The 176,382-nt window shown below is 61.7% G+C and carries 174 protein-coding genes, 5 tRNA genes and 1 pseudogene; 72 read left to right on the top strand and 108 right to left on the bottom strand.

The features are described 5' to 3' along the window. The 3 genes and pseudogenes from QCE79_RS06825 to QCE79_RS06815 all read left to right on the top strand — a co-directional run. Positions 1-442: pseudogene (locus QCE79_RS06825) on the top strand (terminase); the annotation flags it as partial. Continuing rightward, positions 442-1,494, top strand: coding sequence for a phage portal protein (locus tag QCE79_RS06820; RefSeq protein WP_309842916.1), 1,053 nt, complete (start codon positions 442-444; stop codon positions 1,492-1,494). The pseudogene QCE79_RS06825 and the gene QCE79_RS06820, both read left to right, overlap by 1 nt. Positions 1,495-1,504: 10 nt before the next feature. After that, entirely contained in the window at positions 1,505-1,846 is a 342-nt protein-coding gene (locus QCE79_RS06815) for a hypothetical protein (RefSeq protein ID WP_309842913.1), read from the top strand. Positions 1,847-2,277: 431 nt separating this feature from the next. Here the strand turns inward: QCE79_RS06815 and QCE79_RS06810 are convergent, their stop codons facing one another. Next, positions 2,278-3,456 carry a hypothetical protein gene (locus QCE79_RS06810; RefSeq protein ID WP_309842910.1) on the bottom strand — a complete coding sequence of 393 codons (1,179 nt, stop codon included), beginning with the start codon at positions 3,454-3,456 and terminating at the stop codon, positions 2,278-2,280. 778 nt (positions 3,457-4,234) lie between these two features. On the opposite strand from QCE79_RS06810, the gene QCE79_RS06805 reads away from it, so the two are divergent. Genes QCE79_RS06805 through QCE79_RS06795 form a run of 3 tightly spaced genes read left to right on the top strand, consistent with a single transcriptional unit; the run spans position 4,235 to position 5,068 of the window. Continuing rightward, on the top strand, positions 4,235-4,489 hold the full coding sequence (locus QCE79_RS06805) for a type II toxin-antitoxin system HicA family toxin (RefSeq protein WP_309842907.1): 255 nt from the start codon (positions 4,235-4,237) through the stop codon (positions 4,487-4,489). Next, positions 4,486-4,842 (top strand): type II toxin-antitoxin system HicB family antitoxin, encoded by a 357-nt coding sequence (locus QCE79_RS06800; RefSeq protein WP_309842904.1) that lies wholly within the window; start codon positions 4,486-4,488, stop codon positions 4,840-4,842. The genes QCE79_RS06805 and QCE79_RS06800 overlap by 4 nt, the downstream gene beginning before the upstream one ends. Further along, a complete protein-coding gene (locus QCE79_RS06795; protein ID WP_309842901.1) occupies positions 4,826-5,068 on the top strand; it encodes a hypothetical protein in 243 nt (80 codons plus the stop codon). The genes QCE79_RS06800 and QCE79_RS06795 overlap by 17 nt, the downstream gene beginning before the upstream one ends. 195 nt (positions 5,069-5,263) lie before the next feature. Here QCE79_RS06795 and QCE79_RS06790 read toward each other — a convergent pair whose 3' ends face one another. The 9 genes from QCE79_RS06790 to QCE79_RS06755 form a co-directional block, all read right to left on the bottom strand. Then, positions 5,264-6,199, bottom strand: coding sequence for a ParB/RepB/Spo0J family partition protein (locus QCE79_RS06790; protein ID WP_309842899.1), 936 nt, complete (start codon positions 6,197-6,199; stop codon positions 5,264-5,266). 28 nt (positions 6,200-6,227) lie between these two features. Then, positions 6,228-6,422 carry a hypothetical protein gene (locus tag QCE79_RS06785; RefSeq protein ID WP_404989142.1) on the bottom strand — a complete coding sequence of 65 codons (195 nt, stop codon included), beginning with the start codon at positions 6,420-6,422 and terminating at the stop codon, positions 6,228-6,230. Positions 6,423-6,472: 50 nt separating this feature from the next. Continuing rightward, positions 6,473-6,727: an ogr/Delta-like zinc finger family protein gene (locus tag QCE79_RS39315; RefSeq protein WP_404989360.1), complete on the bottom strand. Its 255-nt coding sequence runs from the start codon at positions 6,725-6,727 to the stop codon at positions 6,473-6,475. Positions 6,728-6,759: 32 nt separating this feature from the next. After that, positions 6,760-8,892 (bottom strand): replication endonuclease, encoded by a 2,133-nt coding sequence (locus tag QCE79_RS06780; protein ID WP_309842895.1) that lies wholly within the window; start codon positions 8,890-8,892, stop codon positions 6,760-6,762. Positions 8,893-9,024: 132 nt separating this feature from the next. After that, on the bottom strand, positions 9,025-9,318 hold the full coding sequence (locus QCE79_RS06775; RefSeq protein WP_309842892.1) for a hypothetical protein: 294 nt from the start codon (positions 9,316-9,318) through the stop codon (positions 9,025-9,027). A gap of 304 nt (positions 9,319-9,622) precedes the next feature. Beyond that, positions 9,623-9,841: a hypothetical protein gene (locus tag QCE79_RS06770; RefSeq protein WP_309842889.1), complete on the bottom strand. Its 219-nt coding sequence runs from the start codon at positions 9,839-9,841 to the stop codon at positions 9,623-9,625. A gap of 1 nt (position 9,842) precedes the next feature. Continuing rightward, the gene (locus QCE79_RS06765) at positions 9,843-10,748 is read right to left on the bottom strand and encodes a DNA adenine methylase (protein WP_309842886.1); all 906 of its coding nucleotides are present in this window, start codon (positions 10,746-10,748) and stop codon (positions 9,843-9,845) included. Then, a complete protein-coding gene (locus QCE79_RS06760; RefSeq protein ID WP_309842883.1) occupies positions 10,745-10,975 on the bottom strand; it encodes a hypothetical protein in 231 nt (76 codons plus the stop codon). The genes QCE79_RS06765 and QCE79_RS06760 overlap by 4 nt, the downstream gene beginning before the upstream one ends. Further along, positions 10,972-11,265, bottom strand: coding sequence for a hypothetical protein (locus tag QCE79_RS06755; protein WP_309842881.1), 294 nt, complete (start codon positions 11,263-11,265; stop codon positions 10,972-10,974). Before QCE79_RS06755 ends, QCE79_RS06760 begins: the two co-directional genes overlap by 4 nt. Between QCE79_RS06755 and QCE79_RS06750 the strand changes: the two genes are divergently transcribed. Continuing rightward, entirely contained in the window at positions 11,264-11,554 is a 291-nt protein-coding gene (locus tag QCE79_RS06750) for a hypothetical protein (RefSeq protein WP_309842879.1), read from the top strand. The genes QCE79_RS06755 and QCE79_RS06750 overlap by 2 nt on opposite strands. Positions 11,555-11,576: 22 nt before the next feature. Here the strand turns inward: QCE79_RS06750 and QCE79_RS06745 are convergent, their stop codons facing one another. From QCE79_RS06745 to QCE79_RS06730, 4 genes are all read right to left on the bottom strand, one after another. Further along, positions 11,577-11,864 (bottom strand): hypothetical protein, encoded by a 288-nt coding sequence (locus tag QCE79_RS06745; protein WP_309842877.1) that lies wholly within the window; start codon positions 11,862-11,864, stop codon positions 11,577-11,579. Further along, entirely contained in the window at positions 11,861-12,055 is a 195-nt protein-coding gene (locus QCE79_RS06740; protein ID WP_309842875.1) for a hypothetical protein, read from the bottom strand. The genes QCE79_RS06745 and QCE79_RS06740 overlap by 4 nt, the downstream gene beginning before the upstream one ends. Positions 12,056-12,130: 75 nt before the next feature. Beyond that, complete coding sequence (locus QCE79_RS06735) at positions 12,131-12,862, bottom strand: dATP/dGTP pyrophosphohydrolase domain-containing protein (RefSeq protein WP_309842872.1); 732 nt, start codon at positions 12,860-12,862, stop codon at positions 12,131-12,133. A 458-nt stretch (positions 12,863-13,320) separates the two neighbouring features. Beyond that, positions 13,321-13,998 carry a hypothetical protein gene (locus tag QCE79_RS06730; protein WP_309842868.1) on the bottom strand — a complete coding sequence of 226 codons (678 nt, stop codon included), beginning with the start codon at positions 13,996-13,998 and terminating at the stop codon, positions 13,321-13,323. Positions 13,999-14,070: 72 nt separating this feature from the next. Here QCE79_RS06730 and QCE79_RS06725 point away from each other — a divergent pair, with 72 nt between their 5' ends. The 3 genes from QCE79_RS06725 (at position 14,071) to QCE79_RS06715 (ending at position 15,794) form a co-directional block, all read left to right on the top strand. After that, a complete protein-coding gene (locus tag QCE79_RS06725; RefSeq protein ID WP_309842865.1) occupies positions 14,071-14,427 on the top strand; it encodes a hypothetical protein in 357 nt (118 codons plus the stop codon). Positions 14,428-14,648: 221 nt separating this feature from the next. Continuing rightward, positions 14,649-14,966, top strand: a complete 318-nt coding sequence (locus tag QCE79_RS06720; RefSeq protein ID WP_309842861.1) for a hypothetical protein — start codon at positions 14,649-14,651, stop codon at positions 14,964-14,966. Between the two features lie 498 nt (positions 14,967-15,464). Beyond that, positions 15,465-15,794 carry a helix-turn-helix transcriptional regulator gene (locus tag QCE79_RS06715; RefSeq protein WP_309842859.1) on the top strand — a complete coding sequence of 110 codons (330 nt, stop codon included), beginning with the start codon at positions 15,465-15,467 and terminating at the stop codon, positions 15,792-15,794. A gap of 74 nt (positions 15,795-15,868) precedes the next feature. Here QCE79_RS06715 and QCE79_RS06710 read toward each other — a convergent pair whose 3' ends face one another. The 3 genes from QCE79_RS06710 to QCE79_RS06700 all read right to left on the bottom strand — a co-directional run bounded on the left by QCE79_RS06710 (position 15,869) and on the right by QCE79_RS06700 (position 18,036). Beyond that, complete coding sequence (locus tag QCE79_RS06710) at positions 15,869-17,095, bottom strand: RNA polymerase sigma factor (protein WP_250464903.1); 1,227 nt, start codon at positions 17,093-17,095, stop codon at positions 15,869-15,871. 71 nt (positions 17,096-17,166) lie between these two features. After that, the gene (locus QCE79_RS06705; RefSeq protein WP_250464886.1) at positions 17,167-17,565 is read right to left on the bottom strand and encodes a VOC family protein; all 399 of its coding nucleotides are present in this window, start codon (positions 17,563-17,565) and stop codon (positions 17,167-17,169) included. Positions 17,566-17,679: 114 nt separating this feature from the next. Further along, positions 17,680-18,036: a YciI family protein gene (locus QCE79_RS06700; RefSeq protein ID WP_309845223.1), complete on the bottom strand. Its 357-nt coding sequence runs from the start codon at positions 18,034-18,036 to the stop codon at positions 17,680-17,682. A gap of 473 nt (positions 18,037-18,509) precedes the next feature. On the opposite strand from QCE79_RS06700, the gene QCE79_RS06695 reads away from it, so the two are divergent. Together QCE79_RS06695 and QCE79_RS06690 are read left to right on the top strand one after the other, a co-directional pair. Beyond that, positions 18,510-20,462, top strand: a complete 1,953-nt coding sequence (locus tag QCE79_RS06695; protein ID WP_250492394.1) for a hypothetical protein — start codon at positions 18,510-18,512, stop codon at positions 20,460-20,462. 327 nt (positions 20,463-20,789) lie between these two features. Beyond that, positions 20,790-21,170 carry a DUF2917 domain-containing protein gene (locus tag QCE79_RS06690; protein WP_309842855.1) on the top strand — a complete coding sequence of 127 codons (381 nt, stop codon included), beginning with the start codon at positions 20,790-20,792 and terminating at the stop codon, positions 21,168-21,170. Between the two features lie 34 nt (positions 21,171-21,204). Here QCE79_RS06690 and QCE79_RS06685 read toward each other — a convergent pair whose 3' ends face one another. Continuing rightward, positions 21,205-22,833 (bottom strand): tannase/feruloyl esterase family alpha/beta hydrolase, encoded by a 1,629-nt coding sequence (locus QCE79_RS06685; protein ID WP_244827872.1) that lies wholly within the window; start codon positions 22,831-22,833, stop codon positions 21,205-21,207. A gap of 185 nt (positions 22,834-23,018) precedes the next feature. Then, positions 23,019-23,879, bottom strand: a complete 861-nt coding sequence (locus tag QCE79_RS06680) for a LysR family transcriptional regulator (protein ID WP_244827873.1) — start codon at positions 23,877-23,879, stop codon at positions 23,019-23,021. A gap of 161 nt (positions 23,880-24,040) precedes the next feature. Here QCE79_RS06680 and QCE79_RS06675 point away from each other — a divergent pair, with 161 nt between their 5' ends. Next, complete coding sequence (locus QCE79_RS06675; RefSeq protein WP_309842849.1) at positions 24,041-25,426, top strand: DHA2 family efflux MFS transporter permease subunit; 1,386 nt, start codon at positions 24,041-24,043, stop codon at positions 25,424-25,426. Between the two features lie 86 nt (positions 25,427-25,512). Beyond that, positions 25,513-26,508 carry an aldo/keto reductase gene (locus tag QCE79_RS06670; RefSeq protein ID WP_309842846.1) on the top strand — a complete coding sequence of 332 codons (996 nt, stop codon included), beginning with the start codon at positions 25,513-25,515 and terminating at the stop codon, positions 26,506-26,508. Here the strand turns inward: QCE79_RS06670 and rarD are convergent, their stop codons facing one another. Then, a complete protein-coding gene (gene rarD, locus QCE79_RS06665) occupies positions 26,509-27,384 on the bottom strand; it encodes an EamA family transporter RarD (protein ID WP_309845222.1) in 876 nt (291 codons plus the stop codon). It lies immediately after the preceding gene. Between the two features lie 258 nt (positions 27,385-27,642). On the opposite strand from rarD, the gene QCE79_RS06660 reads away from it, so the two are divergent. Beyond that, complete coding sequence (locus QCE79_RS06660) at positions 27,643-28,701, top strand: AI-2E family transporter (RefSeq protein ID WP_244827876.1); 1,059 nt, start codon at positions 27,643-27,645, stop codon at positions 28,699-28,701. A gap of 62 nt (positions 28,702-28,763) precedes the next feature. Here the strand turns inward: QCE79_RS06660 and QCE79_RS06655 are convergent, their stop codons facing one another. The 4 genes from QCE79_RS06655 to QCE79_RS06640 form a co-directional block, all read right to left on the bottom strand. Beyond that, positions 28,764-30,287 carry a SpoVR family protein gene (locus QCE79_RS06655; RefSeq protein ID WP_250492406.1) on the bottom strand — a complete coding sequence of 508 codons (1,524 nt, stop codon included), beginning with the start codon at positions 30,285-30,287 and terminating at the stop codon, positions 28,764-28,766. A gap of 155 nt (positions 30,288-30,442) precedes the next feature. Next, positions 30,443-31,708, bottom strand: a complete 1,266-nt coding sequence (locus tag QCE79_RS06650; protein WP_244827878.1) for a YeaH/YhbH family protein — start codon at positions 31,706-31,708, stop codon at positions 30,443-30,445. A gap of 184 nt (positions 31,709-31,892) precedes the next feature. Then, positions 31,893-33,815: a PrkA family serine protein kinase gene (locus tag QCE79_RS06645; protein WP_244827879.1), complete on the bottom strand. Its 1,923-nt coding sequence runs from the start codon at positions 33,813-33,815 to the stop codon at positions 31,893-31,895. Positions 33,816-34,234: 419 nt separating this feature from the next. Continuing rightward, positions 34,235-34,777: a hydratase gene (locus QCE79_RS06640; protein ID WP_404989131.1), complete on the bottom strand. Its 543-nt coding sequence runs from the start codon at positions 34,775-34,777 to the stop codon at positions 34,235-34,237. Here QCE79_RS06640 and QCE79_RS39310 point away from each other — a divergent pair. Next, positions 34,772-35,098, top strand: a complete 327-nt coding sequence (locus QCE79_RS39310; RefSeq protein WP_404989129.1) for a hypothetical protein — start codon at positions 34,772-34,774, stop codon at positions 35,096-35,098. The genes QCE79_RS06640 and QCE79_RS39310 overlap by 6 nt on opposite strands. 50 nt (positions 35,099-35,148) lie before the next feature. On the opposite strand, the gene QCE79_RS06635 is transcribed toward QCE79_RS39310, so the two are convergent. The 7 genes from QCE79_RS06635 to QCE79_RS06605 all read right to left on the bottom strand — a co-directional run bounded on the left by QCE79_RS06635 (position 35,149) and on the right by QCE79_RS06605 (position 43,717). Further along, positions 35,149-36,873: a methyl-accepting chemotaxis protein gene (locus QCE79_RS06635; RefSeq protein ID WP_309842838.1), complete on the bottom strand. Its 1,725-nt coding sequence runs from the start codon at positions 36,871-36,873 to the stop codon at positions 35,149-35,151. 207 nt (positions 36,874-37,080) lie between these two features. Continuing rightward, positions 37,081-38,028, bottom strand: a complete 948-nt coding sequence (rbsK, locus tag QCE79_RS06630; RefSeq protein WP_309842835.1) for a ribokinase — start codon at positions 38,026-38,028, stop codon at positions 37,081-37,083. Between the two features lie 26 nt (positions 38,029-38,054). Continuing rightward, the gene (locus QCE79_RS06625) at positions 38,055-39,074 is read right to left on the bottom strand and encodes a LacI family DNA-binding transcriptional regulator (RefSeq protein WP_244827883.1); all 1,020 of its coding nucleotides are present in this window, start codon (positions 39,072-39,074) and stop codon (positions 38,055-38,057) included. 235 nt (positions 39,075-39,309) lie between these two features. Continuing rightward, the gene (locus QCE79_RS06620) at positions 39,310-40,308 is read right to left on the bottom strand and encodes an ABC transporter permease (RefSeq protein WP_244827884.1); all 999 of its coding nucleotides are present in this window, start codon (positions 40,306-40,308) and stop codon (positions 39,310-39,312) included. Continuing rightward, positions 40,309-41,898, bottom strand: coding sequence for a sugar ABC transporter ATP-binding protein (locus QCE79_RS06615; protein ID WP_244827885.1), 1,590 nt, complete (start codon positions 41,896-41,898; stop codon positions 40,309-40,311). Between the two features lie 289 nt (positions 41,899-42,187). Beyond that, the gene (locus QCE79_RS06610) at positions 42,188-43,150 is read right to left on the bottom strand and encodes a sugar ABC transporter substrate-binding protein (protein ID WP_309842830.1); all 963 of its coding nucleotides are present in this window, start codon (positions 43,148-43,150) and stop codon (positions 42,188-42,190) included. Positions 43,151-43,435: 285 nt separating this feature from the next. Then, entirely contained in the window at positions 43,436-43,717 is a 282-nt protein-coding gene (locus tag QCE79_RS06605) for a hypothetical protein (protein ID WP_244827887.1), read from the bottom strand. A 309-nt stretch (positions 43,718-44,026) separates the two neighbouring features. Here QCE79_RS06605 and QCE79_RS06600 point away from each other — a divergent pair, with 309 nt between their 5' ends. The 3 genes from QCE79_RS06600 (at position 44,027) to QCE79_RS06590 (ending at position 46,039) form a co-directional block, all read left to right on the top strand. Further along, on the top strand, positions 44,027-44,329 hold the full coding sequence (locus QCE79_RS06600) for a PsiF family protein (protein WP_244827888.1): 303 nt from the start codon (positions 44,027-44,029) through the stop codon (positions 44,327-44,329). Between the two features lie 235 nt (positions 44,330-44,564). Beyond that, entirely contained in the window at positions 44,565-45,047 is a 483-nt protein-coding gene (locus tag QCE79_RS06595; protein ID WP_250464863.1) for a hypothetical protein, read from the top strand. A 401-nt stretch (positions 45,048-45,448) separates the two neighbouring features. Further along, a complete protein-coding gene (locus QCE79_RS06590) occupies positions 45,449-46,039 on the top strand; it encodes a YSC84-related protein (RefSeq protein ID WP_244827890.1) in 591 nt (196 codons plus the stop codon). Between the two features lie 125 nt (positions 46,040-46,164). Here QCE79_RS06590 and QCE79_RS06585 read toward each other — a convergent pair whose 3' ends face one another. The 10 genes from QCE79_RS06585 to mltG all read right to left on the bottom strand — a co-directional run bounded on the left by QCE79_RS06585 (position 46,165) and on the right by mltG (position 55,759). Continuing rightward, entirely contained in the window at positions 46,165-47,232 is a 1,068-nt protein-coding gene (locus QCE79_RS06585) for a glycosyltransferase family 4 protein (RefSeq protein ID WP_244827891.1), read from the bottom strand. A gap of 343 nt (positions 47,233-47,575) precedes the next feature. Further along, entirely contained in the window at positions 47,576-48,958 is a 1,383-nt protein-coding gene (otsA, locus tag QCE79_RS06580) for an alpha,alpha-trehalose-phosphate synthase (UDP-forming) (RefSeq protein ID WP_309842822.1), read from the bottom strand. A 70-nt stretch (positions 48,959-49,028) separates the two neighbouring features. After that, entirely contained in the window at positions 49,029-50,261 is a 1,233-nt protein-coding gene (locus QCE79_RS06575) for a mechanosensitive ion channel domain-containing protein (protein WP_309842820.1), read from the bottom strand. A gap of 212 nt (positions 50,262-50,473) precedes the next feature. Beyond that, positions 50,474-50,830 (bottom strand): Rap1a/Tai family immunity protein, encoded by a 357-nt coding sequence (locus QCE79_RS06570; protein WP_244827894.1) that lies wholly within the window; start codon positions 50,828-50,830, stop codon positions 50,474-50,476. A 76-nt stretch (positions 50,831-50,906) separates the two neighbouring features. Beyond that, entirely contained in the window at positions 50,907-51,659 is a 753-nt protein-coding gene (locus tag QCE79_RS06565) for an ankyrin repeat domain-containing protein (RefSeq protein WP_370652110.1), read from the bottom strand. A 51-nt stretch (positions 51,660-51,710) separates the two neighbouring features. After that, the gene (locus QCE79_RS06560; protein ID WP_309842814.1) at positions 51,711-52,505 is read right to left on the bottom strand and encodes a TatD family hydrolase; all 795 of its coding nucleotides are present in this window, start codon (positions 52,503-52,505) and stop codon (positions 51,711-51,713) included. Between the two features lie 3 nt (positions 52,506-52,508). Then, positions 52,509-53,021: a GNAT family N-acetyltransferase gene (locus tag QCE79_RS06555; protein WP_244827896.1), complete on the bottom strand. Its 513-nt coding sequence runs from the start codon at positions 53,019-53,021 to the stop codon at positions 52,509-52,511. Positions 53,022-53,040: 19 nt separating this feature from the next. Then, positions 53,041-54,090 (bottom strand): DNA polymerase III subunit delta', encoded by a 1,050-nt coding sequence (locus tag QCE79_RS06550; RefSeq protein ID WP_309842808.1) that lies wholly within the window; start codon positions 54,088-54,090, stop codon positions 53,041-53,043. Between the two features lie 37 nt (positions 54,091-54,127). Next, the gene (tmk, locus tag QCE79_RS06545) at positions 54,128-54,748 is read right to left on the bottom strand and encodes a dTMP kinase (RefSeq protein ID WP_244827898.1); all 621 of its coding nucleotides are present in this window, start codon (positions 54,746-54,748) and stop codon (positions 54,128-54,130) included. Continuing rightward, on the bottom strand, positions 54,749-55,759 hold the full coding sequence (mltG, locus tag QCE79_RS06540) for an endolytic transglycosylase MltG (protein WP_244827899.1): 1,011 nt from the start codon (positions 55,757-55,759) through the stop codon (positions 54,749-54,751). Between the two features lie 103 nt (positions 55,760-55,862). Here mltG and QCE79_RS06535 point away from each other — a divergent pair, with 103 nt between their 5' ends. Then, positions 55,863-56,873 (top strand): folate-binding protein, encoded by a 1,011-nt coding sequence (locus tag QCE79_RS06535; protein ID WP_309842802.1) that lies wholly within the window; start codon positions 55,863-55,865, stop codon positions 56,871-56,873. 5 nt (positions 56,874-56,878) lie between these two features. Beyond that, positions 56,879-57,697, top strand: coding sequence for an NRDE family protein (locus QCE79_RS06530; RefSeq protein WP_309842800.1), 819 nt, complete (start codon positions 56,879-56,881; stop codon positions 57,695-57,697). Positions 57,698-57,798: 101 nt separating this feature from the next. Here QCE79_RS06530 and QCE79_RS06525 read toward each other — a convergent pair whose 3' ends face one another. The 8 genes from QCE79_RS06525 to QCE79_RS06490 all read right to left on the bottom strand — a co-directional run bounded on the left by QCE79_RS06525 (position 57,799) and on the right by QCE79_RS06490 (position 66,075). Beyond that, complete coding sequence (locus QCE79_RS06525) at positions 57,799-58,752, bottom strand: alpha/beta hydrolase (protein WP_309842797.1); 954 nt, start codon at positions 58,750-58,752, stop codon at positions 57,799-57,801. 19 nt (positions 58,753-58,771) lie between these two features. After that, positions 58,772-59,626 (bottom strand): SDR family oxidoreductase, encoded by an 855-nt coding sequence (locus QCE79_RS06520; RefSeq protein WP_309842795.1) that lies wholly within the window; start codon positions 59,624-59,626, stop codon positions 58,772-58,774. 37 nt (positions 59,627-59,663) lie between these two features. Beyond that, positions 59,664-60,668, bottom strand: coding sequence for an NADP-dependent oxidoreductase (locus QCE79_RS06515; protein ID WP_250509023.1), 1,005 nt, complete (start codon positions 60,666-60,668; stop codon positions 59,664-59,666). A gap of 25 nt (positions 60,669-60,693) precedes the next feature. After that, complete coding sequence (locus QCE79_RS06510; RefSeq protein ID WP_244827907.1) at positions 60,694-61,164, bottom strand: PaaI family thioesterase; 471 nt, start codon at positions 61,162-61,164, stop codon at positions 60,694-60,696. A 5-nt stretch (positions 61,165-61,169) separates the two neighbouring features. Further along, positions 61,170-61,472 carry a Dabb family protein gene (locus tag QCE79_RS06505; RefSeq protein ID WP_244827908.1) on the bottom strand — a complete coding sequence of 101 codons (303 nt, stop codon included), beginning with the start codon at positions 61,470-61,472 and terminating at the stop codon, positions 61,170-61,172. Positions 61,473-61,540: 68 nt separating this feature from the next. After that, positions 61,541-62,167 carry a bifunctional nicotinamidase/pyrazinamidase gene (gene pncA, locus QCE79_RS06500; RefSeq protein WP_309845219.1) on the bottom strand — a complete coding sequence of 209 codons (627 nt, stop codon included), beginning with the start codon at positions 62,165-62,167 and terminating at the stop codon, positions 61,541-61,543. Between the two features lie 11 nt (positions 62,168-62,178). Further along, positions 62,179-64,263 (bottom strand): 3-hydroxyacyl-CoA dehydrogenase NAD-binding domain-containing protein, encoded by a 2,085-nt coding sequence (locus QCE79_RS06495; RefSeq protein ID WP_309842791.1) that lies wholly within the window; start codon positions 64,261-64,263, stop codon positions 62,179-62,181. 153 nt (positions 64,264-64,416) lie between these two features. Further along, the gene (locus QCE79_RS06490) at positions 64,417-66,075 is read right to left on the bottom strand and encodes a 3-(methylthio)propionyl-CoA ligase (protein ID WP_250464839.1); all 1,659 of its coding nucleotides are present in this window, start codon (positions 66,073-66,075) and stop codon (positions 64,417-64,419) included. A gap of 150 nt (positions 66,076-66,225) precedes the next feature. Between QCE79_RS06490 and QCE79_RS06485 the strand changes: the two genes are divergently transcribed. From QCE79_RS06485 to QCE79_RS06465, 5 genes are all read left to right on the top strand, one after another. Then, entirely contained in the window at positions 66,226-67,836 is a 1,611-nt protein-coding gene (locus QCE79_RS06485) for a protein adenylyltransferase SelO (RefSeq protein WP_404989119.1), read from the top strand. A gap of 62 nt (positions 67,837-67,898) precedes the next feature. Next, the gene (gene msrB, locus QCE79_RS06480; RefSeq protein WP_244827911.1) at positions 67,899-68,330 is read left to right on the top strand and encodes a peptide-methionine (R)-S-oxide reductase MsrB; all 432 of its coding nucleotides are present in this window, start codon (positions 67,899-67,901) and stop codon (positions 68,328-68,330) included. A gap of 134 nt (positions 68,331-68,464) precedes the next feature. After that, complete coding sequence (locus QCE79_RS06475; protein WP_244827912.1) at positions 68,465-69,001, top strand: septation protein A; 537 nt, start codon at positions 68,465-68,467, stop codon at positions 68,999-69,001. Beyond that, positions 68,998-69,312, top strand: a complete 315-nt coding sequence (locus tag QCE79_RS06470) for a BolA family transcriptional regulator (RefSeq protein WP_244827913.1) — start codon at positions 68,998-69,000, stop codon at positions 69,310-69,312. Before QCE79_RS06475 ends, QCE79_RS06470 begins: the two co-directional genes overlap by 4 nt. Positions 69,313-69,450: 138 nt before the next feature. Continuing rightward, positions 69,451-70,233, top strand: a complete 783-nt coding sequence (locus QCE79_RS06465) for a peptidylprolyl isomerase (RefSeq protein ID WP_309842780.1) — start codon at positions 69,451-69,453, stop codon at positions 70,231-70,233. A gap of 141 nt (positions 70,234-70,374) precedes the next feature. On the opposite strand, the gene purL is transcribed toward QCE79_RS06465, so the two are convergent. Both purL and QCE79_RS06455 read right to left on the bottom strand, forming a co-directional pair. Continuing rightward, entirely contained in the window at positions 70,375-74,412 is a 4,038-nt protein-coding gene (gene purL / locus QCE79_RS06460; RefSeq protein WP_309842778.1) for a phosphoribosylformylglycinamidine synthase, read from the bottom strand. 287 nt (positions 74,413-74,699) lie between these two features. Then, entirely contained in the window at positions 74,700-74,840 is a 141-nt protein-coding gene (locus QCE79_RS06455) for a hypothetical protein (RefSeq protein WP_244827916.1), read from the bottom strand. On the opposite strand from QCE79_RS06455, the gene QCE79_RS06450 reads away from it, so the two are divergent. The 3 genes from QCE79_RS06450 (at position 74,839) to pgi (ending at position 79,707) form a co-directional block, all read left to right on the top strand. Next, on the top strand, positions 74,839-76,128 hold the full coding sequence (locus QCE79_RS06450; RefSeq protein ID WP_309842775.1) for an FAD-dependent oxidoreductase: 1,290 nt from the start codon (positions 74,839-74,841) through the stop codon (positions 76,126-76,128). The genes QCE79_RS06455 and QCE79_RS06450 overlap by 2 nt on opposite strands. Positions 76,129-76,321: 193 nt before the next feature. Next, on the top strand, positions 76,322-77,890 hold the full coding sequence (locus QCE79_RS06445; RefSeq protein ID WP_309842772.1) for an NAD(P)H-hydrate dehydratase: 1,569 nt from the start codon (positions 76,322-76,324) through the stop codon (positions 77,888-77,890). 194 nt (positions 77,891-78,084) lie between these two features. Next, the gene (gene pgi, locus QCE79_RS06440) at positions 78,085-79,707 is read left to right on the top strand and encodes a glucose-6-phosphate isomerase (RefSeq protein WP_244827919.1); all 1,623 of its coding nucleotides are present in this window, start codon (positions 78,085-78,087) and stop codon (positions 79,705-79,707) included. 56 nt (positions 79,708-79,763) lie between these two features. On the opposite strand, the gene QCE79_RS06435 is transcribed toward pgi, so the two are convergent. Further along, positions 79,764-80,465, bottom strand: coding sequence for an ABC transporter ATP-binding protein (locus QCE79_RS06435; RefSeq protein WP_244827920.1), 702 nt, complete (start codon positions 80,463-80,465; stop codon positions 79,764-79,766). On the opposite strand from QCE79_RS06435, the gene QCE79_RS06430 reads away from it, so the two are divergent. Next, complete coding sequence (locus tag QCE79_RS06430; RefSeq protein WP_370652113.1) at positions 80,464-81,123, top strand: arylesterase; 660 nt, start codon at positions 80,464-80,466, stop codon at positions 81,121-81,123. The genes QCE79_RS06435 and QCE79_RS06430 overlap by 2 nt on opposite strands. A 126-nt stretch (positions 81,124-81,249) precedes the next feature. Continuing rightward, complete coding sequence (locus QCE79_RS06425) at positions 81,250-81,591, top strand: hypothetical protein (RefSeq protein WP_244827921.1); 342 nt, start codon at positions 81,250-81,252, stop codon at positions 81,589-81,591. Between the two features lie 94 nt (positions 81,592-81,685). Here the strand turns inward: QCE79_RS06425 and QCE79_RS06420 are convergent, their stop codons facing one another. From QCE79_RS06420 to tig, 8 genes are all read right to left on the bottom strand, one after another. Further along, positions 81,686-83,611, bottom strand: a complete 1,926-nt coding sequence (locus QCE79_RS06420; RefSeq protein WP_309842768.1) for a SurA N-terminal domain-containing protein — start codon at positions 83,609-83,611, stop codon at positions 81,686-81,688. Between the two features lie 314 nt (positions 83,612-83,925). Next, positions 83,926-84,002 (bottom strand) — tRNA-Asp (locus QCE79_RS06415). A gap of 39 nt (positions 84,003-84,041) precedes the next feature. After that, positions 84,042-84,117, bottom strand: a tRNA-Val gene (locus QCE79_RS06410). 84 nt (positions 84,118-84,201) lie between these two features. After that, complete coding sequence (locus QCE79_RS06405) at positions 84,202-84,480, bottom strand: HU family DNA-binding protein (RefSeq protein WP_309845217.1); 279 nt, start codon at positions 84,478-84,480, stop codon at positions 84,202-84,204. 254 nt (positions 84,481-84,734) lie between these two features. After that, on the bottom strand, positions 84,735-87,155 hold the full coding sequence (gene lon / locus QCE79_RS06400) for an endopeptidase La (protein ID WP_309842765.1): 2,421 nt from the start codon (positions 87,153-87,155) through the stop codon (positions 84,735-84,737). A 186-nt stretch (positions 87,156-87,341) separates the two neighbouring features. Beyond that, positions 87,342-88,613 carry an ATP-dependent Clp protease ATP-binding subunit ClpX gene (gene clpX, locus QCE79_RS06395; RefSeq protein ID WP_244827925.1) on the bottom strand — a complete coding sequence of 424 codons (1,272 nt, stop codon included), beginning with the start codon at positions 88,611-88,613 and terminating at the stop codon, positions 87,342-87,344. A gap of 180 nt (positions 88,614-88,793) precedes the next feature. Beyond that, positions 88,794-89,447 (bottom strand): ATP-dependent Clp endopeptidase proteolytic subunit ClpP, encoded by a 654-nt coding sequence (clpP, locus tag QCE79_RS06390; RefSeq protein ID WP_244827926.1) that lies wholly within the window; start codon positions 89,445-89,447, stop codon positions 88,794-88,796. Between the two features lie 139 nt (positions 89,448-89,586). After that, positions 89,587-90,933: a trigger factor gene (gene tig, locus QCE79_RS06385; RefSeq protein ID WP_250509030.1), complete on the bottom strand. Its 1,347-nt coding sequence runs from the start codon at positions 90,931-90,933 to the stop codon at positions 89,587-89,589. 557 nt (positions 90,934-91,490) lie between these two features. On the opposite strand from tig, the gene QCE79_RS06380 reads away from it, so the two are divergent. Further along, a complete protein-coding gene (locus QCE79_RS06380; RefSeq protein WP_309842763.1) occupies positions 91,491-92,645 on the top strand; it encodes a glycerate kinase in 1,155 nt (384 codons plus the stop codon). 66 nt (positions 92,646-92,711) lie between these two features. Here QCE79_RS06380 and QCE79_RS06375 read toward each other — a convergent pair. Both QCE79_RS06375 and QCE79_RS06370 read right to left on the bottom strand, forming a co-directional pair. Continuing rightward, a tRNA-Leu gene (locus QCE79_RS06375) sits at positions 92,712-92,798 on the bottom strand. A gap of 379 nt (positions 92,799-93,177) precedes the next feature. After that, positions 93,178-93,564: a hypothetical protein gene (locus QCE79_RS06370; protein ID WP_309842761.1), complete on the bottom strand. Its 387-nt coding sequence runs from the start codon at positions 93,562-93,564 to the stop codon at positions 93,178-93,180. Positions 93,565-93,802: 238 nt separating this feature from the next. On the opposite strand from QCE79_RS06370, the gene QCE79_RS06365 reads away from it, so the two are divergent. Continuing rightward, positions 93,803-94,633, top strand: a complete 831-nt coding sequence (locus QCE79_RS06365) for a squalene/phytoene synthase family protein (RefSeq protein WP_244827930.1) — start codon at positions 93,803-93,805, stop codon at positions 94,631-94,633. A gap of 269 nt (positions 94,634-94,902) precedes the next feature. Here the strand turns inward: QCE79_RS06365 and QCE79_RS06360 are convergent, their stop codons facing one another. Beyond that, on the bottom strand, positions 94,903-95,892 hold the full coding sequence (locus QCE79_RS06360) for a DUF1501 domain-containing protein (RefSeq protein ID WP_309842757.1): 990 nt from the start codon (positions 95,890-95,892) through the stop codon (positions 94,903-94,905). Between the two features lie 12 nt (positions 95,893-95,904). Then, a complete protein-coding gene (locus QCE79_RS06355) occupies positions 95,905-96,264 on the bottom strand; it encodes a hypothetical protein (RefSeq protein WP_309842755.1) in 360 nt (119 codons plus the stop codon). 270 nt (positions 96,265-96,534) lie between these two features. Between QCE79_RS06355 and ompR the strand changes: the two genes are divergently transcribed. The 4 genes from ompR (at position 96,535) to QCE79_RS06335 (ending at position 100,066) form a co-directional block, all read left to right on the top strand. Next, positions 96,535-97,260, top strand: a complete 726-nt coding sequence (gene ompR / locus QCE79_RS06350; protein ID WP_008349770.1) for a two-component system response regulator OmpR — start codon at positions 96,535-96,537, stop codon at positions 97,258-97,260. Positions 97,261-97,326: 66 nt separating this feature from the next. Then, positions 97,327-98,691 carry an ATP-binding protein gene (locus QCE79_RS06345; RefSeq protein WP_244827933.1) on the top strand — a complete coding sequence of 455 codons (1,365 nt, stop codon included), beginning with the start codon at positions 97,327-97,329 and terminating at the stop codon, positions 98,689-98,691. A 194-nt stretch (positions 98,692-98,885) separates the two neighbouring features. Next, positions 98,886-99,434: a peroxiredoxin gene (locus QCE79_RS06340; RefSeq protein WP_244827934.1), complete on the top strand. Its 549-nt coding sequence runs from the start codon at positions 98,886-98,888 to the stop codon at positions 99,432-99,434. Between the two features lie 107 nt (positions 99,435-99,541). Then, positions 99,542-100,066, top strand: a complete 525-nt coding sequence (locus tag QCE79_RS06335; RefSeq protein ID WP_244827935.1) for a carboxymuconolactone decarboxylase family protein — start codon at positions 99,542-99,544, stop codon at positions 100,064-100,066. A gap of 33 nt (positions 100,067-100,099) precedes the next feature. Here the strand turns inward: QCE79_RS06335 and ispF are convergent, their stop codons facing one another. Further along, positions 100,100-100,591: a 2-C-methyl-D-erythritol 2,4-cyclodiphosphate synthase gene (gene ispF, locus QCE79_RS06330; RefSeq protein ID WP_244827936.1), complete on the bottom strand. Its 492-nt coding sequence runs from the start codon at positions 100,589-100,591 to the stop codon at positions 100,100-100,102. A gap of 38 nt (positions 100,592-100,629) precedes the next feature. Further along, positions 100,630-101,289 (bottom strand): 2-C-methyl-D-erythritol 4-phosphate cytidylyltransferase, encoded by a 660-nt coding sequence (gene ispD, locus QCE79_RS06325; RefSeq protein ID WP_284507717.1) that lies wholly within the window; start codon positions 101,287-101,289, stop codon positions 100,630-100,632. A gap of 238 nt (positions 101,290-101,527) precedes the next feature. Here ispD and mfd point away from each other — a divergent pair, with 238 nt between their 5' ends. From mfd to QCE79_RS06310, 3 genes are all read left to right on the top strand, one after another. Continuing rightward, positions 101,528-105,004 carry a transcription-repair coupling factor gene (gene mfd / locus QCE79_RS06320; protein ID WP_244827937.1) on the top strand — a complete coding sequence of 1,159 codons (3,477 nt, stop codon included), beginning with the start codon at positions 101,528-101,530 and terminating at the stop codon, positions 105,002-105,004. A gap of 202 nt (positions 105,005-105,206) precedes the next feature. Beyond that, on the top strand, positions 105,207-106,427 hold the full coding sequence (argE, locus tag QCE79_RS06315; protein ID WP_244827938.1) for an acetylornithine deacetylase: 1,221 nt from the start codon (positions 105,207-105,209) through the stop codon (positions 106,425-106,427). Between the two features lie 29 nt (positions 106,428-106,456). Further along, positions 106,457-107,458 carry a threonine/serine dehydratase gene (locus tag QCE79_RS06310; RefSeq protein ID WP_309842749.1) on the top strand — a complete coding sequence of 334 codons (1,002 nt, stop codon included), beginning with the start codon at positions 106,457-106,459 and terminating at the stop codon, positions 107,456-107,458. 184 nt (positions 107,459-107,642) lie between these two features. Here the strand turns inward: QCE79_RS06310 and QCE79_RS06305 are convergent, their stop codons facing one another. From QCE79_RS06305 to QCE79_RS06290, 4 genes are all read right to left on the bottom strand, one after another. Then, positions 107,643-108,461 carry an ABC transporter permease subunit gene (locus QCE79_RS06305; RefSeq protein ID WP_244828036.1) on the bottom strand — a complete coding sequence of 273 codons (819 nt, stop codon included), beginning with the start codon at positions 108,459-108,461 and terminating at the stop codon, positions 107,643-107,645. Further along, positions 108,461-109,369 carry an ABC transporter permease subunit gene (locus tag QCE79_RS06300; protein ID WP_309842748.1) on the bottom strand — a complete coding sequence of 303 codons (909 nt, stop codon included), beginning with the start codon at positions 109,367-109,369 and terminating at the stop codon, positions 108,461-108,463. The genes QCE79_RS06305 and QCE79_RS06300 overlap by 1 nt, the downstream gene beginning before the upstream one ends. Further along, positions 109,366-110,541: a polyamine ABC transporter ATP-binding protein gene (locus QCE79_RS06295; RefSeq protein ID WP_309842745.1), complete on the bottom strand. Its 1,176-nt coding sequence runs from the start codon at positions 110,539-110,541 to the stop codon at positions 109,366-109,368. Before QCE79_RS06295 ends, QCE79_RS06300 begins: the two co-directional genes overlap by 4 nt. A 131-nt stretch (positions 110,542-110,672) precedes the next feature. Then, a complete protein-coding gene (locus QCE79_RS06290; protein WP_250464805.1) occupies positions 110,673-111,806 on the bottom strand; it encodes a polyamine ABC transporter substrate-binding protein in 1,134 nt (377 codons plus the stop codon). A gap of 561 nt (positions 111,807-112,367) precedes the next feature. Here QCE79_RS06290 and QCE79_RS06285 point away from each other — a divergent pair. From QCE79_RS06285 to QCE79_RS06275, 3 genes are all read left to right on the top strand, one after another. Then, positions 112,368-113,699 (top strand): Nramp family divalent metal transporter, encoded by a 1,332-nt coding sequence (locus QCE79_RS06285; protein ID WP_250525836.1) that lies wholly within the window; start codon positions 112,368-112,370, stop codon positions 113,697-113,699. Between the two features lie 166 nt (positions 113,700-113,865). Further along, positions 113,866-115,164 carry a phospholipase A gene (locus tag QCE79_RS06280; RefSeq protein ID WP_370652115.1) on the top strand — a complete coding sequence of 433 codons (1,299 nt, stop codon included), beginning with the start codon at positions 113,866-113,868 and terminating at the stop codon, positions 115,162-115,164. 57 nt (positions 115,165-115,221) lie between these two features. After that, positions 115,222-115,422 (top strand): DUF1289 domain-containing protein, encoded by a 201-nt coding sequence (locus QCE79_RS06275; RefSeq protein WP_244825197.1) that lies wholly within the window; start codon positions 115,222-115,224, stop codon positions 115,420-115,422. Positions 115,423-115,612: 190 nt separating this feature from the next. Here the strand turns inward: QCE79_RS06275 and QCE79_RS06270 are convergent, their stop codons facing one another. The 4 genes from QCE79_RS06270 to QCE79_RS06255 all read right to left on the bottom strand — a co-directional run bounded on the left by QCE79_RS06270 (position 115,613) and on the right by QCE79_RS06255 (position 121,435). Next, positions 115,613-117,205 carry an ABC-F family ATPase gene (locus QCE79_RS06270; protein WP_250464797.1) on the bottom strand — a complete coding sequence of 531 codons (1,593 nt, stop codon included), beginning with the start codon at positions 117,203-117,205 and terminating at the stop codon, positions 115,613-115,615. Positions 117,206-117,394: 189 nt separating this feature from the next. After that, the gene (thrC, locus tag QCE79_RS06265) at positions 117,395-118,840 is read right to left on the bottom strand and encodes a threonine synthase (RefSeq protein WP_309842739.1); all 1,446 of its coding nucleotides are present in this window, start codon (positions 118,838-118,840) and stop codon (positions 117,395-117,397) included. Positions 118,841-118,855: 15 nt separating this feature from the next. Then, positions 118,856-120,172 carry a homoserine dehydrogenase gene (locus QCE79_RS06260; RefSeq protein ID WP_244825200.1) on the bottom strand — a complete coding sequence of 439 codons (1,317 nt, stop codon included), beginning with the start codon at positions 120,170-120,172 and terminating at the stop codon, positions 118,856-118,858. 24 nt (positions 120,173-120,196) lie between these two features. Continuing rightward, positions 120,197-121,435, bottom strand: a complete 1,239-nt coding sequence (locus tag QCE79_RS06255; RefSeq protein WP_244825201.1) for a pyridoxal phosphate-dependent aminotransferase — start codon at positions 121,433-121,435, stop codon at positions 120,197-120,199. Positions 121,436-121,947: 512 nt separating this feature from the next. On the opposite strand from QCE79_RS06255, the gene QCE79_RS06250 reads away from it, so the two are divergent. The 12 genes from QCE79_RS06250 (at position 121,948) to QCE79_RS06195 (ending at position 135,596) form a co-directional block, all read left to right on the top strand. After that, positions 121,948-122,322 (top strand): Mth938-like domain-containing protein, encoded by a 375-nt coding sequence (locus tag QCE79_RS06250; RefSeq protein ID WP_309842733.1) that lies wholly within the window; start codon positions 121,948-121,950, stop codon positions 122,320-122,322. Positions 122,323-122,624: 302 nt separating this feature from the next. Then, a complete protein-coding gene (locus QCE79_RS06245) occupies positions 122,625-124,298 on the top strand; it encodes a glycosyltransferase family 39 protein (RefSeq protein ID WP_250492356.1) in 1,674 nt (557 codons plus the stop codon). Between the two features lie 178 nt (positions 124,299-124,476). After that, a complete protein-coding gene (locus QCE79_RS06240; RefSeq protein ID WP_244825204.1) occupies positions 124,477-124,848 on the top strand; it encodes an SMR family transporter in 372 nt (123 codons plus the stop codon). 75 nt (positions 124,849-124,923) lie between these two features. Beyond that, positions 124,924-126,084, top strand: coding sequence for a DegT/DnrJ/EryC1/StrS aminotransferase family protein (locus QCE79_RS06235; protein ID WP_309842727.1), 1,161 nt, complete (start codon positions 124,924-124,926; stop codon positions 126,082-126,084). A gap of 19 nt (positions 126,085-126,103) precedes the next feature. Then, positions 126,104-127,138 carry a glycosyltransferase gene (locus QCE79_RS06230; RefSeq protein ID WP_244825206.1) on the top strand — a complete coding sequence of 345 codons (1,035 nt, stop codon included), beginning with the start codon at positions 126,104-126,106 and terminating at the stop codon, positions 127,136-127,138. Beyond that, positions 127,135-128,121, top strand: coding sequence for a formyltransferase (locus QCE79_RS06225; protein WP_250509039.1), 987 nt, complete (start codon positions 127,135-127,137; stop codon positions 128,119-128,121). Before QCE79_RS06230 ends, QCE79_RS06225 begins: the two co-directional genes overlap by 4 nt. Next, the gene (locus QCE79_RS06220; protein ID WP_244825208.1) at positions 128,118-129,164 is read left to right on the top strand and encodes a bifunctional UDP-4-keto-pentose/UDP-xylose synthase; all 1,047 of its coding nucleotides are present in this window, start codon (positions 128,118-128,120) and stop codon (positions 129,162-129,164) included. The genes QCE79_RS06225 and QCE79_RS06220 overlap by 4 nt, the downstream gene beginning before the upstream one ends. 10 nt (positions 129,165-129,174) lie before the next feature. Beyond that, positions 129,175-130,071 (top strand): polysaccharide deacetylase family protein, encoded by an 897-nt coding sequence (locus tag QCE79_RS06215; RefSeq protein ID WP_309842723.1) that lies wholly within the window; start codon positions 129,175-129,177, stop codon positions 130,069-130,071. 95 nt (positions 130,072-130,166) lie between these two features. Then, positions 130,167-130,628: a peroxiredoxin gene (locus QCE79_RS06210; RefSeq protein WP_244825211.1), complete on the top strand. Its 462-nt coding sequence runs from the start codon at positions 130,167-130,169 to the stop codon at positions 130,626-130,628. Positions 130,629-131,041: 413 nt separating this feature from the next. Beyond that, the gene (locus QCE79_RS06205; protein ID WP_250509041.1) at positions 131,042-132,925 is read left to right on the top strand and encodes a PhoH family protein; all 1,884 of its coding nucleotides are present in this window, start codon (positions 131,042-131,044) and stop codon (positions 132,923-132,925) included. A gap of 193 nt (positions 132,926-133,118) precedes the next feature. Further along, a complete protein-coding gene (locus QCE79_RS06200) occupies positions 133,119-134,483 on the top strand; it encodes an NlpC/P60 family protein (RefSeq protein ID WP_309842717.1) in 1,365 nt (454 codons plus the stop codon). 306 nt (positions 134,484-134,789) lie between these two features. Further along, entirely contained in the window at positions 134,790-135,596 is an 807-nt protein-coding gene (locus tag QCE79_RS06195) for an SDR family oxidoreductase (protein ID WP_244825216.1), read from the top strand. A gap of 82 nt (positions 135,597-135,678) precedes the next feature. On the opposite strand, the gene QCE79_RS06190 is transcribed toward QCE79_RS06195, so the two are convergent. The 8 genes from QCE79_RS06190 to QCE79_RS06155 form a co-directional block, all read right to left on the bottom strand. Further along, positions 135,679-136,689 carry an inorganic phosphate transporter gene (locus QCE79_RS06190; RefSeq protein WP_244825217.1) on the bottom strand — a complete coding sequence of 337 codons (1,011 nt, stop codon included), beginning with the start codon at positions 136,687-136,689 and terminating at the stop codon, positions 135,679-135,681. 101 nt (positions 136,690-136,790) lie between these two features. Then, positions 136,791-137,417, bottom strand: coding sequence for a DUF47 domain-containing protein (locus tag QCE79_RS06185; RefSeq protein WP_244825219.1), 627 nt, complete (start codon positions 137,415-137,417; stop codon positions 136,791-136,793). Positions 137,418-137,570: 153 nt separating this feature from the next. Further along, positions 137,571-138,956: a replicative DNA helicase gene (locus tag QCE79_RS06180; RefSeq protein WP_244825221.1), complete on the bottom strand. Its 1,386-nt coding sequence runs from the start codon at positions 138,954-138,956 to the stop codon at positions 137,571-137,573. 132 nt (positions 138,957-139,088) lie between these two features. Further along, on the bottom strand, positions 139,089-139,544 hold the full coding sequence (gene rplI, locus QCE79_RS06175) for a 50S ribosomal protein L9 (RefSeq protein WP_244825222.1): 456 nt from the start codon (positions 139,542-139,544) through the stop codon (positions 139,089-139,091). Between the two features lie 28 nt (positions 139,545-139,572). After that, positions 139,573-139,848, bottom strand: a complete 276-nt coding sequence (gene rpsR, locus QCE79_RS06170) for a 30S ribosomal protein S18 (RefSeq protein ID WP_060857153.1) — start codon at positions 139,846-139,848, stop codon at positions 139,573-139,575. Positions 139,849-139,850: 2 nt separating this feature from the next. Next, entirely contained in the window at positions 139,851-140,150 is a 300-nt protein-coding gene (gene priB, locus QCE79_RS06165; protein WP_244825224.1) for a primosomal replication protein N, read from the bottom strand. 32 nt (positions 140,151-140,182) lie between these two features. Further along, positions 140,183-140,554, bottom strand: a complete 372-nt coding sequence (gene rpsF, locus QCE79_RS06160) for a 30S ribosomal protein S6 (protein ID WP_061117413.1) — start codon at positions 140,552-140,554, stop codon at positions 140,183-140,185. 205 nt (positions 140,555-140,759) lie between these two features. Continuing rightward, positions 140,760-141,713: a LysR family transcriptional regulator gene (locus QCE79_RS06155; RefSeq protein ID WP_250525828.1), complete on the bottom strand. Its 954-nt coding sequence runs from the start codon at positions 141,711-141,713 to the stop codon at positions 140,760-140,762. Between the two features lie 162 nt (positions 141,714-141,875). Between QCE79_RS06155 and gcl the strand changes: the two genes are divergently transcribed. From gcl to lysM, 4 genes are all read left to right on the top strand, one after another. Further along, positions 141,876-143,657: a glyoxylate carboligase gene (gene gcl / locus QCE79_RS06150; RefSeq protein WP_244825227.1), complete on the top strand. Its 1,782-nt coding sequence runs from the start codon at positions 141,876-141,878 to the stop codon at positions 143,655-143,657. Between the two features lie 36 nt (positions 143,658-143,693). Continuing rightward, positions 143,694-144,494 (top strand): hydroxypyruvate isomerase, encoded by an 801-nt coding sequence (gene hyi / locus QCE79_RS06145; protein WP_250464776.1) that lies wholly within the window; start codon positions 143,694-143,696, stop codon positions 144,492-144,494. 29 nt (positions 144,495-144,523) lie between these two features. After that, positions 144,524-145,432 (top strand): 2-hydroxy-3-oxopropionate reductase, encoded by a 909-nt coding sequence (locus tag QCE79_RS06140; RefSeq protein WP_244825230.1) that lies wholly within the window; start codon positions 144,524-144,526, stop codon positions 145,430-145,432. Between the two features lie 275 nt (positions 145,433-145,707). Continuing rightward, entirely contained in the window at positions 145,708-146,196 is a 489-nt protein-coding gene (gene lysM / locus QCE79_RS06135; RefSeq protein WP_244825232.1) for a peptidoglycan-binding protein LysM, read from the top strand. Between the two features lie 45 nt (positions 146,197-146,241). On the opposite strand, the gene QCE79_RS06130 is transcribed toward lysM, so the two are convergent. From QCE79_RS06130 to QCE79_RS06105, 6 genes are all read right to left on the bottom strand, one after another. After that, positions 146,242-147,249 (bottom strand): asparaginase, encoded by a 1,008-nt coding sequence (locus QCE79_RS06130; RefSeq protein ID WP_309842699.1) that lies wholly within the window; start codon positions 147,247-147,249, stop codon positions 146,242-146,244. Positions 147,250-147,289: 40 nt separating this feature from the next. Beyond that, on the bottom strand, positions 147,290-148,216 hold the full coding sequence (locus QCE79_RS06125) for a CysB family HTH-type transcriptional regulator (protein ID WP_244825235.1): 927 nt from the start codon (positions 148,214-148,216) through the stop codon (positions 147,290-147,292). Positions 148,217-148,228: 12 nt separating this feature from the next. Continuing rightward, positions 148,229-149,323, bottom strand: coding sequence for a sulfate/molybdate ABC transporter ATP-binding protein (locus tag QCE79_RS06120; protein WP_244825237.1), 1,095 nt, complete (start codon positions 149,321-149,323; stop codon positions 148,229-148,231). Between the two features lie 20 nt (positions 149,324-149,343). Next, entirely contained in the window at positions 149,344-150,246 is a 903-nt protein-coding gene (gene cysW / locus QCE79_RS06115; RefSeq protein WP_244825238.1) for a sulfate ABC transporter permease subunit CysW, read from the bottom strand. Next, positions 150,243-151,148 carry a sulfate ABC transporter permease subunit CysT gene (gene cysT, locus QCE79_RS06110; RefSeq protein WP_244825239.1) on the bottom strand — a complete coding sequence of 302 codons (906 nt, stop codon included), beginning with the start codon at positions 151,146-151,148 and terminating at the stop codon, positions 150,243-150,245. Before cysT ends, cysW begins: the two co-directional genes overlap by 4 nt. Before the next feature lie 139 nt (positions 151,149-151,287). Next, positions 151,288-152,322, bottom strand: a complete 1,035-nt coding sequence (locus QCE79_RS06105; RefSeq protein WP_309842694.1) for a sulfate ABC transporter substrate-binding protein — start codon at positions 152,320-152,322, stop codon at positions 151,288-151,290. Between the two features lie 269 nt (positions 152,323-152,591). Between QCE79_RS06105 and lexA the strand changes: the two genes are divergently transcribed. The 3 genes from lexA to QCE79_RS06090 all read left to right on the top strand — a co-directional run bounded on the left by lexA (position 152,592) and on the right by QCE79_RS06090 (position 154,539). After that, complete coding sequence (gene lexA, locus QCE79_RS06100) at positions 152,592-153,269, top strand: transcriptional repressor LexA (RefSeq protein WP_250464764.1); 678 nt, start codon at positions 152,592-152,594, stop codon at positions 153,267-153,269. 167 nt (positions 153,270-153,436) lie between these two features. Then, on the top strand, positions 153,437-153,763 hold the full coding sequence (locus QCE79_RS06095; RefSeq protein ID WP_309842691.1) for a hypothetical protein: 327 nt from the start codon (positions 153,437-153,439) through the stop codon (positions 153,761-153,763). Between the two features lie 158 nt (positions 153,764-153,921). Beyond that, positions 153,922-154,539 carry a DUF2939 domain-containing protein gene (locus QCE79_RS06090; RefSeq protein ID WP_309842688.1) on the top strand — a complete coding sequence of 206 codons (618 nt, stop codon included), beginning with the start codon at positions 153,922-153,924 and terminating at the stop codon, positions 154,537-154,539. A gap of 160 nt (positions 154,540-154,699) precedes the next feature. Here QCE79_RS06090 and QCE79_RS06085 read toward each other — a convergent pair whose 3' ends face one another. Further along, positions 154,700-155,209, bottom strand: coding sequence for a universal stress protein (locus QCE79_RS06085; RefSeq protein WP_250464890.1), 510 nt, complete (start codon positions 155,207-155,209; stop codon positions 154,700-154,702). Between the two features lie 304 nt (positions 155,210-155,513). On the opposite strand from QCE79_RS06085, the gene nodI reads away from it, so the two are divergent. Continuing rightward, a complete protein-coding gene (gene nodI / locus QCE79_RS06080; RefSeq protein ID WP_309842683.1) occupies positions 155,514-156,464 on the top strand; it encodes a nodulation factor ABC transporter ATP-binding protein NodI in 951 nt (316 codons plus the stop codon). Positions 156,465-156,549: 85 nt separating this feature from the next. After that, positions 156,550-157,326, top strand: a complete 777-nt coding sequence (locus QCE79_RS06075; protein WP_250464888.1) for an ABC transporter permease — start codon at positions 156,550-156,552, stop codon at positions 157,324-157,326. Positions 157,327-157,371: 45 nt separating this feature from the next. On the opposite strand, the gene gnd is transcribed toward QCE79_RS06075, so the two are convergent. From gnd to QCE79_RS06060, 3 genes are all read right to left on the bottom strand, one after another. Beyond that, positions 157,372-158,436 (bottom strand): phosphogluconate dehydrogenase (NAD(+)-dependent, decarboxylating), encoded by a 1,065-nt coding sequence (gene gnd, locus QCE79_RS06070; RefSeq protein WP_309845211.1) that lies wholly within the window; start codon positions 158,434-158,436, stop codon positions 157,372-157,374. Then, positions 158,358-160,454: a transketolase gene (gene tkt / locus QCE79_RS06065; protein ID WP_244825247.1), complete on the bottom strand. Its 2,097-nt coding sequence runs from the start codon at positions 160,452-160,454 to the stop codon at positions 158,358-158,360. Before tkt ends, gnd begins: the two co-directional genes overlap by 79 nt. A gap of 375 nt (positions 160,455-160,829) precedes the next feature. After that, complete coding sequence (locus tag QCE79_RS06060; RefSeq protein ID WP_309842680.1) at positions 160,830-161,882, bottom strand: NADP(H)-dependent aldo-keto reductase; 1,053 nt, start codon at positions 161,880-161,882, stop codon at positions 160,830-160,832. Positions 161,883-162,085: 203 nt separating this feature from the next. Between QCE79_RS06060 and QCE79_RS06055 the strand changes: the two genes are divergently transcribed. The 5 genes from QCE79_RS06055 to QCE79_RS06035 all read left to right on the top strand — a co-directional run bounded on the left by QCE79_RS06055 (position 162,086) and on the right by QCE79_RS06035 (position 165,316). Beyond that, entirely contained in the window at positions 162,086-163,522 is a 1,437-nt protein-coding gene (locus QCE79_RS06055; protein ID WP_309842675.1) for an MFS transporter, read from the top strand. A 125-nt stretch (positions 163,523-163,647) separates the two neighbouring features. Then, entirely contained in the window at positions 163,648-163,845 is a 198-nt protein-coding gene (locus QCE79_RS06050) for a hypothetical protein (protein ID WP_244825252.1), read from the top strand. 200 nt (positions 163,846-164,045) lie between these two features. Further along, the gene (locus QCE79_RS06045; protein ID WP_309842672.1) at positions 164,046-164,432 is read left to right on the top strand and encodes a hypothetical protein; all 387 of its coding nucleotides are present in this window, start codon (positions 164,046-164,048) and stop codon (positions 164,430-164,432) included. A 4-nt stretch (positions 164,433-164,436) separates the two neighbouring features. Next, the gene (locus QCE79_RS06040; protein ID WP_250509053.1) at positions 164,437-164,772 is read left to right on the top strand and encodes a hypothetical protein; all 336 of its coding nucleotides are present in this window, start codon (positions 164,437-164,439) and stop codon (positions 164,770-164,772) included. A gap of 70 nt (positions 164,773-164,842) precedes the next feature. Further along, positions 164,843-165,316, top strand: coding sequence for a lytic transglycosylase domain-containing protein (locus QCE79_RS06035; RefSeq protein WP_309842667.1), 474 nt, complete (start codon positions 164,843-164,845; stop codon positions 165,314-165,316). A gap of 26 nt (positions 165,317-165,342) precedes the next feature. On the opposite strand, the gene QCE79_RS06030 is transcribed toward QCE79_RS06035, so the two are convergent. From QCE79_RS06030 to dusA, 7 genes are all read right to left on the bottom strand, one after another. Next, entirely contained in the window at positions 165,343-165,702 is a 360-nt protein-coding gene (locus QCE79_RS06030) for a hypothetical protein (RefSeq protein WP_244825260.1), read from the bottom strand. Between the two features lie 132 nt (positions 165,703-165,834). Beyond that, positions 165,835-166,572 carry an SDR family oxidoreductase gene (locus QCE79_RS06025; RefSeq protein WP_244825261.1) on the bottom strand — a complete coding sequence of 246 codons (738 nt, stop codon included), beginning with the start codon at positions 166,570-166,572 and terminating at the stop codon, positions 165,835-165,837. A gap of 150 nt (positions 166,573-166,722) precedes the next feature. Continuing rightward, positions 166,723-166,926: a hypothetical protein gene (locus tag QCE79_RS06020; protein ID WP_244825263.1), complete on the bottom strand. Its 204-nt coding sequence runs from the start codon at positions 166,924-166,926 to the stop codon at positions 166,723-166,725. A gap of 53 nt (positions 166,927-166,979) precedes the next feature. After that, entirely contained in the window at positions 166,980-167,372 is a 393-nt protein-coding gene (locus QCE79_RS06015) for a DUF5594 family protein (protein WP_250464744.1), read from the bottom strand. A gap of 39 nt (positions 167,373-167,411) precedes the next feature. Further along, positions 167,412-167,714, bottom strand: coding sequence for a hypothetical protein (locus QCE79_RS06010; RefSeq protein ID WP_244825265.1), 303 nt, complete (start codon positions 167,712-167,714; stop codon positions 167,412-167,414). Between the two features lie 731 nt (positions 167,715-168,445). After that, positions 168,446-168,521: transfer RNA gene (locus QCE79_RS06005), tRNA-His, on the bottom strand. 117 nt (positions 168,522-168,638) lie between these two features. Further along, positions 168,639-169,643, bottom strand: coding sequence for a tRNA dihydrouridine(20/20a) synthase DusA (gene dusA, locus QCE79_RS06000; RefSeq protein ID WP_309842659.1), 1,005 nt, complete (start codon positions 169,641-169,643; stop codon positions 168,639-168,641). A 421-nt stretch (positions 169,644-170,064) separates the two neighbouring features. Here dusA and QCE79_RS05995 point away from each other — a divergent pair, with 421 nt between their 5' ends. Beyond that, a complete protein-coding gene (locus QCE79_RS05995) occupies positions 170,065-170,304 on the top strand; it encodes a hypothetical protein (RefSeq protein WP_309842657.1) in 240 nt (79 codons plus the stop codon). Between the two features lie 114 nt (positions 170,305-170,418). Continuing rightward, the gene (locus tag QCE79_RS05990) at positions 170,419-170,844 is read left to right on the top strand and encodes a hypothetical protein (RefSeq protein ID WP_244825268.1); all 426 of its coding nucleotides are present in this window, start codon (positions 170,419-170,421) and stop codon (positions 170,842-170,844) included. Positions 170,845-170,867: 23 nt separating this feature from the next. Here the strand turns inward: QCE79_RS05990 and QCE79_RS05985 are convergent, their stop codons facing one another. The 6 genes from QCE79_RS05985 to QCE79_RS05960 all read right to left on the bottom strand — a co-directional run bounded on the left by QCE79_RS05985 (position 170,868) and on the right by QCE79_RS05960 (position 174,256). Next, positions 170,868-171,980, bottom strand: coding sequence for an enoyl-CoA hydratase/isomerase family protein (locus QCE79_RS05985; protein ID WP_309842653.1), 1,113 nt, complete (start codon positions 171,978-171,980; stop codon positions 170,868-170,870). A 91-nt stretch (positions 171,981-172,071) separates the two neighbouring features. After that, the gene (locus tag QCE79_RS05980) at positions 172,072-172,716 is read right to left on the bottom strand and encodes a TetR/AcrR family transcriptional regulator (RefSeq protein ID WP_309842650.1); all 645 of its coding nucleotides are present in this window, start codon (positions 172,714-172,716) and stop codon (positions 172,072-172,074) included. Between the two features lie 79 nt (positions 172,717-172,795). Further along, positions 172,796-172,978: a hypothetical protein gene (locus QCE79_RS05975; RefSeq protein WP_309842648.1), complete on the bottom strand. Its 183-nt coding sequence runs from the start codon at positions 172,976-172,978 to the stop codon at positions 172,796-172,798. A 174-nt stretch (positions 172,979-173,152) separates the two neighbouring features. Next, positions 173,153-173,437: a DUF1488 domain-containing protein gene (locus QCE79_RS05970; protein ID WP_244825272.1), complete on the bottom strand. Its 285-nt coding sequence runs from the start codon at positions 173,435-173,437 to the stop codon at positions 173,153-173,155. A 175-nt stretch (positions 173,438-173,612) separates the two neighbouring features. Beyond that, positions 173,613-173,966: a hypothetical protein gene (locus QCE79_RS05965; protein ID WP_244825273.1), complete on the bottom strand. Its 354-nt coding sequence runs from the start codon at positions 173,964-173,966 to the stop codon at positions 173,613-173,615. Continuing rightward, positions 173,966-174,256, bottom strand: a complete 291-nt coding sequence (locus QCE79_RS05960) for a hypothetical protein (RefSeq protein ID WP_244825274.1) — start codon at positions 174,254-174,256, stop codon at positions 173,966-173,968. Before QCE79_RS05960 ends, QCE79_RS05965 begins: the two co-directional genes overlap by 1 nt. 273 nt (positions 174,257-174,529) lie before the next feature. Between QCE79_RS05960 and QCE79_RS05955 the strand changes: the two genes are divergently transcribed. Beyond that, entirely contained in the window at positions 174,530-174,880 is a 351-nt protein-coding gene (locus tag QCE79_RS05955; RefSeq protein ID WP_244825275.1) for a hypothetical protein, read from the top strand. Positions 174,881-174,895: 15 nt separating this feature from the next. Here the strand turns inward: QCE79_RS05955 and QCE79_RS05950 are convergent, their stop codons facing one another. The 3 genes from QCE79_RS05950 to QCE79_RS05940 form a co-directional block, all read right to left on the bottom strand. Continuing rightward, the gene (locus QCE79_RS05950) at positions 174,896-175,234 is read right to left on the bottom strand and encodes an SMR family transporter (RefSeq protein WP_309842643.1); all 339 of its coding nucleotides are present in this window, start codon (positions 175,232-175,234) and stop codon (positions 174,896-174,898) included. 45 nt (positions 175,235-175,279) lie between these two features. Next, positions 175,280-175,777 carry a heme-degrading domain-containing protein gene (locus tag QCE79_RS05945; protein WP_250464730.1) on the bottom strand — a complete coding sequence of 166 codons (498 nt, stop codon included), beginning with the start codon at positions 175,775-175,777 and terminating at the stop codon, positions 175,280-175,282. A 215-nt stretch (positions 175,778-175,992) separates the two neighbouring features. Then, positions 175,993-176,069, bottom strand: a tRNA-Met gene (locus QCE79_RS05940). Positions 176,070-176,382 lie beyond the last annotated feature (313 nt).

Here is a 176,382-nt window from a genome sequence, read left to right as displayed (position 1 = left end):
GCTCGAACGTCACCGCTGGCGCGGCGAGGACTTCGAGACACAGGCGCAATACGTGCGCGAGATCACCCGGCGCTATAACGTCACCAAGATCACGGTCGACGCAACCGGCGTCGGTTACGGGCTATATCGTCTGGTTCAGCAGTTCTTCCCGCGCACCTACGCATTGCAATATTCGCCCGAACTCAAGACGCGACTGATTTTGAAGGCGCAGTCGGTCATCACAAACGCACGACTCGAATTCGACGCCAGCTACACGGACCTGGTGCAGTCATTCATGTCGATTCGCCGATCGATGACCCCAAGCGGCAGCAAACTCACCTACACCGCCGCACGCAGCCAGGAGATCGGCCATGCAGATTTGGCCTGGGCCTGCATGCATGCGCTCGACAACGAACCGCTTGAAGGCGCGACCCGCGCTCGCAGCACTGTGGAGTTCTATTAATGCTCGTCACCTCGATCAGCAGCGCCAGCGAAATTGCAGCGCGCGACACACTCAGCTCAATTACCACATTCGAGTTTGGCGACGCCGCCACCGCGCTTGAAGCGCCCGACATCTTCGACTATCGCGAACTGTGGACGATCAACGGCTTTTTCGAGCCGCCCATTTGTCGAACTGGACTGGCGAAATCGCTTCGCGCGGGCACCCATCACGCCTCCGCCCTGTACTTCAAGCGCAACGTACTCGCCTCGACGTTCATCCCGCATAAGAGGTTTTCGCGCGAATCGTTCAGCCGCTTGGCGCTGGATTATCTGACCTTTGGCGATGCCTACCTCGAACGCGAAACCAATTTGTTAGGCAAGGCACTCAACTACCGGCCGACCGTCGCGAAATACACGCGCCGGATGACGGATCTGGAGCACGTTGCGCTGATCGACGGATACCAGGTCGCCCATACCTTCGAGCGTGGTTCAGTGTTTCAGCTCGCCGAGCCCGATGTGAACCAGGAGGTGTACGGGCTGCCTGAGTACATCGCGTCACTTCAAGCGGCGTGGCTCAACGAGTCCGCGACGCTGTTCCGCCGTCGCTACTACGCCAATGGTTCACATGCCGGTTTCATCCTGTACCTGAATGATCCATCGGTCGATCCAGAGGATGTGGACGCAATTCGTCAGCAGTTGCGCGAGACGAAGAACCTTGGCAACTTCCGAAATTTGTTCGTGCATTCGGCCAGTCGCGACGGCAACGGGAACAAGGGCTCACTCGAGTTAATTCCGATATCGGAAGTGGCCGCCAAGGATGAATTCTTTAACATCAAAAATATCACGCGCGACGACAGTCTCGCCGCCCACCGCGTACCACCGCAACTGATCGGTATCGTGCCGAGCAACACCGGCGGATTCGGTGCGGCCGACACTGCTGCACGCGTGTTTGGCTACAACGAAATCCGACCGTTACAGCAAAAATTCTTGGCGATCAACGAATGGGCCGACGAGGAGATTGTGCGGTTCGAGGACTACGCTGTGCCACCCGCTGCATCACCTAATCACGTCTAGGAGCAAAGACATGAGCAGTTTGAAAACGCAATTCGAATACGCCGAACCGGTCGCCATCGGCATGAACACGGCGGGACTGAACGAGTCCGCGACGCTGTTCCGCCGTCGCTACCACGCCAATGGTTCACATGCCGGTTTCATCCTGTACCTGGATGATCCATCGGTCGATCCAGAGGATGTGGACGCAATCTGTCAGCCGTTGCGCGAGAGCAAGAAGCTTGGCAACTTCCGTCATTTGTCCGTGCATTCGGCCAGTCGCGACAGCAACGGGAACAAGGGCTCGTTGGAGCTGATTCCGATATCGGAAGTGGCTCCGCGGATGACTTTCAGAGGCGGTTTAAAAAAGAAGTGAAGGACTCTGCTAACTTTACAGACATCCTGCCTCCATGACGACGAGACCAAGGGATAGACAAGCCAATCATTGACGACAGATTATGCGCCAACTCGAACCGTTACTGCTCCAGCCGAAAGCTCATCGCGAGAAGTACTCTGGTCGCAAGCCGGTACCCGGTCATGCAACGTGAACGACATTGTGTTTGTGTTGCGCACAGGGCTGAGTTGGCGCGATCCCCCGGAATGAGCCGCGGCTCTGCCGTGACTTGTTGGCGCCGCCGACGCGACTGGCAGGAAGCGGTGTTTAGGATCGACTGCGCGAAGTGCTGCTCGCCACGTTACGCGCAGCAGGCCAAATCGACTTGTCACGCAATTATCGATTCGTCTTTCGTGCGAGCTTGCGGGCCCCAAGACGGCTTGCGCTGCCGGATGCGTTTGACCTGCTCGCGCCTACTCACGCGGGAATGGCACAATTTGATCATACGAAAAATCAAGTTTCAACGTACCGTCGTTACCGTACTTGTCATATAAATATACCTTCCGAATACCTAAGTAGTTTTCCCATCCAAATTGTGTAAGACGCGATATTGGAATTGTTAATCTGCACACGTAGACGTCGAAACCATTCTTTTCGAGGGGGTAGGGGTCAACAACGCTTCGTTGGTCATTTTGATCAATTTCAACTTTATACAGTGACCCGATCAGAAAGATGGTAGATGCCAATAGAATCTCGCCCGACCGAAAACCACAGGATTGGCGGGGGCTGATGAACCAACTAACGACATCAAGTCGGTCTCCCCAATTATGCGCCGCGTACGCATTTACTCCTGCGCCCGTGGACATACCAGCAGATGCGTCGGTAGCTGCCACTCGCTGTTTTGAATCAGGGACCTCGTTAACGAAAATCTCAATATTCGGCGAAAGCAATAGCTCAATGCGTATTCGATTGAACGCAGTCTTACAGTGGAATTTTTTCGTCCAGCTATGTGCAGTCTGCATTTCATAACACGGTACATCATCCGCCATGGGCCTAAATTCATTGAAGGAATACATTTTCCAAATATAGGGATTAGAGTAGTCAATGATTTTTGCAGTGACCAACGCGCATTTAAAACCGTCGGCGAGTGACTCATCACGAGTCGATAGACGACTTCCGTCAGCAAGACTAACTTGCGCCGCAACCTGGACGCATCCCTCGATCAACGTTGTCAAATATAATCTCAAGTTCGCATTTGAACTCAAATCATGAACGTCGACAGCTGAAATTTCGTTATCTACTTTTTGAAGCAAAGGATACTCAGAGCAGGAACAGGAGCAAACCCATCCAGTGCTGCGATGTTGTCCCAATCTTTCCCCAGTTTCAGCATCGATAAGTTCTATCCAGCGAAAAAGCTCGTCAGGACTTATGTCAAGATATCGACCTTCAGCGTCGTACGATTCGAACACAATATCAATGGCGGCCTGGTGTTTTCCATTTGCAAAAACAAACGGACTCCCGCGGCCTGGCGTTCGAACTTGAAACTTCGCTACTTTTTTGACGCACTTCCACGTTCCTGGTTTCATAGAAATCCCTTCGTTGATTTCGAGCGCAGACCGATGCACTGAAGTGCGCTGATGTTCCGCGCGCATTCAAAACACACCTTTATGGTGCAGGCGCCCCCCCTGTATTTGCCCTTGCGAATGCTGACGGACGCGAAGGGGCAAAAAGCACGATTCAGGAGTGCGCGCCTGCATATGCGATCCGATTCCGAGTCTAGCGACATCTCGCTGAAATTTTCTTGACAAGGGAAGAACTCTTTCTCCATGGCGCTTTAATTTGTCCTTAAGGTTGAAACGTGCCTTACTAAGGACAAGTGTTAGCGGCACCGAGCAAGCGCCACAAGAAGGCGGCGCAAGGTTGGGTACTCTTGACATCAAAAATTGCGTGCGACGATAGCCTCGCCGCCGATTTCAGCGAAATGACGAGCGACGAGTCACCCGCCACTTGTCGCACTGACACCGGTCGAGCTTGGTTTTCCGAGCCTGCGTCTGGACCCGCACACCGCGCGTCAAAGTGCGTCTGGAAATATCCTCCAATAGTCGCCGAAACCCGCGTCGCGCCGGCTTGCGCCTGTCCAACCTTTTGCGTCTGGAAACGCCATTTTGTTTTGGAGGGCAGGCGCGGAGGGGACTGCGATTTTCGAGGTCGCAGCGCGCACGACGCGCCTAAAGGCGGCACCGTAAAAAGGTGCCTCACGACGCGCGTCTGACCTGCAACGGGCTTCGCGCGGCCTGCGACATCCTCGCGAGCATCGTGACGCCGAGCCCTCTACAGGGCTGCAATCAACCCACGCCGACGATCGATGCACACAGCTTTTGATAGCACTTTTTGATTGCATGCGCTTTCACTTCCTGCTATCATGAACACATGAAAGCCAAACATGCCCGTACCCTCGCCGCGATCTTCACCAAACCAACCCTCAGCGGGATCGTGTTTTCGGATATCGAGGCGCTTGTAAAATCGTTGGACGGCGACGTGATCGAGCGCGAAGGTTCGCGCGTGAAGATTCTGTTAAACGGGCAGGAATGGCGATGCCACCGACCGCACCCCGGCAAGGAAGCACGTCGGTATCAGATTGAGGAAGCGCGGGAGTTCTTTGAACGAGCAGGAGTCAAGCCATGAACACCATGCATTACAGCGGATATATCGCTCGCGTCGAGTTTGACGAGCGGGATAATATTTTTGTCGGGCGCGTGCTCGGCGTGAATTCGATCATCAGTTTTCACGGCGAGTCCGTGATCGAATTGCGCACGGCCTTTATTGAGGCGATTGATGATTATCTGGCGGATTGCAGAGAGCGCAATGTCTCGCCGGAGAAACCGGCATCGGGCCGGTTAATGCTGCGCATCAATCCGAATGTGCATGCGGCGGTCAGCATTGCGGCGTCGGCCGCTGGCGAGAGCATCAACCAATGGTCGGAAGAGGTTTTGGGGCGTGCAGCACGCGAAGCACTCGACCATGCCGCGCACGCCTGATGACCGGAAGAGTCGCCATTTAACTACGCTCGGTCTGTCGTCGGTGCACGATCCGCGCGACGACATTTATTTCGGTCGCGCCGACCTTCAAGGCGACACCGTGATTAGCTTTTATGGCAAGACTGCTTCCGAGCTCCTTACCGCCTTTGTTAAGGAGATCGATGATTATCTGGCACGACACAACGAGCGTAGAAACGACACAGCACACTTCAATTCGCGCGGCTGATTCCGCTTATTGAATAGGGCAGCACGGGCCCACGCACCTTAACGCTTTCGCACCCGCTATAGACTCACGCTGACTCGTATTACGAGGCGAGCACGTAGAGACGCCCGCGCCTTCGCATATGCCTTGACCGACTCGAAAGTTTTCTCGTTTTACGCGCTCGTTCTACACGATCGCGTCGAACGAGCGCGAAGTCTCTTACGATGCATCCCTCGACGCGTCACGCGCGGCATCTAGCGCGGCGCGAAGGTCCGCTCCCTTCCCGATACAAACATCATCGTGCACACGGATAATCTCAATGTGTTTCGGGAGTTGAGTGCCTCTTCCGGCGAATCGGATACTCACATCCCCGCATTGCGTGCCAAGCCAGTCCAATCGGGCGGCATCGGCTATCGATTCCACCGCCGACTCGATGGGATTTGACCGCTCGACCATACGAGGCATCACCTTTGACTTTCCAGCCTCGCTCGCCCTCTTCACGCCCTTCTCAAGCGCGGCCACAGCTCCAGTGCCATGCTGGCGCATTGTCTTGATGGCCGTCGTCGCCGACACCTTGCCGCTCGTCACCATGTCGCGTATCGGTTTAGGCGCTCCAACGAGCGATAGCACGTTCAATACTTTCGCCAGAGGGAAACCTGTACGGCGCGAGATTTCCTTCTCAGAAAGGCCGCGACCGATCAGCGTCTTGCAGACCAATCCCTCCCCGTACGGCGTCAATCGCTTGCCGCTGTTATTCGTGATCAGGCCGACAATCCGATCTTCGTCCGTCGTGCCCCTGGCTTCGTTCACAACCGGCACAGCCTCGATGTTCGCGCCCTCTTCGTTGGCCAACTGCAACGCCGCGAATCGAGAATGACCGTCCGACAAATACAGAAATCCATCCGCTGCGGCCAGGACGGTCAACGGCTTGTGTCGATAGAAGCCGTTCGCCTTGATTGAGTCCGCCAGTTCGCGGACGTGCTGCGCGTACTCTGGATCCGACGAGCGGGCATCGTTGAAGCCTGGCCGCAGTCGGATCGCATCGAGCGACACCATGTAGATGTCAACGGAGCCTTGTCGATACGGTGCCACTACCTGTTTGACGTTGCCAGCGACGAGCTCAAGCACGCCCTGCTCTGTAGACTGGATACTCACGGCTATTCTCCTTTTACATGTTGGCGCGTTACGCGCCTCCTGACAAAACCGTCTCTTCGCCCAGCTCGACATCGGCGAATAGGGGCAGCGACTGCCGTCGCCCGAGCTTGGGAATTGGGACGACGGGCGGAATCAAATCAATACGTGTGCGGCACGCGTGACCACACCGCACGTTGTCGCACTGAAAATCGATCAACCACGCTGTGTCAGAAAGCTTCTCCATAGCGCGTGCAATCGAGCGCGAACCACAGTGCGGGCACGCAATCGAAAATCTCACAGCACCCCCCGTACGCGTTTGGTTGTGCGCGAATTGACTGGCCCACGCAGCCCAGGAGCAACCCCGGCGTGAATCTCCAGCACGACATGTGGATTCGGAGCCTGCGCGGGCGACAGCGAGAACAGGATTTCGAAACTGGCCGGAGCACGGTATCCGCACGCCTCACAACAGAAGTACAGGCGACGCAATAGGACACCGAGTTGCTCGCTGTGCCGCACTTCCAATTCTTCGCTACACGATGGGCACTCCATGACCATCGTGCGCGGCTGATCGACGCATTCGCTCATGACGCCTCCCATCGCTTCTCGCGCGTGCAAATCGAGGGACGGCCTCTCGCTTCCGCAAGCGCGTAGTCCGCAAGCAAATCCCCTATGTCATCGGAACTCACGTGAATTTCCTCGACCGCACGTGCAACCGGCCGTGCGTGCAGATCAGAACGCGCATGCCGATCCGGGACATCGGCCGTGCGCCACGAATTCGTCGTCGCCGCACCCCTTCCCGCAGGCTCGCCGTTATCGGCGCGATCGTAGTCAGCGATCCAGTCGTCAAAGTCGCTCGAATCAGACGTTTGGCTCTGCGTACAGTTATTGACACGAGTCCAAGGGCACGCTTCGCGCGCCAACCCCAATCCCAACTCCCAACTCATGCGGCTCGAATTACGAGTGAGGTCGATCTCGGCATCGCTCGGCACACGCGGCACGATCGTCCATGTATGTCGGTTTGTGCGCACCACCATGCTCACGAACTTCTCACGCAAAACGATCCCGTCTTGCTCATACCGAATGCCGCGAGCCTCCAGGCCCTTAACGCAATCGCCCACTGGCTCCCCGTATTGGCCGAGGCGCTCATCGTATTCACGATAGATCTGCACCGGGCGATCGTTGCGAGGACAGAACATGCCGCCGTTGGACTTCACGTACTTCGCCCAGGATGCGGACTCGACCTCACCATCGCTGTACTGGAATTTATTCACGGCCGCGTACATTTCATCGAGCACGCAAGGCGCGCCATCAGGCACCTTGTCGAGTCGGCGCGCCTCGCGCCATACGGTTACAGGCGGACCACCGATCGGCTGGAACTGACGGATGCCCCACGTCGATGCCCACGCATCAACCCGCATCGCCGTCTCAAGACCAGCGTTGCCAAACATGTCGTCTTGCACGCCGTAACCGTCGATATTCTTCGCGACGTATTTCGCGATGTAGCCCGCCGCTGTTCCTCGCTTCCAATCGATCGGCCTGAAATCGACGCGGTGATGTTTCGCGCCTCGCTCATCAGGCGAATCCTCCAGCGCGTAACGTCGTATCCATGCGCACAAGCGCGGCAACAGCGCCGCACGCTCGTCTCGTACGAACACGTCTTTTACGCGCCCGCGCTGACCGGGTGCGCGCACGCCTTTGCGGCGACGGAACAAGGCGGGATCGAAGAAGACAAGAAAATGCCAATGCGGGGTGCCGTCATGATTAGGCTCGGCGATACGAAAGCCGTACCACTTCACGCCGTGATTGCCGAGGAACGCGCGCAGACGCGCGAACATGCTTGAAAGATAGGACTGCGCTTCGTTCGGTAGCGTGCCGTCATAGCGCGGGTTCTCGCGAACGTTCCTCACGTACCACCGCCCGTTCGATCGAACGGATCGTTTGCCCTTGGTGAACTTGTGCATGCGTGATGGACACGTCACCGTAAGGAACAAGCCGATGTGCCCGAGCTCGCGTGCGATTGCCTCGCACCCGTTGATGCGAGTCATCAGTTCGCCGCGCTTGATCGCAGGGTTCGAGACGGAGCGTTCTTTTAAATCAGCCAACGAAAAACACGCGCCTTCTTCATTCGTTGCCAGTGTCCGTTCAAGCAATCTTTGGGTCCGCTTGCGCTGCTGCACGCGCCTTTTGAGGGATTCATCGCTCACGTACGAACCCATCTTTGCGTTGATAAACCCAAGTTGCATCGCCGCGGCTTCGAAGAATTTACGATGCATGACGCGAATCGCCTTTCGCCACCACTTTGCGCAAGTCATACGCAAAATGGCGGGCTGATCCATCACGCCAGCGATGGCGCCATTGCGGGTGATGCGCATCGGCATCGGCGGTTCGCAATTGAACTGCCGCACGACGCGTTCGAGCGCCGCACGCCGTGCCTTCTTACCGGTGTAAGCGGGGGCAAGTCCAAGACATTCCGCCGCCTTCCGCGCAGCCGCTTCGCGGATCGTTGCGTCGTCAGCGTTTAGCGGGAGCTTTAATGCGTTCAGCCGGGACGTGATATCGAACAGGAACAGATTCGCGGTGCGGCGTGCGTCGATATTGCGCGCGGCGTGACGCTCGCGCCATTGTTGGTCGATCTGGTCGCGCCAGCGAGCCGGAAAGCCTTGAAGTCGCTGCGACGCCCATTGCTCATCCGTCGGTATACGTCTATAGCTCATGCGATTGCGGAAGAATTAATGAATATTAAATCGATCTCTCCTGTCTTTTCATCCATTCATAGCCTGGTTAAAGAAATATGGAATTTCAAGCTTCGAAAGGATTTATCCGACCGAGTGATTGCGCTCAATGAGCTAATCTTTTCCGCGCAATCGAACCTGTTCGTTCAGCAGGAGACGATAACGATGTTTCGCGCTAAAGCCGACGACGTTGTAGAAGAAATTGGTCGCCTTGCAAAATAAGAAGAGGAGAAGAAGAATTACGATATGTACGAGCCGATACCCGGCTCCTCTGTGTGGCACTACCGCGCGGATGATGGTGCGGATCAGACGATGGCCCAGCGGCCCAAGCCCTCGGACGATCTTTGTCCCCGCTGCTTCGACAAGAACGAGCGATTGGTACTTCAGGGTTTTGAATATCAGGGTCATCGCCTTTCTCCAAGAAATGCTTCTCGTATGGGTTAGTCGCGAATGTCGACAAACCGCCCAAATCAACAATCGACTTCTTCTAACATAGCGCGGCACGGCCGATGAAATGCGCCTCGCCATCGTTGCCTTGACTTGAGCGCCGCTATGTCCGCTGCGGCGCTTGAACTGACCATGACGGCTGCACGCCATCTTCATCTTCCGGATGCATGCCGCACCATGCGAGCACGCCGACTATTACGATCAGCCAGATCGCCCACAGTGGCATCGGCTTCTTTTCCGGTTTTAGATTCATAGATTTGAGTTTCTAATTTGCAACATAACGGCCGCGCTTTGACAGGTCGCGCAGCAATGGACGCAGTTCTCGCATTGCTGCGGCTTCGGCTTGATCGGATTCCACCGTACGCGGCGGGCTCGATAGCTTCGGAACCGTAGCAAGCACGCCTGCACCAATGCCGAGAACCGCTAGGTCCTCGATCAGCAGTTCGCGCGTCGAACACACCTCATCATCGCGGCGCTGATCCATGTCAGCCCCGCGACGTGCCAACCGCGAACAGGGGCATGTCGGCTGCATCGTCACCGACACACACTGACGTGCTCGGCTCGATGCCGGTTGCCGCGCAAGCCGCAGGTGAAACCCAAACCACTTCTTCGCGCGCTACGGTGCCGACCTGCCCGCTTGCACGTGCGCTACGGGTGAAGCGCGCCCACCTACCCAAGGCGCGGTCGTACATTCCCGACGCATAGCCGCTGACGACGGCCATACCCCGCAGATTTGCGAGCAACGCCAGCAGATCGGCATGTTCGAGCGCCGACATTTCGCAGCGATAGTCGCGGCCAAGCCCGCGTGATACGCTGCCGCGCACTTCGGGTAGGTACGGCGGATCGACGTAAAACAGAACACTCGGTGCGTCATATTTCGCGATCAGTTCGACAGCGGGCATATGCTCGACCAGGGTGCCGCGCAAACGAGTGCCAATGGCCGCGAGGCGCGCGGGGTACCGCAGCCATTGCCCTGCCCCATCCGACCAGACGTCCCCAGCAAAGCCAGTCGGAGCGTGCAGCGGTCGAGTCGATCCACTGCTACCGAAACCCATCTGCGCCCGCACGCACAACCGCCGCGCACGCTCAACCGGTTCATTCGTCGCAAGCCATGCATCGTCGAATTCGGCGCGCGCGTAAGGAGTCGCCTCCAAGGCCGCGATCAGACGTGCGCGCATGGCATCGTCGCGAACCACGCGGAACAGATTCACAATCTCGCCGTCGAGATCGTTGTAAATCTCGACCCGGCTTCGCGGCTTCTGCAGAAGAACGGCGGCCGAGCCACCGAACGGCTCGACGTAAGTTTCATGCGGCGGCAAGTGCGAGAGCACCCATGGCGCGACGCGAAACTTGCTACCGAAATAGCTGATCAGTGGCGCTGTAACGCTCACGCGGCCTCCGCGTTGTTCATTCGAAGTGCCTCCCGCGCAGCGCGCAACGCGTCATCGCGCGACATGCAGCAAGCAGGGGCGGCCCCACTTTCCTCGTACCAGTGGAATTCTGACCGGCGTACCGTGAAGTAGCCGCCGCGCGTGCGACGTTCGTAGAACGGGCCGGTTTCGGTAATGTCGCGCTCGATCTGGCGAGGCGCAGCGGCTTGAACGTCAGCATCTGTCATACGGACCCCGCGATGGACGATGCACGCTTCGCCGAAGACGTACCCTGGCTATCGCTCGCGCGCTTGTAGGTGTCGATCGACGGATGCTCGCGACAGAGCCGCAGCACGCCCGATTCGATATCCGTCTCGATTTTGGGGCGTTCAACGTCAGCACACGCCAAAAGTACTCCCTCCTGACCGTGGTATAAATCCACCTCCCTGACCGGCCCCGTTTCGGTTTCTTGCAGTTGCGCGCGCACACACGTAACCGTGATGACCTTCGCATCAACCAACGTGGTGTAGATAGACATGAAAACCTCTGAATTCATCGAACTCAATGCAGTCAAACCGCATCAGTTGCTTGACGAGAACCTCGACGCTCGGCCAGCTCCCGATGTGATCGAATCGTTTGTCGCGATCGTTGAGCACATCGATTACACGTATCCAGTCGGCCAAGATGTGAAACAGAACCTCGAAACCGCGCTGTCTGACTTCTACGGTGCCTATGCTCAACGTCTTTCGCCCGACACAATCACGACCCTGCGCAAGAAAATTCGTACCGGCGTTGCGCACATCGCGACGCTTTCGACGCGCTTGTAACTGCGGGGCGACTGACCCGACCTCACACATCGCACATGACGTCGAAAGGCCTCATGTCGTCGCACACCTCGTCGCGGTGCGCATACAAAACCGCTGCCTGTTGCACGTTTGTTACCGGCCCGAGATACGGATCGAAATAGCCAAGCAGCCGCCCTGCCATCGAGAAAAACAGGTGCACCACGCGCGGCGCATCGCCGACTCGAACGTCGCCAACCATGGCGCGCACGTGAATGAGAGGCATCACCTCCGGCACCGTCAGTTCCGTAACGCGCGGCGCAGTAGCACCAATACCCGTTGATCCGCTATTCATCTGGATCCCCTCACACGGAAACTCGTGACAGCGCGTATCTGCTGCGCGCGTGGTCCCTCCAGTGCTGCCAGCCGCTGCACTTCATCGCGCGCGCGATGGCGGGCCATGCTTTGCGCATTGCTCGCGCGGATCACGCGCTGAATTGCGATCCTCTCTTCGTTCTGCCAGTTAGTACTGCTATTGATGTTCATTGCTTGAATTTCCAAAGATACCAACGCCTTAAGGCGCCAGCGATGTCAGAATGGCGTCAAAACTAGGATTGGGGGTTATGCGTCGCGCCCTTGCTTCGGGATGTGCTTGATCGCGCGATCCAAATAAGCCGAACACCAGTCCAGCCGTGTACGGGCGGCGTTTGCTTCCCACTTCGCCGCGAGAGCAGCCGTGATCTGCTCGGGAGTCGCGCCTGCGCGCTCCGCACAGTCGAACCCGCGCGAAATCATGTCGATCCATTCACTCACGTCGTCAGGTGCCGGTCCGACCTCCCTCAATTCCGCGCGGCTGTGATCGCAGATGCCAGCGGCACGACTACCGAGGCGGGACGTGTTAGCGCCGTTCACGACCGTATCCGGCAAAGAGGGCATTGCGGCGTAATCGTTCACGACTCGCGGACGCCTTTCCATGTCGAACGCGCGACGCAACACATCACTGCGCGCACGGAAGCGCACCGGATCCTCAGTCGAGGTTTCGGCGACGCCATCCTGATGATTTGTGATGTTCCAAAACGAAGTCTGATGCCATGACAACAATCGCGAAACGTTCGCGATCATGACGTGCGCCCGATGAAGTTCCCGGCATAGCGTTGAAGCGTCAGCGTCCTTAATCACTGCCCCGCGCGCTTGGGCGCGCACAACCCCGCCTCCTTCCTCGATCACAGCGGCGTGATAGTTCGCCGCTCCCCACATACGCTTCTGGTCGAAAGTCACAACACCGAGCGCATTGCGGATGATGATGTCCGCGGCGCGCAACTCGTCGCGCAGTTCATTGACGATCGGATTCACGCCTCACCTCTCGACTCATCTAGCTTTCGCCCCGGCGGGCGTTTCCGAGCATACTTTCGCGCATACATCCGCGCCCTTCGCGGAGGACGCAGGAAGATGCTCCATACTCTCCGCTCGCGAATCAACAGGAGCGACGCATAGAAAGCTGTCTTATATCGAACGTTGAACTGGCCTCGTTCGATTCTAAGATTGTCGACGGCCTCAACCTCAAAACGGTCACCAAGTTCACCCGCGGCTACCCCATGCAAATCGGAATCCACAATCGCGCCGGGACGCTGTACCGGAGTATGTGTCTGGAAGGCAGGATTGAATGGCTCGGAATCTTGCAATGATGTTTCGATAATGGATATAGTTCTCACCTGCCGATCGGTTGAGTGGTTATCGTCCTGCGTCATAATGTCGCTCCGTTTCATAGGGTAAGCGGTTGGAGGGAACGCAAAGCCAAGCGCCGACAGCCGCTAGTACACGTCCGATTCCCTAATTGCGCGGATCGTGTGACTATGGGTGTCAAAGAAGTTTCGGTAGCGTCCGACTACCGCATACGCCTGAAGCTCAAAAGCGCTCAAAAAGATTTTTATTCCGCTTACAGAGCTCTTCATTCCAAAGGCGCTTACTTCTTTCGGAACCGGTTGACTGCGGCAAACGGCAGCGAGCCGAGCCCTTGTATTTTGATGGCTTAGTAATTGGCTTCGTATGGCCTGTGACTTAGGACAGGCGATGTTTTGACGTTGATCAAAAGGAGGAAAAGCACCATGGAAAGTCGCTTGATAGCCGACTCGCTTGTGGCAGCATTTGATCCCTCGGTCGTCGCTGGCCTCGACCTTTACACAGTCCATCAGTGGAGCATCCAGCCAAAAATGCAGATTGCTCTTCGAAATGAGTCGAGAAGCATCTATCGAACAATCGGCGTTGACGGCATGGTCAGGTGGATGAACGCGCTTGATTGGTTCATCGAGAGGGGGTTCGTCGATGAGATCGGGCCCTATGGCGAGAGGTGGGGCAATTACGATGCTATCTTCACTCGAAGACGTTGATTTCTCAATAAATTCTCCGAGTTGCCCCTCTTCGCACGCATAGGCATGCGAGCAGGTTGACGAATTTTGGTAATCAACTGCACAATCTCGACTTTTACGCATCTACCGCTCTCCATGTGAGCTTGGCCTTCATCGCCAAAACCGAATTGGGTTGGCAAAGCTGCTTTGCGGCTAATGCCTGCCATCGCTCTGGCTCTAGCCGGTTCCGTTGAAATGCCAATCTATTCTCTAATCAAACAAGCGTCGAAGAACGCTAAATATGTTCTCGATAAATATCCTTATGGCGGGCCGAACCCAGATGCATTGAACGAACTTATAAACGCTGTAGAACCGTTGCGACAGATGTCGAACGGCGCATGGGATGCCGCCGAGTCGCTACTCTGCGAAGCGGAGTATTTCTACTCTGGTTACTGCGCCGAAGTCCGTCATCAGACTTACCGTAGCTGGGCGAGTAGACGATCCCGTGACGACATGTATCGAGATGTCATCCGGATGCGCCTTGAAGCCATCAAGTACTTGAGCATTCTTTGATCTGTGCATCGTCAAAACCTCCGCGTTGATAGCGATACTATCGAAGTGTTGACGCCCGTATGTTCGGACGTGGACCGCCCCGACCTCGCGCAGATTGGCGACATAAACTCGACTCTCACATACAGTTAGCTGTATTACCGATATTCCTTGTTCAATCTCAGAGTAGTATCGGCTTCTCAAAGCTACCGCGAATCGATAAAAAATGTTTATCGGAGACGAAGATGCCTACCTACACACTAATAAAACAGGCTTCGAAGAACGCCCAACATGTCCTTGAAAAATATCCAGACCCGGGGCCAAACTGCGCCGCATTGAAAGAACTTGAGACGGCGATCGAGCCGCTTCGGAAAATTCCGAGCTGTGCCTGGGACACTGCTGCGATGCTTTTAGCGGAAGCGCGCTTTTACTATTCGACCCACACCTCCGAAATTCGTAACAGGTCGTGGCGTGTCAGGATCTGTCATGAGTCTCACGACGAAATGTACCTTGCCGTTCTGCGAATTCGGCTGGAGGCCATCAAGCATCTGAGCGGATATTGAACTCACAGAGCGTCCGTGCTTATGACCTTCCAAGTGTGGTGTCGCACCACAGAAATGGAACCAAGCCATGCGGTTTTCAAAACGGTTTGCCGACGAGCGATCTCTCACAGCTGTCGCTGATGCTAAGCGCGACATTTTTTGTGAAGTGGCGCGCTCGGATTTCGATCGTCGGAAATCTGAAAGCGGTGCGCGAATGTCGACAAAAATTTCATGGGCAAGGCCGGACCCTTCTAATGCATGGTCGTGTAGAACTGCTGAGCACGTCATTTGATCCCCCTGCTAACCCCTATGTACCTTCGTCGCGAAGTCGCCCGGCGCGCTGGGTAATGATCCCAGGAACCGGCGGGGTTGAGGTCCGGTGCCGGGCGACATGCGAAGAATAGTTCGACCCAGTCGAACATGTCAAGCCCTATCGAACGTTCGACCATTGCGAACGTTGCCGGCGGTCGAGCGTTCGGATAGTCTTGACGCTGGGTTGAATTTCTTAGGGGTCTACTGATGAAAACTACGATTGAATGGCTCGACGATGTGAAAAGCGAGTTAAAACTACCGTCTGATTACGCAGCAGCCAAAGCACTCGGCGTAACTCGTTCAACTGTCAGCGCTTATCGAAACGGAAAATCGACTTTTGACGAAGATACCTGCTTCCGGGTCGCCGAGATCCTGGGCGTAAGAGCATTTGAAGTCGTTGCGTCAACCCATGTAGAGCGCGCGCGTGATGATCGCCATCGCGACTTCTGGATGGATGCCTTGGAAAAATTTTCCAGGGGTTTTCGGTGGCTGGCGGTACCCGCTAACGCTTGTCGGGCTTGGCCCCTACAGGTGTAACGCCAGCTTCAGTTAGCAAAACTCTTTATCTTATGTAAACTCAAAGATTAGACACAGCAACCACGACCCCAACATCACCCCATTTCCTCCGCCCGCCCCAAAAGAAACGCCTGCTCCCGAGCATTCCTGGTCAACGCAGCCGCACGCGCGAACTCCTCGCGCGCTTCGTCTTTGCGTCCCAACTTTGCCAGCAAATCCGCACGCACACTCGGCAACCAGGGATAAGTCCTGAGCGCTGGCTCGTTACGCAAATCATCAACGATATCGAGCGCAGCCTGCGGCCCATAAGCCATGCTCACCGCGACCGCGCGATTCAGCTCGACCACCGGCGTGGACGCCGTTTGCATGAGCGCGTCGTATAACGCGACGATCATCAGCCAGTCAGTCGCGTCGGCGCTCGGTGCGCGCGCGTGACACGCGGCAAGCGCCGCCTGTAGCGCATACACGCCGCGCGCGCCGCCCAAGGTCTCCGAGCGCTGCAAGGCCGTCAGCCCCCGACGAATCAAAAGCGGGTCCCAGCGGCTGCGGTCCTGATCGGGCAGCAAAATCGGCCGTCCTTGGGCATCGACACGCGCCTTCGTGCGCGACGCCTGAATCTCCATCAACGCGACGAGGCCGTGAACTTCGCTCTCCGTGGGCATCAGCTCGGCGAGAATGCGTCCGAGACGCAGTGCGTCTTCACAGAGCGCGGGGCGCATCCAGTCGTCGCCGGCGGTCGCTGAATAACCTTCATTGAAAATTAAATAGATGACTTCGAGCACCGACGCAAGCCGCGCCGCCCGCGCGTCCGCCTGCGGCACCTCGAACGGCACGCGCGCCGCCGTCAGCGTGCGCTTCGCGCGCACGATCCGCTGCGCGATGGTCGGCTCCGGCACCAGGAACGCGCGCGCGATTTCATCCGTCGTCAAGCCGCCGAGCAGGCGCAAGGTCAGCGCGGCGCGGGCATCGACGGAAAGAACGGGATGACACGCCGTGAAGATCAGCCGAAGAAGGTCGTCGCCGATGTCGTCTTCGCGGGCCGCGTCGAGGGCATCGACGAAATCGGGCGTGATGTGCATCTCCTGGGCGTCGAGATCGCGGCCCAGTTCCTCGTGCTTGCGCGCGTGCAGCGTGTGCTGCCGCAGCCGGTCGAGCGCCTTGTTCTTCGCTGTCGTCATGAGCCACGCTCCCGGCTTGTCCGGCACGCCCGCATCGGTCCAATGCTCGAGCGCCGCGACGAACGCGTCCTGCGCGAGTTCCTCGGCAAGCGCGACGTCGCGCACCACGCGGGCCACGCTCGCAATCACTTTCGCCGATTCCATTCGCCAGACCGCGTCGATAGTCTTGCGCGTCGCGATCGACTGCGCCGCCCGCCCGGCGTCCGAACGCTCGCTCACGCCGCTTCCGGATTCATATGCACGAGTTCCCAGATGTGACCGTCCAGATCCTCGAAGCCGTGGCCATACATGAAGCCGTGATCCTGCGGTTCGCGCGGCGCCCGCCCGCCCGCTTTCAACGCCTTCGCGACGAGCTCGTCCACTTCCGCCCTGCTCTCGCACGAAAGACACACGAGCGTTTCGGTGGCCTCGTGCGCATCGACGATCGCCTTTGCGGTGAAGGTCTGGAAGAACTTCTCGACGAGCAGCATCGCGAAGATGTTTTCGCCGATAACGAGGCACGCGGCGTCGTCATTGGTAAAAGCCGGGTTGAACGAGAGGCCGAGTTCCTTGAAGAAGGTCATCGAGCGCTTCAGATCGCGCACGGGCAAGTTGACGAAAATCTGTTGATGCATGGCGTAAGGCTCCGACGCGAATGGAAAGACGAGCGAAATTGCCGGCTTCATTGGGACGACGTTCGACGCGCCCGCCGATCGACAGGAAATCACCCGGGAGCAGCGAAACTCGCCTCAGAGATAGCACGGCCCGACTTTGCGGACCTCGATCGTGCACCACGCGGCCGCCGGGCACGTTGCGGCAATTTCAACTGCTTCGGCGTGCGTTTCGCAATCGAGCAGGAAAAATCCGCCGATCATTTCTTTTGCCTCGGCGAACGGTCCGTCGATGATTCTCGCGTCATCCGCCGATGCCCGCGAAACCCGCGACGCATCCTTGAGCGAAGTCAGCGACTCGCATGCGCGCAAAACGCCGCGCGCTTTCAGGCCGTCGGCGAACTCTCCCATCTGCCGATACGCCTCGCGCCCTTCTTCCGGCGTGCGTTGGCCGCGTTGCTCCACCGGCTCGATCACAAGTAGCAGATAAGCCACATCCACCTCCACGAAAAGTTTTTTAGCGTCGCTCAAGTTAAACCGTCGTGGCGCTATCGGCAAGGCTGGCGTGGGTTTGCCATGCGAATTCAAGCAAAAATCTATCCTCATACGTAACATTTTGTTACTCAGTATTACTCAACGTCATTCAATCCATCGAGTAGTATTTGCTTCAGACGAGTCGGAAATGTCTTAGAAACGATCAATAGTTACCTTGCATCGATTTCTTCTCATCATTAGTTCCAGCAGACCACCCGCTTTTCGTCACCCTTCTATCTCGCGATATCGAGCGATATAGCAAACGTTTGCGCGTTCAACCGTTCGTGTAGCAAAAGCGGGATGCGTGCATGTCGACGCCGGTCGGATGGCGGATCAGAACCCAGCCCGCCTGTCGAAAACCAGATGCTTTTTGCATCGCTGGGCGTAATCGAAATGAACGCCTGGTTTTATCTGCGCTTATGCGTTTTGAATCGATGACCAAAAGTCCTTTCCTGCTTTCGACGCTCGTTCTCGCTCTTGCCGGTTGCGGCGGCAGCGACGGCGGTTCTCCCGCCTCCACGAGCGCGGCTAGCGCCGGCCCCGCCGGCGTGGCAAACGCCTCCGCCGCCTCCGGCTCCGAAGCCGATGCCACCGAACAAGCGGTTGCCAAGGCTGCCTCGAATCTGCGTCTGACGTGTGCTTCGCCGGCGGTGTCGTCGGCATCGGCCGGCAACGGCAAGATCACCGTCGATACCCCCGGAGGCGACGGTTCGCGCATGTTCGCGATCAACGCCAAGTTCAAGGTCGCCGTCACCACGCGCGCCGGCAGCGCCGATACGCTCAAGTGGACTATCGCCGATGCGCTCGGCAAGACGGTCGCGAGCGGCAGTTTCGCGGTGCCTTCGGTTGCAACGACCACCACCCTCACCTGCTCGTCCACGCTCGCCGGCTACTTTGCCGTGTCCGCGACGCTCGCCAATGGCGGCGGTCAGGTGCAGACCTCGGGCACGCGTCCGAATGGCTTCGCGAGCTTCGGCGTGACGCCGGATCTGAGCGGCACGATTCCGGCCGTGACCTACACGAAGCAGGAACAACATCGCTTCGGCATGCAAGGCTTCAACGACAACGGCGTCATGCTGTCGGCGCTCGGCATTTCCTCGACTATCGACGATCGTCAGATGTCGGTGATGGAACCGAACGGCCGCAACACCTTCAACCCGAGCGCGAACAACCTCGATCCGTTCTACACGTCGGGCAAGGTCATGCGTCTCGTGCGGCTCGACGGCATTCCCGGCTGGGCAAGCGGCCACGGCCTGAGCCCGGACTACGGCTATGCGCCGGCCGATCTCGGCTACTTCTCGAACTACCTGTCGCGCGTCGGTCAGGAAACGGAGGCGATTCGCCAGAAGTACTATCCGACGATGTCGTCGAACTACTATCAGGTGACGTGGGAGCCGTACATCCTGTGGAAAGACACGGATGCCAACTTCGTCGCGCTCTACAAGGCCGCGTATCAGGGCCTGCATGCGAAAGATCCGCACGCGGTCGTGATGGGCCCGGCCGAGCCGTTCCCGTCGCTGACGACGGATCGCCTCAAGCGCCTCGCGCCCTTGGGTTACGCGCAATATATCGACGGCATCGCGACGCACGGTTATTACGATGCGGGCACGTCGCCCTCGCATCCGCCGGAGCGTCATCACACGGACCCGGACCCCGCCGATGCCGCGAATTCGCTGCTCAACGAGATGCGCAACCTGCGCGCGGAGATGGCGAAGGAATACAAGCCGAACATGAAGCTGTTCGTGACGGAAACGGGTATCAGCTATGACATCGGTTCGAGCTATGGCCCGAACTATCCGTCGCCGAACATTCTGTACGCACAGGGCGCGGTGGTGGCGCGTACGCATATCATCATGCTCGGCGAAGGCGCGGATCAAACCTATGTCTTCTTCGGCCCGGACTTCCCGGGCGAACCTGGCTACGGCACGTTCTTCGACCTCGACAATCCGCAAGCGGCATTCGGCACGACGAACATCAGCCCGAAGCCGGCCGCGATGCAAGTCGCCACGATGACCCGCGTGCTCGACGGCACGGTGACGCTCGGTCCGGTCAAGAACCTGCCGGCCGGCGTGTACGCCTATCAATTCCAGCAGCTTGGCAGCGGCAAGATCATCACCGCGTTGTGGACGCATAACAATGCAGTGTGGCCCGCGGCCGACGGCACCTTTAGTTCGAGCTACAACACCTCGTACAAGCTGCAGGTAGGTGTGCCTGGCACGGCGGGCACGGTGGCGTTGATCGATCCGATGGGCAACGTGTCGAGCGCACCGTACAACAACGGCGGCATCACGCTCACGCTGACTGAGTCGCCGCGTTATATCGTGTCGACGCTGGCGGACATCGCGAAGAACAACACGACGAAGCCGCTGGGTTATAGCGGCAACTAAGCGCGATCGAGATACTCGAACGAAGAGAACCCGGACCGTGGCAACGCGGTCCGGGTTTTTTATGACTTTGAAAATCCTGTCTCGATATTGACAGCGCGCCTGGTTCCAACTGATACTCCATTCCATGCACGCAGACCTCGTCCTCGCCATCGCCGCGATTAAAAACCCAATGAACGCCATTAAGCATGGCGGGTCATCGGGAGAACGTGTGCGCTAGCAGCCAAGGCTCAAGCAGACAAGTTGGTTCCGAAGGCCCCGCCGAAAGACGGGGCCTTTTGTTTGATGCGTGCTGGCCTTCCGTCTTCGGCTCACGACATGGAGAGCGAGATGGAAGAAGGTTCGAAAGTGCTACAACGCGGCGTGTTGCACGGCGTGGCAGCGGGCAAGCTGGATGCGAGCGGCGCACGCGTGGTGGTGTACGTCGAAGTCGCGCCGCATCAGACGGTGTCGTGGCGTCTTGCACGCGATGCCGACTTGCGTATCACCGATGCATCCGTGTGGCTCACGCGTCATCAGGATCCCTACGATTACTGGATGAAGCCCGGCGATATCGTGCGCCTGAAGCGCGGCGAATGCGTGTGGTTGTCGTCGGAGAGCGAGCACGCGGTCGAGGTATCGCTGACGTCGTATCGCAAGAATAAGGCGCGCACGTGGGCGCGGATTCTCGCGCGCTTCATGCCGCGCGCCGCGAACGCGACCAGCTTCTGAGCGTGCGCTCAAGACGGGCGCTCAAGGCAGGCATTCAAGGCAAGACACAGCGAAAGTTCGCCGCGACATTGATGCTGCCCTTACCCAGGTAACGGGGATAGCCGGGGTAACGGCAGATCGGCCGCGTGCGTCCGTTGGTGGCCGGCGCAATGTCGCTGCCGATGAGCGTCTCGGGCGCCGTGCCATTCGTGACCCACTCGTCGAGCGCGCCCAGTTCGTCCCATGCGGGAATGAATACGCCGTTGCCATGCTGAAAACCCGGCACCATGTAAAGCCGCATGAAGGAATCGACGCTGTCTTGGCCGTACTTGTCGATGAGCCCGTTGAAGAACGCGATGGTCTGGTTCGGGCTGATGACTTCGTCGGAGAGTCCGTGCATTGCAATCAGCTTGCCGCCGTGCGCGATGAATGCCGCGAAGTCCGGGTTCATCGCGCCGACCGTGTAGGCGAGCGTGATGAGCCGTTGCTTGTAGCGCGCGGGATCGTTCAGGTCGAAATTGAGCGAGTTGAACGAGAGATCGCGCGTGACGAAGTGGCGGATATACGCGTCGCCTTGCGCGAAGAGATAGCCATTGGCGCCGAAGGTTGGCGGCGAAAGCAGCGTGGGTGAATCGCCGAGACCGAGCGTGCCGGAGAAATCGACGCCCTGAAACACGTTGTAGCCCGGATAAGTATCGACGTTATACGCGAGCGGATACGGCAGCTTCAGGCCATCGCGCAGGAGTTCGAGCGTCTCGATCTGCGCGTCGGAAAGACAACTGTCGCGCAGTGAAGGCCGCTGCCCGTTCGCGCAGCGCAACGACGCGATGATCTGCGGCTCGAGCTTCCGGCAAGCTTCCACATTGCCGACGATGCCATCGGCCGCGCCGTCGAGCTTGTCGCACTCATGCACGACCGTTTCGAACAACCGCCGCTGCTGCGCGAGGCCGACGAATCCGCCCGGCTTGGCATAGGACGCCTGCCCGACTTTCACGCCCATCAGCCGCACGCCCGAGAAGTTGATAGCCGGCGCATTGGCGATCACGCCGTCGTAATCGTTCGGAAAGCGTTCGATGACCGTGAAGCCTTCGCGTCCGCCGGTCGAGCCGCCCGCGAAGTACGTCTTCTCCGGCGAACGTCCGTAGCCCATCTGGATGAGCGCGAGCGCGACATCGCGGGTCTTCTTGAGATGCGCGAAGCCGAAGTTGACGATGGCTTCGTCGTTCACGGCGAAGTCCGCGCGCCCCGCGTTGCCCGAGTGCCCCGAGTCGGAACCGAAGGTCGCATAGCCGCGCGCGAGCGGCGTCGAGTCGGGCGCGAAAGGCATGGGTTCGGTGCCGGAGACGAGCGTGCCGTTATAGCCGCCGCCGCCCATCTGCAACGCGCGGCCGTTCCATCGGCTTGGCAGATTCACTTCGAAGCGGATGTCGGGCGTGTTGTCCTGGATTGCCCGGATGATGCCCGTGACGCGGCAATACTCGCCGTTGCGATTGCCCGGCGCGGCGGCCTTCGTCACCGACGCGCTCTCGATCAGCGCGCCGCGCGTCGGCAGACCGATGATCGATGCGGGCACCGTCTTGCCACCGAGGTCTTCGCAATGCTTCGTGAGATACGTGGCGGCATGCGCGCCCGCAAACGACAAGGCGAGCGCCAAGAAGACGAGCAACTGCCGCCATGTCCTCATGGACAGGCCCGCGAGACAGCTAGATGAAAGACAGCAAAGACGTGACACGAGATGGGTTGGCCGCTTCGAACGCCGCTCAATATATAAGAAGCGATCGGCGAAGGCCAATCGCACCGGCTGCACGTTGTTGCGGCACAACCGCCGCACATCTCGCGCCTGCCCTCTTTCGCTTCTCGTCGAAGCGTTCATTCGCCGTCCCATTCGCCGCGCAGGTCGCTGCTTTCGAGCAACTGAAGCAGGGTCTCGGCGGGCCGGCTCAGATGTTTCGCGCCGAACGCGATGAACTCCACCTCCGGCAATCCCGGCAACGCTTCGCGATTCACAGGCGGCGCGAGTCCGCGTCCCGCCAGAAAATGCGAACGCACCGTGAGCCCGAGTCCGCCGCGCGCCGCCGCGATGCAGCCCGCATGGCTGCTGCTCGTGCAGACGGTTTGCCAGCTCGCGCCGGCCATGGCGAGCGCATCGAGTACCACAGCGCGCGTCACGCTCGGCTCGGCGACCAAGATGAGCGGCAAGGGCTGAGTCGTATCGACGATGGTGCCTGGCTTTGCAAGCCACTCCAGTCGGCCGCTGAACAGCCGCGTGCCGCGCGCATCGCCGATACGGCGCTTGCCGACGGCAAGATCGAGTTCGCCAGCATCGACGAGTTGATACAGCCGTCCCGTCATGCCGATGGTGATCTCCAGTTCGACATCCGGATGCGTGTCGCGAAAGGCGGCAAGCACGCTCGGCAGCGGCCCGAGCGCCAGATCGTCCGATGAACCGAGCCGCACGCGTCCGCGCAGCCGCGGCGAACTGAACTGCGATTGCGCATGCGCCATCGCTTCGAGAATCACGCGGGCGTGAACGAGCATGGCTTCTCCGTCGGCCGTGAGCGCGAGAGAATGGGTATCGCGCACGAGGAGCCTTCGTCCGACGCTTTCTTCGAGGCGTCGAATGTGCTCGGAGACGCTCGACTGGCGCAGACCGAGCTGACGGCCGGCGTCGGTAAAGCTGTGCGACGTGGCCACGGTCGCGAAGGTGGTCAGCCACACGGGATTCAGCATGCGGCATTGTGATCGGAAATCACGATCACAGTCAATGCGGTTAGCGGTCTTCCCGATAGCGCGCGGAGTCATTAACATTTCACAATCCGCGCTGACGGGCTTTTCACTGGCCTTTCATCAGGCTTTCGCGGCGCGCCGCATCCTGCCACTTCGCCCCTCAAATGAACAAACTGTCATCGCACACGGCTCTACTCTGGATCGTCGCCGTGGGCTTCTTCATGCAGGCGCTGGACACGACCATCGTCAATACGGCGCTGCCGTCCATCGCCCGCGATCTGCACGCGGCGCCGCTCGCGATGCAGTCCATCGTCGTTGCCGACACGCTCACGATGGCGCTTTTCACGCCTGCTTCGGGCTGGCTCGCCGACCGCTTCGGCACGCGGCGCGTGTACTTCGTCGCGATCACGTTGTTCGTGATCGGCTCGCTTGCCTGCGCGAGCGCCCACACGCTCGATCAACTCGTCATGGCGCGCGTGCTGCAAGGCATCGGCGGGTCGATGTTGCTGCCAATCGGCCGCCTTGCCATTCTTCGCACGATGACGGGCGAAGCCTACGTGTCCGCGCTCGCGATGATTTCGGTTGCCGGACAGGTCGGCCCTATTCTCGGTCCGACGCTCGGCGGCTGGTTCGTTCAGTCGTTCACGTGGCACTGGATCTTTCTGATCAACGTGCCGATCGGCGCGGTCGGCCTTTATGCCGTGCGGCGCTTTCTTCCCGACGACGCCGTCAGGAACGCGCCGCCTTTCGATTTCGTCGGTTGCGGGCTCTTGTCCCTGTGCATGGTGGCGTTTTCGTTGGCGCTGGATAGTCCGGTGCAAACGCATCGCGGGCTGGTGTCGGCGGCGCTGTTCGTCGTGGCCGCCGTCTCGGCCTTCGCGTATATCCCGTATGCGCGCAGAAAGCGCAATCCGCTCTTTCATCTCGCGCTCTTTCGCGAGCCGAACTTCAGCGTCGGGCTGATCGGCAATCTGGTGTGCCGGATCGGGTCGAGCGCGGTGCCGTTCTTGTTGCCGCTTCTCATGCAGCTCGAACTCGGTTACAGCCCGCTGCATTCCGGCTTGATGATGCTGCCTATCGCGTTCGCGGGCACCTTGTCGAAGCGCTGGATCGCGGGCCTCGTCAAGCGCTACGGCTACGACAATTTTCTGCTGGTGAATACGGCGCTGGTGGGCGCGTCGATCATCGGCTTTGCGTTGTTTTCGCCGTCGCTGCCGCTCGTCGTGGAGATCGCCATTCTCGCGCTCTTCGGCGCCTGCAATTCGATGCAGTTCGCGGCGATGAACAGCGTCACGCTCAAGGGCCTTTCCATCAAGGATGCGGGCAGCGGCAACAGCCTCTTCTCGATGGTGCAGATGCTTGCGATCGGGCTTGGCGTGTCGATCGGCGGGTCGCTCGTGCAGGTGTTCGAGCATCAGTTCGGCTCGGGCGCGATCGGTTTCAGACTGAGCTTCCTGTGCATGGGCGTGGTGACGTTGCTATCGGGTCTCGTGTTCAGACGGCTCGACAACGCGCCGCGCGCCGCCGCGCCCGCGCCTGCCGCGCGCTGATAGCGGCGTGCGCCCGGGTAGCCCCGAGCGCGCCGCACGCATAAAGACTATCCTGTCGATCGCTATTCAACCTCGGGAGCGCAATCGTGCAATATCGCAAATTCGGCAGCACCGGTCTCACCGTCTCGCGTCTCACCCTCGGCACGATGACCTTCGGTTTGCAGACGGAGGAAGACGCGTCGTTCGCCATCATGGATCGCGCGGCCGAGGCGGGCGTCAATTTCATCGACACCGCCAACGTTTATCCGCTTGGCGCGACGAACGACCTCGCGGGCCGCACCGAGGAAATCGTCGGACGCTGGTTGAAGGGCCGGCGGCATCAATACATTCTCGCCACCAAGGCCGTGCACGCGATGGGGCCGCTTACATGGGATCAGGGCGCATCGCGCAAGCATCTGCTCGATGCAATCGATGCGTCGTTGAAGCGTCTTGGCACCGACTACGTCGATCTCTATCAACTGCATAACGACGATCGCGACACGCCGCTCGACGAGATGCTCGAAGCGCTCGATACCATCGTGAAAAGCGGCAAGGCACGCTATGTCGGGGTATCGAATTTTCTGGCGTACAGGCTCGCACGTGCGCTAGGTCGCGCCGATGTACTGCGCACCGCCCGCTTCGTTTCCGTTCAGCCGCGTTATAACCTGCTGTTTCGCCAGATCGAGCGTGAACTGCTGCCGCTGACGGTGGAAGAAGGGCTCGCCGTGATTCCGTATAACCCGCTCGCGGGTGGCTTGCTGACGGGCAAGCACAAGCACGACGCCGCGCCTTCGGACGGACGCTTTACCGCGACGGTCGGCAAGGCAGGAGAAATGTATCAGCAGCGCTACTGGCATGAGCGCGAGTTCCAGACCATCGAAAAGCTGAAAGATGTGGCGAAGGAAAACGGCCGGTCGCTTGCGAGCACATCGCTTGCATGGGTGCTGGCGAATCCGGCGGTGACCTCGGCGATCATCGGTGCAAGCCGCGTCGAACAGCTCGACGAGACGCTCGCGACAGTGGAGCAGCCGATCGATACCGAACTCAAGGCGAAGCTCGACGATCTGACGGTGGAGTACCGATGGGGTGACGCGTTGCGTTGATCACCCTCGCCCCGGCCGCGCCCGATACAAGCCTTCGAGCGAATAAATCGCCAACGCCGCCCAGATCGCGCTATAGCCGATCAGACGGTCATGCCCGAACGCCTCCTGATAAATCACCACGCCGATGAGCAACTGCAGCGTCGGCGTGATGTACTGAATCAGGCCGAGCATCGACAAGGGAATGCGCCGCGCGCCGGCCGCGAACAGCAGCAACGGCACGGCGGTGATCGGCCCGGCCGCCGCGAGAAGCACCTCGATGCCCACGGACGCATCCAGGAAACCGCTATGTCCGTTCGCGCCGAGCACGAATAAATAAAGCAGCGCGACAGGACACAGCAACATGGTTTCGAGCGTGAGCCCTTCGAGCGCGCCGAGCTTCGCCGTCTTGCGCAACAACCCGTAGCCGCCGAAAGTCAACGCGAGCGCGAGACTGATCCAGGGCGGCGCGCCGTTCACCCAGGTGAGCCACAGCACGCCGAGCGCGGCGATGACAACGGAGAACCACTGCATCGGCCGCAACCGCTCGTGCAGGAAGGCCATTCCGAACAGCACGTTGACGAGCGGATTGATGAAGTAGCCAAGACTTGCCTCGACGATTCGCGCGTCGTTTACCGCCCAGATGTAAATGCCCCAGTTCGTCGATAGCAACACGGCGCTCGCCGCGAAGCGCACAAGCAGACGTTTGTCGCGCAGCACCGGGCCGAGCCAGCGCCACTGACGCCGCACCGTCAGGACGATGAAGAGGAAGATCAGCGACCAGGCCATGCGGTGCGCAACCATCTCTAGCGCGCTAATCGAATGCAACGCCTTGAAGTAGATCGGAAACAGGCCCCAAAGCGCGAAGGCCGCGAATGCGTAGACGACACCAGGATTCATTGTTGGATACATAAAGCGCACCGTGGCACGCACGTGGAACGCGCATTGCTTTTGCATCCGGCTCGATTGAGACCGGAAGCGGTCCGCAAGGAATGAAAGCCGGATTTTAGTCGAGTGCGGTGTCAATGGTGGAACGCTGACCGAACCGCCGGTCGAAACAGCGCTCCAACGCAGTGCATAAATGACGTCGGCAGCCGCGTGCTAGCATGCGCGAACTCGAGCGGCGCTGCCCGCTCCCCTTCCGCTTAACCGGTCCCAATGAATAATCAGTCCGTCCATCAAAGCTTCTTTCATATCCTGTTGTTCGTCGTCACGCTCGCGCTTGCTTGGGTGCTGCTGCCCTTCTTCGGCGCGATCTTCTGGGGCGCGATTCTCGCTATCCTCTTCCAGCCAATGCAGCGGTGGCTCACCGTGCGCTTCGGCAAGCGGCGCAACCTCGCGGCGCTGACGACGTTGGCCGCGGCGATTCTCATCGTCATCATCCCGTTGGCCGTGGTGGCCGTGACGCTCGTGCAGGAAATCGCGCTTGTCTACGCGCGCATCAAGAGCGGCGACCTGAATTTCGGAGTGTACTTTCAGCACGTGCTGCATGCGCTGCCGACTTCGGTGCAGCAGATGCTCGGGCGCTACGGTCTCGACGATATCCCTGGCATCCAGCGTCGACTCATGGAAGGCGCGGCGCAGATCAGCCAGTTCGCGGCGGCGCAGGCGTTGTCCATTGGCCAGAACACATTCCAGTTCGTCGTGAGCTTCGGCGTCATGCTGTATCTGGTGTTTTTCCTGCTGCGCGATGGCGGCGAGATAGGCCGGCGCATCCGTCGCGCCTTGCCGCTCGATCCGGCGCCGAAGCAGCATCTGATCGCGAAGTTCACGACCGTCGTGCGTGCGACGGTCAAGGGCAATATCGCGGTCGCCGCCGCGCAGGGTTTGCTGGGCGGGCTCATCTTCTGGATTCTCGGCATCAACGGCTCGCTCTTGTGGGGCGTGCTGATGGCGTTTCTCTCGCTCCTGCCCGCGGTCGGCGCGGCGCTGGTCTGGGCGCCCGCGGCGATCTACTTCTTCGCGACCGGCCAGATCTGGCAAGGGCTCGTGCTGGTTGGATTTTGCGTGGTCGTGATCGGTCTCGTGGATAACGTCCTGCGCCCGATTCTCGTCGGCAAGGACACGAAGATGCCTGACTGGGTCGTGCTCATTTCGACGCTCGGCGGCATGGCGCTTTTCGGCATCAACGGCTTCGTGATCGGGCCGCTGGTTGCGGCGCTCTTCATGGCAAGCTGGGACATCTTCACGCAAGACGAGGAAGGCAAGGAAATCTGAAGCCTGCTTCGGACAAGAAAAAAACGGCTCCGCGAGGAGCCGTTTTTCTTTAAAGCTACCGATCAGCGCGCGTGATTCGGCGGCGTGTACCGACAGTCGAAGCGCTTTCTCACCGTGCCATTTTCATCGACGCTCTCCAGATAAACGTCGAACTGCCACAAGCGCGCCATGTGCTTGAGCACTTCGTCGCTGTCGTTCGACAGATGCCGGTTGTCCGTCATGAAGTGGCGCAGCGTGAGACTGCGGTCGCCGCGCGTGTTCACCGAATAGACCTGAATGTTCGGCTCGCGATGATGTATGTCGTATTGGCGCGACAACGCCTGCCGCACATAGCGATAACCGCTGCCGTCGTGAATGGCCGAGACTTCGAGCGAATCGCGCATGTCGTCGTCGAGAATCGAGAACAGGCGCATTTCCCGGATCAGATGCGGCGACAAATACTGCGCGATAAAGCTCTCGTCCTTGAAGTTGCGCATGGCGTAGTGCAGCGATTCGAGCCAGTCGCTGCCCGCGAGTTCGGGGAACCACTCGCGATCCTCATCCGTCGGGTTTTCGCAAATGCGGCGAATGTCGCTCATCATCGAAAAGCCGAGCGCGTACGGATTGATCCCGCTGTAATACGGCTTCGTCACGGGCGGCTGATACACCACGTTGCTGTGCGAATGCAGGAACTCCATCATGAAGCCGTCTTCGAGCCGGCCTTCGTTATAGAGCGTGTTGAGCAGCGTGTAGTGCCAGAACGTGGCCCAGCCTTCGTTCATCACCTGCGTCTGCCGCTGCGGATAAAAATACTGCCCGACCTTGCGCACGATACGAATGACTTCGCGCTCCCACGGTTCGAGCAGCGGCGCGTTCTTTTCCGCGAAGTACAGCAAGTTCTCCTGCGGCTCCGGCGGATAACGGCTTTCGATTTCCTCGGCGGACTGTGCCTTGCGATTCGGCAAGGTGCGCCAGAGTTCGTTGACTTGCGACTGCAGATATTGCTCGCGTTCACGCCGCATCGCGGCTTCCTTCGCAAGCGAAAGTTTCTGCGGGCGCTTGTAGCGATCCACGCCGTAATTCATCAACGCATGGCAGGAATCGAGCAGTTCCTCGACGCGATCCAGCCCGAAGCGCTCCTCGCATTCGGCGATGTAATTCTTCGCATACACGAGATAGTCGATGATTGCGTGCGCGTCGGTCCACAGCCGAAAGAGGTAATTGCCCTTGAAGAAGGAGTTGTGCCCGTAGGCCGCGTGCGCGATGACGAGCGCCTGCATCGTCATCGTGTTCTCTTCCATGAGGTACGCAATGCATGGGTTCGAATTGATGACGATCTCATACGCGAGACCCATCTGCCCGCGCCGATAGCTCTTCTCGGTCGACAAGAAGTGCTTGCCGAACGACCAGTGCCGATAATTCACCGGCATGCCGACGGAGGCATAAGCATCCATCATCTGTTCGGCGCTGATGATTTCGAGCTGAATGGGATAGACGTCGAGCCCGTATCGGTTGGCGACGCGCGATATCTCGGCGTCGTATTCCTCGATCATCTCGACGGTCCAGTCGGACGGGCACGGCAGCGGCCGCTTTTCTGCAACATTCATCCTGCCTTCCTTGTGCGTCTCCTCGGACGCCTTGTCTTCGACTACTTCCTTGTCTGCTTCCTTCCCTTCTTCCAGTTCCAACGTCGATGCAACCGCACGATCGTCCGTGCCATCCGGTCGAGCCTTCTGCGCTTCCTTCTGCACATTCCGTTTCGTCATGCAGCCGCCTGTTGCTTTTCGAAGAGTTCGCGGAACACGGGGTAGATGTCCGCGGCGGAGTCCACCTTCTTCATGGCCAGTTCAGGCGCGCCGAGCGCAAGTTGCGCATATTCCACCCACAGATTTTGCTCTTCTGGCGCAACTTGAATATAGGCGAAATAACGTACCTTCGGCAGGATGTCGTCCGAAAGGAGCTTGCGGCACTTGGGGGAATCGTCGGTCCAGTTGTCGCCGTCCGATGCTTGCGCGCCGTAAATGTTCCATTCTGTCGGCGAATAACGCTCGTCCATGATTTTCTTCATGAGTTCGAGCGCGCTCGACACCACGGTGCCGCCGCTTTCGGTCGAATGAAAGAAAGTGTCTTCGTCCACTTCCTCGGCTCGCGTGTGATGGCGGATGAACACCACTTCGATTTTCTCGTAGTTCCGCTGCAGGAACAGGTAAAGGAGAATGAAGAAGCGCTTGGACAAGTCCTTGCGCTGCTCGTCCATGGAGCCGGAAACGTCCATCAGACAGAACATGACCGCCTTGCTCGACGGCGTGGGCTGCTTGACGCGATTCACATATCGCAGATCGAATGGGTCGATGAATGGGATACGCGTGATCCGGCCCTGCAGGATCACGATGTCCGCTTCCAATCGCGCGATGTCTTCGGGATCGGCGTTATCGCTCTTGAGTGCTTCGAGCTGACGTTCCATCTCGCGCAGTTGCGCGGTGAGCGGCATGCCGAGCGCGATACGCCGCCCGAGCGCGCTCCTCAGCGAACGCACCACGTCGATGTTATTCGGCGTACCTTCCGCCGCCCAGCCCGCACGCACGTTCTTCCACGTGGGCACCGCGAGCAGTTGCGTCTTCACGAGACGCGGCAGTTCGAGATCGTCGAAGAAGTACTGCATGAATTCTTCGCGCGACAGTTCGAACACGAAGTCGTCCTGGCCCTCGCCTTCGTTGCTCGCGCTTTTGCCGCCGCCGCCCGAACCGCCTTGCGGACGCGGAATCTTGTCGCCGCGAATATAGTCGGCGTTGCCCGGATGAACATACTCGCGCTTGCCGCCCGGTCCATGACGGAACGAGGGCTCGGCGATATCCTTCTTGGGGATGGTGATGCTCTGAGTGCTCTGAATATCCTTGATGCTGCGATCGCGCACCGCGTCCGAAACCGCGCGGCGAATGTAGTTCTTGACGCGTCGCAGAAAGCGCTCGCGATTGGCGATGCTCTTGTTCTTACCAGCTAACCTGCGGTCGATGATCTGGTGCAGCACATTCAGTCTCCCGCGTTGATGGCGAGGATGCGAGGCGCTGCGCGAGCCTTGGGCCTGCCGCGAAGGGCATGCCAGCGTCTCTCTCTCGCAAAGTGCCCGCTTTGCCGCTCAGGAAGTCACACCTTGCGGTGCAAACTTCGGTCCCGAGCGGCGCGGACCTACATTACAGCATGCCGCGTCCTGCTTACGACGACTTGCGCACGCGCAGATACCAGTCGCAGAGCAGCCGGACCTGCTTCGGCGTATAGCCTTTCGCGACCATGCGATTGACGAAGTCTTCATGCTTGCGTTGCTCTTCGGCCGAACCTTTCGCATTGAACGAAATGACCGGCAGAAGTTCTTCGGTGTTCGAGAACATTTTCTTCTCGATCACCACCCGCAGCTTCTCATAACTGATCCACGCCGGGTTCTTGCCGCCATTGGCCGCCCGCGCACGCAACACGAAGTTCACGATCTCGTTGCGGAAATCCTTCGGGTTGCTGATGCCTGCCGGCTTTTCGATCTTTTCCAGTTCCGCATTGAGCGAGGCACGGTCGAAACTTTCACCGGTATCGTGATCGCGGAACTCCTGGTCCTGAATCCAGAAGTCGGCATACGTCACGTAACGGTCGAAGATGTTCTGTCCATACTCCGAATACGATTCCAGATAAGCAGTCTGAATTTCCTTGCCGATGAATTCAGCGTAGCGCGAAGCCAGCACGTCCTTGATGAACGACAGATACTTCTGCTCCGTCTCCGGCGGAAACTGTTCGCGCTCGATCTGCTGTTCAAGCACGTACATGAGATGCACCGGATTCGCCGCGACTTCCGACGAGTCGAAGTTGAAGACGCGCGACAAGATCTTGAACGCGAAGCGCGTGGACACGCCTGTCATGCCTTCGTCCACACCGGCAAAGTCGCGGTACTCCTGATACGACTTCGCCTTCGGGTCCGTGTCCTTGAGGTTCTCGCCGTCGTACACCTGCATCTTCGAAAAGAGGCTGGAGTTTTCAGGTTCAGCCAAGCGCGTGAGCACGGCCATCTGCGCCATCATCTTGAGCGTGCCGGGCGCGCATACCGCCTCGGCCAGCGACGAGTTACGCAGAAGCTTTTCGTAGATCTTGACCTCTTCGCCGTAGCGCAGGCAATACGGCACCTTCACGACGAAAATACGATCGAGCAGTGCCTCGTTGTTCTTGTTGTTGCGGAACGCCTTCCATTCCGACTCGTTCGAGTGAGCGAGAATCACGCCGTCGAAAGGGATCGCGCCGAAGCCTTCCGTGCCCTTGAAGTTGCCTTCCTGCGTAGCCGTCAACAACGGGTGCAACACCTTGATCGGCGCCTTGAACATTTCGACGAATTCGAGCATGCCCTGATTGGCGAGGCACAGGCCACCCGAATAGCTGTATGCGTCCGCGTCGTCTTGCGAATAGGTTTCGAGTTTGCGGATATCCACCTTGCCGACGAGCGAGGAGATGTCCTGATTGTTCTCGTCGCCAGGCTCGGTCTTGGCAATGCCGATCTGACGAAGAATGGAAGGATAGCGACGCACCACGCGGAACTTGCGGATGTCGCCGTTGTACTCGTGCAGGCGCTTCACGGCCCACGGAGACAAAATGCTCTTGAGATAGCGGCGCGGAATGCCGTATTGCTCCTCGAGCACGGGACCATCTTCGTCGTAATCGAAGAGGCCAAGCGGTGATTCGTTGACGGGCGAGCCCTTGATCGAATAGAACGGGACGCGCTCGGCAAGCTGCTTCAAACGTTCGGCGATCGACGACTTGCCGCCGCCCACCGGACCCAGCAGATACAGGATCTGCTTCTTCTCTTCCAGACCCTGCGCCGCGTGCCGGAAATACGACACGACGTTCTCGATCACTTCCTCCATTCCGTAGAACTCACGGAATGCCGGATACACCTTGATGACCTTGTTCGCAAACACACGCGAAAGCCGCGGGTCGAGTCTCGTGTCGACGAACTCGGGTTCCCCGATGGCCGTCAACATACGTTCGCCCGCTGTTGCATATGTGGCAGGATCTTCCTTGCAGAGCGCGAGATACTCTTCGAGCGAGAATTCCTCCTCGCGGGTTTTTTCGAAGCGGGTCGCGAAACTGCTGTAGATATCCATGCTACCTCCTCGCCGAAGTCAGAAAGCTATGCCGTGCGCAACGCGCGTAATCGAAACGACATCGCTTGAATTCATCCTAAACCCTTTCGAATTTTTTTTCACGCACTTGCGAAGCTATCCATCTGAGAAGAAGTGCTAGCTACACGAATTATTTTCGGTGCCCTACAATCCTCATCCCAATCTCCTCTTTTGCACATGGTCTTGCGCGGCGTTCTCGCCGCCTGTACGCATGACCGCGCTTTTGTCACTCTCACCCTGCCTTCATCCGCCAGCATCGTTGGGCGCCGTACGCTGTTGTTTCCTTCTCATGACTCATACGTGCGCGCATGCATGTCAGATGCAATAACGCGGCTGTTGTGGCAATAACCGCGCGTGGCGTGTGGACTCTATGAACGCGTGGTGCGACGTGACATGAAGCGTCAGGTAAGAACGAGTTCGAGCTCGCCGATGCGGTCGATCGCGCCATGCACCATCGCGGGACCTTCCACGCGATAAGCGCCCGTATAAGAACCCGTGGTGATGGTCCAGAACGGTTCGACCGTCAGTCCCATGCGCGAACAATGATTGACGAGCCACGGCAGCAAGACGCGCGGATCGCCCGCTGGATTGCCTTGCGCGGCCGGAGCAATCGGCAGGCCATCGAGTGTCAATTCGATACGCGGCGACAAGAAGTCGAAGCCCGCCGATACGACCTCATAAGGCTCCATGCCGCTCACGATAAGCGCGCCGTTGTTCTGCGAATCGGCAAGTTGCGCGAGTGGGTCGACGTTGGGCCATTGCGCTAGGCGGCTATCGACGATTTCGAGTGCGACCGCCATGCCGCCCAGTGCGTCGAGGACTTCGGCGTGGCTGTAAGGGTCGCTACGCGGCGGCAGCGCGTAGGCGAAGCGAAACGCTATTTCGAGTTCCACCAGTACGTGAAAAAACGAGTCGAACGCGAGTCGCGCAGGCGATACATGCACGAGGTCTGCATCGATGGGTGCGCCTGCGGCGAGCGCATCGGGCGCGCGGGCGCCGATCTTCCATGCGCCGATGCGCGCGTTTGCCGCACGCAGCGTCTCGTGCTGGATGGCATAGGCCGTGGGCGCGTCGGCGGGAATGTCGCGCGGCGCAAGCGTCTCGATGCTCCGATGCTGCCGGCGCGCGTCCACAAGCTGTGCGGCGAGTGTCGATCCGGTCATGTCGATAGTCCTCGTATGCAAGATGATGCGGTGGCATCAGTGTACGGGGACGCGCTCGATGATGGCGACAGGTGCGTCTTGCGTTCGCACCTCCGGCTTTAGACTTGGCGCCGCCATGCGCGCGACGGCGAAGTTCCGTTACCGCAGCGGGCTCAAAACGTCTCCCAATCCCCGCTTGCAGCCGCCGCTGCAACCGCCGGCGTGGCAGCCGGCTTTGCTGCCTGCGAAGGCTTGGCGGGGACGGGGCGCTTGCTTGCCGCCACAGCCGCTGGCTTGCGCGTAACGCGCCTGGCGGCGCTCACCGAAGCCGAAGCCAAAGGCGCATCCGCGCTGAAACCCTCATTTACCTGAAACACCGCAACCGCCTGACGCAAACGTCCCGCCTGATCTTCCAGCGATTGCGCCGCTGCTGCCGCTTCCTCGACGAGCGCGGCATTCTGCTGCGTCACTTCGTCCATCTGCGTGACCGCAAGCGACACCTGGTCGATACCACTCGACTGCTCCTCCGACGCCGCCGCGATCTCGCCCATGATGTCGGTCACGCGCTGCACCGCGCCGATGATCTCGTTCATCGTGCGGCCCGCTTCATCGACGAGCGTGGTGCCCGACTGCACACGCGCCACCGAGGTATCGATCAACTCCTTGATTTCCTTCGCCGCCGCCGACGAACGCTGTGCAAGCGAGCGCACTTCTCCCGCGACCACCGCGAAGCCGCGCCCTTCCTCGCCCGCGCGGGCCGCTTCCACGGCTGCGTTGAGCGCGAGAATGTTGGTCTGGAACGCAATGCCCTCGATGATCGTGATGATGTCCGCGATCTTCGACGAACTGCGGTTGATCTCGCCCATGGTATCGACGACCTGCCTGACGACCGTGTTGCCCTTGCCCGCGATCTCCGACGCGTTGGCCGCGAGCGCGCTTGCCTGACGCGCATTGTCGGCGTTCTGACGGACCGTGCCGGTCAGCTCTTCCATGCTCGACGCGGTTTCCTGCAACGCGGATGCTTGTTCCTCGGTACGCGACGACAAATCGGTATTGCCGGCGGCGATCTGCTGCGTGGCCGATGCGATCGATTCGCTGCCCGAGCGCACGGTGCGAACCGTCGTCAGAAGGCTTGCGCGCATCTTGGCGAGTCCTTCGAGCAATTGCCCCATTTCGTCGCGCGAAGTGACCACGACTTCACGGCGCAGGTCGCCCGCGGCAATCGCCTCGAAATGGCCGAGCGCGGCTTCGAGCGGGCGCGCGATGGCGCGTCGGAGCGAAACCCACGCGAACGCCGCCGCGGCCAGCCCGAGCGCGATGGCAGACATCGCGACCGCGCGGAACCACAGAAACTGGCTCTGCGCGTCTTCGTAGCTCTTGTGCGAGGACTCGGACAGGAACTTGCGCAGCGTTTCGTTGGCGTTGGCGTAATCGTTGTAGATCGCCTGCATCGACTTGGCGGAAGCGATGATCGCGTCGTGGTCGTTGGCGGCAACGGCCTGGAGGCCCTTGTCGAGCTCACGCTGCAGTTCGAGACGTTTGGCCTGCGCCGCTTCCGCGAGGCGCGCTTCGCCGGACTCTTGCGGCAGCGCCGTGTATTGCTTCCAGAAGCCATCGGCGCGCTCGCGCATCAGGCGTGAACGCTCGATGGTCGCCGCGACTTCCGCCGTGCCCGCGAGCAGCGCGCCGCGATCGAACACGAGCCGTTCGCGCATGGCGTACATCTCGGTGTTGCCGACGGCGATGGCGCTCGGCATCTGATTCGAGTAGGTATCGAGAAACGCGGTGTTCGAGTGATTCATGCCGCTGAGGCCGAGCGCCCCGATGGCGATCAGCAGCGCGCCGAGAAACGCCATCGAGATGCCGATGCGCGCCTTGATGGTCAAAGCCTTGTTCATGTGTCGTCCCATGCCGCTCGTCAATGCGGTCGTAGCCAGGTGAGGGCCGGCGCGCGCGGAGAGTCGCCGCAACCGATTCGCGTAGCGGCGCTTCTGCGCTCGCTTACTATGTAAACGGCGCGAAAGGGACTGGCTTGAGGATATTTATTTCATCAGACGAAAAGAACGGCGCAAGCTACGCGCCGGTTTTCAGTGAAAACTGAACACTTATGCGGAAATTTCGCTGCGATGCGGAATCGAAGGCTGCGCGCCCTCACGCGTGACCGCAAGCGCGGCGGCGCGCTGGCCGAAACCAATGGCGTCGAGCACCGCCGAGCCGCGCGCGAGTTCTGCGGCAAATCCGCCGATGAAGGTATCGCCCGCCGCGGTGGTATCGACAGCCTGCACTTTCGGCGAAGGCAAGTGCTGGCCGCCGTCGTCACCGTTACCGTCTGATTCGAGCAGCGCGAAGACGCCCTGCCCACCGAGCGTCACGATCACGTTGCGCGCGCCTTTTTGCCGGAGCGCGTGCGCGGCGCGGCGCGCATCGTCGGGTGTGGAAATGGCAATGCCCGACAGCGTCGCGGCTTCGAGTTCGTTCGGAATCAGATAATCGACGAGGCCGAACCAGTCGGCCGGCAACTCGTTCGCGACGGGCGCGGGGTTGAGGATGGTCGTGCGCTGCAGGCGCCGGCCGGCGGCAAGCGCCGCGCGCACCGTGTCCGGCGGCGTTTCCAGCTGGCAAACGATTACGTCGGCGCGCGCAAGAAGCGCCTCTTGAGACGCGATGCTCTCGGGCGTCACCTGAGCGTTGCTGCCCGCCACGATCACGATGGCGTTCTGGCTCGCATCGTCGACGATGATGAGCGCGACACCCGTCGGCGCGTCGGTGCTGAGAGCCACCGTGGCGCAGTCGATGCCTTCCGCCTCAAGACTCGTCTTGAGCGTCGCACCGTTGCTGTCGTCGCCGACGCAGCCGATCATCGCGACCTCCGCGCCCAGACGCGCGGCCGCCACCGCCTGATTACCGCCCTTGCCGCCCGGCACTTGCGCGAACGCGTGGCCTGCGAGCGTCTCGCCGGGTTTCGGCAAACGCGGCGCGCGTGCGACCAGATCCATGTTCAGACTGCCGACCACGGTGACGCGGCCTTGCTTGGCTATTGACTTGTCGCTCATTACGCTCCTTGTGTTGCTTCCCACGTCTATCCGGCGCGTCGCGCCTCGTGCACGACCGCCGTCGATTCGCGCCGCACGAGACGCGGCGCCACGACGCGCCGCCGCGTATTGCCCGCGAGCTTGCCGGTGATCCGCTCGATCAGCGTTTGCGCGGCCATTTCGCCGAGCGCGCGCACCGACTGTCCGACGGTAGAGAGCGCGGGATACGTGTACCGCGAGAGTTCGACATCATCGAAACCGATGATCGAGCAATCCGTCGGCACGTTGATATGGCGTTCCGCGGCCGCCCGCAATGCACCGATGCCCATCATGTCGTTGCACGCGAAAATGGCCGTCGGCTTCATCGAGTCGAACAGTTGCGATGCTGCCGCGTAACCGCCTGTCGCCGAGAAATCGCTCTGCACGATCGCGTTCGGCTCGATCTCGATACCGCGTTCGGCCATCGCGCGAATGAAGCCATGCAGACGCATAGCGCTCACCGCCGTCGCGACCGGCCCGGTAATGCAGCCGATCTCCGAATGCCCGAGTTGCAGCAGATGCCGCGTGGCGAGATACGCGCCCTTCTCGTGATCGATCTGCACGAGATCGGCCGTGACGCCTTCGATATTCCGGTCGACGATCACGAGCGGTTCGCGCGATCCGGAAAGGCTGTGCGCGAGCACCGAATCCTCACCCGCCGATGCAATGACCAGCCCGTCGATGCGCTTTTCCTGCAGCACGCGCAGGTAGTGGCGCTGCTTCGCGGGATCGTCGTCCGAATTGCAGAAGAATACGCAATAGCCGTTCTTCGCGCAGCCGTCCTCGACGCCGCGCGCGAGTTCCGCGAAATAAGGGTTCGTCGCGTTCGGCACCAAGAGGCCGATGGTCGCGGTGGATTTCGCCTTCAGCGAACGCGCGACGGCCGAGGGCACGTAATCGAGTTCACGAATTGCCCGTTCTACTTTCGCCCTGACATCGGCCGATACCGGCCTCGAATTGTTGACCACATGGGACACCGTCGTAAACGACACCCCGGCAATGGCTGCCACGTCTTTTATCGTCGCCATACATCGTCCTTCGCTATCTTTGTGCTGCTGCTCTCTTATTTGAAATAGGCGTTCGGTGCGCACTGGCCTCGCGTGCGCTTTTTGGTTTCGCTGTTCCCGTCAGCTACGGCGTAATGCTGCCGCTTCCCCGATCGCCCTGGTCTTTGCTGCATGCTACCTGTCATCCCGGCGCGCCCCGTGCGCGCCGTACTGCCTTACCCTTTGCTCCTTGGTCGAATTCGCCTGGCGCTCCCCGTCAAGCCCGCTTACGCCTGCTGCGATACGTGTCGAGCACGACCGCCACCACGATCACCGCCCCGGTGATGATGCGCTTGGTCGGTTCGTTCGCGCCGATCTGCGCGAGCCCCGCCGCCAGCACGGAAATGATCAAGACCCCGAAGAACGTGCTGATGACCGAGCCGCGCCCGCCCATCAGACTCGTTCCGCCGATCACCACCGCCGCGATCACCTGCAACTCCAGCCCCGCGCCGCCGTTAGGGTCGGCGGCTTCGAGGCGCGAAATCTGAAATAGCGCGGCGAGCCCGGAGAGCGCGCCCATCAACGCGAAAACGATTACCTTGTAAGGACGCGGATTCACGCCCGCAAGCCGCACGGCTTCCTCGTTCGTGCCTATTCCTACGAGATATCGGCCAAAAACCGTCCGAGTCAAGACCAGGTGCGCAATTATCATCACGGCAACCGCGATCACGAACGACGGCGAGATGCCGAAAGCGATCGGATTCGACAGAAAATCGAAGGCGTCGCCGATATACGCGGTCCGCGAATTGGTCATCTGGTAGGCGACGCCGCGCGCCGCTTCCAGCACGCCGAGCGACACGATGAACGACGGAATGCGCCACGCCACCGTCACGAGCCCGGTCAGCGTGCCCGTCAGCGCGGCGGCGGCCATGCCCATCAGCGCGGACGGCAACGCGGGCCAATGCCACTTCAACGCGGCGACGCTCACGACCGATGCGCCGAGCGCCAGGACCGACCCCACCGACAAGTCGATTCCCGCGATGATCAACACGAAGGTCATGCCCACCGACATCACGACCAGATCCGGAATCTGGTTGGCGATGGTGCTGAACGTCTCGTAGGTGAGGAAGTGCGAACTCAGCACCGAAAACAGCGCGATCATCGCGGCGAGCGCGCCGACGAGACCGAGGTAATTCGAAAAGCCGAGCCGCGTGCCGATGCCCTTCGGACTCTTCGGCGCATCGGCTGGCAGATTGGCTTGAGTCTGACCGGTCATTCAGTGCTCCACTTTTTGGTCTTGTTCGGGCGGCTTCGCGTCCGGCGCGAGCGGCTCGTGCAGCATGGCTTCGCGTTTCGCATAGCCCGCGAAGGCTGCGGCAAGCAGCGCATCCTGCGTCCAGTTGGCGCGCTCGAACACGCCCGTCATCCGTCCCGCCGACATCACGCCGATACGGTCGCAAATCAGCATGAGTTCGCGCAGATCGCTCGACACGACCACGAGCGCGCGTCCTTCGCGCGCCAGTGCGCCCATGAGCCCGTAGATATCGAACTTCGCACCCACGTCGATGCCGCGCGTCGGTTCGTCGAACAGGAGCACGGTGCAGTCGCGGGCGAGCCAGCGGCCGATCACCACTTTCTGCTGATTGCCGCCCGACAGTTCCGAGACGGCCTGCGCCGGCCCGGATGTGCGGATACGCATGGCGTCGATCTGCGTCTGCGCGAGCGCGGCTTCGCGCTTCGTGTCGATCACGCCGTGACGCGACACCGCGTCGAGATTACCCAGTGAAACGTTCGCGGCGATAGGCAAGCCAAGCAGCAGGCCCTCGCCCTTGCGGTCCTCCGTGATGAGCGCGATGCCGTGCTTCACCGCATCCGATGGCGAATTCACGGCAACGGGCCGCAACGCCTGCCCGCCGTGCGCAATCGAGACCGTGCCGGAATCCGCGCGATCCGCGCCGTAAATCAGGCGCATGAGCTCGGTGCGGCCTGCGCCAATCAGCCCGCTCACCCCGAAAATCTCGCCCGCCTTCACTTCGAAGGAGACGTCGCGCACCACGCTGCCGCGCGTCATGCCGGCGACCTTCAGCGCCACGCCGCCGATTCTTCTCTCGCCCAGGTCGATACGCTCGCCGAGTTCGCGTCCGACCATCAGCGTGACGAGCCGATCGCTCGACAGTTCGGCCATTGGTCCGAGATGCACGAGACGCCCGTCGCGCAGCACGGCCGCGCGCTCGGCAACGCGGCGCAATTCCTCGAGCCGGTGCGAGATGTACACGAGCGCGACGCCGCGCGCTTTCAGGCGGTCGATCTGCTCGAACAGCAAATCGACTTCGCGCGCGGTGAGCATGGCGGTCGGTTCATCGAGGATCAGCACGCGGCAATCGCCGATCAGGTTGCGCGCGATCTCCACCATTTGCTGATGCCCGATGCCGAGCGCACCCACGAGCGTGTCCGGGTCGATGGCGTCGAGCCCGACTTGCGCCATTGCGTGGCGCGCATCTTCAGCGAGCTTCTTGCGGTCGATCCAGCCAAAGCCGCCTTTTTTCGGCAGGCGGTTGAGGAACAGGTTTTCCGCAATCGACAAAGTCGAAAGCAGATTCAGCTCCTGCATGACCATGCGCACGCCGAGCGCTTCGGCCTCGGTGCGGCTTTGCGGCGTGTACGGCTTGCCGGCGAGCGTCATCGTGCCGGCCGTGGGGTTCACCAGGCCGCCGATGATCTTCGACAAGGTGCTCTTGCCCGCGCCGTTCTCGCCCGTCAGCGCGAGCGCTTCGCCCGGCACGAGGTCGAGCGTGACGTCCGCGAGCACCGGCTCGACATAGGTCTTGCCGACGCCGCTGACTGTCAGCACGCTGGCATCGTTCACGTCGTTCGCTCCTCGAAAGGGGCGCCATGGAATTGGCTACGCATCCTCGCTGTGTGTTCCGCTTGGGGCCCGACGGCTTGGCGCAAAGCGTCGCGCAGGCAAGGGCCTACGTCGACGTTCAAACGCGCTCGTTCGTGCTTTATCGGCATGAAAGCCGCGAAACTTGAATGGACCGAAGCTCGCGCATTCATGCCGAAGTGAAGGTTTGCGCCCGCTCCGTGTTCCGGCGGGCGGAGCTGACTGCTGCATCGCCGCGTGCGACGACAGGCAGCAGCTCGTCATGTCATGCCTACTTCGTGATCAGTTCGACCGGCGTTTCCACGACCGTCGACAGCTCCGACTGCTTTCTCTTGCCGGAAATCGCCTTCAGCGCCACGTCGATCCCGAACACCGCCTGTTTTGCGGCGTATTGATCGGCGGTGGCGAGCACACGGCCGTCCTTCAACATCGGCTTGATGGCCGTGATGTTGTCGAAGCCGACCACCTGCACCTTGCCCGCCTTGCCCGCCGCGCGCACGGCCGACACCGCGCCGATCGCCATGTTGTCGTTATCGCACAGGAGCGCCTTCACGTTCGGGTTCGCGTTCAGGATCTGCGAGGCGACCGCGTTGCCCTTGTCGATTTCCCAGTCGCCCGACTGCAGCGCGACGACCTTCATGCCGCCGCCTTCCATCGCGTCCTTGAAGCCGGCGCTGCGCGCCTGCGAATTGGTCGTCGTGGTCACGCCTTCGACGATCGCCACTTCATCGCCCTTCTTCAGATGCTTGGCCAGATAGTCGCCGACCTTCTTCGCGCCCTTGCGGTTGTCCGGACCGACGAACGGCACGTTCAGATTCTTCGACTTCAACACGTCCGGGTCCAGCCGGTTGTCGATATTGACGACGATGATGCCCGCGTCCGCCGCCTTCTTGATCACCGGCACGAGCGCCTTCGAATCCGCTGGCGCGATGATGAGCGCGTCGACCTTGGAGACGATCATCTGCTCGACGATGCGAATCTGCGCGGCGGTATCGGTTTCGTCCTTGATGCCGTTGGTGATGAGATCGAACTGGCCGGAGTTGTGTTGCTGATAATCCTTCGCGCCGTTTTCCATGGTCAGGAAGAACTCGTTGGCGAGCGACTTCATGACGAGCGCGACCTTCGGCTTGGCCGGCGTCTGCGCAAAGACGGACGACGATGCGAACGGCAGCGCGGAGCACGCGATCAGCGCGACGGCGGCCGACAGCACGCGGCGGCGGATGTTTCGATTCATGGATCTCCTCCAGTACTTTCGTTTTGAGTTGTCTGGGCGAAACTGATTCTGGTCAATCTCATAGCCTGACGAGCGTTGGCAAACGCGAATGTCCAGTCGCTGCTTTCAACGCTGTTCAACGTTTGCCCGCCGTCGATTCTCGTTGCGAAGCGGCGTCGGGTCAATCGGGCTAACGTGTAGTGGGCGCTTTGAACATGCGCCGAAATGATGGCTCGACCGCATTCGCAAGAAGAAAGCCGCCAGCCGCGGCCGTTGGCGGATGCAATGTGCTTGCGGTCAAGGGTTTCAAAGGTCTTCCACCGACTCGCCTTCGATCTCGTTGTCGATGATCTTGCGCGCGTAGTCGATGCCCGCGCGCACCGCGTCGATCGGGCTTTCGAAAGGTTCCTGATCGGGCACGCCGAACATCGCGGTGCGGCCGCTGTCGCCGTGCGCGCTGCGGGATATCGTCGTGACGATATCGAAATGGCGCGGACCGTCGTCGGGTTCGTCACGCTCCTTCGCGCGTCGCAAAGCCTGCACCTTGATTTCGAAACCCTTGTAGTGATCGGATAGCGGAGTGGACATGCGCGTGCTCCTTGTCGTTGGTGGCGGCCGTGGGTAGGACAGCCGTCTTTTCTGAATGCTGCACTAAAAACTCTCGAGGCGTCCATGAACATGCCGGTCTTACAGCGAGCTGCATACGCGCGCTCTTTTGCCTTATCGCGAAAGCCGTTTGCAAGGCGTATTCCCTCTCGCCTCCCGATTTCACCCGATGCCACACATCAGTGATATTCGGTTTGCCATAATGCACGGGCGGATGGCGCGTGCTTGTCAGGAGCGCATCCGGCATTCGTCGTCCAAAGAACAAACTTCATTCAAATCAGGGAGCGTCACATGATCATTCGAGCCACCGCCCTTGCAGCAGTCATCGCTGTTTCCAGCCTCACGATCAGCGCGAGCCCGGCGTTCGCCGCCAACAGCCAGCAATCGAAGATGACCGACTGCAACAAGCAGGCAGCCGACAAGAAAGGCGATGAGCGCAAGGCGTTCATGAAGAGTTGTCTGTCGTCGTCGGCGCCCGCCGCCGCGCCCATGACCCAGCAAGAGAAGATGACCGCGTGCAATGGTCAGGCATCCGGCAAGAAGGGCGACGACCGCAAGGCGTTCATGAAGAGCTGCCTCAGCAACAAAGGCTGATTGCCGGCATTGCGTAATGCGCCGCGCGGCATCGCGCGGCGCCCATCCTTCGCCACTTGCTGCTTGGGGATATTGCACTGCTGCTTGGGGATATTGCACTGCACCCAAGCAAATGATTCGCACCGTCGTCTTTTTCTCCTAAGATGGCGCGAAGGCGGCCCCCCAATATTCGAAGAAACACGCCATCGGCCGCCGCTCGTCTAGCGGGGCGTCATGCCTCGCACGGAGGCAATGGATGGCATGGAGACACAAGAACCGCTGGTTCAGGCGGTGGCTCGTCACGATCACCTTCTGGCTCGTGCCGGTGATGATCGTCGCGGTCAACGAAGTACGCGACGAAATGGCCTACAACACGGTCGATCTGCAAAAGTCGCTATCCACGTGGGAACTGACCGATGCCCAACGCGCATCGGGCGCCGCGGCCCGCTGTCATGGCGCGCCCGACGAAGCGCGGGCCGCCGGCTGTCCCGCCGACATCCTCAGCGCCAATGCGGGCAAGCATCAGGAAGCGCTCGACGAATACGATCATCGCAAATCCACGCTCGCGGGTTATCTCTGGCACGCGTTCGTCGGCTACTGGGTCGTTCCTGCTGCATTTTTGTTCGTGCTCGGCATGGTAATCGGCATCATTCGACGACTGCTACGGCGTACGCCAGGCGAGCAAAACGCTTCGGCAGCCGCGCCCGCGTCCAAAGTAAAAACGACAAGTCACCCTTGAAGCCGGGTCGGGAACGGTCGTTGCTACTGGTGACAGCGGCCGCGGCGTAACATCGACGGCCGTGCGGTGAAATAAATGCAAGCCATACGGAAACGGTTCGGGCGAAAACGCGCTGTCAGGTCTTTCCAATCGAGCGGTTTCCGGGTGAGCGTTGCGCTGTATCGCATGACGAAGGTTTTAGTCGTGTAGCTACGCAACAACGATATCAGTGACAGATTGGGAGTAAGCTTGCCAAGTCAAAGTTACCGAAGGGAGCGGCGGCACTGCGCGCGGGTTGGTTCGAAGCAATTTTTCGGGTCATCCGGCGGGGTCTGGTGGTTGCACGGTGCTGTGCTATAACTTGGCGAACCTCACCCTCCCGATCTAATGGGGTTTCCCAAATTCCACGATGGAGAACAACGATGCAAAGACGAAACTTCATGCTCAAGTCGACGGCTGTGCTGGCACTTGGCGGCCTCACGCTGGCGGGATGTACGACCAATTCCAACACGGGTCAGGAAAAGGCTGCAGGCACTGCTGATGACCGCCGCTCCATCGACGCGGACGTCGACAGCGCAATCCAGCGCCTCTATTCGACCGTCGCCGGTTCGCGCGAACTGGTCGCCAAGTCGCGCGGCATTCTGGTGTTTCCGTCCGTCATTCAGGCTGGCTTCATCGTCGGCGCGCAATATGGCAAGGGTTCACTGCGCGTGGGCGGCGGCACGGTCGGCTACTACAGCACGACCTCCGGCTCGTTCGGCCTGCAGGCAGGCGCGCAGTCGAAGTCGCTGATCTTCCTGTTCATGACGCAAGACGCGCTCGACAAATTCCGCAATTCGGACGGCTGGTCTGCCGGCGCGGATGCATCCGTGGCACTCGTGAAGATGGGCGCAAACGGCGCGGTGGATACGAACACGGCCACCAGCCCGGTCGAGGCGTTCGTGCTGACCAACGCCGGCTTGATGGCCGACGTATCGCTGGCAGGCACGAAGGTGACGCGCCTGAAGATGTAAAAGCCGGCTCGCGCGGCCTGGCCGCGCGTTTTGCTGCTTTTGGCGTCGACAAAGCATGACCGCCGTGTGTCGCGACCTGATGGTCGCGGCACACGGCGGTTTTTTTGTGCTTTCGCGTTGCGGACTTAAGTCGTCGCGCGATCGATAAGCTTGAAGCGCGAGCGCTTCTGCGCGCGCACGACGGACTGATACGCATCGATATACTGCCGCGCCATCCGGTGCGCGGTGAAGCGCTCCTCGAAACGCTTGCGCACGCCTTCGCGCGACAGCGTATGCAGCCGATTCACGGCGGCGACCGCACCGATCTCGTCTTCGACGATGAACCCCGAGACGCCCTCGTCCACCACTTCCGGCACGGCGCCGCGATTGAACGCGATGACGGGCGTGCCGCACGCCATCGACTCGATCATCGCCAGACCGAATGGCTCCGGCCAGTCGATCGGAAAAAGCAAGGCATGTGCGCCCGATAAGAACTCGGCCTTCTGACTGTCGTTGATCTCGCCGATATATTCCACGTACGGCAACTTGAAAAGCGGCGCGATCTCACGTTCGAAGTATTCGTGGTCCGCCGCGTCCACCTTGGCGGCGATCTTGATCTTCAAGCCACAACGCCCGGCAATGCGAATGGCCGTATCCACGCGTTTTTCCGGCGAAATGCGCCCGAGAAATGCGAGATATTCTTGCTTGACCGGTTGCGGTTCGTAGAGCTTTTCCGGCAGCGCGTGATAGACCGTCGTCACCCACTTCGCCTGCGGCAGCGGATGACGCTGCGCATCGGAGATGGACACCACCGGCGCGGTGTTGAAAGTATCGAAAACCGGCTGCTGCTCGGGCAGATCGAGCCGGCCATGCATGGTCGTGAGAAACGGCGTGTCCTGGCGCTTGAACAGCGAGAACGAGTAGTAGTCCATGTGGAAGTGCAGGACATCGAAGTCTTCCGCGCGGCGGCGCACCATTTCCAGCAGCAGCATGTGCGGCGCGATGCGGTCGCGAATGGCCGGGTCCAGACGCAACGCGCGCGGCCAGACGGCTTCGAGATTCGCCTTGGTTTGCGAGTCGCCGGTGGCGAAAAGCGTGACTTCGTGACCGAGCTCGACGAGCGCCTCGGTCAGATACGAGACGACGCGCTCCGTTCCGCCGTACAACTTGGGCGGCACCGATTCCGTCAACGGGGCAATCTGGGCAATTCTCATCGTTCTCGTCTCCCTGTCGGCCGTGAACTTCGTGCCGGCCGGCGTCAGCGCTGCAATGCTCGTTCTCGCGTCATGCGAAAAGGTCGCGCCAAGTTCCCTAAACGTTCGGGCAAGTCGCCTGAACGTGTGTCGAGTATGACAGTAGGCCGTAAGGTCTGGATAACGAGGTTTGCCCTAGGCGACGGCGCGCTCGTTTTGCGCGCTGGTTTGGCACGTGATGTCATTATCGATGGCTCATGCGTTAGCACCGCCGCCTATTTCACTTTCATCGCTCTGTTACAGGTCCGAAACAATCGTTTTCGATGGCGGTTACGGATTCTTTTTCATGGCTGGCGCGGGCTTCTTACGCAAGTTTGCCACGAAGATCGGCAAGGAAATTGTCCCGCCACACGCCCAGATCGTATTTGCGCAGCGAAGTCATGTTGGTTTCGTAGCGCTGGCGGCGTTCCGAGAGCGGCATGGCGAGCGCGCGCGAGATGGCGTCGCTGGTGCCGACGATGTCATGCGGATTCACCATCACCGCGCCCGTCATTTCCGCAGCCGCGCCGGCGAATTGCGACAGCACGAGCACGCCCGGATCGTCGGGATTCTGCGCGGCGATATATTCCTTGGCGACGAGATTCATGCCGTCGCGCAAGGGCGTGACGAGCCCGACTTGAGATTCGCGGAACAGCGACATCAGCTTCCACCGGTCGTAACGCTGATTCAGATACCGGATAGGTGTGTAATCGAGACCGGAATAGCGCCCGTTGATGCGCCCTGCTTCGTATTCCAGGTTCTGGCGGATCTGTTGATACGTCTCCACGTCCGAACGCGTAGGCGGCGCAATCTGCACGAGCGTGACATTGCCGCGCCATTCCGGCGACTTCTCCAGAAAATGCTCAAACGCGCGAAAGCGCTCGACGAGCCCTTTCGAATAATCGAGCCGATCGACGCTCATGATGAGCTTGCGCCCTTCCAGACTCTGCTTGAGGTCCATGACATCCTGACGCGCTTCGCCGCGCTCGGCCTGTTCGGCGATCTCGTCCGGGAACACGCCGATGCGGTAGACGCCCGTCGTGAGCTTGCGACCGAACGCTTCGACATGTCCGTCGGGCGTCGCCGTGCCGTGCGCGTGCCGCACGATGTAATCGTGGAACGCGGTCTGATCGCCCTCGGTCTGAAAGCCCACGACGTCATAGCAGCACAGCGACTTGACGAGCTCCTCGTGAGGCGGAATGTTCAAGAGAATTTGCGGCGACGGAAACGGGATATGCAAAAAGAAGCCGATGCGATTCGTCACACCCGCGCTGCGCAACGCCTCGGCGAACGGAATCAGGTGATAGTCGTGCACCCAGATCACGTCTTCCGGTTCGAGCAGCTTGATGAGTTTGTGCGCGAGCCATGAATTCACGCGCCGATACCCTGCGTATTCGTCACGATCGTAGACGGCGAGATCGTTGCGATAGTGGAAAACCGGCCACAGCATGGCGTTGGAAAAGCCGCGGTAGTACTGGTCGTAGTCCTTCTTCGGCAGGCCGACGGTGGCGAACGTCACCGCGCCGTCCTGCTGTAGCGTCGGCCCCTGGTTCGCGACGGTCTCGCTCACCACGTCACCGCTCCAGCCGAACCACACGCCGCCGCTGTCTTTCAGCGCGCCGAACACGCCGACGGCGAGGCCGCCCGCAGAGCCCTTGGTTTCGGTCGGGGTAGCGACCCGGTTGGATACGACGACGAGACGGCTCATGAGTATTCCTTTTTCGTTTGCTGACTACGATGATTCGGTTGCGGTGCTTCGCTTGAGATTTCTGTCGCTTCTATCGCTTCAGCGCACCCACCGGCGCGGTCGATGCCGCCGAGTTCGCGCGCGGATCGGGACCCGTGCGCTCGCCCCGGCTCGCGACCGGGTCCGCCGCGGTATTCGCGGTGGTGGGCGATGCCGTGTTGGCGCGTTCCAGCGGCGGCGCGAAGTCTACGTGCTTGCTGTCGGTGGAGAGATCGGCCCGTGCGCGTGGCAGATACTGCGGATACGCCGCCTGCACGAAATTCAGCAAGCCTTCGCGCACCCGGCAGCGCAAATCCCAATTGAGCGCGGAGTCGAAGGAACTGACGAGCGCGCGCAATTGCATGGCGTGCTCGGTGGCATCGGTGACTTGCAGCACTTGCACGCGGCCGTCCCACTCCGGCGCGCTCGCCAGAATGCGTTCGAGTTCCGCGCGCAGCGGCGCGATCGGCATGCGGTAATCGACGAAAAGAAACACCGTGCCAATGATCTGCGAGCTATTGCGCGTCCAGTTGGTGAACGGATTCTCGATGAACCATTGCAACGGCACGATCAGCCGCCGCTGGTCCCAGATGCGGATCGACACATAGGTACCCGTGATCTCTTCGACGCGGCCCCACTCGCCCTGAATCACGACGACGTCATCGAGACGAATGGGTTGGGACAGCGCGATCTGCAAGCCGGCGATCAGATTGCCGAGCACGGGCCGTGCGGCGATACCCGCGACTAAACCCGCCACGCCGGCGGAAGCCAGCAAGCTCGCGCCGATCTGCCGCACGCTCGGAAACGCCATGAGCGCCCCGCCAAAACCGATGATCACGATCACCACCATGACCGAGCGCGCCAGCACGCGCGCCTGCGTGTGGATGCGGCGCGCGTTGAGATTGTCGTCGGTATCGAGCGGATGCGCCTGCACGATCGCCTCGCCCACCGCGCTCGCCGAACGCGCGGCGAGGAACGTGAGCGCGCCGATCAACGCGACGGTTTCGATATCGCGCAATACGCCGATGAGCGGCAGCGTGTCCGGCGCCTCGAAAATCACGAAGCCGAACGCGAGCATGATGACGAGGACGAGCGCGGGCGCGTCGATGTAGCGCAACACCGTGCTCATCAGCGGATACGGCCGCGCGACGCGCGTCAAGACGCGCGCACCGATCCGATGCACCCCGATGGCGACGATCAGGGCGATGGCGGCGGCGCACAGCGCGCCGGGCCAGGTGCCGAGCGGGCGCTCGGCTAGATCGAGAAAGCGGTCGAAAGAAAGCATGAGCGTCGCGGGATCAGCCTCGCAGGAAGGTGGATACGGCGGCCGCGTGCACGAGCCTCGCCACTATGCGCCATGTCGGACGCATCGTGCGCGGTTCGTGCTGCCGGGGTGCGTCTTTAGTCGGCGTCCAGGTCGGCTTCTACGTCTTCAAGTGCAGAGGCGGGCGGCGTCGAGCATCAAGCAAATTCGCTGCCCGCCTCGCAGCCTTGCGATCAACGTTCCGCCTTGCAGGGAAACGCCTTGCCAAGTCCGAGCGACACCATGGTCGTCGCATTGAAGCCGGACTTGTCGGGATTGTCCGCGATGTACTTGCGCACTGCATCGGTCAGTTGTTGCGGCTTGACTTCGGCGGGCAGGCAAAAGTATTGGCCGACTTGCGGGCCGGAGGTTCCGCCAATTGCCTCGATGGTGTTATACACGCCGTCCGCGGCGCCTTCGATATAGGCCGCGCAGGCAGTACGGGAGTTCGGGTCGGTCTTGGTGCAAAGTTGATTCAAATCGCTGCCAGTGAATGCGAACGCGCTGACGGGCGTGGCGAGAACACAGGCGAAGACGAATTTCCGCAGCATGGTCTTCCTTTTATGTGGAGCGGCGGCTCAAAGGGGCGCGGCGGCCGCGCCTGGCCGCCCGCTCCCCGTGGTTACGTTATTTTGCACTGTTTGTGCTGCTTGCGGCGCCCGTCGAGGCCGCCGGCATGGCGTCGAGGCGTGCCTGCAGGCCTTCCGCGACGTCCTTCTCGTTGTACTTCTTCGCGAAATCCACAGCCGTCATGCCGAGCTGGTTCTTCACGCGCAAGTCCGCGCCTTCGTCGAGCAAAAGCTTGCAGGTGGACAGATGCCCGCCGCGCGCGGCCATCATGAGCGGCGTCGTGCCGTTCGGCGCGCCGGCATCGATATAGGCCGAATGGTCGAGCAGAATCTTCACGATATCGTCATGACCGTTGGTTGCCGCGTAGTGCAGCGGCGACCAGCCCTTCTTGTTCACTTCGGCATCCTTGGCGATCAGGAGATTCACGAAAGTCGCGTCGCCGTTGAGCGCGGCGAGCATCATCGCGTTTTCACCGGCCGGGTCCTGCTTCTCCAGATCGGTCTTGGGATTGTCGGCAAGCGCCTGGCCTACCTTGTCCGACTTCTCGCGCGCGGCGATCACGATGAGCGGTGCGCCCGTGTTGTCGACGGTATTCGGGTCCGCGCCCTGCGAAAGCGCCTTCTTGACCGAGGAGATGTCGTCGAACTTGACGTCCTTGATGAGCGCGTCCACGGACTCGGCCAACGCGGGTTGCGCGAACGCGCACGCGGCGAGCAGCACGCCGACCAACATTTGCCGCGTGCTCGAACGTGTGCTCGTGCGCTTGCTTTGTCCCGCTTCACGCGAGGAAAACATCGGGGATTTATTCATAGTGAACCTTTGGATTACCCTTGAAACAGTGGTTCTCGCCGAGCGTGCCGGTCAGACGGCCTGCGCGCCCGGCGGGATCTTGAACAGCCGGAAGAAGTTGTCGGTGGTGGCTTTCGCGACTGCTTCGTCCGTCTCTTCGCGCAACTGCGCGATGTGACGTCCGACATAGCTCACGTAAGCTGGTTCATTCGGCTTGCCGCGATACGGCACCGGCGCGAGATATGGCGAGTCGGTTTCGATCAGCAGACGTTCGAGCGGCACGCGCCGCGCCACGTCGTGCACGTCCTCGGCCTTCTTGAACGTTACGATGCCCGAAAGCGAAATATGAAAGTTCTGCGCGAGCGCGGCTTGCGCCACTTCCCACGTCTCGGTGAAGCAATGCATCACGCCGCCCGGCACGCTCGCGCGTTCTTCTTCCATGATACGCAGCGTGTCTTCCGCCGACGAACGCGTATGGATGATGAGCGGCTTGCCGGTCTCGTGCGCCGCGCGAATGTGGTTACGAAAGCGCTCGCGCTGCCATTCCATGTCGGCGATGCTGCGGCCTTCCAGCCGGTAATAGTCGAGCCCGGTCTCGCCGATTGCGCAGACTTTGGGATGCCGCGCTAGTTCCACTAGTTGCGCGACGCTCGGTTCCGTTGCGTCTTCGTGGTCCGGATGCACGCCAACCGATGCGAAGATGTGCTCGTGCCGCTCGGCGATATCGAGCACCGATGGCAGCGTCTCCAGATCCACCGACACGCAAAGCGCGTGCGTGACCTTCTGCTCGCGCATCTTGTCGAGCACTTCGGGCAGCCGGTCGGCGAGGCCTTCGAAATTGATGTGACAGTGGGAATCGACGAACATTCGCTACTCCTTTGCTCTCGCGCCAAGCCGCAAGCCGAGAATGACGAGATCGCGCTCGACGCCGTCCAGAACCGCGACGCGCGGCAGCGTGCCCCACGACTCGAAACCGAAGCTGCCGAAGAGCTTCATGCTCGGCTCGTTATGTCCGAAGACGAAGCCGAGCACGGTGTCCACATCAAGCGTCGGCGCGCGCTCCAGCGCTTCGTGCAACAACTGCTTGCCGAGCCCCTTGCCGCGCGCGCGTTCGTCGAGATAAATGCTCACTTCGACCGTGCGCGCGTAGGCCGGACGGCCGTAGAAATCGGAGAAACTCAGCCACGCGATGACTTCGCCGCCCTCTTCCACGACCCACAGCGGACGCTTGTCCGGTCCGTGCGCGTGAAACCAGGCAAGGCGGCTTTCGACTGGGACCGGATCGAGGTCGGCCGTGACGAGGCGCGAGGCGACCGTCGAATTGTAGATGGCGACGATGGCGGGCAGATCGTCCAGCGTGGCGTCTCGATATTGAAGACTCATGGCGTGATTGCGTTCAGGTTCAGGCGAAGATGCCGCGATAGCCCATGAAGAGTTCCTCGAACACGAGACGCGCGTTCAACGGATGATTCTCCACGGCGCGTTGCCGCGTGACGGTTTTCATGTAGCGCGAAAGCGCAGCCGGGTCGGCGCTGGCGGCGCATCGCGCGAGCGCCTTGGCCGCGCCCGGAAAATAGCGCGGGCGGCCTGCCGTGCGCTCGGCGAGCACGTCGTAAAGCCAGCGTTGCAGCCAGCCGAGCACCAGCGGCACCGGCAGTTTCTGCAGGTTTTCGCCGCACGCGAAGGCGTCGCAGTTCGGGCCGGCCGCAAGTTGCGCCAACGTGAAATCGCGCAGCGCGCGGTTCTCGTCGCTCGCGAGCGCAAGCGCGTTGAGCGGCGCGCCGCCCGCTTGCGCGAGAAGCCCGGCGGCATCGTCGATACCTCGTGACGCAAGCCACGCGCGCGCTTCGTCGAAGGGCGGCACGCTCATCGGCCACTGTCGGCAGCGGCTGATGATGGTTGGCAACAAGCGGTCGATACGCGCCGACACCAGCAGGAACACGACGCCCGAAGGCGGTTCTTCCAGCGTTTTCAAGAGCGCGTTGGCCGCCGCGACATTGAGCGCTTCGGCGGGATAAAGCAGCACAACACGCAAGCCGCCGCGATGCGATCCGAGACTGCAGAAGTCGAGCAGCGCGCGTACCTGTTCGATCTTGATTTCCTTGCTCGGCGCGCGGCTCTTCTTGCCTTCGTCGCCATCGGCTTTCTCGGCTTTCTCGGCGGATGCATCGGCGGAAGAATCCGCGCCTGCCGCCGCAAGCCCTGCAAGCGCCTCGGGCAACACCGCGCGGTAGTCGGGATGATTGCCCTGCGAGAACCACAGGCAAGCGGAACACGTGCCGCACGGCTCGCCGCTCGGCAGATGCGTTTCGCACAGCAGCCCCTTCGCCAGATGCTGAGCGAATTGCAGCTTGCCGATGCCCGCTTCGCCATGCAGCAAAAGCGCATGCGGCCAGTTCGCGCGTAGCTGCTGGAGACGCTGCCAGTCGTTGGCTTGCCAGGGATAAATCATCGGCGGTTCAGTGGGTTAGGCGTTGCTTGAGCGTGGATCAAAGGCTCGCGATGACATCTTCGAGCTGCGTGCGGATATCGTCGATGGGCCGGCTCGAATCGACGATAAAAAACCGCTGCGGCGATTCGGCCGCGCGCCGCAGGTATTCGGCGCGCGTGCGCTTAAAAAATGCCTCCGATTCGCTCTCGAACTTGTCCGGCGCGCGCGCGGCCGAACGGCGCTCGCTCGCGGTCTCCGTCGGAATGTCGAACAGAACGGTAAGGTCCGGCTGAAAACCGCCCTGCACCCAGCGTTCCAGCGCTTCCAGCTTGTCGCGCGGCAGACCGCGTCCACCGCCCTGATAAGCAAAGGTGGCATCCGAAAAACGGTCCGACAGCACCCAGTCGCCATGCGCGAGCGCCGGTTCGATGACCTGCGCGAGATGCTCGCGGCGCGCGGCGAACATGAGGAGCGCCTCGGTTTCGAGGTCCATTGGCTGATTCAGCAGAATGCCGCGCAACGTTTCGCCGAGCGGTGTGCCGCCCGGCTCGCGCGTCATCACGACCGAGCGCGCGTGCGCGGCGAGTTTTTCGGCGAGCCGCTCGCGAAACCACTCCAGATGCGTGGTCTTGCCCGCTCCGTCGATACCCTCGAATGTAATGAACTTGCCCCGCGCCATTCACTGACCCCGGATGTATTTGTCGACGGCCTTGTTGTGGTCGCCCAGGTTGTCGGAAAAGATGCTGCTGCCGTCGCCGCGCGACACGAAATAGAGCGCATTGCTCGCGGCGGGATTGAGCGTCGCGGTGAGCGCGGCCACACCGGGCAGCGCGATCGGCGTGGGCGGCAGACCCATGCGCGTGTAGGTATTGTACGGAGTGTCGGTCTGCAGATCCTTTTTCTTCAGATGCCCGCCGTAAGCCGGACCGAGGCCGTAGATGACGGTCGGGTCGGTCTGTAGCGGCATGCCGATCCGCAGCCGGTTGGCGAACACCGCCGCCACGAGCGGCCGGTCGGTTGCGCGCCCCGTCTCCTTCTCGACGATCGACGCCATGACGAGCGCCTCGTAAGGCGTCTTGTAAGGCAAATTCGGCGAGCGTGTGTTCCAGGCTTCGGTGAGCCGCTGCTGCATGATCCGGTACGCGCGCTTGTAGACCGTGAGGTCGCTCGTGCCTTTGTCGAAAAGATAGGTATCCGGGAAAAACAGTCCTTCCGCCGATGCCTTGTCCACCTCGGGCGCGCCGATTGCACGCAAGAGGTCCGTGTCGGACATGCCGGCGGTGTCGTGCGCGAGCGCGGAGTTGGCGTCGAGTTCGGCGCGCATTTTTTGCAACGTCCAGCCCTCGATGACGGTGGCCACGTACTCGTTGACGTCGCCGCGCGCGATCTTTTGCAGCACTTCATAGGGTGTCACGCCGCTTTTGAACGCGTAATTGCCGGATTTGAGCTGCGACGAAAGCCCGAGCACGCGCGTCATCAACACGAAAAGCTCCGATTCGACCGGCACGCCGCCGCGAATCAATTGGGCGCTGACGCTGCGCAGGCTGCTATGAGGCTTGATGGTGACGTCGAGTTCAGCGGGCGTGAGATTCATCGGCCGATTGGCCCAATAATAAACGCCACCTGCGAGCGCCGCCGCGAGCACCGCGACGATCACCACCGCCACGACGCATTTCTTGAAAAGGGACATGCCAGACACACTAGGAATAAGACCAATATAATAACTTGTCCGCCTGCGCCCCGGTCAGTTTGACCGGCCGGACCGACTGACAGGATTGACCGCACTTGACGCCATGAATTCCCAAACCCAGCTTTCCCCCGGTTCTGCTCCAAGCGCCATTCCCGCCGACGACTTCGAAGCCGTGAAGACAGCGGGCGTTTTCGTGCCGCTCACGCAGTTCGGCGTGATCGACATCAAGGGCGAGGATGCCGCTTCGTTTCTGCACAACCAGGTCACCAACGACGTCCAGCATCTCGACGCATCCACGGCGCGCCTCGCGGGCTATTGCTCGCCGAAGGGACGCCTGCTGGGTTCGTTTCTCATGTGGCGTTCAGCCGATACCGTGCGTCTCTTGATCTCGCACGATGTCCAGGCGCCCGTGCAAAAGCGTCTGTCCATGTTCGTGCTGCGCGCAAAAGCGAGGTTGAGTGACGCGACGCCGGAACTCGCGGCAGTCGGCTTTGCGGGCGATGTGCGCGCGGCGCTCTCCGGCATCTTCGATGCGTTGCCCGACGGCGTGCATGTCAAGGTGGAAGGTCCGCATGGCGCGCTGATTCGTGTGCCGGATGCGGCGCATCGGGCGCGTTTCCTGTGGGTCGGCCCGAGGGCCGATATCGAAGCACGACTGCCCGAGCTCGGCGAGAAGTTGCGGCGCGCGGGACCGGCGCTGTGGGACTGGCTCGACATCCATGCGGGCGAGCCGCGCATCACGCAGACGACGACCGAGCGGTTCGTCCCGCAGATGGTCAACTTCGACGTGCTGGGCGCGGTGAACTTCAAGAAGGGTTGCTATCCGGGACAGGAGATCGTCGCGCGCAGCCAATATCGCGGCACGATCAAGCGACGCACGGCGCTCGCGCACGGCGAATCGGCGACGCCGGGCGCCGAGCTCTTCCATTCGGCCGATCCCGGTCAGCCTTGCGGCATGGTGGTCAACGTGGCGCCGGCCGAGGGCGGCGGCGTGGATTGTCTTGTGGAGATCAAGCTGGCGTCGCTGGATAACGGCTCGGTGCACGTCGGCGCCGCCGATGGCCCCGCGCTCGAATTCGTGCCGCTGCCCTACGCCTTTCCTGCCGACGCCTGAACGCCATGTGCCTGATCGTCTTCGATTGGCAACCCCAGGCCGCGCCCGCCAACGGCCGCGCGCTGCTGACGCTGGCGGCGAATCGCGACGAGTTCTTCCGCCGCGAGACCGACCCGATGCATTGGTGGACCGACGCGCCCGGTGTGCTCGCGGGCCGGGATCTGACGGGCGGCGGCACGTGGCTTGGCGTAACGCGCGACGGGCGCTTTGCCGCGCTGACGAACTATCGCGCGCCGAGCGAGATTCGGCCGGATGCGCCCACGCGTGGCACGTTGGTCAGCAAATATTTGACGGGCGAGCGCGTCGAGCCTTTGAAGTATCTCAAGCGCGTTGCCCTGGAAGGTCATCGGTACAACGGCTTCAATTTGCTGTGCGGGGATTTCACACGACGTGAGCTCGGGTGGTATGGCAATCGCGCCGATGCCGAGCCTGTTTTGCTCGAAGCGGGCGTGCATGGGTTGTCGAATAGCTTGCTGAACACGCCGTGGCCGAAGCTCGTCGCCCAGCGCGATGCTTTACGCGATTTGATTCACGCCGATGAGCGGCCATCGCTCGATGAGCTGATCGAAACCTTGCGTGACCCGCGTATCGCCGACGATCACGTCTTGCCATCCACTGGCCTTTCCATCGAGCGTGAACGCGTGTTGTCGGCGGCGTTTATCGAGACCGATGAATACGGCACGCGCGGGACGACGGCGTTGCAAGTGTTGCCGCTGACGCATGGTATTGAGCTGCATGTCAAGGAACGCAGTGACGATGACGGTTCGCACAAGGTCGTGCGGCCGGGGGATTTTGTGCGGGCGTTCAGGTTTGAGGTGGCGTGACGCATGATCGCCGCGACCCACGTTTCAACAGTAAGAGCACTATCGCGGTAATCGCAATGGCGATAAATTCGCCAGGTACTTTTCAGAATCTAATCAAGCCCTCATCCCAACGCCTTCCTCAACGCAGCCACCGCATCCGCATGCGCCCGCGCCACGTCGCGAACAAACCCGCCCATCTTGAAGAACTCGTGAATCATCCCTTCATACCGCATGAGTTCCACCGATACGCCCTGCGCTGAAAGCTTCTCCGCGTAAGCGATATCTTCATCGTAAAGCGGATCATGATCCGCGGCCGCGATCCACACCGGCGCCACGCCACGAAAATCCGGCTGCCCGCCCGCCGCATCCAGCGGCGCAAAACGCCAGTCGTCCCGGTCGCGTTCATCGCGCACGTACTGCTCGAAGAACCATTGAATCGTCTCTGCGCTCAGCAAGTACCCTTCGGCAAGCCGCGCATGCGATTCGCTTCGCTGCCACGCGCTCGTCCCCGGATAAATCAGCATCTGCAATTGCAAGGCGATGCCTGCATCGCGCGCCAGCACCGAACACACCGTCGCGAGCGTGCCGCCCGCGCTGTCTCCACCAATCGCGATGCGAGCCGGATCGATCCCCAACGTGGACGCCTCGCGCGCGAGCCATTGCAAGGCGTCGAAGGCATCGTTCACGGCGACCGGAAACTTGTGTTCGGGCGCAAGCCGGTAATCGACCGATACCACCGCGCAGCACACGTCATGCGCGAACTTGCGGCACAGCGCGTCGTGCGTCTCGATGCTTCCCACCGTAAAGCCGCCGCCATGCAGATACATGAGCGCGCCAAGCGGCTCCGCCCAATTCGGCTCGATCGGATAATACGCACGCATACGAATGGACCCGCCATCGCGCATAGGAACGGGAAGATCTTCGACACGCGCCATGGGCAACGGCGCGACATCGAGAATGGGCGCGCTCATCGCATAGGCGGCGCGCGCTTCTTGCGGCGTGAGCGTGTGATAAGGCGCGCGCCTCGCGCGTGCGATCATCTGCAAGACTTGCGCGACCTGGGGATTGAGCTGCATTGTCATGCCGATGCCGAGGTCAACGCGACTTGAGCGACATGGGATCGCTCGGGTCGCGCAGCTGCGCGATGTCGTCCAGCCGCAGCTGCACCGAAGGCATGATGTTCGGATGCGTGACCACATAAAAACGATTCGCGCGGATGGCGTCGAAGGTCAGTTCGGCGACATCCCGCGCCGATAGCTTGCCGTGCTCCACCGCCTTTGCCAGTTGCCGCGCCGCGAGCTTCTGCGACGCCGTCATCTCTTCGTCGTTGACGAGCGCGCCGGGCCGCGCGCGTTCGGCATCGGCGATACCGGTCGGCACGAACGCCGGACACAACAAGGACACGCCGACCGACGCGCGCGCGAGCCGCAGATCGTGATAAAGCGTCTCGGTCATGGCCACGACCGCATGCTTCGACGCGTTATAGACGCCCATTGCGGGCGCGGCGAGCAGCCCCGCGACCGAAGCCGTGTTGACGATATGCGCCGGTTCGTTCTGGGCCAGCATGATCGGCGTGAACGCGCGAATGCCGTTGGCAACACCCATCACGTTGACGCCGAAGACCCATTGCCAGTCGTTCGCGCTGCTCTCCCAGATGAAGCCGCCAGCGCCCACGCCCGCGTTGTTGAAGAGCAGATGCGCGCCGCCGAAGGCATCGAGCGTGGCGCGGGCGAGTGCATCGACGTCCGCGGGATTCGAGACGTCCGTTCGCACGCCGCGCGCCTCGGCGCCTCGTTCGCGCAGCGATGTCACGGTGGCATCGAGCGCGGTGGCGTCGATATCGGCGAGTACGAGCTTCATGCCGAACGCCGCGCCCTTTAGCGCAAACTCGCGGCCGAAGCCGCTCGCCGCGCCAGTGATCACGGCGACTTTTCCTTCGAAGCGGTCCAAGCGGGCTCCTTTCTCGCGTGGTGTGGTACTCGGCGCGTCAGATGAGTTTGACGAGCTGCTTGCCGAAGTTCTTTCCGCGCAAAAGACCGAGGAACGCTTCGGGCGCATTTTCCAGTCCCTGCGCAATGGTCTCGCGGTAGATCAGCTTCTTGGTCGCGACGCGTTCGCCGAGTTCCTTCAACGCTTGCGGCCACAATTCCATGTGCTCGCTCACGATGAAACCCTGCAGCTTCAGACGCTGCGTGAGCAAAATGCGCGGCGCCTGCAGCGGCAATGGCTTGCCGTCGTAGCCCGAGATCATGCCGCACAACGCAATACGCCCGTGCGCGTTCATGCGCGGCAACACGGCATCGAGCACTTCGCCGCCGACGTTTTCGAAATAGCCGTCGATGTCATCCGGCGCCGCGGCTTTCAGCTCGTCGTACAAATGGCCCGCCTTGTAGTCGATGCACGCGTCGAAGCCCAGCGTCTCGACGACATAGCGGCACTTCTCGGCGCCGCCCGCAATGCCGATCACGCGGCAGCCCGCCGCCTTCGCCAGTTGCCCGACCACGCTGCCGACCGCGCCGCTTGCCGCGCTCACGGCGACCGTATCGCCAGCCTTCGGTTCGATGATGCGATTCAGGCCATACCAGGCCGTCACGCCCGGCATGCCGACCGGGCCGAGATACGCGGACAGCGGAACGTGCGTGGTATCGACGGCATAAAGACCCGTGCCGTCCGATGTCCCGTATTCCTGCCAGCCGTACATGCCGACCACGTTGTCGCCGACCTTGAACTTCGGATTGCGCGACTCGACCACTTCACCGACCGTGCCGCCGATCATCACTTCGTTCAAAGCCTGCGGCGCGGCGTATGACTTGGCATCGCTCATGCGCCCGCGCATGTACGGATCGAGCGACAGATAGTGATTGCGCACGCGCAGCTCGCCTTCCCGCAGCGGCGCAAGCGGTGTTTCGACGAGCCTGAAATTGTCGGTCGATGCCTCGCCTTCCGGTCGCGATACCAGCAATACCTGGCGATTCTTCTGAGCGTCTGCCATTGCGAATCCTCCTGTTCGGAATGAATCAAGCGTCGCTCGGTCCCGGCGTGGCCTTGGGATCGGAACGCATTTTCTGTTTCACGATATCGCGGCCCACTGCGAGCCTGCGCATGTATTTGAACGTGCCTAGCGCCTTGGCGACGAAATGCCCTTCGCTGTCGCGCACTTCGCCTTCGCAATACGCCATGGTGGTGGAGCGATGCAGCACGCGCCCGATGCCGCGCAATTCACCGCGTCCCGGCTGCATGAAGTTCACCTTCATCTCGACGGTAACGACGCCGATGCCATTGCCCGCGAGACTGCGCGCGGCGAGTGCCAGCGCGGAATCGAGCAAGGTCATGGTGACGCCGCCGTGCGCGATGCCCCACGTGTTCAAATGCGCATCTTCGAGCGCAAGCCGCACTTCCGCTTCGCCGTCGGCGGCCTTGACCAATTCCACGCCGAGCGAGTCGATGAACGGGCTTTCGATGGCGACGTCATGTGGCTTGTCGGTCATGGTCGTCACACTTCGTAGTCGACGCATTGACGGTCTTCGCGCACCGCGGCAATGAAGTCTTTCAGCGCCACGTGCTTCGGATGCACCTGATAAGCAACGAGCGCCGCTTTGTCGTCGAAGTCGGAGACGAGCACGACATCGTAAGTGCAGTCGAAACCCGGTTGCGCCGTACCGACCTCGAAATGCCCCTGCCCCTTAACGATGCTGCGGCAGGTTTCGAGCTTCTCCTTGAGCTTCTGCGCATTCTCCGCGCGGCTCGCGCCTTCCGCCGACTCCTTCAGCTTCCACATGACGATGTGACGTAACACGGCAACTCCTGGTCAAGAAAACGATGAAGGCAGAAGCGTAGCAAAGATTCGCCGGTAGCTTCGGAGGCTCACGCGAGCAAATAATCCGAGCGTATGCGTTCGATGCCCGCGTCGCGCATTTCGCGCCACGCTCGATCAAGCGAGCCGTCGAGATCGATCGCGCGGCACGCGTCTTCTATCACGCTCACTTCGAAGCCCGCGCGACGCGCATCCAACGCGGACCACGCAACGCAATAATCCGTCGCCAGTCCCGCGACCCATACGCGCTTCGCACCGACGTCGCGCAGATAACCTGCAAGACCCGTGGGTGTCACGCGATCCGCTTCGAGAAACGCGGAGTAGCTGTCGACATGTTCGTGATGCCCCTTGCGGATCACGAGCCGCGCGTGCGGTAGTTGCAGGCCGCGATGCAGCGCAGCGCCCTCGGTGCCCTGCACGCAATGCACCGGCCACAGCACCTGTTCGCCGTAAGGCATTGTCATCATGTCGAAGGGCGCGCGTCCTTCGTGATTCGCTGCGAACGAGACATGCGAGCGCGGATGCCAGTCCTGCGTCAGAACGACATGCGAGAACGCGCGCGCCAGGCGGTTGATGACGGGCACCACCTCATCGCCTTCCTTCACGGCGAGCGCGCCGCCGGGCATGAAATCGTACTGCACGTCCACGACGAGTAAAACGTCTTCTACGGGTTTCATCATGCTCATCTTCAAGGGTTGAACCGGCCGTTGACCGCCGCGAGTTGCGTCACGCGGGCGGCGGGCTGCCATGCGTCGCCGTTGGGCTGTTGCGCGTAGCGGCGCATGGCGCGTTCCACGGCGGCGAGGCCGATGGTGTCGGCATAGAACATCGGGCCGCCGCGCCAGAGCGGGAAACCGTAACCCGTCAAATAGACCATGTCGATATCCGAGGCCTTCGAAGCGATGCCGTCTTCGAGAATACGCGCACCTTCGTTGACGAGCGCGAGCATGAGCCGCTCGACGATTTCATCGTCCGCGATATGCCGTCTTTCGATGCCTGCTTCCTTCGAATACGCGACGATCATGTCGTCGACCGCTTGTGATGGCAGCGCATCGCGCTTGCCTGGCTCGTAGTCGTACCATCCCGCACCGGTCTTTTGTCCGAAGCGGCCCGCTTCGCACAGCCGATCCGCGATTTTCGAATAGCGCAACTCCGGCTGCTCGACATAACGGCGCTTGCGAATGGCCCAGCCGATGTCGTTGCCCGCAAGATCGCTCATGCGAAACGGCCCCATGGCGAAGCCGAAATGTTCGATTGCGCGATCGATCTGCGCGGGCAGCGCGCCTTCCTCCAGCATGAAAAGCGCCTGCCGCAAGTACAGTTCGACCATGCGGTTGCCGATGAAGCCATCGCATACGCCCGAGACCACGGCCGTCTTCCTGATCTTCCGCGCGAGTTGCATGACGGAGGCGAGCACGTCCTTGTCCGTTTTCGCGCCGCGCACCACTTCGAGCAGCTTCATCACGTTGGCGGGACTGAAGAAGTGCGTGCCGATGACATCGCCCGGACGTTTCGTGAACGCGGCGATTTTGTCGAGATCGAGCGTCGATGTGTTCGATGCGAGAATCGCGCCGGGCTTCGCGACTTCATCGAGGCGGCGGAAGACTTGTTCCTTCACGCCCAGGTCTTCGAATACCGCTTCGATGATCAAGTCCGCGTGCGCGAGGTCCGCATAATCGAGCGTCGGTTGAATGAGGGCCATGCGTTCATCGACCTCGTCTTGCGTGAGCTTGCCCTTCTTCACTTGCGCTTCGTAATTGCGGCGCACGTTCGCCAAACCCCGGTCGAGTGCGTCCTGTTTCGTTTCGAGCAGCACGACGGGAAATCCCGCGTTGATGAAGTTCATCGCGATGCCGCCGCCCATCGTGCCCGCGCCGATCACGCCGATGCGCTCGATCTTTCTGACGGGCGTATTCGACGGCACATCCGCGATCTTGGACGCCGCGCGTTCGGCGAAGAACGCGTGCCGCAGCGCGCGGCTTTCCGGTGTCTGCACGAGCGCGAGAAAGCATTCGCGCTCGAAGGCGAGCCCGCGTTCGAAGCCTTCTTTCAGGCCTTTTTCGATGGCATCGATGCACTTGTGCGGTGCCGGAAAATGCTTCGCCGTCGCGATGGCGTTCGCGCGCGCGGCCTGGACGATTCGATCGGCATCCGTGTGTTCGATGGGGCGTTCGCGCACTTGCGGGTGCTTGCTGTCACGCTTGGCGACGTGCTGAGCGAAACGCACGGCGCCATCGAGCAAGTCGCCTTCGATCATTTGGTCGAAGAGCGCGGTATTCGCGAGTCGTTCGGATGATACCGGCGTCCCTGACACGATCATGCCAAGTGCCCTTTCGAGGCCAACCACGCGCGGCAGCCGTTGCGTGCCGCCCGCGCCGGGCAGGAGGCCGAGCTTCACTTCGGGCAGCGCGATCTGCGCGCCGGGCGACGCCACGCGGTAATGCGCGCCGAGCGCGAGTTCGAGGCCGCCGCCCATCGCCACGGCGTGAATCGCCGCGATCACCGGCTTCGCGCTGCCCTCGATTGCTTCGATGACCGTCTTGAGCGTCGGTTCTTGCGTCGCCTTCGGCGTATTGAATTCGGTGATGTCCGCGCCGCCCGAAAACGCCTTGCCGGCGCCGATCACGACGATGGCGCGCACGTTGTCTTCGTCACGCGCGCGCTCGATGCCTTCCACGATGCCAAGCCGTGTCGCGTGCCCGAGGCCGTTCACCGGCGGATTGTCGAGTGTGATGACGGCGACGCCGTTGTGGATCGTGAAGTGCACAGCCATGAAGATGTCTCCCGTTCGCGCGTCTTTGGCGAGCTTATTGTGAGTGATCGACGCAGAATACACAAAGGAGAACGATCGTTCAAATGCGCGTCGTCCGGCGAATGAAAACGCCCCGGATCGACCGGGGCGCTAGGTCAGCGGGAAGCGCTGGTATCAAGATGTCTTCTCACCCTTCTCCGGCAGCACATGCTCCCGATACAACGCGCGCAGCCGCACCTTCTGCAGCTTGCCCGTCGCCGTATGCGGCAACTCGTCGGCGAACACGACATCGTCCGGAATCCACCACTTCGCGACCTTGCCTTCGAAATGCGCGAGCAAATCCTCACGCGTGATGGTCGCGCCCGGACGCAGCACGGCGACGATCATCGGCCGCTCCGTCCACTTCGGATGCGAGCACGCAATGCACGCCGCTTCCGCCACCTGCGGATGCGACACCGCGATGTTCTCCAGATCGATCGAACTGATCCACTCGCCGCCCGACTTGATCACGTCCTTGCTGCGATCGGTGATGTTCATGAAGCCATCGGCGTCGATGGTCGCGACATCGCCCGTTGGAAACCAGCCGTCGATGAGCGGCGACTCGTCGCGCCGGAAATAGCGGTCGATGACCCACGGTCCGCGCACGTGCAGATCGCCGAACGACTGGCCGTCCCAAGGCAGTTCGTGGCCGTCGTCGCCGACGACTTTCATATCGACGCCAAAGAGCGCGCGCCCCTGCTTTTCGAGCGAGATGCGCTGTTCCTCGGCCGAACGCTGCTTCTGCCGGAAACTCAGCCGCGCGAGCGTGCCGAGCGGCGACATCTCCGTCATGCCCCACGCATGAATCACCTGCACGCCGTAGTCTTCCTCGAAGGTCTTCAGCATGGCGGGCGGACACGCCGAGCCGCCGATCACCGTGCGCTTCAACGTCGAAAAGCGCAAATCGTTCTGCTTCATGTAGGCGAGGAGCGCCAGCCATACGGTCGGCACGCCCGCCGAATAGGTGACGCCTTCCGCTTCCATCAACTCGTAGAGCGACTTGCCGTCGAGGTCCTTGCCGGGAAACACCAGTTTCGCGCCGACGAGCGGCCCTGCATGCGGAATGCCCCACGCGTTGACGTGGAACATCGGCACGACGGGCAGGATGGAATCGCTCGATGACGCGCCCATCGCATCGGGCAAGGCCGCGCCATAAGCATGCAGCACCGTCGAGCGATGCGAATACAGCGCGCCCTTCGGATTGCCTGTCGTTCCCGACGTGTAGCAAAGAAACGATGCCTGACGTTCATCGAGCATCGGCCATTCGTAGACGCCATCCTGTTCGCCGACGAGACTTTCGTAGCTCATCACCGGCACGCTCAGGTTCGAAAGATGCTGCTCGATGCAGGCGGCATCGCCGAGTGCGATCCAGCCTTTCACGTTCGGACACTGCGGCGCGATCATCTCGACGAGCGGCGCGAAGGTCATGTCGAACAAGACGTACGAATCGTCCGCATGATCGATGATGAACGCGACCTGATCCGGAAAGAGACGCGGATTGATGGTGTGGCACACGGCGCCCATGCCCGCCACGCCGTAATAGCACTCCAGATGCCGGTAGCCGTTCCAGGCCAGCGTGCCGATGCGCTCGCCCTGCTCCACGCCGAGCGCGATCAAGGCCTGCGCGAGTTGCTTCGCGCGCTTCTCGCAATCGCGGTAGGTGTAGCGATGGATATCGCCTTCGATACGCCGCGACACGATTTCCGTATCGCCGAAGTGGCGCGAGGCATGGGACAACAGGGACGACGCGAGCAACGGTATTTCCATCATCTGGCCGTAAAGCGGCGACGTCATGGGTGATTTCCTCGGTGAGTCGGTTGGCGAGTCTGGGCTTGAATCATTGGATCGGTCATTGGCTTTGCGCCGCCCGATGCCCGGCCGGGTGCGGCCCTGCAGGCCCGCGGGCGCGGATTTACAATATCGTTTAACCAAAAGGCGCTCAATATGTCGTTTTCCCCAAGCAATGCCGTGCGTGCAGCGTCCTGCGAGAAGGCTTCCGGCGCTGATTCCATGGACGCCATCGTCGCCGCGATCAAGGTTGGCCAGCCCGGCTCGTTCGCGGCGCTCGGGGCCGCGTTCCTCACGCGCCTTCCCGCCACGCCGGTGCCCGATCCTTATCTCGTCGCGATCTCGCGCGAAACGGCGGACATGCTCGGCATCGATCCGGATGTCGCGGAAGGCAGCGAGCAAAAGCGCTTTGCCGAATACTTCGCCGGCAATCCCACGCACGAATGGCCCGCCGGCGACCTGCCTTACGCAGCGGTCTATTCGGGGCATCAGTTCGGCGTGTGGGCAGGTCAATTGGGCGATGGCCGCGCACTTACACTCGGCGAGATCGAGCCAGACACCGATCGGGACCATGACGGCACACGCTTCGAACTTCAGCTGAAGGGCGCGGGCCGCACACCGTATTCCCGCATGGGCGATGGCCGCGCCGTGTTGCGTTCGTCGATCCGCGAATTCCTGTGCTCCGAAGCCATGCACCATCTGGGCATTCCCACGACGCGCGCGCTCGCCATCGTCGGCTCCGATATGCCGGTGCGGCGCGAGAGCATGGAAACAGCGGCGATCGTCACGCGCGTCGCGCCGAGCTTCGTGCGCTTCGGGCATTTCGAACACTTCTATTCGAACGACCGCGTCGACGATCTCAAAGCGCTTGCCGATCACGTGATCGAGCGCTTCTATCGGCATTGTCGCGATGCCGACGATCCCTACCTCGCGCTCCTCGACGAAGCCGTGCGCAGCACCGCCGATCTGATGGCGGAGTGGCAAGCCGTCGGCTTCTGTCACGGCGTGATGAACACCGACAACATGTCCATTCTCGGTCTCACGATCGACTACGGCCCGTTCGGTTTCATGGATGGCTTCAACGCGCATCACATTTGCAACCACACGGACACGCAAGGGCGCTATTCGTACAGCCGTCAGCCGCAGGTCGGCTATTGGAACCTGTTTTGTCTGGCGCAGGCGCTGGTTCCGCTCGTCGGCGCGAACCTGCCGGAAGAAGGCCGTGCGCAACGCGTGGTCGAGGAAGCGCAGAAGGTTCTCGAACGCTACAAGGCGCGCTTCGGCCCTGTGTTCGAAGCGAAGATGCGCGCCAAGCTCGGCCTCGAAATCGCGCGCGAAGGCGATGACAAACTCGCCAACGGTCTGCTCGAAATCATGCACGCGAACCGCGCGGACTTCACGCTCACGTTCCGGAACTTGTCGAAGCTCGCGAAATCCGATACCTCGAACGATTCGCCCGTGCGCGACCTCTTTCTCGACCGCGCCGCTTTCGACGCGTGGGCGGTGCAGTATCGCGAACGTCTCGCGCACGAAACGCGCGACGATACGGATCGCGCGGCCGCGATGAATCGCGTGAATCCGAAGTACGTGCTGCGTAATCACCTGGCCGAACAGGCGATTCGCCAGGCGAGCGAAAAGGATTACACCGAAGTGGCGCGGCTTCTCGACGTGCTGCGCCGTCCCTACGACGAACAACCCGAATACGAAGCCTACGCCGGCCTGCCGCCCGACTGGGCGAGCGATCTGGAAGTGAGTTGTTCTTCTTAGGATCGCCCCAAAATAGCTGGCCTGATCCGTTTTTCCGACTTTCGGCCGATAAAAGGAATGATATGAGCAGAGACGACACCACCGACAACACTGGCGCCACGGCGTATCCGCTGCAAAAGGACGATGCGGCGTATCGCAGCGAACTCAACGACATGCAGTATCAGGTCACGCGCCACGCGGCGACCGAGCGCCCGTTCTCCGGCGAATACTGGGACCACTTCGAGCGCGGCGTGTATGACTGCGTGTGTTGCGGCACGCCGCTTTTCGAATCCGCGACCAAGTTCGACGCGGGCTGCGGCTGGCCCAGCTACTTCAAGCCGATCAACGGCGAAGTGATCGAAGAGAAGACCGACCGCTCGCACGGCATGCTGCGCATCGAAGTGCAGTGCAAGAACTGCGGCGCGCACCTCGGCCACGTCTTCGAAGACGGCCCGGCGCCCACCGGTTTGCGGTATTGCATCAACTCGGCTGCGCTACAATTCGAATCCAAGTAAGCGCGGGCGGGTTGTGGCGGGCTAATCAATAAGCCCGTGCATAATTTTCTGCCGCATGGAACGCCCGCTTCTCGAGAGCGGGCGTTCGTTTCGCGCGCCGCAGCCTGCTCGCTGCCCACCTCATCGCCACGCCAATGAAATTTCTGTTCGATCTGTTTCCGATCATCCTGTTTTTTGTCGCATTCAAGATCTGGGGCATCTATACGGCAACTGCCGTGGCCATCGCGGCGACGCTCGTGCAGATCGCGTGGGTGGCGTTCCGCCATCGCAAGGTCGATCCAATGCTGTGGGTGAGTCTCGGCGTGGTCGTGGTGTTCGGCGGCGCGACGCTCGTGCTGCACAACGATACCTTCATCAAATGGAAGCCCACCGCGCTTTACTGGCTCTTCGCCGTGGCGCTGATCGTCGCGCAACTCGGCTTCAAAAAGAACCTCATCGAAGCGATGATGGGCAAGCAGATCGTCCTGCCGCATCGCGTGTGGGGACAATTGAACGTGGCGTGGGCGGTGTTTTTCGCGCTGCTCGGTATCGTCAATCTCGTGGTGGCGTTTCACTTCACCACGGACCAATGGGTCAACTTCAAACTCTTCGGCGCGACGGGGTGTCTCGTGGCGTTTATCGTCGCGCAAAGCTTCTGGCTCGCCAAATACATGAAGGAGGATGGTCAATGAACGCTTCCTTCGATTTTCCGAACGCGAGCGCGGCCGACAAGATCGCGCATCTCGAAGCGCGCCTCGAAGCGGCGCTCGAACCGCAAACCGTGCATATCGAAGACGACAGCGCGGCGCATGCCGGGCATGCCGGCGCGGCTTCGGGCAGTCATTACACGGTCACGGTCATCGCCGAATGCTTCGCGGGCCGCGCGCGAGTGGCGCGGCATCGACTGGTGTATGATGCGCTGGCCGCGGAAATGCAGCATGGCGTGCACGCGCTGGCCATCCGGGCTTATACGCCGCAAGAGTTCGCAGAACAATTCGAATAGACTCCGCGCGGGCTTTGGCGCCTGATTGCCGCGCTTTTGCCTCGCCTCTCCCGCGTGTCGATTCACTCAGCTTCTTCCAGATCAACCTCTCAATCAAGCGCCTTTCGAGGTCGCTCGTTGCTCAGTTAGGAACCTCCGATGACTTTGAAAAAAACCCGCGTCTGGGTCTTGCTGGCTGCGTTCGCCGCGGCTCCCGCGTTTGCGCAGAACATCGCCGTCGTCAATGGCACGCCGATTCCCACGTCGCGCGCCGATGCGCTCGTGAAGCAACTCGTCCAGCAGGGTCAGCAGGATTCGCCGCAGTTGCAACAGGCGGTGCGCGAGGAACTCATCAACCGCGAAATCCTGATGCAGGAAGCATCGCGCGAAGGCCTGCCCATGCGTCCCGACGTGAAGGCGCAGATCGCGGTCGCGCAACAGACGGTCGTGCTGCGCGCGATGATCGAAGACTTCGTCAAGAAGAACACGCCGACCGACGCCGAGATCCAGGCGCGCTACGAGCAACTCGTGAAGCAGACGGGCGGCGGCAAGGAACTGCATCTGCATCACATCCTGGTAGAAAGCGAAGCGCAGGCGAAGGACTTGATCGCGAAGATCAAGGGCGGCGCGAGCTTCGAGGATTTGGCGAAGCAATACTCGAAGGACCCGGGATCGGGCAAGAACGGCGGCGATCTAGACTGGTCCGCGCCGCAAGCCTACGTGCCGGAATTCGGCGCCGCCGCCGAGAAGCTCAAGAAGGGTGAAGTAACGCCGGAGCCGGTGAAGACGCAATTCGGCTGGCACATCATCCGTCTGGACGATACCCGCGACGTCGCCCCGCCGCCGCTGGAACAAGTGAAAGCGCAGATCGCGCAGCAGATTCAGCAAGAGAAGCTGCAGGCGTTCGAGGAAGGGTTGCGGAAGAAGGCAGTGGTGAAATAAGCGCGCTGATCGCCTTTCGTCGCTATCGGACAAAGCCGCCTTCGGGCGGCTTTGTCGTTTTCGGTGCGTGTCTGCAATCGGCAAAAAAACACCCCGAAAAACCACTTCGGGGTGCTCTCATCCCACCGATACAACCGAACCTCACCCCATGAACCGCCGCGCGTTCTGAAACACGCGCAGCCACGGACTGCCGTCAGTGGTCCAGTCATCCGGTGTCCAGCTCATTTGCACATTGCGATGCACGCGCTCCATATGCGGCATCAAAACGGTGAAGCGGCCGTCGGGCGTCGTGACCGACGTGATGCCTTGCGGCGAGCCGTTCGGGTTGAACGGATACTGCTCCGTCGCGCGGCCGTGATGATCGACGAAACGCATGGCGACGAGTGCCTTCGCGGCATCGCCCTGTTGCGAGAAATCGGCGAAACCTTCACCATGCGCGACCGCCACCGGAATGCGCGAGCCTTCCATGCCGCTAAAGAAGATCGACGGCGAACTCTCCACTTCCACGAGCGAGAAGCGCGCTTCGAACTGCTCGGACTTGTTGCGCGTGAACTTGGGCCACGCCTCGGCGCCGGGGATGATTGACGCCAGGTTCGACATCATCTGGCAGCCGTTGCAGATGCCGAGCGCGAAGGTATCGGCGCGGCTAAAGAAGGCGGCGAACATATCGGAAAGACGCGGGTTGAAGCGAATGGTCTTGGCCCAGCCTTCGCCCGCACCCAGCACGTCGCCATACGAGAAGCCGCCGCACGCCACCGCGCCCGCGAAGTCGGCGAGTGTCGCGCGGCCTTCGAGCAGATCGCTCATATGTACGTCATGCGCATCGAAGCCCGCGCGGTCGAATGCATACGCGGTTTCGAGATGCGAGTTCACGCCCTGCTCGCGCAGGATCGCCACGCGCGGACGCGTGTTCGTCGCGATGAACGGCGCGGCGACGTCTTCCGCCGGATCGAAGGTCAACACGGGCGACAAGCCGGGATCGGCGGCATCGAGCAATGCGTCGTATTCGGCGTCGGCACAAGCGGGGTTGTCGCGCAGACGCGCGATGCGCCAGCTCACCTCGCTCCATGCGCGCTGCAACTCGGTACGCGGCGCATCGAAAATCTTCTTCGCGTCGCGATAGATCTCGACCGTGTCGCGCTCGTTCGGCTTGCCGATGACATGCGCGCACGCCGACAAACCATGCCCGCGCAACGCGCCGAGCACGGCATCGCGATCCGCCGCGCGCACTTGCACCACCGCGCCGAGTTCTTCCGTGAACAGCGCGCGGATCGTGCGGTCGTCGCGCCGGCCGCTCGTCTGCTTGGTCCAGTCTTTCGCGTCGCCGTAATCGGATTCGTGGTCGGCATCGAGTGTCAGCATGTCGACGTTGAGCGACACGCCCACGTGCCCCGCGAACGCCATCTCGCAGACCGTCGCCCACAGGCCGCCGTCCGAGCGGTCGTGATAGGCAAGCAGCTTGCCGTCGGCGTTGAGCGCCTGAATGGACGCGAAGAAGCGCTTGAGGTCTTCGGGATCGTCGACGTCGGGCACGGCATCGCCCACTTGCTGCGTCACTTGCGCGAGGATGCTGCCGCCCATGCGATTGCGCCCGCGCCCCAGATCGATGGCGATCAGCACCGTATCGGCATCCGCGACGAGTTGCGGCGTGAGTTGACGGCGCACGTCCTCGACCGGCGCGAACGCCGAGATGATGAGCGACACCGGCGACACCACTTCCCGTGAGCCGCCGCGTGCGTCCTGCCACTTGGTGCGCATCGACAGCGAATCCTTGCCGACCGGAATGCTGATGCCGAGCGCCGGGCACAGTTCCATGCCGATGGCCTTCACCGTGTCGTAGAGCGCCGCGTCTTCGCCCGCGCTGCCGCACGCGGCCATCCAGTTGGCGGAGAGCTTGAGCTTGCTCAACGATTCGATCGGCGCGGCAGCGATATTCGTCACTGCTTCGCCCACTGCCATGCGGCCGGATGCGGGTGCGTCGATGATGGCGAGCGGCGTGCGCTCGGCCATCGTCATGGCTTCGCCGCGATAGCCCGCGTAGTCCATGGTCGTGATGGCGCAATCGGCCACCGGCACTTGCCACGGGCCCACGAACTGGTCGCGCGCCGTCGTGCCGCCCACCGAACGGTCGCCGATGGTGATGAGAAACGACTTGCTCGCGACGGTCGGGTGCTTGAGCACATCGACGGCGACTTCCGAAAGCTGCAGGCCGGTGACATCGACCGGCGTGAAGCTCGGATGTTCGCGCGCAACGTCGCGATGCATTTTCGGCGGCTTGCCGAGCAGCACATCCATCGGCATGTCGACGGGTTCCTGACCTTCGTTTTCATCGTCGATGAGTTCGAGGTCGCGCTCGTCCGTCGCCACGCCAACCACTGCCACCGGGCAGCGTTCACGCTCGCAGATTGCCTCGAAGGCCGGCAGATCGGCGGGCGCGATGGCCAGCACATAGCGCTCTTGCGCTTCGTTCGACCAAATTTCGCGCGGCGACAGTCCGCTTTCCTCGAGTTGTACCTTGCGCAGTTCGAAGCGCGCACCCTTGCCCGCGCCATCGACGAGTTCGGGGAACGCATTCGAAATGCCGCCCGCGCCGACGTCGTGAATCGACAGAATGGGGTTGTGCTCGCCCAGTTGCCAGCACGAGTTGATGACTTCCTGCGCGCGGCGTTGAATTTCAGGATTGCCGCGCTGCACGGAATCGAAGTCCAGCTCGGCGGTGTTCGCGCCCGTGGCCATCGAACTCGCCGCGCCGCCGCCCATGCCGATGCGCATGCCCGGTCCGCCGATCTGGATCAGCAGCGTGCCCGCCGGCAGATCGTTCTTGTGCGTGTGCTGGTCCGAGATATTGCCGATGCCGCCCGCGATCATGATCGGCTTGTGATAGCCGCGCACGCGGCCCGCGACGTTCTGCTCGAAGGTGCGGAAATAGCCGCCCAGGTTCGGACGGCCGAATTCGTTGTTGAATGCCGCCGCGCCGATGGGGCCGTCGATCATGATCTGCAACGGCGACGCAATGCGATCCGGCCGGCCATACGCCTCATGCGTTTCCGACGGATTGCGCGAGACGAGCGGCGTGGCGGCATCGCGGGCGTTTTCCCACTTTTGACGCGCATCGGGCAAATCGAGGTTCGATACCGTGAAGCCCGCGAGACCGGCTTTCGGACGCGCGCCGCGACCGGTCGCGCCTTCGTCGCGGATTTCGCCGCCCGAGCCCGTTGCCGCGCCCGCGAACGGCGAGATCGCGGTCGGGTGATTATGCGTTTCGACCTTCATCAGCGTGTGCGTCAACTCGACCTTGCGCTGATACTGCTCGCTCTCGCCGCGCGGAAACCAGCGCTCCGCGACGCCGCCCGCCATGATCGCCGAGTTGTCCGAGTACGCGACGATCGTGCCTTCGTGATTCAGCTTCTCGGTGTTGCGGATCATGGCGAAGAGCGACAGATCCTGCTTCTCGCCGTCGATAGTCCATTCGCCGTTGAAAATCTTGTGGCGGCAATGTTCGCTGTTGGCCTGCGCGAACATCATCAGTTCGACGTCGGTCGGATTGCGGTTGAGGTTTTTGAAGGCATCGACGAGATAGACGATCTCGTCTTCCGCGAGCGCGAGGCCCAGTTCCGCGTTGGCCGCTTCGAGCGCCGAACGCCCGGCGCCGATGATATCGACCGTCTGCAAAGGCTTGGCGGGCAGTTCGTCGAAGAGATGCAGCGCCTGATCGCGCGAGGCCGCGACGCTTTCGGTCATGCGGTCGTGCAACGCGTCGGCAACGGCGGCGCGCGCTTCGTCCGACAGGGTTTTCCTGCCGCCGAGCAGACCGCTCTTCAGGACGACCGTGTATTCGACGCCGCGCTCGATACGCCGCACTTGCGTGAGGCCGCAATGATGTGCGATGTCGGTTGCCTTGCTCGCCCAAGGCGACACCGTGCCGAAACGCGGCACGACCAGAAACGTTTCGGCGTGGCCGCGTTCCTTGCCTTCTTCGAGCGGCGCACCGTAGTGCATCAGCGCGTGGATGCGGTTGCTGTCCTCATCGGAAAGCGGTTCGGCCGAATTCACGAAGTGCAGAAACTGGCCGCGCACGCCGACGATGTTCGCGTCGATGCGCGCGAGCGTCTCGAGGAGGCGGGTCTGACGGAAATCGGAGAGGGCCGAAGCGCCGGGGAAACACGAGAAGTGGGCCATTGTGACGGTGCGTCGATGACGTCTGTGTGCCGCTAGGTGCCGCGCTCGAAACGCCGGAAACGGCCACGAGCGTGGATGAGCGACGTGAGGCGAAAGGAAGACCGCGATTATACCCCGGATGCGTCTCAAATTCGGCCGGCCCGACCGGCGCCATTGCCCGTCGCGCGTGCGCATCCCGCCGCGGACGTGACGCATGGCTTATCCTGAAATCGATCCTGCAGTGTACGCAGTGCAGAAACGTTCGCGACGGACATGCTGCGATCTGGCACCTGTGGTCCCGGCGCGGCTCATTTGGCGCTATCATGGCGCGCTTTCTTCGGGTGTGGCGAGTCTGCCGCGCCCGCCGTCTCATCGTCGACATGCGCGGCGCGCCCGAGCTTGCGGCGCGGTGTGCGGCGCAAGTTCGCGCCTTCGGGCAAAAAAGTCATGGATGTCATCGTTATCGGCGGAGGAATCGCCGGCATCGCCACCGCTTACCAGTTGCATGCGGCCGGGCATCGCGTCTGCGTGGTCGAGCGCTACGCGACCGTCGCCCAAGGCGCCACTTATGGCCAGGGCGGCGCGCTTCTGCCCTCTCCGCTCGATGTCTGGTTCGGACCGACCTTCATGTCGTCGAACCGCGCGAAGCAAAACGGCATGGTCGTGAAGACCGGCTTTCATAGCGCCGTGCGCGATTTTCTGAAACAACTCGCCATGCTGCGCGGGCCGGACGCGTTCGCGGCGCAATATGCGTTGCTGGAACCGCTCGTCGCGTTGTCGCGCCGTACCGTCGCGGAAATCGAGAGCGCACTGCAACTCGAATTCGAACAGCGGCGCGGCATGCTGCACGTGTTTCGTCACGCGCGCGAGCTGGAGGAAGCGCAACCGGCCATCGATCTGTTGCGGCAGTTCAAGGTGCCGCATCGCGTGCTGACGCCTGAGGAATGCGTCGCGGCGGAGCATTCGGTGCCCGAATATCCCGAATTCGCAGGCGGCGTTTTGCTGCCCGAGGAGCGCACGGCCAATTGCCCGCTCTTCACCAAGCAACTGAAGCAGGTGCTCGAAGACGGCGGCGTGCAGTTCCGCATGAATCGCACGGTAACGGCGCTGCGTCTGGACGATAAGCGCGCGGCCGTCGAACTCGCCGATCCGGACGCGAGCCGCAACAAGCGCAACGAAAATGTCGAGTTGATCACGGCGGACGCCGTCGTGGTCGCGGCGGGAGCCGAGACGCCCGCGCTCGTCAGGAAGTCCACGCCGTGGCTGTATCCGCTGCGCATGCATACGCTCACCGCGCCGATTGCCTACGAAGAGCGCGCGCCGCATCTGACGGTCGTCGATTCGATGAAGCGCATCACGATGACACGTGTGAACCAGCGTCTGCGCGTGGCGGGCGCGGGCGTATTCCAGAGCGCATCCAAGGCCGACAAGCCGCTCGATGCGAGCCTCGCCCGTCGTGCCCTCGACGTGCTCGGTCAGGGCACGCACGACTGGATTCCGGGCGCGGGACGCGTCTCGGCCGCGCGTCCGTGGGAAGGCCTGCGCCTCTTCTCCGCCGATGGCCTGCCGGCAGTCGGCGCGACACGGCATCCGCGTGTGTTCGTGAACGCGGCGCATGGTCCGGCGGGCTGGGGGCTCGCGTGCGGGTCGGCGAAGGTGGTGGCGGACCTCCTGTCCGATGTGACGTCCGAGGTTCCGGAACAGACGCTTGCGGCGTTGAGTATCGAGCGGTTTTGAAGAGCGCGTGTCCGTGCTCTCGCGTGCTGCGGTGCTCGTGGCCGCGTCGGCCTGGCATTCGGTTTGTGCGAGCCGCGCGCGTCTTTGAGCGACTCACGAAACTTGCGATCCTGGTCGAGCCGAATCGCCACCCGCTTCAGGCACGAACGGTGCGAATCGGCGCAATGTTCGCTGCACGCCTATCATCGTCGACATGACCGATCCCCGACCGCCCTACTTCACGCCCCGCGACGATGCCCTTGCGCTCCTGACGCTCACGGAGCTGCGTTCGCTCGAAGCGCGCGCCGCTGCCGCGCTGCCGCCTCACACGCTGATGGCCCGCGCAGGCGCCGCCGCCGCACAGCTTCTGCTCGATACGAGCGACTTTCATACGAAGAAGCCCGTCTGGATCGTCGCCGGCCCCGGCAACAACGGCGGCGATGCGCTCGTGATGGCTGAGCGGCTTCACCGCGCGGGAGTGACGGTGCGCGTTTGCATGCCGGTCGAGGTCAAGCCCGACGACGCCCGCTGGGCGCTCGAAGCAGCGCGTGCCGCAGGCGTGACGATCGACACCGAAGTCCCCGCATCGTTCGATGAATTCGGCTGGCTGGTCGACGGCATGTTCGGCATCGGCCTGACACGGGTGCTGGACGGCGTGTTCGCCGGCATCGCGACACGTCTGTCGCAAAGCGCGCGCGATGCCGACAGCCGCGACCACGGCCGCGTGCTCGCGCTCGACGTCCCGAGCGGTCTCGACAGCGACACCGGCGCACCCGTCGCGGGCGGCGCAAGCGTGCGCGCGAACGAGACGATCACGTTCATCGGCGCGAAGCCAGGCCATTTCACGGCGGAAGGCCGCGATCTGTGCGGCACGCTGCACGTCGCCACGCTCGACATCGAGCCGCCCGCCGCGCCTTCCATCGTGCTCAACGTGCCGGCCCTTTTCGCGGCCCACATGCCGCCGCGCGACAACGCGACCAACAAGGGCACGTTCGGCACGCTTGCCGTGATCGGCGGCGATACCGGCATGTGCGGCGCGCCCATCCTCGCCGCGCGCATGGCGCTCTACGGCGGCGCGGGCAAGGTCAACGTGGCGTTTCTAGGCGAAGGTGCGCCGTCCTACGATCCGCCGCATCCCGAACTGATGCTGCATCACGTCGACGACTTCGCGCTCGAAAAGATGGAAGCGCTTTCGATCGGCTGCGGCATGGGCAAGAGCGACCGCGCGAGAAAAGTGCTCGCCGATGTCCTGAAGCTCGACGCCGCAAAGCTGCTCGACGCCGATGCGCTCAATCTCGTCTCGAAGGACGACGCCCTCGCCGCAGAAGTCGCGGGACGCGGCACCAAGGGCAATCCGTGCGTGCTCACGCCGCATCCGCTAGAAGCCGCGCGGCTCTTGCAAACCGATGCAAAGGCGGTTCAGGCGGACCGCATCGCGGCCGCGCGTCAGTTGGCAGCGCGTTATTCGGCGGTCATCGTGCTGAAAGGCTCGGGCACGGTCATCGCGTCGCCGGATGGCCGCGTCGCCATCAATCCGACCGGAAACGCAGGACTCGCCACCGGCGGCACCGGCGACGTGCTCGGCGGATTGATCGGAGCATTGCTCGCCCAAAAGTTGCCTGCGTATGAGGCGGCGCTGGCAGGCGTGTACTTTCACGGGCAGGCCGCCGAGCATCTGGCGAGCGAAGGCACCGGGCCTGCGGGACTGACGGCGGGCGAACTTGCGCCTGCCGTGCGCAGTCTCATCAATCGGCGCTTCTATAAACGACAGCAGCGCGCCTGATTCGCGCGAGGCTTGCACGGCGCCGCGATGACGCCTTGCAAGCATTCGTTCATGCATCGTCGCTATACTGCCTCTTGCTTCTTACATTCGAGCATCCGCGGCACCGCTGGTCGCGTTCACGAACTGACTGACGCCACCCGCCAAGCCGCCTTTGCACGAACGTTTCCTTTGTCACTCAGGACTATCGAACCGTTATGACGCTCAAATCGCTACCCGCCTGGTCGGCGCTCCAATCGCACTACGATGCCATCTCCGGCGAGCGCCTGCGCGACTGGTTCGCGCCGCAAAACGACACCGCGCCCACGCGCGCCGAGCGCTTCACGTTCGACGGCGGCGGTATCAGCATCGACTTCTCCAAGAACCGCATCACCGACGCCACGCTCAAGCTGCTCATTCAACTCGCCGAAGAGGCGAAGGTGACCGAGCGCCGCGACGCCATGTTCGCGGGCGATATCGTCAATATCACGGAACATCGCGCGGTGCTGCATACGGCGCTGCGCGCGCAAACCGACGACGCGCCCTTCGCCGAACAGGTCCGCGCCGAGCGCGCGAAAATGGCCGCGTTCGCCGACAAGGTCCGCGACGGCTCGTGGACCGGCTATACCGGCAAGCGTATCCGCCATGTGGTGAACATCGGTATCGGCGGCTCGGACCTCGGGCCGAAGATGGTCGTGCACGCGCTGCATCATCTGGCATCGAAAGAACTCGACACGCATTTCGTCTCCAATGTCGATGGCGCCGATCTCTGGAACGTGCTCCAGCAAGTCGATGCCGAAGAGACGCTCGCGATCATCGTCTCCAAGACCTTCACGACGCTCGAAACCATGACCAACGCGCACTCCATGCGCGATTGGTTCTTGAAGCAGGGCTGCCCGGAAAGCGAGCTTTCGAAGCACTTCGTCGGCGTCTCGGCGAACCCGGCAGAAGTGGTCAAGTTCGGCATCGCGAAAGAAAACGTCTTCGAGATGTGGGACTGGGTCGGCGGGCGCTATTCGCTGTGGTCGGCGGTGGGCCTGTCCATCGTGATTTCGGTCGGACCGAAGAATTTCGACGCGCTGCTGGAAGGCGCGTACGCGATGGATCAACACTTCCGCGAAGCGCCGCTCGACAAGAATCTGCCCGTGCTGATGGGCATGATCGGCATCTGGTATCGCAACTTTTTCGGCTCGCAGAGCGATCTGATCGCGCCTTATTCGCAGGCGCTGCACTATCTGCCTTCGTATCTTCAGCAACTGGAGATGGAAAGCAACGGCAAGTCGGCGACGCTAGCAGGCGGCATGGTCGATTACCCGACCGCTGCCGTGATCTGGGGCGAGCCCGGCACGAACGGCCAGCACGCGTTTTTCCAGATGCTGCATCAAGGGCCGACCATCATCCCGATCGATTTCATCGCCGTGCTCACGCCTGAGCATCCGCTCGTCGATCACCATGCGAAGCTGCTCGCCAACTGCTTCGCGCAAAGCGAAGCGCTGATGCTTGGCCGCACGCTCGAAGAGGCGAAGAAGGTCGCGGGTCCGGGCAAGGAAGAACTTGCCACGCATTTGAGCTTCCCGGGGAATCGGCCGACCACGACCATCATTCTCGATGCGCTCACGCCCGAGGCGCTCGGCGCGCTTATCGCGCTGTACGAACACAAGGTGCTCGTGCAGGGCGCGGTGTGGGACGTGAACTCGTTCGATCAGTGGGGCGTGGAACTCGGCAAGATTCTCGGCAAGGTGGTCGAGGCGGATATCACCGCCGCGAGCGCCGATCCGAAGAAACACGATGCCTCGACGTCCGCGTTGATCGAGCGCGCGCGCAAGGCCTTGAAGTATTGACGGCTGGTTGCGTCGTTAAAGCCCGCATCGGCCCGCATCGGTCGATGCGGGCTTTTTTACACGCTCAGGCCATTGACGAGCCGCCCTGCTTCGATCGTCACGGTGGCATCGCAACGTTCGGCGAGTTCGACGTCGTGCGTGACGAGCACGAGCGTCGCGCCGTTGCGTTCGTTCATCGCGAACATGAGATCGATGATGGCATAGCCCGTGGCGGCGTCGAGGCTGCCGGTGGGTTCATCGGCGAACAGCACCGCGGGATGCGTGACAAAGGCGCGCGCCAACGCCACGCGTTGCTGTTCGCCGCCGGACAACAGCTTGGGATAATGCGCCGTGCGTTGCGCGAGACCGACCTGATCGAGCAGCGAGCGCGCGCGCGCGGCAATCTGATCGTGCGGCAACTCCGCGCGCAGTTCGAGCGGCAGCATGACGTTCTCGAGCGCGGTGAGATGCGGCATCAACTGGAACGACTGGAACACGAAACCGACCGCGCCGCTTCTGAGCGCGGCGCGCTGGTCTTCATCGAGCGTGGAAAGCTCCTTGCCCAATAAACGAACCGAGCCCGCACTCGCGCTGTCCAAACCCGCGAGCAGGCCGAGCAGTGTCGACTTGCCCGAGCCCGATGCCCCGACGATCGCCACGCTGCTGCCCTTCGCGATGGACAGATCGATCTGATCGAGTATCGTGAGCTCGCCCGTTGCGTCCTTCACCCGCTTGCTTAAACCCCGAACTTCGATGACCGGCTCGATATTGTTTTGCATGGACACCCTGAAAAAGAACTGGAGCGCGCGTGCTTGCGTCGCCTTGACAATGCTTGCGGCAAGTTCCGCGCTGCATGCACAAGACGCAGCGACGAACAAGCCTGCAATCGTCGTGCTTGGCGACAGCCTTTCCGCCGAATACGGCTTGCCTCGCGATACCGGCTGGGTCAATCTGCTGCGCCAAAGGCTTGCGAAAGAGCGTCTCGATTATAGCGTCGCCAATTCGAGCATCAGCGGCGACACCACGAGCGGCGGACGCGCGCGATTGACCGCCGTGCTCACGCGTATCAAGCCGGCGGTGGTAGTCGTGGAACTCGGCGCGAACGATGCCTTGCGCGGCGTGCCGCTTGCCACCACCGAGACGAATCTGCGTGGAATAGTCGAGGCATCGCAGGCGGCGCATGCGAAGGTTTTACTCATCGGCATGTACGTTCCGCCCAATTACGGCCCCGACTATTCGCAAAAGTTCCACGCCATCTATGAACGCATCGCCAAGGACAAGAATGTGGCGCTCGTCCCTTTCCTGCTTGCCGGGATCGAAAACAAGCCGACGATGTTCCAGTCGGACCAGATTCATCCGACGGTGCAGGCCCAGCCATTGCTATTAGAGAACGTCTGGCCAAGCTTGAAACCCTTGCTGGGCGCAAGTGCGTCGTAACAACGAAGACGCCAGCCGCGACAGCTTTTCCAACAAACGCGGAACACGGCCAAGATTCAGTTATCTGAGACTTTCGCGTAACTCTTATAACCCCGCTCGCAAGAGAGCGCTCTACAAGGAGGTCACGTGAAATACTTCCCTCTGGTTGCATTGACCATCGCGATTTCGGCATGTGCCGCTCAACCGCCCGCAGGCGTGCAGCAAGTCGGCATGAGCGACAAGCCGGTCAAGGCGGTCGCCGAATGCGTCTCGCATGCATGGGCTGACAAGACGCAACAGCAAGTCGTGTCGCAAGATACGCTGGCCAACGATCAGGCCGTCGATGTCTATGTGCCGGGTCAGCAGCCGCCGAATGGCGCGGCCGCCGTGGTGCGTCCGAAGTGGTCCGGTCCGGGCTCGTGGGTGGGTTTCCGCGCATCGGGTGCCGCTGGCAGCCAGGCGACGGGCGACATTCAGGCTTGCCTGTAAGGACACTGTTGCTGGTTACATCGGGCAGCATTGAAAAAGCCCCGCGTCCTTTCGGACGCGGGGCTTTTTTGTGCGACTGACGTTTTACTGCTTCTTATTGATTGGCCGCAGGCACCGGCGCCTGACTTAGCTTGACCTTCGAGCGCGCCTTCAACGAGTCGATATACGCTTCCATCTCGGCTTGAGCATAGACCTGCGCGATCTGCTGCTGCGCGCCGGCGAGACGATCCGCGGCCACCGCGTTGGCTTTCTCGATACCGTTGACGCGATAGATCGCATAGCCGTCCGTGCCGAGGTCGACGCCGACGTACGCGGGCAACTTCGAGGCATCCGCCTTGAAGATCGCGCTCAACGCGGCAGGCGGCAAGCCCTGCGCGTCGTTGCGCGAGACGATGATCGGTGACGTGAAGCCATCGGTCGACTTCGATTTCTGCAGATCGGCAAGCTTCGTCTGGCCTTCCTTGAGCGCCATCGCAGCTGCGTCTTGCGCGACGACCTTCGTGCGTACCGCGTCCTTCACGGCGTCGAACGCGGGAACGGTCGAAGCCTTGTAGTCGGTCACGCGCGCGGCGATCAGCGTGTTGTTGCCTGCATCGACGGCTTGGGTGTTGTTGTGATCTTTCACCGAGTCCGGTGAGAACACGGCCGCCAGAAACTTCGCATTGTTGAGCGGATTGTCCTGCGGCAATTGCGTGTTGGGCTTCGGACCGACCGTAGCGGTCTGAACCGTGAGCTTGTATTTGTCGGCCGCGGGCTGCAGCGACTTCGCCTGTTCGTAGACGGTGTCGGTGAAGCCTTGCGCTGCTTCTGCAAAGCCCTTGCTGCCCTGTTGCGCGGCGTAGTCCTTCGCGAGCGCTTCCTTCACTTCGTCGAACGACTGCGTAACCGACGGCTTGACGTCCGTTGCCTGAATGATGTGGTAACCGAAGTCCGACTCGACGATATCGCTCACTTCGCCCTTTTTCAGGTTGAACGCGGCGTCGTCGAAAGCCTTGCCGCCCGCGATCTGACCGCGCGCGAAGTAACCGAGGTCACCGCCCTTCGCCGCCGAGCCCGGATCTTCCGAATTCTTCTCCGCTACTTGCGCGAACTGATCGGGATGCGCCTTTACTTGCGCGAGCAGTTGTTCGGCCTTCTGCTTCGCCTTCGCCTTGTCGGCCGCGCTGGCGTCTTTCGGCGCGTTCACGAGGATGTGACTCGCGCGCACCTGACCTTCCGTGCGGTAGCGCTGGATGTTGTCGTCGTAGAACTTCTTGAGATCGGCGTCGCTCGGCTTCGATGCCGCCGCGAGCGTGAACGGCGACAGCACGAGGTACTGAATGGTCGCGGTCTCGGGCGTCGCGAAGTCATTGCGATGCGCGTCGTAGTACGAATGCAGTTGCGCGTCGGTGGGTTGAACCTTCGCGGCGTAATCCGCCGCGCGCAGCGACATGCCCTGCACCGCGCGACGCTGCTCGGACAACTCGGTCAGGCTCTGCGCGAGCGACTTCGAGGTGAACGAAGACTCCTGAATGCTTGCCGGGATCTGCTGATTTGCGATTGTGTAGCGCATGCGCTCGTCGTACTGCGCGGGCGTCATGCCCTGCATGGCGAGCATTTCCTTGTAACGCTCGATGTCGACGGAGCCATCGGGCTTGCGCAGCGACGCGACGATCGGATCGGACAGCAGCGCGCGACGCACGGCGTCGTCGGATGCGGTCAGATGCAGGCGTTGCGTCTCGTCCGACAGCGCGCGCTGTTGCACGAGACTGTCGACCATGGCGGCGCGCGCTTCGGGCGTGTCGAACATGCGGGCGTCGAACTGAGCGCCCAGCATGGAGCGCGCGCGATCCACCTGCTGGCGGAAGGCGTTATCGAATTCGGGGCGCGTGATCTTGTGACCGTTCACGCTGGCGACGTAAGCGCTTTCGTCGAAAAAGTTGCTGAAGCCCTGAATCCCGACAATGCCGAGACCCGGCACGATGATCAGGATCAGCAGGGCCATCATCAGGCGCTGGTGATTGCGGAAGAAGTCGAGCATGCGTAGCGCTGCGTGGTTAGAACAAAACGCTCGATATTACAACAGCGCGAGGGGAAAAGGCGACAAGTCGGGGTGTAAGGCTTCCGGTGGGAGCCGCGTTTGGTGGTCCATCTATGTTCCAGGAAGCGGAAAATCCTTCGTACTCAAAGGCTTAACCGTTCATGCGGAAGATTCGGCGGCATTATCGCAATGCCTGCAAATTTGGCGATGCACGAGACGCGTCGACGCTGTAAATTGCTTCGGAATCTTAATCAAGAAGCGGAAAAGAGAAAGTCCCGCAAGCTTGTGACTTGCGGGACTCTTTCAGTCGATCCTGGCGGAGCGGACGGGACTCGAACCCGCGACCCCCGGCGTGACAGGCCGGTATTCTAACCAACTGAACTACCGCTCCTTGGTTGATGCTCAACCCAAACTGCTGTGAACCGGAAACTGGTGGGTGCTGAGAGGCTCGAACTCCCGACCTACGCCTTGTAAGGGCGCCGCTCTACCAACTGAGCTAAGCACCCGTTCCGCGATTCAAGCGTTGCTGCTTTTTGCTACTCCGCGCTGACCAGAAGCTCATGTAAGAGTTGCCGTATCCAGCGAGTCCGCTAGTTTAGCGCATCCTTCAGCGCTTTGCCAGGCCGAAATTTCGGCACCTTGGCCGCCTTGATCTTGATGGCCGCGCCCGTGCGCGGATTGCGTCCCGTACGCGCCACGCGCTTGCCCACGGCAAAGGTTCCGAACCCCACGAGCGTCACCGTTCCGCCCTTCTTCAAGGTCGCGCTCACGCCGCCGATCACGGCTTCGAGTGCACGCCCCGCTGCCGCCTTTGAAAGATCGGCTTGCTCCGCGATATGGTCGATCAGGTCAGTCTTGTTCATTGTGATCCCCGAATCTGTAATGGCACGATGTGGTCGATGTCGTTTCGCATCGAAACGAGCAGCATCGATTTTTCGATTCGATGCGCGGCCATTAAACGCAGCCGAAACGGGAGTGTCAACGAGGGTTGCGCCTGATTTCATCTGCTTTGGAAGGACTACTCGAATTCGTCGACGCAAACAAAAAGACCCCGCAAGCGTGAACCTGCGGGGTCTTTTTTTACGACTTGGGCCGTAAGTGCGGCAGCGTCAATGAAGCGTGCTCAGTGCTTCACGAACTCGCCGACAGCCGGACCATCTTTCTTCGCTTCAGCGGTCACTGGCGGCTTGGCTTCTTCTTCCGGCAACGGTGCCGGCGCGCGTTCGAGCGCCAGTTCCAACACGCGATCGATCCAGCGAACCGGAATGATCTCGATGGCGTTCTTCACGTTGTCCGGAATGTCGGCCAGATCCTTGGTGTTTTCTTCAGGGATCAGCACGAGCTTGATGCCGCCGCGATGCGCCGCCAGCAGCTTCTCCTTCAACCCGCCGATAGGCAGCACTTCGCCGCGCAGCGTGATTTCGCCCGTCATCGCTACATCCGCACGAACCGGGATACCGGTCAGCACAGAAACCAGCGCCGTCGTCATGGCGATACCGGCGGACGGACCGTCCTTCGGCGTCGCACCTTCGGGCACGTGAATGTGGATGTCCTTCTTCTCGAAGGCCTCGTCCGACACACCGAGACGACGCGAACGCGAACGCACGACCGAGCGCGCCGCTTCGACGGATTCCTTCATCACGTCGCCGAGCGAACCGGTGCGGATCACGCCACCCTTGCCGGGCATGACCGCCGCTTCGATCGTCAGCAAATCGCCGCCGACTTCCGTCCACGCAAGACCCGTCACCTGACCGATCTGGTTTTCCTTCGCGGCCAGACCGAAGTCGTACTTGCGCACGCCGAGGAAGGTGTCGATGTTCGTGCCATCGACCTTCACCGCGCCTTCGGCCTTCTTCAGCAACAGCATCTTCACGACCTTGCGGCAGATCTTCGACACTTCACGTTCGAGCGAACGCACGCCCGCTTCACGCGTGTAGTAGCGAATGATGTCGCGGATGGCTTGTTCCGCCACTTCGATCTCGCCGTCCTTCAGACCGTTGTTGCGCTTTTGCTTCGGCAACAGATAACGCTGCGCAATGCTGACCTTCTCGTCTTCCGTGTAACCCGAAAGGCGGATGACTTCCATCCGGTCGAGCAGCGGCGGCGGAATGTTCAGCGAGTTCGACGTCGCGACGAACATCACGTCCGACAGGTCGAAGTCCACTTCGATGTAATGGTCCGCGAACGTATGGTTCTGTTCCGGGTCCAGCACTTCGAGCAACGCCGATGCAGGATCGCCGCGGAAATCCATCCCCATCTTGTCGACTTCGTCGAGCAGGAAGAGCGGATTGCGCACGCCGACCTTGGTCAGGCTTTGCAGAATCTTGCCGGGCATGGAACCGATATACGTGCGACGGTGCCCGCGAATCTCGGACTCGTCATGCACGCCGCCAAGCGCCATGCGCACGAATTTGCGATTGGTCGCGCGAGCGATGGACTGCCCAAGCGACGTCTTGCCGACGCCCGGAGGCCCGACGAGGCACAGAATCGGCGCCTTCACTTTCTCCACGCGCTGTTGAACCGCGAGATATTCGAGAATGCGTTCCTTGACCTTTTCCAGACCGAAGTGGTCTTCGTCGAGCACGCGCTCGGCATTGGTCAGGTCGTTGTTGACCTTGCTCTTCTTGCGCCACGGCAAACCAATAAGCGTGTCGATGTAATTGCGCACGACAGTGGCTTCCGCCGACATCGGCGACATGAGCTTGAGCTTCTTGAGCTCGGCGTCCGCCTTCTTCTTGGCTTCCTTCGGCATGCGCGCGGCCGTGATGCGCTTCTCGAGTTCTTCGAGATCCGCACCCTCTTCGCCTTCGCCCAATTCCTTCTGGATAGCCTTGACCTGTTCGTTCAGGTAATACTCGCGCTGGCTCTTCTCCATCTGGCGCTTCACGCGGCCACGGATACGCTTCTCGACCTGGAGGATGTCGATTTCAGCTTCGAGTTGCGCGAGCAAATGCTCGAGGCGTTCGATCACAGGGAACATCTCGAGGATGTGCTGCTTTTGATCGAGCTTGAGCGGCAAATGCGCGGCGATGGTGTCCGCGAGACGACCCGCTTCGTCGATGCCCGACAGCGACGTCAGGATCTCGGGCGGAATCTTCTTGTTGAGCTTCACGTACTGATCGAACTGCGACACGATCGCGCGACGCAGCGCTTCAGTCTCGGCGCTGTCGGCGTGGTCGGGTTCGAGCGGCATCACATCGCAGGAAAATTGCGTTTCCTGTTCTTCGATGGACAGCGTCTTTGCGCGCTGCAAGCCTTCGACGAGCACCTTCACGGTACCGTCTGGCAGCTTGAGCATTTGCAGGATGTTGGCGACACACCCTACTTCGTACATGTCCTTTTCGGTCGGCTCGTCCTTCGCCGCCGTTTTCTGGGCGACGAGCATGATGTGCTTGCCACCTTCCATCGCGGCTTCGAGCGCCTTGATCGACTTGGGCCGCCCGACGAAGAGCGGAATCACCATATGCGGGAAAACGACTACGTCGCGCAGCGGGAGCAGCGGCAACGTGATGCGTTCCTGCGGGAGGAGTTGGGTTCCTGACATTTCATTTCCCCATTAATGGAATCGGTTCGTTCGTAAGTAAGGCCGTTAAGAGCTATTGCAAGCCTTTATCGGAAGGGAAAAGTCGTTAGTCGACGACCTGGTCAGTAACGTCCACAATAAACCGAAAAAATAAACAAAGGCCGTTCACGTTGCCATGAACGGCCTTTCGCCGGGACACAGCCTGCTTCAGTTCGACCCTGCTACTTTCGGTGCGTCTTCGTAGATGAGCAACGGCTTGCCGTCGCCGTCGATCGTGTTGTCGTCGACGATCACCTTCGAAACGCCCTTCATGGTCGGCAGCTCGTACATGACATCGAGCAACGCTTGTTCCAAGATCGAACGCAACCCGCGCGCACCCGTCTTGCGACGAATGGCTTTTTGCGCGATGGCCTGCAGTGCCGCCGGACGAATCTCCAGTTCCACACGTTCCATGGCAAAGAGCTTGTGATATTGCTTCACCAGCGCATTTTTCGGCTCGATCAGAATCTTCACGAGCGCGGCTTCGTCAAGCTTGCCGAGCGTGGCCACAACCGGCAGACGGCCGATCAGTTCGGGAATAAGACCGAACTTGATCAGATCTTCCGGTTCCACATCCCGCAGTACTTCGCCGGCATCGCGATCCTGCTTGCTTTTCACGCTCGCGCCAAAGCCAATACCGGTTTTTTCCGTACGATCGGTAATGACTTTCTCGAGCCCGTCGAACGCGCCGCCGCAAACGAACAGGATGTTGGTCGTGTCGACCTGAATGAAGTCCTGGTTCGGATGCTTGCGCCCGCCTTGCGGCGGCACCGAAGCCATCGTGCCTTCGACAAGTTTCAGCAGCGCCTGCTGGACGCCCTCGCCCGACACGTCGCGCGTGATGGACGGGTTATCCGACTTGCGGCTGATCTTGTCGATTTCGTCGATATAAACAATTCCGCGCTGCGCCTTGTCGACTTCGTAATTGCAGTTCTGCAGCAGCTTCTGGATGATGTTTTCGACGTCTTCACCGACATAACCGGCTTCGGTCAGCGTGGTGGCGTCGGCAATGACGAACGGCACGTTCAGCATGCGTGCAAGCGTCTGCGCGAGCAGCGTCTTGCCGGAGCCGGTCGGCCCGATCAGCAAGATGTTGCTCTTCGACAGCTCGATCTCGTCTTTCTTGTCGAGGTGCTTGAGACGCTTGTAGTGGTTGTACACGGCCACGGCGAGAATTTTCTTCGCGCGTTCCTGGCCGATGACGTACTGATTGAGGATGTCGCTGATTTCCTGCGGGCTCGGCAGGTCGGACTTGGTCAGCCCGGCCTCTTCTGCCGCGCCGGCCGCTTCGTCGCGAATGATCTCGTTGCACAAGTCGATGCATTCATCGCAGATGAACACGGACGGCCCAGCGATGAGCTTCTTCACCTCATGCTGGCTCTTGCCGCAAAACGAGCAATACAGCAGCTTTTCGCTGCTGGAACCTTTTTTGTCCGCCATAAATGTGTGAGCCTCCGGACACTCTTGTTACATGATACGCCCTTCGATCCGGCCACGCAGTTTCGCCTGTGTGGCCCGTCCGAAGCGCGTTTTGGCGCGTTTCGCGTGACGCCGCATGCGCCACTCGCAACAGCCGGCTTCGTGTTTCGTGGAAGCCGGCGCGGCGTCGTTCCGGACGCCTTAAGGACGCTTATGCAAAACCTGGTCAACGATGCCGTACGCTTGCGCGTCATCGCCCGACATGAAGTTGTCGCGGTCGGTGTCGCGTGCAATGCGCTCGACCGGCTGACCCGTGTGATGCGACAGCAATTGGTTCAGACGCTCCTTCAAGTACAGGATTTCCCGCGCTTGAATTTCGATGTCCGACGCCTGACCACGCGCGCCACCCAGCGGCTGGTGAATCATCACGCGCGCATTCGGCAACGCGACGCGTTTGCCCTTTGCGCCCGACGCCAGCAGGAACGCGCCCATGCTTGCGGCGAGCCCCATGCAAAGCGTGGTGACGTCGGGTTTGACGAATTGCATCGTATCGTAGATTGCCATGCCGGCCGAAACCGAACCGCCCGGGCTATTGATGTAGAGGCTGATGTCCTTGTCCGGATTTTCGCTCTCGAGAAACAGCAACTGCGCGACGACAAGATTCGCCGACTGATCATTGACTTCGCCCACGAGAAACACCACGCGCTCTTTCAGGAGGCGCGAATAGATGTCATAGGCACGCTCACCGCGGCCGCTGGTTTCCACGACCATCGGAACGAGGCCGAGCGCCTGGGCTTCGAAGTCCCGCGATGCGTGGGACGCCAGTGTGTCGAGCAATTCAGCGCGAAAGGTCATGCAATTTCCTTGTTCGGAATAGGGATACTGATCGACGAAGGAGCATCCGGTAGAACGGCATGCGTACGCACAAACTTTAATGCAAAAAAGGCGTGAGGGCCGTCAGTCCGACGACCCGCACGCCCCCGGGCTCTACGCGTCAGGCTTGCGCCGTTGCGCTGGCCAGTTCCTCGAAGCTGACTTCCTTGTCGGTCACCTTGGCCTTGCCGAGAACGAAATCGACGACGTTGCTTTCAACGACGTACGCTTCCATTTCGGAGAGGCGCTGCTGATTCGAATAATACCAGCGGACGACTTCCTTCGGGTCTTCGTAGCTCTTGGCGAATTCGTCCACTTCCGCGCGGATCTGCTCGGGCTTGGCCTGCAGTTCGTTGGCCTTCACCAGTTCTGCGAGCACGAGGCCCAGCTTCACGCGACGCTCGGCTTGTTCAGCGAACATTTCGGCGGGGATCGGTGCGTCGGCAGCGTTCGGCACGCCACGTTGTTGCAGATCCTGGCGCGCCATTTCGACGAGACGTTCCTGGTCCTGTTCGATCAGCGCCTTCGGCACGTCGAGTTCGGAAATCTTGAGCAACGCGTCCATGACCTGATTCTTCACGATCTGCTGCGTGCGGCGCTTTGCTTCGCGCTCGAGGTTGTCCTTGATCTCGCCGCGCATTTTCGTGAGATCGCCGTCTTCGATACCGAGCGACTTCGCGAATTCCGCGTCGATTTCCGGCAGATGCGGCCACTCGATCTTTTTCACGGTGACGGCGAACTGCGCGGTCTTGCCGGCGACGTCCTTGCCGTGATAGTCCTCGGGGAACGTAAGGTCGAACTCGCGCGTTTCGCCGACCTTCAGGCCGGTCGCTGCTTGTTCGAATTCCGGCAACATGCGGCCTTCGCCCAAGACGAACGCGAAGTCTTCCGCGCTGCCACCTTCGAACGGCACGCCGTCGAGCTTGCCGATGAAGTCCAGCGTGACGCGGTCGCCTTCCTTGGCCGCCGTGTCCGCGCCGCCGTCGCCATGCTCGCCGCCTTCGCCGCGCGCGTGGAAGTGCACGCGCTGCTTGCGAAGGATGTCGAGCGTACGGTCGACTTCGGCTTCGGAAATGGTCGTGACGGTGCGTTCGATTTCAGCGGTGGCAACGTCGCCGAGCTTCACTTCGGGGTACACCTCGAAAGTGGCGTCGAATGCGTAGTCTTCCGCAGCGGCTTCGACCTTCGGCGCAAAGCTCGGCTGGCCCGCGACGCGCAGGTTTTCGGTGCGCGTGACATCGAAGAATTCCTTGCCGACCTTGTCGCTCAGCACTTCGGCTTCGACCTGACCGCCGTATTGCTGCGTGACCATCTTGAGCGGCACCTTGCCCGGGCGGAAGCCCGGCATGCGCACGGTCTTGGCCAACTGGCGGATGCGCGAGTCCACTTCCTTCTGCACGGTGTCTTTCGGCAGCGAGATGGTGACGCGGCGTTCGAGCTTGCCGAGGTTTTCAACTACGTTAGCCATGGCTTCAATCGTCCTAGAGTATTCGGGTGTTCGGTGTTCGGTTCTTCCGCGGTTCTGGTTGCGCGGGTCCGGATGAGTTCTGCATGAGCCGCGCCGGGTGCGATGTCGGGCTTCGAAAACGCGCCGCCATGTCGAGACAAGGGAGCGCATCTCGCGACCGCCAGATGTTCGCCAACGCCGAGTCAGCCGGCAGAGCCAAGTATTCTAGCAAACAAATCGCGCGGCCTCTGACCACGAAACCCGCTTGGCCCGTTTCGAGCGATTTGCACGGTTTTTCAGCGCAATTCCACCTGAAATACACATTTTGAGTCTATCGGCGCGACACTGCGATGGCGGTTATCGCACCTTCGCTATTTTGCTGCGGGCGGAGCGCTGATAAGCTTGCCGGCGCGTGATTCACGAGAAGCGAAAGGAGCGCGCGTTGCGTTGCGCGCTCGATTACCTCAACGCATGAAGCGCATGCGCCATACGCATGGCGACGCGCGATGCAATGCGCATACATCGGGCTTCGCTTCGGCTTTTCAACGTCCACTCACACAGAAAATGTTCGAGACACCATGCCTAATGTCACGTCTGCCACGTCTGCCCCTGTCGTCGTCATCGCGCCCGATTCGTTCAAGGGTTCGCTTTCCGCCGAGGGCGTTGCCAACGCCATTGCAGAGGGCATTTTGCGCGCGCGTCCGGATGCCGAAATACGCATTCATCCAATGGCCGATGGCGGCGAAGGCACGCTCGACGCCATGCTCTCCGCAGGCGGCGAACGACGTCTGCTCAACGTGCGCGGCGCGGCTTCGGCCCGGCGCGACGCGGCGACCGGATTGCTGGCGGATGGCGGCGCGATCATCGAGACGGCCGAAGTAGTCGGCATCACGGACCCGGACGGCATGGCGACGCCCGTCACGGAGCGCAGCACGCTCGGCATGGGCGAGGCGATTCGCGCCCTGCTCGATTCGGGCGCGCGCACGTTCTACGTTGCGCTGGGCGGCAGCAGCACGAACGACGGCGGCGCGGGTCTGCTCGTCGGGCTCGGCTTGAAGCTTTTCGATGCGAACGGGCGCGAACTCGAGCCGGTGCCGTCGGCGTTGGCGAAGATCGCGCGTATCGATGCGTCGGGGCTCGATCCGCGCGTGAAGGAAGCGGAGTTCATCGGCATGTCGGACGTCGATAATCCGCTCACCGGCGAGCACGGCGCGACCGCGATCTTCGGTCCGCAGAAGGGGGTGACGCCGGAGCAAGTGGCGACCATCGATGCCGCCCTCGCGCATTTCGCGGATCAACTCGAACCGGCGATGGGAATCGTCAAGCGCGACGAGCCGGGCGCGGGCGCGGCGGGTGGTCTGGGTTTCGCGCTGCATATGCTGGGCGCGCGCTTCGAAACCGGCGCCGAAGTGGTTGCGCGCGAGATCGGACTGGATGCGGCACTCGAGGGCGCTGACTGGCTCATCACCGGCGAAGGCCGGTCGGACGTGCAGACGCTGCACGGCAAGGCGCCGTTCATCGCCTGCAAGCACGCGCGGGACGCAGGCGTGCCGGCGACGCTTTTGTCGGGCGCGGTGGATTCGGCGGCGCTGACGCGTCTGTCGGAGTTTTTCAGCGGATGCTTTTCGCCCGCGCCCGGCCCGATCACGCTCGATGTCGCGATTCGCGATGCCGCGCGCTTGCTGGCGAACGAAGCGGAGCAGTTGACGCGGTTGAGGTTTGGAGCAAAGTGAAGGGTCGGTGCTTGCGAAATGGCAAGCGCCAACAAAAAACCCCTTTCAGAAACAAAGGGGTTTGTTTGGTGCGAGGAGCGGGACTCGAACCCGCACACCATTGCTGGCGTCAGGACCTAAACCTGGTGCGTCTACCAATTTCGCCATCCTCGCAGCACGACTTCGAGCGGGGTTTCGTTTTGCCGCGCAACCTTGGTTGCGTGGCGCCGCAAAGCGCCCGGCGCTGTTTCGCCGTGTTCGACACCGGTCCAGTGTGTCGAGCCCGAGATTCTAACGCATTCGTCTGGTGATGTCTGGGAAAATCCGTGACAGCTTTCTAGGGGCGTGATTTTGGCTCAGGGAAAGCATTGAATCTTCAGGAATCCTCGACGTCGATTGTTGCCGGGTTCGAAGATAGTCGCGTCTGTTGTGAGCCACCCGACAGCGAACGATTCACGGCTCACGCATCTGTTCACGGTTCAAAGCGTCTCCTCCGGCGCGGCTCGTCAAATTGCGGCGCGCGATTGAGTGCAAGAAGCCGCAGCGTGCATCGTCAGACGGACACGCCGCCCAACTCCACCATGACCACTTCGCCTTTGGCCTGCGAGCGTCCGGCGAAATCGATACCCGATTGCCCCATCAGCTTCCTGATCTCGTCAGGCATCCTTTCGCTTGCTTGCGCTGCCGCAATCGGCCTGTCGATATGCGACAGAAACTGCCGCACGCTAGATGGCGGCAGGAACACGAAAACGTTCAGCGGATAAGACAGCTTTGCATCGCTGGCTCGGTTGGCCGTGATGTGCAGTCCCATGGTCGGCGAGACGTGCATCTGACGCGGACACACTCGAAAATCGAAGCCGAAATCGCTTGCCACGCTTCTCAGGAGAAACGGCAGGCATCTGTCTCCAAACTGCTTGTTCTCGGCCTTGCTGAGGGCCATGGCAGCCTCCGGTGCGCGCGCGGTTCGTTCACGAGCGCCCAGTGTTGCGCGGCGCGAAAACGGCGTCGGTGGGTCGGCGCACATCCGCGTCGATCACCGTGCATCGGGAAGACGTTCGCCGCGCCTGGCAGCGGAGCCTTTCGCGGGCGGATAAAATAGGCGTCGCGTCACGTTCATGCGTCAGAACAATCAAAGCCGGACGCCCCGCCCTACTTGGCCTACCCCACAAGCTCAGTTCGTGAATTTCGACGATTATTGCCAGCAAAAAGCCGCGCCCGAAGGCTCGGGCACTTACTACGCGCTCCGTCGCGCGCCCACGGCGCGTCAGCCGCTTTTGAGCGCGCTCTATGCGTTGCGGCGCGAACTCGAAGAGACCGTGAAGGAAACGAGCGACCCGACCATCGGGCGGACCAAGCACGCGTGGTGGCAAAACGAACTAGGCAAGCTCGATGCCGGTGAACCCACGCATCCCGTGACGAAAGCCTTGCTGGCGCACGCGCCGTCCGCGGCGCAACCCGTGCTCGAAGATGCGGGCCGCGCGCTGATCGATGGCTTCGGCATGGATCTCGATCAGGCGCGCTATCTGGACTGGCCAGGACTGCGTCGCTATCTGGAGCAGACTGGCGGCGCGTTCGGAACGGCGGTCGCGCGTGCGACCGCGCGCGATCCGGCGCAAGCCGCGTCGTGGGCGGCGCCGCTCGGTTCGGCGCTGTTGCTGGCCGAGCGCGTGCAGGAGATCGGCGACGACGCGCGACATGGACGCATCTACGTTCCTATCGACGAACTGCAGCGCTTCGGCGTGACGGCGGCGGACATCATCAATCGCAAATACAGCGATAGCTTCACGGAACTGATGCGCTTCCAGACCGAACGCGCCCGACGTGCGCTCGAAGATGCGCTTGCCGCAATACCGCCGGCCGAGCGTTCATCGCAACGCGTTTTGCGCTCGCAGGCGGCGCTGTCGCTTGCGCTGCTCGACGAGATCGAGCGCGAGGGTTTTCAGGTGCTGCATCAGCGGATAGCGCTAACGCCAATTCGAAAGCTCTGGATCACCTGGCGAACGCGATAGGTGCGTGGACAGCGCTTTTCATTGCTGTTGATTCTTCGGCGCGTCGATTGGACGCGGGTCGCAACGGGCTGACGTCGTCACCGCGATTCGAAGGCGCTCGTGAATACCGCCTCCGCCATTCGTGTCTGCAAACGGCCAATGCACGCGAATAAACCGCAGCGCTTGCGCAGCAGGCCCAATGCGGCTAGCGATCGGGTCGAACGCGTGAGCGGCGGCTCTTCAATGGCGCGAGCCGGAAACGGAAGACCGCTAGAACATAGCAATAACGTCTACGCACGAATCAATGGCAGCGCGTCCGAAGACGGCCCCAGGCTCGCCACCGATTCGAGCTCCGCGCACGCGCTCAGAACCGTCGCATAAACCCGCCTGAAGTCGATGCCGACGCTCACGCCGCCATCGACGTCCAAGTCATCCAAACGTGGCGCTGCCCCATACAGCCCGCCGCTCACGCTTCCACCCAACACAAATTGTGGTGCGGCCGCGCCGTGATCGGTGCCTCGCGCATCGTTTTCACGAGCGGAGCGCCCGAACTCCGAATGACTCATCACAAGCGTGCTGCGCCAGTCGCCCGACGCGATCAACGCGCGTCGCAACGAAGCGAGCCCGTCCGCAAGCTGCGCCAACACACGCGCGTGCTTGGCCGCCTGATGCTCATGCGTATCGAACCCCGGTAGCGTAAGACGCACGAGCGCGACCTTGTCACGTTCAGCGCGCCCGACGATGAAACGCGACGCCGCATCGCATGAAGCGGCAAACGACGCGCGTGCCTGCCCGATCCATTCGACCGCGCGGCTGGCATTTGCGAAAGGCCCCGCCTCCGCCGTGCCAACGACGCTCGCACGCGTTGCGTCCGAACGCGCAAGCCAGCCATCACGGCGATATTCGGCGGCGCTCGAAGCCGTATCCCAGATTTCGCGCGAGCGAAAATGCGAGCGGCTGGAGCTCGCATAACCCACGCCCTGGACGATGGCGAATTCGCGCGTTTCCCAAGCCGGCATCAACGCGAGCAAGGAAGGATGCAGCCCGGTTTGCTCATTAAGATGCAAGGCATGCTCGCGCGGGATCGCAAGCGTCGGCCTGAGCGCGCGATAGCGATCATCGTTGAGCGGGATAACCGTGTTGAGGCCGTCATTGCCGCCGCTGAGTTCGACGAGCACCAACGTCTTGATCGAACGTCGCGCACGCGCCGTGGCGAATCCGTCCGCGCTCGCGCCACCTGCAAGCGCGCCGGCGATCTGCATGAAGCGGCGTCGGTTCATCGCGGCTCGCGCTCAACGCTTGTAGAGATCGCGGACGGCCTCTTCGATATGTTGACGCAAGAGGCGCCGCTCATCGGCGGTCATGACGGTATGGCGCGGAGGACGCGCGGGCGGTGCCTGATCGACCTGCTGAACAGGCTGCATCGTGGCGGCTTTGGTGTCGCGGTCGGGAAGATTGCCGGTCTTGGACGAGCGCTGCTGCGCGCGAATCATACGGCCGTCGAAGCGATTCGGCCGGGTGTCGGACGTGGTGTCGAAAGCGGTCGAGGGACGCGCGAAGCCCGGCGTCTGGGCGAAAACATGGTGCGTGCTCAAGATGGCGCAGAGCGCGCTGGCGAGAAGCGTTAGCTTGAAGATGCGCTCGACGCGCACGGGTCCGCGTTGCCGCGCTCCCAACATGTTTTTCCCTTCGTTGCTCGACAACCGGACAGCCTCATTCTTTTAGCGCACGTCTCAAAAGGCTTGGTCCGGCCAAATGACGCGCTGGTCTAATGGAGTATCTACCGAATGGCGGGCTTAGGTAAGGGAGTGTACGCATAGAACCTTTTGGGCGTGCCACAGTCGCCGTAAATTTTGTAACGGACTGTTACACTCGCTTTTGTTACAAACTCGACGATTGAACAAACGCGCTAAGATGCCGCCATGGAAACCAAGAACCCATCCAAAATTCTCGTCGTCGACGACGACCCGCGCCTGCGCGATTTGCTGCGCCGTTATCTGGGCGAGCAAGGCTTCAACGTGTATGTCGCGGAAAACGCGCCGTCGATGAACAAACTCTGGGTGCGCGAGCGCTTCGATCTGCTCGTGCTCGACCTCATGCTGCCCGGCGAAGACGGTCTTTCCATCTGCCGCCGGCTGCGCGGAAGCAACGACCGCACGCCGATAATCATGTTGACGGCGAAGGGCGAGGACGTGGACCGCATCGTCGGTCTGGAAATGGGCGCGGACGACTACTTGCCGAAGCCGTTCAACCCGCGCGAACTCGTCGCGCGCATTCACGCGGTGCTGCGCCGCCAAACGCCGTCGGAGTTGCCGGGTGCGCCGTCCGAAACCACCGAGGTATTCGAGTTCGGTGAATTCGCGCTGAATCTCGCCACGCGCACGCTTACCAAGAACGGCCAGGAAATTCCGCTGACCACGGGCGAATTCTCGGTGCTGAAGGTGTTTGCACGGCATCCGCGTCAGCCGCTCTCGCGCGAAAAGCTGATGGAACTCGCGCGCGGCCGTGAATACGAAGTGTTCGACCGCAGTCTCGACGTACAGATTTCCCGCCTGCGCAAGCTGATCGAGCCGGACCCGAGCAGCCCGCGTTTCATCCAAACGGTGTGGGGCCTGGGCTACGTGTTCATTCCCGACGGCGCGGCCTGATGCCTCATGCTTTGACGCGAGTCCGCCACGCTTTTTTTCCTCCATCGAGCCGAACCCGATAGACCCATGCGCATCGACAGGCGGCTACTGGCGCTTGCGTTCGGCGGCCTGTTCTGGCGAACCTTCGCGCTGATCGCGCTGCTCATCGCGGTCAGTCTCACGGCATGGTTCCAGAGCTTTCGAGTGATCGAGCGGGAGCCGCGCGCGCAGCGCGTGGCGCTTCAGCTCGTCGCCGTGGTCAAGCTCACGCGCACGGCCCTGCTCTATTCCGATCCCGATCTTCGTCGCGCGCTCCTGCAGGACCTGGAGAGCAACGAAGGCGTGCGCGTGTATCCGCGCGAGACCACCGACAAATATCGCCTGCAGCCGGATGAATCGCTCAACCGTCTGATCGAGCGCGATGTGCGCGGACGCCTTGGCAACGACACGATCATCGCGCAATCCGTGAACGAGATTCCCGGCGTGTGGATCAGCTTCAAGATCGACGACGACGACTATTGGGTTGCGCTCGACCGCGATCAACTGGATACCGTCACCGGTCTGCAATGGGCCGGCTGGGGCGTTTTCGCGCTCGCGCTGTCGCTCTTCGGCGCGGCGTTTATCACGAGTCTCGTGAACCGGCCGTTCGCGCGACTGGCGCTCGCCGCGCGCAAGGTCGGTTCGGGACAATCGCCCGAGCCCTTGCCGGAGCGCGGCATGGGCGTCGCCGCGGAAACCAATCGAAGCTTCAACCAGATGGTGCAAGACCTCGAACAGCTCGAAGCGGACCGCGCGCTGATGCTCGCGGGCATTTCGCACGATCTGCGCACGCCGCTCGCGCGTTTGCGGCTCGAAACCGAAATGAGCCCTTCGGACGAAGCCACCAAGCTCGCGATGATCGACGACATCGAACAGATGGACATGATCATCGGGCGCTTCCTCGACTACGCGCGGCCGATGCAGCGCATGCCCGAGGCCGTCGATCTCTCGATGATCGCGAGCGAACTCGTCGCGCGCTTCCAGGCCGACGAAGGCGTCGTGATGCGCACCGACCTCGCGCCCGGCGCGGTGATCGAAGGCGACCCGACGGATGCGCGCCGCGTGGTCGGCAATCTGCTCGAAAACGCGCGCAAGTACGGGCGCAGCGAACAGGACGACATCGCGCGGATCACCGTGCTTACGCGCGTCACGCACGGCAAGGTCGAACTCTCGGTGATGGACGAAGGCCGCGGCATCCCCGACGATCAGGTCGCGCTCATCACACGGCCCTTCTATCGTGTCGATGCCGCGCGCACGCAAGCGAACGGCACGGGTCTCGGCATGGCGATCGTGCAGCGGCTCGTCTCGCGTCAGCGCGGCACGTTGCGCCTGCGCAATCGCACGCCGCTTGCGGGCTTCGAAGTCACCATCGATTTCCCGGTGATGAAAGGCGCACGTTTCGACGGCGTCTGACACCTCCCGCGTTTCCTGGAAATTCGTCAAAAACTATTTGAAGTTATAGTCAAATACTATTGCTTCGATTTAGTGATACGCTTAATATGGATTTGTGCAGCGCGATGGCATGACGATTGTTTTCATGTCCGCGTTACGAAGATTCAGTAGCCTCATTTTGCGTTTGTCCTTTCAACGAACACAGGAGTCATTGCATGAAGACCGTTGGCGATAAAGTCGAAGCATTCACCGTCACCGCTGCCAAGCCGGGTTTCAATCACCACGAAGAAAACGGCCAGTCGGCATTCGAAGAAATCACCGAGCAGTCGTTTCCGGGCAAGTGGAAAATCATCTACTTCTACCCGAAGGACTTCACGTTCGTCTGCCCGACTGAAATCGTCGAGTTCGGCAAGCTGGCAAAGGACTTCGAAGACCGCGACGCCATTTTGCTCGGCGGCAGCGTCGACAACGAGTTTGTCAAGCTCGCATGGCGTCGTGAGCACAAGGACCTGAACAAGCTAAACCACTACTCGTTCGGCGACGTGAAGGGCGAACTCATCGACCAGCTCGGCGTGCGCGACAAGGAAGCCGGCGTGGCGCTGCGCGCGACATTCATCGTCGATCCCGACAACGTCATTCAGCACGTCTCGGTCAATAACCTGAACGTCGGCCGCAATCCAGAAGAAGTGCTGCGTATTCTCGACGGCCTGCAAACGGACGAACTCTGCCCGTGCAATCGCGCGGTCGGCGGCTCGACGCTCTGATCGCACGAGCCTTTAAGCGCCTGAGGCAACGCCCGTAGCCCGCCCTCTTTCGAGCGCCCGCTTGGAAGCCGGCGGGCTTTATTGACGCCATCGAATAAGGAGAACGCATGGAATTCCTGTCATCGATCAAGGAGCTGGTGCCGGACTACGCGAAAGACATTCGCCTGAATGTCGACGGGACGATCGCCCGTTCGTCGCTGGAAGGCAACGACGCGGTCGGCGTCGCGCTCGCCGCCGCGTATGCCGCGAAGGCGACGAAGATCGTGAATATCATCCGCGAGTCGGGTGTCATGGCGCCGGAAGAAGTCAATGCCGCGCTCACGGCGTCCGCGCTGATGGGCATGAACAATGTCTGGTATCCGTACCTGGAGATGGCCGACAACGCCGATCTCAAGACGCAGCCGGCTGGACTGCGCATGAACGCGTATGCATCGCACGGCGGCGTCGACAAGCGGCGCTTCGAGATGTACGCGCTCGCGGCGTCGATCATCGGCAAGTGTCACTTCTGCGTGAAGTCGCACTACCAGAATCTCGTCACCGAAGGCATGTCGACGACCCAGTTGCGCGATGTCGGGCGCATCGCGGCCGTGATCAACGCGGTGGCGCTCGCCATCGAGGCCGAGGCGAAGTAAGCCCTTGACGCCACGCGCGCGTGGCGTTCGACTTCAACTATCGATCGACGTGCGCCGCAACAGCACCGCGGCCTGCGCCTCGATACCTTCCTTGCGGCCGAGATAGCCGAGCTTTTCGTTGGTCTTCGCTTTCACGTTGACGCGATCGACGGCCAAGTCCAGGTCTTCCGCGATATTCGCGCGCATCGCCTCGATGTGCGGCGCGAGCTTCGGCGCCTGCGCGATGATCGTGCTGTCGATATTGGCGATGGCGAAACCCGCTTCCGACACGCGCTTGAACGCTTCGCGCAGCAGCACGCGGCTGTCGGCGCCGGCGAATTCCGTCGCGGTATCCGGAAAGTGCCGGCCGATATCGCCGAGCGATGCCGCGCCGAAGAGCGCGTCGGTGATGGCGTGCAGCAGCACGTCCGCGTCCGAATGGCCGAGCAGGCCGCGTTCGTAGGGAATCGTCACGCCGCCGATGATGAGCGGGCGGCCCTCGACGAGCTGATGTACGTCGTATCCCTGTCCGATTCTGAAATCCATCGATGCAACCTTGCTGTAGAAAGTGTGTGTCGGAGCCGTCAGGCCTTCGTGGCGAGCATCGCGCCCGCGAGCGCGAAGTCTTCCGGATAGGTCACCTTGAAGTTGCGCAGGCTGCCCTGAACTAATCGCGGCGAATGGCCGAGCCATTCGATTGCGCTCGCTTCGTCCGTGAGATCGTGACCGTCGTGACGCGCACGTTCGATCGCTTCGCGCAACATGCCGAGGCGGAACATCTGCGGCGTTTGCGCCTGCCAGAGCCCGTCGCGCGATTCCGTGCGGGCGACACGCGGGTGGTCATCCGCTGCATCGGGCATGCTCGGTGCGACCCGTTTCAGCGTATCCGCGACCGGCAATGCGAGAATGCCGCCCACGGCGTCGTGACGCAGGGCGCCGACGAGCTTGCGAATCAGTTCCGGCGTGATGCCGGGACGCGCGGCGTCGTGGACGAGCACCCAGTCGTCGTCGCGTGCGCCGAAATCGGCCAGCGCGACGAGACCGTTATACACCGATGCCTGTCGTGAAGCCCCGCCACAGCGCTGCACCGCGAAGCGCAGGCCGGCAAAGCGGCGCGCATCGAAGTGATGATCGTCGGGAGCAAGTACGACGAGGGTCTGCGAGAATTCGGAACACGCGTCGAAGGCGGATAACGTGTAACCAAGCATCGGGCGGCCCGCGACGGTCTGATATTGCTTCGGCATGGGTGCGCCGGAGCGGCTGCCGTTGCCGGCGCACGGAATCAGCGCGAACAGGCGCGAGGTAGTGGCGGGTGAAATCGTTGGCGCAGTAGACGGCGCATTTGACGAATTTGCAGTCGTAGTCACGGGCAGATCACTGAGCCAGGTCAAAGTGGAGCCCGGATTTTATAATAGGTCTTTAGCGACCACGTCCGGCGCGTCCTCGAAGAGGGCGAAAGAGCCGACGGTTAATTGCATATATATGTCCTCGAAAGCCGTCAACGCGCAGTCCAGTTCTCCCATCCCGCTCGTGAAAGCGGGTCAGCGCTTTGTCTTCGACGGCGCGCCCGGTTCATCCGATGCCCTCGCCATCGCGCGTTATTACACGGCTAATCGCGAGTCCGTGCGGCTCTTGACGGTGCTCTGCGCAAGCGCGGTCGATGCGCAACGCCTCGCAACCGAAATCCCCTATTTCGCGCCGGATGCCCGCGTGCGTCTCTTGCCGGACTGGGAAACGCTGCCGTACGACACGTTCTCGCCGCATCAGGACCTCGTATCCGAGCGTCTCGCGACGCTGCACGATCTGGGCGAAGGACGTTGCGACATCCTGCTCGTGCCGGCGACCACGGCGCTTTATCGCATGCCGCCCGCGTCGTTTCTCGCGGCTTACACGTTTTCGTTTACGCAGGGCGAGCGCCTCGACGAAAGCAAGCTCAAGGCGCAGTTGACGCTGGCGGGTTACGAGCACGTGAGTCAGGTCGTGCGTCCCGGCGAATATTGCGTGCGCGGCTCGCTGATCGACCTTTATCCAATGGGCTCGCCGCTGCCGTATCGCCTCGACTTGTTCGACGATCAGGTCGATTCCATCCGCGCCTTCGATCCCGACACGCAACGCAGCCTGTATCCCGTGCGCGACGTGCGCCTCTTGCCGGGCCGCGAATTTCCGTTCGACGAAGCCGCGCGCACCGCGTTTCGCAGCCGCTGGCGCGAAGTGTTCGAGGGCGATCCGAGCCGCTCGCAGATTTACAAGGACATCGGCAGCGGCGTGCCGTCGGCGGGCATCGAATATTACTTGCCGCTCTTCTTCGACGACACCGCAACCCTCTTTCACTATCTGCCGGAGAACTCGCAACTCGCGTTCGTCGGCGACATGGACGCCGCGATCAAACGCTTCACGGCCGACACGAAGCAGCGCTACAACTTTCTTTCGCATGATCGCGAGCGGCCTTTGCTCGAACCGCGCCGCCTCTTTCTCAGCGACGACGACTTTTTCACGTTCGCCAAGCCATTCGCGCAACTGAAGTTCCCGGCGTCGCCCGAAGGCGGCTGGGCCGTGCCGCTGCCAGGGCTTGCTATCGACCGCCACGCGGACGAACCGTTGCTCGCGCTGCGCCATTATCTGGAGCAGACCGAAAACCGCGTGATGCTGGTCGCGGAATCGGCGGGACGGCGCGAAGCCATCCAGCAATTGCTCGTCGATAACGGCTTGCGCGGCGAACTGCGCGACACGTTCCAGGAATGGCTCGGCGCGGATGCCAAATTCACGCTCGGCATAGCGCCGCTCGCGAACGGTTTTTCGTTGCCGGAAGCGAAGCTGTCTATCGTCACCGAGACCGAGCTCTACGGGCCGCTCGCGCGCCGCGCCGGACGCCGCCGCCAGGAACAGGCGAGCAATGTCGATTCGATGGTGCGCGATCTCGCCGAATTGAAAATCGGCGATCCGGTGGTGCATGCGCAGCATGGCATCGGCCGATACATGGGTCTCGTGTCCATGGACCTCGGCGAAGGCGAAACCGAATTTCTGCACCTCGAATACCAGAACGACGCCAAGCTCTACGTGCCCGTCGCGTTGTTGCATGTGATCTCGCGCTATAGCGGCGCCGATCCCGAAAGCGCCCCGCTCCACACGCTCGGTTCGGGCCAATGGGAAAAAGCCAAACGCAAGGCCGCGCAGCAGATTCGCGATACCGCAGCCGAACTGCTCAACCTCTACGCCCGCCGCGCCGCGCGCGAAGGCTACGCGTTCAAGCTCGATCCACGCGACTACGTGAAGTTCGCCGAGAGCTTCGGCTTCGAGGAAACGCCCGACCAGGGCGCCGCGATTGCCGCGGTCATCGGCGACATGACGAGCGGCAAGCCGATGGATCGGCTCGTGTGCGGCGATGTCGGCTTCGGCAAGACGGAAGTGGCATTGCGCGCGGCGTTCATCGCGGTGATGGCGGGCAAGCAAGTGGCGATACTTTCCCCCACCACGCTGCTCGCCGAACAGCATACGCAGACCTTCACCGACCGCTTTTCCGACTGGCCCGTGCGGATTGCCGAACTGTCGCGCTTCAAGAGTTCGAAGGAAGTCACGCAGTCGATCGCGCAGATCAACGAAGGCAGTGTGGATATCGTCATCGGCACACACAAGCTGTTGTCGTCGGATGTGAAGTTCAAGCGGCTTGGGCTCGTCATCATCGACGAGGAACATCGCTTCGGCGTGCGGCAGAAGGAAGCGCTCAAGGCGTTGCGTGCGGAAGTGGATGTACTCACGCTCACCGCGACGCCCATTCCACGCACGCTCGGCATGGCGCTCGAAGGCCTGCGCGACTTCTCCGTGATCGCGACCGCGCCGCAGAAGCGCCTTGCCATCAAGACCTTCGTGCGGCGCGAGGAAGACGGCGTCATTCGCGAAGCCATGCTGCGCGAGCTGAAACGCGGCGGGCAAGTCTACTTCCTGCATAACGAAGTGGAAACCATCGAGAATCGCCGTTCCATGCTCGAAGCACTCGTGCCCGAAGCGCGCATTGCCGTGGCGCACGGCCAGATGCACGAGCGCGAACTCGAACGCGTGATGCGCGATTTCGTCGGCCAGCGCGCGAACGTGCTGCTGTGCACGACCATCATCGAAACGGGTATCGACGTGCCGAGCGCGAACACCATCATCATGCATCGCTCGGACAAGTTTGGACTCGCGCAGCTGCACCAACTGCGCGGGCGTGTCGGGCGTTCGCACCATCAGGCTTATGCGTATCTGCTCGTGCACGACCCGCAGTCGCTGACCAAGCAGGCGCAGCGCCGGCTCGAAGCCATTCAGCAGATGGAGGAACTCGGCTCGGGCTTCTATCTGGCCATGCACGACCTCGAGATTCGCGGCACGGGCGAAGTGCTCGGCGACAAGCAATCGGGCGAGATTCACGAGATCGGTTTTCAGCTTTACACCGATATGCTCAACGACGCCGTGCGCGCACTGAAGGAAGGCCGCGAGCCGGATCTCAACGCGCCGCTCGCCGCCACGACCGAGATCAATCTGCACGCACCGGCCATCTTGCCCGCCGACTATTGCGCGGACGTACAAGAGCGTCTTTCGCTCTACAAGCGGCTTGCGAACTGCGAATCGAGCGATGCCATCGACGGCATTCTCGAAGAGCTCGTCGACCGCTTCGGCAAGTTGCCGCCGCAAGCGCATGCGCTCGTGGAGACGCATCGGTTGCGGCTTGCGGCGAAGCCGCTCGGTATCTCGAAGATCGACGCCAACGAGAGTTCCATCGGCTTGCAGTTCGTGCCGAATCCGCCTGTCGATGCCATGAAGATCATCGAGATGGTGCAGAAGAACAAGCACATCAAGCTCGCGGGACAGGACAAGTTGCGCATCGAAACGCGCAGCCCCGATCTCGCGGTGCGCATTGCCACGGTGAAGGAAACGTTGCGCGCGCTCGGCGCGCCGGTGCGGCAGTCGGCGGCCGTGGCGCGTTAGGTTCATCCGGCGCGTTGGTATCGACGGGAGACACGGCGCGCGCATCGACCGGAAGAAGGGTCAAGCGCCCCGCCCGACGCACCCCGTCATTGCCGCTCATTGAAAGGCAGTGACGGGAGCCATGCCGCAGCGCATATATTGACCAGAAGGTCAGCAAGCGTGGTTTCGGCTATGATCGGCTTCTACCCCGCAGGAGCGAAAAATGTCCCAAATCGCCGCTGAGGCGCAACAAGCCACGACCTCCGCCACGCCTCAATCCTTACCCTGGATCGAACGTCTCGTTTCCTTCGATACAGTCAGCCGCAATCCCAACCTCGGCCTCATTGAAACCGTGCGCGACGAACTGCGCAAGGCGGGTGTCGAAGCCAGCATCACGACCGATTCACGCGGCCAGTGGGCCAATCTCTTCGCCACGGTGCCCGCGCACGACGGTCAGACGAACGGCGGCATCGTGCTGTCGGGACACACCGACGTGGTGCCGGTCGACGGTCAAAACTGGAAAAGCGATCCTTTCAAGCCCGAAATCCGCGATGGTCTGCTCTATGGTCGCGGCACCTGCGACATGAAGGGGTTCATCGGCGCGGCGCTCACAATGCTGCCGAAGATGCAGGCGACAAAGCTCGCCAAGCCGATCCACTTCGCGCTTTCGTTCGATGAAGAAGTAGGCTGCGCGGGCGCGCCGCTCATGATCGCCGACTTGCAAAAGCGCGGCGTCAATCCGGATGGCTGTATCGTCGGCGAACCGACTTCCATGCGCCCGGTCATCGCGCACAAGGGCATCAACGCGTTCCGCTGCTGCGTGCGTGGCTTTGCGGCGCATTCGTCGCTTACGCCGAAGGGGCTGAATTCGATCGAGTACGCCGCGCGCCTCATCTGCTTCATTCGCGACGTCGCCGATGAATTCCGCGCCAAGGGCCCGTTCGACGAGTTCTACGACGTACCCTTCACCACCGCGCAGACGAGCACGATCAAGGGCGGCAACGCGCTCAACACCGTGCCCGCGGAATGCACTTTCGACTTCGAATTCCGCAACTTGCCGACCATCGACCCGGACCCTATCTTCAAGCGCATCGAAGCGTTCGCGCGCGACACGCTCTTGCCGAAAATGCAGAAGGAGCACGAGAACGCGGCCATCGAATTTTCGAAGATCGCCGCCGCGCCCGGACTCGACGCCACCGAGCAGGCCGCCATCACGCAACTCGTGCGCGCGCTCACCGAGAATCAGGAGAAGCGCAAGGTCGCTTACGGCACCGAAGCGGGACTTTTCGCGATTGCGGGCGTGCCGAGCATCGTGTGCGGACCGGGCAACATCGAACAGGCGCACAAGGCAAACGAATACGTGTCGCTCGACCAACTCGTCGCTTGCGAAGCGTTTCTCGGCAAATTCATCCATAGCATGTCGGTCGAAGCCCAGGCGCGCTAGTCATCGACCGTCGTACGATCCATCGAGCCATGTCCACAGCAACGCATTCCGACCATACGATCGACGGCACGCCCATTCCGACCCTCGACGAGATCGCCGAGCAGCATATGGCGCTCACGCCCTGGGTAGCGCGCACGCCGATCTTCGAGCGGCACGATTTTCCGACGCTCGAAGGCACGCCCGTCACGTTCAAGTTCGAGCTGCTGCAGGCAAGCGGCACGTTCAAGGCGCGTGGCGCGTTCTCGAACATCCTCGCGCTCACCGACAGCGAACGCGCGGCAGGCGTGACGTGCGTGTCGGCGGGCAATCATGCGGTCGCGGTGGCTTACGCGGCGCAGCGCATGGAAGCGGGCGCGAAGGTGGTCATCACGAAGAACGCCAGTCCGACGCGCATCGCGCTTTGCCGGCGCTTCGGCGCGGAAGTCGTGCTGGCGGAAAATGTGATCGAGGCCTTCGAGATCGTGCGGCGCATCGAGGCCGAGGAAGGACGCTTCTTCGTGCATCCGTTCAATGGTTATCGAACGGTGCTGGGCACGGCGACGCTCGGTTACGAGTGGACGTCGCAGGCGCCGGATCTCGATGCGGTCATCCTGCCAATCGGCGGTGGCGGGCTGTCCGCCGGCGTTTCGACCGCCATGCGTCTCGCCAACCCTTCGCTGCATGTCTATGGCGTGGAACCGGAAGGCGCGGATGCGATGAGCCGCAGCTTCGCCGCCAATCACACGATCAAGCTGAGTTCCCTGCACAGCATCGCCGATTCATTGATGGCGCCGCATACCGAACAATACAGCTATGAACTGTGCAGGCGACATATCGACGAGATCGTCACCGTATCGGACGACGCGTTGCGGCACGGCATGCGGCAGTTGTTCAACGAACTGAAGCTGGCTGTGGAACCGGCGTGCGCGGCGGCGACCGCTGCGCTGCTCGGACCGTTGCGCGAGCGTCTGCAAGGCAAGCGCGTGGGCGTGTTGCTGTGCGGAACCAACACGGACCCGGCGACGTTCGCGACGCATTTGGCGAGTACGTGAAGTGCCATTGCAGGCGCTGCGTGGAACCGAAGCATCTGGCAATTGCTGGCAATTGCTCGATGCTCACAGTGACATCGTAGGTAAAAAGCGGCATTAAGCGGCGCTTGCCGTGTTCAAGCGAACACGCGGAAAAGCGCCACTCTCGCGGTTCCTCGTCAACGAGAGCAGACTAACGCGCCTGCGTTCACAGCACCTCGGCCAGCCTTCTGCGCTCATTGCGCTGCATGAAGTAATTCGCGGCGATCACCCCGACCGTCACCAGCGCGATGAACAACGTCGCGAGCGCATTCATTTCCGGATTCAGCCCCAGCCGCACGCGCGAAAACACGACGAGTGGCAGCGTGGTCGATCCCGGTCCCGACAGAAACGCGGAGAGCACGAGATCGTCAATCGACAAGGTGAACGACAGCAGCCAACCCGCCACGAGCGCCTGCGATATCAGCGGCAGCGTGATCGCGAAGAACACGCGCAGCGGTGTCGCGCCGAGATCGAGCGCGGCCTCTTCCAGCGACGGATTCAGCTCCCGCACGCGTGACTCCACGATGATCGCCACATACGAGATGCATAGCATCACGTGGCCGATCCAGATGGTGAAGAGCCCGCGCCCCGCCGGCCATCCGATCAGCTTGGCCATCTCCACGAAAAGCAGCAGCAACGAGATGCCCTGAATGACCTCGGGAATCACGAGCGGCGCGTTGATCATGCCCGTGTAGAGCGTGAAGCCGCGAAAGCGTCCCATGCGCGCGAGCACGAACCCCGCCCACGTGCCGATCACGACCGACGCGCACGCCGTCAGAAACGCGATGCGCAACGACAGCCATGCCGCCGCGATAAGCTCGTCGTCGTACCAGAGCGCCTTGTACCAGCGCAGCGAAAACTCCGTCCACACGGTGACGAGCTGCGACTCGTTGAACGAATAGACGATCAGGCTGAGGATGGGGATATACAGAAACGCGAACCCGATTCCGAGCGCGGTGATCTGCAGCGGACGGCTCGGCTTGATCATCGTTTCTCCTCCAGTTGCTTCGCCTGGAAGTGCTGGAAAAGCGCCATCGGCACGAGCAGGAGGAGCACCATCGCGCAGGTGACTGAGGATGCCATCGGCCAGTCGGCGTTATCGAAGAACTCGTTCCACATGACGCGGCCGATCATCAAGGTATCCGCGCCGCCGAGCAACTCGGGAATGACGTATTCGCCCACCGCCGGAATGAACACGAGCAGACATCCGGCGATAATCCCGTTCTTCGACAGCGGCAAGGTAATCTGCAGGAACGCCTTCCAGGGCTTGGCGCCGAGATCGTAAGCGGCTTCGAGCAAGGTGAGATCCATCTTCACGAGATGCGCGTAAAGCGGCATGACGAGAAACGGCAAGTACGAATACACCATGCCGATATAAACCGCGACATTCGTGTGATAAAGCTCGATTGGCGAATGGATGAGGCCGATCGACATCAGGAAGTTGTTGAGCAAGCCGTTGTTCTTGAGAATGCCGATCCACGCGTAGACGCGTATCAGGAACGACGTCCAGAACGGCAGCATGACGGCCATCATCAGCAGATTGCGCGAGGCCGGATTCGCCCGCGCGATGTAATACGCCATCGGATAGCCGATCACGAGGCACAGCAAGGTCGAAACCGCCGCGACCAGCAGCGAATTCATGTAGGTCGCGAAGTACAGGCTGTCGGTGACGAGAAACGCGTAGTGCGAGAAATCGAGCGCGATATTCAGCACGCCCTCTTTTAACGCCACGATATCCGTGTACGGGGGAATGCCGAGCTGGCTGTCCGCGAAGCTGATCTTCACGACGAGCAGGAACGGCACGAAAAATAGCAGCAACAGCCACAGGAACGGCCCGGCGATGACCGCGGTGCGGCCGCTCACGCCCATGCGGTCGAGCAGTCTCATCATCATGCCGTCAGCACCACGCCCGCCGACGCGCTCCAGCGCACGTAGACTTCATCGTCGAAAGTGGGGGAATCGATTTCGCCGAGCGCGAGGCTCGATACGTTCGCGACTACCGTCTTGCCGCTTTCGAGCGTCACGTGATAGAGCGTGTAGCCGCCCATGTAAGCGATATTCGTCACATGCCCGCGGCCCCAGTTGAACGCGCCCTCGGGCGGCTTTCTCATGAGCGCGATACGTTCCGGGCGCACCGAGATGGTCACCGGCATGCCGAGCGGCCCGGTAATGCCGTGGTTCACATAGAGCCTGACCGGCAGTTCCGGCGACTCCACGAAGATATGGTCTGGCTCGTCCTCGACCACGTTGCCGTCGAAGAGATTGGTCGAACCGATGAACTGCGCCGAGAAGCGGCTGTTCGGATACTCGTAGACCTCGTGCGGCGTGCCGATCTGCACGATACGCCCTTCGCTCATCACGGCGAGGCGCCCGGCCATGGTCATCGCCTCTTCCTGATCGTGCGTGACCATGATGCAGGTGACGCCCACCTGATCGAGGATGTTGACGAGTTCCATCTGCGTGCGCTGGCGAATCTGCTTGTCGAGCGCGGACATGGGTTCGTCGAGCAAGAGCAGCTTGGGACGCTTGACGAGGCTGCGCGCGAGCGCCACGCGCTGCTGCTGGCCGCCCGACAACTGATGCGGCTTGCGCTTCGCATACTGGCCCATCTGCACGAGTTCGAGCGCGGCTTGCACGCGCTCCTTGAGTTCGCCACCGCGCACGCCTTCCTGCTTCAAACCGAATGCGACGTTCGATTCCACGCTCATGTGCGGAAAGAGCGCGTAGGACTGAAACATCATGTTCACCGGCCGGTGATACGGCGGCATCTGCGCGAGGTCTTCGCCTTCGATCAGAATCTGCCCTTCGGTGACGGTCTCGAGCCCGGCGAGCATGCGCAACAGCGTGGACTTGCCGCAGCCGGAACTGCCGAGCAGCGCAAACAGTTCGCCCTTCGCAACCGACAGGTCGACGCCCCTCACGGCCACCGTCTCGCCGAACTTCTTCACGACGCCGACGACCTGCACGAAGTTGTCGTCCGACACGAGTCCGGTGGACGGAAAATTGTCCGGCGCTTGTCTGCCGGAATTAGGCGCTGCCTTCAACGCGCTCGACTGCTCACTCATGATTGCCTGTTCGACTCCTGCAACTTGTCCTTCATCGATGACTTCGTCTGCCCGGCTACGCGACGATCACGAACAAAGCCCCCGGAGGTCCAGGGGCTTCGTCGGTTCAGAGCATAACCCGCTTTTGCGAACTAGCGGCCGGATTTGAGTTCGGTCCACAAGCGCGTCTGCAGACGCTGGATTTCGGGCGGCAACGGCTTGAGCAGGAACAGCGTCTTGATGACATCCTGCGGCGGATAGACAGCCGGATCGTTCGCCACGTCCTTGTCGACATACTTGCGCGCTTCGAGGTTCGCGCTCGGGTAATACACCGCATTCGTGATCGCGGCATGCACCTGCGGCGTCTCGATGTAGTTGATCCACTCGTGCGCGGCGTCCTTGTTCTTCGCGTCCTTCGGAATGGCCATCACGTCGAACCACACCGGCGCGCCGCCCTTCGGAATGTAGTACTCGATCTTGTAAGCCTTCTTCGCGTCCACGGCGCGATGCTTGGCAATGACGACATCGCCCGACCAGCCGTAGGTGAAGCACACGTCGCCGCCGACCAGGTCGTTGATATAGCCCGACGAGTTGAATTGCGTGATGTACGGGCGAATCTTCTTGAGCATCGCGAGCGCCTCTCGATAATCGGCGGGATTCGTGCTCATCGGGTCCTTTCCGATGTAATGCAGCGCGGCGGCGAACATCTGGTCGGGCGCATCCAGCACGGACACGCCGCACGCCTTCAGCTTCGAAATGTTCTCGGGCTTGAAGAGAATGTCCCAGTTATTGAGTTCGACGTTCGCGCCGAGTATTTTCTTTACCTTGTCGACGTTATAGCCGAGGCCGGTCGTGCCGTACGCCCAGGGCACCGTGTACTTGTTGCCGGGGTCCGCGCCTTCCACGAGCTTCATCAGTTCGGGATCGAGATACTTGAGGTTCGGCAGCTTGGACTTGTCGAGCGGCGCGAAAATGTTTGCCGCGATCTGCTTGCCCGCGTAGTTGCTCGTCGGCACGACGATGTCATAGCCCGAATTGCCCGTCAGCAATTTGGCCTGCAGCGTGTCGTCGCTGTCGTAGTTGTCGTACTTCACCTTGACGCCGGTTTGCTTGGTGAAGTTGGGGATCGTGTCCTTGGCGATGTAATCCGACCAGTTGTACACGTTGAGCTGCGTGTCTTTCGCCGATGCCGTGAGGGACATCAGCGGCAACAGCGTCGCCGCGCACGCCAGCGCGCCCGCGAATTTGGCCAGCTTGGCCACAGGGGCCGCCAGTTTCTCGTTCATCTCGTTTCTCCCTTGTTCCGACTGTCGACGGCGTCGTGTCGGGCCCGGCTCTCAAGGAACGGCCCGCGAACCCCATAAAAACCCGAAAACTACCATTAAACCGAAGCACGACAAAAATAATGTCCGGCTTGTCGCGCGAATCTCACGTGCGTCGAGGGCAGCCGCCTGGTCATAAGGCCTGCCCGTGCCACGGTTCATCGATCTGCTGTACCGAAAGTGCGCGCATTTTAGCGTCTAATGACGCCGTGCGACACCTGATAAAACCACACTCGTCAAAGGGAACCACGCCGCGAAAGCATCGCGAAATGTCATTATCGATGGAAGGGACTTAAGCATCCACGTGCGACCGTCGCTCGTAAAGACACAAGAGCGGCGCGACGGCACGGTTTGAGCCCAATTCCTTGCCTGACGAATAGCCAGCGGAACACTCGTTGCTAGTCAATTCGGATGTGCGTTGTTTTCCCCACGCATTCTCAACCGGCAACGCGTGCGCTCGTGCCGCGGCTTCAGACGCCGTGACACGACAGCGCTGTTGCAACGCTATTCAAGGCAACCGACCGCATGAACACCAATCCGTCCGCGCTTGCGCAGCTTTCGGCTACCGAGCCCGACGTACCGCCTCAATCCGGCAATCGTCAAGACCGGCCCCGCGCGCCACGCGGCCGCTGGTACACGTTCGTCGGCGCGGGTTCGCTCGTCGCGGTCGGCTACATGGACCCGGGCAACTGGGCGACGGCGCTGGCGGGTGGCGCGCGTTACGGCTATCAGTTGCTCTTCGTCGTGCTGCTCGCGAGTCTCATGGGCATGCTGCTGCAATGGGTGGCGTCGCGCGTGGGCGTCGTCACCGGCCGCGATCTCGCGCAGTTGTGCCGCGAGCGCTATAGCCGCCGCACGACGCTCGTGCTGTGGCTCGCATGCGAAATCGCCATCATCGCGTGCGACGTGGCCGAAGTCGTCGGCAGCGCGGTCGCCTTGCAGATGCTCTTCGGCGTCTCGCTGACCGCAGGCGTGTTGTTCTCGGCGGTCGGCACTTTCATCATGCTCGCGTTGCAAAGCCGTGGGCAGCGGCCGCTCCAGCGTGCCATCACGGCGATGATCCTTTTCGTCGGCTTCTGTTTCGTCGTCGAACTGGCGCTGGCGCATCCCGTCTGGAGCGATGCCTTGCGTGGCTTCGCGCCCCCGCGCGAGCTTCTGCGCGATGCCGGCATGCTCTGGCTCGCCGCCGGCGTGCTGGGCGCGACCGTCATGCCGCACAACCTTTATCTGCACTCGGCGCTGGTGAAGGAACACGCCCCTCACCACGACGACGCAACCATCGGCCGCGCGCTCAAGGGCGTGAATATCGATACGTTCGCATCGCTCGGGCTGGCGTTTATCGTCAATGCGTCGTTACTGGTGGTGGCCGCGTCGGTGTTTCATGCAAGCGGCCACTTCGATGTCGATGATCTCGCGGACGCGCATCGGCTCATCGCACCGCTCGTGGGAAGCCACTGGGCGGGCATTGCGTTCGCCGCCGCCCTGCTCGCGTGCGGCTTGAACGCGACGGTCACGGGCACGCTCGCCGGTCAGGCAGTGATGGAGGGCTTCCTGCAGCTGAAGATGGCGCGCTGGGCGCGGGCGCTCTTGACGCGTTCGCTTGCCATCGGCCCAGCGCTTTTCGCCGTCGCGAGCTTCGGGCAGCACGGTTCGAATACACTGCTCGTCGCGACTCAGGTCGTGCTGAGTCTGCAATTACCGCTGGCAGTGATTCCGCTCGTGCGCTTCGCTTCCGATGCCGGTCTCATGGGGCGCTGGCGCGTCGCCCGCGTGCCGCTTGCACTTGCTTGGGCTTGTGCAGGACTGATTCTTGCACTGAATGGCGCGCTGTTGTGGCAGATGGTGGGTTCTGTCTGAGCGAAAGGCGTTGGTATCGGCGTCGGCGCCTGGGCAATCCTTTCGCGGGCTTGAGCAAGAAATGCCTGCAAGCGCGATAGTGCGAGTGCCCAACCAATGACTCGGCACAGCGCGCCGCGTCAGCAGCCCTGCCGCACACCCCGACAACAAAACGCCAAACTACCCGATGCATCGTCCAAATTCGTTTGTTTTGCCGACACTCCTTCGTGCGGCTCATGCCCAAACCGGCGCTCGGCGCCGTCTTCGCGCCGCGACGTTCGCACTTGCCACGCTCAGTGCAGCGAGCACGGCGCATGCCACTGTCTCCGTGCTGCAACCGGCACGCGAAGCGGCGGCGTCGCAGCCGCTCGAAATCACGCTGCTTTATACCGATGACGGTAGCAAACCGCTTTCCATCGATGTGCCGAAGCAACTGACGGTGAATCTCACCAATGGCGATCTGCCGCCTGCGCCACTCACGCTCGCCCGCGATCCGAAGGTGCCGGACCATGTGCGCCTCGCGCCTGGGCAGTATCGCCGGGTGCGCTTTACGGCTGCGTGGCCCGAAAGCGCGCGCGGCACGATGAAGATCGATCCGGTCGGCTTCGATGCTTCACCCATGCTCGTCACGCTCAACCGCGGCAATACGCAGACGCAGGTGGTCGCCGCCGAGAAACGCGAAGCGCAGGCGACGACGCCCGCGCAAATGGCCACCGCCACCGCCGCCGCGAACACGACGGCCGTGCCGACGACGACCATCGACACCATGCTGTCCGGCCGCCTTTCGACCTTCGAGCCGATGTACTTCGCCGATGGCGAAAACGGCGACAATCTCGCGAAGTTCCAGTTCAGCTTCAAATACCGGCTGCATCTGCCGGACGACCCGCGCTCGCGCGGCTTCCTCGACAATCTCTACTTTGCGTACACGCAGACGACCATCTGGAACCTCTCCGCGCCGTCCGTCCCGTTTCGCGATACGAGCTATCAGCCGCAGCTTTTCTACTACGTGGAAGACACGGGCGTGAAGAGTCCGTTGTTCACGCGCATGGGCGTGGCGGCGGGTATCGGGCATGAATCGAACGGCAAGAGCGGCGATGAATCGCGCGCGATCAACATCATGTTCGTGCGGCCGACGTGGGATTTTGGCGACCTGAACGGCGAGCATCTGACCATCTCGCCAAAGATCTATTACTACTTGTCGAGAAGCGGGAATCATGACATCGCGGATTATCGCGGCTACACCGACTTCCTGGTCAAATACGGCAGCCCGGATGGGTGGCAGCTCGCAACGACCTTGCGCAAGGGCACGAAGCACTGGTATGGCAGCGTGGATTCGCAGCTCACCTACCCGCTGGCTAAGCTGATCGGCAGCGCATGGGGCGGTTATGTGTTTGCGAGCTACTTCAACGGTTACGGCGAAGATATCCTCGATTACAACCAGCGTCGTCACTGGATCGCGCGAATAGGCTACAGTATTGCCCGCTAATGTCTTTCAATGCGTGCGTCATGGCTTTGGTCATGGCGCGCGGCAATCAACGAATCCATGTCTTCGAATCTCCACGATCTTCCTGATAGTCCCTGCATCGGCGTGTGCTCCACGCTTTTCGACGACATCTGCAAAGGCTGCGGCCGCACGGCGGGTGAAGTGTCGAACTGGGTGTTTCTTTCCGATGCCGAGAAGCAGGCCGTGTGGGAGCGGATCAGGCGTGAAGGGACGGCGATGCGGTTCAGGAAGCCAACGTGAACCGGCTCGGCTAAAATGGTTTTGGCGGACCCGGACGAGCAGCATCCGCCTCAGTCATGGCGAAACCCGGGATGGGCTGCCGATGCGGGGTTGCTGGTTTCCCGACACAACAAAACCAGCGCGATAACCAATGAAAAAGCCGCGCATACGTCTGTATGCGCGGCTTTTGTTTGCAATGCCGACTGCGGCTTCACTGAATGCCCTGACTCGACAAGAAGTCCTCGTAATTCCCACCGAAGTCGCGCAATGTGCCATCCGTCTTCACTTCGATGATGCGGTTCGCCAGCCCGCTCACGAACTCGCGGTCATGCGACACGAAGATCAGCGTGCCTTCGAACTTGTCGAGTGCAATCTGCAGCGATTCGATGGACTCCATGTCCATGTGGTTGGTCGGCTCGTCCATGAGCAGCACGTTATGGCGGCCGAGCATGAGCTTGCCCCAGATCATGCGGCCCTTCTCGCCGCCCGACAGCACCTTGACGTTCTTCTTGATGTCGTCCGCGTTGAAGAGCAGGCGCCCGAGCGTGCCGCGCACCATCTGGTCGTCATCGCCTTCCTGACGATACTGGTCGACCCAGTCGGTCAGCGTCTCGTCCTTCGGAAACTCTTCGTAAGTGTCCTGCGGCATGTAGCCGACGTTCGCGTTCTCCGCCCACTTCACGCGGCCGCCGTCCAGGTCGAGCGCGCCCCTGAGCGACTTCAGAAGCGTGGTCTTGCCCGCGCCGTTTTCGCCGATGATGGCGATCCGCTCGCCCGGCTGCACGCTTAGGCTGAAGTTCTGAAAGATCGGGCGGTCGTACTTCTTCGTGATGCCCTCGGCCACCACCGCGATGTTGTGCAGCTTCTTCTCGAACTCGAAGCGGATAAACGGATTCTGCCGCGACGACGGCTTGAATTCCTCGATCTTGATCTTGTCGATCATCTTGAGACGGCTGGTCGCCTGACGCGCCTTCGACTTGTTCGCCGAGAAGCGGCGCACGAAGTCCTGCAGGTCGGCCACGCGTTCCTTCGCCTTCGCGTTCGCGTTCTGCTGACGCTCGCGCGCCTGCGTGCTCGCCAGCATGTAGTCGTCGTAGTTGCCCGGCCAGAGCTTGAGCGTGCCGTAATCCATGTCCGCCATGTGCGTGCAGACCTGGTTCAGGAAGTGTCGATCGTGCGAGATGATGATCATCGTCGAGTTGTACTGGTTGAGCACGTCTTCCAGCCAACGGATCGAGTTGATGTCCAGGTTGTTGGTCGGCTCGTCCAGCAACAGCACGTCCGGTTTCGAGAACAGCGCCTGCGCCAGCAGCACGCGCAGTTTCCAGCCTGGCGCAACGTTGCTCATCGGGCCATTGTGATCGGCGATATCGATGCCGATGCCAAGCAACAATTCGCCCGCGCGCGCTTCGGCCGTATAGCCGTCGTATTCGGCGAACTTCGCTTCGAGGTCGGCGGCGCGCATGTAGTCGTCGTCGGTGGCGTCGGGGTTCGCGTAGATCGCGTCGCGCTCGGTCATCGCGGCCCACATTTCGGTGTGACCCATCATGACCACATCGAGCACGCGCATGTCTTCATACGCGAACTGGTCCTGACGCAGCTTGCCCAGACGCACGTTCGGCTCGAGCATGACGTTGCCCGAACTCGGCTCCAGATCGCCGCCCAGGATCTTCATGAAGGTCGACTTGCCGCAGCCGTTCGCGCCGATCAAGCCATAGCGGTTCCCCTCGCCGAACTTGACCGAGATGTTCTCGAAGAGGGGCTTGGGCCCGAATTGCATGGTGATATTGGCGGTAGACAGCACGGCGCGTCCTTTGAATGATGTACGGCGAAAAACCTATGATTTTAGCAGATTTTGGTGGCGATTCTGGCTGGGAGCGGCATGAGCCTTGGCATTCCGGCAGATTACGCGGATCAAAAAACATCGGGGCGCCGGCCGAACCGGCCGCGCCCCACGCTCAGTCGCTCTCGATCCGCGCGCGGCGGATGCGCTTCAAGTCCGTTCAGCGATAAACGCCTTCACCACGGCTGCATCCGCAGGAACGATATCGAACCTTTGTGGCAGTTTTTCAAGTCCCACGAACGCGACGGGACGCTCCGGCTCACGGTTCAACGCCTCGCGGATGGTCTCGCCGAATTTGATCGGCTGCGCGGTCTCGAGCACGATCATCGGCACGCCGGGTTTGAGGTTCTCGCGCGCAACCTTCACGCCGTCGGCGGTGTGCGTGTCGATCATCGTGCCGTAACGCTCGAACACATCGCGAATGGTATTCACGCGGTCGTCGTGATCGCTCTTGCCCGACACGAAGCCGAATTGCTTCACCTGCGCAAAGTCGCCGCTCGCCGCGAGATCGAAGCCGCCCTTCTCGTCGACGTCCCGGAACAGTTGCAGCACGCGCGCCGGGTCGCGGCCGAGCAGGTCGTACACAAAACGCTCGAAGTTCGACGCCTTCGAAATATCCATGCTCGGGCTGGTCGTGTGATACGTCTCGTCCGCGCCGCGCACGCGATAGATGCCCGTGCGGAAGAACTCGTCGAGCACGTCGTTTTCGTTGGTGGCGACCACGAGCTGATCGATCGGCAGACCCATCATGCGCGCGATATGCCCCGCGCAGACGTTGCCGAAGTTGCCCGACGGCACCGTGAACGACACGCGCTCGTCGTTGCTCTTCGTCGCGGCAAAATAGCCCTTGAAGTAGTACACGACTTGCGCGACCACGCGCGCCCAGTTGATCGAATTGACCGTGCCGATCTTGTGCTTCGCCTTGTAGGCGTGATCGTTCGATACGGCCTTCACGATGTCCTGGCAATGGTCGAAATTGCCTTCGACCGCGAGGTTGAAGATGTTCGGGTCTTGCAGCGAGAACATCTGCGCCGTCTGAAACGCACTCATCTTTTTATGCGGCGAGAGCATGAACACGCGCACGCCGGTCTTGCCGCGCATGGCATATTCGGCGGCGCTGCCGGTATCGCCCGACGTTGCACCGAGAATGTTGAGCGTTTCGCCGTGCTTTTCCAATGCGTACTCGAAGAGATTGCCGAGTAGTTGCATTGCCATGTCTTTGAAGGCGAGCGTCGGACCGTTCGAGAGTTCGAGCAACGACAGCGGCGTGCCGTCCTCCACGCCGAGCGTCTTCAGCGGCGTGATCTGCGCGGCGCTTTCTTCGTGGCGCACGTTGCTGTAGACCTGCGCGACGTAAGTCTTGCGCGTAAGCGAACGCAGGTCGTCGGCGGGAATGTCATCGCTGAATTTCGACAGCACTTCGAAGGCGAGATCCGCATACGACAGCGTGCGCCAGCGCGCGAGCTCATCGGCCGATACGCGCGGATATTCCGCCGGCAAATACAGACCGCCGTCCTTTGCGAGACCGCCGAGCAAGATGTCCGAGAACGTGTGGCGCTCGTTCGAGCCGGCGCCGCGCGTCGAGATGTAGTTCATGTCGCGTTCCTGTGCTTAATTCAGCGTTGCCATGCGCAGTTTCGTCACCTTGGAGACGACCGTGGAGAGCGCTTCGATCTGGGCGATCGCCGCGTTCGCGTTCTTTTCCACCGTCTCGTGCGTGATGAGGATGATGTCCGTCTCGCCCTTGTGCTCGCCGCCGACGTCTTCCGATTCCTTCTGCAGCAACGCGTCGATGGAGATGCCCTTGTCCGCGAGAATGCGCGTGATGTTGGCAAGCACGCCCGTCACGTCGGCGACACGCAAACGCAAGTAATAGCCGCTCGTCACTTCGTCGATTGGCAGGATGGGCGTGTTTGCCAGACTGCCCGGCTGGAAGGCCAGATGCGGCACGCGATGCTCCGGGTCGGCCGTATGCAGACGCGTGACATCCACGAGATCGGCGACCACGGCCGACGCCGTCGGCTCCGCGCCCGCGCCCTTGCCGTAGTAGAGCGTCGTGCCGACCGCATCGCCATGCACGACGACCGCGTTCATCGCGCCTTCGACGTTGGCGAGCAGACGCTTGGCCGGCACCAGCGTGGGGTGCGTGCGCAACTCGATGCCCTTCTCCGTGCGCCGCGCGATGCCGAGCAGCTTGATGCGATAGCCGAGATCCTCCGCGTAACGAATGTCGATGGCCGCGAGCTTGCTGATGCCTTCCACGTACGCGCGGTCGAACTGCACCGGCACGCCGAACGCGATCGCGCTCATGATCGTGACCTTGTGCGCGGCGTCGACGCCTTCGATGTCGAAAGTGGGATCGGCCTCCGCGTAACCCAGATCTTGCGCGCCCTTCAACGCGGTCGCGAAGTCGAGCCCGCGGTCACGCATCTCCGAAAGAATGTAGTTCGTCGTGCCGTTGATGATGCCCGCGATATATTCGATACGGTTCGCGCTCAGGCCCTCGCGAAGCGCCTTGATGATTGGAATGCCGCCCGCCACCGCTGCTTCGAACGCAACCATCACGCCCTTTGCGTGCGCGGCTTCGAAAATCTCCGTGCCGTGCACCGCGAGCAGTGCCTTGTTCGCCGTGACCACGTGCTTGCCGTTGGCGATGGCGCGCAGCACCAATTCGCGCGCGAATCCCGTGCCGCCGATCATTTCGCAAACGATGGATATCGCCGGGTCGTCGACGACGGCGAGGAAGTCGTCGGTGACCGCCACGTCCGCTGCCGCTTGCACCTTCGACGGTGTACGCACGGCAATGCGCGTGATCTCGATACCTCGTCCCGCGCGGCGCCTGATTTCTTCCTGATTGCGGCGCAGCACCGTGAAGGTGCCGCTGCCAACCGTGCCGAAGCCCAACAGTCCTACTTTGATCGGTTCCATACAGCGTGAGTCTTCTAAGAAAAGTTAAGCGGAGTGACGTTTGCGATAGCCGTCGAGAAAGCGCGCGATGCGGTTGATCGAGTCGGCCAGATCGTCGAGGTTCGGCAGGAAGACCACGCGGAAGTGATCCGGCGTCGGCCAGTTGAAGCCCGTGCCTTGCACGAGCAGCACGCGTTCTTCGAGCAGCAGGTCGGTGATGAATTGCTGATCGTTTTCGATCGGGTACATCTTGGGATCGAGCTTCGGGAACATATACAGCGCGGCCTGCGGTTTCACGCACGTGACGCCGGGAATGGCCGTGAGCATGTCATAGGCGAGCTCGCGCTGTTTGAACAGCCGCCCGCCCGGCACGATCAGGTCGTTGATGCTCTGATAACCGCCGAGCGCCGTCTGGATGGCGTATTGGCCGGGCACGTTCGGGCACAAGCGCATGGACGCGAGAATGCCCAGACCTTCAAGATAGTCTTTCGCGCGACGGCGATTTTCCTCGATGAGGCCCGACACGGCCATCCAGCCCGCGCGATAACCGCACGAACGGTAGCTCTTCGAGAGACTGTTGAACGTGACGGTGAGCACGTCCTCGGAAAGCGCGGCCATGGACGTGTGCGTCATGCCGTCGTAGACGATCTTGTCGTAGACCTCGTCCGCGAAAATGATCAGGCCGTGTTCGCGCGCAATGTCGATCAGTTCGAGCAGCAGTTCGTCCGAATACAGCGCGCCCGTCGGATTGTTCGGGTTGATGACGACGAGCGCCTTGGTGTTGGCGGTGATCTTCGAGCGGATGTCGTCGAGATCGGGCATCCAGCCATTGCCTTCGTCGCACATGTAGTGACGCGGCGTGCCGGCCGAAAGACTTACCGCGGCCGTCCAGAGCGGATAGTCGGGCGCGGGCAGCAACACCTCGTCGCCATCGTTCAGAAGCGCCTGCATGGCCATGACGATGAGTTCCGACGCGCCGTTGCCGATGAAAATGTCGTCGAGCGTCACGCCCGTCACGCCCTTTTGCTGCGTGTAATGCATGATCGCCTTGCGCGCGGCGAATACGCCCTTCGAATCCGAATAGCCCGACGAACCCGGCAGATTGCGGATCATGTCCTGAATGATTTCGTCCGGCGCTTCGAAACCGAACGGCGCCAGATTGCCGATATTGAGCTTGATGATGCGATGCCCTTCTTCTTCGAGACGCTTCGCGTGTTCGAGCACGGGCCCGCGAATGTCGTAGCAGACGTTTTGCAGCTTGTTGGATTTGAGAATCGGTTTCACGGGCGCGGCTCTTGTGTTTGGGCTGTCTGGTGGATTCGTTTTTAAGGATTCGTTCTGGCGTTCTGTCGTTTCGGCGTTTCGATGCAGCAGGTGCCTCGGTCGATGCTCCGGCGGTTCGTGTCCGCTTCCGGAACGCGCACGCGAAGCGGGATGACACGAAGTGACGCGGGATGGCGACGAGCTGCGGCAGACTACGGCATGTTACTGGACTGCCGCCGCTTCTCGGGATTTCGAACCCTGGGCGAGGAACACCGCGCCGGATAGGGGCGCAGGCGTAACGCTACGGATTGCGTGTCGAAGGCGGCTTGTGGCGGCACGCGAGCGCAACGGGGGCCGCACGAGCGGTCCGCGCGGCTGGAAAGTTATAATTTACTGATTATGGCCCGGTTCCGCAATGCACCAAACACTGGCGCGAAGCGCCTTTTGGTGCGTTTTCCGCCGCCTTCTCGCGCTTTTTTCAGCCGCGTTCGGCGGATGCCGGGTTTTACTCCTTTCCTTGCCGGACCATCGTTTTGAAACTTCATCAAGACTCCAGCGGCGCGCTCAACACCATCACGAGCTACGGAGACGACTTCGTCGCAATCAATCTCGAACGCCATGAGGGCAGCGTGATCGTCATGCCCGAGGTGCCCGTCGTCAAATGGCCGGTGGCATCGTTCGACGCGCTCGCGCCCGAGCATTTCGAGGAACTCGTGAAAGCCGCGCCCGAAGTGGTCATCTTCGGCAGCGGTTCCAGATTGCGCTTTCCGCATCCGCGGCTCACGGCGGCGTTGACCAAGCATCGTATTGGCGTGGAAACGATGGATATCGGCGCTGCCTGCCGCACCTACAACATATTGATGTCCGAAGGCCGGCGCGTGGCCGCCGCACTGCTGATCGAGGAATGAGCGGAAACTAAGGCTCGGCTAAGGATGCGCCGCAATACTTCGGCGACAGGCGCCTCTTTGGCGCACGCGCTGGCGTCGCGACGCCCGGCGTGCGCCAATTTGACGAATCCGGCCTGGCAGTGCGATACACTCCCGCCCGGCGAACGTTGCGCCGAGCCTGAAAGGCGGTAATACAGCGTGCGCCACGGCCAGTCCGGCGCTCATGCGAGCCTGCACGCAAGCGACGGCTTCGCGCCCCGCGCGGCCGGTTGCGCCACTCATTCACAAGCGCCGCGCATGGCGGCATCGAACAGGTCGACTTCATGAACGATACGCCTTCGCGGCTACCGCTCACGCGTCTCTCACTCATTCTTCTCGTCGTCGCGCTGGCCGTCATCTGGTTCGGGCCGCTCGGACTCAGGCATCTCGTGCCGAGCGACGAGGGCCGCTACGCCGAAATGGCGCGCGAAATGTTCGTCACCGGCGACTGGATCACGCCGCGCTACAACGGCTACAAATACTTCGAGAAACCGCCGCTGCAGACCTGGGCGAACGCGCTGACCTTTGCGTGGTTCGGCGTCGGCGAATGGCAGGCACGGTTCTATACGGCGCTTTGCGGCTTCGCGGGCGTGCTGATGGTCGGCTACACGGGCGCGCGGGTCTTCAACGCGATGACGGGCTTCGCGGCCGCCGTGATTCTCGCGACCTGCCCGTACTGGAACCTGATGGGCCACTTCAACACGCTCGACATGGGCCTGTCGTTCTGGATGGGGCTCACGCTCTGCGCGCTTTTGCTCGCGCAACGCCCAGGGCTGGCCGTGCGCGAGGTGCGGCTCTGGATGTGGCTTTGCTGGGCGGCGATGGGCGCGGCCATGCTCTCCAAGGGGCTCGTCGGCGTAATCCTGCCGGGCGCGGTGCTGATCATCTACTCGCTCGTGGCGCGCGACTGGGCGCTCTGGAAGCGGCTTTATATCGGCAGCGGGCTGATCGTGTTCCTGATCGTCGTCGCGCCGTGGTTCGTGCTCGTGCAGATGAAGAACCCCGAGTTCTTCAATTTCTTCTTCATCGTGCAGCAGTTCAAGCGCTATCTGACGCCCGAGCAGAACCGTCCCGGACCGTTCTATTACTTCGTGCCGGTGCTCATCGTCGGCTTTCTGCCGTGGCTGTCGATCGCGTTCCAGAGCGTGCGCCACGGTCTCAAGACGCCGCGCCAGCCCAACGGCTTCGCGCCCGTGACCATGCTGCTCGTCTGGTCCGCGTTCATTTTTCTGTTCTTCAGCGCCTCGCATTCGAAGCTGCTGTCCTATGTCTTGCCGATTGCACCGGCGCTCGCGCTCGTCTTCGGGCTTTATCTGCCGTCGCTGACGAAGCCGCGTTATCGCATGCATCTGATCGGCTATGCGGTGTTCCTGATCGCCGCGGCGTTCGGCGCGATCTTCATCGGCCGGGCGGGCAGCGCGAATACGCCCAATGCGCTGTATCGCGCGTTCCAGATATGGGTTTATGCGGGACTGGCGGTGGCGTTCGTCGTGACGCTCACGGCGCTCTGGCTCAATCGCCGGAACGTGCTTGCGGGCGCGGCAGGGCTGGGCGCGGCGTGGCTGCTGCTCGGCACCATCGCGGGAACGGGTCACGACGTTTTCGGCACCGACAGCTCGGGCGTCAAGCTCGTGCCGGCCGTGAAAGCCGCGATGGCGAAACTCCCGCCCGGCACGCCCTTCTACTCGATCGCCAAGCTCGATCACACCATGCCGTTCTATCTCGATCAGCCGATGATCATGGTGCAGGAAGCCGACGAACTCACCTTCGGCGTGCAGACGGAGCCGCGGAAGTGGGTGCCGAGCATCGACCAATGGGTCAAGCTTTGGGACTCGCAACCGTATGCGCTCGCGCTGATGCCGCCTGGCCGCTACGACGACCTCGCCGCCCGCCATGTGCCGATGCAGGTCATCGCCCGCGACGCGCGCCGTGTGATCGTCGAGAAACCGCAACCGTGATGGCGCACTCTGCCACCTCGCGCGGCACCACGTCTGACACAGTGCGTGCCACGCGCGCAAACGGATTGCACGACCGTTCGGCCAACCCCGTTGTGGCGGCCCGGCTTTTTCCTTATCGTGTGAGACCAGCAAGACCGTCGGCACGATCAACCAGGCGCCAACCCGCGACTAATCCGCAATGAATCCGATTTCCTTCGCTTGTATCCTCATCGGCGTATTGTTGAACGCGTGCGCGCAGTTGCTGCTGAAGGCGGGCGTCAACGCCGTCGGGCACTTCGAACTCACGGCGAGCAACATTCTGCCGGTCGGTTTCAGGATCGCGACGCAATGGCCGATCATCGGCGGCCTTGCCTGCTATGTGCTGAGCGTGGGCGTGTGGATCGTCGGCCTGTCGCGCGTGGATGTGTCGATCGCCTATCCGATGCTCTCGCTCGGCTATGTCGTCAACGCCTTCGCGGCGTGGTATTTGTTCGGCGAGGTGCTGTCGCTGCAGCGGCTGATCGGCATCGGCATCATTCTGCTCGGCGTGGTCGTGCTGGCGCGCGGTTAGGCGCCGCGACCGGCGTTGAATTCACTCGTGCCGCCAATACATCAGATCAACTCCATTTTCTTAAGCAAATAGTCCATGACTCAGACATCGCGGCCGTTCCTGCCCTTCGTCAAGCCCGACATCGATGAAGAAACCATTCAGGGCGTCGCCGAAGTGCTGCGTTCCGGCTGGATCACGACGGGCCCGCAGAACCAGCAGTTCGAAGCGGAATTGTCGGAGTTCGTCGGCGGCAGGCCGGTGCGCGCGTTCAACTCGGGCACCTGCACGATGGAAATCGGCCTGCGAATTGCAGGCGTCGGCGCGGGCGACGAAGTCATCACGACGGCGATGACTTGGGTATCGACGGCGAACGTCATCATCGAAGTCGGCGCGACGCCGGTTTTGGTCGATATCGACCCGGCCACGCGCAACATGGACCTGAACTTGCTGGAACGCGCCATCACGCCGCGCACGAAGGCGATCATGCCGGTTTATCTGGGCGGCCTGCCGGTGGATATGGACCGGCTTTACGCCATCGCACGCGCCCACAAGCTGCGCGTGATCGAAGACGCGGCGCAGGCGTTCGGTTCGAGCTGGAACGGCAAGCGCATCGGCGCGTTCGGCGATCTCGTTTCGTTCAGCTTTCACGCGAACAAGAACGTGACGTCGATCGAAGGCGGCGCGCTCGTCTTGAACGACGAGGACGAAGCCGAACTCGCGCGGAAGTATCGCCTGCAGGGCATCACGCGCACGGGTTTCGACGGCATGGACTGCGACGTGCTCGGCGGCAAGTACAACCTGACGGATGTGGCGGCGCGCGTGGGTCTCGGGTCGCTGCGCAAGGTGGAAAGCATCACGCAACGGCGGCGCGAACTGGCGCAGCTTTACTTCGATGCCTTCGACGGCGGCGCGGCCGTGAAACTCGGTCTAGGCTTGCCGCCGCGCAACTTTACGGACAGTAACTGGCACATGTTTCAGGTCACGCTGCCGCTCGATCAACTGAATCTCACGCGCGCGCAGTTCATGGGCGAGCTGAAGGAGCGCGGCATCGGCACGGGCGTGCACTATCCGGCCCTGCATCTGTTCACGCTGTATCGCGAGCGCGGCTTCAAGGAAGGCATGTTCCCGCACGCGGAGCACTTCGGCGCATCCAACGTGACGTTGCCGCTTTTCCCGCAAATGAGCGCGGAGGACATCGCGCACGTGGTCACTTCCATCGACGAGATCTGTGCGCAGCACGCCAGACTGCATGCCTAACAAGGACACCCAGCGCAACATGAGTCATACGGATTTCGCGGCGACGGCACCCGAGGTAACGGTCGTCATTCCGGTCTACAACGAGGAAGCCGGCCTCGCCGCCCTCTTTGAGCGCCTTTATCCGGCGCTCGATGCGCTCGACGCATCGTACGAGGTGATCTTCATCAACGACGGCAGCCGCGACAAGTCGGCCGCGCTGCTCGCGCAGCAGTTCCACGTGCGTCCGGACACCACGCGCGTGATCCTGCTCAACGGCAACTATGGTCAGCACATGGCGATTCTCGCGGGCTTCGAGCAATCGCGCGGCGAGATCGTCGTCACGCTCGACGCCGACTTGCAGAATCCGCCCGAGGAAATCGCCAAGCTCGTCGAAAAGATGCGTGAAGGCTACGATTACGTCGGCACCATTCGCGAACAACGGCAGGACAGCCTGTGGCGCAAAAAGGCATCGCTTGCCATGAACCGTCTGCGCGAGCGCATCACCAAGATTCGCATGACGGATCAGGGCTGCATGTTGCGCGCGTACAGCCGGCATATCATCGACACGATCAACCGCTGCGGCGAAATCAACACGTTCATTCCGGCGCTTGCCTACACCTTCGCACAGAACCCGATCGAAGTGGGCGTGGCGCACGAAGAGCGCTTCGCGGGCGAATCCAAGTACTCGCTTTATAGCCTCATCCGGCTGAACTTCGACCTCGTGACGGGCTTTTCGGTCGTGCCGTTGCAATGGCTGTCGTTCATCGGCGTGATCCTTTCGGTCGGATCGGCGGGCCTGTTCCTGCTGCTGTTGATTCGCCGCTTCATGTTCGGCGCGGAAGTTCAGGGCGTGTTCACGCTCTTCGCCATCACGTTCTTCATGCTCGGCGTGATCATCTTCGCGCTCGGCCTGCTTGGCGAATATATCGGCCGGATCTATCAGCAAGTGCGCGCGCGTCCGCGCTATCTCGTGCAGACCATTCTCGAGCAGCGCGACGGCCTGCCAACGGCCAGCCAGCCGCGCCAGCAAGTGATCCATCTGGCGGTCGCCGATCGCGAGGACGAAGGCCGATGAAGCCGCGCGCCGTCGTATTCGCTTATCACAATGTCGGCGTGCGCTGTCTGCAGGTGCTGCTCGCGCGCGGCGTCGACGTGCGGCTCGTCGTGACGCACGAGGACAGCGCAAGCGAGAACATCTGGTTCGGCAGCGTGGCGCAGGTCGCGGCGGAACATGGCATCGACGTGATCACGCCCGCCGATCCCAAAGCGCCCGACGTGCACGACGCAGTCGCCCACGCCGCGCCGGATTTCATCTTCTCGTTCTACTACCGGCACATGCTGCCCGTGACGCTGCTCGCGTTGGCCAGGCGCGGCGCGTACAACATGCATGGCTCGCTGTTGCCGAAATATCGCGGCCGCGTGCCGACCAACTGGGCGGTGCTCAACGGCGAAACCGAAAGTGGCGCGACGCTGCACGAAATGGCCGAAAAGCCCGACGCCGGCGCGATCCTCGCGCAGACGTCCGTGCCTATCCTGCCGGATGACACCGCCGCTCAGGTCTTCGACAAAACCGTGGTCGCCGCCGAGCAAACGCTCTGGCGCGTACTGCCCGCCCTGCTTGCCGGCGAAGCGCCGCGTCTGCCGAACGATCTCGCCGCCGGCAGCTACTACGGCGGGCGCAAACCGGAAGATGGCCGCATCGACTGGACGGCGAACGCACAACGCGTCTACAACCTGATTCGCGCGGTGGCGCCGCCCTATCCCGGCGCGTTCACGGACATGGGCGGCGAGCGCTTCATCGTCGCGCGGGCGCGGCTCGTTCCCGAAACCGGTGCGCCCGGCGTTACGCGCGAGCGGCTCGCCGCGCTCAGGGATTTGCCCTGCGGCCTGACGCTGGCGGATAATGCGCTGTTTGGCGTCTGCGGCGATGGCCGCGTCGTCGCCGTGCACGAGTTGCGTCATCGGCCATTGAATGCCGAAGCGCAGCCCGTGGGCGAGGAGCGCACCGTCGAACCCGCCGAATTCGGCCGAATCATTCAATCCTCTCGTCATTCATGAAAAAAGTTCTCATCCTGGGTGTCAATGGCTTCATCGGCCATCACCTTTCCAAGCGCATCCTCGAAACGACCGACTGGGAAGTCTTCGGGATGGACATGCAAACCGATCGCCTGGGCGACCTCGCGAATCACGAGCGGATGCATTTCTTCGAAGGCGACATCACCATCAACAAGGAGTGGGTCGAGTATCACGTCAAGAAGTGCGACGTGATTCTGCCGCTCGTCGCCATTGCCACGCCCGCGACCTACGTGAAGCAGCCGCTGCGCGTGTTCGAACTGGACTTCGAGGCCAACCTGCCGATCGTGCGGTCGGCGGTCAAGTACGGCAAGCACCTCGTGTTTCCGTCGACCTCCGAGGTGTACGGCATGTGCGCCGACGAGCAGTTCGATCCGGAGAACTCCACGCTTTCCTACGGCCCCATCAACAAGCCGCGCTGGATCTACGCCTGCTCGAAGCAGTTGATGGACCGCGTGATCTGGGGTTACGGCATGGAAGGCCTCAACTTCACGCTGTTCCGCCCGTTCAACTGGATCGGCCCGGGCCTCGACTCCATCTACACCGCGAAGGAAGGTTCGTCGCGCGTGGTTACGCAGTTCCTGGGACACATCGTGCGCGGCGAGAACATCAGCCTCGTCGATGGCGGCGCGCAAAAGCGTGCGTTCACGGATATCGACGACGGCATCGGCGCGCTGATGAAGATCATCGAGAACAAGGACGGCATGGCGTCGGGCAAGATCTACAACATCGGCAATCCGGTCAACAACTTCTCGGTGCGCGAACTCGCGCACAAGATGCTCGCGCTCGCCGCCGAGTATCCCGAGTACGCGGAGACCGCGAAGAAGGTGCAGCTCGTCGAGACTTCGTCGGGCGCGTACTACGGCGCGGGCTATCAGGACGTGCAGAACCGCGTGCCGAAGATCGACAACACCATGCAGGAACTGGACTGGAAGCCGGAAGCGAGCATGGACGACGCGCTGCGCAAGATTTTCGAAGCGTATCGCACGCTCGTCGGCGAAGCTCGCGCGCTCGTCGAGCAGTCTTAAGGAACGGCGCGTGGCCCGTATCGTTCTCAAGATCGACGTCGACACCCTGCGCGGCACGCGCGAAGGCGTGCCCAAACTCGGCAGATTGCTCGACAAATGCAGCGCCCGCGCGACGTTTCTGTTCAGCCTCGGGCCGGATCACACCGGCTGGGCGCTGCGCCGCGTGTTCCGGCCGGGCTTTCTAAAGAAGGTGTCGCGCACGTCTGTCGTCGAGCATTACGGTGTGAAGACGCTGATGTACGGCGTACTGCTGCCAGGGCCGGATATCGGCCGCGAGGCGAAGGCCGAAATGCGCGCCATCCACGAAGCCGGGTTCGAATGCGGCATCCATACGTGGGATCACGTTTACTGGCAGGACAACGTGCGCGCGCGCGATCAGGCGTGGACCGTGTCGCAGATGCAGCAAAGCCATGCGCGTTTCATCGAGATTTTCGGCGCGCCGCCCGTCACGCATGGCGCGGCGGGCTGGCAGATGAACGGCTACGCGTTCGAACAGATCGACGCCTGGGGCATGCGCTACGCATCCGACGGGCGCGGCCATACGCCGTATATTCCAGTGCTCAATGGCCGCACGCTCGATCACATTCAGATGCCGACCACCCTGCCGACCCTCGACGAAATCCTCGGCGTCGATGGTGTCGACACGACCAACGTCGCCGCGTATCTCTTGCGTCACACGCAGAACAATCCGCGCGACCAGGTTTTCACGCTGCACGCCGAACTCGAAGGCCAGAAGCTCGCGCCGGTGTTCGAGCAACTGCTGGCGGGCTGGCGCGCGCAGGGACACAGCTTCGCCACGATGGGCGACTATCATGCGACGCTGGACCGCGCTTCCCTGCCCACGTACCCTGTCACGTGGGGCGAGATCCCTGGCCGCGCCGGCGAATTGATCGTTCAGCCGGGCTGATCCGCTTCTGCTTACTAGTCCCTCTGCTTCAAATAAACAACATCTGGCCAAGGTTGGGCTACGCGCCCGACCCTGGCCGACAAAGGAGAAACTTCGTGTCAGTCGCAGTCGATCAGCCCGTTCCCGACTTCACCGCACCCGCCACCGGCGGCGAGTTCACGCTCTCGAACCTGCGCGGCAAGAAAGTCGTGCTGTTCTTTTATCCCAAGGACAACACGCCCGGCTGCACGACGGAAAGCCTGCAATTTCGCGACCACTACGATCAATTCCAGGCCGCTGGCGCGGAAGTGGTCGGCATCTCGCGCGACAGCGTGAGATCGCACGACAACTTCAAGGCCAAACTGGAGCTGCCGTACACGCTGGTATCGGACGCCGACGAAGCCATCTGCTCGCTTTTCGATGTCATCAAAATGAAGAAGATGTATGGCAAGGAAGTGCGCGGTGTCGAGCGTTCCACGTTTCTGCTCGATGCAAAAGGCGTGCTGCGCCGCGAGTTTCGAGGCATCAAGGTGCCGGGGCACGTCGAGGCCATCGTCGAGGCTGTACAAGCAATTTGAGGCGCGCTATATTGGTCCGCAATGAGCGCCTGTCCACCCCATGACCTTCTACCGAGCGAAAGCTGCCGTACGCCATTAGGCGCAATCGGCAGGAGCCCGGGCTATGCGAGGCATCTACGGCGGTACAGCGCACCAGACTCGAAGTCAGCCGCTGGTTCCGGTAGTCGGGACGGCGGCTTTTTTATTGGCGTCGCGCGAATGCCACAGTCGGCCACGAGGTTTTCCGGACCTTCGCACGACACCAGTGGACGCACACTCAAGGAGCAGATCGAAACTTAGGCGAACCGGCGTTTTCGACAAACGAAGCGCGCCGCCGGACGCAGACTGCGAACCACGATTCGCTGCGAGGGCGAACGAGCAGAATGCGACAGGCGGCGCGCAATATACGACCCGATTCCTTTCGAGGGAACACCATGCCTTTGCCTACCGCCCCGGCCAAGCTCGGCCATCTCCTCCCGGCTGAGGAATACAAAGCCAAAGCCCGGCCGTCGAAGCAGAAGAAACAGACGTCGTCATCCGGCGACGAGGAAAACGGCGCGGTCCAGACCGTCGCCGCCGAGCGTCCCGCGGCGAATGCCGCGCATACGCTGCGTTCCATCGCGAGCGAGGTGCTGACCCAGATTCCGCTCGAAGCGCCGAGCGAAGCCGTCATGCCCGCCGCGCCCGCACCTGCCACGCGCGCACGCCGCACCAAACAGACCGCCGCGCTCCTGCAGCCGGCGCCGAACGCGCGTCAGGCAGCCGATGAAGCCGCGCCCGCAACGCCTGTCGAACCCGCCGCGCGCGAAGCCCGTACCGGCCGCGCGGATGCACCCGTCGCGCCCGCGGCCACGACCGCCGCGCGCGCCGCGAAAGAGCCGGCCGCGCAGAACAAACGCCGTCAGCGCGGCGTGCAGGAAGCCGAATTGCACAAGCTTTTCGTGCTCGATACCAACGTGCTGATGCACGATCCGAGCTCGCTCTTCCGCTTCGAGGAGCACGACGTCTATCTGCCGATGATGACGCTCGAAGAACTCGACAATCACAAGAAGGGCATGTCGGAAGTCGCGCGCAATGCGCGTCAGGTGAGTCGCACGCTCGACGCGCTCGTCGCGCACGCGGGCGAGATGTCGGCGGGGCTGCCGCTCGCCGCGCAGGGTAATCGCGACGCGCTCGGACGGCTCTACTTCCAGACGACGCTCACCGATATCGAACCGGTCGAAGGCTTGCCTGTCGGCAAGGCGGACAACCAGATTCTCGGCGTCGTGCGCGCGTTGCAGAAAGAGCGCCCGGACCGGCAGGTCGTGCTGGTGTCGAAAGACATCAACATGCGTATCAAGGCGCATGCGCTCGGCTTGCCCGCCGAAGACTACTTCAACGATCAGGTTCTCGAAGACAAGGACCTGCTCTATTCGGGCGTACGCGCGCTGCCGCAGGACTTCTGGACCAAGCACGCCAAGGGCATGGAGAGCTGGCAGGACACGAAAACCGGCACCACGTATTACCGCGTGACCGGTCCGCTGTGTTCGTCGATGCTCGTCAACGAGTTCGTCTATCTGGAGCCGCAGAACGGCGAGCCGTCGTTCCATGCGGTGGTGCGCGAGTTGAACGGCAAGACGGCGCTCTTGCAGACGCTGCGTGACTACGGCCATCACAAGAACAACGTGTGGGGCATCACGGCGCGCAATCGCGAGCAGAACTTCGCGCTCAACTTGCTGATGAACCCGGAGGTCGATTTCGTCACCCTGCTCGGTCAGGCCGGCACCGGCAAGACGCTCATGGCGCTTGCCGCCGGCTTGGCGCAAGTGCTCGACGACAAGCGCTACAACGAGATCATCGTGACGCGCGCGACCGTGCCGGTGGGCGAGGACATCGGCTTTTTGCCGGGCACCGAGGAAGAGAAGATGCAGCCGTGGATGGGCGCATTCGACGACAACCTCGAAGTCCTGCAGAAAACCGACGATGCCGCCGGCGAATGGGGCCGCGCGGCGACGCAAGAACTGATTCGCTCGCGTCTCAAGGTGAAGAGCATGAACTTCATGCGCGGCCGGACGTTCGTGGATAAGTACGTGATCATCGACGAGGCGCAGAATCTCACGCCCAAGCAGATGAAGACGCTCGTCACGCGCGCGGGTCCGGGCACGAAGATCATTTGCCTGGGCAATATCGCGCAGATCGACACGCCTTATCTGACTGAAGGCAGTTCCGGCCTGACCTACGTGGTGGATCGCTTCAAGGGATGGACGCATAGCGGCCATGTGACGCTTGCGCGCGGCGAGCGCTCGCGTCTGGCGGATTACGCGTCGGACATTCTGTAAGCGCTTTTGACTTGACGAAACGGCCCGGTGAAGCGATTCGCCGGGCCGTTTCTATTCGTCCGATCGTTTCGCCACTGCAACACTTACGACGCAAACTTCATGTGATGTCTCAGGAAAACTTGCCGCACGTCCGTTCGGCGGTCTAGTATCGACAGACTGCCCTCTTCTGGCGAGATGCTGCTCGCCGTCTGCAATGCGTCGAATCTGGCTGCCGTTTCTTGTCTCCGTTCTGCTCGCCGCGTGTGGAAGCGTGCCGCAGGAGAGCACGCGCAAGCCGGCGGCATCGTCGACAGCCGCGAATCGCACGTACAAGCCGCCTCCTGGTTTCCCGACTTTCGTCGACCATAGCGTCGGGCGCGAGGAAATTTCGATTCAGGCGATGGCGCTCGTTGGTGTGCCGTATCGATGGGGTGGGAATACGCCGGAAGCGGGCTTCGATTGCAGCGGACTCGTACGCTACGTGGTGGATCGCGCGGCGTCGGTGAATCTGCCGCGAACGACCGCCGAGATGAGCGGGCGCGGGGAATCGATCGAGCCGGACGGCGTTGCGCCCGGCGATCTGATTTTCTTCAACACGACGGGGCGGGCGCATTCGCATGTCGGGATTTATGTCGGCAAGTTGCGGTTCGTGAATGCGCCGTCGACGGGCGGGACGGTCCGGCTCGATTATTTGACCAATCCTTATTGGGCAAAGCGTTTCGACGGAATCCGGCGCGTTGCGCCGCCGAAAAGCGGGCCCGCGCCTTTCGATGCGCCGACGTACTTGGCGTCGCCTGCTGGATCTGACGTGCCGACGGCGGCGGGTGCGAGCGCTCAGGTTTCGGCTAATGGACGGTTATCTTCGACGCCTGCCGATTCATATGCTAGGGAAAGCGCGGCGGGGACGAGTAACGAGGCATATCAACCGCCTGTATCGGCATTGAATGCGGGGGAACGGCGAAGCACGGTGACCAATGCCGCACGATCCAACGCCGATGCGTTCGAGCCGCCGCCATCCAGGTTGAGTGCAGCGCAGCGGCAGGCGCTTGCGGCCGGCGCGACGGCCAGTTCCGCGCGATCGAATGCCGATGTTTCCGAGCCGCTCCCATCGACCTTGACCGCAGGGCAGCGACAGGCACGCGCGGCAACCGGTACTGGACAATCCAGTACCGATGCCTTCGAGCCGCCGCCACCTACTTTGAGCGCGGCGCAGCGTCAAGCGCTTGCGGCAGGTGCAACCACCGATACCGCACGATCCAGCGCCGACGCCTTCGAACCTCCGCCGCCCGCCTTGAGCGCCGCGCAACGCCAAGCCCGCCTTGCCGGTGCAATCGCGCCATCCGCGGTGGCAGGCTCGGCAAACGCTTCCCCCGATCCCATCCAAGCCGCCGCCGACGCCTTCGAACCGCCGCCGCCGACATCGAACGCCGCACGCAAGCAAGCGCGCGCGGCGCAGGCAACGAGCGATCCCGCCGATCCGCCCGCGCACGTCATCCGCGCATCGACCGGCTCGCTTACCGCGCCGCGTTCGAACCAAGCTGACGATCCCATCGCGCGCTTCGCCACCGGCAGCAACTGAGACTCACACGAGATTCAAGGCGCGCGGCCGCGTCCCGAACACCGACTTTGAGGCCGGAATCTCTTCGTCGCGCTGTTCGCGTCTGCCGTTTTGTTCTGTCCGCGTTGCCCTATATCGCCGGATTTAGGCTTCATGGATAGAAATAGCCCTTCGGTTTCGGCACCGCCGCGCGCGGCTTAAGCGCATCCGATACATATCGAACCGAGCGAAACGCAACTCCATCGCCATCCACAGTCGTCGCCCCTCTCTGCTATCGTGACTAGATCCCGCCGCGACAGGCGGCGCAATCAGAAGGAGCCAATCACCATGGACTTGGGTCTTGCCGGGAAAGTCGTCCTGATCACGGGCGGCAGCAAGGGAATCGGTTTCGCATGCGCAAAAGCCTTTGCAAGCGAAGGCGCAAAAGTCGCGATCGTCTCGCGCGATGCCGCCAACCTCGCGCGCGCCCGCGAACAACTCGCGAAAGAAGGTCATCACGTGCATCTCGCCCGCGCCGATCTGCACGAAGCGCACAGCGCCGAAGATGTCGTCGAGGAAGCGAGCGCGGCGCTCGGCCCCATCGACATCCTGATCAACAGCGCCGGCGCCGCGCGCCGGTACGATCCCGACACGCTCGACGCTGCCGCGTATAAAGCCGCGATGGACGCGAAATACTTCTCCTACGTCTATCCGCAGCAAGTGGTGCTAAAGCGCATGGCCGAACGCTTGCGCGGCGATCCGAACATAGAGCCGGGCGCGATCGTGAATATTGTCGGCATGGGCGGGAAAATCGCGTCGGACATTCATATTGCGGGCGGCGCGGCCAATGCGGCGCTCATGCTCAATACCGTCGGCCTTGCGCATCACTATGCCAAGCTCGGCATTCGCATCAACGCGATCAATCCGGGATCGACGCTCACCGAACGCGTCGAGGAAGCCCTCGCGCTCGAAGCCGAACGGCAAGGCACGACACGCGACGCCGTGCTCGCCGAGAGCCAGTCGAAGGTGCCGCTAGGCCGCTACGCGAAACCCGAGGAAATCGCCGACGTCGCGCTGTTCCTGGCGAGCCGTCGCGCGAGTTATGTATCGGGCGCAATCATTCCGATGGACGGAGTGTCGTCGCCGATCATCTGAGAGCGACGCCGCCGAGCGCGGCAATCGATTTGCAACAGATGCAAAACGGCCCCGTCGTGAACGGGGCCGCTGAAGAAACCGACTACAAGATACGGTGGCCGATCCACCAACCGACCGCCGCGAGCACCGCGGATGCCGGAATAGTCAAGATCCACGCCCACACGATATTTCCCGCGACGCCCCAGCGCACCGCGCTGAATTTCTGCGTCGCGCCCACACCGACGATGGCGCCCGTGATCGTATGCGTGGTGGACACCGGAATGCCGAGGAACGATGCGACGAAGAGCGTGATCGCCCCGCCCGTTTCCGCGCAAAAACCACCGACGGGCTTAAGCTTGGTGATCTTCTGACCCATGGTGCGCACGATGCGCCAGCCGCCGAACAAGGTGCCAAGACCCATCGACAGGTAACACAATCCGATGACCCAGATGGGCGGCGCGTCTGCCGCGGAAGAAGCGTAGCCAGTCGCGATCAGCAGCATCCAGATGATGCCGATGGTCTTCTGCGCGTCATTCCCACCGTGGCCGAGCGAATAGAGCCCGGCGGAAATGAGCTGCAAGCGCCGGAAGCGCCTATCTACCTTCGATGGTGGCGTGCGGAAATACAGCCACGACACGAGCAGCATGAAAAACGAGCCGAGCACGAAGCCGAGCAGCGGCGAAATGAAAATGAACGCGACAGTCTTCAGAAGACCGTCCATGTTGAGCGATCCCCAGCCCGACTTGGCGAGCGCGGCACCGACGAGTCCGCCGATCAGCGCGTGCGACGAGCTAGACGGAATGCCGTAGTGCCATGTGACGATATTCCAGCCGATCGCGCCGACGAGCGCGCCGAAGATCACGTAGTGATCGACGATATCGGGATCGATCGTTCCCTTGCCGACGGTCGCCGCGACCTTCAGGTGGAAGATGAAATACGCGATGACGTTGAACGCCGCCGCGAAAGCGACCGCTTGTTGCGGCTTGAGCACGCCGGTGGAGACCACCGTGGCGATGGAGTTGGCCGCGTCGTGAAAGCCGTTCATGAAGTCGAACGCGAGCGCGACTATGACGAGCAAGGCGACTGCCCAGATGGCGAGTTGAATCGAATGCATCGGTTGCTTTTGTTTTGACCAGCTGTGAAAAGCGCCGGTTTTGTCCTCTTGACCCGCCGCACAGAGCTTTGATCACGCGCTGGCGGGCATGGCCGGCGTGGTCAGGCGTTTTCCAGAACGATGCCTTCGATGATGTTCGCGACGTCTTCGCACTTGTCGGTGATCGTCTCCAGCAACTCGTAGATGGCCTTCAGCTTGATCAGCGTCTTGACGTCGTCTTCCTCGCGGAAAAGTTTCGACATGGCGGAGCGCAAGACGCGGTCGGCGTCGGATTCCAGGCGGTCGATTTCTTCGCAGATCTTCAGGATTTCGCTCGCGCGTTTCATGTCCGCGAGCAATTCCACCGCCTTCTGCACACGCAGGCACGTCGCCGTGCAGATGTGCGCGAGCTGGCTCGCCTCGGAAGTCACCGCGCGTACGTCGTAGAGCGAAATGGCCGTGGCGACGTCCTCCATCAAGTCGAGGATGTCGTCCATCGTCGTGATGAGCTTGTGGATTTCGTCGCGATCGAGCGGCGTGATGAAAGTCTTGTGCAGCAGATCGATGGTTTCGTGCGTGAGCTTGTCGGCGCGCTTTTCGGCCGTCTGGACGTTCTGCTTGTGGACCTCGGCTTCGTCGAGGTTATCGATCAGCAATTCGAGCTCGCGGCTTGCATCGATGATGCATTTCGCGTGCGCGTTGAAAATCTCGAAGAATTTGCCCTCGGTGGGCATGAAACGACCGAACATGAAAATCCCGAAAAATGGGTCAATGAGACAGACATCAAACCGACATATTGTACCTTTGCCCGGCAGCCCACGCACCGCGCGCGAAGCGCCGCGCGGCGCGTGTCGACACGAAGTCTTGACATCGAGCAGAAGGGATGCGCGCGGCTTCGGGCGTTATTCGCCGTAAAAACTCTGCGCGCCGGCGAAATTGTCGAACTTCGTGTATTGGCCGTGAAAAGTCAGTCGCACGGGCCCGATCGGACCATTACGCTGCTTGCCGATGATGATTTCCGCCGTGCCCTTGTCCGGGCTGTCGGGGTTATAAACTTCGTCGCGGTATATGAAGAGAATGACGTCCGCGTCCTGCTCGATAGCGCCGGATTCCCGCAAATCCGACATGATCGGACGCTTGTTGGGGCGCTGTTCCAGACCGCGATTCAACTGCGAAAGCGCGATCACCGGCACGTCGAGTTCTTTCGCGAGCCCCTTGAGCGAGCGCGAGATTTCCGAGATTTCGGTCGCGCGGTTTTCGCCGCCGCCGGAGCCGGACATCAGCTGCAAATAATCGACGATGATGAGCCCGAGCTTGCCGCACTGCCGCGACAAGCGCCGCGCGCGCGAGCGCAGTTCCATCGGGTTCAGGCCGCCCGTTTCATCGATGAAAAGCTGCGCCTCGCTCATTTTCTGAACCGCGTGCGTGAGCTTCGGCCAGTCTTCGTCGGTGAGGCGGCCGGTACGCATTCTGTGTTGATCCAGCCGGCCGACCGAGCCGAGCATACGCATGGTCAGTTGCGTGCCGGGCATTTCCATCGAGAAAACGGCGACGGGCAGACCATACTCCACCGCCACGTATTCGCCGATGTTCATCGAGAACGCCGTCTTACCCATCGACGGACGTCCGGCCACGATGATCAGCTCGCCGCCGTGCATGCCCGACGTCATGCGGTCGAGGTCGACGAAACCGGTTGGCGTGCCCGTGACATCGCTCGGATTGGCCGTGTGGTAAAGCGTGTCGATGCGCTCGACAACTTGCGTAAGCAGCGGTCCGATTTCCAGAAAGCCCTGCGTGCCGCGCGCCCCGTCCTCGGCGATGGAAAACACACGCGATTCCGCCTCGTCCAGAATCTGGCGCACTTCCTTGCCTTGCGGATTAAAGGCATCGGCGGAAATTTCATCGGCGACGGAGACCAGGCGGCGCAGCACCGCGCGATCGCGCACGATTTCCGCGTAACGGCGAATGTTCGCTGCGCTAGGCGTGTTCTGAGCAAGCGCATTCAGATACGCGAGCCCGCCCACTTCCTCGGCCTTGCCGGCCATGTTGAGCGCTTCGTAGACGGTAATGACGTCGGCGGGCCGGGTGGTCGAGATCAGCTTGCCGATGTGCTCGTAGATGATCCGATGGTCATAGCGATAAAAATCGCCTTGCGACATCACGTCGGCGATTCGGTCCCACGCCGCGTTGTCCAGCAGCAAACCGCCGATCACCGATTGCTCGGCTTCGATCGAGTGCGGCGGAACCTTCAGCGCGTCGAGTTGCGGGTCTTTGGACGGAGCGTTCATGGGGTGGAATTATCGATGAAATAGACGCAAGCGGACAATAAAAAAGGCAGGAACCTGAAACGGTTCCTGCCCTTCTTTTCTGCCGGACTCGGCTGGCTGGGCGTGAAGCCTTACCAGCGGTCCGCAGCGACCTTAGGCGTGCTCGCCCAGCACCGACACCGTGACGTCGACCAGCACGTCCGTATGCAGCGCCACTTGAACAGCGTGGTCGCCCACCAGCTTCAGCGGGCCTTGCGGCAGACGCACTTGCGCCTTTTCCACTTCTGCGAAGCCTTGAGCCTTCAGTGCTTCGGCGATGTCGGCGTTCGTGACCGAGCCGAACAGACGGCCGTCCACACCTGCCTTCTGCGAGATCTGAACCGTGAAGCCGTTCAGCTTTTCGCCTTGCTTTTGCGCGGAAGCCAGCTTTTCAGCGGCAACCTTTTCGAGATCGGCGCGGCGCACTTCGAATTCGGCGATTGCGTCTTTCGTTGCGCGGCGAGCCTTCTTGCCGGGGATCAGGAAGTTACGTGCGTAGCCGTCCTTGACCTTGACGATGTCGCCCAGGTTGCCCAGGTTGACGACTTTTTCCAAAAGAATGATTTGCATTTTGGCTTGTTCCTTATGCGTCGTCTGATTAGGCCTTGTGCAGGTCGGTGTACGGCAGGAGCGCGAGGAAACGCGCGCGCTTGATTGCCGTGTCGAGCTGGCGCTGATAGTGCGCCTTCGTGCCCGTCAGACGAGCCGGCGTGATCTTGCCGTTTTCGCCGACGAAGTCCTTCAGCGTTTCCGTGTCTTTGTAGTCGATGTACTCGACACCGGCTGCCGTGAAACGGCAGAACTTCTTGCGCTTGAAGAGCGGGTTTTGTTGCTGACGACGCTTGTCGAATTTCTTACCAGTCGGGCGGGGCATGTTCAGTCCTTTCCAATGTCCTGCAATTCTGTGATGTGAAACACCAGGGTTCGTGCGTTGCGGCTTTTTTTAGCCAGAAAGCCGGTGAAGCGTGTTTCCACGCCCATCTGACAGCTTTCCAGTCTGCCGCTCACCTCGCCGGCGGCTACGGCCGGCATTGTCAGTTCGACTTGACGGGCAATGCCCGCTTCGACGACTTCCGTTCGGTGATGCAACGTGCAGCTTGCGATTGGTACGCCGGCGGGCGTGTATCGCACCGGTTCGCGTTCCACGACGCTCGCTGTCAGTTGCAGCCTGTTCACTTAATTCCTGGTGGCTGACGAAAATCTTCGCCTTAAGCCTGCGCTTCGGACGGCTGCGAGGCCGCCTTCTTGGCTTCTTCGCGCTGCACTTCCTTCATCATCGGCGACGGGCCGGTTTCGGCCTTCTTCATCTTGACGATGAGGTGACGCAAAACGGCGTCGTTGAACTTGAATGCGTGCTCGAGTTCTTCGAGCGTAGCTTGATCGCATTCGATGTTCATGCAGACGTAGTGAGCCTTCGCGAGTTTCTCGATCATGTAGGCCAGTTGGCGACGGCCCCAGTCTTCGATACGGTGGATCTGGCCACCGTGCGAGGTGATCGTGCTCTTGTAGCGCTCGATCATGGCGGGCACTTGCTCGCTCTGATCGGGATGTACGATAAATACGATTTCGTAATGACGCATATTCACTCCTTGTACTGAACTTTTGGATTAAAGCCACCCGGGCGTCGGACCGGTGCGGCAAGTGAGAAGCCCAAGACTATAACGCGATGCCTTCCCCAAGGCAAGCCAAATCGGCGGTTTCCGAAAAACTTTGGCCATGATTTCAAGCAGTTACGACGTGGCCGCACAAAGCCGCACGAGTCGCACAAAGCCGCGCGAGCGACGCTCAAGCTGCGTGTGTCCCGGCGGGCAATGGTTCGCCGGGAAGCGCGAGCGGACGGCTCCAATAACCGTCCCGCGCGTAAATTTCCTTCAAATAATCAATAAAGTAGCGCACGCGCGCCGGAACGTAGCGCTGCTGCGGATAAACCGCGAGGATGTCGTAGTCGGGCAGCTCGAAGTCGTCCAGCACGGTTTCGAGTTCGCCCGACGCCAACTGACGCTGAATCTCCCAGGTCGAACGCCAGCCGAGCCCGAGCCCCTCCGACGCCCAGCGATGCAGCAACTCGCCGTCGTTGCAGTCGAGATTGCCGGTCACGCGCACCGTCACGAGCTTGCCGTTACGGCGAAAGTACCAGCCGCGGTTCTGTCCGCCTTGCAGATTGAACGCAAGACAGTTGTGATTCGGCAAGTCTTCGAGCGTCTTCGGCCGGCCGTGCTTCCTGAAATACGCGGGCGTGCCGCAAACCACGCGGCGGTTGCTCGCGAGCTTTACGGCGACGAAGTTCGGGTCCACCGCCCCGCCGATGCGGATCGACAAGTCATAACCTTCGCGCACCAGATCGACGACGCGGTCGGTCAGATTGAACGACATCTGCAATTCCGGTTTGTCGACGAGGAAAAGCGGCGCGTGCGGCGCGACATGCATGCGCCCAAACGCCGCCGGCGCCGACACGATCAGATGCCCGCCCACCGCGCGCCGGCCGGCCGCGAGTTCGTTCTCGGCCTGATCCCACTCCGCGAGCAGATTCTTGCAGCGGTCGAGAAACGCCGCGCCCTCCTCGCTCACGACGAGCCTGCGCGTCGAGCGATACATCAGTTTGACGCCTAGGCGCTTTTCGAGCGCGTCGATGCGCCGGCCCAGGATCACCGGCGACACGCCCTCTTCCAGTGCCGCCGCCGCGAGACTGCCGGCTTCGGCCACGCGCACGAAGGTTTCGATCTGCTTGAAGCGGTCCATCTCTTTGTCTCCGGCCTCATTCGATACTTTTTGTTTGGTAAAAAACGACTCCGGTTGATCTTATCAAACCTTTTGCACGCGCCTAAAGTGCATCGGAAGCCTGCTGCCATGCGCACGACCAAGACAGCAACCCCGAATAGAGACCCCTGGAAGGAGACAACCATGCCCAAGATGAGAGCCGTCGACGCAGCCGTCCTCGTGCTGGAGAAGGAAGGCATCGACACCGCGTTCGGTGTGCCCGGCGCCGCCATCAACCCGTTTTACTCGGCGCTCAGAAAAGCCGGCAGCATCAGCCACGTGCTGGCGCGCCACGTCGAGGGCGCCTCGCACATGGCCGAAGGTTATACGCGCGCGGCTCCCGGCAATATCGGCGTTTGTATCGGTACGTCGGGGCCGGCGGGCACGGACATGATCACGGGCCTCTACTCGGCTCAGGCGGATTCGATCCCCATTCTCGCGATCACGGGCCAGGCGCCGCGTGCGCGTCTGTACAAGGAAGACTTCCAGGCCGTCGATATCGAATCGATCGCCAAGCCCGTCACCAAGTGGGCCGTCACCGTGCGCGAACCGGCGCTCGTGCCGCGCGTGTTCCAGCAGGCGTTCCATCTGATGCGCTCGGGCCGTCCGGGTCCGGTGCTGGTCGACTTGCCGATCGACGTGCAGCTCGCCGAGATCGAATTCGATATCGACACCTACGAGCCGCTGCCGATCTACAAGCCGAAAGCCACGCGCGCTCAAGTCGAAAAAGCGCTCTCGATGCTCAACGACGCCGAGAAGCCCTTGATCGTTTCCGGCGGCGGCGTGCTGAACGCAGCGGCGGAAGATCTGCTCGTCGAGTTCGCCGAAACGCTCGGCGTACCCGTGATCCCGACTTTGATGTCGTGGGGCGCGATTCCCGACGATCATCCGCTGATGGCAGGCATGTGCGGTCTGCAGACGTCGCACCGCTACGGCAACGCAACCATGCTCGCGTCGGACTTCGTGCTTGGCATCGGCAATCGCTGGGCGAATCGCCATACGGGCAGCGTCGAGGTCTACACCAAGGGCCGTAAGTTCGTGCACGTGGATATCGAGCCGACGCAGATCGGCCGCGTGTTCGGACCTGACCTCGGCATCGTGTCGGATGCGAAGTTCGCGCTCGAACTCTTCGTCGAAGTGGCGAAGGAATGGAAAGCCGCGGGCAAGCTTGCGGACCGTTCGCAATGGGTCAAGGACTGCCAGCAACGCAAGAGCACGATGCTGCGCAAGACCCACTTCGACAACGTGCCGATGAAGCCGCAGCGCGTCTACGAAGAGATGAATCTCGCGTTCGATCGCGACACCTGCTTCGTCTCGACGATCGGTCTTTCGCAGATCGCGGGCGCGCAGTTCCTGCACGTGTTCAAGGCGCGTAACTGGATCAACTGCGGCCAGGCCGGCCCGCTCGGCTGGACCATTCCCGCCGCGCTCGGCGTGCGCGCCGCGGACCCGCAACGCAAGATCGTCGCGCTCTCGGGCGACTACGACTTCCAGTTCATGATCGAGGAACTCGCCGTGGGCGCGCAGTTCAAGCTGCCTTACGTGCACGTGGTCGTGAACAACTCATATCTCGGTCTGATTCGTCAGGCGCAGCGCGGCTTCGACATGGACTACTGCGTGCAGCTCGCGTTCGACAACATCAACGCGCCGGAGCTCGAAGGATACGGCGTGGATCACGTCGCGGTCGCCGAGGGTCTTGGCTGCAAGGCGCTGCGCGTGCACAAGCCCGAAGACATCGCGCCAGCGTTGAAACAGGCACAGGCGCTCGCGGCGCAACATCAGGTGCCGGTCGTGGTCGAGATGATTCTCGAACGCGTGACCAACATCGCGATGGGCACCGAGATCGACGCGATCAACGAGTTCGAGGAGCTCGCCGAAACGCGCGCCGATGCGCCGACCGCCGTGACCGTGACGCCGCTCGACTGAGCGTCCTAGAACTGACCGACCATCAGGAATAAAGACATGCCGAAATTTGCCGCGAACCTGACCATGCTGTTCAACGAAGTCCCTTTCCTCGACCGCTTCGCGGCGGCGTCGAAGGCGGGCTTCAAGGCGGTCGAGTTCCTGTTTCCGTATGCGTACTCGACCGGCGATTTGCAAGCACGCATCGAGGAACACGACCTGCGGATCGTGCTGCACAACCTGCCCGCAGGCAACTGGGAAGCGGGCGAACGCGGCATCGCCTGCCTGCCGGATCGCGTGAGCGAGTTCCGTGAAGGCGTGCCCCGCGCAATCGAATACGCGAAGGCGCTGAAGGTGCCGCAAGTGAACTGCCTCGTTGGCATTCCGACGGCGGGGGTATCGAAGGAACAGGCGCGCACGACGATCATCGAAAACCTGCGCTTCGCCGCCGATGCATTGAAGAAGGAAGGCATCCGCCTGCTCGTCGAGCCGTGCAATGCCTACGATATTCCGGGCTTCGCGCTGAACCGTTCGTCCGAAGGGCTCGACGTGATCCGTGCGGTCGGCTCGGACAATCTGTTCCTGCAATACGACATCTATCACATGCAGCGCATGGAAGGCGAACTGGCCGCGACGATCAAGAAGAACCTGCCGTCGATCGCGCATATCCAGCTCGCCGACAATCCGGGGCGCAACGAACCGGGCACGGGCGAGATCAACTACGCGTTCCTGTTCGATCTGCTCGATTCGATCGGCTACGAAGGATGGATCGGCTGCGAATACAAGCCGCTTGCAAGCACCGAAGCGGGCCTTGGCTGGCTTCGCACGATCGCCGCCGCAAAGCCGCGCGCCGCCGCTTAAAACCCGAGACACAAGGAGAGCAAGAGAGTATGGCAACCATTGGATTCATCGGCCTTGGCATCATGGGCGCGCACATGGCGCGCAACCTTTTGAAGGGCGGTCACAAGCTCGTCGTGAACGGCAAGTTTCCGGTGCCCGACGACATCCGCGCACAGACGCAAGTCGCGGCCGATTCCACCGGCGTGGCGCAAGCGAGCGAGATCGTCATCACGATGGTGCCCGACACGCCCGATGTCGCCAACGTCCTCTTCGCCGATGACGGCGTGGCCAACGGCCTCACGAAGGGCAAGCTCGTGATCGACATGAGCTCGATCAACCCGCTCGATACGCAGGACTTCGCGAAGAAGATCAACGCGCTCGGCTGCGACTATCTCGATGCGCCCGTGTCCGGCGGCGAAGTCGGCGCGCGCGAGGCATCGCTCACGATCATGGTGGGTGGCCCGCAGAAATCGTTCGATATCGCGAAGCCTCTGTTCGATCTCATGGGCAAGAACATCTCGCTCATCGGCGACAACGGCGCGGGTCAGACCTGCAAGGTGGCGAATCAGATCATCGTCGCGCTCAACATCGAAGCCGTCGCCGAGGCCTTGTTGTTTGCCTCGCGTTCGGGCGCCGATCCGGAACGCGTGCGCCGGGCGCTAATGGGCGGGTTCGCCGCGTCGCGCATTCTCGAAGTGCACGGCGAGCGCATGACGAAGCGCACGTTCGACCCGGGCTTCCGTATCGAACTGCATCAGAAGGACTTGAATCTTGCGCTCGAAGGCGCGCGCAAGATGGGTCTCGCCCTGCCCCACACCGCGAGCGCGCAGCAGTTGTTCAGCGTGTGCGCGGCCAATGGCGGCAAAGCCTGGGATCACTCGGGACTCGTGCGGGCGCTTGAAATCATGTCGAACTTCCAGGTTGCTCAAGAACCGCAGAAGGCGAAAGCCGCGGCTTGAACGACCGGTAACGGGGGGCGTCCCGCGTATGGGCACGCGGGACAAATGCCGCTCTGGGCTGAGGGCGGCAAGTGGGGTCCGAGAGCGGCACCCGTCGGTCGAGCCGGGTAAGCCTTGGTCGGTCAGACGGTTTTCCGTCGGGTGTCCGCGTCGGATTGTTGGATCGCGCATGAACCAGCCATTGTCACAATCTCCGAACTATCCTTGAAGTGATGCGACTAACGAAGCCTTGCCCTGGCGCAAGCGCTCACCATCGACACTTAAGGAGTTCAGCAATGGGAATCCTCAGCTTTATCAAGGAAGCAGGCGAGAAGCTCTTTGGTGCAACCTCGCAAACCGCGCAGGCCGCGCCTGCGGCCGTGGATGTCGCGGAGCTCAATCTCAAGGCCGGCGAAGCCATCGCGACGTACATTCGTTCGCAAGGGCTCGAAGCGCAGGATCTGCAAGTGAAGTACGACGGCGCGTCGCACACGGTCACCGTATCGGGCGAAGCGGCGGATCAGGCCACGAAGGAGAAGATCCTCGTCGCGGCAGGCAACGTGCAGCACGTGGACAAGGTGGATGACCAACTGACCGTGCCGTCGTCCGCTCCGGAGTCGCAATTTCATACGGTCGTGGCCGGCGACAATCTCTGGAAAATCGCGGAGAAGTATTACGGCAGCGGCGCGAAGAACGATGTCATCTTCGAAGCCAACAAACCCATGCTCAAGAGCCCGGACAAGATCTATCCGGGACAGGTGCTACGCATTCCGGCTGCAAGCTGAAGCAACGAAAAACGCGAACTCCGGTTCGCGTTTTTCGTTTCAGTTTTAGTACGTCTCGAAGATGCGCTGCAGGCCGGGCGCATCGCTCACGCCTCTCGCAAGCGCCAGTTGCAACAGCACGCGCGCCTTGTACGGATTGAGCGTGCCCGCGCTGACGGTGCCGAGCGCATCGTCGGGTGCGGCGCCGTTGCGCATCACATGGCCCGAGCCGACGCGCGATGAACGCACCACCGCCACGCCTCGCCCAATGGCATCGGCGAAGGCTTGCGCGAGCGTCGAACTCATGGAGCCGTTGCCGGTACCCGCAAGCACGATGCCCTTCACGCCAGCGCCGACGAGCGCATCGACCGGAACGCGCGATACGCCCGCATAACTCGCGACGATTTCGACCATCGGCCAGTCTTGCGGAACGGTGAATTCGCTCGCGAGCGTGTGCGGCCGCACGACCGTGCGTTGGAAGTCGACGCGTCCGTCCTGCACGAAACCGAGCGCGCCCGCTTCGGGCGAACGGAAGGCATCGACGGCATAGGTGCTCGTCTTCGTGACTTCGCGTGCGCTGTGGATCAAATGGTTGAACGCGATCAGCACGCCCTGCCCCGCCGCCTGCCTCGAAGCCGCGACCGTGAGTGCGTTGAGCAGATTCAACGGACCATCGGCGGACAGGGCGCTGGAGGGCCGCATCGCCGCGGTCAGGACGACGGGCTTCGCGCTCTTCACCGTCAAATGCAGCAAGTAAGCGGTCTCTTCGAGCGTGTCCGTGCCGTGCGTGACGACCACGCCATCGATATCGTCTTGCCCGAGCAGTGCATCGATCCGCCGCGAAAGCGTCGTCCACAGCGCGGGCGTCATGTCCTTGCTGTCGATGCTCGCAATCTGTTCCGCGTGAATGCGCGCGACCGAGCCGAGCGCGGGCACGGCTTCGAGCAGCTTGTCGACGCCGACCACGCCTGCCTTGTAACCCGCTGTCCTGGATGCATCGCCAGCTTGTCCGGCGATGGTGCCGCCCGTCGCGAGAACGGCGAGGCGCGGCAAAATATCGAGAGAAGTGTTCATGCCGGCGATTGTAAATCAGCCGAGATGAACCTGAACTCGCTCAAGCCGCTTCGCGCAGTTGCGCCGCGATCTGCGCTTCGTCGAGTTGCGGCGCGAACATCTCGATCAGCCGGTAAGCGTAAGCCCGCAAGAACGCGCCCTTGCGCAAGCCGACGCGCGTCGTGCTCGCCTCGAACAGATGCTGCGTATCGAGCGCGACGAGTTCGCTGTCGCGCTTCGGGTCATACGCCATCGCCGCGACGATGCCGATACCCATGCCAAGCTCGACATACGTCTTGATCACGTCGGCATCGATGGCGGTGAGGACGATATCGGGAATGGCACCCGCGCTCGCGAAGGCCTGGTCGATATGCGAGCGTCCCGTGAAATCCTGATCGTAAGTGACGACCGGATACTCGGCGATCTGTTCCAGCGTGATGTTCTCAAGTCCGACGAGCGGATGGCCCTTCGGCACGACGACCGTGTGATGCCACGAGTAGCACGGGAACGTGACGATGTCGGGATAGCGGTCGAGCGCTTCCGTCGAGATGCCGATATCCGCTTCGCCGTTGATGATCATCTGCGCGATTTGCTGCGGACTGCCCTGACGCAGCGCGAGATGCACCTTCGGGAACACTTCCGTGAACTGGCGGATCACCTTCGGCAGCGCGTAACGCGCTTGCGTGTGCGTCGTCGCCACGACGAGATGGCCGTTGTCCTGATCCGCGAACTGGCGCGCGACGCGGCGCAGGTTTTCAGCGTCGAGCAACATGCGCTCGATCAACTGATGCACCTGTTTGCCAGGCTCGGTAAGGCCGGTCAGACGCTTGCCGCGTCGGATGAAGATATCGACGCCGAGTTCGTCCTCGAGGTCCTTGATCTGCTTCGACACGCCAGACTGCGACGTATATAGCACGTTCGCGACCTCGGTCAGATTCATGTTCTGACGCACTGCTTCGCGCACGAAGCGCAATTGCTGGAAGTTCATTTCAGCCTCTCTTTATGCCGTTGCTTTTGTTTGTTGTGCCCCGTTCGCATCGCCTGCCGGGAAGACGCGCAACGCGCGCGGCACGGCGGTCGCGCCGTCGCCTACGTCGAGTCGCAGCGTGCGCCACGACTCGCGGTCGAGTTCCGCTTCGAGAATGCGCCCCGAGTTGCCTTCGAGTTCCACGCGCACGGAGCCGCCGAGCGTCACCACGCGCCGCACGCCGACCACGATGCCGTCGCGATGCGTGCCATCGACGGGATAGATCGCCAGATCGTGCGGCCGCACATAGGCCAGCGCGCGGCCGCTGAAATGCGCGGGCACGGCAATGGCCTGCGTGGCGCCATCGGCGACGAAGCCGTTGGCATCGACATGACCTTGCAGGCGATTGGCCGCACCGAGGAACTCGTAGACGAACGAGGTCTGCGGATGGTCATACACGTCTTGCGGGCTGCCCACCTGCTCCACGCGCCCGTGATTCATCACGACGATGCGGTCCGCCACTTCGAGCGCCTCTTCCTGGTCGTGCGTGACGAAGAGCGTCGAGATATGCAGATCGTCGTGCAGACGGCGCAGCCAGCTACGCAATTCCTTGCGCACCTTGGCGTCGAGCGCGCCGAAAGGTTCGTCGAGCAGCAGCACTTTAGGTTCGACGGCAAGCGCTCGCGCCAACGCGATACGTTGACGCTGACCGCCCGACAGTTCGGACGGAAAGCGCTCCGCGAGCCAGTCGAGTTGCACGAGCTTCAACAATTCATGCACCTTCTCGCGGATGACGGCCTCCGTTGGCCGCTCGCGACGCGGCTTCACGCGCAAGCCGAAGGCGACGTTCTCGAACACGGTCATGTGGCGGAACAGCGCGTAATGCTGGAACACGAAGCCGACTTGCCGCTCACGCGCGCCCACTTCGGCAACGTCCTCGCCGTTGAGCACGACCTGACCGGCATCGGCATATTCGAGGCCGGCGATCACGCGCAAGAGCGTGGTCTTGCCGCAGCCGGAAGGTCCGAGCAGCGCGACGAGTTCGCCCGACGGAAAATCCAGCGTGACGTTGTCGAGCGCGGTGAAGGTGCCGAAGCGCTTCTGCAGATTGCGAACGATGATGCTCATGATTGATCCACGCCTTCCATTTATACGGTTGCCTTCACGTCGCTCAGCGTGGCCGTCATGCGGCGCTCCGCGAGCAGCTTCAGCCCGAGCGTGACGAGCGCGAGCAATGCAAGCAGCGACGCCACCGCGAAGGCGGCCGAGAAGTTGTATTCGTTGTAGAGAATCTCGACGTGCAGCGGCATGGTGTCGGTCTGGCCGCGAATGTGGCCCGAGACCACCGAGACCGCGCCGAACTCGCCCATCGCGCGCGCGTTACAGAGAATCACGCCGTAGAGCAGGCCCCACTTCACGTTGGGCAAGGTCACGCGCCGGAAGATCTGCCAGCCCGACGCGCCGAGCACGTGCGCGGCCTCTTCCTCGTCGTTGCCTTGCGCCTGCATCAACGGAATCAGTTCGCGCGCGACGAACGGGAACGTCACGAAGATGGTCGCGAGCACGATTCCCGGCACCGCGAAGATGATCTGCACATCGTGCGAAATCAGCCACGGTCCGAACCAGCCCTGCGCGCCGAACATGAGCACGTAGATGAGGCCGGAGATCACGGGCGACACCGAGAACGGCAAGTCGATAAGCGTCGTCAGAAGCGCCTTGCCGCGAAACTCGAACTTGGCGATGGCCCACGATGCCGCGAGCCCGAACACCACGTTGAGCGGCACGGCAATCGCGGCGGTCAAGAGCGTGAGCTTGATGGCCGACCACGCGTCCGGGTCCTTGAGCGAATCGAAGTAATAGTCGATGCCCTTCGCGAAGGCCTGCACGAACACGGCGACGAGCGGCACGACCAGAAACAGCGCGAGAAACACGAGCGCGATACCCGTGAGTATCCAGCGCACGGCGCGCGGTTCGGTGACGGGATTGAGCCGGTTGGTCTCGCCGCGCGCGGCGGTGTTCACTGGAAGCGCCTTGCTGTTTGGCGTGCTCATGCGTGACCTCCGCCCGGAGTTCCGGCATGCAGCGAGGGCCCCGCGGCCACCACGGGCGCCGCGCCCGTCTTGCTCGTGCGGCGTTGCAGGAACCATTGCAGCGTGTTGATGAGGAGCAGCATGAGAAAGGACACGCACAGCATCACGACGGCGATGGCCGTCGCGCCGGCATAGTCGTACTGTTCGAGCTTGGTGATGATGAGCAGCGACGTGATCTCCGACTTCATTGGGACATTGCCCGCGATGAAGATGACCGAACCGTATTCGCCGAGCGCGCGCGCGAACGCAAGGGCGAAACCGGTCAGAAGCGCGGGAAAGAGCGCCGGCAACACGACGCGGCGAAACGTCAGCCAGCGCGTGGCGCCGAGACATGCGGCGGCTTCTTCCTGCTCGCGCTCGAAGTCTTCGAGCACCGGCTGCACCGTGCGCACGACGAACGGCAAGCCGATGAACGTCAGCGCCACGAGCACGCCGAGCGGCGTGAACGCCACCTTGATGCCGAGCGGCGCGAGATACTGCCCGATCCAGCCGTTGCTCGCGTACACGGCGGCAAGCGAAATGCCGGCGACGGAGGTCGGCAGCGCAAACGGCAGATCGACGATGGCATCGACGACACGCTTGAACGGGAACGTGTAACGCACGAGTACCCATGCGACCAGGAAGCCGAAGATCGCGTTGATGACCGCCCCGCCGAGCGCCGCCGTGAAAGTGAGCCGATACGACGCCAGCACACGCGGCCCGGTGACGGCGCGAACGAACTGCGCCCAGTCGAGCGTCGCGGTCTTGGCGAAGGTCGCCGCAAGCGGAATCAGCACCACGAGGCTCAGGTAAGCCACCGTGATGCCGATCGTCAGCCCGAAGCCGGGTAACGCACTCGGCTTTCGGAAAGTGAACGTTGTCATCTTTGCTTCATCCTTGATCGTCCTGCCTTCGGCGCCCGGGGGATAAGCGCACTGTTTTTTAGTCTCGTCATGCGCGGCCGTCTTTGCGGCCGCTTTCATTGCGACTCGAGCGCCTCGCGGCGCCCGGTCTCTTGCCTGCTTACTGCGGCTGATAGATAGAATCGAACACGCCGCCGTCCGCGAAGTGCGTCTTCTGCGCTTTGGTCCAGCCACCGAAGGTGTCGTCGATGGTGTAGAGCTTGAGCTTGGGGAACTGCTTGATCAGCTCGGCGGGCACCTTGTCCGAACGCGGACGATAGAAATTGCGCGCCGCGATCTGCTGGCCTTCGTCGCTATACAGATACTTCAGATACGCTTCGGCCAGCTTGCGCGTGCCGTGCTTGTCGACGACCTTGTCCACCACCGCCACCGGCGGCTCGGCCAGAATGCTCACCGAAGGAACCACGATCTGGAACTTCTCCGGACCGAATTCCTTGAGCGACAGGAACGCCTCGTTTTCCCATGCGATCAGCACGTCGCCCTGACCGCGCTGCACGAAGCTGGTGGTCGCGCCGCGTGCGCCGGAATCGAGAACGCCTGCGTTCTTGTAGAGCTTGGTCACGAACTCCTTCGCGGTCTCTTCGTTGCCGCCGGGCTTGTGTTGCGCATACGCCCACGCCGCCAGATAGTTCCAGCGCGCGCCGCCCGAGGTCTTCGGGTTCGGCGTGACGATCGACACACCCGGCTTGGTGAGATCGTCCCAGTCCTTGATGCCCTTCGGGTTGCCCTTGCGCACTAGAAACACAATGGTCGACGTGTACGGCGATGCATTGTCCGGCAGACGCTTTTGCCAGTCCGTCCCGACGATGCCCTTGGAGGCGAGCGCGTCGATGTCGTAAGCAAGCGCAAGCGTCACGACGTCTGCCTGAAGCCCGTCTAGAACCGCGCGCGCCTGGCCGCCGGAACCGCCATGAGATTGCTTGAAGGTGACCGTTTCGCCGGTGTCCGCCTTCCACTTCTTCGCAAAGGCCTGGTTGAAGTCCTGATACAACTCGCGCGTCGGATCGTACGAGACGTTCAGAAACGACGTGTCCGCGTGCGCGGTGGCCGAGATTCCGAAACTCGCCGCCGTGATCGCCAGCGCGGCAAAGAGTTGTTTCGCGCCGCCCTTCAATCCAGCCCTGATGCTATGCATTCCCCGTTCTCCGTCTTATCGAATTGACGGAATCAGTCTAAAGGCGAGCTTATATGATTAGAAATAATTGTTTCTCACTTTTTTAGATGCAAAAGTGCTAAAGCGAGAGTTTTCGCAGTCCGAGGGAGAAATAGCGACTGTTTGAGCGCGCTGCAGCCTTGTCAGTAAAGGATCTGGCGACGAACTTCAAGTAAAGCTTGAAAAGCGCGAAATACTGTATAAAAATACAGTCATCTGTCCATCCATACAGTGCGCCGAGGCTCCAGCAAGTGACCAAACCCTCAAAACTTACCGCGCGACAGCAGCAAGTGTTCGAGCTCATTCAGCGAGCCATCGACCGCACGGGCTTTCCGCCCACGCGTGCCGAAATTGCTGCCGAGCTTGGCTTCAGCTCCGCGAACTCCGCCGAGGAACATCTGCGGGCACTGGCGCGCAAGGGCGTGATCGAACTCGCGGCGGGTTCGTCGCGTGGCATCCGCCTGTTGGGAGGCTCCGCGCGCATCGACCGTTCGGACGATCTTCCGCATCAGTTCACCTTGCCGCATCAGAGCATCATGCAGTTGTCGCTTCCGCTGGTCGGGCGCGTTGCGGCGGGCAGTCCCATCCTTGCGCAGGAGCATATCTCGCAACACTATGCATGCGACCCTGCGTTCTTTTCGGGCAAGCCCGACTATTTGCTGAAGGTGCGCGGCTTGTCCATGCGCGACGCGGGCATTCTCGACGGCGACCTGCTTGCCGTACAGAAGCGCAATGAAGCGAAAGACGGGCAGATCGTGGTCGCGCGTATTGGCGACGATGTCACGGTGAAACGCTGGAAGCGCCGGCCAGATGGCGTGGAATTGGTCGCCGAGAATCCCGACTACGAAAACATCTTCGTGCGCTCCGGCAGCGGCGACTTCGCGCTGGAAGGAATCGCGGTCGGGCTCATCCGCTCCGGCGAGTTCTAACGCACGACTCGAGCGCGCGGCGCGTCAACATCGCCGCCCGCTTCGCCTCCTCGCCCTCGCGCGACGCGGCACGTTTCAAAAATTACAAGCATGACGGCCGCCGCTCGCGGCGTGCCGCGGTGCGTCCTATCGTCTGTCGTCTGTCGTCCGCCGTCTGGAGAGTCATCATGGAACGTTTCGCCCGTTTGCTGCCCTTTCGTCAGTTTGGCCGTCTGCGTCATTTGCGCTCGCTGATCTCATGCGCCGTGGCGCGACCTGAAGCGGCGCCCGATCTCTTCGACGAGATGCCCGCGTTGCCGTCGCGTCAACCCGCCTTCGCCCGTGTGTCGCTCAATAGCGCGGTGCATGCGGAATCGGAACAGCGCGCGCCGGTGCGGGTGTATCGCAGTGAGTCGCGGGTAATCATGGTCGGCAATATCGGCGAGGTGTCGCGCATGATCGACCGGTGTATCGACGAGGAACTCGCCGGCGTTAGCAGCGGCATTCTGGCCTGAGGGCGGTCGAGCGTTTGCCGAGTGAATTTGAGTTATGTGCAATGCAGGCAGTCCGCAATCTATCGGCTGCAAGGAATGAAGCTCGGGATAGATCCGGCGTGAACATGGTCAATCGTTCTTTCATGTCACCCATGTCACGCCGGGGGTCGTTCCTTCGCATGTCCCGCACTACGCGTTATCTCGTCGTCACGCTCGTCATTCTCGTCATCGTTGCAGGGTTAGGCCTTGTCTATGCGTCGCCCTATATCGCACTGAACCGCGTCAAGCACGCGGCCGATGCGCGCGATGCACAGACCGTCAACGAATACGTCGACTTCCCCGCACTGCGTGAAAGTCTCAAAGAGCAAGTCGGAGCACTGCTGACGCGGCGCGTCGATATCCAGAAGAGCGGCAATCCGCTCGCGATCATCGGTGCAATGATCGGCGCGGCGCTCGTAGGGCCGCTGGTGGATTGCTACGCTACGCCCGAAGGCGTCGCCGCGATTTTGAATGGCATTCCGCCGCGGGGAGATCCAGGCGAGCATCCACCCGCTGTCGTGCCACCGGTTCGAGACGGTCAGGCGGCGGCGAGTTCACCGCCTTCCGAAGCGGCATCGAGCATGGTTGCGACTCAAGAACCGCCGCGACAACCACCGCAGACCACGGCCGGATATCGCAGCTTCGATACGTTCGTGGTGACCTACCAGCACGGTGCCGGCGATGCGCGGTACTCAGCGATCTTTCATCGGTACGGGTTGATAACGTGGAAGCTGGTCGCGGTTGATTTGAACGGGTGAGTTCGTTGTTGGACAACCATTAAAGTGCCGGTAAGCGCTTCATGGCATTTTTTGCGGCGTTAAGCGTGCGCGGCCGTCACGCAAGGAGACGGCAGCTGGCGCTGATAGCGCAAAAGAGCACTGGCCCGACGCAGGCCAGCCTCATCGCGCACACCTATCCTCAAACACTTACTTCGGCCCGGTCCGGCTTCGCCGCATAAGCCGCCTCATCTTCCGCTTCGGCCGACTCACCTGCCTGACAAACCGCAACCAATATGCTGCATGACACGCGATCGAGCAGCGGTGTGTTGCCCGCGCCCATCCACCAGCGCGCGAGACCGCTGCGGCATCGATGGCCGACCACGACCAGATCGACCTTGAGACTTTCCGCCAGCGTGGCGATTTCATCGATCGGATGCCCGAATGCGAAATGCCCCTGCGCCTGCAAGCCGCGTTCGCGCAGCCACTCCACGCCCTCTTGCAGGATATCGCGTGCGGCATCCTCGAACCGTCCGCATGCCATGTCGGTCAGAAGACCGGCGCTTTGCGCAATGCTCGAACGCATATCCACCACCGCCAGCACGTGCGTCTCCGCGTTCAAGGCAAGCGCGAGATTCGCGCCCTGACGCAACGCCTTGCGGCCCTCTCTGGAGCCGTCGTAGCACAACAGGATTTTTCGATAGCCTGACATCATGATCTCCCTGCCGCGTAGCCGATGGTGTCGGCAAATCGAGTGCGGCGCATCTTCATCATGGTAGGTCGCCTCATGCGTGGCAACGATGGAAAACGCTTACATGGCAACAAGCGCTAGCGCACACCGTGCCAGAGGCCTGAGCGCCTTGCCAGACAAGCGCGCGGCGCCATTTGCCAAAACAACAGGAAGACGCGATGCACGCTTCGATCACAGGAACGATGCATGCGCTTGCATGCAAAGCGCCGCGCTGGTGCATTGGATTACACTAGCCGGCTGAGTTTTCTCCTCGCAGGACGGCCGCATGACCGACATAAATCACCGAGCTGGCGCGAACCCGAACGCGGCGCCAGCGATCGAATTCAGCGAAGTCAGAAAACATTACGGCGAGCGAAGTGTCGTCGATGGCTTGTCGTTCGACGTTCAGCCTGGCGAGTGTTTCGGCCTGCTTGGCCCGAACGGCGCGGGCAAGACGACGACGCTCAAGATGCTGCTCGGCATTACATCGCCCGACAGCGGCACGATCCGTCTCGTCGGCGAACCCGTGCCAGCGCGCGCACGCTTCGCGCGGCAACGCGTGGGCGTCGTGCCGCAATTCGACAACCTCGATCCCGACTTCACCGTGCGCGAAAACCTGCTCGTCTTCGGCCGCTATTTCGGCTTGGCAGGCGCGCGCATGGAAGCCATCGTGCCTTCGTTGCTCGAATTCGCGCGCCTCGAAAGCAAGGCCCAAGCGCGCGTCGGCGAACTGTCGGGCGGCATGCGGCGGCGGTTGACGCTGGCGCGCGCCCTCGTCAACGATCCCGACGTGCTCGTGATGGACGAACCCACCACCGGCCTCGATCCGCAAGCGCGCCATCTGATCTGGGAACGCCTGCGCTCGTTGCTTTCGCGCGGTAAAACCATTCTGCTCACGACGCACTTCATGGAAGAGGCCGAACGCCTGTGCGACCGGCTTTGCGTGATCGAGGAAGGCCGCAAGCTCGCGGAAGGAAGGCCGCGCGAGTTGATCGAATCGGTGATCGGTTCGGACGTCATCGAAATCTACGGACCCGATCCGCAGGCGCTGGCCGCCGAACTGGAACCGTTCGTCGCGCGCACGGAGATCAGCGGCGAAACGCTTTTCTGCTATGTCGACGACCCGCAGCCCGTGCATGCGCGCGTGAAGGGCCGGACGGACGTGCGCTATCTGCATCGTCCGGCGAATCTCGAGGATGTTTTTCTGCGCCTGACCGGGCGCGAGATGGTGGACTAATCAAGCGATGGACACTTTCGATCGATCAGGCGCAAGCATCGAGAAAACACGCGTGCGAGCCAAACACGCCGATACGCTCTCGCCCATGAGCAACGCGCTTCCCGCCAACGCGAGCAACTGGATGTCGGTATGGCGGCGCAATTATCTGGTATGGAAGAAGCTCGCCATTGCATCGATGATCGGCAATCTCGCCGATCCGATGATCTATCTCTTCGGGCTAGGCCTCGGTCTCGGCTTGATGGTCGGCCATGTCGACGGCGTGTCGTACATCGCGTTTCTGGCGGCGGGCACGGTGGCGTCGAGCGTGATGATGTCCGCGAGTTTCGAGGCCATGTATTCCGGCTTCTCGCGCATGCACGTGCAGCGTACGTGGGAAGCGATCATGCATACGCCGCTCACGCTCGGCGACATCGTGCTCGGCGAAGTGATCTGGTCCGCGAGCAAATCGGTCTTGTCGGGCGTGGCGATCATGCTGGTGGCGGGCGCGCTTGGCTATGCGAGTTTTCCGTCGATGCTGCTCGCGCTGCCCATCATCGTGCTTACGGGACTCGCATTCGCGAGCACGGCGATGATCGTCACAGCCATTGCGCCGAGCTACGACTTCTTCATGTTCTATCAGACGCTCGCGCTCACGCCCATGCTCTTGCTCTCCGGCGTGTTCTTTCCGGTCGCGCAATTGCCTGCTTTTGCGCAGCATGTGACGCAGGCGCTGCCGCTTTATCACGCGGTCGAGTTGATCCGCGCCGCCATGCTCGGCCGGCCCGTGCACGGACTCGCGTTGCATCTCGCGGTACTCGCGGCGTATTCGGTTGTGCCGTTCTTCCTGTGCGCGTGGCTGTTTCGCCGCCGCATGATGAAATAAAGGGCGATGAATCATCGCCCTTTATCCCGACAGACAACCACGGATTTACTTCACGCCGAACTCTTTGTGGCCGCCGAAGCCGAAGCGCATCGCCGAAAGCATGCGCTCGGGGAAGGCTTCGGCATCGCGCGACCGGAAGCGCGTATAAAGCGCCGCTGACAACACTTGCGCCGGCACCGCTTCCTCGATGGCCGCTTCGATCGTCCAGCGCCCTTCGCCGCTATCGGCCACTTCGGTCGAGTAGCGTTCAAGCGAACCATCGCCCGCAAGCGCGCCCGCGGTCAGATCGAGCAGCCACGACGACACCACGCTGCCGCGCCGCCAGACTTCCGCGACGTCGGCCAGATCGAGCGTGTAGCGCTCGTTTTCCGGCAACTCGGTCGACTCCTTGTGCTTCAGAATATGGAAGCCCTCGGCATACGCCTGCATCAATCCGTACTCGATGCCGTTGTGCACCATCTTCACGAAATGTCCCGAACCCACCGGTCCGCAATGCATGTAGCCGTTCTCGACACGCGCATCGCGTCCGTCGCGGCCTGGCGTCAAGGGAATGTCGCCGCGTCCGGGCGCAAGCGTCGCGAGAATCGGATCGATACGGTTCACCACCGCGTCATCGCCGCCGATCATCATGCAGTAACCGCGCTCCAAGCCCCAGATGCCGCCTGACGTGCCGACATCGACGTAATGCAGGCCCTGCGCTTTCAGCTCGGCGGCGCGGCGGATATCGTCCTTGTAGAAGCTGTTGCCGCCGTCGATGATCACGTCGTCCGGGCTCAGAATCTGCCGGAGATCGTTGAGCGTGTCCTCCGTGATCTTGCCGGCGGGCAGCATGAGCCAGACGACGCGCGGCGTGGCAAGTTTTGCGACCAGATCGCCGAGATCCTTCGCGCCGGTCGCGCCTTCGCTCGCGAGTGCGTCGGTTGCTTGCGGACTGTGATCGTAGACGACGCATTGATGCCCGCCGCGCATCAGGCGGCGTCCGATGTTGCCGCCCATGCGCCCCAGTCCCACGATGCCAATCTGCATGTCCGTTACTCCTTGCCGTTGTGTTTGACGCGTTCGATCTGCTTTTTCGCTTCTTCGTAGACGCGTTCCGGCGTGAAGCCGAATTTGGCCTGAAGCGCCTTCAACGGTGCGGACGCACCGAACGTATGCATGGCGAGCACGGTGCCGAGCCGGCCGACGTAGCGGTCCCAGCCGAGCGTGCCGGCCTGTTCGACCGCAACGCGAGCATTCACCGCATTCGGCAACACCGATTCCTTGTAGGCTTCGTCCTGTTTCTCGAAGAGGTCCCACGAAGGCATCGATACGACGCGCGCCGCAATGCCTTCGGCCTTCAGCTTCTCGTAGACGCCCACGCACAGCGCGACTTCGCTGCCGGTGGCAAGCAACAGCACTTCGGGCGTCTTGCCGCCTTCGGTGTCGGCAAGCACGTAAGCGCCGCGCCGCACGCCTTCAGCCGACGCGTATTTCTTGCGATCGAAGGTCGGCAGCGGTTGACGCGTCAGCACGATACACGACGGCTCCTTGTGATACGACAGCGCGACGCGCCATGCTTCGCCGACTTCGTTGGCATCGGCGGGACGCAGCGTGGTGAGGCCCGGCACGCCGCGCAACGAAGCGAGTTGTTCGATCGGCTGGTGCGTCGGTCCGTCCTCGCCCACGCCGATGGAATCGTGCGTGAACACGTAGACCACCGGCAGTTCCATGATCGCGGAGAGGCGGATCGGCGGCTTCATGTAGTCGCTGAAAATCAGGAACGTCGACGCATACGGCCGCATGTTGGACAGCGCGAGTCCATTGGCAACCGAGCCCATGCCGTGCTCGCGAATGCCGAAGTGCAGATTGCGGCCGTCGTAGCTCGTTGCCTCGAAACTGCCCGCGCCGTCGAACTTCAGATTGGTTTTCGTCGATGGCGACAAGTCCGCCGCGCCGCCGATCAGCCAGGGAATGGACTGCGCGATGGCGTTCAGCACCTTGCCCGACGACTCGCGCGTGGCGATTCCCTTTTCGTCCGGCTCGAAGGTCGGAATGCTCTTTTCCCAGCCTTCCGGCAGCTTCGCTTCGAGCATCAGCGTGAGTTGCTTCGCGAGATCCGGATAGTCCTTGCCGTAGGAATCGAACTGCTTCTTCCAGGCTTCGTGCGCCGCCTTGCCGCGCGCGCCCATGCCGTCGGCGAAATGTTGCACTACGCCGTCGGGCACGAGGAACTGCGCGTCTTCCGGCCAGCCGTACGCGCGCTTCGCAGCCTTGATCTCATCGGCGCCGAGCGGTTCGCCGTGCGCGGCCGCCGTGTCCTGCTTGTTCGGCGCGCCCCAGCCGATGATGCTCTTCACCACGATCAGGGTCGGCTTGTCGGTGGTCGCCTTCGCCTTGTTGATGGCCGCTTCGAGCGCGGCGGCGTCGTTGGCGTCGTCGACGTGCAGCGTGTTCCAGTTGTAGCCGTGAAAGCGCGCTTCGACGTCGTCGCTATACGCGAGGTCGGTGTGTCCTTCGATCGTGATGCGGTTGCTGTCGTAGATCCAGATGAGGTTCGACAGCTTCAGGTGCCCCGCGATCGATGCCGCTTCGTGCGAGATTCCTTCCATCATGTCGCCGTCGCCGCAAAGCGCGTAGACACGGTAATCGAATAGCGGCGAATCGCTTTTGTTGAAGTGCGCTTCTTTCCAGCGCGCGGCCATCGCCATGCCGACGCTGTTGCCGAGACCCTGACCGAGCGGACCTGTCGTGGTTTCGACACCGGTCGTCATGCGGTATTCCGGGTGGCCCGGCGTCTTGCTGTCGAGCTGACGAAAATTCTTGATATCGTCGATCGAGATGGCCGGCTTGCCGGTTGGCTTGCCGAACTCGTCGACTTCCTTCACGCCGGACAGATGCAGCAGCGAATAGAGCAGCATCGACGCGTGCCCGACCGACAGCACGAAGCGGTCGCGATTCGGCCAGAGCGGCGCGTCGGGATCGTAGCGAAGATGGTTCTGCCACAGGTGAAACGCGACTGGCGCGAGCGCCATCGGCGTGCCGGGGTGACCCGAATTGGCTTTTTGCACGGCGTCCATCGACAGCGTGCGGATGGTATTGATCGTGAGCGTGTCAAGATCGGCGGAAGACTTCGGCGTTGCTTGAGACATGAGCGACGACTCCTTTGCTAAGGGCGCGCTGTGGCTGAGGGCGCCGCAGCGGGCAACCAGGACCATCGAGCAAGTGTAGTGCCTTACAGCCGGCACTGCATCGCAAGTGACACGTGCGGCGCGCCGTCGCCCTTATCTGGCGGTGATTCCGGGGCGCGGACAAGCGGCGGCGTTACGGCGGGATACGGACGCAATGCATCCTTGAAGCTTTGCAAAAGTAAGGCAAGGGCTAAGTAAGCGAAGCGCGCATCGCCGATATTGCGTGCGCGCGAACGGTCAATCGTGACACATCCGCGCGCAGGCCATCAGGTTTCGCGCCAAGGCCTTGTTCGCAAACGGTTTAAGGCGCGGCAAAGGCGTGACCGGAAGGACGGTTCAAGGCGCCGGGTTCGGCTGACGTTCATGGAGCGCTTCGATCTCGGCGATGATTTCCTCGGAAAGTTCGACGTTCACGCTGTCGATGTTTTCCTTCAGCTGTGCCATCGACGTCGCACCGATCAGCGTGCTCGTCGTGAACGGACGGCTGTTGACGAACGCCAGCGACAACTGCGCGGGCGTCAAACCGTGGCGCTTCGCCAGTTCGACATAGGAAGCGACGGCAGCGATTGCCTGCGGCTTGCTGTAGCGCTGAAAGCGCTCGAATAGCGTGATGCGCGCGCCGGCCGGGCGCGCACCGCCCTCGTACTTGCCCGAAAGCCAGCCGAAGGCCATCGGCGAATAAGCAAGCAGGCCCACGCCTTCCTTGTGCGTGAATTCGGAGAGCCCGAGTTCGTACACGCGGTTCACGAGACTGTACGGATTCTGAATGCTGACGACGCGCGGCAAGCCCGCCTTTTCCGACGCGCGCAAGAATTGCGCGACGCCCCACGGCGTTTCGTTGGACAGCCCGATATGACGAATCTTGCCGGCCTTGACGAGTTCGCCAAGCGCGGCGAGCGTTTCCTCGATCGGCACCGTGTATTCATCGTCGATATACGGATAGTTCGGGCGGCCGAAGGTCATCGTGCTGCGGTCGGGCCAATGCAGCTGATACAAATCGATGTAATCCGTTTGCAGGCGCGCGAGGCTGCTGTCGACGGCTTCGACGATATTCTTGCGGTCGAACTGGTTGCCCGCGCCGCGGATGTGCCGCGGATTGTGCGGCTGGCGCGCGGGCCCGGCGATCTTGGTGGCAAGCACGATATCGGCGCGCTTGCCGCCGTTCCTCGCGAGCCACGTACCGATGTACTCCTCGGTGCGGCCTTGCGTTTCAGGGCGCGGCGGGACCGGATACATTTCGGCGGCATCGATCAGATTCACGCCTTGAGCGAGCGCGTAGTCGATCTGTTCATGCGCCTCGCTCTCGGTGTTCTGCTCGCCCCAGGTCATGGTGCCAAGCCCGATCAGACTCACGTCGACACCCGAATCTCCCAGCTTCCGATACTTCATTGCGTTCCCTCTTGTTGCCATTGTGTTGGCGTTGCGTTGGCGTCCTGTCGGCCTTTCGTCGGCGATGCAGTCGAACGGCGGGCCGCAACCGCAAAAACTACCATAGCCGTGCGAGATCTGCTGTCGTGGCTAAAATAGCGGGCCGCGTCACGGCTTTGCAGCGCATCCGAACCTACCCATTTTGCACAAGGAAGTCTCAGCCGATGCCCTCTCCCGCTGCTCAAACTGACAACGAACGCGCGCAGCGAGGCTCATCGCTCATCATTACGCTGGTCGCGGCCACGTTTTTCATGGAGAACCTCGACGGCACGATCATCGCGACGGCGCTGCCGCAGATGGCGCATTCGTTCAACGTGCATCCGGCCGAGATGAGTCTCGGCATCACCGCGTATCTGCTGACGCTCGCGGTGTTCATCCCGATTTCCGGCTGGGCCGCCGACCGCTTCGGTTTGCGCACGGTGTTCGGCAGCGCGATCGCCGTTTTTACGGCCGCTTCCGTGCTGTGCGCGACGACTTCGACCCTGCCCGCGTTCGCGGCGGCGCGCGTCTTGCAGGGCATCGGCGGCGCGATGATGGTGCCGGTCGGACGCCTGGCCGTGCTGCGCGCCACGCCGAAGAACGACCTCATGCGCGCCATCGCCATCATCACCTGGCCGGGGCTCGTCGCGCCGGTGATCGGACCGCCGCTCGGCGGCTTCATCACCACGTATTCGTCGTGGCGCTGGATCTTCTATCTCAATGTGCCGCTCGGCATCATCGGTTTCTTGCTCACGTTGCGCTTCATCGACAACGTGCGCGCGGATGCGAAGCGCCGCTTCGACCTCGTCGGCTTCGCGCTGTGCGGAATCGCCTGCACGACGCTGCTCTATGCGATGGAGTTGATCGGCCGCAACGAGACGTCGTGGCGCTACGCCGGCGTGCTCGTGATCGTCGGCGTGGGGGCGAGCGTCGCGTCGTGGTGGCATTTGCGGCGCGCGGCGCATCCGGTCGTCGATCTGTCGGCGCTCAAGGTAAGGACCTTTGCCGTGGCGATGGGCGGCGGGTCGCTGTTTCGCATCGCCATCAGCGCGGCGCCGTTTTTACTACCGCTGATGTTTCAGGTCGGCTTCGGGCTGAACGCCTTCGAATCCGGCCTGCTCACGCTCGCGGTGTTCGCGGGCAATCTTTCGATGAAGCTCATCACCACGCCCGTGATGCGGCGCTTCGGCTTCCGGCCGGTGCTGATCGTCAACGGCGTGATCGCCGCGCTTTCGCTTGCCGTGATGAGCTTGCTCACGGCATCGACGCCGACGTTCGTGATCGTCGCCGTGCTGTTCGCGAGCGGCTTGTCGCGCTCCTTGCAGTTCACGGCGCTCAATACGCTGAGTTTCGCGGATGTGCCGAAATCGCAGATGAGCGCGGCATCGGCGTTATCGAGCACGCTCTTTCAGATGACGATGGGCGTGGGCGTCGCGGTCGGCGCCATTGCCCTGCGCTTTGCCGAATGGCTGCATGGGCACGACGCGCAGTCCATCGCGACGGAAGATTTCAGCGTGGCATTTTTGATCGTCGGGCTGGTGGGATTGATCGGCGTGGTGGATCTGTTCAGCCTCAAGCGCGATGCGGGAGCGCTCGTGTCGGGGCATAAGGGGAAGGTTTGACGGATTCGTCCTGTGTTGGGTTTCGGAGCGACGCCGTCGAGATCAAGGCCGCGTTTTTTGCGGTGATCTCCTGAGCGACCTTTGCCTGGCCTCAAGTTTCGCTCTGACGCGCCGTAATCCGCGTTATGAACACGCACAGTCTCGACTCCATCGCCGCCCTCAGCGAAGCCGTAGCCGTCATCCGTCACGCGCGCGGGCTGAAGAATCCGAACGACCTGCCCACCGGCACGCCTGAATGGAAAGCCGCGAGCGATGCCTTCGCCGACGACTTCGTGCGCGCACTCGACGGCGAACCGAGCGTGCGCGCCTGGTGGTGTTTCTGATCTTCCGATCGTCGATGCACGCCTGTGCGTTGAACGCCGTTTCCCGCGCGAATCCGGCAATTCCTACGAGCCTCTTTTCCGAAATTCGGTTTCCCGAGTCAAGTCTTCCTAAATCGCTCAACGTTTGCGCCTGGCTATCAAGACCACCGGCCCCCACGCCGAAAACTTGCATATCACCATGATCCTTTCGGGAGCCGCCTGTGAAGTGGGCCGTTTCTTTTCTATCTATCGTCGTTGTCAGTTCCTTGACCGGCTGCGCGCCGCTGCCGGCCGCCAATCCGGTCGCGCAGACCGATAAGCCGCCGGTCGCCACGGGCATCATCAGTTTCGAGATTCCCGCCGATGCCCTCGGCGCCCGCGATGCGCAACTCAGCGCAATTCTCACCAAAGCCGGCTCGCTTGCAGCCGCGCAGAAGCAGCCGACCACCATTCTCGTCACCGCGCTCGCGCAGGATTTGCCCTATATCAATCAGGCAATCTGGAGAGGCGTGCCGGCGAAACGCACCGTCCGGCTGAGCCTCGAGAACCGCACCGCCGGCGCGCGCGAGCCGTACAGCGTGTCGATCAAACCAACGCAAGGAGGCTGACATCATGCGACGCACTCTCCTGGTCATCGGCGGCTTGCTGGTTTTTTCGACCGCATCCGCCGGTCCGCTCGATGTCAGCGCGCCCGGCGTACAAACCTTGGCCGCGCTCATGCCCGGCTCGCCGCGTGTGTATCCGCCGCTGCCGACGCTCGCCATGCTGCCGCCTTCGACCGGCGACGACGAACTTCCCGCCAAGCCATCCGCGAAAAAGAGCAGAAAGGCGCGCCCGGTCGCGGATTGCCGATGCGACGGTCCCGAACCGCGTCTCGTGGTATCGGGCGAATCGCGCAGTTATATGAAAGACATCGAACAGCGGCTGGACGCCGCGTTGATCCGCTGAACGCCAGCAGGGGCGGACAACAAACGCCTATCGACCGCTTCGTATAAGACCAACACGGGAGCCACGATTCATGTTTCCACCAGCGATAGCCGCCACGCGGCTTGCCCTCGCCGCCTGCGCGGCGCTCGGATTGTCGCTTGCATCCGGCGCTGTGCACGCCGATGACTGTTTCGAACTGGCGGGCGCGTATCAGGGCGTCAATCCGCTCGTGCTGCGCGCGGTTGCCTGGCGCGAGTCGAAAGGCGACGCCAGCGCGATCAACCGCAACGCCAACGGTTCCATCGATGTCGGCCAGTTGCAGATCAATTCGATTCATTTTCCCGACCTGGCGCGCCAGGGCATTCCGCATCGCGCGCTCGCCGATCCGTGCGTAAACGTGTTCGTCGCGGCGTGGCTGCTCAAGCAAAAGATGGTCAAGTACGGCAACACGTGGCGCGCGATTGGCGCTTATCACTCGAAATCGCCGAAACATCGCGATGCCTATGCGCGAAGCATCCAAAGCATTCTCGTGAGCTGGGGCGAATTGCAGCCGGCGATGCCCTGAGGCTTCGGCATCGACGATTCAGCGCCTTAGCGTTTGAGCCAGTCGAGCCAGCCAAGCGCGATCGCCGCGTTGACGATCACACCGGCGGTGGCCGCGATTGCCGCGATCATCGTCCAGAAGGCCGAACGGCGCGATGCCTGCGCGGATTCGCGGGCGAGTTGCGCGGCGTCGTTGGCCGAATTGACGGATGCGAACATCGCGCGAAACTGCTCGTCCTGATGCGCGACCTCCTTGCCGTGCAACCACGCGCGTTTGGATGCGGCTTCGGGGTCGCTCGTGGCGGCTTCGTCGAGATCGGCGCGGACGGACGCTTCGCCCGCGGCGTCGTAGCGGCGAAAGCGTGCTTCGCGGGTGCTGCCGTGGTCTTCTTCGGGTGGATGGCTCATGTGACGCTGATTTTGATCGTTGCTTCGAGAACAGTCGATTCTGCCAGCAGTCCGAGGCGCGTCGTGTCCCGGTTCGCAGGCAGCACGACATGACCGCGCAACCACGCGCGGCCGTCGATCACGGCACCGGCTTCAAAGCTGACTCATCCCGCCATCGATCACTAGTTCAGAGCCCACGATGAACCCCGCCTCCGCCGACGCCAGCAGCAGCACCGTCGCCGCCACTTCGCTCGACTTGCCGAAGCGCCCGAGCGGAATCTGGCTTTGCAGTTGCGCGGCGGCTTCATCGGCGAGGCCGAGCTTGTCGTGCAAAGGCGTCGCGATGGGACCGGGGCTCACCACGTTCACACGCACGCCGCGCGGCAGCAATTCCGCCGAGAGCGTCTTCGCAAGCGAGATGAGCGCTGCCTTGCTCGCGGCATAGATCGACGAAGCGGGCATGCCGATATGCGCGTTGATCGAACCGTTCAGCACGATGGATGCGCCTTCGTTCAGTAGCGGCACGAGCGCCTGAATCTGAAAATACGGACCCTTCACGTTGATCGCGAAGGTTTCGTCCCACGCTTTCTCGTCGATATCGACGAACGGAGCGAACGTGGCGACGCCTGCATTGACGAACACGGCGTCGAGCCGGATGTGCGCGTCGCCGAGATGCCGCGCGAGTTCCTGCGCGGCGGCGATGGTGCCCGTGACGTTGCGTATGGCGACGGCGTTAGCGCCGAGCGTCTCGCGCGCCTTGGCGAGAGAGACTTCATCGCGACCCGTGATGACGACGCGCGCGCCTTCCGCGGCGAATGCCTGCGCCGCCGCCAGACCAATGCCGCTGTTGCCGCCCGTAACCAGAACTGTCTTGCCTTCGAAGCGATTCATGACGTTCTCCTTTGAACGTTGATCAGTGTGAAGGCAGTATGGCGGGCTTTGCGAGCAATGCCGTACGGGTAAATCGAGGAAAACGTGCGGAATTGTCGAACGAGTTTAGCGGCGCACGGCTGCGAACCGTGCGTATTGCCAATGCTAGCCTCAGCGATCGTTGCTCATGCCTTTTAGCTGATCGTTGCCGGCGTCGCGCGCGGCATCGGCGGTAGCGAAGTTTTCTTCCGATACGAGCGCGCGCCTCACTTCGCGCGCTTCGAAATCGACTAGCACGAGTACCCAGACGAATCCGCCCGCTTGCTCGGCCGTCTGCACGAACGCGCGGACGTTGCCTTCTTTTGACGATGTCATCCTGACCTCCTCCTTGGTAGAACCACGACACGCGCGGTGACGACGAACGTCGCTCAGGCTTCGAAATCCAGACCGCCAAGCAGCACGGAAGTCTCGGCCTGCGAGCGCGTGACCATATCGACATCGCGTGCGCCTTGCCAGGCCGCGAACTTGATGTCGAGTGCGTCCAGATAGCGCATAAAGCGCGCCTCCCCGTGCGGATGCATGAGACGCTCGATCTCCTCGTCGTCCCACGTGAGAAAGATGTTGAGCGGCAACGGATAACCACGCGCGCGCTCGTCGTTCGCATGCGGTGGGGTTTGAGCGCTGAGGTGCAATTTGGCAGGCTGGTGCGGATATTCGCCGGGAACGATATCGACGCGCACGCCGTGAAGCAGCGCCGCCACTCGCTCGGCGATACGCGGCATGAATTCGCTTTCGAAGCGAAGCGCCTGCTCCCGGTTCAACGCCCTTCTCCGTGTGCTTTCAATGCGTGCGGCGCGCCGTCAGACTGGCGGCAAATCCTCGAGCGATTTTTCGATCTGCCCGTCTTGCACGCGCGCTTCGATGCCGATATGGCCGTTCGCGTAGGGCAGCGAGCTGACTTTCGGACCGAGAAACGTGCGACCGCCGAGGGTAAAGAGCGTGCGGACTTCCTTGCCGCTCTTGATGGCGTCCACGACCTCCTGCACTTCCACGATGGTGGTGGGCGCGGCCCAGTCGTTGGTCGCGGAATCGAAGCTGCCCCAGCGCACGTTGGTCACGCGATCGTTGACCCAGCGCACGCCGTCTATCGCCAAGGTAGTCATGGCTGCCTCCGTTGCCGTGTTCGGAATGGTGGTTTGATGATGCTAGCACGGGGGAGGTGTGGGGGTTGGCGGAAACCAATGCCGTCAGTGGAGGCATGTAATGCAGTTGATGCGCCTACACCAAAGAGTAAACCCCGCTTTGGCGGGGTCGGTGTTGCGTAGCCTTTGTTAGCAGTTACCGGCTTGCATGCACTGTTGAATGTGCATGCTTCGCTGATAGTTGTCCATCATCATCCCTTGTGCCGTCGTTCCGCTCGACAACGAAGCGTCTCTAGCGCGGTTGAAGTCGTTTGCGCTTTCAGCCATGGATGGCGCTCTCGAATAGATCCTCGGACTGCACCCAGAACCCGCAGGGACAGACAGCACCACTGTTTGTCCTGCGTCCGTCAAGTACATGCATCCAGTGGCCATCCCATAAGGCGTTCGGATCGGCCCAGTTCGGACCAGATCAGCCGAAGCAGCCCATGCCGTTGATGATGCGGCAGCAATTGAAAAAAATGTTATTAGCGAGCGCCTCATTACCCCTCCGTGAAAAAGGAGCAACCCTGAAGCGGATTCGACCTACCGTCCATACGACAATTCTGAACCGACTCAGTAGGCTGGCAGCTCAGCTGCTGCATCGCCCAATTCGGCAAAATCTGTCTCACAAGTTTGGATCATTTGAAAGCAAAAACGGCGCTCTGCATTCGCAGAGCGCCGTTCCGTAATACTTTAATCTTCAGAATTCTTTGTGGGGTGGCTGATGGGACTCGAACCCACGACGACAGGAATCACAATCCTGGACTCTACCAACTGAGCTACAGCCACCACTGAACTACCTGATTCCATCTTGCCGAAAGTTGCTCAGCAATCAAGAAGCGAGATTATACGAACTAAAATTGCGCTTGCCTAGCCCTTTCACGCATCTTCGTTCGCTAGACGGCTTCAAGATTCGATAGCTTCCGCACCTTCGCGCAAATGAGCACGCGCTTCGTCGAAAATCGCGAGATCGCCAGTTGCCAGCCGCCGGCTATCGGAAAGCACGCGCCGCCATCCACGCGCACCGGCAGTGCCGCGATACAGCCCAAGCGCGTGACGTGTCACCGCGCCGAGATACGTGCCGCGCGCAAGTTCGTCGCGTGCATAGCCAATGAGTCCGGCTTCGATTTCCTCGCGTGAAGGAATCGCCGTCGTCGCGCCATAAAAGCGTGTATCGACGCCCGCGAGCACATACGGGTTGTGATAAGCCTCACGGCCCAACATGACGCCATCGACGTGTTTCAGATGTTCCTCGACCTCGTCGAGCGTCTTGATGCCGCCGTTGATCGAAATCTCCAGATGCGGAAAATCCCGCTTCAGTTGATACGCATATTCGTATTTGAGCGGCGGAATCTCGCGGTTCTCCTTCGGGCTCAGGCCTTTCAGGATAGCGTTGCGCGCATGGACGATGAACACTTCGCAACCCGCATCGGCGACGGTGCCGACAAAATCGCGCACGAACGCGTAGTCCTCGATGGAATCGACGCCGATACGGTGCTTGACCGTCACGGGAATCGACACGGCATTGCGCATGGCTTTCACGCCCTCCGCCACCAGTTGCGGCTCTTTCATCAGACATGCACCGAACGCGCCGCGCTGCACGCGCTCGGACGGGCAGCCGCAATTCAGATTGATTTCGTCATAGCCCCACTGCTCGCCGAGCTTCGCGCTCTTTGCCAGATCGGCCGGCTCGCTGCCTCCGAGCTGCAACGCAACCGGCGCTTCGGCGGGCGTGAACGCAAGGTGACGCGCGACATCGCCGTAAAGCAGGGCGCCCGTGGTCACCATCTCTGTGTAGAGGTAAGCGTGCCGCGACACGAGCCGATGCAACGAGCGGCAGTGCCTGTCGGTCCAGTCCATCATCGGAGCGACGGACACGCGGCGGGGGCTGATTTTTTGAACGGCGGACATGTGGAGCGAATGACCGTGGCGCGGTCTGCATCGGTTTAAGGCGAAGGTGTGATTTTACCGCAGTGCGGCGAAGCGCTTTGTCTGCGGGCGGATAACTTCTGATCCACTCAGTCCATTGTTGTAGTCGGTTGAGCTATCGATACGTGGCCCTGAGGTCAGTGTCATTCCCGGCGGCGACACCCGGTGGTTGGGACCGGTCACCGGCCCCATCAGGCCTGATCCGAATGCCGTTGGACCTCCTTCGCCTCCATCCCGCAGATTGGCCGTGAGACCTTCCGCGTGCGATCAAGCGGCGCACGTCGCAGCTTCCGCATTCCTCCAAAAAAACCGAATATGCGATCCGCGCGAATTTTCAGCCGACGCGCCTGTCTCATCAAAAACCGCGGCGCTCCCGCCGCGGCTTCGCTCGTGGAGACTCGACATGAAAAAAACGACCCTCGCGCTTCTCCTCATCTGCGCGGCCGTAGTGGCGCAAGCCCAAACCGCGCGCCCCGACGATAACGCCTCGATGGTCAAGCCGCCGAGCGCACCCGGCTCGCCTTCCGCCGAGACCACGCGCCCGAACAATCCCGACAACATGCCGGTGAAGCGCCCCAACCCGCCGCCCAACAGCGACCGCATGCTGCATCACAGTCCGGCGAGCGACGCCATCGCAAAGTAAGCGCATCCGCGTCGTATCTGCTTAGGCATCGCTTCGACACCGGCTCGCGCGCCCCTATAATGGCGCGTCACGACAACCAACGAGAGCCGCGGTTCGCCGCAAGCGGTCCTGCCAATGCATAAAGTCATTCTGCCGTTCGTTTCTGGTTTTCTTGCCGCACTCTTCTTTCGGGAATCGACGCTCGCGCTGCTGCATGCAGCAGGTCTCATCGATCAAGCCGGCTTTTCCATCACCCCTTTTCTGCCGCTCGGCATTCCAACTTTCATCGCGAATGCGTTATGGAGCGCGGTGTTCGGCGTGCTGCTCTCGTGGCTCTTGCGCGTCGCGCCGGAGAACCGCGCGCCGTGGATTGGCTCGCTCGTATTCGGCGGCATCGTGCTGACCGCGGTCGGCGCATTCGTGATCGATCCCGCGCGCGGCATCTGGCCAAGCGGCAACATGCTGCCGCGACTCGCGCCCAACTTCATCGCCAACGCAATCTGGGGCTGGGGCGCGCTCGTCTTCATGCGCGCTTTCTCGGCCGGCAACGAGTCGCGTTGATCGCGCGTTCTCGCTAAGAACGCTCAGTCCTTGAGCAAACGCAGCGGATGCGCCGCCGGCGTCCAGGCGCTCTCGAACATACGTTCGACATCCTTGACGCCCACCTCCTCCGCCCGCGCGATCTTCCAGCTCGGCTGATTGTCCTTGTCGACGATACGGGCCCGAATGCCCTCGATCACATCGCCGCGTTCGAACGTCGTGCGCGTGAGATCGAGGTCGCGGCGCAAGGTCTCCGCCATCGACGAATACCGCGCGCGATCCACCTGCTGCAGCGAGACATCCACCGACAAAGGCGAACGTTCGCGCAGTTCCGCCGCCACGCGCTCGGCCCACTCGCGCGCGGCGCCATCCGTCTCACGCGCGAGCGATGCAAGAATCGCCGCGCCATTGCCCGTGGCGAAATGCTTGTCGATGAGCGTGCGTCCCTCGGCAAGCGCGCTGCGGTCGAGCGTCGGGCTCACCTTGTATTTGGTCGTCTCGTTTTCGACAAAGCGAACAATCGCCACGCCATCGAGAAAGCGCTGATGCCGTAGCGATTCGATCAAGCCCGGCAACGCGCCATCGTCGAGATAAGCGTCGGCCATGCGCGCATAGAGCGCGTCGGCCGCGCCCATGCTCGCGCCCGTCGCGGCCAGATAACGCCCGATCGCGCCAGGCGCGCGCGCGAGAAACCAGCTCACGCCGACATCGGGAAAGAGTCCAATACGCGTCTCGGGCATCGCCATCTTGGTCGACTGCGTGACGATTCGCAGCCCGCCCGTATGATGCGCGCCTTGCGAGATACCCATGCCGCCACCCATCACGACACCGTTCATCACCGCGATATACGGCTTCGGGAAGGTGAAGATCGCGTGATTGAGCTTGTACTCGTCGGTGAAAAACGCGTCGATCGAATCGCGGTCGCCCGCCTGCGCCGACTCGTAGAGAAAGCGGATATCGCCGCCCGCGCAAAACGCCCGCACGTGCGGGCTATACACCACGACGGTGCGGATTGCCTGGTCGTGACGCCAGGCGCGCAAGGCCTCGCTGATCGCGCGCAACATGGGCGCGGACAGCGCATTCAGAGCCTTCGGGCGATCGAGTGCAATGAAGCCGATGCCGTTGGCGGAGTCGATACGGATATCTTCGGTGGTCATCGTGTTGGAGTGTCGGGTCGGTTCGTTCTGTCAGTCAGTTTGGCAGGCCAGATGCCAGCCAGTACTCAACCTGCGGTCAACCTGTTGTTCACTACGCGAGCCACGCGTCGAGCGATAACTCGAGTATCTCGGCCGCAGGCATTGCCCGCGATACGCCGCACAGCGCCAGCGCGACGATGCCATGCAAAGTCGCCCACAACGCCTGAGCGCAATCGGCCGGCAGTGTCTCCGGCGGCAGGCGCTTAAGCCGCCCTGCGGCGCGTAGTTCGACGAAGGCATCGGTCATCGACGAAAGCGCAGCCATGCCGTCATCAGTGCCATGGGTTCCATCGCCGCGGCGGTCCGCGTCCATGAACATCAGCCGATACGTCTCCGGCTCGGCCAGGCTAAATTCGACATAGACGCGCGCCATTGCTCTAAGACGCGCGGCGGGATCGGCAATGCTCGCTTGCGGCGCACATGCCGCGCGCAATGTCGCATGTCCTTCTACGCACAAAGCGTGCGCGATGTCCGCGCGGCTCCGAAAATGCAAGTACAAAGCGGCAGGCGAATAGTCGATTGCCTGCGCGAGCCGGCGCATCGAAAGTGCTGCGAAGCCTTCACGCTTCACGATAGCTCGCGATACGTCGAGTATGCGCCCGCGCAAGGCATCCCGCTGCTCTTGCCGCAGCTCACGCGCCTTGCCCGGTGGTGTCGATATGTGTCGCGGCAGATCCATGCGGGATATTGTCGACATCGCCTGTCGGCTAGTCAAACCCGAATTTGCATGACGCGAATGGTCACCGCGCAAGCGGCGCAGCTAGCCAGCAAAACGATCAGACGATCATCTTGCCGCTGTCGCTATCGCGAGGCGCGGCTCGATAAAGCGGCTCGTCGGATTCGCCCAGCCGCACGGAGGCGAAGACGATGCATAGACCCAGAAAAACGACACCGACGGCTGCCCAGATGAGCCATAGTGCGTTCGACTCGATAAGCGTGTGGAAAAAGGAGAGAAACATGACGACCCCGCGCGACTTTTTATAATGGTTGCTCGTTGTGGCTTGCACGATGAAGCGCAGATCCAGAGCAAATGTCGTGCCGCACGAATCGCCATGCGTGCGGCCTGTAGCGAGATAGTACCCGCAAAGCGGAGATGCGCAGTCGAATTGACGGAACGCTAGCGTGCGCCGCTTTCAGGCGAGCACCCGTCCTGGCGGAAAATGACCGCTCTTGAGAAGCACGGGCATGCCATTCGTGACTTCCAGATGCTCGCGCGCCACGGCTTCGATGCGCGCACGGCCTGCATCGAAAGCGCTGATCCAGCCGCGGCTGTCGTAAGTCTCGGCGCCGAAATGATCCTCCAGCGCTTCCACCGATATGGCGCACGGTACGCGTCGTCCGTCGACGAGCGCGGCGAATTCGATGGTGAGGTTGGAGTCGCAATAACCGGGCGCGTCCGGAAGGAAACGGATGTCCATGATGTTCTCGTGGCTCAGGCGCGGTTGCTGTCCGAAGCAACCGGCCCCGGAGTGTTACAGCACCGACGCAAAGTCGTTCAGGCATTCCCTGCAGGATTGGTTTCGAGCAAAGGACCGAGGCGCTTATGGTAACTGCGTCGATGCAGCGCGGTCCAGCGGCGCGCAGTGTAGAGCGTTAGGCTGCGAGCACGTCCTCGTTCACATCGACGACGAGCAGCGAGCTCGCCAGCGGATCGGCGTAATTGAAATCGAGCAGGCGGCTCATGTCGCGCACCCGCTCGCATACGCGCTCACGCGCCTCCTCCGACAGATGCGGATAGTCCCGCAGTACCTGCGGCTCGAACCGATAATGCACACCCCAGGCGATGTTGCCCGGATGATTCGCCACCCCGCTCGTGCGCCAGCTCACGAACAACGCGGGCGTGGCTTCGAGGCCGATCTCCGCGATGTCCGCGCCGCTCGGAAAGAGGTCGATCAGGCAGTTGGCGATGTCATAAAGCACCGCGTGCCGGAGATGAACGGGGCGCATCACGTCATCGGTTTCAACAAGCGGTCGATATACTCGCGCCCCGCCTGTTCGACGTGCGCAAGCGCGGCATCCTCGGTGGCGAAGCGCCGTTCCGGGCCGAGATCGACGAGCGCCTCGAAGCGATGCACATCGTCCGGACCACCACGCGCCAGGCTCACTGAGCCGACATAGATCGGCTTGAGCGCCTGCCCGGCGTTGTCTTCGTTGCGATCGCCATCGTGCGCCTGCACGAGCCGGGCGGACGCGCTGATGTAATACCCTCGGTAAGGACCGGTCACTCTTTCGGCCATCGTGTTGACCTCCTTTTTATGTTGGCGACGAATCACACGTCATGCGGCAATTACAACCGGCGTTTGCTATCTATCAGGCGCGCGATCCGGAAAATAGTTCACGCGAACCTGTCTTTACCGCTTAACGCCGTTCGTTCGATGATTCGCAAGCCTCGCGCCCGGTTCGAGCCACCGTGCTTTTTCACGGCGCGTGTAGCGTATGGGACAATGCGTATCCCAAAAAGCCGCTGAAAAAAAGTACCGCGGCTAAGTCATTGCAATCACGAGGAAAAGATGAAGGAATTCGATCGGCGCTCACGCCGGCTCATCGCGCGCGCGGCGGCGCCTGGCATCGCCCTGATCGCGGTTTTTGCCATCGCCGGAACGAGCGGGTGTGCTTCGTCCAACGATGCATCGCTCATCAATCTTCCCGATGGCCAGACGGGCTATGCAGTGAACTGCAGCGGCGCCGATGCCGGATCGAGCTGGGCGAGCTGCTATGTGCTCGCGGGCAAGGCATGCGGCGCGACGGGTTACGACATCGTGTCGAAGGACAACGAGGAAGGCGGTCCGAGCGGCGGCGGCTTGAGCAACGTCGTGACGGCAAACGTCAAGAATCGCTCGATGATCGTACGCTGCAAGTAGCGGTGCCTCGCCGCGTCAATGCGCGCTCATCTTCGAAAACACGTTCAGCACGATGACGCCCGCGACGATCAGCCCCATGCCCAACATGGCGGGAATATCGGGCGTCTGCTTGAAGAAGAACGTGGCGACGAGCGTAATCAACACGATGCCCGCGCCCGACCACACGGCATAGACGAGGCCGACCCGCAAGGTCCGCAAGGTCAGCGACAGCAGATAAAACGACAATCCATAGCCGATCACGACGATGGTCGCGGGTAACGCGCGCGTGAAGCCATCGGAGGCGCGTAGCGCCGAGGTCGCGACGACTTCCGCGACGATCGCAATCGCAAGCAACACATAAGCGGTGGAACGCATCGGCTGGTTCGGTCTCCGTTGAGTCTTTGGAATGCGTGACGACGCTCAGACGCGGCCGAGCGACAATGCGGCGAAGTCATGGCCGAGCACCGCGCATAGCGCTTCGACCACCATCTGATGATCTTCGCGCTGCGGCAGCCCCGACACCGTCACGGAGCCGATCACGCCGACATTCGCGACGCGCAGCGGAAAGCCGCCGCCGTGCGCCGAGTAATCGGCGGCGTTGAGGCCGTACTTGTCGGCGAGCGTGGTGCCCGCCTGTTGTAGCGAGAGACCGAGCCCGTACGAACTGCGGCGAAAGTGTTCGACAGTCCTCGCCTTGCGTTCTGCCCAGCGCGCGTTGTCGGGCGTGGCGCCATCGAGCGAAGCGAAGAACATGCGCTGACCGAACGTGCGCACATCGATGACCACGACCGCGCCGCGCGCCATCGCCATCTCGCGCAGTTGCGTGCCGGTTTGCCAGGCTTCATCGGCATGAAACTGCGGGAACACAAGCGCGCGTTCCTGATGCGCGATGATCTGCAGATCGTGAGGAATATCCATGATGGCGTGTGTCCTTTGAAAAGGTTCGATGTGCGTTAGCGCTGACGAGCTTTAGGGGATTTTGACACGAGGGATACGCAGGCGTTGCGCCGCGTCTGGTCATGAAGTGGAGGTATTGCGACTTGCCTTACTTCCAGTACTGCGCCCATACATGTATGCAACTGCGTGCTGGAAAAGCAAAAGCCCGGCTTTAACCGGGCTTTTGCTTGAATGCTTGGTTGCGGGGGTAGGATTTGAACCTACGACCTTCGGGTTATGAGCCCGACGAGCTGCCAGACTGCTCCACCCCGCGTCCGTCGAAGAAAAGATTATAAGTCATCACTTACTCAAGCGCAATGGTCTTCATGCGTTCTTCTTCGTGAGCTCATCTTCCACGCGGGCAGCAAAGCTTCATTGGTTTAGTCGAAAGGCCATCGCGGGACGCATGGCATAATCGATCGGTCATCGAGCATTGAAAAAAGATTCGGGCACGGCATGCATTACTTGCGTCGCGGCATGATCAGAAAGTTAAGGAGACTCTGCAGAACTCCTTCTTGTGGTTACAATAAGGAATACTATTAGTAAACAAGCGACTTGGAGGCATCACGATGACGCAGCTTCATCTC

This window comes from Caballeronia sp. LZ003, assembly GCF_031451465.1.
Classification (GTDB): Bacteria; Pseudomonadota; Gammaproteobacteria; order Burkholderiales; family Burkholderiaceae; genus Caballeronia.
Note: the sequence above shows the minus strand (reverse complement) of the source record. Positions and strands in the feature narration are given on the sequence as shown.

Bases quoted from the DNA above. Each gene is read 5' to 3' on its own strand.
- QCE79_RS06340 (WP_244827934.1), top strand. From the start codon at position 98,886: ATGAAGACCGTTGGCGATAAAGTCGAAGCATTCACCGTCACCGCTGCC.
- QCE79_RS06055 (WP_309842675.1), top strand. From the start codon at position 162,086: ATGCCCTCTCCCGCTGCTCAAACTGACAACGAACGCGCGCAGCGAGGC.
- QCE79_RS06120 (WP_244825237.1), bottom strand. From the start codon at position 149,323: ATGAGCATCATCGTTCGCAATCTGCAGAAGCGCTTCGGCACCTTCACC.
- pgi (WP_244827919.1), top strand. From the start codon at position 78,085: ATGACGCTCAAATCGCTACCCGCCTGGTCGGCGCTCCAATCGCACTAC.
- QCE79_RS06800 (WP_309842904.1), top strand. From the start codon at position 4,486: ATGAACACCATGCATTACAGCGGATATATCGCTCGCGTCGAGTTTGAC.
- QCE79_RS06275 (WP_244825197.1), top strand. From the start codon at position 115,222: ATGTCTTCGAATCTCCACGATCTTCCTGATAGTCCCTGCATCGGCGTG.
- QCE79_RS06760 (WP_309842883.1), bottom strand. From the start codon at position 10,975: ATGACAGATGCTGACGTTCAAGCCGCTGCGCCTCGCCAGATCGAGCGC.
- QCE79_RS06600 (WP_244827888.1), top strand. From the start codon at position 44,027: ATGATCATTCGAGCCACCGCCCTTGCAGCAGTCATCGCTGTTTCCAGC.
- dusA (WP_309842659.1), bottom strand. From the start codon at position 169,643: ATGTCCGCCGTTCAAAAAATCAGCCCCCGCCGCGTGTCCGTCGCTCCG.
- QCE79_RS06040 (WP_250509053.1), top strand. From the start codon at position 164,437: ATGCGACGCACTCTCCTGGTCATCGGCGGCTTGCTGGTTTTTTCGACC.
- mfd (WP_244827937.1), top strand. From the start codon at position 101,528: ATGTCCTCGAAAGCCGTCAACGCGCAGTCCAGTTCTCCCATCCCGCTC.
- rplI (WP_244825222.1), bottom strand. From the start codon at position 139,544: ATGCAAATCATTCTTTTGGAAAAAGTCGTCAACCTGGGCAACCTGGGC.
- QCE79_RS06420 (WP_309842768.1), bottom strand. From the start codon at position 83,611: ATGCTCGACTTCTTCCGCAATCACCAGCGCCTGATGATGGCCCTGCTG.
- QCE79_RS06745 (WP_309842877.1), bottom strand. From the start codon at position 11,864: ATGAATAGCGGATCAACGGGTATTGGTGCTACTGCGCCGCGCGTTACG.
- QCE79_RS06235 (WP_309842727.1), top strand. From the start codon at position 124,924: ATGACTCAGACATCGCGGCCGTTCCTGCCCTTCGTCAAGCCCGACATC.
- QCE79_RS06820 (WP_309842916.1), top strand. From the start codon at position 442: ATGCTCGTCACCTCGATCAGCAGCGCCAGCGAAATTGCAGCGCGCGAC.
- tmk (WP_244827898.1), bottom strand. From the start codon at position 54,748: ATGGCGCGGGGCAAGTTCATTACATTCGAGGGTATCGACGGAGCGGGC.
- gcl (WP_244825227.1), top strand. From the start codon at position 141,876: ATGCCCAAGATGAGAGCCGTCGACGCAGCCGTCCTCGTGCTGGAGAAG.
- QCE79_RS39310 (WP_404989129.1), top strand. From the start codon at position 34,772: ATGCACGAGGTCTGCATCGATGGGTGCGCCTGCGGCGAGCGCATCGGG.
- QCE79_RS06725 (WP_309842865.1), top strand. From the start codon at position 14,071: ATGCCTGCCATCGCTCTGGCTCTAGCCGGTTCCGTTGAAATGCCAATC.
- QCE79_RS06360 (WP_309842757.1), bottom strand. From the start codon at position 95,892: ATGAACCGACGCCGCTTCATGCAGATCGCCGGCGCGCTTGCAGGTGGC.
- lon (WP_309842765.1), bottom strand. From the start codon at position 87,155: ATGTCAGGAACCCAACTCCTCCCGCAGGAACGCATCACGTTGCCGCTG.
- QCE79_RS06455 (WP_244827916.1), bottom strand. From the start codon at position 74,840: ATGACTTTTTTGCCCGAAGGCGCGAACTTGCGCCGCACACCGCGCCGC.
- hyi (WP_250464776.1), top strand. From the start codon at position 143,694: ATGCCGAAATTTGCCGCGAACCTGACCATGCTGTTCAACGAAGTCCCT.
- QCE79_RS06035 (WP_309842667.1), top strand. From the start codon at position 164,843: ATGTTTCCACCAGCGATAGCCGCCACGCGGCTTGCCCTCGCCGCCTGC.
- QCE79_RS06575 (WP_309842820.1), bottom strand. From the start codon at position 50,261: ATGCTTTCTTTCGACCGCTTTCTCGATCTAGCCGAGCGCCCGCTCGGC.
- QCE79_RS06495 (WP_309842791.1), bottom strand. From the start codon at position 64,263: ATGGCTGTGCACTTCACGATCCACAACGGCGTCGCCGTCATCACACTC.
- cysW (WP_244825238.1), bottom strand. From the start codon at position 150,246: ATGAGCACGCCAAACAGCAAGGCGCTTCCAGTGAACACCGCCGCGCGC.
- QCE79_RS05980 (WP_309842650.1), bottom strand. From the start codon at position 172,716: ATGTCGACAATATCCCGCATGGATCTGCCGCGACACATATCGACACCA.
- QCE79_RS06810 (WP_309842910.1), bottom strand. From the start codon at position 3,456: ATGCGCGCGGAACATCAGCGCACTTCAGTGCATCGGTCTGCGCTCGAA.
- QCE79_RS06570 (WP_244827894.1), bottom strand. From the start codon at position 50,830: ATGCTGCGGAAATTCGTCTTCGCCTGTGTTCTCGCCACGCCCGTCAGC.
- QCE79_RS06565 (WP_370652110.1), bottom strand. From the start codon at position 51,659: ATGAATAAATCCCCGATGTTTTCCTCGCGTGAAGCGGGACAAAGCAAG.
- QCE79_RS06095 (WP_309842691.1), top strand. From the start codon at position 153,437: ATGGAACGTTTCGCCCGTTTGCTGCCCTTTCGTCAGTTTGGCCGTCTG.
- QCE79_RS06310 (WP_309842749.1), top strand. From the start codon at position 106,457: ATGTCCACAGCAACGCATTCCGACCATACGATCGACGGCACGCCCATT.
- QCE79_RS05945 (WP_250464730.1), bottom strand. From the start codon at position 175,777: ATGGATATTCCTCACGATCTGCAGATCATCGCGCATCAGGAACGCGCG.
- QCE79_RS06435 (WP_244827920.1), bottom strand. From the start codon at position 80,465: ATGCAAAACAATATCGAGCCGGTCATCGAAGTTCGGGGTTTAAGCAAG.
- QCE79_RS06205 (WP_250509041.1), top strand. From the start codon at position 131,042: ATGCCTTTGCCTACCGCCCCGGCCAAGCTCGGCCATCTCCTCCCGGCT.
- QCE79_RS06075 (WP_250464888.1), top strand. From the start codon at position 156,550: ATGAGCAACGCGCTTCCCGCCAACGCGAGCAACTGGATGTCGGTATGG.
- QCE79_RS06510 (WP_244827907.1), bottom strand. From the start codon at position 61,164: ATGACCGACAAGCCACATGACGTCGCCATCGAAAGCCCGTTCATCGAC.
- QCE79_RS06755 (WP_309842881.1), bottom strand. From the start codon at position 11,265: ATGTCTATCTACACCACGTTGGTTGATGCGAAGGTCATCACGGTTACG.
- QCE79_RS06140 (WP_244825230.1), top strand. From the start codon at position 144,524: ATGGCAACCATTGGATTCATCGGCCTTGGCATCATGGGCGCGCACATG.
- QCE79_RS06770 (WP_309842889.1), bottom strand. From the start codon at position 9,841: ATGGATCAGCGCCGCGATGATGAGGTGTGTTCGACGCGCGAACTGCTG.
- QCE79_RS06660 (WP_244827876.1), top strand. From the start codon at position 27,643: ATGAATAATCAGTCCGTCCATCAAAGCTTCTTTCATATCCTGTTGTTC.
- QCE79_RS06555 (WP_244827896.1), bottom strand. From the start codon at position 53,021: ATGAGTCTTCAATATCGAGACGCCACGCTGGACGATCTGCCCGCCATC.
- QCE79_RS06430 (WP_370652113.1), top strand. From the start codon at position 80,464: ATGGACACCCTGAAAAAGAACTGGAGCGCGCGTGCTTGCGTCGCCTTG.
- QCE79_RS06815 (WP_309842913.1), top strand. From the start codon at position 1,505: ATGAGCAGTTTGAAAACGCAATTCGAATACGCCGAACCGGTCGCCATC.
- QCE79_RS05960 (WP_244825274.1), bottom strand. From the start codon at position 174,256: ATGGCCGAAAGAGTGACCGGTCCTTACCGAGGGTATTACATCAGCGCG.
- QCE79_RS06490 (WP_250464839.1), bottom strand. From the start codon at position 66,075: ATGACGTCGCCGCTTTACGGCCAGATGATGGAAATACCGTTGCTCGCG.
- QCE79_RS06525 (WP_309842797.1), bottom strand. From the start codon at position 58,752: ATGCAGCTCAATCCCCAGGTCGCGCAAGTCTTGCAGATGATCGCACGC.
- QCE79_RS06675 (WP_309842849.1), top strand. From the start codon at position 24,041: ATGAACAAACTGTCATCGCACACGGCTCTACTCTGGATCGTCGCCGTG.
- QCE79_RS06775 (WP_309842892.1), bottom strand. From the start codon at position 9,318: ATGACCCTGATATTCAAAACCCTGAAGTACCAATCGCTCGTTCTTGTC.
- QCE79_RS06610 (WP_309842830.1), bottom strand. From the start codon at position 43,150: ATGAATCGAAACATCCGCCGCCGCGTGCTGTCGGCCGCCGTCGCGCTG.
- QCE79_RS06560 (WP_309842814.1), bottom strand. From the start codon at position 52,505: ATGTTCGTCGATTCCCACTGTCACATCAATTTCGAAGGCCTCGCCGAC.
- argE (WP_244827938.1), top strand. From the start codon at position 105,207: ATGTCCCAAATCGCCGCTGAGGCGCAACAAGCCACGACCTCCGCCACG.
- QCE79_RS06680 (WP_244827873.1), bottom strand. From the start codon at position 23,879: ATGCTGAATCCCGTGTGGCTGACCACCTTCGCGACCGTGGCCACGTCG.
- QCE79_RS05990 (WP_244825268.1), top strand. From the start codon at position 170,419: ATGCATAAAGTCATTCTGCCGTTCGTTTCTGGTTTTCTTGCCGCACTC.
- QCE79_RS06720 (WP_309842861.1), top strand. From the start codon at position 14,649: ATGCCTACCTACACACTAATAAAACAGGCTTCGAAGAACGCCCAACAT.
- QCE79_RS06260 (WP_244825200.1), bottom strand. From the start codon at position 120,172: ATGGAACCGATCAAAGTAGGACTGTTGGGCTTCGGCACGGTTGGCAGC.
- QCE79_RS06785 (WP_404989142.1), bottom strand. From the start codon at position 6,422: ATGGAGAAGCTTTCTGACACAGCGTGGTTGATCGATTTTCAGTGCGAC.
- QCE79_RS06595 (WP_250464863.1), top strand. From the start codon at position 44,565: ATGGCATGGAGACACAAGAACCGCTGGTTCAGGCGGTGGCTCGTCACG.
- rpsR (WP_060857153.1), bottom strand. From the start codon at position 139,848: ATGCCCCGCCCGACTGGTAAGAAATTCGACAAGCGTCGTCAGCAACAA.
- QCE79_RS06635 (WP_309842838.1), bottom strand. From the start codon at position 36,873: ATGAACAAGGCTTTGACCATCAAGGCGCGCATCGGCATCTCGATGGCG.
- QCE79_RS06370 (WP_309842761.1), bottom strand. From the start codon at position 93,564: ATGGCCCTCAGCAAGGCCGAGAACAAGCAGTTTGGAGACAGATGCCTG.
- tkt (WP_244825247.1), bottom strand. From the start codon at position 160,454: ATGTCTCAAGCAACGCCGAAGTCTTCCGCCGATCTTGACACGCTCACG.
- QCE79_RS06470 (WP_244827913.1), top strand. From the start codon at position 68,998: ATGAACGCTTCCTTCGATTTTCCGAACGCGAGCGCGGCCGACAAGATC.
- QCE79_RS06050 (WP_244825252.1), top strand. From the start codon at position 163,648: ATGAACACGCACAGTCTCGACTCCATCGCCGCCCTCAGCGAAGCCGTA.
- QCE79_RS06335 (WP_244827935.1), top strand. From the start codon at position 99,542: ATGGAATTCCTGTCATCGATCAAGGAGCTGGTGCCGGACTACGCGAAA.
- msrB (WP_244827911.1), top strand. From the start codon at position 67,899: ATGAGCAGAGACGACACCACCGACAACACTGGCGCCACGGCGTATCCG.
- QCE79_RS06225 (WP_250509039.1), top strand. From the start codon at position 127,135: ATGAAGCCGCGCGCCGTCGTATTCGCTTATCACAATGTCGGCGTGCGC.
- QCE79_RS06380 (WP_309842763.1), top strand. From the start codon at position 91,491: ATGCCTAATGTCACGTCTGCCACGTCTGCCCCTGTCGTCGTCATCGCG.
- QCE79_RS06715 (WP_309842859.1), top strand. From the start codon at position 15,465: ATGAAAACTACGATTGAATGGCTCGACGATGTGAAAAGCGAGTTAAAA.
- QCE79_RS06685 (WP_244827872.1), bottom strand. From the start codon at position 22,833: ATGAGGACATGGCGGCAGTTGCTCGTCTTCTTGGCGCTCGCCTTGTCG.
- QCE79_RS06090 (WP_309842688.1), top strand. From the start codon at position 153,922: ATGTCCCGCACTACGCGTTATCTCGTCGTCACGCTCGTCATTCTCGTC.
- QCE79_RS05995 (WP_309842657.1), top strand. From the start codon at position 170,065: ATGAAAAAAACGACCCTCGCGCTTCTCCTCATCTGCGCGGCCGTAGTG.
- QCE79_RS06620 (WP_244827884.1), bottom strand. From the start codon at position 40,308: ATGACCGGTCAGACTCAAGCCAATCTGCCAGCCGATGCGCCGAAGAGT.
- QCE79_RS06060 (WP_309842680.1), bottom strand. From the start codon at position 161,882: ATGAAGTATCGGAAGCTGGGAGATTCGGGTGTCGACGTGAGTCTGATC.
- clpP (WP_244827926.1), bottom strand. From the start codon at position 89,447: ATGACCTTTCGCGCTGAATTGCTCGACACACTGGCGTCCCACGCATCG.
- QCE79_RS06710 (WP_250464903.1), bottom strand. From the start codon at position 17,095: ATGGAATCGGCGAAAGTGATTGCGAGCGTGGCCCGCGTGGTGCGCGAC.
- QCE79_RS06085 (WP_250464890.1), bottom strand. From the start codon at position 155,209: ATGTCAGGCTATCGAAAAATCCTGTTGTGCTACGACGGCTCCAGAGAG.
- QCE79_RS06190 (WP_244825217.1), bottom strand. From the start codon at position 136,689: ATGCATTCGATTCAACTCGCCATCTGGGCAGTCGCCTTGCTCGTCATA.
- thrC (WP_309842739.1), bottom strand. From the start codon at position 118,840: ATGAACTACATCTCGACGCGCGGCGCCGGCTCGAACGAGCGCCACACG.
- QCE79_RS06180 (WP_244825221.1), bottom strand. From the start codon at position 138,956: ATGAACGCTCCGTCCAAAGACCCGCAACTCGACGCGCTGAAGGTTCCG.
- QCE79_RS06485 (WP_404989119.1), top strand. From the start codon at position 66,226: ATGTCGTTTTCCCCAAGCAATGCCGTGCGTGCAGCGTCCTGCGAGAAG.
- QCE79_RS06730 (WP_309842868.1), bottom strand. From the start codon at position 13,998: ATGCGTAAAAGTCGAGATTGTGCAGTTGATTACCAAAATTCGTCAACC.
- rbsK (WP_309842835.1), bottom strand. From the start codon at position 38,028: ATGAGCGACAAGTCAATAGCCAAGCAAGGCCGCGTCACCGTGGTCGGC.
- QCE79_RS06280 (WP_370652115.1), top strand. From the start codon at position 113,866: ATGCATCGTCCAAATTCGTTTGTTTTGCCGACACTCCTTCGTGCGGCT.
- QCE79_RS06740 (WP_309842875.1), bottom strand. From the start codon at position 12,055: ATGAACATCAATAGCAGTACTAACTGGCAGAACGAAGAGAGGATCGCA.
- QCE79_RS06690 (WP_309842855.1), top strand. From the start codon at position 20,790: ATGGAAGAAGGTTCGAAAGTGCTACAACGCGGCGTGTTGCACGGCGTG.
- QCE79_RS06230 (WP_244825206.1), top strand. From the start codon at position 126,104: ATGAGTCATACGGATTTCGCGGCGACGGCACCCGAGGTAACGGTCGTC.
- QCE79_RS06590 (WP_244827890.1), top strand. From the start codon at position 45,449: ATGCAAAGACGAAACTTCATGCTCAAGTCGACGGCTGTGCTGGCACTT.
- rpsF (WP_061117413.1), bottom strand. From the start codon at position 140,554: ATGCGTCATTACGAAATCGTATTTATCGTACATCCCGATCAGAGCGAG.
- QCE79_RS06010 (WP_244825265.1), bottom strand. From the start codon at position 167,714: ATGACTACCTTGGCGATAGACGGCGTGCGCTGGGTCAACGATCGCGTG.
- QCE79_RS06300 (WP_309842748.1), bottom strand. From the start codon at position 109,369: ATGATGATGAGACTGCTCGACCGCATGGGCGTGAGCGGCCGCACCGCG.
- QCE79_RS06020 (WP_244825263.1), bottom strand. From the start codon at position 166,926: ATGACATCGTCAAAAGAAGGCAACGTCCGCGCGTTCGTGCAGACGGCC.
- QCE79_RS06285 (WP_250525836.1), top strand. From the start codon at position 112,368: ATGAACACCAATCCGTCCGCGCTTGCGCAGCTTTCGGCTACCGAGCCC.
- QCE79_RS05985 (WP_309842653.1), bottom strand. From the start codon at position 171,980: ATGACCACCGAAGATATCCGTATCGACTCCGCCAACGGCATCGGCTTC.
- QCE79_RS06535 (WP_309842802.1), top strand. From the start codon at position 55,863: ATGAATTCCCAAACCCAGCTTTCCCCCGGTTCTGCTCCAAGCGCCATT.
- QCE79_RS06465 (WP_309842780.1), top strand. From the start codon at position 69,451: ATGACTTTGAAAAAAACCCGCGTCTGGGTCTTGCTGGCTGCGTTCGCC.
- QCE79_RS06795 (WP_309842901.1), top strand. From the start codon at position 4,826: ATGCCGCGCACGCCTGATGACCGGAAGAGTCGCCATTTAACTACGCTC.
- QCE79_RS06295 (WP_309842745.1), bottom strand. From the start codon at position 110,541: ATGAGTGAGCAGTCGAGCGCGTTGAAGGCAGCGCCTAATTCCGGCAGA.
- QCE79_RS06195 (WP_244825216.1), top strand. From the start codon at position 134,790: ATGGACTTGGGTCTTGCCGGGAAAGTCGTCCTGATCACGGGCGGCAGC.
- QCE79_RS06625 (WP_244827883.1), bottom strand. From the start codon at position 39,074: ATGGCGACGATAAAAGACGTGGCAGCCATTGCCGGGGTGTCGTTTACG.
- ispF (WP_244827936.1), bottom strand. From the start codon at position 100,591: ATGGATTTCAGAATCGGACAGGGATACGACGTACATCAGCTCGTCGAG.
- QCE79_RS06475 (WP_244827912.1), top strand. From the start codon at position 68,465: ATGAAATTTCTGTTCGATCTGTTTCCGATCATCCTGTTTTTTGTCGCA.
- QCE79_RS06290 (WP_250464805.1), bottom strand. From the start codon at position 111,806: ATGAACGAGAAACTGGCGGCCCCTGTGGCCAAGCTGGCCAAATTCGCG.
- QCE79_RS06125 (WP_244825235.1), bottom strand. From the start codon at position 148,216: ATGAACTTCCAGCAATTGCGCTTCGTGCGCGAAGCAGTGCGTCAGAAC.
- QCE79_RS06185 (WP_244825219.1), bottom strand. From the start codon at position 137,417: ATGTTCGGTCGTTTCATGCCCACCGAGGGCAAATTCTTCGAGATTTTC.
- ompR (WP_008349770.1), top strand. From the start codon at position 96,535: ATGGAAACCAAGAACCCATCCAAAATTCTCGTCGTCGACGACGACCCG.
- QCE79_RS06530 (WP_309842800.1), top strand. From the start codon at position 56,879: ATGTGCCTGATCGTCTTCGATTGGCAACCCCAGGCCGCGCCCGCCAAC.
- QCE79_RS06695 (WP_250492394.1), top strand. From the start codon at position 18,510: ATGACCAAAAGTCCTTTCCTGCTTTCGACGCTCGTTCTCGCTCTTGCC.
- QCE79_RS06130 (WP_309842699.1), bottom strand. From the start codon at position 147,249: ATGAACACTTCTCTCGATATTTTGCCGCGCCTCGCCGTTCTCGCGACG.
- QCE79_RS06240 (WP_244825204.1), top strand. From the start codon at position 124,477: ATGAATCCGATTTCCTTCGCTTGTATCCTCATCGGCGTATTGTTGAAC.
- lysM (WP_244825232.1), top strand. From the start codon at position 145,708: ATGGGAATCCTCAGCTTTATCAAGGAAGCAGGCGAGAAGCTCTTTGGT.
- cysT (WP_244825239.1), bottom strand. From the start codon at position 151,148: ATGACAACGTTCACTTTCCGAAAGCCGAGTGCGTTACCCGGCTTCGGG.
- pncA (WP_309845219.1), bottom strand. From the start codon at position 62,167: ATGAAACCCGTAGAAGACGTTTTACTCGTCGTGGACGTGCAGTACGAT.
- QCE79_RS06155 (WP_250525828.1), bottom strand. From the start codon at position 141,713: ATGGACCGCTTCAAGCAGATCGAAACCTTCGTGCGCGTGGCCGAAGCC.
- QCE79_RS06515 (WP_250509023.1), bottom strand. From the start codon at position 60,668: ATGGCAGACGCTCAGAAGAATCGCCAGGTATTGCTGGTATCGCGACCG.
- mltG (WP_244827899.1), bottom strand. From the start codon at position 55,759: ATGTCCCTTTTCAAGAAATGCGTCGTGGCGGTGGTGATCGTCGCGGTG.
- QCE79_RS06245 (WP_250492356.1), top strand. From the start codon at position 122,625: ATGAACGATACGCCTTCGCGGCTACCGCTCACGCGTCTCTCACTCATT.
- QCE79_RS05970 (WP_244825272.1), bottom strand. From the start codon at position 173,437: ATGGACATCCGTTTCCTTCCGGACGCGCCCGGTTATTGCGACTCCAAC.
- ispD (WP_284507717.1), bottom strand. From the start codon at position 101,289: ATGCCGAAGCAATATCAGACCGTCGCGGGCCGCCCGATGCTTGGTTAC.
- QCE79_RS05975 (WP_309842648.1), bottom strand. From the start codon at position 172,978: ATGTTTCTCTCCTTTTTCCACACGCTTATCGAGTCGAACGCACTATGG.
- QCE79_RS06105 (WP_309842694.1), bottom strand. From the start codon at position 152,322: ATGCATAGCATCAGGGCTGGATTGAAGGGCGGCGCGAAACAACTCTTT.
- QCE79_RS06345 (WP_244827933.1), top strand. From the start codon at position 97,327: ATGCGCATCGACAGGCGGCTACTGGCGCTTGCGTTCGGCGGCCTGTTC.
- QCE79_RS06645 (WP_244827879.1), bottom strand. From the start codon at position 33,815: ATGGATATCTACAGCAGTTTCGCGACCCGCTTCGAAAAAACCCGCGAG.
- clpX (WP_244827925.1), bottom strand. From the start codon at position 88,613: ATGGCGGACAAAAAAGGTTCCAGCAGCGAAAAGCTGCTGTATTGCTCG.
- QCE79_RS06030 (WP_244825260.1), bottom strand. From the start codon at position 165,702: ATGAGCCATCCACCCGAAGAAGACCACGGCAGCACCCGCGAAGCACGC.
- QCE79_RS06200 (WP_309842717.1), top strand. From the start codon at position 133,119: ATGCGTCGAATCTGGCTGCCGTTTCTTGTCTCCGTTCTGCTCGCCGCG.
- QCE79_RS06220 (WP_244825208.1), top strand. From the start codon at position 128,118: ATGAAAAAAGTTCTCATCCTGGGTGTCAATGGCTTCATCGGCCATCAC.
- QCE79_RS05955 (WP_244825275.1), top strand. From the start codon at position 174,530: ATGAAGGAATTCGATCGGCGCTCACGCCGGCTCATCGCGCGCGCGGCG.
- tig (WP_250509030.1), bottom strand. From the start codon at position 90,933: ATGGCTAACGTAGTTGAAAACCTCGGCAAGCTCGAACGCCGCGTCACC.
- purL (WP_309842778.1), bottom strand. From the start codon at position 74,412: ATGGCCCACTTCTCGTGTTTCCCCGGCGCTTCGGCCCTCTCCGATTTC.
- QCE79_RS06445 (WP_309842772.1), top strand. From the start codon at position 76,322: ATGACCGATCCCCGACCGCCCTACTTCACGCCCCGCGACGATGCCCTT.
- otsA (WP_309842822.1), bottom strand. From the start codon at position 48,958: ATGAGCCGTCTCGTCGTCGTATCCAACCGGGTCGCTACCCCGACCGAA.
- QCE79_RS39315 (WP_404989360.1), bottom strand. From the start codon at position 6,727: ATGGAGTGCCCATCGTGTAGCGAAGAATTGGAAGTGCGGCACAGCGAG.
- QCE79_RS05965 (WP_244825273.1), bottom strand. From the start codon at position 173,966: ATGCGCCCCGTTCATCTCCGGCACGCGGTGCTTTATGACATCGCCAAC.
- QCE79_RS06025 (WP_244825261.1), bottom strand. From the start codon at position 166,572: ATGAATCGCTTCGAAGGCAAGACAGTTCTGGTTACGGGCGGCAACAGC.
- QCE79_RS06750 (WP_309842879.1), top strand. From the start codon at position 11,264: ATGAAAACCTCTGAATTCATCGAACTCAATGCAGTCAAACCGCATCAG.
- QCE79_RS06705 (WP_250464886.1), bottom strand. From the start codon at position 17,565: ATGCATCAACAGATTTTCGTCAACTTGCCCGTGCGCGATCTGAAGCGC.
- QCE79_RS06805 (WP_309842907.1), top strand. From the start codon at position 4,235: ATGAAAGCCAAACATGCCCGTACCCTCGCCGCGATCTTCACCAAACCA.
- QCE79_RS05950 (WP_309842643.1), bottom strand. From the start codon at position 175,234: ATGCGTTCCACCGCTTATGTGTTGCTTGCGATTGCGATCGTCGCGGAA.
- QCE79_RS06450 (WP_309842775.1), top strand. From the start codon at position 74,839: ATGGATGTCATCGTTATCGGCGGAGGAATCGCCGGCATCGCCACCGCT.
- QCE79_RS06550 (WP_309842808.1), bottom strand. From the start codon at position 54,090: ATGATTTATCCCTGGCAAGCCAACGACTGGCAGCGTCTCCAGCAGCTA.
- QCE79_RS06585 (WP_244827891.1), bottom strand. From the start codon at position 47,232: ATGAGAATTGCCCAGATTGCCCCGTTGACGGAATCGGTGCCGCCCAAG.
- rarD (WP_309845222.1), bottom strand. From the start codon at position 27,384: ATGAATCCTGGTGTCGTCTACGCATTCGCGGCCTTCGCGCTTTGGGGC.
- QCE79_RS06605 (WP_244827887.1), bottom strand. From the start codon at position 43,717: ATGTCCACTCCGCTATCCGATCACTACAAGGGTTTCGAAATCAAGGTG.
- QCE79_RS06780 (WP_309842895.1), bottom strand. From the start codon at position 8,892: ATGAGCTATAGACGTATACCGACGGATGAGCAATGGGCGTCGCAGCGA.
- QCE79_RS06655 (WP_250492406.1), bottom strand. From the start codon at position 30,287: ATGAATGTTGCAGAAAAGCGGCCGCTGCCGTGCCCGTCCGACTGGACC.
- nodI (WP_309842683.1), top strand. From the start codon at position 155,514: ATGACCGACATAAATCACCGAGCTGGCGCGAACCCGAACGCGGCGCCA.